Here is a 230,686-nt window from a genome sequence, read left to right as displayed (position 1 = left end):
CTCCGTGTGAGAGCAACGCGGCCGGACCGGGCTCGCGCAACCCGTAGAACGAGATCGCAGGTCCATCCTCGGTCAGGGTCTGCAACTCGAGCATGGCTTCGTCCCAGCGGCCCACCCAGTAGTAGTGCACCGCCTCGGTCACCTGAAGACCGCTGGACGAGAGGTCCTGTGCCGCGACCTTGCGGGCCGAGCGCATCGTCTCTTCCGCCTCGTCCAGGCGATCCAGGTTCTGCAAGGTGAACGTCCGGTTGTCGAGCAGATCGAAGCGGAATTCGGAGAGGTCGGGATCATCGCCGATCACCTCGAGCGCCTTGTCGACGTACTCCAGCGCTCGCAGGTGATCCCGGCGCACCGTGTCCACCAGCCACCTGGTCTGCAACGCGTGCGCGATCGGGTAGGGCTCACCCGCCGTCACCGCCTCCGCATAGGCGTCAACAGCGCTTTCCTCGGTCGCGTCGAGGTCGCTGAGGTCGCCGCGGCGGAAGTTCGCCTGCAGCGATCTGTGCCTGGCTCGCCAGATCTCTGGTACCGCGGGATTGTCGGCCGAGCCCCCCAGAGTGTCGATCGCCACGGCTGTTTCGCCTCTTCGGAACAACATCGCTGCGAGCAGCTGCCGCATCTCTGCCGACCGGTACGGGTCGGTCGCGATGGCGAGGGCTTGCCGCACTTTCGACTCCGCTTCGCGGCCCGCCCGGAACAGCACCTTCGCGAGCGCGGCGAGCAGCACCTCTCGGTTGGCGTCACTGGCCGGGCAGGTTTCGAGCGCACGCTCGAACAGCTCGATGGCGATCAGCGGTGCCCGGTTGGACACGGCGACGTGGTTGTCCGCCAGCCACTCCAGCACCCAGCGGTCGTCGGCAGCCGGTGCGGCCAGGAGCTGTTCGGCGACCTGCCGCACCGGGGCACCGCCGCGGGCGAATGCCTCCGCCGCCTGCCGGTGCAGCGCACCCCGCACTGCCTTCGGGATTCCGTCGTAGAGCGCCTGCCGCAGTAGCGGGTGCCGGAACGCCAGTTGGGTCTCGGCATCGACGACGACATCGGCAGCGACAGCTTCCTCGAAGGCCGACAGAAGCTCGAACGCTTGTTGGCCAGTGGCCGCGGCGACGTCGGTGACGGAGAATTCCAGACCGAACAACGCACCCCAGCGGAGCACTTCCCGGGCGCGCGGGGAAAGGAAGTCGAGTCGCTTACCGACAGCGGCAACGAGGGATTGAGGGGCATCCGAGATCGATGACGCGGGGACGTCGGCAGTGCCATCGCCGATGGCCACGGCATCGGCCCGCAGCAAGGCGTCGGTCATTTCCTGCACGTACATCGGATTTCCCGCGGCGCGTCCGGCTATTTCCCGCAGCACCGGACCTGGTTTGGCGCCGACCAATTCGCCGAGCAGCTGGTCGGTCTCGGTCTCGGACAGCGGAGCCATCAGGAAAACCTCGCCATCCCGCGATTCGACGGCGCGGCGCAGCTGTCCCACCTCCGCCCGGTCTGGTGCCGGGCGTGATGCCGCGACCAGCAGCAGCGGCAATTGGCGCGTCGCCGCGCAGAGCCGGTGCCACACCAGAACGCTGGCCTCGTCCGCCCACTGCAAATCGTCGATGACCAGAATCAGCGGCGAGACCACGCAGATCTCATCGACGAGTTCGAGCAGCCGGTGGACCGGGTCGGCGGAATGCTCGCCGTGCAGGGTGGCGGCAAGCTGTGCCCGCCGCGGGTCGGATGCCGTCGCATCGATGCCGAGACACTCCGTCATGACCTGGAGCGGGAATCGCTGACTCAGTTCGTCGGCCACCGCCCATGCGAGTTGACAGCCGCGGCGGCCGGCATCGGCGAGAGCAACTGTGAGCAGCTCGGATTTTCCGATCCCCGGATCGCCCTCGATCCATACCGGCCGGCCACGGCCCGCGAGCACCTCGGCAACCAAGTCCCGCAGGCGGGTGACCTCCGAAGTGCGTCCGACGAAGCGGCTTTCCTCGCTTCGCTGCAGTGCACGGGTGACGTGGGCCGGAACGACCGACAGCGGTGGGCAGCTGGCCGACCGTGGTACTTTGCCAGCCACCGGTGGCCTCGCCGGCTCTGCGTCCAACGCGGGATCGTTGGCCAGGATCTGTTCGTGCACTCGACTCAGCTCGGGCCCTGGTTCGACGCCGAGCTCCTCGACCAGCATCCGGCGGGCGTCCCGGTAGACCTCCAACGCCTCCGCCGGCCGTCCGCTGCGGTACAGGGTGATCATCAACAACACGCGCAGGGACTCCCGTAACGGGAAGTCGCGGACCAGCCCGGCAAGCTCCGCAGCCAGATCCACGTGACCGCCCAGTGCGAGGACAGCCTTCGAACGGTGCTCGATGGTCGCTAGGCGCAATTCCGCCAGGCGTTCGCGTTGGCGCTCGGCGAATGGCCCCGGGACGCCGGACAGCGCTTCCCCGCGCCACAGACCCAACGCAGCGTCCAGGGATTTAACCGCGGCCTCGCAGTCACCGGAGGAAAGCTGTTGCCGACCCTGGTCGCGCAGCCGCTCGAAGACTGCGACGTCCAGGTCTTCCGGAGCGAGCCGAAGCGTGTAACCGGCTGGTTGTGAGACCAGGATGCCGTCGTTGGACCGTCGGGAGCGCTGCGGTTCCAGGCTGCGGCGCAGGCCTGAAATGTAGGTGTAGACGCTGCCTTCGGCGCTGGTGGGAGGGCGTTCTCCCCACAGGGCATCGATGAGTTCATGCCGGGAGACGGCGTGATTGGCGTGCAGCGCTACCGCCGCGAACACCGCTCGCTGGCGTGGTGGGCCCAGCGTGACCTCCTCTTGTCCGAGCCAAGCGCGCGAAGGCCCCAGCAATTCGACCTTGAGCGGGCCGCTCACGCTCACAGGCATTGCCACCCCTAGTTACACAGAAGCCACCGATGGTTGGGTCTCCTGCAAGATAGTGCACCTTCGGGCATCCGTTTGTGTCCTTGATCTTGTTTGCTCGAAGGATTGCCCGTTTGTACACGCGCGCTGTTTGCCCGAAGGATTGCCCCTTCGTGCACGTGCGCCGTCAGGAGGAGTGCTTTGACGCCGCTGCCGTCTTTGGCGGCGTCTCGCGGTCGGTGTCGTTTCTGCTCGTCGGCTTGACCTCCCGAGCTGTTCCACCGCTTGCGGCGGGTGGTCGCCGGCGGTTTGCGACGAGCTGAAGACGGCGTGAAGAAGTTGTGGATCCGGGACGGCCATGCTGTGTGACGTGCAGGATCCGACACTTAGGAGTGCAGCCATGGTGAGCCAGAACCACAAGACGATCCGCTCTACCTCGGTTTTCGGCCTGACGGCCCCGGCGGGCGTGAAGACGCCGGTTAGGGTGGAAATGCGGTACGAGAGCAGTGAGCCGTACGCCGTGAACATGAGCTTCCACGCGGGAATGAGTGGTCAGATCGACTGGGTGATCGCCCGGGACCTGCTGGCGGACGGGCTGGTCGTTGCGAGTGGCGAAGGTGACGTGCAGATCATCCCCCAACTCGACAACCATGAGGTCGTCATCATCGCATTGAGCTCGCCGTCCGGGCAGGCGGCCTTCGAAGCGCCCGCTGCCAAACTTGCGGAGTTCCTCGACGAGACCTACGACGTCGTCGCCCCCGGTGACGAGGACCAGTGGATGAGCATCGACGAGGAGCTCAGTCGATTACTGCAGACTGACCTGCATTGAGTCGGGTGGCCGTGAGTGCTTTTGGGTGCTAGGGCACCCACAAACACTCACGGGTGTTCTTCGTTCTCGCCGCGTTTTCTGGCAGCAAAATAGGGGGTAGGAATTCCTACCCCCTCGCTTGGGTTTCCAGGGGAGGTGCCTTGGACGGCGCAGGCGCCATGCCCTTCGTGCGGGGCAGCCTCCGGTAGTTCGCGTAGCCTGGTTTTCGGGTGCTTCCGGGAGAATCAAGCCAGACCGAGGAATCGGGGTGCTTTGATTCTGACGGTCGGGGCGTCAAGGACGGCTTGCGAGTCCAAGCGATCGATGTCCGTGAGGTCGCCGTCGTACGTTTCGATGACCAACCGGAGAAGGACGCGGTCTTCACGAGACATCCGCCGCCGTCTCGCCGCACCGATGGACGCCATCGCCTCCGCCGCGGGCAGCACGTTCCCGCGCTCCAGGTGGGCTGCCACCACGGCCGTTTGCTCCTCGTCAAGGGCCGAGCCCATGTGGAAGAGCACCTGGTCGAGGGCGTCTGTGAAATCCTGTTGCTGGGTGCCCGGCAGGGCTGTGTCCCGGTCCGTGACGGACATCTCATCCTCCCCTGGGGCGGTCAGAGCAAAAGGTACGTATGCGCGCGGCTGATCCTTCTGCCGCGGGGATGCGGACCGCCTTTGGCTGGCAATTGACGCGATCGCAGGCCTCAGGTAGGAGTATTCGATCCCGATCCTGCATTGCAACGTTAGCGCCCCGCTGAGGTACCGGCTAGCACGTTGCCCTCGCGTCCCTGCGAGGTTGCACGGACCCGCACGTGGTGGACGGGTTCGGCTAAGCACATGTGCGGATGTGCGATGGCGTGATTCCGGCGGGACTTCACATGTTGCCAGCCGATCTGGAGAAGACGTAGAGACCTTGTGGAGTCGGCTCCGGCAGGTTGTTCGGTGCAGAGTAGAGAACCACGGGAGGTGCGATGGAACGAGTTCGCGTGGCTGTGCTTTCCTCCGATGCCATTACGCATGCTGGGCTTGAAAGCTGCCTCAACTCTCGCGCCGAGGTGTTGGTGGTGCCGAATCGAAACCTGGTCGAGGTGGATGTCGTCGTCCTGGCAGCCGAGCGGCTGACTGACGGGGTGACCGCCTTGCGCGCCTTGGGGACCGACTTGGAGCGCAGTGCGGTCCTGGTGATTGACCAGTTGGATCCGGCTGGTTTGCTCGCGGCGGTGGAATGTGGTGTGGCGGCGGTGATTCCACGCACTGCGGCCACCGAGGATCATTTGATAAGAGTCATCCAGGTCGCCGCGACCGGAGGTGGCGTGCTGCCGCCGGACCTGATGGGAGAGCTGCTCCGCGAGATTGCTCGTCTGCAGCGGGAGGTCCTGGCGCCGCGCGGTATCAGCGCTTCCGGGTTGACACCGCGCGAGCTCGATGTCGTCCGCTTGCTGGCCGAGGGCTTGGATACTGCTGATATCGCTGAAAAGCTGGCCTATTCGGAGCGCACCGTGAAGAACGTCATCTACGGAATGACCAACAGGCTCAAGTTGCGCAACCGGCCACATGTCGTCGCCTACGCAATGCGTGCAGGCGTGATCTGACAACCTTCAATAGTCTGTTCCCGTTCGGGCGCCGCGGCAGGGGTGTGGATGGGCGAGAATTGCCGACCGCCGCCCCGCGGATGCCGGAGAGTCTGTTTGCGTCGCCGAACGAGGAAGCTCGCTCGGCGACGCGTTCTTCTGGCAGCTCGATGCCGTAGCAGCGTCAGCCTGAACGACCAAACCACAGGCGCGCGGTACGGGCGTAGAGCGAAAATGAAGAGATTCTGTCAGCAAGTGAGCATGCTTCGCAAGTCCCTTTGGAGGGGGTTGACGCCCGTGGCCCACGCGACTCCTCGCGCTCATCCGCGGTCGTATGACCGCGGCAGGATGTACCGATGGGCAGATTTTGCTTCCCGATGTGGACATGCTTTTCGGGCACCCGGTGAACTCATGATCAGTCTGCGCCATGGTGGTTCACGACTGACAGATGAGGAAGTGCGATGACGATGAGACGTTCATCCTGGTCAGCCCTCGCGTTGAGCGCAATCCTGCTGGGGGCGCTGGCAGGGTGCGGGGGAGCCGGCGGATCCGACAGCGGGAAGATTGAGATCAAGGTCGCGACCTTCGGTGAGTTCGGCTACGAACCGCTGTTCGCGGAGTACGAGGCGCAGCACCCCAACATCGACCTCGTGCCCCAGGTCTCCGACTTCGAGGCGCACCACAAGGGGCTGGCCACCCATCTCGCAGGCGGGAGCGGCGTCGCCGACGTCATCGCGATCGAAGAGCAGTACATGCCGCAGTTCCTGCAGTCCAAGGACAAGTTCGTCAACCTTGCCGATTTCGGGGCCAAGGAGTTGCAGGGCCAGTGGTCCCCTTGGAAGTGGGAGCAGGGGGCCAGCAAGGACGGCAGCTTCGTCCTCGGCCTCGGGACGGACATGGGTGGTCTCGCGCTCTGCTACCGCCGTGACATGTTCGGGAAGGCCGGCCTGCCAACCGACCGCGATGAGGTGGCCAAGCTGTGGCCGACCTGGGAAGAGTTCGCCCGGGTTGCCGATCGGTTCAGCGCGGCAGTACCTGATGCGAAGTTCGCCGATTCTGCCGGCAGCCTTTACACCGCGATCCTCAACCAGTCCGAGGAGAACTTCTTCTCCAAGACGGACGATTCGTTCATCGCTGACCGGAATCCGAACCTGCGCCGCGCCTTCGACATCGCCGGGAGCATCGGGGCGAAGGGCCAGACTGCCAAGGTGACCACCTACACCCAGGCGTGGAACGTCGCGGTCAAGCAGGGTTCGTTCGCCGTCATGAACTGCCCGGCCTGGATGCTGGAGCAGGTCAAGGATGCGGGCGGCAATGCGAACACGGGCAAGTGGGACGTCACGACGGTCCCCGGCAACAGCGGCAACCAGGGCGGCTCCTACCTTGCTGTGCCCAAGCAGAGCTCGCACCAGAAGGAAGCCTACGACGTCGCGAAGTGGCTGACCGCTCCAGAACAGCAGAAGAAGATCTTCTTGCAGAGCGGAATCCTGCCCAGCACACCAGCCGCCTACCAGGCCCCCGAGGTGGTCAGCAAGACCGATCCGTACTTCAACAACGCGCCGGTGGGCAAGATCTACGCGTCCGCTGCGGACAGCCTGCGACCGAACTACCGCGGTCCCAAGGACAGCCTCGTGCGCCCGAAGTTCGGTCTGGCGCTTGGCCGCGTCGAAGACGGGAAGCAAACCCTCGACGAGGCGTGGGCCGAAGCGGTCCAGCAGGCACGCGAAGCAGTCAAGTAGAGACCGATGCCAGCGCGCCCGTCGGCCTTGCCGTCAACAGTTTCGGGTTCACACTCGAGCCAACTGCTCGCCAGGGTCGACGGTCGAGTCTCGCCCTACCTCTTCATCGCGCCCTTCTTCGTGCTGTTCGCGGTGTTCGGCCTTTTCCCGCTGCTGTACACCGCGTGGGTCTCGCTGCACGACTGGCACCTGATCGACGGCGATCAGGGTTTCGTCGGGTTGGCGAACTACGCTGCGCTGTTCGCCGACCCCGACTTCTACAACGCCCTGTTCAACACCGCGAGCATCTTCCTGGTTTCCACCGTTCCGCAGTTGTTGGCCGCTCTCGGCATTGCGGCCTTGCTCAACCGGCCACTGCGGGCGGGAACCGCATGGCGGGCCGGCGTCCTGCTGCCGAACGTCGTTTCAGTGGTAGCCGTGGCGCTGGTCTTCGGTCAGTTGTTCGGGCGTGATTTCGGCGTGATCAACTGGATCTTGGGGATGCTCGGCGTGGAACCCGTGGAATGGGAGGCACAGCGCTGGTCCTCCCACCTGGCCATCGCGGTCATGGTGATGTGGCGTTGGACCGGCTACAACGCCCTGCTTTACCTGGCGGCCATGTGCAACGTCTCGAGGGAGCTCTACGAAGCCGCAGCGCTGGACGGAGCATCGAGGTGGCGGTCGTTCTGGTCGATCACCGTCCCCGGAATCCGGCCGACCATCATCTTCACCGTGGTGGTGTCGACGATCGGCGGCCTGCAGCTGTTCGCGGAGCCGCAGCTGTTCGACTCGTCGGGAACCGCGGGTGTTGGTGGCAACGACCGCCAGTTCCAGACGTTGACCATGTACCTCTACGAGAAGGGGTTCGGCCTGTTCGACGCCGGGTACGCGGCGGCAATCGCGTGGGTGCTGTTCATTGTTTGCCTGCTGTCCGCCTTGGCGAACTTCGCGCTGGTCCGCCGCATTCGGGGAGGCGGTTGAGTCATGAGCGCGAGTGTTGCTGGCCGGCCGCCGCGGGTTCGCGGATCCGCGGGCGCGCGGCGGCTGGACCGCCGGCCCGGCGTTCTGGTCTACGGCTTTCTCTTCGCGGTGGTCGCGACGTCGGTTTTCCCGCTGTACTGGTCCTTCGTGGTGGCTTCGAGTGACGGATCGGCGATCGGTGAGGTGACTCCTCCGCTGATCCCAGGCGGCTACTTCCTGGACAACGTCCGACGTGTCTTCGACACCGTGGATTTCTGGTTGGCGATCCAGAACTCGTTGATCGTGTCGGGCACGGTCATGGTGTCGACCGTCGTGCTGTCGAGCTTCGCCGGATTCGCTTTCGCCCGCCTGCGCTTCCCGGGAAGGAACACCCTGTTCCTGGTCGTGCTCGGCACGGTGATGGTGCCCGCCCAGCTCGGCGTGGTCCCCCTGTACATGGTGGTCGGAAACTTCGGATGGTACGGCCGTTTGGAAGCGGTGATCGTGCCGGGACTGATCAACGCGTTCAGCGTGTTCTGGATGCGCCAAGCGTGCGAGGAGGCGGTGCACGTCGAGCTGGTCGATGCGGCCCGGGTCGACGGCTGTTCGCTGTGGGGAACGTTCTGGCACGTCGCGGTCCCTGCGATCCGCCCCCAGGCGGCGGTGCTGGGCATGGTGACGTTCATGGCGGCGTGGAACGATTTCTTCTGGCCGCTGATCGTGCTGGACCCGAACGAGAGCCCCACCGTTCAGGTCGCCCTGTCGAGGCTGGCGAGCGGGTACTTCCTGGACTACTCGTTGATGCTGACCGGTACGACTCTCGGCGTTTTGCCCGTTATCATCGTATTTGTCTTGCTTGCACGTCAGATCGTGAACGGAATCACGCGGGCTTCAGTCAACGGATGAGGTGGTTATGACCAACGGGCAGGAACTTGCATTCCCACCGGGCTTTGCCTGGGGGGTTGCCACGGCCTCGTATCAGATCGAAGGTGGTGCGAAGGAAGATGGTCGTGGGGCGTCCATCTGGGACACGTTCACCGCCCGGGAGGGCACGGTCGTCAACGGCGACACGGGTGAGACGGCCTGCGATCACTTTCACCGCTACCCCGAAGACGTCGCACTGATCGCGGAACTCGGGTTCCCGACGTACCGTTTCTCGGTGTCCTGGCCCCGAGTCATGCCGGACGGGCGGACGTTGCAACCATCGGGAATCGCGTTCTACGATCGGCTTGTCGACGAGCTGCTCAGCCACGGCATTAATCCGATGGTCACGCTCTACCACTGGGATCTGCCGCAGGCACTCGAAGACACCGGGGGATGGCGCGTCCGCGACACCGCCGCACGGTTCGCCGATTACGCGGCGACGGTGTACAGCGCTCTCGGCGATCGAGTCCAGGAGTGGACGACGCTTAATGAGCCGTTCTGCTCGGCCTTTCTCGGCTACGGCAACGGGGTTCATGCGCCCGGAATCGTCGATCCCGGCACGGCGCTAGTCGCAGGACACCATCTCCTGTTGGCTCACGGATGGGCAATGGACGTATTGCGGACAGCCGCAAGCCCTGGGCAGCGATTTTCCATCGTGCTGAACTTCTCGCCGGTACTGGTCGATGTGGACGACGAGCCGCACCGCGAGGCGGCACGCAAATTCGATGGTATGCATAACAGGCTGTTCCTCGATCCGGTGCTGGGCCGCGGCTATCCCGAGGACGTGCTCGGCGATGTCGCTCACCTGCAGGCCCTGGAACCCGCGATCCATGAGGGCGACCTGACGACGATTGCCGCCCCGATCGACTGGCTGGGGGTGAACTATTATGCGCCGACCCGCGTGGCACCGTTGCCGGATCCAACCGAGCCGAGCAACTGCGGCCTTCCAGGTTTGCGGGGCTTCAACGTGCTTCCGCCGCGCGGCCCGCTTACCTCGTTCGGTTGGGAGCAGACACCAGAGTCGCTGACTGACCTGTTGCTGTGGCTGCACCGGCACTGCCCGGACCTTCCGCTCGTGGTGGCGGAGAACGGCGCTGCCTTCCCTGACGCGGTCGACTTCGACGGCCGGATCCGAGACGGCGAACGGATCCGCTACTTCGCCGAGCACCTCCGCGCCGTCCACCGGGCGATCGAGCAAGGCGCAGACGTTCGCGGCTACCTCGCCTGGTCGTTGCTGGACAACTTCGAGTGGGCGATGGGGTATTCGCAGCGGTTCGGTCTGGTTCACGTCGACTTCGACACCCAGCAGCGCACGATCAAAGACAGCGCCCGGTTCTATTCGCACGTTGTGGCCGCCAACGCCATCCCGGACGGGGTCTCGAACGCCATCCTGGACGGGGCCTCGAACGCCATCCCGGACGGTGCCTCGGTCGATCGAGTTGCGGACTGACATCGAGATAACCCGTGCACCTCGCTGGACGGCTACCGACTTCCAGCGGGACGAAGGAGACGCTGACCACCGCGCACGGTCGTGCGCTGGCCCGCTCGTTGCCGAGGGCGATGTTTACCTCGGGTCGGTTCAGCACCAACAAGGAAATCGCGACCCATTCGTGAAACGCTGCGCATGGCTTTCGGCCATGCGCAGCACTTTTTCACCAAGCTCGGGGCGCCGCCCGAGCCTGGGTCGCAGTATTTGTTCCTGAGCAGCTGCAGCCTGATCACCCACGACCCTGTCCTCGATCACGAACCCGGTGACGTTCGAGAAGCTCAACCCCTGCGAGCCAGTGCAGCGGCTACGAACCTTGATCGTCCTATTGATCACCATGCGCTCGAAAGCCCACCACCCCGGCCCGCCTTGGAGAGCTGCCGACTTCGGCCTCTTCCGCGTTCACCCGGGTGATGGTCAATTTCTCGCGAAATCGGCGTTCACCCGGGTGATGGTCAATTTCTCGCGAAATCGGCGTTCACCCGGGTGGTGGTCAATTTCTCGCGAAATCGGCGTTCACCCGGGTGGTGGTCAATTTCTCGCGAAATTGGGCTCTTCTGCTTCTTCTGCGGGTGGGTCAGGCGCATCCGGGGAGGGTGGGTCGGTGGCCGCCGAGGGCGAGCATGGCGAGGGCGAGCATGGCGAGGGCGATGCGGGCTTCGTGGTTCGGTTGCACCGCACTACCGCATGCGTCAGCGCAATTTGCCTGGTGCTGGATAACTCTTTGCCGCAGCGGTTTTCGGCATGCCAGTCCACGCCTGCATGAGCTCACCGTAGTGCGATGACCGGACAAGCAGATCGTCGTGCTCGCCGAGCAGGGCCTGTCTGCCGTCCATGACCAGCACCTGGCGCGCTCGCCGCGCGGAGGCGAGCCGGTGGGCGATGATCACGAGGATTCCGCCACGTTCGGCGAAAGCCCGCTCGGCTCGCGCCTCGGCAGCACCGTCGAGGTGCGTGGTGGCTTCATCCAGGACAATGATCCGAGCCGGGCTCGCATAAACCCTGGCGAGAGCCAACACCTGGCGTTCCCCGGAGGACAGCCCGACGCCTCCGTGCGCGAGCGCACCGGACAATCCGCCGAGCCTCTCGACCAAACCGGCGGCGCCGACCGCGTTGACCGCCGTCAGCAGGTGGGTGTCGTCGGCGTCGGGTGCCAGCAAGGCGAGATTCTCCCGGACACTGCCGGCGAACAGGTAGGTCTCCTGGGGAGTGAACGCGATGATCCGGGCGCGGTGCGCGGGATCGACGGCGTTGATCGGTACTCCGCCGAGCAGCACTTCGCCTTGGCATGGCGTGATGGTTCCGGTCAGAAGCCCGGCGAGGGTGGATTTGCCGATCCCGCTTGGGCCGACCACTGCCAGGTGGTCGCCGGGACGTAGCTGGAGTTCGAAGTCGCGCAGCACGGGTTCGGCGTGGCCGCCCCAGCGATGCGTCAGCCCCCGCACCGTGATTGTGCCGTCGCCCGGCTCGGCCCCACCGGTTCGCCGCACCGGTGGCTGAGCCTCCCCGAGCCGATTGAGCGTGACGAGCAGCCGCAGCACCACTGTGCTCATGGTCGCGGCGAATCCGTGCAGGGCCGGCTGCAGTGTCCCCGTCAGGTACACCAGCACTCCGACCACGGCTCCCGCACTGAGCCGTCCGTCGGTGTTCATACCGGGCGCTGCCGCGAGCACGAGGACAATCGGGAGGAAGCTACCGACCGCAACCACTGCGGTGCGCAGGGCTGCGGCGTTGGACATTAGGACGGAGGCGTTGGCCTGGGCGGTGATCGCCGCTCGAACCGTCGCGTCGGCGATGTTCTGGGCGCCGCATGCGACCACGTCTCGTGTGCCGGCAAGCACCGCTCCCGCAGTTGTGGCGGTGTGCTCGTCGGCCATGGCAACTCCTCGTTGCCGGCGGGCCAGGGCAGGCAGCAGGCAGAGGAACACCCCTACTGCGCCCACGATCGGCGGGCCGATGAGCCAGATCAACGGTCCCGACATCGTTGCCACTCCAGCAAGGGCACCGACGACCATCACCACGAGCCCTCTAGCTTGCACGAGCAATCCGGCCGTCGCGTCCCGGACGATCTCCACATGCTGGGTGATCCGTGCGACGCCGGCGGCATCCGGACCACCACGGGGCGGCGCGGTCTCATGCAGCACACCTTGTACCACCGTGCGCACCAAGGTGTCGCGTAGCGGCTCGACGATCGTGCCGAGCCGTTGCCATACCAGCCGCACTCCGACCGCGCCTGCCACTGCGGCGGCGGCGAACGCGGCCAGCCAAGCAAACCCCACCGCGACCCGACCCGCGGCGAAACCCTCATCGACGGCTCTTTGCACGAGTCCACCGGACAGGAAAGCCGGCAGCGCTTCCAGCGCAGAGCATGCCAGCAGGACCGACCAGTCCCGCCAGTGCCCGGAAAGAGCGCGCCAGTATCCAGCTGTGACCGTCACGGCTGGCCCTCCTCGGTGAACACGGCGCGGTAGGCGGGATCGATCCAAAGGACGTCGTGCGGGGCGATGGCGCGAACCCGACCGTCCTCCAACCACAAAACCGCGTCCGCGCGGCGCGCGGTGCCGGCCCGGTGCGTGACGACGATGCGGGTCAGATCCGGTAATGCGGTAGAGATGGCGGCCTCCACCCGCGCTTCCGTCACGGTGTCAAGGCTGGCGGTCGCGTCGTCGAGCACCAGCAACCGGGGCCGTCGCACCAGGGCCCTGGCCAGTCCGATGCGCTGCGCCTCACCACCGGAGAGCGGTGCTTGCGCCAGCGGAGTGCGGTACCTCGCAGGCAAGCGGTTGATGAGACCGTGGACATCGGCCAAGCGGCAGGCCGAGCGGACGTCGTCCGCGTCCGCGCCAGTGCCGTATGCCACCGCTGCGCCGACCGTGTCGCCAAGCAGCGTGGGCCGTTCGAAGCCATATCCGATGGCGGACCGGGCAACCACATGGGTGGCGAGCCCATCGAGCAGGACGTGACCTCGGTCCGGGCGGCGCAAGCCACCCAGAAGTTCGGCCAAGACCGACTTGCCGGAGCCCGACCGCCCGACCACGGCCACCGTGTCCCCGCCGGGCACCACGAGGTCGACGTCGGAGAGCGCACCGTCTACACCGACTCCGCGCAGCTCGAGCCTGCCCGGTCCGCGCGGCAAAAGCCGATGCGGTGCGGGTTCAGGATCGCCGTCGACCACCTCCGCGATCCGCGTGGCGCACGACCGCGCGCGGGCCAACGCCGTGAACAGCGGTATCTGCCGCACCAAGCCCAGTCCGAGAGTCGTGTAACCGAGCGCGGCGAGCACGTCACCGACGCTGATGTCCCCGGTCAGAACCCCGACCCCAGCCGTGCCGAGCACCGCCACTTGAACACAAGGCAGCAGCAGACCGGCCCGCCACATCATCCGCGCCTGTGTCCGCCACACTCCCGCGCCCGCCGCGCTCAGCCTGGGCAGGGGGCGTAGCACGCGCGCTGTCTCCTGGTCAGCCACACCTGCGGCGGCGATGGTGCGAAGCCCACCAACGGCGTCGAGCAACCGGGCGCCAAGTTCGCTGGAATTTTCCTGGTAAGCCAGCAAATCCGTGGCGGTATGCCGCAGGTGGGAGCGTGCTAGCAGGGCCGCGAGCGGTGTGGCGCACAGGAACACGACGGCGATTCGCCAGTCGAGCAGTGCGAGCGCGGTCACCGCTCCAGCCGACAGCACCAGAGCTGTGCCCAACTGGACCACGTTCGCAGTGATCTGCCCGGCGCCTGTGCAGTCACTGGAAATCCTGCTGACCGCGTCGCCGTTGGCAAGGACGGACCGGTTTCCGCCGCGGATCAGCCCGGCGACGAGGCGGACCCGGAGGCGGGCGGTAGCCGAAGCGGTGAGTCGCGCGGTCAGCGCCACTCCCATGACCTCGCCGATGATTTGGACCGAACCTAGCGAAACCAGCCACATAACCCGCGCAGGTCCGCCGTCTCCGGTGATGACGGCGTCGACGGCACCCGCGAGGGCACTGGGCAGCAGGAGACCGGCGGTGGCCGTCAGAAGAGCGGTGAGCACGAGCAAGGCCGCGGCACCCCGGTCCTGTTCAACTACCGAGCGCAGCACGCGATCGCCCACACCGGCCATGGGCCTGCTCCTTGTCGTTCGGGTTGCCTGCGGCCACACTGGGCGGTACGGGAGCGGCGCACCTGTCCTGCGCCGCTCCCGCACCTACGACCTCACTGGCAGGTCAGCAGGCTGACCGTGCTCTGCGCACACGCGGCGAGCAGGCTCAGGTTGCTCGCGCCGCCGTAGTTGGAGTCGCCGTAGCCGAGGTCGTTCTGAGCGTCGAGTTCCTGCAGTTCCAGAATCGTTCCCATGGTTTTATTCCCTTCATATTCATTTCGCTAACCGACCGTGATTCGGTCGGCGTCTTTGTGGGACGGATCAGGTGAGTGCGCCGAAGAAGGGCAGCACACGGCCATGACCGTCGAGGGTTGCGGCGACGGTCGTCAGCACCCCGGCACCTCCGGTACCGAGGTCCATTGACAGCCGCAGCAACTGGTTACCGGGGATCGCGATTCCACCGTCGCCATAAGGGATTGCATGCCAGCCCAGGGCGGACAGGTGTCGTGCGATCGCTTCGGCCAGAATAGGGTCGGGTGAACGCCGGTGAGCCGCGGCCAGCGCCGCGAGCAGCCCACAGCGGCCGAACAGCAGACCGGGATGGATAACGAACTCTCCGACGCAGCCGCGGAGCAGGTCGGACTGCCGGCGTAGGCATGACGCGTCCGGGTGCCGCGCGGCGAGCTCCTCTGCCACCAGCGCGATTCCCGCGCTGCCCACCGCCAGATATGGCAGGGTGCGGGCGTGGCCGTCACGGACCTGGAGGACACCGTCGTCGGTGGTCACGCACTCGTCCAGATCCCGGCTGAGCGCGCGGTCGGCGAGTTCGAGCCAGCCACGGTCGCCGGTGTCGTTATAGAGGTGAGTGAACAGCAGTGCGGGGCCGGACCAACCGTCGAGCAGCCCCGCCCGGCCGACCTCTCCGGGGGGCAGCGCGCGGGTCAGTGCGTCGGCGAGGTGGTCACCCAGGTTGTGGGCGTGTTCCCGGAACTCGCGGTCCTCCCTGCTACCGGCAAAATGCAAGAGGTTCAGCGCGATTCCGGACAGGCCGGCAGCGAAACCGTGGTCGCGGGTTTGCGTGACGAGAAGCTCGGCACCGGCAAGCAGCGCGTCCGCTTCGTCGTGATGGCCGAGGTTCTCCAGCACGTAGGCGATTCCGTGCGCTCCGTCGAAGAAACCAGGACGTGCAGGCGGTGTCCGGCGGACGGCGTCGACCAGCCAGCGTTCGTGCTCCGGGTAGCGGCCCGTTCCTGCGACATCCAATGCGTGCAGGACACCCGCCGCGCCATAGGCGAAACCGGTGCCACCGAGACGAAACTGCTCGATGTCGCCGGGGAACAACCGGTCGTCGCGTTCGGGCGTCGCGGAGCAGAGGATCGCTTCGGCGAGGCCTTTGCGCACCACACCCCAGTCCGGATTCGGCTGGTCGAGCTCGGTCGCGGAGACGACGTCAGCAGGAGCCAGCTCATTGCGGATCGAGTCGCCGTAGCCGTTCGGGAGCGGGAACCTGCGCTCGATCACTTCGACGAATCCGGACAGTTTGCCCGGGGAGAGTTCCAACAGCGGATTCAGCGGCAGAAACATCCAGAGTTTCAGCGCAGCGAGCGCATACCGGTCGATGGCGAACCCAGTGCGGCCCTTGGGAGCACGGAATCCGGGCGCTCCGAGCGCGGGACGTGGCGCGTCGTCGTCGGCGGAGGCCATCTCGAAGTCGATAAAGGAGACGCCGCCGTCCTCGTCGACCAGCACGTTGAGCGCGTGCAGATCACCGAAGACCACCCCCCGTTCGTGGACGCGGTCCAGCAGTCGCTCCACTTTTTCCAGCAGATCAACGGCGCGGTCCGTGTAGTCGGCGATTTCGTGCTCGTCCGGATGCTGCCGCGTGAGTGGATACCGACGCGCCAACCACGAGCCGAGCGGAACGCCGGGCACCAGGTCCATGGCGAGGAAGGTGTGCTCCCACACTTGGAAAAGCTCGTGCGCGGTGGGAATGCCGTCGATGTCGGCGAGGCGGCGCAGGATGTCGTTCTCACGATGCAGCCGGGCTACCGCATCGGTACCGTCGCGGTCCAGGCCTGCGTGCGGGCGCGCTTCCTTGAGTACGACCTGTTCGCCGTCGGCGTCGCGCACGGCGCGGTAGACACCGCCGCCGTTGGAGAAGTGCAGCGATGACGTCACGCGGTAGGGAAGCGCGGCGCGATCACCACTTTTGCGCGCGTCCAGCGATGCACTCAGGCAGTCGGGCACATTAACCCAGTCGGGGACGGAGAAACTCGTCCCGCGTTTGTCGGGAACCAGCGCTCCGTCCGGGCCCTGTATGGCGAGCACGCGAGTTCCGTCCAACTCCACCGAACGCTCCACGAACCCGCCGTAACGGACGTACAATGGTCCCGGCCCATAGCGAAGGTCGCTGAGGATGTACGGGCCAGCCTCGCCCCGCAACTGCTGAGACAATTCTTCCAGCACCAGTTCCAGCTGATGCTCGTCGAGTGGATAAATTGTGACGAACTTGCCGCTCGCGGACCGCGGCGCATATTTGGCGTTGCGGGACAGGAGAACCTTGGGGCTGCGCAAGTGTTTGAACGCGACACGCTCCCGCAGGCAGTACTCGTGGACGGTCGACAGCACCCTCTCCGCGTTGTCCAGCGTGGCCGAAACGTGCACCTTCCAGCCCTGATCGGGTAGATCGACGTCGTGCGGACGCAGCATCCGCCACGTCCCGAGATTGCTCTCGATCCAGTCTTCTGCCGGTGCGGAAAGCAGGGTCGCGTAATCGTCGTGCAGACCGGAGGGTCGGTGTTGCTCGTCAAAAAAGAGCGGATCTGCGAAGCAGAAAGCTTCGTATCGAAGATCCATTCCAGCCCTCTCGGTATGCGGACGTGAGCATGCGTCCAAGTTAGTTGAAACCGCCTCGGCGAGCGCAGGGCATTCCGGCGCCAGGCCGCCGATAAATTGCGCCACGTTTTTCCGGAATCGCCAAGACGCCGTTTCGGTGATCACCATAGGCCGAACGAGTGTATACCAAAGATGTGCTTGCCGGAAGACAGTTACTCTACGTGATCGTAATTCAAGGTAAGATTCACCCGCTTGTACAGTAACAAGACCTCCTTTCAGCGAAAATGATCGGCGTGGGCGTGGAGCCGATGCGGCGTGTCCGAGATCTCATGAAATCCGCTTTCTCATCGTCCGCTACGAGGCGCGGTCGTTGACCGAACGTCGCCCATTCACCTTCGGGCATACCAATGCGCCTTTTTGGGCAATTGATTTGGTCCGCCAGAAGCGAGGTCGGCTGGGACCGGCCATCGTGTCATTTGCCACCGCTTCTCGAAGAGACGCGAGCTCGCCGACACTTTCACGCCACGAGGCCACATGCGAGCTGTCATGACGAAGACGAAGGCCCGCGTGCGATCGAGGAGGGCTTTGCTGCCCGCATGTCGGCACGCAGGGGCCTTAGATTCGTTTTCTGGTCGCCGCGCTGCGGTGATCGCCGAATCGCGACAGGTCTGCCGCCTCCGACAAGCCCATCCTGATGCCGGCACCGAGCGCAGCGGTCGCCCGCCAACAGCGCAGCGTGCGAACCGGCTAACGGAGAGGCCACGAAGTTCCACGTGCCAGAGCGGAGAGGGGGCGTCGATCAGCGTGACGAGCCCGAGCCCCGGCGGAACGTAGCCGCGGCGCGAAGCTTTTCCGGCCGTGCCCGTCTCTTCGACGGTTATGCCGGTGCTACCCGAGCCGCAGACGGTGGTCGGTGCCGTTCTCCCCAACGAAGGAACCGCCGAAAGCGCTTGGGGATGTGCTGGACCCGTTGATCGGCAAGCTGCGAGGGTGTTTTCAGCCGCGAGGGTGTCCTCGAACTCAGTCGACTGCGGAAGAGAACTGCGGCATCGAGACCGCCGGGACGCGGGCCGCTCCCGGCTTCGGCTCTTCGGCCGGAGTCGTGTTGAACAGCGTTTCCTCGACGGGCTCGGGCTGCTTGACCGTCTCCGGCTTGACCGGCTGCGGCTTGACCGGCTCGGCGGCCTTCTTGCTGAGGTGCTCGCGGGTGCGCTGCGCGGCGCCGCGGATCTGCTCGGTCAACTGCTTGTTGGCCTGCCGGACCTGCTCCTCCTCGCGCTCCTGCTGGCGCGTGCTGCGCGCCGGCTCGGGCTTCGGGGCGCGCGCGGCCTTGATGTAGCGGTCGAGGACGGCCCGGAGTCTTTGGGCGTGCTCGTCGTTCAGGTCGATTTCGTATGTCACACCATCCAGCGCGAAGGTGACGGTGTGGTTGGCTAGGGACCCGTCGATGTCATCGACGAGTTCGACCTGAATCCGTTCGGCCATGATCACCTGTCTCGGGAGCGTGCCCCGCCTCGATCCGCGACACTTGCAGGTAAGACTACTGCGAGCCTTGACCAGACCATGCCGTAGCACGCGGCAGCGCCGTTGTCTCGTACTCAACCATAGAGCAGCCGGATGCCCAGCCGATAACCGCCGGGCGGGTCACGTACCGCCCGCGTACGGCAGCGGTCAGTGGCCACCAACGGACAGTAACCGCTGTGAGGCAATCCTAGCAAGTAATCCAGTGCACATCGAAGAGGATTCCGGTGGGGCCGGACCATTCTCGCAGCGATCGTAGCGCACCTCCCGGACGGGAATGTCAGCCGCCAGCAATTTCGCCTCGAGCGTCGAGAACTCCGCGCTGTCGGACCTCGACGTCCGGCGGGTAGTCGGAGCGCCCGACTCGGGGCCGGTGATCCTCGGCAGGCTGAAGTTGCGCAACCGGGCGAATGCCGTGGCACGCGGTCCGTTCCGGTCGTGAGTGCGAAAACGGACTGGAGGCCGCTTTCGCACTCACGACTTCGTTGCGGATTCATGGTAGGAGATCGATGACGAACACCTGACCACCTTTTCCCACGCACGGTTCCATTTCTGCTTCGGTGCCTTCGGCGGTGCTCGAGCCGACGATGCCGACGCACCCCTGGCCCTTCACCCGGAGCACGTACTGTCCACTCCCATACAGTCCGCTGGGTTCGATCTCGAAAGAACTGCCTTGTTCGCAGTCGTCCCTTGGTTCCAGCAGTCCGGCCCCGGGCCCCTCGGACAGTGCCTTCAGGCAGCCCCTGCCGTAGTCGGGGTGGTGCCACTGGATGCGGTAATTACCTTCACCCGTGGGCTCCAGCAGGGTAGTTTGCGGCGCCACTTCGTCGCACGGGCGCTGCACCGCCACCAGCGGGACATACCGGTAGTTCTGGACCCGCCCATCGGTCAGGCACAGGTGAAGAGCCGTAACGGGGCGCAGTCGTACCCACCCACGCGGCAGTGTTGACCAGATACCCGAAGTGGTGGACTCCGTGTGCTGGACGTCCCCGGCTGGCCGGCCGAATGGGATCAGCATCCAGGCAACCGACGCGGTAACGGCTCCGAACGCGGCGGCCATTGTCAGTGGCAGGAGATGCCCTTTGAACCTCTTGTCGCTCGGTTGTCCGTGCCTGACCGGTTCTGTTGGCGCTGCTTCGGCCGGTTCTGTGGGTGCGGGGTCGGCTTTGTCCAACCCATGTTCGAGTGCTTCCCCGCGAGCGATCACGTCCAACGCATCAAGCCATGCCGTCGCTTCGCTTCCGCGCCCGCAGGCGTGCACGAAGGCAGTCAGTAATTCCGGACGCGGCAGCCTCTTTCCGCCTAGAACGTCGGCCAAGGTGCTGCGCGCCAAAATCTCACCACGCGCGGCCGCACGCTCCTCCAATTGCCGGTAGGTCAGCTGTGATTCTTGCTTGAGCCGTCGCATCAGCGCTACGAACTCCACGGCGTCGCGCGGCTTTACCCCCAGGATTTCCATACCTGCCATCTTCGTCGGTCGCGCATCACTCGGCATCGTCCATTCGAGCTGTCCGAGATCGGCGGCGCGAGGCCGGACGCGCATCCGGACAAGGCGCTGATCAGCCGTTATCGAATCGGACCTTCCGGGACAGGGCGCTTGTGTTGACGTGGACTCGGTCGCGCCAGCAAGATTTCGACGTTCCGCCTGCCCGTTTCTCGACGGGGATGAAGGAAATCGCAACAGAATGCGAAGGGAAAATACATGCGCAGCACCGCTAACTGGCGCGCGACCGCCGCCGTCTTCCTGATGGCGTTCTCGGCCATCACGGCTCTCGGCCCTGCCGCGGCCGCGAATCCGGTAGCCGATTCCGGGATTGCTCCGATGGAAACCACGGCACCCAAGTGCATGCTGGACAAGGAGAAGAAGGGGAAAATCTACACCACGGTGTGGGTCACCAACTCGTGCAAGCGCAACTACCGGGTCCAACTGATCATGGCACGAGGTGCGGACAGTCGCTGTTTCTCCATCACGCCCGGTCAAACCCGCAGCCACACGTCCCGTGGCATTAGCCCGTACCTGGACCGCATCATCCTGTGCTGAGCCCGTCCGCGAGTCCAAGGGCGTTCGACCGGAGTGAACACTAATCCTCCGCTGACCCGAGTTTCCTGAAACAGCTACTGCCGCTCCGGCCGCATCGCGGAGCGGCAGTCTGCGTCGTCAGCGTGATCCGCCGACAGCGCTTGGTTTGGCGGACGTCACCGCGCCGAGATGCGCCGGTAAGAAGCCGCCGACCCGAGCAGCGATGCCGGCAAGCCGACCAGCACCGGGCCACGGGCTCGCTGCTCACGGAACTGTTCCCGCCGCAGCTGCGCTACAGCGGTGTTGCGATCGCGTTCGACCCGGGGGTGTGGTCAACGGATTCCGGCCGGAAACCCAGTTGGCCGGCAGGAAAAGGGTTGGGAGGAAGACGTGATGCGGCTGGCGGATGCTGCCTCGGCTGATCTCAACCGCTTCACCGAGCAGCTGTCCGCTTGACCGGACGGTCTCGGTGGGACGAAGCAACTGAGTGCCCCTGCATTTGGGACCAAATAGCAGGTCACGCCGCCCACAGATCAGTCACAAAATCCGGTTCTGGAAATGGCACACGCTCTGAATACGGGTCCGATGTCGTGCCGAGACGGTGGGTCGAATTAGATTTTCGGGCATTCTTTGATACCCGTTCGTCCTGCTATGGAGTTTCTCGGTTGAGAGTGCCCGAGGCGGCTGGTTGGCTACTGGGCAACGCGCTTGAACAGGGCGCCCCGATATTTCTTGAAAGGAATCTCCATGGGTGTGAAGAATGCAGTGAAGCGGGTCGTGGTGGGGCTCGGCGCGACCGGTCTACTCAGCGGTGCGCTGCTGACGGGCACGGTGGCGACCGCCTCGGCCTCGACCATTCCGAAGGGGCATATCCAGATCTGTGCCCAGGGTAACTACTCCGCCTACGTGGAAGTTCACCCGGCCGAACTCGGCGGCGGCATGACCACGGTCGGCATGTCCAGTACCGTTCAGCGGCCGGGCAACTGCTGGATTCACAGGCTCAGCACCCACGGCGTTGACGCCCCGGTCGACGTGTGGGGCATTCGCCCCGACGGGTCGACGTTCCACGTCGGTGCCGCCTCGTACAACAGTAAGGACGGCCTGGGTCTCGGTGCGCAGGGCACCGTTAGCAGGCCCACGATGGCGAAGTGGTGATCCGGCCAGTAGTGCACGGCCGCGGGCGCGACATCGGTTCCGCCCGCGGCCCTTTTGGGCTCTTCTGCTTCTTCCGTGGGCTAGGCGTGTCCGGGGATTGTCACTCACGACCGGACGGGCACTGGTCGTGAGTGGTGGTTCCGGTAAGAACCGGCATTGCCACTCACGACCGGACGGGCACTGGTCGCTCTCTTGTGGACATTGCAAGATCGCGGCGCGCGGCTTCAAATCGTGGCTTCCTGAGCCGACGAGGCTCGGAAACGCGGTCGGCGGGCTTGCCCTTTGATGTGGTCCGCCGACGGGTTCGTCGGCGGACCACATCGCAAGGCTCACTTACTGGTCGACGCGCTGAGCACGCCCTCCTCGTGGTGGGGCCAGCGGGCCGGTTCGCCGACGGGCTTGTCGCCGAGCACCGTGACGCGGCGGCCGACCCGGCGGCCGGTGTAGTCGTTCACGGCGTAGTGCTGGGTCGCTCGGTTGTCCCAGACCGCTACCGCGCCGGGGATCCAGCGGTAGCGGCAAACCCGTTGCGGGCTCTCGGAAACTTCGAACAGGTGGTTCAGCAGCGCGTCGCTCTCACCCGAGGTCAGCTGCGGGATTCGGCGGGTGAACATGCGGTTGACGTACAGCGAGCGGCGGCCGGTTTCCGGGTGCGTGCGCACCACGGGGTGCTCGGCCTCGCTGCGGAACGACCCGTTCGGGTGCTCGAAGACGTGCACCGCGGTGAGCCCTTCGAGCAGGTCGCGCACCGGCGCGGACAGCGCTTCAAAGGCCAGGTACTGGTTGCTCCACATCGTGTCGCCGCCTGCCGGCGGGCATTCCACGAGCTGCAGCACCGACGCGATCGGCGGCGAGGGGCTGAACGTGACGTCGGTGTGCCAGACGTCGGCGCGCGCGCCCTGATCGGAGTCCAGCACCACCAGCTCGTCGTGCCCGGGAAGCTTCGGCAGGAACGGGTGCACCTCCAGTTCGCCGAACCGGCGGCCGAACGCCTTGTGCGCTTCCGGTTCGAGTCCGGCCGCGTCCGGGAAGAACAGCACGAGGTGGTTCAGCAGTAGTTCCCGCAGCGCGGTGAAATCGGAGTCGGTCAGCGCGTCGAGCGGAACGCCGCGCACTTCCGCGCCGAGGGCCCCGGACACCGGGCGCACGTCGAAACGGTTCTCGGTCATTTTTCTCCGCCTTTCTCGGACGTTTTCGGGCAGGGCGAAATGCCCTTTCGTCGCCCGGGAAAAACATTCGGGCGATGGTTGACGGGAATTGTTCTGAATCGGCACTCTGGTCGTGCCGGACGTCGTTTCCGGCGGCCCCCGAACACCTTCGTCGAAAGGACGCTCATGCCGCACGATGCCGCTGCCGAGCTCGCCCGCCTCGTGGACCTGGCGACCCCGTTCGCGATCCGCACCGCGGTCGCCCTGCGGCTGCCGGAGTTGGTCGAGGCCGGCACCACCGGCCTGGCGGAGTTGGCCGCCGCGAGCGAGTGCGACGAGGACTCGCTCGCGCGGCTGCTGCGGCACCTGGTGTCCGTCGGCCTGTTCGCCGAAACGGCGCCGGGCGCCTACGGGCTCACACCGCTGTCGCGCGAACTGCTCGGCGAGGACCACCGCTGGCAGCGCGGCTGGCTCGACATCGGCGGCCCGGGCACGAAGATGGACCTCGCCTACACCGGGATGCTGCATTCGGTGCGCACCGGCGAATCCGCGTACGGCCGGGTGCACGACGTCGAGTTCTGGGCGGACTACCAGCGCGACGAACGGCTGCGGCTGTTCTTCGGCGCGATCATGGCCGCGCACGCCTGGCAGACCGGCCCGGCCGTGGCCGCGGAGTACGACTGGTCCGGGGTGCGGCGGGTGCTCGACGTCGGTGGTGGCACGGGGGCACTGCTCTCGGAGGTGCTGCTCAAGCACCAGCACCTGACGGGCGCCGTGCTGGATCTGCCACCGGTGCGTCCCGAAGCCGAGCAGGCGTTCGCCGAGGCGGGGTTGTCCGAACGCGCGGAGTTCGTCGGCGGCAGCTTCTTCGATCCGCTGCCGGCCGGCTACGACGTGCTGCTGGTGTCGCGGGTGCTGACCGACTGGAACGACGAGAACGCCACGAAGATCCTGCGCCGCTGCGGCGAGGCCGCGGGGCCGGACGGACGCGTCGCGATCGTCGAGGTGCTCGCCGGTGAGGAGCACGCGAAGAACAACTCCTCGTTCGACCTGCAGTCGCTGACGCTGCTGGGCGGTCGTGAGCGCAGCGTCAACGACTTCCACGCGCTGGCCGCGGCCGCGGGCCTGTCGGTGCACGCCACGCACCGCTGGCCGAGCGGGCTGGTCGTCGTGGAGTGCACGGGCTGACACCGCGCTCACGCCCAGGACGGGAGCCGCCGGGCCCGCGGGTCCGGCAGCAACCCCAGCTGGTGCAGCCGGTCCAGCGGGGTCAGCGGGTGCACGCCCAGCCCGGACATCGTGTGCATCACGGTGTAGCGGATGCGGTCGTTGCCCCCGGTGCCGCGCAGCGCCCGGCGGCCGGCGAACCGGCCCACCCACGACAGGTCCGTGATCATCCGCGCCGCGTTGTGGCTCGTTCTGCCGATGTGCGCCAGATTCTCCCGGCGTGCGGCCGAATACCGCGCCAGCGCGTGGTCGACGGCGGCCGGGGCGAGCGAGCCGCCCTGCCGCAGCATCGTGGCGAGCTCGTGAGCGTCGGCGATCGCGCTGTTCATGCCCTGCGCGGCCATCGGGTGCACGGTGTGCCCGCTTTCCCCGACCAGCGCCAGGCCCGGGACGGCGAGCGATGGCGCGAGGAACCGGGGCACCGGCAGCAACTGCCGGGCGGCGAGGTGCGTGCGGATCGACGCCTCCAGCGGTGCCAGCGCGGGAGTCTCCCGGACCAGGTCGGTGGCCCAGCGATCCAGTCCGCCGGCGTTGAGACCGCGCATCTCGTGCGCCCCGGTCTGCGCGTAGAGCCGGATCCGGCCCGCCGGCAACGGGTAGCGCAGGCGTAGCCCGCGTGGCGTGACGTAGGCGGAGAAGTCGGGTTCGACCTCCGGTGCGTCGTGCAGCTCCAGCGCGACCAGCCGGTGCGGGTAGTCGTCGCGGCGGATCTCGATGCCGGCCTCGCGACGCAGGCGGGACGACACGCCATCGGCAGCCACCACGAGCGCTGCCTCGACGACGTCGTCGCCGATCCGGACGCCGGTGACCCGGCCGCCGGTGAAAATCAGGCCGGTCACCAGTTCTCCACGGCAGAACTCGACGTTGTCCGGCAGGGATTTCGCAAGCGCTTCGAGGATCGCCGGGTAATCGTGGGCGAGCAGCCAGTTGCGCTGCACGGGCAGGCGCGCGTAGTCGAGAGCCATCTGCGCGCGGCCTTCGGCGTCGCGGGCGACCAGCTTCCCGAGCCGCAGTGCCCCGGCCGCTTCCAGTCGCAGCGCGACGCCCCACTCGTGCAGGATCGCCAGTGCCCCCGGCTGGAAGACCTCGCCCTTGGCGACCGGCCGCACCCGCTCCTGCTTGTCCACCAGCAGCACGCGCCGACCCAGCCGGCCCAGCGCGCACGCCGCCGCCAGCCCGGCGACGCCGGCGCCGCACACCACGACGTCGTAGCTCATCCCGCCACCGCCTTCCGGTAGCGGGCAAGGGCTTTCAGCGCGAGACCGTGGGCTAACGCGGGATTCGGGTACCGGCAGACGTGCCGCACGTATTCGTTGACGTTCGCGGCGGGCCAGCCGCCGGCGGGCAGCCGGTGCGCCAGCAGCCAGTCCACACCGGACCGCGCGGAATCTGGTTCGGCCCCGGCGGCCAGCAGCGCCGACACCGCCCAGCCGGTCTCCTCGACGGTCCCGGGCTCGCCGTCGCCGGTGCCCCACGAGCCGTCGGCCAGCCGCGTGCGTTCGAGCCACGCCCGCGCGCGTCGTGCCGGTTCGCCCTCTGCCGCACCGGCTTTGACGAAAGTCTGGAGTACGGCCGAGGTGCCCGCGGTGTGCATGCGGTACCAGACGGACTCGAAACTTCCGTCCGGCTTCTGCGCCTTGCCCAGCCAGCGCAGCGCGCGGCGGACGCGGCGGTCTTCGGCGGGCACGCCCGAGTCCAGCAGCCCGTCCACGGCCTGCGCGGTCATGTGCGGGCACGGTCCGCTGTTGGCGACCTTCGTGTTTCGCACGCACAAGCCCCACGAGCCGCGGGTGTCCTGCTGCAGCGTCAGCCAGGTGACGCCGCGGCGCACGGCATCGGCCTGGTCCGTGCCGGGCAAGTGGTTCAGCGCGGACAAGATTTCGCCGGTCTCCAGCGTCGCGGGCCAGCCGCGAGTGCCCGACCAGCCCCAGAACCCGGGCGCGCAGCCGAATGCGGTGAAAGGCTGATCCTGTTGCAGGCGAAGGAAGAGCTCCTTGACGGCGGCCAGCCGGGGATCCGCTGCGTACCCCGCTTCGAGCAGACCGGCGGTGGCGTACATCGACCAGGTCAGGTCCAGCGGCCCGCTCGACCACGAGCCGTCGGGCGCGGCCATCCGGCGGAACCAGCCGACGGCGCCGTCGACCATGTCACCGCCCAGCCCGGCACGCGCGAGCCCGGCGCAGATCAGACCGGTCACCCAGGCGTCCTCGCACCAGCCGCCGGTGCTGCCCTCGTGCTCGTAGACCTGCCGGATCACCGCGAGCGCGTTCGGCTCCGCGAGTTTCGCCAACGACCGCTGCAGCCGGGTCAGCGGTTTGTGCCGCGCCTGGGCCAGGCCGAGCGCGGAGACCATCGGCGCGCGCAGGTCGAACAGCCGCCGGTACAGCCCGGGCAGCAGCGCCAGCTCAAGCGGGAATCGCCGCATCTCGCGCGCGTCGAGCCAGCCCGCGAAGCCGTAGAACTGCCGGCACCAGGCGACGACCTCCGCGTGCGGGATCGCTTCCAGGCCGCCGAATTCCCGCATCCATTCCTGACCGGCCCCGACCGCGGCGGCGTTGCCGCGCGGATCTGTCAGGTGCAGCACGGCCGACGCCACTGCCGTCGGCCCGGCCTCGGACGCCTCGCCGGGCACCATCGCCCAGCCGCCGTCGGCCGCCTGCGTGCGCTTGAGCCAGCCGACGCCTGCCTCGATCAGGTCCGCGGCCCCTCCGGGATCGGCGAAGTGCAGCGCGCACACCGCGCCAACCGTGCCGAGCGTCGAGGTCAGGCTTGCTCCGCCGTAGTCGAACACCCCGTCCTCGCGTTGTGCGGCGAACAGCGCCTCGGCGCCCTCGGTGATCGCCTCGGTGATCTGGTCGGAACGCGGGAAGGTCACGCCGGGTCCTTTCTCCCGGCCACCGTAGGGGCGGGCGGGAACTCGTGGCGGGCGCGCATCAGCGCTTGGGTGAGCAGCGAGAACAGCAGTACGGGCAGCACGAGTGCGAGCGCGAAGCGGCTGCCGGTGGCACCTGCGATGACCGCGGCGGCGAGCGCGAGGCGTTCGGCCACCAGCAGTTCGTGGGCGCGCAACGCGGTCCGCGCGCCCACGACGTCGCCCGCGCGCACCAACGGCGTGAACGCGCGGGCCCCGATGACGGCGGCGACGGCGGTGATAGCGAGCTGGGCGGCCGGATCCGTTGTCGCCCAAACCGCGCCGAACACGACCAGCGCGACGCCACCGCTGTACAGGCGCAGGGCGTGCCGGACCGCGTGCCGGACGCCGCGGCGCACCGGCACCGAGCGGTAGCCACCGGCGCGGTCGCCGTCGACGTCGCGGACCGTTCCCACCAGATTCGACGCGGTGTCGTGCAGGAGGAAACCCGCCGCCACCGGCAGCAGCGGCCACGGGGGCCATGGCGCAGCCACCATTGCGCCGATCACGAGGGCGAGCGCGGTGAGCGCGCCGCGCGTGACGTTGCCGGCGATGCCGCGGCTCTTGAACACCTTGCTGTAGCCGACGATCCCGGCCACCGCGACGACGAACAGCGGCACGATTCGCCAGTTCGCCCACACCACCAGCACGGCCGAAAGCGCCGCGCACGCCAGGCCACCGCACAGCGCGGCCTCGGTGGACAGCCGTCCCGACGGGATCGGCCGATGCGGTTTGCCGATCGCGTCGAGATTGCGGTCGAAGTAGTCGCCGAGGTAGTGCCCGGACAGCCAACCCAGCGTCGGGGCCAGCGCCGCCACGACCAGCGCGTCCGCACGGCCCGCGCCCCCGGCCACCGCGGTCCCCGCGAGGCCGAGCAGCGCGGGGTAGCACGAGGTGTATGGGCGCCAGGTCTGCACGTGAGCGAGAACCGACCAGCCGATCCGCCGGCACAGTCGCGTGATCGCCGGCGCCACGGTCAGCGGTCCCTCCGCACCGCGAGCTCGGCCACCGCGCCGAGCAGACCGGCCGCCTCGGCGACGGGGAGCACGCCGAGCCCGGACTTGGCCAGCCGCACCTCCTCTCGCGCCTGCGCCAGTGCGAGGTCAAGCGCGCCCGTCGCCACCACCACCTCGCGCAAGGCGGCCAGCGCCGCATCCGGCCGGAGCCCGCCGGTCAGCACCTGCTCGATCCGGGACCGCTCGGCCGGTCCTCCCTCGCGGTGGGCCAGCAACACCGGGAAGGTCGGGCGGAGGTTCGCCACGTCACTCGTGCCCGGTTTCCCGGTGACCGCGGGATCACCCAGGAACGGCAGCAGGTCGTCGTACATCTGGAAGGCGAGGCCCGTGTGCTCGGCGAACTCCGTGACGGCGTCGACCGCACCGGGCGATCCGCCGCCGAGCACCGCACCGGCCCGGCAGGAGCCGCGGAACAGCGCACCGGTCTTGAGCGCGGCCACCTGGAGGTAGGCCGCGAGACCGCTGCCCGGCGTGTCGTGCGCAGGCGGCACCAGCAGCGCCTCCTGCACCTAGCCGCGGCACAGGTCTTCGCCGGCTCGCGCGAGGATGCGCACTGCGGACAGGATGTTCGCCTCCGGCACCGCGCATTCGGCAAGCGCGCCGAACAGCTTGATGATCAACGCATCCCCGGTGACGATCGCGTCGGACACGCTGTAGCGGGCGTGCACCGATGCCCGGCCACGGCGGGTGTCGTCGCCGTCGATGATGTCGTCGTGCACCAGCGACGCCGCGTGCAGGTACTCCACGGCCAGCGCTGCGGGCATCACCGCTTCGCGATCGCCGCCGACGGCCTCGGCCGAGGCCGCCAGCATCAGCGGCCGCAGCAGCTTGCCCGGCGACAGCAGCGCGTAGCGGGAGACTTCGTCGAGACGATCATCGGTGGCGGGCCAACGCGCGGTGAGCGTGCGCCGGATGTCCGCCGCGACCTGGGACGAGGTGACCTCGTGGCTCAAGGCGTCGGGGGCAGTCATCTGGCGAACTCCTTGGCCAGCACCAGCAACGCGTCGTTCGCCTCCGGCGTCCCGGTGCTCACGCGCACCCCGGCGCCGGCGATCTCGCGCACCACGACGCCGCGCGCGGCAAGGTGGTCCACAAAGGACTTGTTCCGGTCGCCGAGCCGCAGCCACAGGAAGTTCCCGCCGCTGGGCGGCACGTCCCAGCCCAGGTCGAGGAGCCCGGTCCGCACGCGGTCACGCTCGGCCGCCACCACCCGACAGCGTTCGCGCATCGCGTCCTCCGCGTCGAGCGCCGCCAGCGCCGCGGCCTGCGCGACGGTCGGCACCCGGTAGAACGGCAGCATCGGCCGCAACGCCGCGGCCACCGGTTCGGCCGCCACCAGGTATCCGACGCGGAGGCCGAGCAGGCCGTGGGACTTGGAGAACGTGCGCACGACCGCGACCCGGTCGTCGGCTGCCGCGAGGGCGAGCCCGTCGGCGATGTGCGCCGGGTCGGCGAACTCGCGGTACGCCTCGTCGATCAGCACCAGCACGTGCGGGGGCAGCGCGGCGAGGAAGTCCGCCAGCTCGGCGCGGCCGAGCACCTCGCCGGTCGGGTTGTTCGGGTTGCACAGCAGCACGATCTTCGTCTGCGGAGTGACGGCGGCGGCCAGCGCTGCCAGGTCCTGGCAGTCTCCGTCCGAGGGCACCGCGACCGGTTCGGCCAGCGCGTTGCGGATCAGCAGCGGGTAAAGCTCGAACGACGGCCAGGCGTGCACGACAGAAGTGCCGGCACCGGAGTGCGCGGTGAGGAACTGCTGGAGCAGGGCCCCCGAACCGGCGCCGGCGACCACCCGCTCCGGCGCGATCGCGAACCGCTCCGCGATCGCGTTGGTGAGTCCGGTGGCCAGCGCGTCGAGCGTGAGGTGCATGCGGCCGAGGCTGCTTTCGGCCGCTTCGAGCACGCCGGGCAATGGTCGGGAAGTGTTTTCGTTCAGGGACAGCTGATGAATGATCTGAGTCACGTGAATGAAGGCCTTTCCGTTGCCGCACACGGTATTTCCAACGCCTGTCACCACATTCTAGATCAGAGCCTCCGTCAGATTGCGGGCAGTCGTGATCATTGTCAAGCCGCTGAAAGCATTGTCCACCAGACAAAAATCGGCAATCGGGTTTGCTTTCCGGGCACGGTTACCGGAATTTCGGGCACCATTCAAGATGGCGAATCGACGGTAGGCCGACAATTCCGTAGCATCGCGTGCGCGATGAGCACACTCCGGTTTCCGGGCCGTGACGAAAGTGTTTCCGTCGGCGGCTCGGCCAAGGCGGCGAGATCCTCGGTCAGCACGTCGAAGCCGGGCGCTTCCCGCACCTGCCGGGCCAGATCTGCGGCGCACCCGAAGCACTAAAGAAGCTCGCCGGCCGTAGGCAGGGCGAATCGGCCTTGATTTTCCGGGGACGGTAAGTGGCTCCTCCTCGCCACCTGCGAGGTACCTGAGGAGGCACAGTTCGAGCCTCGCGACTTCATCGGGGTGGACCGGGGTATTAACAAACTCGCCGCCACCTGGGTGTGCGAAATGCAGGACCGAGTACCGTGAGCGTTTTTCGGTGCTATGGCGCAATGCCGCTTAGCCTATTTTGATCATGCTGCTGTGTGGGTGAGTTGGATGCTGGGCGGGCTGTCGTGGCGGGTTCCGGTGTCGGTGGGTTTTTTGACTCGGTAGGCGTTGTGGCGGCCGCGTTTGATCACGCGGGGGTAGCTGCGGTGGCGGCGGCGGGGATTGAGGTTGCGGGCGGCGGTGATGTCGGAGGTGATAGCGGCCAGAGATCGTTTCTGGTGTTCAGGGGGAAAAAGCCGCCGGATCGGCGATCCGGCGGCGGACGATGCGGACGGTGCGGGTGAATTTGACCCGGTCGGGGTCGATGTCGGCTTCGGTGGCCGCCCGGCAGATCAGCGCGCTGATCGCGTAGTGGGTGAGCAGGTAGCCGTAGAGCTCCTGGCGGACCATGTCGGGGCTTTTCGACCGCAGCACTCTTCCCGGTCCGCGCAGGACGGTTTTGATCTGTCCGTTGGCGGTTTCGTGTTCCCAGCGGTGGTGGTAGCTCTCGGCCAACGCCGCCGCCGGCGCTGCGGTGGGGTCGGTGATAGTGGTGATCAGCCGGATCAGTTCGCCCTTGCCGTTGCCGTCGCGGTCGGGCACCGTGTATTCCACGACCCGCACAATCCTGGCCTGATCAGGAGGGAGATCCTCGCCGCGGGCGGCGGCGTCGATGAGCGCTTGCCGTGCCCTGCCCCGGATTTTCGCCTCGATCAGCACCGAGCGGTAGGAGCCGTCATACAGCGATCCCAGCACCGGCAGCCTCGTGTTGGACTTGACGCGCCACAATAGCTCCGCACCCGTGTCAGCCGCGGTGCACCAGTCCTGCCAGGTGTAGAAGTTGCGGTCGGCGATCAGCAACCAGCCAGGCTGCAGGCGCCCGTACAATCGCCTCGCCAGGGTCTGTTCCCCGCTGCCCTTGCCGGTGACCCCACCGATTTCAGCGTCCACCATCGCATGCGAGCCGCACTCGCTGACCGACACCACACGGACCTTCGGAAACGCCGACCGGCTCTCCCCCGAGCCGCCGTATCCGAACTCCGCGCCGTTGGCCTTGGTGTCCGGTGCATCCCACTCGAACCCGTCGATGGCCATCAACCGCCACGGCCCGAGAAACGCACCCCGGGTCAGCTCCCCGGCCACCGGGACCGCGACCCGGGCGAACAACTCCGCAAGCGGCTCGGCCCCCAACCGCTGACGAGCCTGGGTGATCCCACCCGAAGTAGGCAGACTCCACTGCTGATCCCAGCAGCCCCACGCCGCCAGCGTATCGGTCAGCCGGGCCGCGACTTCCTCATAATCCTCCGTGGCGAACAACGCCATCGCCATCACGAAATACACCATGACGTGCGGCGGAAGCTTCCCATCCGAGCGCTTGGCCTGCCGCCCCGCCGCGACGATCACTTCATCGACCACATCCCGAGGAACCGACGAGGCCAGCACCCCCAGCGAAACCAGATCCGTCAACCGGGCACCAGCCACCACGCCATCATCCACCACACCCGAGATCATCCCCGCCACCAACAACAAGATCAACTCAAGCTAAGCGGCATTGTGCTATGGCGCCCAAAATCACTCACGGCCAGGTGGCGACCTTGGCCGCGGCGGCGCGTGGGGTCGGTAGCGGAAAGTCCGGCCGCCGACATCGTGGCCCTGCTGGATCGGTTGGAGCTGCCGCAGGTCGTCCTGGGCGGATGCTCGATGGGCGGCTGCGTCGCGATGGCGGTGCTGCGGGCCGCGCCGCAACGGGTCGCGGGTCTGCTTCTCGTGGACACCAGGGCTGTCGTCGGCAACGGCGAGCGCGGACCGGCGGCTTTTCGAGCGGGGCGGCGGTGGTGACCGCTTTGTTGCTGATGCTGCGCCGATCTGTGGCGAAAGCGGAGGACGAGGTGCGCGGCGAGCTGCTCACTGACCTGCTGACCTCGCCCGACCGTAACCGGGGCGCGCTGCTCGCCTGCCGGGGGCGACGGCGTCCCGCATCGCCGCCGAACTGCGATCCATCGTGGACATCCCGGTGACCGTCGCCTGCAGAACTTGCAGGCCCGCGGATCCGCTCAGCCCAACGCCCGTGAGCGTTTTTCGGTGCTATGGCGCCCAAAATCACTCACGGCCAGGTGGCGACCTTGGCCGCGGCGGCGCGTGGGGTCGGTAGCGGAAAGTCCGGCCGCCGACATCCTGGCCCTGCTGGACCGGTTGGAGCTGCCGCAGGTCGTCCTGGGCGGATGCTCGATGGGCGGCTCCCGTCGCGATGGCGGTGCTGCGGGCCGCGCCGCAACGGGTCGCGGGTCTGCTTCTCGTTTTTTGCTGCCGGAAATCGCACGGATTGAGCGTTGCTCGTCTCCCGCAACGACACCCGCGACGAGAGTACGCATCGTTCGCATTGCGCACCTTTCCTGCGCGCAACTCGGTCAACACAAGTCCGGGATCTCCCGGAGCCGAGAACACCGCTGAGATACCGCGACCCGCACCGCAATGCAAGAAGAGGTCGGGAAACACTCAATGAAACTCGCGGACGCTATGTGGAGTCTGCTAATGCGGTGTGCCGACGTCATTGCGCGGGCGTCGTGAAAGACACCAGGTCACCTGGCAATGCACCCATCGACCGACGGAAAAAAGTGCACGAACAGCTGTTCATATAGGCACCGTTAGCTCGATCGGACCACGTCGCACATCGCCAACTTGTACTAGTAGCACGCGTTCTTTTAGGGACGACAGGCGACGGCATCCCGGCTCGGTGGTGGTGATGTCAGACGCTTTCCGTTTCCCCGAGTTCTTCTCGCCAGGAGGTTTCACATGCTGCGACTCGAGCCGTCTCCGCAGACGGCTGGTGTTCCGGTGCCGTGGTGCGCGACCGCCGTTGGGAAGGTGCAATTGACCGAGCGGTTCACATTGCACTCCAGCGCACCGGAGTGCAAGTCATTGAGGCGGGCGCGGCGCGGATTGGAGCACCTGCTTAGCGTGCTTGGCGCGCGGGATGTGGCGCTGGGCGGAGCAGCGGTGGAGGAGTCGTCACCAGCGGGCGGCAGCTGGTTCGTGGCTCTTGGCGAGGAAAATGACCGGCACTGGGTACGTGCGGCCGGGCTGTCGCAGTTGCGTGCGCGTCAGGTCGCGGTCGACGAGGTGGTGCTGTCCTCCGGACTGTGTCTGTGGGGGACCGGAGCGTTGTGTGCGGTGGGAGCGGCGGGAGCGGTGGAATTGACGCGGGCACCGCAACCTGAGCAGGTGCGCACCCTGCACACTCTGCGGGCCGACGCGGAGCTTTCCGCATATGAGACCACGACCTCAGCGGCACTGGCCGGACTCGCGGGCGCGTTAGCGCGGTGGGCGGCGATACGAGTGCCTTCCACAATGGACTGGGACATACCCCGGCTGCACTACTTGGCCGCCTTGCTGGACGAGCAGGGTGCGCCAATGCTGGCACCGGAATTGTGGCAATACTGGCAGGATTTAGTGCGTCAGCGCAACGCCCAGGTCCACGCGTTGGTGGAGCGGCGATGTCTCGTCGAGGGCCTGCACGCCGTCGGCGTCGAGGGGCTGGCCGGTATTGCGGACATTGCCCGCGGCCGGTTGCCAGGTACCACGCCCCGCCAGGCGCTGCGGTTTCTAGCCGATGCCGATCCGGTCTGGCGCCGCATCGCTGCGACCGAGCAGGTCACCAGTTACTCCGAGTTGGTTCGGTTGGCCTATGTGGTGCAAGTCCTGCGAGCCGGTTGCCCAGAGCTGCACGGACGATCTGGGCGATTGCTGATATGCGTGGAGGATCCCGCCGAGTCCCGCATTCTTTCCGCGGCGCGGACAGTCGCCGAACGGGCTGGGCTGGATCTGCAGGCCGTGGGGCTGCATCCGCTCGGGACGCTCCTGCCCAGCACGGGCGGCAGCCTGCACGCCTGCGGGCTGCCTAAGCCGCGCCGGGAAACAGACCGGCACAAGGGAGACGCAGGGGCAAATCCGTTCCGGTGGACGCGGAAAGTGCCCCTGTAGCCCCTATAGCCTCCCTGTAGCCCCCTATAGCGCGGTATTTTCCCGGTGATGCGACCGCCACTCCCGAAGCGCGCACGGGCCCCGCAGGGCAGTTACGGGCTTTGCTCGTCGCACGACGCAGCGCCGTCAGTCCCGGGCCCAAGCCGGGCTGCAGCTGTGCTGTTCAACGCGTGCGCGGATGACGACGCGCACGCTGGCAGTGCGGAGCTCATGGTTGCGCGACCCGCACCGGCCCTTGGTTTGTTCGACGTCGTCGATGACCCAGCCAGAGTCGACGGCATCGGCGAGGCAACCGTAGTGATCAACGGGCCCTGTGGCCGGTGCGGCCGGGTGGAAAGCGGACGCGTCACTCCCGTGGTCGCTGATCATGGTCGTGCATGGAAGAGGATCTGAGATGTCCAGAACGCCTTTGTATGGTTTCACCGTCAGTTCGACTTTACCAAGCGTCAGCATCCCGCGGACGGCCTTTTCGAGGTCGGCCAGCAACTGACTTTGCCCTTCCGTCCAGCACATGGCTTTGGGGACGCGCAGGAGGATTCGCACATCCACACCGTTAGTGGAAACCGCCGTGACAAAGCCAAGTTCGGTCAGGGAATGCTGCTCACCCGGTGGATGGATTCCCCCCAGGACATCCCACACCTGCCGAAGCAGACTGCTGTTCATTTCAGCGTTCATCCTCAACGGAGCTCCTCCCCGGCGTTGGCTGGCTATTGCCCACACCGCCTGAGATTTCGTGGTCGTGCGATAACGCGGCGCCTGCAGCCGTGTGCGCCGGGACGTTCCCGAGGTTGTCGCGGAGCCCGGGATGACGGGAATCAAACACCGACCATGAGCTTTTGTATATCTCAATATGAGACAATCCTCGCAATTTCGCCGCGTCACGGCCACCTACATCTGCCCCACGGAAGTCCGGTCAGAGGTCGATGCCGAATTCTTTGATCTTGCGGTAGATCGTTGCGCGGGAGACGCCGAGCGCGGCGGCCGCGTCTTTCTTGTTTCCCCGGTTCTCCGCGAGGCTGCGAACGATGGCGTCTCGTTCGAGGGCCTCGATCTGGGTGAGCGTGCGGCGTGACAGGGCGCGACACACCGGTGGCAGCTGATCGACGCCGATGGTTCCGGAACGTTGCCGCTGGATCACCTCATGCAGCACCTGACCCAGCTGCGCGACGTTGCCGGGCCAGCTGTACTTGGACAGTTGCCGCATCGTCTGAGGTGGGACGGTCAGGTCGGCGCCGTGACCGAGCCGACGGAGCAGGTGCGGCACCAGTTCGTGGAGGTCCTCGATGCGGTGGCGCAGCGCGGGCACGGGCACGGTCTCGCCGAAGAAAGGCAAGATCAGCGCTTCGAGGGTGGTGTCGTGACTTGCGGTGCTGATGGTTGCGCCGACCCAACCGGCGTGCTCGCGTCCTTGGAACAGGTCGGCGAGGACGGCCAGCCGAGCCTGCCCCAGCGTGTCGAGGTCGCGCAGGATGATGCTGAAGCGCTCCCTGTCGAGTTCTTGGGCAAGGATTCGGTCGCCGGCGGGACCACGGAGATCGGCCGCCGAGAGAACCCGCGTAATTGCGGATGGGTTGTATTGTGCTGCCGCTGCTTTGAGCGTTTCGCAGCGACCGGCACCGGGCTCCCCGGAGACCACGACCCACCGCCCCTCACGTACGCAACGCGCGATCTGCTGGCAGCTGCGGCGCCACGAGACGCTCGAGCCGACGACGCCCGGCAGCGGGGGGGCCTGCACGGCGGCGGAAACGAAGGCCGGGGACGCTTCGACGATCAGGTGCACGTGGAACAGGGCCATCGTGGCGCGGCTTACCTGGGGAAAATCTTCGGCGCTGCAGAGCCGGACGGTTTGCCCACTCGGCAGGGTGGCGACGAGGCGGGGAGCGGTGGTCGCGGTCGAGTCCACCGCGTGCTCGAGCAGGGCGGCCTGGTCCCGAGCGTCCAGCTCTTGGCGCAGGTGCCGGTTCATCAGGACGAGGTCGTGACCGAAGGCCAGCACACCGTGCTGTGGGGAGCGGCGGCAGGCCCTCATGTAGGCGTTGAGCAGCGCGGTCTCTTGCTTGCTGGCCTGCGCGAGTAGTCGCCCCTCGATCTGATTGGTGGCGGTTTTGGCGAGCGTGGCCAGCAGGGAGCCGCCGCCGTCGTCGACCCAGCCCGTCAGGTCGAGCGCGCCGATGAGGGTGCCGGATATCGGGTGGGTGATCGGGACGCCGGCGCAGGCCAGGCGGCCAAGCTGCTCGGCGTAGTGTTCGGAACCCATCACCAACGTCGGCGCACGGGTTTCGAGGGCGGTGCCGATCCCGTTGGTGCCGACGAATTCCTCGGCGTAGCTGTATCCGGGAGCCAGCTGGACGGCGTCGAGGTGGCGACTGAGGCCCCTGCTCGCGCCGATCCTGGTCAGTACGACTCCATCGGCCGAGGTCAAGATAACGCTTACCGCCTCGTCGGCCAGCCCGTCGGCCAGCTGCCGGAGCACCGGCGCGGCGGCCGTGGCGAGCGGGCTGTCGAGGTTCGGTTCCCGCACGAAGGGCAGGTGTGGCGAGTCGACCTGCACGCGCAACGCTTGCGAGCGGCGCCACGAGGTCAGGATGCTCTCTCGCACGACGGTGCTATCGGGTTCGTGTGTGCTCAGGAACCGCTCGCGCGCTTCCTGCACCTCTCGGGTATTGATCGGTAGGCGACGTGGCATGTCTGTCCTCTCGATTCCGGCCGCCGGCAGGCGCGGTTCCGCGCACCGCGGGCCGCCCTGCCCGGTTCTCGGGCACGGTAGCCACGTCTCAACGTGAGATAGGTCTCAGATTGAGACGCTCGCCACAGCCTGCTGCGGGGTTCCATTTCACCGCGATGACGGGCGTCGAACAAGGAGATGACGGGCGTCGAACACGGCGATGCCAAGTGTCGAACACGGCGATGCCAAGTGTCGAACGCGGCGATGCCAAGTGTCGAACACGGCATCGAATCGTCCCTCAGCTGCGGCCCGTCGTCGGACCAAGAACCCATCCCACCCGGGAGGCAGGCGTTGAGCAGGCAGAGCCTGAGCAAAGCTCACAAGAAGATCACCGAGCTCTCGTGGGAGCCGACGTTCGCCACTCCGGCGACCAGGTTCGGCACCGACTACACCTTCGAGAAGGCCCCGAAGAAGGACCCGCTCAAGCAGATCATGCGGTCCTACTTCCCGATGGAGGAGGAGAAGGACAACCGCGTATACGGCGCCATGGACGGGGCCATCCGCGGCAACATGTTCCGTCAGGTGCAGCAGCGGTGGCTCGAGTGGCAGAAGTTGTTCCTGTCGATCATCCCGTTCCCGGAGATCTCGGCCGCGCGGGCAATGCCGATGGCCATCGATGCCGTACCCAACCCGGAGATCCACAACGGGCTCGCGGTGCAGATGATCGACGAGGTTCGCCACTCGACGATTCAGATGAACCTCAAAAAGTTGTACATGAACAACTACATCGACCCCGCCGGGTTCGACATGACGGAGAAGGCGTTCGCGAACAACTACGCGGGCACCATCGGCCGGCAGTTCGGTGAAGGGTTCATCACCGGTGACGCCATCACCGCGGCGAACATCTACCTGACCGTGGTCGCGGAGACCGCGTTCACGAACACGCTGTTCGTGGCTATGCCCGACGAGGCCGCGGCCAACGGTGACTACCTGTTGCCGACCGTGTTCCATTCGGTGCAGTCGGACGAGTCGCGGCACATCTCCAACGGCTACTCGATCCTGCTCATGGCGCTCGCCGACGAACGGAACCGTCCGCTGCTCGAGCGGGACCTGCGGTACGCGTGGTGGAACAACCACTGCGTGGTCGACGCCGCGATCGGCACGTTCATCGAGTACGGCACGAAGGACCGCCGCAAGGATCGGGAGAGCTATGCCGAGATGTGGCGTCGGTGGATCTACGACGACTACTACCGCAGTTACCTCATCCCGCTCGAGAAGTACGGGCTGACGATTCCGCACGACCTGGTCGAGGAGGCATGGAAGCGCATCGTCGACAAGGGCTACGTCCACGAGGTGGCCCGGTTCTTCGCCACCGGGTGGCCGGTCAACTACTGGCGGATCGACGCGATGACCGACGCCGACTTCGAGTGGTTCGAGCACAAGTACCCCGGCTGGTACTCGAAGTACGGCAAGTGGTGGGAAGAGTACAACCGGCTCGCCTACCCCGGCCGGAACAAGCCGATCGCGTTCGAGGAGGTCGGGTACCAGTACCCGCACCGGTGCTGGACCTGCATGGTGCCCGCGCTCATCCGCGAGGACATGGTCGTGGAAAAGGTCGACGACCAGTGGCGGACCTACTGCTCGGAAACCTGCTACTGGACCGACGCCGTCGCTTTCCGTGGCGAGTACCAGGGCAGGCCGACGCCGAACATGGGCCGGCTGACCGGATTCCGTGAGTGGGAAACCCTGCACCACGGTAAGGATCTCGCCGACATCGTCTCCGATCTCGGGTACGTCCGCGACGACGGGAAGACACTCGTGGGCCAGCCGCATCTCGATCTGGACGACCCGAAGAAGCTGTGGACTCTCGACGACGTGCGGGGCAACACGTTCCAGAGCCCGAACGTGCTCTTGAACGAAATGTCCGACGCCGAACGCGAAGCCCACATCGCCGCATATCGCGCAGGCGCAGTTCCGGCCTGACCCGGGTCGGCGGGTGGCGTCGTGTCCACTCCGGCGCCACCCGCATCACCACATTTTCCGAGCCAAGGAGACAAACCCGTGGCCGACATGCACCGTATCAACTTCGAGCCTGTTGACATCGAGATGGAAGTCGGCGAGGAGGAGAACATCCTCGATGCCGCATTCCGGCAGGGAATTCACCTGATGCACGGCTGCCGCGAGGGGCGGTGCTCGGCCTGCAAGTCCTATGTCCTCGACGGCGAGATTCAGATGGAGAACTACTCGACCTTCGCGTGTAACGACGCCGAGGTCGAAGAGGGATTCGTGCTGCTCTGCCGCTCACATGCCTTCAGCGATTGCACCATCGAACTGCTGAACTTCGACGAGGACGAACTACTCAGCGGTGTCGCCATCCAGGATGTGCGCACACAGGTGGTCGCGCTCGAGCCGATGACCAAGGACATCGTGTCGCTGCGCCTGCAGCCCGTCGATCCCGTAGCGTACGAGTTCAAACCGGGACAGTACTCCGACCTGCAGATCCCGGGAACGGGGGAACACCGGTCCTTCTCCATGGCGACGACACAATCGACGCCGGGACAGGTCGAATTCCTCATCAAGAAGTACCCGGGCGGCAAGTTCGCCGGCCTGCTCGAGGACGGGATCTCGGTGGGTGACGAGATCTCCCTGACCGGCCCCTACGGGTCGTTCACCCTCAAAGAGGGGCACGTCCTGCCGATTGTCTTCATCGGAGGCGGAGCAGGGATGGCGCCGATTCTGTCGCTGCTGCGGCACATGAGCGAAACGGGCAACACCCGGCAGGTGCACTTCTACTACGGAGCCCGCACCCCACGAGACCTGTTCTACCTCGACGAGATCCTCGAGCTCGGGAAGAACCTGACGGGCTTCACGTTCGTGGCCTGCCTCTCGGAATCGACGGACCCGTGGCCCTCGGGCCAGATCGCCGTCGAGGAAGGCAATGTCACCGACGTCGTCAGTCGCCGTGAACCGGACATCGGCAAGTCCGAGGTCTACCTGTGTGGGCCGCCGCCGATGGTGGATGCGGCGCTCGAACTGCTCGAGGCGAACAACACCCCGAAGGATCAGATCTTCTACGACAAGTTCACCAGCCCAGCCTTCGAGTAGGCGCAGCAGGAACCCACCAGCCTTCGAGTAGTCGCAGCGGGAACCCATCTTCCTTTCTTCGCCGACAAGAACTGAGAAACGAGATGACTGAAACCACCGGAACCAGGCAACGCAGCTTCCCCAAGATCGAATTCACCGACTCCGAGGCCGGCGCGCTGGAGTTCCCCAGCTCCCGAAGCCGCACCTTCAACTACTACAAGCCGGCCAAGTTGCGCTCGACGATGTACGAGGACGTGACCGTCGACGTACAGCCCGACCCCGACCGGCACCTGACCCAGGGGTGGATCTACGGCTTCGGCAACGGCCCCGGCGGATACCCGCAGGACTGGACGGCCGCGAAGTCGGCGAACTGGCATGCCTTCCGCGACCCGAACGAGGAGTGGGACCAGACCATCTACCGCAACAACTCCAAGGTCGTCCACCAGGTGGAGTTGTGCCTGTCCAACGCCAAGCGCGCCCGGGTCTACGACGCATGGGGCACCCCGTGGTTGACGTTCATCGCCCGCAACCTGGGCGCGTGGATGCATGCCGAGAACGGGCTGGCGCTACACGTGTTCACCTCCATCCAGCGTTCCTGTCCGACGAACATGATCAACACCGCTGTCGCGGTGAACGCCGCCCACAAGATGCGGTTCGCTCAGGACCTGGCGCTGTTCAATCTTGACCTGTCGGAGGCTGCTGAGGACTTCGACGGGGCAGCGCACAAGGAGGTCTGGCAGTCCGCGCCCGAATGGCAGCCCACCCGTGAGGTCGTCGAGCGGCTGACCGCGGTACCGGATTGGTGTGAGCTGCTGTTCGGCTCCAACATCGTCTTCGAGCAACTGGTGGGTTCTCTGTTCCGCAGCGAACTGGTCATGCAGATCGCCGCCGGCAACGGCGACTACATCACCCCCACGATCGTGGGCACCGGTGAGCACGACTACGACCGGGACCTCGCCTATACCCGCAACCTCTTCCGGTTGCTCGTCCGCGACAGCGAGCACGGGGAGTCGAACAAGGAGCTATTCCGCACCTGGCTGGTGGCCTGGGTGCCGCGGTGTCTCGCGGCGGCGCGGGCGCTGCAGCCGATCTGGTCGCAGCCGGCAGACAAGGCGGTCACCTTCGCAACCAGTCTCGACGCCGCCACGGACAAGTTCCGTTCCCTGCTCGATGACATCGGGCTCGACATCCCCGAGGAGTTGGACAAGTGAACATGCAATTCGGTTCGTCCACCGAGTTCTCCAACATGTGTGGCGTCACCTTGATGAACACCCCCGTCGGCCGGGTCGTTGCGGAAGTGATGGGCGCGAAGGACGGCGTGGAGCTAACGGAGTACCCGTCGATGATCCGCGTCGACGGCCAGCGTCTGCTCACCTTCGACTACGACGAGCTCACCGAGGCTTTGGGCGAAGAGTTCGACGGCTCCATCTTCGAGGAGATCAGCTCCACCCACTACGGACGCATGGTCCACCTCGACGACAAGACCCTGCTGTTCGCCAGCCCCGAGGATGCCGCCGAGTACATCGGGTTCGATCTCACGGCGAAGTGACCGTGCCCGTCTGGGGCCACTGCGGTGGCCCCAGACGGACCACCCACCATCTATCCGAACCAGGACCAAGCGAGGACTCGATGTATCAGAAGGATGGCGAGAATTACTTCATCGTCGATGCGCACATCGCACTGTGGGATGCTCGTCCCGAAAACCAGCTCAACGTCCACGGCAAGCAGTTCATCGACTGCTTCTACGACTACCACCGCAACCTGAGCCCGGAGTCGGAGCTGTGGTCGTACGAGGAGTACCTCTACTACGGCGGCGAGCGCCTGATGCGCGACCTGTTCACCGACGGGTACGTCGACCACGCGATCTTCCAGCCCGCCCGCCTCGGGGCCTTCTACCGCAACGGGTTCGGGCAGACCGAGGAAGCTTTCGCGCTCGCCCAGCGGTATCCCGACAAGCTGACCTACAACCACTGCTGGGATCCCCGATTCGGGCAGGCTGGGCTGGACCAGCTCCGGCGCGACGCCGAGCGGTTCAAGCTCAAGGGCGTGAAGCTCTACACGGCCGAGTGGCAAGGCGATTCACGCGGGTACAAATTGGACGACCCCTGGAGCTATCGCTACCTGGAGACCTGCCAGGAACTGGGGATCACCAACATCCACATCCACAAGGGACCGACCATCCGGCCGCTGGACCGCGACGCCTTCGACGTCGCGGACGTCGACAAGGCGGCATCGGACTTCCCGGAACTGAACTTCGTCGTCGAGCACTGCGGTCTCCCTCGGCTGGAAGACTTCTGCTGGATCGCAACCCAGGAACCGAACGTGCACGCCGGCCTCGCCGTCGCAATGCCGTTCATCCACACCAGACCACGGTACTTCGCCCAGATCATCGGCGAGCTGCTCTATTGGCTCGACGAAAACCGCATCCAGTTCTCCAGCGATTACGCCCTGTGGACACCTCGATGGCTCATCGAGCGCTTCGTTGACTTCCAGATCCCCGAGGACATGCTCACCGAATACGGGCAGATCACCGTCGACCAGAAGAAGAAGATCCTCGGGCTCAACGCGGCAGCCCTCTACGGCATCGACGTTCCCGCAAACCTGCAGTTGGCCGAGCCGGCCGGACAGGAAGGCGTCGAGGTCGCTGCCGGGGCGCGGGAGACCGTGGCGTCATGACCGCCACCGCTGTCTGCACGGAAGAGGACGTCATCGAAGCGCTGTCGACGGTCATGGACCCGGAGTTGGACGCGCCGATCATCGATCTGGGCTTCGTCCGGTCGGTTACCCTCGACGACGACGGAATCACCGTCCACCTGCGGCTCCCCACCGCCTTCTGCTCGCCGAATTTCGCCTACCTCATGGCCTCCGACACACTGGATGCCCTGCGCCTGGTCGAGGACATCGGTCAGGTACGGGTGCTGCTGGACGACCATCACGACAGCGAAAAGATCAACGCAGGTCTGGCCGCCGACGCGGGCTACGTCGGGACGTTCGGCCCCGAGGCGGAGGAGAGCCTACGTGAGCTGCGCAGAACGTTCCTCTCCAAGGCGCACGCAGCGGCGATGGAACGGTGCGTCGAGGCGCACCTGAAGCGAACCGACCTGCAAGCGAACGAAATCTACCGAATCACCCTCGGCGACCTCGCGCCAGGAGAGAACAAAGACGCGCTGCTGCGCCGCCGCGCCGGCATCGGACTGAGCAACTGCCCGGCCAGCCGGGTGTTCGTCGACGACAACGGCAAGCGCATACCTCCCGAGTCGGTGCCCATGCGCCTGCGACTCGCCAAGTCGGTGCGTATCTCGATGGAAGGCAACGCCCACTTCTGCCGTGGCCTGCTCGCCACGCGCTACACCGACAGCGAGTCCGTCGGCGCGGCGCCCCGGATCACCAACCTCAGAACAACCAGGAGTCCGCGATGAAGGCCGTGCAGGTTGTGGGATACCACACCAAGCTGCAGCTCACCGACATTCCCGAACCCACGGTCGAGGGCCCGCTCGATGTCATCGTGCGAATCGGCGGTGCCGGCGTCTGCCGCACCGATCTGCACATCCTCGAAGGGCAGTGGGAGGAAAAGAGCGGCGTCGATCTGCCCTACACGATTGGCCACGAGAACGCGGGTTGGGTCCACGCCGTGGGCGGTTCCGTCACGAACGTCGCGGTCGGCGACAAGGTGATCCTGCATCCACTCATCACGTGCGGGCTGTGCCGCGCCTGCCGCTCCGGCGACGACGTCCACTGCCAGGACAGCAAGTTCCCCGGCATCGACGTCAACGGCGGCTACGCGGAATACCTGCGTACCACCGCCCGCAGCGTGATACGGATCGACGACTCGCTCGAGCCGGCCGACGTGGCTGCGCTTGCCGACGCGGGCCTGACGGCGTACCACGCGGTCGCGAAGGTGGCGAAGACGACCCGGCCCGGGGACGTGTGCGTGGTGATCGGTGCCGGCGGGCTCGGCCACATCGGCATCCAGGTCCTCAAGGCGATCTCCGGAGTCACCGTGGTCGTGCTCGACCGCAACCCCGCCGCGGTCGAGCTCGCGGTGCAGATCGGCGCCGATCACGGCATCGTCGCCGACGGCACCCACATCCAGCAGGTGCTGAACCTGACCGGTGGGCACGGCGCCGAAGCCGTCGTCGACTTCGTCGGCGAGGGCGGCGCGACCCGAGAAGGAATCGCGATGCTGCGCCGCGCGGGAAACTACTACGTTGTCGGATACGGCGAGAACATCGACGTCCCGACGATCGACGTGATCTCCACGGAAATCAACTTCATCGGAAACCTCGTCGGCTCCTACAACGACCTGCAGGAGCTCATGACCCTTGCTGCCCAGGGCAAAGTCACTTTGCACACGACCAAGTACCGCCTCGAGAACTTCCAGCAGGCACTTGACGATCTCGATGGCGGGCGGGTGCGCGGCCGGGCGATTCTCATCCCGTAGAACACCGCAATCTCCGTACGAGAAAGCACGAAGGGAATATCAGCCATGGCCAAAGAGCTGCGGTACAACAAGGAAGCACGGTCGCGGCTCGAGCACGGCGTCAACGCCCTCGCCGACGCGGTCAAGGTGACCCTCGGCCCCAAGGGACGCAACGCGGTACTCGAAAAGCTCACCGGACCCCCCACGATCACCAATGACGGCGTGACCATCGCCCGCGAGATCCAGCTACGCGAACCCTTCGCCAACATGGGCGCCCAGCTGGTCAAGGAAGTGGCGATGAAAACCAATGGTGTGGTCGGCGATGGAACCACCACCGCGACCGTGCTGGCTCAGGCGATGGTCCGCGAGGGGCTCCGGGCCGTCGATGCCGGCGCCAACCCCATGCGAGTGCGCCGCGGCATCGAGCGAGCCGTGTCCGTGGTCGTCGACTCGCTCCGCGATCAGTCGTCCCAGGTTAGTGGCCAGAGCGACCTGCAGCGGATCGCGACACTCGCCGCCAGTGATGACGAAACGATCGGACATGCCATCGCGCAGGCCGTCGACTACGTCGGCAAGTCCGGAGTGGTCACCACCGAGGAGAGCGACACTCTCGGATTGTCCGTCGACATCGTCGACGGCATCGAGTTCGACCACGGTTACACCTCCGGGTACATGGTCACCGACGCAGAGCGGATGGAAGCGGTGCACAACAATCCGCTGATTCTGCTGACAAACAAGAAGATCACCCAGGTGCAGGAAATCATGCCGAGCATCGAGGTGGCCAAGCGCGCAGACCGGCCGCTGGTCGTGCTGGCCGAGGAAGTCGACGGACCGGCTCTGCAACTCCTCGTCGGCGGCAACATGCACAAGACGATGCAGTCGGTGGTCGTCCGAGCACCCGGTTTCGGGCACCGCCGCGTCGCCGAACTGGAAGACCTCGCGGTGGCGCTGGGTGGACATGTAATCGCCAAGGACACCGGCATCGAGCTGTCCGAGGTGACTGTCGGCCATCTCGGTTCGTGTGACCGCATCACGGTAACCGAGAACGAGACGACAATCGTCGGCGGTCACGGGGATCAGCGTCTCCTCGACGCCCGCCTCGCGCAGCTCGAGGCCCAGCGCGAGCGTGCCAAGATCGACGCCGACCAGGAAAGCCTCGAACTGCGCATTGCCCGGCTCACCGGGCGGGTCGCCGTCATCCGAGTGGGCGGCGCCACCAGCGTCGAGCTCAAGGAGCGGATGCTTCGCGTCGAGGACGCTCTGGCCGCCACCCGCGCTGCGGTGGAGGAGGGGATCGTGTCCGGTGGTGGAACCGCACTGGTTCAATCACACCGGGCACTCAAGGATGTCGATCTCCCCGAGGACGAGGCAATCGGGTGGGGTGTCGTGCGACGCGCTCTTGCCGAACCCCTCCGTTGGATCGCGATCAACGCCGGCTTCGACGGCGACGAGGTCGTCGAGGTGGTCGCCGGCTTGCCGCTCGGGCACGGGTTCAACGCCCTCACCGGTGAATATGTCGACATGTTCGACGACGGTGTGATCGACCCGTTCAAGGTCACGCGCGCCGCGCTCGAAAGCGCCGCATCGATTGCGGCACTGCTCATCACGACCGAGACCGCCGTCGTGGAGGAGATCATCGGCAACCCCGGCGCGATCGTCGCTCCCGGCTTCGGCGATCTCGCCGAAGGCATGGTCCGGCCGTCCAACATCTACTGAGGTTCAACGCTGTCGAGCAACGGCCATACCTCGCCCTGATTCGTCCCCGGGAGATGACGCCGTCATGTTCCGTACTGGGCGGTCGCGGCGGGCGAGTGGTCGTGATTGGCTCGCCGCGGGGCGGGGGCCCGGGCAACCTGCACGGGCCCCCGCCCGCTCGCGACTTCTGCCGCGACTTCTGCCGCGCTGGGGCGTCTCGAGTTTGTGGCGCCACCGGTGCCACCGGCAGAAGCGGTCTCGCGAGATTTGAGAAACGCGAAAAGCCGCAATTTCAATGGAACTTGCGGGGTGGCGGCGTGTCGGGTAACGACACACCGGTGGCTGTGGACAACTTCCGCAATTTCAATGGAACTTGCGGGGTGGCGGCGTGTCGGGTAACGACACACCGGTGGCTGTGGATAACTTCCGCAATTTCAATGGAAATCGGACCTCCTGGGCAAGGTCCGCTGGACGCCCGACCGGACCTGCCGCTGGGCCTTGCGGCGACGTGCAAGATCGACGCCTTCGGCATCAGCTACATCAGCTACATCAGCTACATCGGCTGAATCGGCTAAATCGAGTGTCCCGCCAACGGGTCGGTGATCCACTTCTGCGGTCCGGCCCGGGTCGAAGCAGTCCCATAACGAGACAGCCATGTGTCAACGGCGTCACTAGCGTCGGTCAAGCCGACGTGCCGGCCAACCAGCAACGAGCCGGGCGTGCGACGTGCGACCAACGGAGGTAGCAGATGAAGGCACTTGTTTACCACGGTCCGGACAACAAGGCCTGGGAGGACGTACCGGACGCGGCCGTGCAGGAACCCACCGACGTCGTGGTCAAGGTCGATACGACCACGATCTGCGGTACGGACCTGCACATCCTGCAGGGCGATGTTCCAGCGGTGACCGACGGCCGGATCCTCGGTCACGAGGCGGTCGGCACGATCACCGAGGTCGGGGCCGCGGTTCGCGGGTTCTCCGTGGGAGACCGGGTGCTGGTCCCGGCAATCACCAAGTGCGGTCGCTGTGAGTACTGCCAGCGGGGCATGCCGTCGCACTGCCAGACCGTGGGCGGGATCGGCTGGATCTTGGGCCACCTGATCGACGGTACTCAGGCCGAGTACGTTCGCGTCCCGTACGCGGACACGTCGCTCTACGCCGTTCCGGAGGCCGTCAGCGACGAGCAAGCGATCTTCCTCGCCGATTCCCTGCCGACCGGCTACGAGGTCGGCGTCCTCGCGGGCAACGTCCGACCCGGCCACACGGTCGCGGTCGTCGGCGCTGGTGCGGTCGGACTGTCCGCAGTGCTCACCACCGGTCTGTGGGGCGCGTCCAAGGTGATCGCGATCGACTCCAACAAGTTCCGCCTGGAGAAGGCGCTGGAGTTCGGGGCCACCGACGCAGTCGAAGTCGGACCCGGCACCGTCAGTGACGTCATCGCGCTCACCGACGGGCTCGGCGTCGACGTCGCGATCGAAGCCGTCGGCTATCCGGAGACCCTGCTCACCGCCGCATCGATTGTGCGGCCCGGCGGCACGATCGCCAACGTCGGCGTGCACGGGACACCGGTCGAGATCCCGATGCAGGACATGTGGATCAGCAACGTGACCATGACGATGGGCCTGGTCGACACCGTCTCGATCCCGACCCTGCTCAAGATGGTCGCAAGCGGGCGCATCCCGTCGGAGAAGATGGGCACCCACTCGTTCACTTTCGACCAGATCGACGAGGCCTACGACGTGTTCAAGAACTCCGCGGCCAACCAGGCGCTCAAGGTCGTGATCACACCCGGCCGGCACTCGAACACTCCGTGAGCCTGACGCTTGCCAACCAGCCTCCGCCGTTCGGTAGTGGATCAACCACGACCGAGCGGCGGAGGCGTTCCACGGGTCCGCCTTGCCACATCGAGTGACTTGAGCCGTCGAGGAAACCGGGCCGCAGACCCGCTGAGCCGTATCGCCGCCGCACGGCCGCCACGGCCGGGACCGCGCCCCGGATCTCGAGGCACACCGGCGGATAGAAATAGTCTACAATGGACTCTTGATCGGCCGTGACACCCACGCGGCGATCTGTGTGCGGGAGCGGAAACCGAGCTTGACCCGGATGTGCTCGACGTGTGATTCGACGGTTCGGGGGGCGATCATCAATATCGCTCCGATCTCTTTGTCGCGCAAACCCTGCGAGACCAACTCGGCGATTTGCAATTCCCGGCGAGTCAACACGAATCGAGCCTCGGTTCCGGCCGCGGGGCGAGCCATGAGTGTGGGTGCCGCGACTGGCTCTTTCACTGCGGTTCTTATGGGTTTAGGCCCCCCGCTGGTCGCCGGCGGCACCGAGGACTTGCACCAGTCGCGATACCGCAGCATGACCGAGGCTTCGTCCCCTGACTCGCTCAGCAATTCGCGGCCATAACACCGGAACGTCTCCGGTAGCCAGTACCGTGCGCGCGAGTCCTGATCGATCCGGACCAAGATCGACTTCTTGACCAGGTGGGTCAGGTAATAGACCACGTCGTCAGCCCGCATCCCGCTGCCGGCGCCGACCTTCTCGCCCGCCTCTAGATCGAACTCGCCAGGGAACACCGACAGGCGGGCCCACAGCGCGCGCTCATGCTTCGAGCAGAGTTCGGAACTCCACTGCGCCGAGGCACGCGCATCGCGATGCAGCGGTGATCGAGCAACGCTGGAAGAGGTCGTCAACAGCTGGAACCTGTTCGGTAATCGTTCTACGATCTGGTGCACCGACAGCGCCCGCAGCCGAAGCGCGGCTATTTCGATCTCCAGCGGAATTCCGTCCAATCGCCGGCAGAGCGTCGCCACAGCCGCGGCGTTGCGGTCGTCGAGTACGAACCCGGAGACCATCGCATCGGCGCGATCCACGAACAAGCGCACCGCGTCGTACTCGTCCAGCGCCGCTGGCGACAGCGTCACACCAGCGGGCGGCACCGACAGGCTCGGCACCGGCAGGACGCACTCGCCGAGGATCGACAGAGTTTCCCGGCTCGTCGCCAGGATCCGCAACCCTGGCGCAGCGCGCAGTGCCGCGTCAGCGAACTTGGCGCACGCCTCCACCAGGTGCTCACAGTTGTCGAGCACAAGCAGTGACTGCTTGTTAGCCAGCTCCTTCGCGACCGCATCGATTCCGGTATCGCCGATGCACTCAGGGAGCCCGAATGCCTCGACCACCGTCGGCACGACCGACCTACCGTCACAGATTGAGGTGAAGTCGACAAGCCGCACACCATCCGGGAATGCTCGGCGCACCTCTGTGGCGAACCGCCGCGCCAACCGGGACTTGCCCACGCCGCCGACTCCGGTCAACGTGAGCAGCCGCGACCGGGACAGGAAGCTTCGGACCTGCGCGAGCTCGTGTTGGCGTCCTACGTAGCTGGTGGTCTCGGACGGAGACTCCAAAGCTGAAAAAACGGACATAATGATCACGGTCTTCGCTGATCGGATCGGTTGTGGATGGCCGATGCCCACTGGCGGCCGTTACTTCGAGGCTGGCCCGCTCAAGTTTCGGTTGCGTGCGTGACGCGCATCGCTCCCGGGTCCGCACGGTGTCGCGTCGACAACTACAGCACTGGCGCGCCGGCCGACCGGACGGAATTGGCAGTGCTCAGGATGGTGTGCCGGTCCTGACCACCGAGACAATCTTGGACTTCCCTTGCTCGCCAACCGGGAATTCATCACGCCGCCTTCGCGGGCTCGTGGTGGTGCGCGTTAACACGGTGGCTCTCCCGGGTGGCGGCCAGGCTGGCCCGGCAGGTGCGGAGTATTTGCCGTGTCGCCTCGGTGTCAGGGCACCTATGGCAACGCGTGCAGGTCACTGCGACCGAACCCGTCAGTTCGTCTACCGCGACCAACGCCTCGGCCTCGCAGCGACGACACCATCGATGCCCGGTCACGATGATCACGTGCACAGGCGAACCGATGCACTCGTGAACCCATCGTCGGTGGAAGTGGCAAGTGATGCGTTCGAGGGCCGCGAGATCCTCGCGCTCCTCCGCGGCGTCCTCAAGGATCAGCCTGTCCGTTAGGCGACGATCGCGGAGGTCCGCATAACGGTGACCGAACCGCAGGACCTCCGCCTCCCCGGGCTGGGAAGGGCACGAGGAAAGTCGGTCGTGCGGGCGCTCGGCCCGTTCGCGCTGGGTGGAGAGAAGCACGGGTATCGCCTCCTGTCCCTCCTCGGGGCATCGTGATCAGATTTGATCACCTCGAACACTGTTCGGGCCGACCACCTCGAACACAGTTCGGGTTGACCGCCGTCGACTCGTCTCGGCTTTGTCGGGGCCGACGCATATGAAGCTAGGCCGATATCAGCCACGTCACTGTCGCACTTTGCGACGCACGTCATTGCGAGGCGGAACCGAGTGCTAACGCCGCGATGTGGGATCGGTGGCCCGGCGGCCCCGGCGAAGAGCTCGTAGTACGCCATTGAGTGCAGAGTGGGCGGCAGTGGGAGTGCAATTTCGCGAGAAATTGACGTTCACCCGGGTGAACGTCAATTTCTCGCGAAATTGCACCCCACCGGGTCAGCGGGCCTGGTGGACGGCGGCGTTAAGCTCCGTCACGTTCACCGCGCGCTCGGCGACCATCCCACCGGTGCTCGGCGACCAGTCGCCGCACCTCATACTCGCTCACAGGGGTCTCCTTCAACGTGGTGGACGTGAGAAGCCCCCGGCATCCGCCGGGGGAAACCCACCAGGAGCGAGGCCCCCCGTTCATCACATTCAGAGGACCTTGTCCAGGAAGGCGCGGATGCGGGGATTGGTGTTGCTGTCGGAGAAGAATTCCGCCGGTGGGAGGTCGGCGGCGATCTTCCCGCCGTCGACGAAGACGACGCGGTCGGCGACCTTGCGGGCGAAGCCCATCTCGTGGGTGACGACGACCATGGTCATGCCGTCGTCGGACAGTGTTCCTGACGGAATGACACGCCTCCTCGAGTACCCTCGAGTACGGCGCGGGCACCGGGCTCGTCTCACAGGAATTCGCCCGCAGCGTCGGTCTGATCACCTTCACAGACACGTCGGCGGGTGTGCCGGAGGACATGCACACCAAGCCAGGACCGCGGCACGGTTGCGTTCGAGAGCCGGCTCAGCCCGAGTCAAGGAATGCGCCGCCGATGCAGCGGTCCGTTTGGCATCGCAATCAGTGTGGAAGACCTTGCGGCGGCGGCGCCTTCCCTCGCCGCCGAGTACCTCTTGTCGGCTCCGGGCACTTCGGAAGCTGAGCTGCTGGCGCCGCCGCTGCGGCTTCTTGTCCCCGCGCGGTAGCCAGCAATCAGCATCTGGCGCCCGCGAATTTCTGACCATCAGGCACTCGTGTAAGTGGCTTGAAGACTAGTAGAGCGCTTTGCCTCCGTCGAGGCGGATTACAGTACCGGTCAGGTAGGGCGAGCATGTCGACAAGAACAGCAGGGTCTCCGCGACATCGTCGGCGTCGCCGTTGCGGAATTCATAGCGTGTGCCGACACGGTAGGTGTCGCCTTCCACCAGCGGCTCGCCGCGGTAGCGCCGCAAAGCGTCATTCGTTCCGTCGTCAGAGCGGAAGAACTGTGTCGGTGCGACGGCGTTGCACTGGACGGTGGGCGAGAGCGCAACGGCGAGCTGCTCCATCAGCCGGATCAGCGCCGTCTTGGACAGGCTGTGCGGGATGAGGTTGGGCCATGCCTCGTTGGTCGAGTTGCCCACCAGCGCGATGATTCGGCCGTGGCCTTGCTTCTGCATGACCTTCGCAGCCTCCTGGCTGAGGAAGAAGGGACCCCGGATGTTGATGCCGAATGCGGCGTCGAAGTCGTCCTCGGTGACATCCTCAAACTCTTTCGCCCTAAGTGAGCTTGCGTTGTGGATCAGGACGGTGAGGTCGCCCCGCCAGGCGAGTGTCCGGTCCACCAGCGACCGAGCCTGGGACGTGTTCGATACGTCCGCTTCGATCGCGGTCGCCTCGCCGCCTTCGGAGCGGATGAGCTCGACAGTCTCTTCCGCGAGCTCTGACTGCTTCCAGTGGTTCACGACAACCGCTGCCCCGGCTGCCGCGAACCTACGCGCGAACTCGCGGCCTGCACGCTCGGCAGCGCCGGTGATGAGGACCGTCTTGCCGTCGAGTCTTGGATTCATGAAGTTTCCCTTCTCGGAACTTGGGTGGTGTGGTTCGGTGACGAATTCTCGGGCCGCGGAGGAGCGGGAGCGCAGCGCACGTGGACAGGGCGGTCGTATGCTCCGGGTTCAGATCTCCCGGACTCCGGCTTTCCATACGGCGCGTGTGAGCGGCACCGCCGGGCGGTATGCGAGGTGGGTGACCGAAGGGGCATCCAGTACCTGGAGGTCCGCTCGAGCGCCTGCGCGGACGATGCCGACGGCCGGCTGCGGTACGCCACGCGGATCGCGCCATCCGTCCGTGTGCATTCCGAGTGCGATAGCACCGCCCAGCGTCGCCGCGCGGATCGCCTCCCGGACGGACATCCCCATCTGGAGGACCGCAGTTGCCACGCAGAACGCCATCGAGGTGGTAAATGAGGTGCCCGGATTGCAGTTCGACGCTATCGCGACGACGGCGCCGGCATCGAGTAGCCGGCGGGCGGGTGCGAGCGGCATCTTGGTCGACAGGTCGCAGGCAGGGAGCACCGTGGCGACAGTGCCGCGTGTTTCACTTGCCCAGGAGGACGCGAGCGCGTCGATGTCGTCGTCGGTGAGGAAACCGAGATGGTCCACGCTGAGCGCTTCATACTCCACCGCGAGCCGCACTCCCGGCCCGTGCCCGAGCTGATTGCCGTGGAGTCGGCGCGCAAGGCCGCGCTCTCTTGCGGTTTCGAGAATCCGCCGCGTCGCCGCTTCGTCAAAGGCGCCGGTCTCGCAGAACGCGTCCACCGCTGAAACGAGAGGTGCCACGGCGTCAAGCATCGGGCCGGTGACGAGCTCGAGATAGCCGGCCGGGTCTTGGTCCTCGGGTACGACGTGGGCGCCGAGGAAGGTCACGGCATCGGCGTGTCGGCACGCCACGTGTGCCGCCCGCACCTCATCGGCCACGGTGAGTCCGTAGCCGGTCTTGGTCTCGATCGTCGTCGTCCCACTGCGGCGTGCTTCGGCGACGAGCCGCGTGATGTTCGCTTCGAGATCCTCGTCGCTCGCAGAGCGTGTGTCCTTAACCGTGACATTGATGCCCCCGGCTGAGTACGGCTGACCGGCCATGCGTGCCTCGAACTCGGCGGTGCGGTCTCCCGCGAACACCATGTGAGTGTGGGAATCGACCCAACCAGGAAGTACCGCGCGACCGCCGACGGCGATCTTTCGGTCCGCAGCCGGCGCGCTGCCGGCCGCGCCGACCCAGGCGATTCGGTCGCCCTCGATCACCAGCGCGGCGTCGGCGACCCTGCCTCCGTTCGTTTCGTCGTTCGTCGTCAGCTCTGAAATGCCGTCGAGAAGGACGGACTCCTGCGCCCCTGTCATGCCTTCACGTGTCCTTGTCCTTCGTGCTCAACCCCTGGTCACCCTCGTGACTGGTCTTCGCGCGGAGCTCGTAGCCGTGAGAACTGTGCCGTCGAGTACGCGCGGTCGCTGACCGGACTGCGGAAGGGTTCGGTGGTGTGATCACGTCCGTTCAACTCGGTCTCGATGACGTACCGAAGCAGCTCCCCGACGATCGGTGCGGTTTTGAACTGCGTGCCGGATGTCGCCATTGCCACGAAGAGACCGTCGTAGCATGTGCGGTCATAGATCGGAAGCCAGTCCTCGGCGGCGTCGTAGAGCCCGACGACACCCATACGCACGCGCGGAATGCCCAGATCCGGGATGCGCCGGGCAAGCCTCAAGGTCATCCGTTCCCAGGCGTCCGCCGACACGAGCTGGTTGAACACGTCGGGATCTTGTATGAATGTCTGCTCGTCGGCGCGATCGCCGTTGCTACCCACGAGGAATGCGTCGCCGCGTTCCGGGCGGAAGTTGATGTTGAGGTCGCCATCCACGAGGTGCACACCCTGAAGAGCAAGGTCCAAACCAGAGGGTGCCGGGACGTGGATGAGTTCTTCGCGGATGCGCCGAGTGCGGATGCGGAAGTCGGCGGTCGCGCCGATGCCTCGGATCAGCCGGTCGGTATGTGGCCCGGCGGCGACGAGCACGGCCTCGGCGCGCAATGTGATGCCATCCCCGAGCGTCACACCCACAACACGGTCACCTTCGAAGTCGAAGCTGACTACGGTGGCCGAAAGCCGTAAACGCGCGCCAGCCCGTTGCGCGGCCCGCATCAGGTTGACGGCGGCGAGTGTCGGATCGCCCACGTAGCCCGACTGCGACGTGTAAAGACCGCCGCGGAGGAACTCGGTGGGCTCGGCCCAGAACGCCTCGTCGTCGACCGACCGGGGCGGACCGAACCGATGGAAGTCGAAGTATGGAAAGTGGCCACTCATGTCTGCCAAGGTCCACTTGTCGAAGGCGACGCCTGCACCGCTCATCGCCGCGGCTGCCTGGTCGGCGAACCCGTTGCCGGTGTCTAGAATGAGCGAGCCGCACCGCACGAATCGAGCGAGGTCCTCGGACTCGTCCGCTCCGAGGAACTCCCGCCAGTTGTTCCACACCGACAGCGCGTCGTCGGCAAGCGCCGAACTCTGTGCGTCGCTCGCGTGCACGCGGATGACCCCGGCCGACGCCCCCGTCGATCCGTCTCCGATTCCGCTGTTGCGATCGAGCACGAGCACGTCGTGACCCGACTTCGCCAGCGCCAGTGCGGCACTGGCGCCGATCACGCCTGCGCCGACGATCAGTACTTCAGTGCGGTTCTCTAACCCGACGTCCATGGTTTCCTCGCGTAGCTAGTCGGTAAAGCGCCCCATCACAGCCCCCAGCCGAGGTGGGGCCGACGTGCGCCCTTTTGCTTCACGAAAGACTCGCGGAGATCGGATACCCGGTCGCCTTCGAAGGTGAGGAGGAAGTTGCCGGCCAGTGTGTACTCTTCCCCGCCGGATTGCAGGATCGTCCACCACTCAACGCCCACGCGATCGCCTTCGATCACCGGGACTCCGTAGCGGAAGTCCACGTCGGCGACATCGGCGACCGCGACCTCCCAGAACCCCTCGATGGCCTCATGGCCGACGAAGGGTTCTTCGAGGAAGGGGGTGTTTCGATAGCAGGCGTCTTCGGTGAAGATCGCGGCAGCACCCTTGGCGTCGCGTTCGCGCCAGACCCGCCCGAAGCTCTCCAACCATTCCTTCACGACGTCAGCTGACACGGTCATCGGATCTTCCTCACTGTTGTTGTTGGCGCAACCGCGATGGGACTCGTAGATGACGCCAGTCTATGCACGCGCGCTAGATTCGCATAGTATTATACAGACGGTGTCGGCCGACGGAGAGGACGTAACTCGACATGGCACGCACTCGCCAGCGTGAGGAGACTGATCAGTTCGATGACTTGTACTGGGAGTCTCGATCCGAGGTGATCGTCGAAGACGACGCCTTCCTCGAGGAGATCGTGACCAATGCGGAGCTGCCGGTCCTGCTGGCCGCCATCGCTGCCGTACTCCGCGACACCACGTTCCTTCGGGCGGAGCTGGCGCCCCCACTGACTCCGATGGACACAGAGCCGCATCCACACTGTGGCATGACCGCAGATCAGCGGAAGAAGGCGTCTGCGCTCGCGCTGCTGGGACTGAAGGAGATGCGCGACAAGAAGATCGATTCCGTCGATATGCTGCCGGACGCGACCGCGCGCGAGATCCTCAACTATCTCACGGGTGGTCGCGACGAGTGGGCCAACATGCTCACGCACGAGCTCGACATCGCGGAAGGCAAAGGAGGAAGACCTACCTGGGACTTCAACGAGGTAGCGAAGGGGCGCGAGTTCTCGACGCTCATCGTCGGCGCGGGCGTCGGCGGCATCGCGGCCGCTTATCGGTACGGGCAGGCCGGTGTCCCATTTGTCCTCATCGAGGCCGGCGCGACCGTAGGTGGGACATGGGCGAAGAACACCTATCCCGGCGTCCGCCTCGACACGCCGACCTTCGGCTACTCGTACTCCTTCGCCCAGCGGGGCGACTGGCCCAATCAGTTCGCTCGGGGCGGCGAGATCCTCGACTACCTTCGCGATGTCGCCGACCGGGCCGGGATCACGAACGAGATCGAGTTCTCAACCCGACTCGTGCGTCTGCGATGGGACGAGGAAGCACGGCTGTGGGAGGCCACGACGCGCGGCGCCGATGGGGCTGAGCAGGTGCGGCGGTTCTCCGCCATCGTCAGTGCGGTAGGGCAGCTCGATCGCCCGAACATCCCGGAGATCGCCAGCGCGGAGCTGTATCGCGGCGCGGCCATGCACACTCAGGAGTGGGACCACGACGTCGACCTCACGGGCAAGCGAGTGGCCGTCATCGGTACCGGGGCGAGCGCCTATCAGGTTGTGCCGGCGATTGTCAACGAGGTGGACTCGCTCGTCATCTTCCAGCGCAGCGCACCTTGGATGCTACCGGCACCCAACTACCACCACCCCGTCACGGATGCATTCACCTGGCTCCGGCGTAAGGTGCCCCATTACGCACAGTGGTATCGGCTCTGGGTCATCCTCACCGGGATCCCCGGCAGAGCGCACACGGTGACGGCACAAGAAAACTGGCTGGGCGCCCCGTTGAGCATCTCCCCGAAGAACCAGGAGCTGAGAGACTACCTCATCGCCCGTGTCGAGGAGCAGCTGGAAGGCAACCCAGAACTTCTCGAGCACGCGATTCCTAGCTATCCGCCAGGGGCGAAACGGATGCTTCGTGACAATAAGGTGTGGGCGGCCGCGTTGCGGTCGGAGAAGACGACGCTCGTGAACGCGGGAATCGAACGATTCACCGAGAACGGTCTCGTCGATGGGGCTGGTCAGGAACACGAGGTCGATGTCGTGGTGTATGCGACGGGTTTCAAGCCCTCCGACTACCTGGACGACGTCGAGGTCATCGGTCGCGATGGTCGCGAGATCCACGAGTTCTGGGATGGCGACGCACGCGCTTACAACGGGATCACTGTCCCGGGGTTCCCCAACTTCTTCCTCGTCTATGGACCAAATGTCGGTGGCGTCGTCGCGGGAAGCCTGCACTTCATGCTCGAACGCGCTGCGGAGTATTCATTGTCGGCGGTTTACGAGATCCTGAGCAGGGGGGTCGCCGCGATCGATGTGCGCCCCGAGGCGCTTGACCGCTTCGTTGCGTGGGTGGACGAGGGCAATCGTAAAATGGCGTGGGGTCAGCCCTACGTGCGTACGTGGTATCAAAACAAACACGGTCGAGTATCTCAGATCTGGCCGTACACGAACGTTGAGTACTGGGACATCACCGAGTCAGTGAACGAAGACGATTACGATTTCCTTGAGTAGGCGTGTGCAACCGGCCGGGCGCGTCGCACGCGTGCTCACGTTCTTTCAGACGGGATAATAGGATGGTAACAATCGAGCGGGACCGGATAACGATCGGCGGGCTGGAGACGAGCTACCTGGCTGCAGGAGACCGCTGCACTCAACCGGTCGTGCTCCTGCACGACGGGGCGTGGGGCGGATCGGCGGAAGCCAGCTGGCGTGACGTGATCCCGATCTTGGCCACACGTTACCGAGTGATCGCACCGGACTTGTACGGTTACGGACGTTCCAGCAAGCTGGTACAGCTCGACGTTGCTCCCTACGAGTTCAGGCTTCGACAGGTCGCCGGTCTGCTCGACGTAGTGGGGCTGGGCGCCACATCCGCGCACTTCGTCGGGAACTCCTTCGGCGGAGCCATGGCCCTGCGTGCATCGACGCTACCGTGGTGTGCGTGGCGCGTAAGGTCGGCCGTGTCGATCGCAGGAACCGGAGGACCCTATCGTACGAAGGAATCGTTGGCGTCACTGTCGCATTTCGACGGCTCACGGGCGGACATGCTGCGTATCGTCCGCCTTCTTACCGGTGATTTCGACGGCATCGACAGCCACGTCGATCTCCGGATGCGAGATGCGAGCAACTCCGGTCATTATCGAGCGGTCGCCGCGGCCGGACTCGCCACACCATTCGGTGTGGCTGCGAAGCTAGCGGACAGGTATCCGGAGAATCTCCGGGACGTGAAGGTGCCTCTCGCGCTTGTGAGCGGCGTGAAGGATGACCTCGTCGAACGGGACTGGGCGCGGAGGATCGCCCAGCATGCGCCGTCCTGTTCCGTATACGACATCGAGGCGCGACACTCTCCGAACATCAGCGACCCCGAGACCACCGCGATGTTGCTCTTGGAGATACTGGAGTCGTTTGATGATCTGGCTCCTGCGCGCGGTGAAGCGCTGGGCCTCGAGGAAAGCTGTATCGGAGGGCCGAGATGACGAGGAGCGCGACCTCCTCAGACGACATCTATGACCGATTTAGGAGCGCCCGGCTCTCTCCAGCGCAGCGGCGGATCGCACGCTATATCGTTGACCATCGCGACGCGGCGGCGTTCCTGACGAGCGAGAGCATCGCGCAACAGGTTGGGGTCAGTCAGCCGTCGGTATCCAGATTCGCCGCAGCGCTGGGCTACGCAAGATTCTCCGACTTCAAACGCGCCCTGCAGAAGTGGGCGCGTTCGGAGATGTCCACGCTCGCGCCACAGTCCGTGGACGCAAGCCCCCTCTACGAGGCGATCAGCGCCGAGATCGCAAACCTACAGTGGCTAGGCAATTCGGCCGGCCTCGGGGAGCAGATCTCCCGCGTCGGCGCTGCCATCATGTCGTCGAAACCGCTTCCGGTCGTCGGCCTTCGATTCTCCCGCTCGTTCGCGGAGCACTTTGCCTACCTCGGTGCCAAGGTCCATTCCGGAATCTCCGTGATCGACCGGGGCGATACCCAGGCGAAAGAGAGTATCGCCCGAGCATACAGCCAGGGCGCGACCTGGTGTCTGTTCTTCATTCTTCCCCGCTACCCCCGCGAGGCGTGCGAGCTCGTGCGCTATGCACGGCAGATGGGGTTGAAGGTCGCGGTTCTCAGCGATGAGTCGTTCGCGACGGTAGGACATGAGGCTGACGAGCTCATCACGGTCAGGCTCGGCAGCGGTTTGCTGTTCGACACGTCGGCTGCGATCAACATCATGTCGAGCGCACTGCTTCATGCGATGGCCGATTCCAGTCCCGGTAGTTCACAGGAGGGACTCGAGCGCTTCGAGCGCCACGCGTCCGATCTGGAGGTGTTCGAGGACTGAACCGCTCAATCGTCGACGGATCGGCTCACCGAGGCGCTCCGTGTAATGACGTTCAGTAACGACGTCTTGTGGCGCGCGAAGGTGCTGCGGTGCAAGGAAAACGCGCAGAACCCCGGGATGAAGTAGGTCCTTCCACAGATCGACTTCACGGGGTTCTGCGCTCGATTCGCCTGCGAACTCACCGACAATGAAATTGCAATGCGGTTGTACATCTCGAAAGATACCGTAAAGTCTCGATTGTGTAATATCTACCGCAAGTTTAATCTACGCAACCGTGTCGGTGCTGACTGTGCGTACAGGCAGATTGGGGCGTTTGTTTTGATCACGACCATGTGGCTGTTGGCCGTTTTCGCCGCCGGCAGTCCAATCGGAGCTGAGATAAGGAAGCACCGAGATTCACTCGGTTGGACGCTTGAGAAGCTGGCAGAAGCCACAGACATCTCACGCTCAGACCCCCGAGTACTCACGTGCTCTAATCAGTACTTCGCCGCTTGGCTCGGCTGAACGTGAGCGAGCGGTGTTTACACGAGTTGGACGACAGTCAGTGTTGACTCGTCCTGGCTTGCGCCGGTATCGAGCTTTCATCGATGAAGCTGCCCTACAGCGCAAGGTTAGCAGCGATCCTAAAACGACGGTTGGTCAACTAAACCACTTGATCAGGATTGGAGAAGAACCCGGCAAGTCCGTTCGAATAGTACCGTTCTCCGTAGGCGCTTATTGGGGCTGCGAAGGTGCATTCATACTCTATGAACTCGGAGAAAGTAACACTGTGGCCTTCCAAGAAAACCAGGGAACCGGGGTGTTCATCGATGATCAGTCGGCCGCAGTCTACCAAGACGTTCTTAAGAATTTGGACAATGTCGCATTGGACTCGTCCGAGTCGCGACGATTGATATCGACCTACTTGGAGCAGTACGAAAATGAAGTTTGAGTTCCGCAAGAGTAGCTACAGCGGCGGCGCAAGTGGAACTTGCGTAGAAGTCGCTTCCAACGTTCCGGGAGTTCGGGCGGTTCGCGACAGCAAGAACCCAAGCGGAACGCCGCTGATCTTCGATCCTGACAAGTTCACAGCGTTCGTCGGTTCTGTGAAGGCTGGTCGATTCGACCACTGAGCGAGATACAGCGGTGCCCCCGGTACGTCGTACCGGGGGCACCGCTGTATCTGTGGATCAGGTTCTGCCGTTGTGTCTGCGGGGATCCTCGATGATGGCTCGCCACGTCATGTATCGCTGTTCGGGAACGTGGAACTCACATTGCCGACACGTCCACTGTCCGTGTTCGCGGTACACCGTTATTCTGGGGTACGAGCTCGGAATCCTCAAGCCGTCACATTCCGAGCAATTCAGAAATGCCGAAGATTCGCCGATTGACCATACATCCCGCACATGTCTGCCTTTCCGCCAGCAAGACGTGAAAGAAATGGAAGCTTTGGCGAATCTTCTTGCCAGACACATGAAAAAGTATCTCCTCACTGAGGCCATGAGCCGACAATGGGAACAAAAGAGAAGTCGATCTTAGTCGTGACCCCGACTCTTGTCCGATGCCCCGCACCCCCGGTGCGGGGCATCGCCACATCCCGGACACTGTGCACATTGCACACATCAGCACGATCAGGCGCATCAGCCGTTACAGTGCGTACGGCTGACCGCGGCCCGCATCGTTTTGCCGTCAGAAGGCGACGACCCTCAGATCAACCTTGCACACGCCCTGCCGGTGCGGTACTCGTGGGGTCGTCGGAGACCCTGACGATGAGTTTGCCGAAGTTCTTGCCCTCGAGAAGCCCGAAGAACGCGTCGGCGGCGTTCTCGATGCCGTCGACGAAGTCCTCCCGGTACTTGAGGCTTCCGTCGGCCAGCCAGCCCGATACGTCGCTTTGGAACTGCTCGTAATGCGTTGCCACGAAGTCTCGCTGGGTGAATCCACGGACAAGCAGCCGCTTGGTGTTAATGGCTTTCATGAGCAACGGGAGCCGATCGGGCCCCGATGGTAGACTTGTCTCATTATATTGCGCGATTAGACCGCAGACCGGGACGCGTGCGAAGTCGTTCAGGTGATCAAACACAGCATCCCACACCGCACCGCCGACATTTTCGAAGTAGACGTCGATGCCATCCGGGACAGCCGCACTCAGATCGTCCGCGAACCTGGGCGAGCGATGGTCGATCGCGACATCGAAACCCAGCTCCGTCAGCCAGGCAACCTTCCTCGGCCCGCCCGCGATCCCGACGGTGCGCGCGCCATGTAACCGCGCGATCTGCCCTACCATTGAACCGACCGGACCCGCTGCGGCCGCTACTACGAGTGTCTCGCCCCGGCGTGGGCGGCCGATCTCGGTGAGGCCCACGTATGCAGCGAAGGCCGGCATACCAAGCACTCCCAAGGCGGTCGAGATAGGCGCTTTGCTCGGGTCGATCCGGCGCAGCAGCCGGGCATCCTGGACCGCATGCGTCTGCCATCCGCAATGCGCCAGCACGATGTCCCCGGGAGCGACTAGGGGGGATGCCGATTCAAGGACCTCGCAGACCGTTCCCCCTTCCATGACCTCGCCGATCTCTACCGGCTTTGCGTATGACCTGGCAGCGTCCATCCGGCCGCGCATGTACGGGTCCAGGGACAGGTAGATCGTCCGCAGCAGCGCCTGGCCTTCCTTCAAGGCGGCAACCTCCCGCACTTCAAGGCGGAGGTTCTCGTGAACGGGTGCACCGTTCGGGCGGGAGGCGAGGACGACTGCCGTCGTTTGGGTCATGGTCAAACCATACGTGTAGGTTGCCCAGTCTGCATAGAGTAGATACAGTTGCCATGTCGACTGAATGATTTTCTGCATTCGATGTCGGCCCCACACCGCGCTCGCGTTCGTCGCCACGAAGTACGAGGAGACAGATCACCATGACCACCATCACAATCAGCGGCGAGCGTTTGAGCCTCGACGCGCTTCGACCTGTCTATCGGGGCCCCGTGGAAGTGGAGCTCACTCATCAGGCGCTGGAGAACCTCCAACGAGGACATCAGGTCATCCTCGACGCGATCGGCCGCGGACAGGTCGTGTATGGCGTGAACACCGGTTTCGGGAAGCTCGCGGATCGACGGATCTCCCCGGGGGATCTCGCGGAATTGCAGCGGCGGTCGGTGCTTTCGCACATGGTCGGGGTGGGTGACCCACTTCCGGACGAGATCGTGCGGGCGATCCTCGTCATCAAACTCATCGGACTCGCGAGGGGTCACTCAGGTGTCCGCGTCGAGATCGCCGAGATGCTGACGGCGCTCATCAACGCCGACGTGCTGCCGGTCATCCCTTCCCAGGGGTCGGTAGGAGCATCCGGGGACCTCGCACCTTTGGCCCACATGGCCGGAGCGATGATCGGAGAGGGCCGGGTGCGGATCAATGGAGTAACCTACGACGCCATCGAGGGGCTCGCCAAGGCTGGGATCACGCCGGTGGTGCTTGGCCCTAAAGAAGCGGTAGCCCTTCTCAACGGTGTTCAGGCCTCCACCGCCATAGCCCTCCGCGGGTTGTTCGGGGCCGAGGCGGTCTTCAATGCCGGACTTGCCGCGGGCGCACTCACGCTGGAAGCAACGGCAGGCCGGCAGGTGGTGCTCGATGACCGCATCCAGCAGGTCCGCGGACACGACGGTCAGATCCGCGTTGCCGGCGCCCTGCGTCGCCTGGTCGAAGACAGCCCGGTGCTCGATATCGAGTTCGAGGGGCGCCGCCTGCAGGACCCCTACTGCCTGCGTTGCCAGCCACAAGTGATGGGCGCGGCGCTCGACCTTCTCACGTTCGCGGCACGCACCATCGAACAGGAGGTCAATGCGGTCTCCGACAACCCGCTGATGTTCCCTGGCGACAATGTTGTGCTCTCAGGCGGAAACTTCCACGGGCAGCCCATCGCTTACGCGGCAGACATCATCGCCATGGCAATCTGCGAGATCGGCTCCATCTCCGAACGCCGCCAGGCGATGCTGATGGATTCCTCCATGAGTGGGCTGGCACCCTTCCTGGTGGAGAACGCGGGGCTGAACTCGGGGTTCATCATGGTCCAGGTCACCAGCGCCGCGCTCGTCGCAGAGAACCGCGCCAAGGCGACGCCGAGCAGCGTGGACAGCATCCCCACCTCCGCCGGCCAGGAAGACCACGTGAGCATGGCCACCCACGCCTCCATGCGGCTGGGGCCGATGGTGCGTAATGCGGCATACATCGTCGCGATCGAGCTGTTGTGCGCCGCGCAGGGGCTGGACCTTCGCAACGAAGGACTGGCAGCGCCCGCCAACCGCCCTACGTACGGGCTCGTCCGTGCCAAGGCCGAGTTCCTCAAGGATGACCGGATCATGGCGGGCGAGATGGAGGCCATCGCCGCAGATGTCCTCGATGGGGTTTTCGTGGAGATCACCGGGGTGCCGCTCGAGGTAGTGAACTGAGCGAGCTGGTTGCGCCATCGTTGCGAATGTGGCGAAATGTCCACGGCCGCAGACGTCCGGGAAGGCGCTGCACCGACACGCGCCGCACGGGTTCTAGAGCGGGCCCGTGTTTCAAGCGCGAAACAGCTTGCTGACGTGCGAAATCAGGGCTTGCGCTGCTGCATATCGGTTGATACATTTTCCGACACGAATGAATAGTTCTGTTCATAGCAGGAGTTCCGAACCGCCTTAGGAGCTAGAGATGTCCAAGTCCCGTGCGCTCACAGCCACGCTCTCGTTAGTCGCCTCCGCAGCACTACTGATTTCCGGCTGCGCGCCCGGGACCACGTCGCCGAGCGAGAACAAAACGACCGGTGCCGAAGTCATTCCCGAGTTGCGTGGTCAGCTTCCTCAGCAGGTTCGCGATTCGGGCGTGCTTATGGTAGCTACCGATCCGCAGTACCCGCCGTGCGACTTCACCAACGAGTCCGGTCAGATCGACGGCTTCAACCACGATCTCCTGATGGAGATGGCCCCGCGTCTCGGGGTCAAGATCGAGCAGGAGGCGATCTCGTTCGATGGTCTGCTGCCGGGAGTCCAGAGCGGGCGCTTCACCGCGGCCATGGAGTGCATTACCGACAACGTGGAGCGCGAAAAGACTGTCAAGTTCGTCGACTACGCTTACGCGACGAAGAGCGTCCTCGTCAGCTCGAAGAACATCAAAGGCATCACTGGGAACCCGCTGAGTGTCTGTGGTCTGCACGCGGGCGTGCAGACCGGCACGGAGTTCGTCAGCGATGTGGAGTTGTTCACGAAGAACTGCGAGGCGGCGGGGCGTGCGCCGGTGGAGGTGACCAACTTCCCGTCCGCCGGCGACCAGAACACTGCCCTGCAGGCTGGCCGGATCGACTTCGCCGTCACCAACACCGCGACCGGAGCGTGGCAGGCGAAGGTTTCCAACAAAGCGTTTGACGTCATCCCCAACCCGCTGCTGTCGCGCACGTATGTCGGCATCGTCGTCGCACCCGACGCCGACGGCACCGCTCAGGCGCTCCTCGGTGCATTAACTGCGATGATCAAGGACGGTACCTACGACAAGGTCATGGCGAAGTGGGGCATTGAGGAGGACGCGCTGAAGGAGCCCGGCATCAACCTGGCGACGACTCGTCCTCTGAAGCTGCCCGAGCCGTGCGGTGCGTGTGGGTTCTGATCGACAAGATGTCGAAGAGATCGACGATTGTCGTCCTGAACAACAGGTCCACGCAGGCCTGGCAGATCGACTCGCAAAGCGCGCGGGCGTGGGACGGCACCGCTCGGAACAGCCCCTTCCATTTCTGTGCGACGCGTGATCTGAGAGCGCCCGGTGGCGTCGCGCACGTCCGGTCGCAGGTGTTCGAGCGGCGTCCATGCCGTCTCGTCGAGCCGGCACCCGATCACCTGCTCACGAGACAACGAAAGGAAGGTGCCACCGTTGGCTGATTCGACAGCGAATGTCGAGGTCCGAGACCCCCACGCAAGGCCCGTTCCGCGCAGGCACACAAGTTACTGGATCAGCGGGCTGGTGGCGACCCTGTTGGCGGGGGGTATCGTCTATGGTTTTGCGACCAACGAAAACATGGGATGGCCCGTCTTCGCACGGTACGTGTTCTCCGAGCCTATCCTCCAAGGGGTGCGGGTGACGATTGAGCTATCGCTCATCTCCCAAGTATTCGCGGTCCTCATCGGCTGTCTGTTGGCGCTACTCGGTGAGTCCCGCAACCCGGTGTTTCGCGCCCTCGTGAAGGCGTATGTGGGCCTTTTCCGAGGACTTCCGCTCCTGATTCTCCTTCTCGTCTGCTTCAACGCGGCACTGTTCATCCCGCGAGTGGGCTTTGGTGGATTCAGCTGGGACACCAATACCCTCATCACCGGCTTCACCGCGGCGATCATCGGGCTGTCACTACACGAAGGCGCCTTCATGGTGGAGATCATCAGGGCGGGGTTCATGTCGGTTCCCAGTGGTCAGCGAGAGGCGGCCCATAGTCTGGGGATGAAGCGAGGACTCATCATGAGGACAATCGTTATCCCCCAGGCAATCCGGGTGATCATTCCGCCCACGGGCAACCAGTTCATAAGCCTCTTGAAGGCGAGCGCGCTCGTCGCCGTCATCGGCGGCGGCGATCTGCTCACACGGGCCCAGCAGATCTACGGGTCCAACTTCCAGGTCATACCGCTACTGATGGTGGCGAGCTTCTGGTACTTGGTGCTCGTCACGATTGCGACCTTCGGCCAGCACTTCCTCGAGAAGAAGTACTCCCTGTCTGGCGGCCCCCAGAAGAAGCCCGTCAAACCTCGTCTCGCGGAGGCGCCCGAATGAACCGGCAACCCCTCGTCACCATCCGCGACGTCGTCAAGCGCTTCGGCGAGGTGGACGTCCTCAAGGGGATCGATCTCGAGGTCATGCCCGGCGAAGTGCTCTGCCTCATCGGGCCGTCCGGGTCCGGTAAAAGCACCCTGCTTCGCTGCGTGAACTATCTCGAGCAGGCCGACAGCGGCTACATCCGAGTGGAGGACCAGTTCGCCGGCGCAGTCGTCAAGAACGGTGAGCTGCACGAGGCGAGCGAGTCAGAGATCGCCAGGTACCGCCAGCGCATCGGCATGGTTTTCCAGCACTTCAATCTCTTCCTCCACCTCACCGCGCTCGAGAACGTCACGACCGGACTCATCAAGGTCCGCCACCTCGCCAAGAGCGATGCGGTCGAGCGCGCCAAGGCCGCCTTGGCGGACGTGGGACTAGAGCACCTCCAGAATTCCTACCCACGTCACCTTTCGGGCGGCCAACAGCAGCGTGTGGCCATCGCCCGCGCGCTGGCCATGGAGCCCAAGCTGATGCTGTTCGACGAGCCGACCAGCGCGCTGGACCCCGAACTGGTCGGTGAAGTGCTCTCGGTCATGCGCCGCGTGGCCGAGGACGGCATGACGATGATCGTGGTTACCCACGAGATGCGGTTCGCTCGCGATGTCGCCGACCGCGTTGCCTTCATGGATCAGGGCCGGATCGCGGAGATCGGTCCGGCCAAGCAGCTCATCGATTCGCCGAGTTCCGAACGGACTAGGCACTTTCTCAATCACGTGGAGTGACACCAGTGTTCGAACAAGAACGCGGACGCGACGCGCCGGACCCGTCCATGACCGCAATCGACAGGCGAAGGTCTCAGGACCAGGTTACGACCGGCCCCACCCTCACGTTCACCAATCCGGTCGGTCCCGCCGACGCGACTCATCTCGTGCTCGGGCACTCCCTGGGAACCTCCGCTGCCTTGTGGGCAGAGGTCGTTCCGCTGCTGGCGCAGTCGTTTCAGGTCATGTGCTGGGAGCTTCCCGGACACGGCAATTCGCCTGCCGCAGTACGGGCGTTCACGATCAACGACCTGTCCGACGGGATCGTGGAGCACCTCGACAAACGCGGCGTGTCGAGCTTCCTCTATGCCGGCGTCTCGATCAGCGGCACGGTGGGACTCGACCTGGCGCTGAGATACGCCGACCGGATCGCCGCGGCCGCGATCGTTTCGGCAGGAGCGCGTGTGGACTCCCACGCGGCATGGGCTGAGCGCGCGGAATCGGTGCGAGCGAGTGGCACCGGCTCTCTCGTGGCCGGCTCGTTGCAACGTTGGTTCGCTCCGTCGACCCGTGAACGGCACGCCGACAGGGCCGAACGGATGCTTCACGCGCTCCGCGATACAGACGACGAGAGCTATGCGTGCGCCTGTGAGGCGCTCGCCGGCTACGACGTCACGGCGGGGCTCGCGCAGGTGGCGCCGCCGGTCCTGGCGCTGTGGGGACAGTATGACCAACTCGTGCCCGAACACCGGTCAGCACAGATCGCGAAGGGTGTGCGGCGCGGTATTGCTCAGTGCGTCCCGGATGCGGCGCACGCCAGCCCTCTGGAGCAGCCCGAGACAGTTGCCGGTCAGTTGACCACATTTTTCGGTTCGATCTTCCAGCCTGCGCCCGACACCGACCGCGGTGGCACCGTCGCCCGAACTAGACAAGTACGTCCGTGATCAGCGCGTCGCGCACGCTGGAAGAGGAGACGAGCCGTAGCGTCTCGTTGCGTCGATCACCACTTCGAGAAACCGATCAGGAAGACGACTCCTTGACAGAAATGGCTCCGGCAGCACGCATGCCAACCAACCACTCCTGTGACCACACTGACATCGATCGACTGGAAGCACGATCTCCGCGCCTCCAGGTGAGAGGGGCGAGTCGTGTCGGTGCTTGAAAGGCTCAAGGAAATTAGTGGGATCGGTCGCGATCCCGTGCGAGGGGGATATTCGCGACATCTATTCGAGCCGGCCGAACTGGCATTGCGCGACTGGTTCCACTGCTCGGCACGGGAGCTTGCCCTGGCCGTCGAGGTGGACGGGAACGGCAACCTCTGGGCGTGGTGGGGCGATCCTGGACCTGGTGTGATCGCAACAGGAAGCCACTTGGACTCGGTCCCCGGTGGGGGCGCCTACGACGGTCCCCTCGGTGTGGCGAGTTCTCTTGAGGCGGTGGCGATCCTGCGAGCGGAAGGTTGGCTTCCCGCGCGTCCGATCGCGATCTGCGCCTTCACTGAGGAAGAGGGATCACGCTTCGGCATGCCGTGCCTGGGCACGCGGTTGCTCGTCGGTGAGATTACTCCGGAGGCCGCCCTGGCCCGCGTCGACGGCGGTGGTGTCACGCTCGAAGACGCGTGGCGGCAGGCGGGTATGGATGTATCTCGGATCGGTCCCGATCGTGACCGCATCGCCTTCCTGGACGCGTTCATCGAACTGCACGTCGAACAGGGCCTCGATCTGGAAGAACGCGGTCTACCGCTCGCGGTCGCCTCGGCGATCATGGCGCACGGCAGGTGGCGGCTGACGATCTCTGGCGAGGGCAATCACGCGGGCACCACACCCATGCCAGGACGGCGCGACCCCGTCGTTGCGGCATCGGCGGCGGCTCTGGCCGTTCGCGACGTCGCGCTGGGGCACCCGACGGCCCGCGGTACGGTCGGCCGCATCGCGGTCACGCCGAACGGAACGAACGTGATCGCCTCGCGCGTCGATGCGTGGCTTGACATTCGCGCCCACTCGGACGCGGCGGTGCGCGCCCAGCTGGACTCGACCGTGGCGCTGATACAGAAATGCGTGGCGGCCGAAGGTTGCGTCCTCGATGTCCATGAGGAGTCGTTCTCACCGCTGGTCACGTTCGATCAGCCGCTGACCGAACGTATTGCCGACGTGCTCGGCGGGGCACCGTCCATCGCGACCGGTGCCGGCCACGACGCCGGCATTCTCTCCGCGTACGTGCCAGCCACGATGATCTTCGTGCGGAACCCGACCGGTGTATCTCACGCACCAGACGAGACCGCGCGCGACGAAGACTGTGAGGAGGGGGCCCGGGGGCTGGCCGCCGTCCTGCGGGACCTCGCTGGGAGGCCGATCCCATGACAGCCGTGGACCGGTTCTACCATTGCGAGCTCGCGCTCGTCGACGGAGTATTCGTCGAGGGGGTGCGCCTGAGGGTCGTAGGTGGGGAGATGGCCGAGGTGGCAGTGGGCGTGTCGCCCCAACCAGGCGACACTCCACTCGGCGTGGTCGTCCCAGGGTTCGTGAATGCACATTCCCACGCGTTCCACCGTGAGCTGCGCGGCCGTACTCACGCCGATGGCGGTGACTTCTGGCAGTGGCGCCACCGGATGTACCGGACCGCCGCTCTCCTGACCCCGGAGAGCTATCGCGATCTGGCCGAACGGGTGTTCACGGAAATGCGCGATGCCGGCTACACAGCGGTCGGCGAATTCCACTACGTCCACCATGATCCGCAGGGCGCGCCGTATCCGGGCCACGACATGGAGCTCGCACTCGCCGACGCCGCCGCATCGGCCGGCATTCGACTTGCGCTCCTCGACACGTGCTACCTGCAGGGCGGCGTGGGGCAGCCACTCGGCGCCGAACAGCGACGGTTCGGCGATGCGAACGTGCACAGGTGGCTGGAACGCTGGCATGCCCTGCGAGACACGCTCACCGGTAGCGGACGAGGACTGGTCACGCTGGGTGCGGCGATCCACTCCGTGCGAGCCGTATCGCGCCACGATCTCGCCGTGATCGCCGACGAGTTGCCCGCAGACGTGCCAGTGCACGCACACGTGTCGGAGCAGCCCGCGGAGAATCAGGCTTGTCTGGACAGCTACGGCCAGACGCCAGTCGGGCTGCTGTCCGCGCACGGGCTGCTGTCCCCACGATTTTCGGCCGTGCACGCGACACACCTCACCCCCGATGACATCCGTCTTCTTGGTGAGGCCGGCGCGACGATCGTCATGTGCCCCACGACCGAGGCCGACCTCGGTGACGGGATCGGCCCTGCTCCCGAGTTGCTGGCCGCGGGCGCGGGTCTTGCGATCGGGTCCGACCAGCATGTCGCCATCGACCCGTGGGAGGAGCTCAGCCGCCTCGAGCTCGATCAGCGATTGCGGTTTCAACGCCGTGGGATCTTTACTCCGGAAGCACTGTGGAAGGCCGGCACAGTAGGAGGCCACCGCTCGCTCGGGTTGTCGGGGGTGCGTCAGCAGCCACCGGGGCTGGTCGTAGGCGAGCCGTTCGACGCGGTCGAGATCGACCCGACGACCTCGCGGACGCGAGGTGCTCAATTACGTCAGTTCCCGCTTGTCGCGCGTTCCGCGGACGTCACCGCGACGATCGTGGGCGGAAGGCTGACACGGCCTCGGACAGCGGGGACGTGACTGGTGCTCGCGTGCTTGTACGCGGCTCTGCACTTCCCACGGCTGGGCACGGCTACTTGACGGCCGATCTTGGTTGTCGACCTGTCAGTGGGCTCGTGGGGGTGACCCGGCCTCCGGCGGCGCCTTCGGTTCTTTCGAGCAGAGCGCTATCGGCCCCAAAGGCGGATCTCGAGGAAGGTATTCGCTCCGGCGGCCACGGCATGATCACCGGGCGCACCAGCTGGAGTGTTAGGCGCTCTTATTTTTTTCTTGTGCCACCAGTGCGGCGACCTGGCTGCGCGAGGTGAAGCCGAGCTTGGTGAGGATGTGTTCGACGTGGGTTTCGGCGGTGCGCTGCGAGATGACGAGCGTTTCCGCGATCTGCTTGTTGCTCATTCCCTTTGCCACGAGGTTGGCGACTTCCTGTTCGCGTTTCGTCAGTAGGTGTTCAGCCGTTTCCGCTCGGTCGGATTTCGTTCGTGCGGCGGGTTCTCCGAGTAGTTGGGTCGTTACCTGATCGAACGTCAGGTGGGTACCTTTCTTGAAGGCCCGGGCGTATCTCTTCTCGCCGAGGGATTGCCGCGCCTGCGCTTGCGTGCGGTCCTGGTACTCGGTGAGGAAAGGGAATTGTGAAAGTGGGCCGCTGCGGTCCCGGCGGAGGGTGTGGGCGGCTCCGGCCAGCTGGGCGGCTTGCTCACTCCGCTCCGTACTCGCCGCGATCCAGCTCAGCGTCTCAAGACAGTTGGCCGCGCAGGTCGTGTCGTCGAAGACGCGTTGCGCGTCCATGCACTGGAGCTCAAAAGCTTCTGCCCGCTCCAAATCACCTTCGCGCCATGCCGCGAATCCGAGGCCCCACAGGGCCCAGGTCCGGCGCCAGGTCTCGCCGTGGTGCACGCACAGATCCAGCATCTTGGTCCAGTTGGCCATTGCGCGTTCGCCGTCGCCGAGGACCGAGTGACAGACGCCGAGGTTCAGCAGAGCAGAGGCGAGCCAGTCGAGCTCTTCGGTGTCCTGGTGCCGCGCCACGAATTCCTCAAGCAGCACAATAGCCTTGGAAAAGTCGTTTTCCTGCATGGCCGCGAATGCTTCGCACACCTGGTACAGAGTCGCGGACTGCTCCTGGCCAAAGTCCGCGGCTAGCTTCCGGCTTTTTTCAAGACTGTCCTTCGCCGTGGCCAGGTCGTTTTGCATCAGCGCGAGGTAGCTGGCGCTGGCGAGCGCGCGGATCCTCGGCACGCTGGGTTCGACATCGTTGTCCAGCAGGCGGGCGAACCAGCGTCGCCCCTCACTGGTGAGTCCACCGACCCGCCACAAGTCGCGGTAGGCGTCGGCCAGGCGCAGTCCTTGGTGGGAGTCATCGGATACGGTGAGGCAGAAGTCAAGCGCAGCGCGGACGTTGGCGTCATTCAGACGTGCCTGCTGGACCAATTCCAGTTGGGTGGGACCGAACCACTGGCGCCGCGTTTCCTCCGCGTTTTTCACGTACCAATCCCGATGCCGCTTCCGAAGCTCCTGCTCTTGCCCGGTCGTGTGCAGCACCTCGCGGCCATATTGCCGGATCGTTTCCAGCAACCGATAACTAACACCGGTTTCCCGCGCATCGCGGATGACGACGGACTTGTCCACCAACCCGGTCAGTGTTGTCAGTATCTCGCCGTGCGGCAATGCGGCATCCGCGCACACGGCTTCCACCGCAGCCACGTCACAACTCCCCGGAAAGATCGACATCCGAGCCCAGAGAGCTCGTTCGTGCTCGGTGCAAAGACCGAAACTCCAATCGATCGACGCTCGCAGGGTCTGGTGCCGCGGCAGCGCGGCCCGATTGCCCGAGATCAATACACGGAACCGGTCGTCGAGACGCCGCAGGAGCTCGTCAGGCGAGAGCACCCGCAGACTCGCCGCGGCAAGTTCGACGGCCAGCGGGATCCCATCCAGCCGCCGACACAGCCCTGCCACTGCTGGCCCGTTGCGGTCATCAACTTCGAAGTGCGGTACTGCTGCCGCCGCGCGGTCCTCGAAGAGCCGGATGGCCTCGAATCGACGCAGTTCCTGGACCGGACGCCGGGTGTCGCCGGGGGGCACATCGAGAGCCTGTACGGGCAGCACGCGCTCTCCCTGGATGCGCAACGGTTCGCGGCTGGTGCCGAGAATCCGCAGTCCAGGGCACCGGGTCAGCAGCGTCGCCACGAGTTCGGCACACGATTCCAACAGGTGTTCGAAGTTGTCCAGCACCAGCAGCACTCGGCGCTCCCTCAACCGCTCCGCCAGCGTGTCCGTAGTCCATGCCGTGAACTGGTCTCGGATCTCCATTGCGGTAGCGACGGTCTGGGGCAGCAGGCGTCCGTCGTCCAGGCTCGCAAGCTCCGTCCAGTAGACGCCGTCGGGAAACGAACGCCGCAATTCCCATGCGGCGCGCATGGCCAGCCGTGTCTTGCCCACCCCGCCCACACCGGTGAGGGTCAACATCCGGGAAGCCGACAACCCGCGCCTGATCTCGCTCAGCTCCGCGCGTCGCCCGACGAAAGAGGTCACTGCGACTGCTTGCAGGCCCTCTGCTGAGACGAGTGCCATGGATGCCCACCCACGCTGGTTTTGCTTGACGCAACAGTGCCTAAATGGTACCTGCGTCAACCAGCGCGTGCGCCTCTCAACCATCACACGGCATTCCAATCTTGAACACCGTTCGCCTGTCTCCAGGATGCCGCCCTGGATGTGGCGGTGTTCGCCTACCTCAAGTGCACCAGCACCATCCCGTCGTTGCCGGGGGCCACCTCCACACGCCGGTACAGCTTCTTGATGTGCGGCTGCTTCAGCATCGCGAGAACGCGGTTCTTGAGCTTGCCGGCGCCCTTGCCTGGAATGATCTCGACGAGCGGCACGTTCTGGCCGGCGGCACGGAAGATCGCGTTGCGTACCGCGTTGTCGATGTCCCTGTCGCTGCGGAAGATCGGGTGAAGATCCACGGTCAGCTTCTCCGGCATCGCGTTCTCCCAGGGTGATCACTGAATTGGCTTTCGCCCTGGACCCAAGCATGATGCGAGCGGGAACCCAAGCCTCGTGCGCAGGTTGAGCACGGACGCGCACGGCTTTGTGCGCGTAAATGACCTTCAGTCACCACCCACGACGCCGTCACCCACCAAGGCGTTCAGGACGGCTGAGACCCGCGCGGAACGCATCAGCTTGGTTGCCGGGTGGAAATGGCGCTCGCCTGCGTGCGCACGGCGTTGCCGGCCTGTGGGTGGAGGCGTAACGCCCCGGCGGTGGCGATCAGCGCGGTCAGCCCGAGCAGGGTGAAGGCCACGGTATAGGCCGCCCCACTGCGCGCACCGAACACCATCTCACCCAGGGGCGCGCCGAGCCGCAGAGCCACCGTGGCCAGCGCGATGGCCAGCCCGGTGGACAACTGCTGCGTGGTGGCAGCCAGCGTGTTGGCGTCGCGCATCTGCTCGGGCGGGACATCGCTGAGCCCGATCGTGGCGTACGCGGTCAGCCCCACCGAGCGGGCGACCCCGGACAGCAAGGCCAGCGCGGCGAGCACGGGTAACGGGGTGGAGGCGGTGGTAAAGCCGAGACCGATCATGGACAGTGCGAGGGTGATCGTGGCGGCGAGCAGCACCGGCCGGAAGCCGAAGTGGTTGAGCATTGGGGTGGTCGCCGGCTTGATCGCCAGGTTGCCGACGAAGATGAAAAGCACCATCGTGCCCGAGGTGATCGCGCTGTAGCCGAACACGTTCTGCCACATCAGCGGGCACAAGAACGGCGCGCCTCCGACCACGATCCAGAACAGGAACCCGCTGGACTGGGAGAGACGGAAGGTCGGCACGCGCAGCGTGTGCAGGGAGACCAGCGGGTTAGGGGTGCGCAGCAGGTGCCAGCCTGCCACGCCGAGGCCGGCGAGACACAGCGCGGTCAGCGCGGTGGTCACCGGCCAGCCCGTGTCGCTGTCCGAAATCAGGTGCGCGGTATAGGTGAGCCCGCCGAGCCCGCCGCAGGTGAGCACCAGGCCGAGCCAGTCCAGTGGTCGCTGGGCCTTCCCGCCGTCGGCTTCCCCGACCAGTTTCCATGCCGCAACAGAGGCGAACACGCCGAGCGGCACGTTGATCAGGAACAGCCACTGCCAGGACGCATACGTGGTGATCAGTGCACCGGCTAGCGGTGCGACGACGGGTGCCACCAGACCGGGCCACACGATGTAGGCCATCATCCGCAACAGGTCCGGCTTAGCCGTCGTGGACAGCACTGCCATCCGTCCGACGGGCACCATCATCGCGGCTCCGACGCCCTGCAGCACACGCATGGCCACCAACACCGGAAGGCTGCCGCTGGCTGCACAACCGAGCGAGGCCAGGGTGAAAATCAGGATCGCGGCCAGAAACACCGGCCGGACACCCAGCCTGCTGGTCAGCCAGGCGCTAAGTGGGATCAGCACGGAGAAGGTGACGAGGTAAGCCGTCATCACCAGGCCGACCGCAGTCGGTGGCACGCCGAACGACTCGCCGATGCTAGGGGCGGCCGTGGTGACGATTGTGCTGTCCAAATTCTCCATGAAGAAGCAGCCGGCGACCAGGAACGCGGTATTCCGCTGGCGCGCGTCGATCATGGCTGTCCTCACGGCATGAATTTATGGAATAGCGAACGCGCACCACGCCTCGATCCGCTCACGAGCCTCGGAGCTGACCGTGGCATCACACTGCGCGGTCCGTTCAAGGCCCCCCATGGTCGTCTGGGAATCGCGCGACCTGAACCAGACGCGGCAAACAGGGGTCCGAACGGGCAACCTTAGTGCACTTCTTCCCCTGGATCGCTGAGTCTGATGCGCCGTTCGGATAAGAAGTGACGGCGCCAACCGCAGCAACCTCGGGGCGCACGGCCAAGGCAACGCGCCTTGGGTACTGCCTGCTCAGACAAAAAACGTGGTGGGCTCTGGCACAGCGAAAGGAGGTTCCGGCATGGGATCCCGCAGGCCAAGTTCGCTGGTCGAGCGCGGACCGACCTCGCGAGCTTGGGTCAGCCTCGCCGGGCGATCCGCTTTCCCGGAGCGTCACCGCATTTCAACGCCCATTCCGCACACATCCCGAACATTCTCATGCTGGACCGAGCCACGCGCCGACCGTACCCATCGGAGTGCGCCAAGCACGGCGTCCACGGCTGTGCGGCGATCCGGCAAGCCGCGCGGGTGTAGCTGGAAACGGCATCCGGAGGTCATCATTGCCAGTCAACGCCCCGCGCGCATAGTTGTCCACGATTACCTGGGGCACCCGTTCCAAATCGAACTCAGCCGCGAATTGGCACGGCGAGGACATGATGTCCGTCATGTGTACTGCTCGGCCATCGCAGTCGGACAAGGGAATCTGCAGGCCGGAAAACCAGAATCCGGCCGCCTGTCGATCATTGGTGTGCCTCGGCAACAACACCCGAGTCCGGGTCCTGACACCTACGGCCAAGACGTCGGCAGCCTCATCAGAGACTTCAAACCCCATGTGGTGATTTCGGGGAATAGCCCGGTCCCGGTTCAGCGGCACATCCAGCGAACCTGCGCTGAGCAGCGAATCCGGTTCGTGTACTGGTTGCAGGATGTCTACTCCGCGCGTGCACCCAGCGCGAAAACCCGCCCCTACGACTGGGAACGCACCGCACGGTGCGAGAAGGCCACCTTGCTGAGCAGCGATGCGGTTGTTGCCATCGCAGAGCCGTTCGCGGCTTTCGTTCGTCAGTGGGGGTGCAGCCGGAGCACATCACGGTGATAGAGAACTGGGCGCCGCTAGCAGAAATGGAATGCGACGGCGACGACTGGGCACCGGCGAGCTCCTACCGCAGTTCCGGAGAGCCCATTCTCCTCTACTCCGGCACGCTGGACGATCGTCACGGCGCAGACCTGTTGGTGCGGTTGGCGAAGGCCTGCGATGCCCGGAACACCGGCGTCCTGTTCGTCGTCAGCGAGGGAAGCGGCCGCCGTGCACTGGAAAGTGCACGCGCACTAGGAATACGTCGGATGCAGTTATACGACTTTCAGCCCTACGACCACGTCCCGCGCATGTTCGCGGCGGCTGACGTGCTACTCGCTGGGCTGAGCACAGAAGCGGGTCAGATGTCAGTTCCCTCCAAGGTGCTGGCCTATCTATGCGCCGGACGCCCGGTGCTCGCTGCTATCCCCTCGACGAATCGTGCCGCGCAGCTGCTTGCGGAAATCGGAGCGGGGCAAGTAGTCAGCCCAGACGACCCGGATGAATACGTGGAAGCGGCGTTCGCCCTGCTCGCTGACCCCGCACGTCGGCAGCGCATGGGAAGCGCGGGACGGCAGTACGCCAGCCGTGCCTTTGCGATCGAGCCGATAGCCGACCGCTTCGAGGAGATCCTCGTGCCCTGACACCCCGGAGTACCTGATCGCACAGTAGTCGATGTGCAACGAGACGTATCGACGATCAGGAGAAAGGCCTAACGGCCAGGGCTGCGGATTGCCTTGCAAAACGTCGGAACAATCGGCGCTTTCCGGATTAATCGTATATGTCTAATCGTATATGTCTAGAGGAGTTGATTGCCGTGAGTGACCACAGTAGTTCAGCTCTCGTCGCCGGCGGTGGGGGCTTCATCGGCGGGCACTTGGCCGCTCGCCTGCTGCGCGAGGGCTACCGGGTTCGAGTGGTCGACTGCAAACCGGTTGACGAGTGGTTCCAGGTACATCCCGACGCGGAGAACGTCGTGGCCGATCTGTCTCTTCTCGACGCGGCACACGCGGCGGCCGACGGGATGGACGAGGTTTACAACCTGGCCGCCGACATGGGTGGCATTGGTTTCATCGAAGGCAACAAGGCCCGCTGCATGTTGTCAGTGCTGATCAACACGCACCTGCTGATGGCCAGCCGGGATGCCGGCGTGGACCGGTTCTTCTTCTCCTCGTCCGCCTGTGTCTACGCCGCCGCCCACCAGACCGCCCCGGATCTTGAAGCGTTGCGGGAAGAGATGGCTTATCCGGCGATGCCCGAAGACGGTTACGGGTGGGAGAAGCTCTTCGACGAGCGCATGTGCCGGCATTTCTCCGAGGACTTCGGCCTGCGCACCCGGGTAGCCCGCTTCCATAACATCTACGGCCCGCATGGAACGTGGGACGGCGGACGCGAGAAAGCCCCGGCCGCGATCTGCCGGAAAATCGCCGCCGCGGTGATCAACGGCGACGACAAGATCGAGATCTGGGGCGACGGGGAGCAGACCAGGAGTTTCACCTACATCGACGACTGCGTCGAGGGTATTCGCCGCATCATGCGCAGCGACTGCGACCAGCCACTCAACCTGGGCAGCGAGGAGCTCGTCACCATCAACCAACTTGTCGATCTGGTCCAGGAACTCGCTGGCTGCTCACTAACCCGGCACCACGACCTTTCCGCTGCTCAAGGTGTGCGGGGACGAAACAGCGACAACACGCTCATCCGCAAGCAGCTCGGCTGGGCACCGTCCATCTCGCTGCGCGACGGAATTTCCGAGACGTACAAGTGGATTTACAAGGAAGTCGGCTACGCCTCGCACAGGTTCCTGCCATGACCGGTATCGCAGCGCACGCCGGTGCCAGCGGGGATTGGACGAACTGGGCAGGGTCCGCCCGGTGCCACCCGGCCCGTCGCGTCAGCCCGCGCAGTGAGGACGAGCTGGTCCAGCAAGTGCGGGACGCATGTTCCACCGGTCAGCCGCTACGCGTCGCCGGAAACGGGCACTCCTTCGCGCCACTGGTCAGCACGGACAGCATCCTCGTTGATCAGCACGAGTACGCTGATGTCATCGCGGTGGACCCCGCCGCCATGACGGTCACGGTCCAGGCCGGCACACCGCTCTGGCGCATCAACGCCGAGTTGGACCGGTACGGACTCGCGATCGAGAACATGGGGAGCATCAACGTTCAAACCGCGGCCGGCCTGGTCTCGACGGGGACGCACGGTTCGGGCACCCGCTATGGCTGCCTGTCGAGTCAGATCGCGAGTATGCGGCTCGTCACGGGACGCGGGGAGCTCGTGGAGTGCTCGGCGACGTCCGAACCAGACGTGTTCTCGGCTGCTCGGCTGGGCTTGGGCGCTCTGGGAGTGATCTCTACGATCACATTTCGGTGCGTACCGGCATTTTCGCTCAGCCTCGAGGAGAGAACAGAGCCATTCGCCCGGTTCATTGAGCGCCTGCCCGAACACGTCGAGAGCATTGACCACCCCGTCTTCTTCTCGCCCATGTGGAGCGACCAGGTACACATCCGGGCCATGTCGCGCACGACGGCGCCGCTGCGGCCCCCGTCCCGGTGGCAGGCGTGGCGTGATCACTACCTGGCGGGCCATGCCGGACTGCAAGGTGTGCTCTGGGCCCACCGGCGCGATGCTGCGCTCGTGCCATTTGCCTCCAGAGTCCTGACGCGCCGCCCGCTTCGGTCGTTCGTCGACGTGAGCCATCGCATTTTCACGTTTCCACAACGCGTACGCGTGGTGTCGATGGAGTACGCCGTGCCGCTCGAGGCGTTGGGGCAGGTGTTGCAAGAGTTGCGTCGAGTACTACCGTCGTCCGGCGAGGTGGTTTCGCTGCCCCTGGAGATACGGGTGGCGTCCGGCAATGACATCCCGCTCAGCCCGGCTTACGGGCGCCCGACGGGATACGTCAATTTGGCGACCGATGCGCACAGCCCGCACGACAAGATATACCAGGTCGCCGGAAGGGTTCTTAGCGATTTCGATGGTCGCCCGCACTGGGCGAAGCTGCATTCCCACACCGCAAGCAGCCTCGCGCCACGCTATCCACGCTGGAACGACGTGCAGCGGATCCGCCAATCTCTCGATCCGAAAGGAATCCTGATCAACCCCTACCTGGAGCGAGTCCTCACCGGTACGGCCTGAGCGCCTGCGAGCCCCCCGTCGGGGCCCGCCGCTGCGGTGCGCCACGGCGCGGCCCTGTGCGTAAACTGGCTGTGTTGTCCTGACGTGGTCTGGTTCTTGAGCCGTGGCTGACCGATTGGTCGTGCGTGGCGCGCGTGAGCACAACTTGCGCGGCGTGGGTGTCGACCTGCCCCGGGACAGCTTGATCGTGTTCACGGGTCTGTCCGGTTCCGGGAAGTCTTCCCTGGCGTTCGACACGATCTTCGCGGAAGGCCAGCGCCGGTACGTGGAGTCGCTGTCGGCGTACGCGCGGCAGTTCCTGGGCCAGATGGACAAGCCGGACGTGGAAGTCATCGAAGGACTCTCGCCTGCGGTGTCGATCGATCAGAAGGCCACCAGCCACAACCCACGGTCGACGGTGGGCACCGTCACCGAGGTCTACGACTACCTGCGGCTGCTGTACGCCCGCGTGGGCGAGCCGCACTGCCCGGTCTGCGGCGAGCGGATCAGCAGGCAGACCCCGCAGCAGATCGTCGACCAGGTGCTGGCCCTGCCCGAGCGCACCCGCTTCCAGGTGCTGGCGCCGGTGGTGCGGGGGCGCAAGGGCGAGTACGCGGAACTTTTCGCCCGCCTGCGATCGCAGGGTTACGCGCGGGTGTCGGTGGACGGCGAGGTGCACCACCTCGACGACGTGCCGAAGCTGAAGAAGCAGGAGAAGCACTCCGTCGAAGTGGTCGTCGACCGGCTCGCGGTCAAACCGGAGGCGAGGCAGCGCTTGACGGAGTCGGTGGAGGCGGCGCTGGGACTGGCGGACGGGGTCGTGATCATGGAGTTCGTCGACCAGCCGCCGCGGTCGCTGGACCGGCAGTGGTCGTTCTCGCAGAACCTCGCGTGCTCCCGCGGCCACCCCATCGGCGTGCAGGACTTCGAGCCGCGGTCCTTCTCCTTCAACTCCCCGTACGGCGCATGTCCGGTGTGCACCGGGATCGGGGTGCGCCGCGAGGTCGACCCGGAACTGGTGATCGCGAATCCCGAGTTGTCGCTGGCGGATGGTGTCGTGGCGCCGTGGCAGGGCGGTCAGACCAGCGAGTACTTCCAGCGCCTGCTGAGCTCTCTGGCCGACGCCCGGGGCTTCTCGGTGGACACCCCGTGGCGACGGCTGCCCGCGAGGGTCCAGAAAGCGGTGCTCTACGGCTCCGACGACCAGATCCACGTGCAGTACCGCAACCGCTACGGCCGGCGGCGGTCCTACTACGCCCGCTTCGAGGGAGTGATTCCGTTCCTGGAGCGCCGCCTGGAGCAGACCGAGTCGGACTATCTGCGCCAGCGGTACGAGGGCTACCTCCGGGAAGTGCCCTGCCCGGAATGCGCGGGCGCCCGCTTGAAACCGGAAGTCCTCGCCGTCACGCTGGAGCACAAGACGCTGGGAAAGCGCTCGATCGCCGAGGTGTCCGCGCTGTCGGTGGCAGGCTGCGCGGAGTTTCTGGGCGGCCTGGTGCTCGGCCGCCGCGAACGCGCGATCGCCGGCCGCGTGCTCTCGGAAACCCAGGCGCGCCTGGGTTTCCTGCTGGATGTCGGGCTGGACTACCTGTCGCTGGATCGGGCGGCGGGCACGCTCGCCGGGGGAGAGGCCCAGCGGATCCGCTTGGCCACGCAGATCGGCTCCGGGCTGGCCGGGGTCCTCTACGTGCTGGACGAACCTTCGATCGGCCTGCACCCGCGCGACAACCACCGCTTGCTCGCAACGCTGACCCGGCTGCGCGACCTCGGCAACACGCTGATCGTCGTCGAACACGACGAGGACACCATCCGCGCCGCCGACTGGGTCGTGGACATCGGTCCCGGCGCGGGTGAGCACGGCGGGACGATCGTGCACAGCGGTCCGCTGGACACCCTGCTGGCCAACCAGAAGTCGCTGACCGCCGAATACCTGACGGGTCGCCGCAAGATCCCGGTACCGGCCGTGCGACGTGCGGTCGACCGCAACCGCGTCCTCACGGTCCACGCGGCGCGGGAGCACAACCTGCGCGGCATCGACGTGTCCTTCCCGCTGGGCTGCATGATCGCCGTAACCGGCGTTTCCGGTTCGGGGAAGTCCACTTTGGTCAATGACATCGTCTACAACGGGCTGGCCCGGAAGCTGCACGGCTCCCGCGCGGTGCCGGGAAAGCACGGCTCCATCACCGGAATCGATAGCGTCGACAAGGTCGTCCACGTCGACCAGTCGCCGATCGGCCGCACGCCGCGTTCCAACCCCGCGACCTACACCGGGGCGTTCGATCCCATCCGCAACCTGTTCGCAGCCACCACCACGGCCAAGGTTCGCGGCTACCGGCCGGGGCGGTTCTCCTTCAACGTGCCGGGTGGACGCTGCGAAGCATGTGCCGGCGCCGGAACCATCCGGATCGAGATGCAGTTCCTCCCCGACGTGTACGTGCCGTGCGAGGAGTGCGGCGGGGCCCGCTACAACCGCGAAACCCTGGACGTGCGCTACAAGGGGAAGACGATCGCGGAGGTCCTGGACATGCCCATCGAACAGGCGCTGGAGTTCTTCGGGGCGTTGCCGGGCATCGCCCGCCGCCTGCGCACGCTGGTCGACGTCGGGCTGGGGTACGTGCGGCTGGGGCAGCCCGCGCCGACGTTGTCCGGTGGTGAGGCGCAGCGGGTGAAGCTCGCGACGGAGCTCACCCGGCGCTCGAACGGCGGCACCGTGTACATCCTGGACGAGCCCACCACGGGACTGCACTTCGACGACGTCCACAAGCTGCTCGACGTGCTGCAACGGCTGGTGGACGTCGGCAACACGGTCATCGTCATCGAGCACAACGTCGAGGTCGTCAAGACCGCCGACTGGATCATCGACCTGGGGCCCGAGGCCGGATCGGCCGGTGGCCGGGTGGTCGCCACGGGCACTCCCGAAGCGGTCGCCGACGACGAGACCAGCTACACCGGGCAGTTCCTGCGCCGGGCGCTCGCTTCCTGAAACCAGACCGAGAATTTTGGAGGTAGCGATGTTCAACAGCCCGGAGGAGGTCCTGCGGTTCATCTCCGATGAGGACGTGAAGTTCATCGATGTCCGGTTCTGCGATCTCCCGGGCATCATGCAGCACTTCGCGGTGCCCGCCAAGTCGTTCGCCGCCGAGATCTTCGACGAAGGCATCGCCTTCGACGGGTCGTCGGTGCGCGGATTCCAGGCGATCCACGAGTCGGACATGCTCCTGCTGCCCGACCCCTACACCGCTCGACTGGACCCGTTCCGCATCAAGAAGACGTTGAGCCTCAACTTCTTCGTGCATGATCCGTTCACGCTACAGCCCTACGGCCGCGATCCGCGCAACATCGCGCGCAAGGCGGAGCAGTACCTCGCCGACTCCGGCATGGCCGACCTGGCCTACTTCGGGCCGGAAGCCGAGTTCTACCTCTTCGACTCGGTGCGGTTCGCGAATGCGGAGAACACCTCGTTCCACGAGATCGATGCCATCGAGGGCTGGTGGAACACCGGTCGCGCCGAGGACGGGGGAAACCAGGGATACAAGATCAAGTACAAGGCGGGGTACTTCCCGGTGCCGCCCACCGACCACCTGGCGGACCTGCGCGACGAGATCGTGCTGAACCTGATCGATGCGGGTTTCACCGTGGAGAAGGCCCACCACGAGGTCGGCACCGCGGGTCAGGCCGAGATCAACTACCGGTTCAACACGCTGCTGCACGCCGCGGACGACCTCCAGCTCTACAAGTACATCGTGAAGAACACCGCGTGGCGGCACGGCAAGACGGCCACGTTCATGCCCAAGCCGCTGTTCGGCGACAACGGCTCCGGCATGCACACCCACCAGTCGTTGTGGAAGAAGGGCAAGCCGCTGTTCTATGACGAGACGGGCTACGCGGGGCTCTCCGACCTCGCGCGGCACTACATCGGCGGCATCCTGCACCACGCGCCGAGCCTGCTGGCGTTCACCAACCCGACGGTGAACTCGTACCACCGCATGGTGCCCGGCTTCGAGGCGCCGGTGAACCTCGTCTACTCCCAGCGCAACCGCTCGGCCTGCATCCGCATCCCGGTGACCGGCGCCAGCCCGAAGGCCAAACGCATCGAGTTCCGCTGCCCGGACTCCTCCGGGAACCCGTACCTGGCCTTCGCGGCGATGATGCTCGCCGGCCTGGACGGCGTCGCGAACAAGACCGAGCCGCCCGACCCGATCGACAAGGACCTCTACGAGCTACCGCCGGAGGAGTCCGCCGACGTCGTCCAGGTTCCGTCCTCGCTGGACGCCGTGCTGGAAAGCCTCGTGGCCGACCAGGACTTCCTGCTGCGCGGTGACGTCTTCACCCCGGACGTGATCGAGACCTGGATCGCCTTCAAGCGTGAGCACGAGATCGACCCGCTGCGACTGCGCCCAAACCCGTACGAGTTCGAGCTGTACTACGACGTGTAGTGCCGCGGCTACGAACCCTGAACGTCCTATTGATCATCATTCGCCCGCAGCCCCCACCATCCAGGCCGCCGTGGAGAGGCGCCGATTTCGCGCGAAATCGTCGTTCCCCACGCCTGCCGACGGGCGATTTCGCGCGAAATCGCCACTGCCCACGCCTGCCGGGTGGCGATTTCGCGCGAAATCGGCGGCACCCTCAATACATCCGGCCGTGCTAGCCCCAAGGCCGTGTAGTTAAGGCGTGAGCCGGTTTGTCAACCCCCCCGGGAACGGGCAACGGAGTCCCTGCTAGAACGGTGTCGACCAAGATCACCAGATAGCAGGAACTCCGTTGGATACCCAGTCTGTCATCACCCGCACGATCACCGTGTCCGGGGGCCGGTTCGCACCCGGCCACCTCGGTGAACTCACCCAGCACCTGCCCTTCGAGATGGTCGATGAGGCCCTGACCGCCACCCGCACCACGCAGTCCCGGCTGCGGGATCTGCCCTCACGGGTGGTGGTCTACCTGCTGCTGGCCGCGTGTCTGTTCCCCGAGATCGGCTATCCCGGCGTATGGCGCAAACTCACCGCCTCGCTCACTGGCCTGCCCCTGGTCATCCCCACCACCAGCGGACTCGCGCAAGCCCGCCGCAGGATCGGCGTCGCGCCCTTGCGATGGTTGTTCGACCTGCTCCGCGGACCGGCAGCCACGGTGGGGCAGCGCGGAACCTGGTGGCGTGGCCTGCTGGTCTGTGCGATCGACGGCACCACCCTGACCGTGCCCGACAACCCCAGAATGCTGGCCCGCTTCACCAAACACCGCGGCAACCACGGTGGCACCGGCTACCCCCAGATCCGGCTGGTGGCCCTGCTCGCCTGCGGCACACGCACCCTGATCGACGCGGTGTTCGGCCCCACCACCACCGGCGAGACCACCTACACACCACACCTGCTGCGCAGTCTGCGACCAGGGATGATCCTGCTGGCCGACCGCAACTTCGGCGCCAAAGACCTCATCACTGAGATCGCAGACACCGGCGCCGACGTCCTCGTCCGGCTGAAAAACGGCCGCAAGATGCCAGTCCTGGCCCGATACCCCGATGGGTCCTACCTGTCGATGCTGGGCCGGCTGCTGGTACGGGTCGTCGAGTGCGAGATCACCATCTCCACCACCGCCGGTCGGCACACCGGTGTCTACCGGCTGGCCACCACACTGACCGATCACCAGCACTACCCGGCCGCCGAGTTGATCACCTTGTACCACCACCGGTGGGAGATCGAAACCGCCTACCTGGAACTGAAATCGTCCATCCTCGGCGGCCGGGTGTTACGCGCCCGCACCCCGGCCGGTGCCGAACAGGAGATCTACGCCCTGCTGGTCACCTACCACCTGCTGCGCACCGCGATGGCCGACGCCACCAACACCCAACCCGACATTGATCCCGACCGAGCCAGCTTCACCATCGCCTACCAGGCCGCCCGTGACCAACTCATCCAGGCCGCCAACGTCATCGCCGACGCGGTCATCGATCTGGTCGGCACCATCGGCCGCCATATCCTGGCCGACCTGCTGCCCGCCCGACGACTACGGGTATGTCCCCGCATCGTCAAACGCGCCATCTCCAAATACCAGGCCCGAGGCCCGAACATCGACCGAACCAGCTACAAAGCCACTGTCGGCGTCGACATCCTCACACCCGCAGACCCTTGACGATCACTACAACAGCCAAACTTCACGGCCTTGGTGCTAGCCCGGTGCTAGCCCGCAGCTCCCCGGGCTGCTTCGGCGGCCTTGTGCAGGGAATCGATCAGCAGATCGCGGTACTTCTCGGCCGTTGCGGTGTCGCGGTCGGTGATGGCGTCATCGATCGCCGGCAACGGCTGCACCGCGTAACCGGTATACAGGCCCGGTGCGTAGACCATGTGCTTGTACCAGTCCCGGCCGGGCAGACCTTCCTGTTGGGTCAACGCACGCTCCTGGGCGATCAGCGCGTCGTTGACGGCATCGGCGTGGACGTGTCGTCCGTTCTCCAACTGCTTGGCCGCCTTCTCCCATTCCCGAGCGGCGGCGTAGGCGGGGGTGAGATCGACAACCTGCTGGCCGGTCTGCTTCTCGTCGAGATCCCGCAGGTGACCCGCGACTGCGGCCGCGTAGTCGGAGTAGACCAGCGGTGCGGTCGCCGAACCGGCCAGGCGCAGCGCGAAAGTGCCCGCGTACGCGGCGGACACCTCGTGGTAGCGGTAACCCGGGTCGAGGAAGTTACGCATGAGGTGCAGGTCGTCGTAGGCGCTGTGGTACTCGCCGCCCGGTGTCGACGTGCCGAACTCGGCCGAGGCGATGCCGAGGTGGTCCAGGAATGCCGTGTAGTCCGATCCGCTGCCCAACCGCTCCGGCACCGGGTTCGGCTCGCCCGAAGCCTGCTGCCAGTTGCGGTACAGCGTGCCGTGCTCGGGATCCCGGATGTCCTTGGCGATGTCGGTCAGCACGCGGTCGAGTGCCGGAACGGACCCGGCGGAGAAGTTCTCGCCGCCGCCCGCGCCGTCCATGTTGAGGTACACCAACGCGTTCTTGAGCAGATCGGCCCGGTGCTGCTCGACCCATTCGGTGGACCCCAGCAGCCCGTACTCCTCGCCGTCCCAGCCGGCGAGCACGATGGTCCGCTCCGGCTGCCAACCGCGATCGCGCAGTTCGGCCAGCGCCCGAGCCGCTTCCATCAGGGTGGTCCACCCGGCCACGTCGTCCTCGGTGCCGTAGGTCCACGAGTCGAAGTGCGCCCCGAGGACCACCTTCTGCTCCGGGTGCTTGGAACCGGGGATCTCCACGATCACGTCGTTGACCGGGGTCTGCTGGTAGTCGATGTCCAGGTCGAGGTCGACGCGGGTCGGTCCGGGACCCACCCGGTAGTCCAGGTCCAAACCGCCCTGCCACCCCTCGGGCGCAGGTGGGCCTTGCAGCGCCGCCAACAGGTGCTGCGCTTGGCGGTAGGAGATCGGTGTGGTCGGCACGCTCGTCATGTTGTCCGCTTCGGACGGAGCGATGCGTGGTGTGTCCGGGGTGGCCGGTTTTCCGGGTGTGAGCGGGTCGCCCGGGTACTGGAAGATGTACTGCACGCTGCCGCGCTGGATGCTGTCGGCGTTGCGCCACGGCCCGTCGGGGTAGACGGCGCCCTTGGTGAAGCCGTCGTCCGCCGGGTCGGAGTACAGGATTACTCCTGCGGCGCCGTGTTCTTCGGCCACCTTCGACTTCACGCCGCGAAAGCTCTGCCCGTAGCGGGCCAGCACGATCTTGCCCCGGACGTCGACGCCCATCTTCGCCAGCTCGGCGTAGTCATCCGGCAGGCCGTAGTTCACGTAGACCACGTCCGCGGTGACGTCCCCAGGCGGGGAATAGGCGTTATACCCGACGACTACGTCGTCGAATCCCTCGTGCCACGGGAAAGGAGGTTCCTTCACCTCCAGTTCCCGCCGTTCGGGCCCGGTCATGGTCACCGAGATGTCGCGCGGCACCGAGGCGTGGACGCCGTAGCTCTCCAGCCTCGGGTGCAAGCCCCATTCGGCCAGCTTGTTCATCGAGTACTGCGCCCTGCGCGTGGCGCCGTCGGTTCCGACTCTGCCGGTGTAGGCGGACATCGCTTCGCTCATGCGCGCCGCGCTGTCCGCGTCGACCTCCTGCTGCAGCGCGCGCTCCCAGAAGCGCAGGCTGGCGCTCGCATCCTGCGCGGTCGCGGGGGAAGGCTGCACGGCGGGCCCGGCGACGAGTGCCGCCGCCAACGCCGTCGAACCGAACAACCACCTACTACGTCGACGCGGTCCGTGCAGGGACATTCGTCCTCCTGATGCCGTGGCATGCAGTTAGCAAGACGAAAGGTACAAACGCGTCCTCGTCGGCACAACGATCACCACCCGTTTGTGCGGTGAGACTGGCTTACCAAGCTTGAATCCTGCCGGTCGGCACATTTCTCCCCCTCCCGGTGCGCCGACCGGCACCTCAACAGGCCCGTGAGTACTTTTCGGTGTTATAGCACCGAAAAGTACTCACGGCTCTAGGCGGCCACTTCGGGCAGGTCACCGGCAGCAGGCCGACCAGTGACCGGGTGATGCGCAAGCTTCACTGTAAGTTCGCCGGCGGACCGGATCAGCGATGCAGGTGCCGTGGTTGTTCCCCGTGGTATCCGGCGAGGACGGACTTCGGCAGCGGGCCCTTGATGCGGGCGCCGGTTTGGGTCTCCTCCCAGGCGTGGGCGAGGATGCCGACGCTGCGGGAGAGGACGAACAGCCCTCGGCCCAGTTCCGGGGGAAACCCGAGTTCGGAATAGACGATGGCGGTTGCTCCGTCGATGTTCATGGGTACCGGTCGGGGGCGGCCTTCCGCGAGCGCGGCTTCCAGTGCGAGGCCTGCTTCCAAGGCGCGGCCCGGCACTTCGCCGGCTTCGATCGCTTCCGCGACGAGTTCGAGGAGCGGATCGCGGCGCGGGTCGCGGGGGTGGAAGCGGTGGCCGAATCCCGCGATGTGGCGGCGTTCGGCGCGGTAGGAGGCGACCAGATCGCGGGCGGCTCGGCGCACGTCGTCGGCTTCGGCGAGGTCGGCCAGGATCGCCATGCACTGCTGGCCCGCGCCGCCGTGAATGTCGCCGAGCAGCCCGGCGCCGGTGGCCACGGCGCTGTTGAGGCCGACACCGCACGTGGCGGCCATGCGAGCGGCGGCGATCGACGGCGCCTGCGGGCCGTGGTCGACGGCGGCGACGAGGGCAGCCTCCAGCAGACGACCCTGGGCGGCGGAAGGAAGTTCTCCGCGGAGCAGCAGCCAGATCTGCTCGGCGAAGGTGACCCGACCGATGAGTTGCTCGACGGGGTAGCCGCGCAGCAGGATTTCGCCGGGGCGGATGCGGCTGATCGCGGTGGACCACCAGTCGGCGGCGTCGGGGGTGCTCATACGGTGCCTCGTTCCTGCAGTTCGGTGATCTCGCTGTCCGCGTAGCCGAGTTCGGCCAGCACGTCACGGGTGTGCTCGCCGAGCAGCGGCGCGGTGCCGGCCGGGCCCGCGGCGTTGCCGTTCACGCGCACAGGACTGCCGAGCACGGACAGCCGGCGGTCGCGTCCATCGGGGAACGGCAGGTGGTGCACGAAACCGCGTTCGGCGATCTGCTCCAGGTCCAGCGCGTCGGGCACGGAAAGCACCCGGGCGGCTGGAACACCGGCAGCCGAAAGCACTTCCTCCCATTCCTTGGCCGTTCGCAGCCGCAGCGACCGCTCCAGTTCGCCGCGGAGCCCGGTGCGGTTGTTCTTGCGGTCGGCGGGGTGGGCGAAGCGCGGGTCGTCGACGAGGTCGGGGCGGTCCAGCAGGCGGCACAGGGTGGCGTACTGGTGCTGCTGGTTTGCGGAGATGTTGAGGTGGCCATCGGCGGTGGCGAAGGTGCCGGAGGGGGCGGCGGTGAAGTTCTCGTTGCCCATCGGGCGCGGATCGGTGCCGGAGACGAGGTAGTTGGAGGTGACCCAGCCCATCGCGGTCAGGGCGGCCTCCAGCATGGACACGTCCAGCACGGCTCCTTCGCCGGTGCGCTCGCGGTGCACGAGGGCGGTGCTGATCGCGAAGGCGGCGGCCATCCCGCCGAGGGTGTCCGCGACGGGGAATCCCGCGCGCAGCGGGGCGTCATCCTCGTTCCCGGTCACGCTCATCATGCCGGAAAGGCCCTGAATGATCTGGTCGTAGGCGGGTCGGTCGCGCAGCGGTCCGCTCTGGCCGAAACCGGAGATGGCGCAGTAGATCAGCCGCGGGTTCTCCTCGCGCAGCCGGTCGGGGCCGACGCCGAGGCGTTCCATGACGCCGGGCCGGAAGTTCTCCACCAGGACGTCGGCGCGGGTGACCGCGCGCAGCAGGATCTTCCGGCCCGCCTCATGTTTCAGGTTGAGTGTCATGGACCGCTTGCCGGAGTTCTGGGCGAGGAACGATGCGCCGAGCAGTTCATCGGAGAGGTCGCGGTCGGCGCCGAGCCTGCGGGCGAGATCTCCGACGTGCGGGATCTCGATCTTGATCACGTCGGCCCCGTGCAGGGCGAGCTGGTAGCTGGCGAAGGGGCCGGCGAGGACGTTGGTCAGGTCGAGGACCCGCACGCCGTCCAGCAGCTTCCTGGTCGCGGTCGTCATTGCGCGGCTCCGATGAAGTCGAGGGATGTCAGCCGTGCGGCGGCGCCGGTGAGCACGGGGATCCAGTCGCGCACCTGCGCGTCGGTGAAGCGGGTGGTGGGGCCGCCGAGGGCAACGGCCGCGGCTACTTCCCCGGTGCGGGCGAAGATCGGGGCGGCGATCCCGGAGACGCCCGCCTCGCGTTCCCCGTGGCTGACCGACCAGCCGGACTCGGCCGCTGCCCGGCTCCGCTTCCAGAGGTCGTCCGCGTGCTCCGCGCCCCTTGGGGACGTCTCGGCCACCGCCACGACGTCCTCGCGTTCGCTGCGGGAGAGCAGCACATGGCTGGCGGCACCACCCCAGAGGGGTAGCGTGTCGCCGACCCGGACTACGTGACGCAGGTTCTGGGTGCCTTCGTGCTGGGCGATGCAGATGCGGGTGGTGTGGGTGCGTACGTAGATGTTCACCGTTTCGCCACCGCTGGAGTCCGACAGCTCCTTGAGGCAGGTGAGCGCTTCCTCCGGCGGCTTCCACGCTTCGCGCGCCAGGTGTGCCCAGCGCAGCAGTCCCGGCCCCGGCGCCAGCAGCCCGTCGGGGCGCGTCCACAGCAGACCTTCCTGCTGGAGCGTGTGCACCAGCCGGACGACCGTGGACTTCGCCAGCCCGGTGGCGTCGATCAGCTCGCGTACGGTGCGCGCGGGGTGTTCAGAGTCGAACATCCCCAGCAGTTCCAGGGCTCGGCGCACGCTCCGCACGCCGGCGGAGTCGGTTTCGGGCATGAGTCGCCTTTCGGTGCGTTGGCGCGACCCCCTTGTCATGGGGTCGGCCTACCCATAACATCACGGAACCATCTGGTGGCACAAGAGTACCACTAGGTGGCACTCGTAAGTGACAAGGGAGTCCCATGAGTACGCCAACAGCACAGCGCCCGGTCTTCCAGCCGAAAGTGACCGCTGCGGCGGTCTTCGGCACCACGGTGGAGTGGTACGACTTCGCCCTGTACGCCACCGCCGCTTCGCTGGTGTTCAACAAGCTCTACTTCCCAGGCGGAGATCCCCTGGTGGGCACGGTCGCGGCTTTCGGCACGTTCGCGATCGGCTTCCTCGGGCGCCCGCTCGGCGGGGCCTACTTCGGCGAACTCGGCGACCGCAAGGGGCGCAAGCACGTCCTCGTGGTCACGCTGCTGCTGATGGGGATCGCCACCACCGGAATCGGGCTGCTGCCCACCTATGGGTCCATCGGTGTCGCCGCGCCACTGCTGCTGACGCTCCTGCGCTTCCTCCAGGGCTTCGCCGCCGGCGGGGAGAAAACCGGCGCGCTGATCCTGCTTTTCGAAAACGCTCCGGCGCGCTGGCGAGGACTGCTCAGCAGCCTCCCGGCCATCGGCACCGGCACGGGCACGTTGCTGTCGACGGGTGCGATGACGATCGCTTCGACAACCCTTTCACAGCAAGCATTCCTCGACTGGGGATGGCGCATTCCTTTCCTGCTCAGCGCGGTGCTGACGTTGTTCGGCCTGTGGGTGCGCCGGTCTTTGGCCGAAACGGAGGACTTCCAGCAGGAACTGAAGCGCCAAGCCCGTGAAGAGGCCGCCCGGCCGGACCGCGCCGGACGGGCGTCGTGGCGCCAGCGGCTGGCGAAGAGCCGGTTCGTGGAGTCGTGGCGGAAGTACCCCAAGGAGATGATCATCGTCATCTGCGCCGGGGCGGCGGAGAACTGCGGGTACTACATCTTCGGCACCTTCTCCGTCGCATACGCCCAGGACGCGGGTCTCGCCACCGGCCCGGTGCTCACCGGGATCATGGCCGTGTCGGTCGTGAAGCTCGCGTCCGTGCCGCTTTTCGGGGCGCTGTCCGACCGGTGGGGCAGGCGTCCGGTCAGCATTCTCGGCGCGGTGGTGATGGCGGCGGCCTGCTATCCGTTCTTCCGCGTGCTCGACACCGAGCAGCCCTGGCTGGTCCTGCTGGCACTGCTGGTCACCCTCGGCATCGGCCAATCGGCCGTCCTGGGCGCCCAACCGGCCTTTTTCGCCGAGCTGTTCAGCACCAAGGTCCGCTTCACGGCCGTGGGCGTGGCCAACAACATCGGCACCGTCCTGACCGGTGGGCTCGCCCCCCTGCTCGCGAGTTCGCTCCTGTTGTGGTTCGACCACAGCATCGCCGGCGTGGTCATCTTCCTGCTGCTGACCTGCGGCATCACCATCGCCACGGTGGCGGTCGCACGCGAAACGCGGGTGCGCCACGAGTCGGTGCGGCCCGCTGCCGAAACGGCAGTGGGCTGAGGGAACAGCACACACGACGATCTCCGGTTTCTGGGGACGGCAGGTCCATCTTGGCCAGTTCGACCCCGCGGTGGCTGACGCGCCGGCGGGAGCACAATTTCGCGAGAATTGTGCGTTCACCCGGGTGAACGTCAATTTCTCGCGAAATTGCGCCCCACCCGGGTGACGCCACCACGTCGTTGAGGCTCTCCAGGTGCTGCACGTCCACGGGCCGTCAACCCGTTCGATGCGAGCGTGACCACCGCGGTCGAGGAGGCGAACGAACGCGATCCGGCGACACCGCCGATGGTGGGGCGGCCGATGGCGATCCTCAGCCGCACCTGATCCGCCAGCGACGAGCCGGCAGCGACGAGCCGGCAGCGACGAGCCGACAGACGCCGATCACAGGATCGACGCATTCGTGGAACAACGATTTAGGCTGGGCCGATGGGCGAAGGTTACCTGTTGGAGAACCAACAGCCGGAGGCCGGTGAGCGATTCACCGCGCTGGCGCGGTTGCTAGACCCGGTCACCTGCCGGCTCTTCGAGCGGCTGGGTGTCGCCGAGGGCTGGCGGTGCTGGGAGATCGGCGCGGGTGGCGCCACGATCCCGAACTGGCTGGCCCGCAGGGCCGGACCACGTGGCAGGGTGATCGCCACCGACATCGACACCGGCTGGCTGGTCTCGGCCGAGCCGGGCGTCGAGGTCCTCCAGCACGATGTCGGAGCCGAACCGCCCCCGGCCGGCGAGTTCGACCTGGTGCACGCCCGCCTCGTGCTCACCCACGTGCCGGCTCGTGAGGCGGCGCTGCGCGCCATGGCCGGTGCGCTTCGCCCCGGCGGCTGGCTGCTGCTGGAGGAGGCCGATCCGGGGCTGCAGCCCCTGATCTGCCCCGACGAGCACGGCCCCGAGCAGCGGTTGGCGAATCGGTTGCGGGAGGGGTTCCGCTCGCTGATGGCGAGCCGGCACGCCGACCTCGGTTACGGACGCACCCTTCCCCGGCTGCTCCGTGCCGAAGGACTGGCCGAGGTGGGTGCCGAAGGCTTCTTCCCGATCACCGACCCGGCCTGCGTGGTGCTGGAGCGGGCCACCGTGGAGCAGGTGGCCGACCGGCTGATCGCGGCCGGCCTGGCCACCCGGAGGGAGATCGACGAGCACCTGGACAACCTGGCGGCCGGCCGACTGCCCGATCTGGCGACCGCGCCGATGATCTCCGCCTGGGGCCGGCGCGGCTAGAGCCGGTCGGTTGGACCAAGTGATCCAGCAGACCGGCTTTAGCCCTTCGGTAAGCGTGTCTGGGGTAGTTCCGCTTGATCACGTCGACGCCCCGGGAGAGGTTCCCAACGCTGGGGTCACCTCGCGTCGCGCCGTCTTACGATCCTGAGCGTTGAAAGCGGCACGGCCGCACCCGCCCGCAGTCCCTGGAGAAACCCGTGAACGCCGGCACTCCTGCCACGAACAGCTACTACGAGCGGATCGACGAACGCCGCTACAAGCCCACCTGCCATGCCAGCGGCGCGTGGAACCCGGACGAGCAGCACTTCAGCCCGCTGGGCGGACTCATCGTCCACGCGATCGACCAGCATCTGGCCGCGCGTGCGGGCGACGGCCTGGTCCTCGGCCGCATCAGCTTCGACATCCTCGGGCGCCTCGCGCTCGACGAGAGCGAGATCCGGGTGGAGACCATCCGGCCAGGCCGCACCATCGAACTGATCGAAGCCACCGTGCTCGTCGCCGACCGCCCGGTCGTCAAGGCCCGCGCATGGCGCCTCGCAGTCCTGGATACCGAAGCCGTCGCGGGCGGTGGTGCTGACCCGCTCACCCCGCCCGACGAAGAAGTCGCCCCCTGGCCGATGGACTTGGTGTGGCCCGGCGGGTACATCGCCTCCTTGAACGCCCGCCCGCTCGCGCCGCCGCAGCCCGGCCGCACGACGGCCTGGATCTCCACCGAGATGGACCTCGTCGCCGGTGAGTCCAGCAGCCCGCTGGCGTCGTACATTGCGCTCGTCGACACCGCCAACGGAATCGCCTCGCGCCAGTCACCCACCGACTGGATGTGGCCCAACGTCGACCTGACGATCCACCTCCACCGGCAGCCCGAAGGCAGCTGGACCGGCCTGGACACCACCGTCGTCTTCGGCAGCACCGGCCAAGGCATCACCAGCACCGTCCTGCACGACATCAAGGGCCCGGTCGGACACGCCCAGCAGATCCTCACCGTCCGACCGCTCCAAAACCCGTGAGCGTTTTTGGGTGCCATAGCACAATGCCGCTTAGCCTATTTTGATCATGCTGCTGTGTGGGTGAGTTGGATGCTGGGCGGGCTGTCGTGGCGGGTTCCGGTGTCGGTGGGTTTTTTGACTCGGTAGGCGTTGTGGCGGCCGCGTTTGATCACGCGGGGGTAGCTGCGGTGGCGGCGGCGGGGATTGAGGTTGCGGGCGGCGGTGATGTCGGAGGTGATAGCGGCCAGAGATCGTTTCTGGTGTTCAGGGGGAAAAAGCCGCCGGATCGGCGATCCGGCGGCGGACGATGCGGACGGTGCGGGTGAATTTGACCCGGTCGGGGTCGATGTCGGCTTCGGTGGCCGCCCGGCAGATCAGCGCGCTGATCGCGTAGTGGGTGAGCAGGTAGCCGTAGAGCTCCTGGCGGACCATGTCGGGGCTTTTCGACCGCAGCACTCTTCCCGGTCCGCGCAGGACGGTTTTGATCTGTCCGTTGGCGGTTTCGTGTTCCCAGCGGTGGTGGTAGCTCTCGGCCAACGCCGCCGCCGGCGCTGCGGTGGGGTCGGTGATAGTGGTGATCAGCCGGATCAGTTCGCCCTTGCCGTTGCCGTCGCGGTCGGGCACCGTGTATTCCACGACCCGCACAATCCTGGCCTGATCAGGAGGGAGATCCTCGCCGCGGGCGGCGGCGTCGATGAGCGCTTGCCGTGCCCTGCCCCGGATTTTCGCCTCGATCAGCACCGAGCGGTAGGAGCCGTCATACAGCGATCCCAGCACCGGCAGCCTCGTGTTGGACTTGACGCGCCACAATAGCTCCGCACCCGTGTCAGCCGCGGTGCACCAGTCCTGCCAGGTGTAGAAGTTGCGGTCGGCGATCAGCAACCAGCCAGGCTGCAGGCGCCGGTACAACCGTCTCGCCAGGGTCTGTTCCCCGCTGCCCTTGCCGGTGACCCCACCGATTTCAGCGTCCACCATCGCATGCGAGCCGCACTCGCTGACCGACACCACACGGACCTTCGGAAACGCCGACCGGCTCTCCCCCGAGCCGCCGTATCCGAACTCCGCGCCGTTGGCCTTGGTGTCCGGTGCATCCCACTCGAACCCGTCGATGGCCATCAACCGCCACGGCCCGAGAAACGCACCCCGGGTCAGCTCCCCGGCCACCGGGACCGCGACCCGGGCGAACAACTCCGCAAGCGGCTCGGCCCCCAACCGCTGACGAGCCTGGGTGATCCCACCCGAAGTAGGCAGACTCCACTGCTGATCCCAGCAGCCCCACGCCGCCAGCGTATCGGTCAGCCGGGCCGCGACTTCCTCATAATCCTCCGTGGCGAACAACGCCATCGCCATCACGAAATACACCATGACGTGCGGCGGAAGCTTCCCATCCGAGCGCTTGGCCTGCCGCCCCGCCGCGACGATCACTTCATCGACCACATCCCGAGGAACCGACGAGGCCAGCACCCCCAGCGAAACCAGATCCGTCAACCGGGCCCCAGCCACCACGCCATCATCCACCACACCCGAGATCATCCCCGCCACCAACAACAAGATCAACTCAAGCTAAGCGGCATTGTGCCATAGCACCTAAAAACACTCACGGGTCGCCGACCCGGTCGCAATGGCCGGACAATGTGGTGACCTCGGCAAGGGGGTGGCCACGTGTATCTGGATCCCGAGCTGGCAGCAGCCCTGCCTGCGCTGCCCGACCTGCACATCCAGGACCTCGCTGGGGCCCGCGCCCGGATGCGGCAAATGGCTGCGGGCGTGGCGCAGCCCGACGAGGTCGTCATGACCGACCGCGCGGTGCCCGGTGTGGATGGTGGCTCCGTGCAGGTCAGGGTCTGCAAGCCGCCCGATGCCGCCGGCCCGCTTCCCGCTCTGCTCTTGTTGCACGGCGGTGGATTCGTGATGGGCGGGCTGGACGCGGTCACCGCGCAAGCCGCGGATCTGTGCACTCGGGTGCCTGCGGTCGTCGTGGCTGTCGACTACCGGCTGGCCCCGGAACATCCGTATCCGGCTGCCCTGCAGGACTGCGAGTCAGCGCTGCGCTGGATCGCCGCTGGAAGTGGAGCGCTCGGGGTCGACGCTGAGCGGATCGGCGTGTACGGGATGAGCGCCGGCGGCGGTCTCGCCGCCGCGCTGACCCTGCTCGTCCGCGACCGCGGCGGACCACCTCTGTGCTTCCAACTGCTCGATGCCCCCGAGGTCGACGACCGACTGGACACCACCTCGATGCGGACGTTCGACGACACTCCATTGTGGAATCGAGCCGACGCGGTGCTGAGCTGGCGGTACTACCTGGAGGGCTGCGACGGGGCCGTTCCTCCTTACGCCGCACCGGCTCGCGCCAGCGATTTCTCCGGACTTCCCCCGGCGTACGTGTCGGTTTACGAGAACGACCCGCTGCGCGATGAGGGGTTGGCCTACGCGTCCGGCCTGCTCGGCGGTGGCGTATCGGTCGAGTTGCACCTGTTCCCCGGCACATTTCACCGGTCGGCCGTGGTTGCGAGCGCAGCCGTATCCCGACGCCAGGCCGCCGAAACCCTCGACGCGCTCCGGCGGGGTCTGAACACCGGTCAGAACACCGTTGGGCAGTGCTCCAACTGAACTGAGGGCCTGCCTACTCCCACGCCGGGTTTGCGAGGGCGGCGGACTCCGGGGACTTGAGGAGGGCGTGGAACTCCGCTGCGGGCAGCGGGCGGGAGAACAGGAATCCTTGGCAGGCGTCGATGCCGAGGCTCTTCAGCAGCGCGTGCTGGGTGGTGTTCTCGACGCCTTCGGCGATGCAGGTGCGGTCCATCGCCCGGGCCAGTTCCACCACAGCACGCGCGATCCCGAGATCGGCCGGGTCCGATCCCATGCCGGAGACGAACCGCCGGTCGAGCTTGACGATCTGGGTCGGCAGGTCCTTGAGCCGAGCCAGCGAGGAATAGCCGGTGCCGAAGTCGTCCATGGCGAACCGGACTCCCGTCCGAGCGAGCTCCCGCATCGCCCTGCGCGGTTTCGCGGGCAGGTCCACGAACAGCGTTTCGACCATTTCCAGGACGACGCGGTCGGGGGCGATACCGCTGGCGGTGATCGCAGTTGAGACCTCGTCGCTGAAGTTCGGGGCGTCGGGACGGATTCCGGAGACGTTGACCGTGACGCCGATCGGCTGCTGCCAGGTGACCGCCTCCCGCAGCGCGGTGTGCAGCACCCAGCTGTCCAGGTCGTGCATAAGACCGCCGTTCTCGGCGACCGACAAGATCGTGTCCGGTGTGAGGAGCCCGCGGTCCGGATGCGGCCACCGCACGAGCGCTTCGGCCAAGATGATGGTTCCGTCCCTAGCGACGATCGGCTGGTAGTGCAGTTGCAGGCGATCATGGCGCAGCGCGGCGCGGAGATCTTCTTCCAAGGTCAGCTGCGCGGTGGGAGTGCCCTGGCCCGTCCGCGCGCGTCCGCGGCCCCTCTTGGTGTTGAACATCGCCGCGTCGGCGTCGCGAATCATGTTCTGCGTCGTGGTGTGCTCCTCGGGCATTGTCGCGCCGATGGAGGCGGTGACGCTGACCAGCCGGCCCTGCAGCGGGACGACCGCGTGGAGCAGGTCGGCCGCCGTGTTGGTGAGCGCGTCGAGCCCGCCGCAGGCTTGCACGTTCGAGCAGATGATCAGGAACTCGTCCCCGTAGAGCCGCGCGGGCGTGCAGCACGCCGGGAGCTCGTTGCGCAGGCGGCGGGCGAGCGCTACCAGCAGTTCGTCGCCTGCATCGTGGCCTAGCGAATCGTTGACGCGCTTGAAGTTGTCGATGTCGCAGAACAGCACGGCTATCTGGTCGCTGCTGCGGTCGAGCATGGGGACGAGCAGTTCGTCGACGCCCTGCCGGTTGAGCAGCCCGGTCGTCGGGTCGTGCGTGGCCTGATGGTGCAGGACCTCGGCGCGGCGGATCTGCTCCGTGACGTCCTGGAACACGGCCAACCAGAACCGGTCCCCGTCGTCCTGCACCGAGGCCGCGCACCGCACGTGGCAGAACACCGGCTCACCATCTGCGCGGGTGAGAACTCGGGGCGACATCCTCTCGCCGCCCGCCCTCGCTGGGTGCGGGACCAACCCGAACCCGGCGTCGTCGGGGTGCATCAACTCGGACGCGGCTTTGCCATGCAACCGGTAGCCCAGCAGATCGCACAGGGCCGCGTTGGCGTCGAGGACCTGGTCGGACTCGTCGAGCAGTGCAATGCCCACCGGTGCGAGCTGGAACAGGTCGGTGAACCGCCGAGCCGACCGCTCGCGCTGCGTGCGTCCCTCGGACTCGTCGCGGGTCACCTTGATAAAGCCGGTCAAGCTGCCGTCCGGGGCCCGTTGCGCCGTGATCACGACGTGCGCCCAGAAGCGTGTGCCGTTCTTGCGCACGCGCCAGCCCCGGTCGATGAAGAAACCGTGCGCGGCAGCCTGGCTCAGCTCCCAGGACGGGAATCCCGCCTCGACCTGCTCGCGCGGGTAGAACCTCGAGAAGTGGCGCCCGATGATTTCCTCGCTGGAGAACCCCTTGATCCGCTGAGCACCCGCGTTCCAGCTGGTCACCAGGCCGTCGCGGTCGATGGCGAAGATGGCGCAATCCCTGAGGTCCGCGGCGACCTCGCCGATCAACCGCTCGGTGTCGATCTGCGCTTCCGACTGCCGGAAGCCGTTGCTCGGCTCCCACCGACCACCCAAGCCACACGCAGCCTCTTCCTCATGCGTGTTCACCGAATCTCCATTCGTTCTGTGGAGGACCAACGTCACCCGGTCGACTAATCCGGCGAACGGGGCGACTCTGTTTGCAGCTCTTGGGCATTATCAGCTCGCTTCGAGGGAAGGCGTCTTACGTTTCCAACCGTCTGATTGACGGTTGGCAATCGACGCTACCGGCCGTTCAGTTGACGCTGCAAGGCGGTGGCCGGCGCCCCGCAACACGGCATTGCACGCGTGCGAAGACGGCGTCTTCGAGCCCGTCCGCACCGACCGCAATGCTGGACCTCATCGACAACTCGCATTTCGCCGAGTCTCTCAGCGAGGTCCTCCCCGGTGCCGCCTCCGTGGAGAATGCGGCACACCGCTGCAGAGATCTGAATGTTTGGTGCCGTTCCGCCTGGAACCGCCCTGCTGCTCTACTTTGGACTCCCGGCCGGGCGATCCGCTCGCGCTCGAAGTGCGGATCGGGGAATTCGCGAGATCGATGCAATTACTCCGGGCGGATCGCAGACGTGGGGTATTCATTCGCGCACTGGTGCCCCGCGGATACACCGGCGACGCGACCGAAACGATCATCGCGCAGCTCGAGCGCTTCGCCCCCGGCTTCCGGGAGCGGATCGTCGGCACTGCCGCCCAAGCCGCGGCCCGATGCTTCGGTGGCCGGGTCAGATCGGCACGCTGGCGCGCCGGGTCCTGCTCGCCGACGCGCCGCGTTTAGCGGGTCTGGTGCTGCTACCAGGAACGGGGGCGGCGGGCCGCCGCCTTCTCCTTGATGCGTACCGCTTCCTTGCGGACGTCGGCCTGAGTGGCACGTTCCTGCTGGAGCCACTCGGGGTCTTCGGTCTTCAGCGCTTCGATCTGCTCGGTGGTGAGCGGGTCGGTGATGCCGCCACGTGCGAGACCGCCGATGGAGATGCGCAGCTTCGCCGCGACGACCTGCCGCGGGTGCGGGCCGTTGCGGCGCAGTTCCCGCAGCCACTCCGGCGGGTCGGCCTGCAGGGCGTTCAACTCGTCGCGCGAGACGACACCCTCCTGGAACTCCGCGGGGGTGGCTTCGAGGTACACGTTCAGCTTCCTCGCCGCGGTCTTGGGCTTCATCGTCTGGGAGGTCTTCTGCGACGTCATGCCCTCAAGGGTATCGACCGCGCGTGCGCTGCCTGCGGTCACGCCCGGTAATCTGGCCTCGTGACAGCCTTGGACGGATCTCCGTCGTTCACGCTCGCGTACATCCCGGGGGTGACACCCGGCAAGTGGGCGCGGATCTGGGACGAACGATCGCCAGAGGTTCCGCTGAACCTCGTCCAGGTGTCCGCCGCCGAAGCCGCCGGCGTGGTGCGCGACCGCGACGCTGACGCGGTCCTCCTCCGGTTCCCGGCAGACCGGACGGGGCTGCACGCGATCCCCCTCTACACCGAGACGACGGTGGTCGTGGTCCCGAAGGACCACGTCGTGGCTGCGGCCGAAGAGGTGTCGCCCGACGACCTGGCCGACGACATCGTGCTGCATCCGCTCGACGACACCCTCGACTGGGAACAGCCGCCCGGGCGGCCGGCGATCGAGCGCCCGGCAACGACCACGGCTGCCATCGAACTGGTGGCGGCCGGCGTGGGGCTGCTCGTCGTCCCGCAGTCGCTCGCCCGCCTGCACCACCGCAAGGACCTCACCTACCGGCCGCTCGCTGACGTCCCGCAGTCGAGCGTCGCGCTGGCGTGGCTGGACGACGAGACCACCGATTTGATGGAGCAGTTCATCGGAATCGTCCGCGGGCGAACGGTCAACAGCACGCGCGGACGCCCGCCGGCCCCGCCGAAGCCCAAGCGACCCGCTGGCGACGCGAAGAACCCTGCCACCCGCAAGCCGACCGGCGGGAACCGGCGTTCCGGCACTCTTAAGGACGGCAAGGGCGGCAAGGGCGGCAAGCGCGGGAAACCCCGCCGCCGCTCGTAGGCAGGCGCTACGGATCGTCAGTCCGCCGTCCATGGCCAGCACCGCTCCCGGGATGAACGACGCCGCCGCCCTCGGCGGCTGCGCGACCTTAGCGAGCGGTACCGGTGACGCCGCCGGCCGTGAGTCTTATGGCAACCAAGAAGACTCACGGCCGGCGAACGGCACAGCAGGCGGCGTCGGGTTACACGCGGTCGGCGGCGATGAGCATGTACTGGAAGCTGCCGTTCTCGTACGCCTCGATGAACGCCTCCTCGATCCCCGTCACCAGGGGTGATTGGGCGCGCAGCCGCCAGTAGGGCAGGGTCGCCTCGGTCAGGTCCACCACGGCGGTGGGCACCAGCCGGTTCGCGGCCATCGCGCGGAAGTAGCCGGAGCGGGGGTGGATGTCGCAGATGTAGTGCGCGTTGATCGTGGAGACCGCGCGCGACGGCAGGCCGTAGACGTCGTTGTAGCAGCCGGTGATCGTCACGTACCGCCCGCCGCGCGCCAGCAGCCGGGAGTGCTCGGCGAAGAGGTCGTTCAGGTCGGTGTACATCGTGGACTCGTTGTTCCAGATCGCCTGCATGCTGCCGGTTTCAAACCCGGTGTCGAGCATGTTCAGCTGGTGGAACGCGACCTTGTCGGCGACTTCGCGTTGCCGCGCTTGGGCATTTGCGAAGTCGACCTGTTTGCGCGAGATCGAGATGCCGTCCACCGCGCAGCCGAACCGTTCGTGGGCCAGGAAGCTGGAGCCGCCGCGTCCGCACCCGGCGTCCATGATCCGCTGCCCCGGGGAGACCTTCCCCAGGTGGTCCAGCAGGAATTCGGCTTGCTGGCCTTCCAGGCGGTGCAGTTCCCGGGTGAGGCGTTCGCGGATGGTTCCGGGGTCGCCTTCGGTGACCGACCAGTCGGGCTCGCCGATGCCGTAGTGGTGGTGGAAGTAGCCGCTGACCTCGCCGAGTTCGAGGTTGACCGGGTTGGCCTCCTGGTTCCAGTAGTTCGCGATGCTGCCTTGGTAAACGCTGGCGGCGGGGGTGGTCCGGTAGGTCGTCTCGGTCATCGTCGGTGCTTCCCTTCGTCAGGTGTGCCGTGCGGTGGTGAAATGCCAGTGGCGGCTTCCCGCGAGCCATGACCACAGTCCGGTCAGGTAGCGGGCGACCGCCGGGTCCGGGAGCGCGGCCGCGGCGCGCTCGGTGTCCTCCTCGAATGCCCGGATCAGCTCGTTGTGGATGTCGCAGGACTTGATGAACGCCTCGTCGAGCGGGATGTGCTCTTCCGCGGCGATCACGGCCGGCAGGTTGAATGGCAGGCCGTGATCGCGGATCTCCCGCTCGCAGCCGGCCAGGTCGTTGTAGAGGGTGGCGATCAGCGATGCCCGCGCGATGCAGTCCTGCACCAGGGGGTGGGTGAACAGCTCCGCCGGGATTTCGTAGCCGTCGAGGACGTCGGTGAGGTCGAGGCAGGGGCGGAATGAGTTCATCTGCCGGTTGGCGAGGTACTGCCAGACGGGCGGCAGCCGGTTGATCGTGCGCCACCCGTTCTCGGCGTTGTAACCCAGGTAGAGCTGGGCGATGTCGTGGCGGACGCGTTGGGCCTGCGCCGGGCTGCTGATCTGCTTGAGGTCGTCGAACGCCTCGTGCTGGGCGCGCAGCACCGGGTGGTTGTCGCGGCGCTTTTCCCACACCGCCTGGTAGGTGGGGGTCAGGCGCGGCGCGTCGATCGCGGACTGCGTCAGCGAGAGGTTCGGCCCGATCGACTGGTCGTTGGCATCGCGGCGGCTGTTGGTTTCGCAGAAGTAGTCGTCCACTGCCGTTTCGGCCACGATCATCTTCGCCGCGGCCGTCATGCGCTCGACGTCCTCGCTTCCCGGGTGGCACAACGTGATGCCGCGTCCCGGATCGTGTTTGTGGACGCCGGCGATGTTCTCCTCGCTGCCCAGGCCGACCTCGATGAGCCACGCGACGGAGCGGTGGTTGATCTCCGCCGCGATCTCCGGGCGTTCGGGTGGTGGCGGCGGACAGTGCAGGACGGCCGTCTTCCGCTGCCGTCCCGGTGCAACGCACGCGCTCGTTCCCTGGACGCCCCCGGTGTGCGGTTGCTGGAAGGGGACGGGGGTTTCGTGCTCGACGAGCTCGATCATCAGGACTCCCGGCCGATTTCCACGTGCTCCAGCAGCCCGACCGCATCCGGGACCAGGGCAGCGACGCTGTAGTAAGCGGTCACCAGGTAGCGCAGGATCGCCTGGTCGCTGATGCCCATGAAGCGGACGTTCAAACCGGGCTGCGTTTCATCCGGCAGCGCGGCCGGCCGCAGGCCCACGACGCCCTGCCGGTCTTCACCGCGCCGCATGGCGATGATCGCTGTGGTGTTGTGGTCGCTGATGCCGATCTTGCCCAGCGGGAAGACCGGGACGCCGCGCCAGGACAGGGCCTTCGACCCGTCTTCGAGCGTGGTCGCATCCACCGCCAGGCCGCGCCGGTTGCACTCCCGCAGGAACCCCGTGATCGCCTTCGGGTGCGCGAAGAACGCGTCCGTCGACCGGCGCATCGACAGCAGGTCGTCCATGTCGTCGGGTGTCGGCGGGCCGGTGCGGGTGGAGATGCGCTGGTCGTAGGCGGTGTTGTGCAGCAGCCCGAAATCCGGGTTGTGCAGCAGCTCGCGCTCCTGGGTCTCGCGGATCTCCTCCACCGTGAGCCGGAGCTGTTCCTCGACCTGGTTCATCGGGTCGTTGTAGAGGTCGGCGACTCGGGTGTGGATCCGCAGGATCGTCTGGGTCAGCGACAGCTCGTATTCGCGCGGCGAGAGCTCGTAGTCGACGAAGGTCCCCGGGACCAGTGCTTCGCCTTCGTGGCCCGCGGAGAGCGCGATTTCGGCTTCGCCCCTGCGGTTCTGCGGCAGCGCGCGGCGCCGGGCGAAGCCCTCCAAGTGCGTGCGCAGGCCCTCCTCGCCGTCGAGGAGTCCGAGCAGGGAGTCCCAGTTCAGGACCATGATCGTGCCCGCGGTGGAGCACCGCAGCGTCGCCGACCAAGTGGGTTCTTCGACGCCGACGGCTTCGTCACCGACCTGGTCTCCGTCGGTGATCACGCCGAGGCGGTCGACGGTGCCGTACTCGCCGGTCGCGAGGCGCTCGACTCGGCCGTGCGCGACGACGAACACTTCCCGGACCGGCTGGCCTTCTTCCGCCAGCACCTCTCCCGGCGTGACCTGGCGGACCGTGAACAAGCCCGCGAGGCGTTCCAGGACGCCGGTGTCGCGGTAGCCCCGCAGCGCGGAGAGCTCCGTGAGCGTGTGCGGGATGATGCGGACGTCGGCGCCTTCCTGGAGGAAGGACACGCGACCTCGGCCGACCTTGATCTGCAAGCGCCGGTTCACCCGGTACGTGCCGCTGGAGACGGTGATCCACGGGAGCCGTTTGAGCAGGTTCCGGGAGCTGATGGACTGCATTTGCGGCGGCGTCTTCGTCGTGGTCGCGAGCAGCCGCGCAGCTTGGGTTTGCAGGGACAAGAACGGTTCGGCATCGGGTGACGACACGTCACGAACCTCCGGATTGGGTGCATGTCGAGGCGCCTGCCGGTTGCGGGCGCGCTCGACGACGAATTCTTGCTATCTTTTCGCGAATTCTGGATCTGTTGCTGTGCAAGAGAAATCGGATCGGCTGGCGTGGCTTCGTACTGCGTGGTCGTGAAGTGGTTCCTCACCTGATGCTGTGGGATGTGAACTGGATCCGGTGCACGAGTCTATGAGGCTGTTTGCCCGCGTCAATACGGCTAAAAGGGTGGTCGGCACGTGGTCGGTGATGGTTCACGGAAACGAATTGGACGGCTTGTTCCCTGCGTTCTTTTCGGGAATCCTGAAATTAATTTCGTGCAGGGGATTTCCGGTCGGTCGGCGGGATCTGCCGTTGCGTGATCAGATGTGTTGCAGATCATCTTGCTCGAGTTGGATGGTGTGCCGGGCGGAGTTCCGCACTGCGATCGCGGACTTCGACACCGGCCCGCGCTCCGGCGGGTTGTGAGCGATTCGTCGGCCGTCGTCGTGCCACCAAGAAGCTGGAGCGATCCGGGCACCGGGAGCCAGTCGGTTTCATACCGGAGCGCATCGGGTACGAACTGGGCCGTCCAAGGGGCACACCGGCGGGCCGCCTGGCTGCCGCTGGTCGAAGCAGCCACGGAGGTAGCAATGCGTCACACCAACCTCACCGCGGAGTCCGCCGAGTACCTCCAAGCCCGCGAAGACCTGCGCCAGGCCGAGATCGAGCTGATGCGCCACCGCGAACGGGTCGCCGAGCTGCGGCGCGGACTACCGCTCGGTCCCGTCGTCGATGACTACACGTTCGAGGAAGGACCCGCGGACCTCGACGCCGGTGACACCCCGACCCGGAAGGTGCGGCTGAGCGAACTGTTCACCGCACCCGGTCGGGACCTCGTCATCTACCACCTCATGTACGGGAAGCAGCAGACCCGGCCGTGCCCGATGTGCACGATGTGGATCGACGGGCTCAACGGAGTCGCCCAGCACCTAGCGCAGAACGTCGACTTCGCCGTCGTCGCCGCGGCCGACCTGCCCGCGCTGCGGCAACACGCCAGGAACCGGGGGTGGACGAACGTGCGACTGCTCAGCGCGGGTTCGGGCGCGTTCAAGTACGACCTCGCCAGCGAGGACGCCGAAGGCAACCAGGATTCGACGGTGTCGGTCTTCGCGCGTGACGACAGCGGCGCGGTGCGCCACGTCCACACGACGCACCCGCGGATGTCCGAAGACATCGACCAGCGAGGCATCGACCTGCTCAGCCCGGTCTGGCACGTCCTCGACCTCACTCCGAAGGGCCGGGGCGAATGGTTCGCATCGCTCGACTACCTGCCGTAAGTGTCGCGGCCGTGCGGGAGCTCGCCGCGCAGCGACGAACCCGCGCGTTGCCGTTGACGGGAAATCAGCGCACCGGCGGAGGCCAAGTGGTCATCGCCTTGGGGCACACGGTTCCGCCGCGGTCACGCGGTCGGGGCGCCGGCGACGCGGTGCTGGCCGCCGTCGCGCCGCTGCCACTCCTTGTCGGTCTATTGATTGCTCCGTAGTGGACGATTCCGGTACCGCGAGGTGCCCCTCCGGGTATCTCGGGCTCAGAAGGGCTTGGTGGGCAGGTACTTGCCGTCCAGCACGATGACGGCGCGCTCGCCGCCCTCGGGGTCGGCGACCTTCTGCACGTCCAGCTTGAAGTTGATCGCGCTGATGATCCCGTCGCCGAACTTCTCGTGGACCAGGGCCTTGAGGGTGGTGCCGTAGACCTGGATCATCTCGTAGAACCGGTAGATGGTCGGGTCGGTCGGGACGTCGCCGGGGATGGAGCCGCGGGTCGGGATGGTCTGCAGCAGCACGATCGCGTCCTCGTCGAGGCCCAGGAGCGCCGCGACGGTCTCGGCGGCGGCCGCGGGCAGGGCGTGCCGACCCAGCACGGCGGCGGTCACGAAGGAAACCGACAGGCCGGTGGCGTTGGCGATTTGCTGCCACGTCAGGTCCTTGCGGATCTTGGCATCGACCGCCGCGTTCGCGAGCTGCTGGCGGGCGGTGGGATCGAACTGGGCGTGCACCACGGCGGTCGTTCCTTTTGGTCGGTCGCTCCTGCCGGGAGCGGGAACGGCGGGCACGGGTTGTGCCGCGCCGGGGTCTTCGGGATCAGGCGACTGCTCGGGCAACGGCCTGGCCGGTGGGTCTGACGTCTTCGGATTCCTTCCCGTGAGGTGCATGGCCTGTCCTCGTTCCCGGGTGCCGTTGGGGACCGACCGCGCCAACCATGCATGAACAGGAACTATAGTGTCCAAGACTTGGTGCTCATGGTCACCATTGTCGAGGCCTATAATCGGGCCCATGGGTCCTGAGCTGCGCCATCTCCGCTACCTCCTGGCAGTCGCCGAGCACGCGAACTTCACCCGCGCCGCCGAGGACCTGCACATCTCGCAACCGACCCTGTCGCAGCAGATCAAGCAGCTGGAGAAGGTGCTCGGCGTTCAGTTGCTGGATCGCACCGGCCGCTCCGTGCGCCTCACCGACGCAGGCGAGACCTACGCCCACTTCGCCCGGCAAGCGCTGCGCGAACTCGCGGCCGGCCGGCGCGCGGTGCTCGATGTCCAGGACCTCACCCGCGGCCACCTGCGCCTGGCGATGACGCCGACCTTCACCGCGTACCTGATCGGGGCACTGATCGCCAAGTTCCACGTCGCCCACCCGGGGGTCCGCCTGAACGTCCGGGAGATGACGCAGGACCGGATCGAAGCCGCGCTGCTGGCCGACGAGCTAGACCTCGGCATCGCGTTCCGCGGCACCCACCTGCCGGGAATCGAGAGCGCCGCGCTGTTCACCGAGACCTTCAGCCTCGTGGTCGGCTCCCGCCACCCGGACGCCGGCCGGGATCAGCCGTTGCCGGTCGCCGAGGTGGCGCAGCATCGGTTGGCCCTTCTCAGCACCGACTTCGCCACGCGAGTCCACGTCGACGCCTACTTCGCGACGCACCGGGTGCAGACCCGGATCATGGTCGAAACGAACACGATCGCGGCACTGACCGAAGTCGTCCAGTGGAGCGCCCTGGCCACGGTTCTCCCGGACGCCATCACGCGCGACCACCCGGGCCTGCACCCGATCCCGCTGACCCCGCATCTGCCCGCGCGCACCGTGAACATCCTGCGCCGCAAGAACGCCTACCTCAGCGCGGCCGCCGAAGCGTTCATCGAACGGGCCCAACGCTGGGAAGAACACCCGTGAGTGTTTGTGGGTGCCATAGCACCCAAAAGCGCTCACGGCGGTCATCTGCCGTTCGCTGATGCGCTCCTCGACGCGGGCACCGCACCCAGCCGCCCCGGGTCGGGCGAATTGTGGCGGTGGGTGGTCGACCACCCACCGCCACAATTCCCCAGGTCGGCGTTCTGGTCCTCAACGGGGGTGGGAGATCGCGGTGAGGACGAGTCCGTCGCGGAGCATCCAGCGGCCGTGGAACTCGGCGCGCGGCCCGAACGCCTCCGCCGTCACGAGCAAACGGGCCCGGAACGCGCCCGTGTCCGGGTCGATGTCGATCGAGGCGTCCTCGAACCCCAGCCATTGCCGCGTCACCGGGAACCAGGTCTTGTAGACGGACTCCTTGGCACTGAAGAGGATTCTGTCCCAGCAGACCTCCTCCCAGGTGGCTGCGAGGTCCTTGAGCCGGACGAGTTCTTCCGGTCGGGCTATGGCGTCCAAGACCCCGTCGGGCAGTGGTCCGGCGGGTTCGGCATCGATGCCGAGGGCCAGGAAGTCGGACTGGTGGGCCACCACGGCCGCCCGGTAACCGTCGCAGTGGGTCATGCTGCCGACGACGCCGTCGGGCCAGATTGGTGCCCCGCGCTCGCCGGTCAACAGCGGTGCCGGCGGAAACCCCAGCGAACCCAGCGCCTTCCGCGCGCACCCGCGCGTGGTGGTGAACTCGTTGCGGCGCTTGGGCACGGCTCTGGCTACCAGCGCGAGCTCCTCGGGGAACAGCGGGGAAGCGCCGTCGTCGGAGAAGGCCTCCTCGGTCACCACCCCGGGCGCCAGAATCTCCTCGATCACCGCACAACCCCCGCGGTCTCGGGGGACAGGACCTGCCGCAGCAGGCCATGCGGGTGGCCGTGCCGGCGCCATTCCCTGGGATAGCCGATGGAGACCTCGTGGAACGGAACTCCGTCGTGGTGTGTTATCCGGGGGATGTGCAGGTGCCCGTACACCACGCAACGGGCGCGGAACCGCAAGTGCCAGTCGGCGGTGCGCTCGGTGCCGCACCACTGGGCGAACTCCGGGTGGTAGAGCACGTCCGTCGGCGTCCGGACCAGCGGGTAGTGGTTGACCAGCACGGTCGGCAGATCGTCGTCGAGCGCGGTGAGCCGGGCCTCGGTCTCGGTGATGCGGGCGTGGCACCATGCTTCCCGGCTGGGGTGCGGGTCGGGGTGCAGCAGGAACTCGTCGCTGCACACCACGCCTGCGTTGTAAGCCACGCGCAGGGCCTCGTCCTTGTTCCGCGTGCCAGACGGCCGGAACGTGTAGTCGTAGAGCAGGAAGAGCGGCACGACCCGTACCGGCCCGCCGATGCCGTGCCAGATCGGGTACGGGTCCTCCGGGGTCAGCACGCCCAGCTTCCGGCAGCTCTCCACCAGCAGGCGGTAGCGCTCCTCGCCACGGGCCTTGACCCGGTCTTTTTCGTGGGTCCACAGCTCGTGGTTGCCGGGGACCCACACGACCTGGGCGAACCGCTGGCTGAGCAGGTCGAGGGTGCCTTCGATCTCCGCGACGTGTTCGGCCACGTCGCCCGCCACGATCAGCCAGTCGGAGTCCGTCGTCGGCCGGAGGCGGTCCACGACGGACTTGTTCTCGGCGTACCCGACGTGCAGGTCGCTCACCGCGAGCAGCCGGCCGGTGGTTTCGTCAGACATCCGTGCTGCCAACTCCATTCGTGATCCTTCGGTTGTGCGGGAAACTACGCATAGGATAGGCAAATGACAGCTTGAGATCTGGGCTCCAGGTGTCTTCTCGTAGAGAGATGACTGTAGTTCTTCCGTTTGCGAATGTGAAGAACCGGGCGAGCTTGGTGCGTGCCTGCTCGTCTGGCGCTTGGGATCGGTCTTGCTGCGGATTTGATCTACCGGGTCCCCTGTGGAGGATTTCCGCAATTTCCATTGAAATCGAAGGTTCGATTTCAAATGGAAATTGCGGTCCCGGGCGAGTAGGCGAGTAGTCGGTGACCGGGCTGGTGCGCGGCGGCCCCGATGTCGTCGTTGAGCGTCCTCAATGGACGTTGTTGGGGGCGAGGTTGTGCGGGTCAGTATTGAATGAATTCAACCTGATGTGCGAGGCCCTTGGACTCTTTCTCCGCACGCCTCGGCGACGGACCGTGCACTTCAGGCCTTCCGTGAAGGAGGGAGACAGCGAACGACCCGTGCGCGACCAACCGAGGGTGTGATCGAAGTGTCCAAGTACCTGGTGCGGGCGACCTACACCGCCGAGGGTGTCAGGGGCTTGCAGAAGAAAGGCGGCACGGCCCGGGTGGAGGCGGTGCGAAACGCGGTCGCCAAGCTTGGTGGCGAGGTCGAGTCGTTCTACTTCGCCTTCGGCGACTACGACACCTACGTCGTCGTCGACCTGCCGGACAACGCCTCGGCGGCGTCGCTCGGCCTAGCGGTCAGCGGCTCCGGCGGCGCACGCACGGGAACGGTAGTCCTGCTGACGCCTGCCGAGGTGGACGAGGCGGTGTCGAAGGAGTTCGACTACCGAGCACCGGGCGACTGACGCCGGAGATCGGTGCACCGGGGCCGGCGGCTTCCGGCGGCCCGGATGCGGGACGGTGTGGGCGGGCGACCTCCGACCCGCTTCCGTGAACCGTTGACAAGCCTTGGAGCACGCGAGAGGTGACGGTCCCGGGGTGGGGGCGCTGCTTTCACCGCGGTGTTCGTGGTTCGGGTGCCGGAACTCGGATGGAGCGGTCAGACACGGCCCTCGCCACCGAGGAGTTCGCGCGACGGCGAGGCGAGGACACTCTCGAACCGTTCCTCATGCGACGCGCCTGCCCGCGTCACCCGAATCCCGTGGCTACCCGCGGAGTTTGAGGCGGGCGTTCGGGAGTTCGGGGGCGGGCAGGGTTTCGCGCCACTGGCCGGGGAACGGCCCGTACTGGGTCTTCTCGTCGCCGTCCTGGTGTTCGCGTTCGTGCTGCCACTGCGCGCGGAACGCGGCGACCTCCTCGTGGCTGCGTCCGATGAAGTTCCACCACATCACGATCTGCTCGCCGAGCGGTTGCCCGCCGAGCAGCAGGACGCGCACGTCCCGGTCCGCCGCCACCAGGTCCAGGTGTTGCGCACCGGTCTGCTGGTAGACGAGCTGCCCTTCGGTCGCGTCGACACCGGCGGCGGTCACCTCGCCAGTGTCGACGAGCACCCCGTGCTCGAACTCGGGAGCGACGTCCAGCCGCAACGACTGGCCCGCGCGCAGTGTGATCTCCGCCCCTAGCAGTGGCGTGTAGGTCTGCACGGGAGAGGTGTGGCCGAGCAGGCTGCCCAGGAAGACGAGCACGCGGGCGCCGTCCAAGTCCAGTGCCGGCGGTGCGTAGCTCTCGAAGTCGGGGGCGACGAAGCGGTGTTGTCCGGGCAGCGCCACCCACAGCTGCGCTCCGTGCAGCACCGTCGTGTTCTGCGTCGAGTGCTCGGAGTGGGCGATGCCGGAGCCCGCGGTCATCAGGTTCAGCTCGCCGGGCCGGACGAAGGCGTGGCTGCCGACGGTGTCGCGGTGCTCGATTTCGCCGCTGAAGAGCCACGACACCGTCTGCAAGCCGGTGTGCGGGTGTCCGTCGACGCGCATGCCGCCGGTCGAGGAGACCTCGTCGGGCCCGTAGTGGTCGATGAAGCACCAGGCTCCGATCAGCGACTGCGCCCGCTGCGGCAGCGTGCGGCGCACCGTCATCGCACGTGGACCGCCGAGGGGGACCATCCGCGGCTCCAGAACCCGTCCGCGCACGGTTGGGGCCTCGCCGCTGTTCTCGCAGGTCAGTTCGGCGGGCGCGGTTTCGAGGTTGCTCATCGGAGCCTCCACCCCTGTTGCGGTTTCACGTAGACGTTTATACGCCAGGGCCGCGGGCATAATGGCGGGTGATCGAAGGGGAGGACGAGATGGGCACTGGGCAGATCGTGCGGAACGCGGTCGAACGCCACCGCTACGAGATCAGCGTCGATGATGAGCTCGCGGGGTTCACCGAGTACGTCGACCGCGACGGGCAGCGGGTGTTCTACCACACCGAGATCGACGACCGGTTCGCCGGGCGCGGGCTGGCCACCGCGCTGATCTCCGATGCGTTGAGCGACACCCGCACCGAGGGCAAGCGGGTCGTCCCGGTCTGCCCGTTCGTCGCGAAGTACCTCAGGAAGCACGACGACTTCGCCGACATCGCAGATCCGGTGACGCGGGAGGTGCTGGCCGAGATTCGCGCGCTGCACCAGCGGCAGGGCTGACCGCTGCCATCCTGCAGCGGTGACGAAAGTCCCTTCAGCGCAGCGAATTCGATCGATTACGCCGAGCGACGAGACTGGTCATCATTGACATGCCGGGAACTCCGGGGAATTTGGTGAGACCGGCCACATCCGTCCGAAGTGGCGGATTTCGGAGCGGGTGCGATCAAGATCGTCGGTTTCGTTGCAGGGCCTTGGTCTTTCGGGCTTATAGCTCGCTTATAGCTGCGAAACGGATTCACGGCCCCGGGTGGGAGGTGCTGCGCGGGCTGCCGGTGCGGGCCTGCGACGACGCCTCCGGAGGGCGTTCGGTGATCGAGTCGGGTGTGCTCGTGGCGGTAATTCGGTGGAACATTCGCGGGTCAGGTGCGCAGACTGAATTGTTCACGACCCGAGTGCGAGGAACGTCGTAATGAAGTCGCCAGCAGCATTGATCAGCTCGTCTCGTCCGCCAGATGTCCAAGTCTGCAGGCAGCTGTGATCGCCTGACGACTGCGGCATTTCCTCCTGGGACCAGGACTGGGCTTTGGTCGATGACGTCACGGCCCGCCGGGCGCTCCGAGCCGGGGAGTTCGGCGGATCGGCGGTGGGGGTGTGCGGTGAATGCATCGACACCGCGCCGCTGTCGGGATGATCACGACGCGCCTGCCGATCGCCGCTCGTCGGCGAGGGGGCCGGCGTCCTGATCCCTGCGTTTGTCGGTGGCATCGGGGACACTCTTCCCCGGCGGAGCAAGCTGGTCACCGGTGCACGGTGGCAGCAGCGCCAGGACCCAGCCCGACGGCGCCGCACCTGCTCTCCGCGAACACGCGTTCCGACGCCTCGGCGCGCGTGCAGAACTCGGAATTCCGATCTTGTGCTCGATGACGAGTAGCGGCTCCACCTGGGGCGCGCCGGCGGTCGAGCTCGACCTATTTCAGTGAGGTGTCCCCAAACCATGATCGACTCCGCGAGTACCGCGACCGCGGACTCCGAACGCGGCCCAGCGCCGCCGCAAGCTTCCGTGCTGATCACCGTGCTCGTCGCTTCGGCGTTCGTGATGATCCTCAACGAGACGATCCTGAGCGTCGCTTTGCGCGACCTCACCGTCGACCTCGGGGTCTCCACCACGACAGTGCAGTGGCTGACCAGCGGCTTCCTGCTGACGATGGCCGTGGTCATCCCCACCACCGGCTTCCTGCTGGAGCGCTTCACGCCGCGCCAGATCTTCCTGGCCTCCCTAACGCTGTTCAGCGCGGGCACGCTGGTCAGCGGGCTCGCTCCGGGTTTCGCGGTGCTGCTGGCCGGGCGCGTGGTGCAGGCGTGCGGCACCGCGGTCATGCTGCCGCTGTTGATGACCTCGGTGATGCGCCTCGTGCCGCCGGCGAAGCGCGGCGCGACGATGGGAACGATCACGATCGTCATCGCCGTCGCTCCCGCCGTGGGGCCGACGATCGGCGGTGCGGTGCTGGCCTCCTTGGGTTGGCGCTGGATGTTCTGGATCGTGCTGCCGCTGGCGCTCTTGGCGCTGGCCATCGGGGCCGTCTGGATGCGGTTAGACAGCGAGACCCGCTCGGTGCCGCTGGACCTGGTCTCGGTGCTGCTGTCGGCCTTCGGCTTCGGTGGTCTCCTCTACGGCCTGTCGGCCATCGGGGAGTCCGGCGGGGCGCACCTGGTTCCGGCGTGGGTGCCCATCGTGGTCGGCGTCGTGGCGCTCGGCGCGTTCGTCGCGCGCCAGATTCGCCTGCAGCGCCAGGACCGAGCCCTGCTCGACCTGCGCCCGTTCAGCAATCGCTCGTTCGTCGTGGCCTTGGTCCTCGCAGCCCTGCTGTTCATGTGCCTGCTGGGGGCCGGGGCGATCCTGCTGCCGCTGTACCTCCAGACCGTCCTGCACGCCAGCCCGTTCGTCACGGGGTTGGCCGTACTGCCAGGCGGGTTGGTCCTGGGGCTGCTCGGGCGCCCGGTGGGGCGGCTGTTCGACCGCTACGGCGCGCGTCCGCTGGTAGTCCCGGGCGCGCTGGCGATGGCCGTGTCGCTGCTGCTGTTCGCCATCCTCGGGCCGGGTTCGCCGCTGGCCGCCGTCATCGCCACCCACGTCCTGCTGATGGCCGGGCTCGGGCTGATGATGACGCCGCTGATGACCGAGTCGCTCAGTTCGCTGCCCGGCCACCTCTACTCGCACGGCAGCGCGATCCTGGCGACCCTCCAGCAGGTCGCGGGCGCGTTCGGCACCGCGGTGTTCGTCACGGTGGCGTCCCTGGGAAGCGCCGCCACGGCCAGCACCCCCGATGCGGCGGGCCTGCGCACCGGGTTCTTCGTCGCTGCCGGTATCGGTGTGCTTGCGTTCATCGCATCGCTGTTCGTCAGCCGGTCCTCGGGATCCGCCGAGTCCGGGCCGGAGGGCGTCGCCGATGCCGGGCGCGACCCGAGCGAAGCGGCTTCCAGGTCGTGAGCGTGAACGGCTGAAATTGCGGTGTTGCGCTCTGCGGATGTTCACCTGCTTTCCGCGGGTGAACGTCCGCAACGGACACGACGATCGGAAGGGGCCCGCTGGCCGGCGCGGAAGCGCAGGTCAGCGGGCCTTTCCTAATTAGTTGGCTGCCGTCGGGAAGTCCGGCGTTCGCGCCCGTCGAAGTGCCTCGCGCCCAGCGCCGGGGCCGGTAGGCCGGGAATCCCCTCGCCGGCGTCGGCGCGTCTGCGGGCGTCGTTGATGAGCCTTTCGGCGTCGGCGAGGCCCTGCCAGCCGCGTGCTTCGCCGGTCTTGCACGGCTCCAGCTCCTTGTAGATGCCGAAGAAGTGGCCGATCTCGTTGAGCTGGTGCTGGGGGACATCGTTGAGGTCGCGGATGTGGTCCATGCGCGGATCATCGGTGGCCACGCACAGGATCTTGGCGTCCGGACCCTTCTCGTCGTGCATCCAGAACACCGCCACCGGCCTCACCCGGACCGCGCAGCCGGGGAAGGTGGGCTGGCCCAGCGGGACGAGCGCGTCGAGCGGGTCCCCGTCCTCGGCGACCGTGCCCGGGATGTAGCCGTAGTCGGCGGGGTACTGGGCGGCGGTGAACAGCGTGCGGTCCAAGCGGATCCGGCCGATGGCGTGGTCCATCTCGTACTTGTTCCGCGAACCCTCCGGGATCTCGACGACCATCTCCAGTTGCATGTCAGCTCCCGGTGCGAGGCTGGATGGCGCTCCGCGACCCCGGGCCCCGAACGTGGAAACCACCAGCGCCGACGCCGGCCGCGGTGACAACACCAGGGACACCCCCACGGTAAGTCCGGGGGCCGGTGGGTGCTCACGCAGGCGGGTGGGTGAGGTAGCGGACGAGCTCCAGCGCCAGGATCCGGTCGAAGTGCACGAAGGTCTCGAACTTGGCGCCGGGCCGCACGGTGGCATCGTCGACGAGGGCTTGCAGGATCTCGACGAGCGCGCCGATGTCGAGGTGTTCGTCCAGCGCGACGTACGCCCGTTCGACGACGTGGGCGGGCATCGGTGCCGACGGGTGGTCCGCCCATTGCGCCACGAGGCGGCGCCACCGATCCAGGACGACATCCGCGCGGTCCAGGCGCGTGCGCGTGAGGGGCAGCGGTTGGTCGTAGCGCTCGCGGAGCAGCGCGAGCCGCAGGGCGAGCGGGTCGTGCCCGTCGTCGGTCAGCGCTGTCACGAAGTCGGGCGTGCCGTGGCCGAAGTCCGTGAGCACCGGCCCGATCCAGAGCCGCAGCGGGAGGTGCAGGGCGCACGACCACTGGCCGCGCGGACTGCTTTCGTGGCCGCTTTCCAGCACCGCATCGGCCGGTCCGCCGAGCAGCTGCGCGGCGTCGTCGATCGACTTGGCGCGAATGGGCGGCGGAATCCACAGCGCGTCGAGGGCGCGTTCCCAGCCGTTCGACGCGGTCTCGATTGCCGCCGCGGTCTGCACCTGGATGCCGTAGATCTCCTCCAGCACGCGCCGGATCGCGTCGGCGACGAGCAGCACGCGCAACCCGTCGGCTCCGGCTGGGCTGTGCTCGGGCAGCCGCAGGCACATCCGGAACAGGCCGCCCGGCGGCCGGCGGACGATCACTTCGGATCGGGTGCCGGAGTCAAGGATGCGAAGGTTCATCGCGTTCCCCCGTGTCGTGAGGTGACCGGGAACGGCCGCCCGCCGCCGGATGGGAACCGACTGCGTCGTCCGGTTTCGGTTGTCTGGAACGGGATATCACGCCGGGAACAGGACCACCTGCCGAATCACGCCGTGAGTGTTTTTGGGTGCCATAGCACCCAAAAACACTCACGGCTGTTCTTACCGCCGGTCGATGACCTGGGCCGGAGTTGTCGGGGCTCCTGCCGTGCTGCGGAAACCGCGCAGCCGCAGGCTGTTGCTGACCACGAACACCGAGCTGAACGCCATCGCGGCACCGGCGATCATCGGGTTGAGCAGGCCCGCCGCGGCCAGCGGGAGGGCGGCCACGTTGTAGGCGAAGGCCCAGAACAGGTTGCCCTTGATGGTCCGCAGGGTGCGGCGGGACAACCGGATCGCGTCGACAGCGGCCCGGAGGTCGCCGCGGACCAGGGTCAGGTCGCTGGCCTCGATGGCCACGTCGGTGCCGGTTCCCATGGCCAGGCCGAGGTCGGCCTGGGCCAGGGCGGCCGCGTCGTTGACACCGTCGCCGACCATCGCCACGACCTTGCCCTCGCCCTGCAGGCGCGTGACCACGTCGACCTTGTCCTTCGGCAGCACCTCGGCGATGACCTCGTCGATGCCGACCTGCTTGGCCACGGACTTGGCGACGGCCTCGTTGTCGCCGGTGAGCAGCACCGGGGTCAGGCCGAGCTCCCGCAGCTGCGCGATGGCCTGCGCCGAGGTGGGCTTGACCGTGTCGGCGACGACCAGCACCGCCCGCGCCTGCCCGTCCCACGCGACCGCCACCGCGGTGCCGCCTTCTGCTTCCGCATCGGCCTTCGCCGCGGCGAGCTCCGCGGTCAGCGGCTGGCTCCACTCCGCCAGCAGCGCCGAGCGGCCGACCAGCACGGCGCGTCCGTCGACGATGCCCTGCACACCCAGGCCTTCCACGTTGGTGAAGCCCTCCACCGCGGGCAGCCCACCCACCGCCTGCTCCGCGCCGCGTGCGATGGCGCGGGCGATGGGGTGTTCGGAGGCTTTCTCCAGCGCCCCGGCGACCCGCAGGATCTCGTCGCGATCGGTGCCGACGGTGAGGTAGACGTCGATCAGCTTCATCTGGCCGGCGGTGACGGTGCCGGTCTTGTCCAGGACGACGGTGTCGATGCGCCGGGTGGACTCCAGCACTTCCGGGCCCTTGATCAGGATGCCGAGCTGAGCGCCCCGACCCGTGCCGACCAGCAGCGCGGTCGGCGTGGCCAGGCCCAGGGCGCACGGGCAGGCGATGATCAACACCGCGACGGCGGCGGTGAAGGCGGCCGCCACGCCGCCCCCGGCGCCGAGCCAGAACGCGAGCGTGCCGATCGACAGGGCGATGACGACGGGGACGAACACCGCGGAGATCCGGTCGGCCAGCCGCTGCACGGCAGCCTTGCCGGTCTGCGCGTCCTCGACCAGCTTGGCCATCTGGGCGAGCTGGGTGTCCGAACCGACTCGGATCGCCCGCACCACCAGCCGACCGCCGGCGTTGACGGTGGCACCGACGATATTGTCGCCGGGACCGACCTCGACCGGGACGGATTCGCCGGTGAGCATGCTGGCGTCGACCGCCGAGTTGCCTTCCTCGACCACGCCGTCGGTGGCGATCTTCTCGCCCGGCCGGACGACGAACCGGTCCCCGACGGCCAGTTCGCTGGTGGGGATGCGGACCTCGCGGCCGTCACGGAGCACCGCGACATCCTTCGCGCCGAGTTCAAGCAGCGCGCGCAGGGCGGCTCCGGCGCGGCGCTTCGAGCGGGCCTCGAAGTAGCGCCCCGCCAGGATGAAGGTGGTGACACCGGCCGCCACCTCGAAGTAGATCGAGCCATCCCCGTTCATGCGTTGGATCGTCAGCTCGAACGGGTGCGTCATGCCGGGGGTGCCAGCGGTGCCGAACAGCAGCGCGTAGAGGGACCACAGGAACGCCGCGATGGTGCCCATGGAGACCAGGGTGTCCATCGTGGCCGCGCCGTGGCGCAGGTTCGTCCACGCCGCCTTGTGGAACGGCCAGGCGCCCCACGCCAGCACCGGTGCGGCCAGCGTCAGCGAGATCCACTGCCAGTAGGTGAACTGCAGGGCCGGGATCATCGCCAACGCGATCACGGGCACGGACAGCACGGTCGAGCCGGTCAGCCGCTGCCGCAGGGACCGCGTCGGGTCGCCGGGTTCTTCGACGACCGCTGCGGTCCTGGCCTCCTCCATCGCGGGCAGGCTGGCGCCGTACCCCGCGGCCTCGACCTCCGCGACGAGCCGTTGCGGGTCGAGCCCTTCCGGGACGCTGACCTTTGCCTTCTCCGTGGCGTAGTTGACCGTGGCGGCGACGCCGTCGAGCTTGTTCAGCTTGCGTTCGATGCGCGCGGCGCAGGACGCGCACGTCATACCTGAGATCGAGAGCTCGACCTCGCCGGTCGATTGCCCGTGGTCCTGCTCAGTGGCAGTCATGCCCGAATCCTCCTCGCTGCTCTGCCGGGTCCGACTCAGTGACCGGCGTGGCCGCTTCCGGTGTCGTGGCCGGTCGCCGGTGTGGCGTCGTCCACAGTGTCTACAGTGTCCACAGTGTCTACAGTGTCCACGGTGTCCACAGTGAACTCGGCGGTGCGTACGGCGCCGTTGTGCTGGAAGTCCAGGAACAGCCGGTAGTTGCCGGCGGTGGGCACTTCCGCGACGAAGTCGATCTGCGGACCAGGCGCGGTGCGGCCGTCGCCGGGCGCTCCCTCGGGGTGTACGTGCAGGTAGGCGAGATCGCCGGTGCGCAGGGACACCAGGTGCCCGTAGGCGGAAAGGTAGGGCTGCAGGTCGGTGACGGGAACACCGTCCTTGGTCACCGTGAGCCGCACCGGGGACGCCTGGCCCGGGACGAGTTCGCCGTCCAGCCGCACCTGGTAGCCATCTACTTCGGACACCCGCGAGGGGGCGAAGGTGCGGGGCTCGAACGCGCCGCCCGCCGCGATGTCGGTGCCGAGGGTGGTCGAAGCGGCGCCGGCCGGGACGAAGTCGGTGAAGACCCGGTAGCTGCCGGCTTCGGGCAGGTTCAGCGGGACGGTCCAGGTGCCGTCCGCAGCCATTTCCGGGTGCAGGTGCTGGAATCCCGCGGTGTCGCGGCGCACCACGATGAGGTGCATCCGCTTGTCGTGCTCGATGTCGAAGCCGGTGACCGTGTTGCCGTCCGGGCCGAGGATTCGGAAGGAGAAGGGCTCGGTGGTGCCGGTGGCCTGCGTCGTGTCGGTGGGCGCGAGGGTGTAGCCGGCCATGGACGACGCCAGTCCGCCGGGCAGGTCGGTCTCCGCGACGGTGCCGCTGTGGGTGTCCCCGTGTCCGGCGACCTCACCGCCGGGCATGTCGCCGTGGCCGCTCGGGGCGGACATGGCGGGGAAGGGACCGACAGCGGTACCGGCTGCCCAGGCGCCGCCGGCGACCAGGGCGAGCGCCGCACCGTAGGCGGAGAGCTTGCCTGCTGTGTTCAAGACATTTCCTCACTGTGCTGGCCAGGCCGGGCGGGTTCCCGGTCCGGTCGGGGGTGGCGATCAGCTGGCGGCCAGCTCGTAGCCGGCCTCTTCGACGGCGGCCCGGACGTCGGCGTCGCTGATCGCCTCGGTGCTGGTCACGGTGATCGCGCCGGTGGGCAGGTCGACGGCCACGTCGGAGACGCCGCCGATCTTGCCGACCTCTTCGGTCACCGACTGCACGCAGTGCCCGCAGGTCATGCCGACAACGGTGTAGTTGGACTCGGCCATCAGATGCTCCTCGGTGTCTGTCGTACGGTCTGGTGCGGATCGGTACCCCTAGGGGGTTGCTGTATCCGCGCACCGAGATTTATACCCTTGGGGGGTACCTGGGTCAACTCCCGATCCCATCTTTTCGGGATCGTCCGTCCACCTGTGCCGAGGCTCCGCTTTGCCGCGGTGGGATGGACATGGGTCCTGGTCGGGCGGGGAGCCGTCCGGTCCGGCAGCGCGGCCCGGCGCCGAGGCGAGTGTTCATCGGGGGAACCCGCTATCATCGTTGGATGACGATGAATAGTCCGGTGGAGTGCCCGTCGTCGAGACCGGCGGCGGACGGGCTGGATGCGGCGGTGGCCTTGTTCCACAGCTTGTCGGACGGCACCCGGTTGGCGATCACGCGGCGGCTGGCCGACGGTGAAGCCCGGGTGGCGGACCTGGTGGGCGAGCTGGGGTTGGCCCAGTCCACGGTGTCGGCGCATGTGGCATGCCTGCGGGACTGCGGGCTGGTGGTCGGGCGGCCCGAGGGGCGGCAGGTGTACTACTCGCTCGCGCGACCGGAGTTGCTGGAACTGCTGGCATCGGCCGAGACGCTGCTGGCCGCGACCGGTCGGGCCGTGGCCCTGTGCCCGAACTACGGCACCGACAGCGGTACCGGCCGGGTTTCGCAAGTCATCGAGGTGCGTGGTGAGTGAGGCGGAATCGGCTAAGCCGGCGGCCAGCTGCGGCGACGGCTGCTGCTCGGCGCCCGCGGAGGCGAATAACGGCCTGGGCGACGAGCGCCGGGCGCTGCTGCGGCGGCGCATCCGGTGGTTCGTCGCGGCGACGATCACCTACAACGTCATCGAGGCGATCGTGGCGATCACGGCCGGCGCGGCTTCCTCGTCCACGGCGCTGATCGGTTTCGGGCTGGACTCGGCGATCGAGGTGGCCTCGGCGGCGGCGGTGGCCTGGCAGTTCAGCGGGCCGGACCCGGAAGCGCGGGAGCGGATCACGTTAAAGATCATCGGCGCGTCGTTCTTCGCGCTGGCCGCATACGTCGCGGTCGAATCGGTGCGTGCGCTGCTCGGCGGTTCGGAAGCCGGGCACTCGACGGCCGGAATCGTCCTGGCGGTACTGAGCCTGGCGATCATGCCGGTGCTGTCCTACGCGCAACGGCGCGCCGGTCGGGAGCTGGGCTCCAACAGTGCCGTGGCCGATTCCAGGCAAACCTTGTTGTGCACCTACCTTTCCGGCGTGCTGCTGGTCGGCCTGCTGCTCAACGGCCTGTTCGGCTGGTACTGGGCAGACCCGGCGGTCGCGCTCGTGATCGCGGCCGTGGCGGTGAAGGAAGGGCGCGAAGCCTGGCGCGGCGAGCACTGCTGCTGACCGTGGTGCTGCCACGGGATTGCCGTTGCTGCGGGGCGGACTCGTCCCGGGGTGATTTCGCCGAGATCGTCCGCTGTGGACAATCGCGTGCCTCGGGCGGGGGAGACGCGCGTCACATTGGTTCCTGTCACATCTCGCCGGGCTATCGCGTCAGAGACGTGTAAGCACAAGCAACGGCAAAGGAGCTCCCCGTGGACGCTCGCTTGAACCTCTTCGGCAACCCGGTCGCCGCCAAGTTCCTTAAGCACATCGTGTCGGCGAGCAAGGTGGCCTCGGACTCGACGCTGCCGGCCTCGACGCAAGAACTGGTGAAGATCCGCGCCAGCCAGATCAACGGCTGCGGCTTCTGCACCGACATGCACACCAAGGAAGCCGCGCACGCCGGGGAGACCTCGGTGCGCCTCAACCTGATCGCCGCCTGGCGGGAGGCCACGGTGTTCACCGAAGCCGAGCGCGCCGCTCTGGAGCTTGCGGAGCAGGGAACCCGCATCGCCGACGCGGCCGGCGGTGTCACAGACGAGGCGTGGGCGAATGCCGCCAAGCACTACGACGAGGACCAGCTCGCCGCCTTGGTGTCGCTCATCGCCCTCATCAACGCCTTCAACCGGTTGAACGTCGTCGTCCAGCAGCCCGCCGGCGACTACCAGGTCGGCCAGTTCGGATAACGCGGATTACCTGTCCGTCTCGCGCTGGCAGCACACGCCCCGGGTACCTCTCGCGCGGGCCCGGGGCGTTGCCGGCGAGGCATCTCGCGGGCGGCCCGGCATGATTGCTGGTAGTCGGCGAGTGGCCTGATGCGAAGGCTGAACATGCGCGTTTGGCTGGTTACCGGCGCGTCGCGCGGGTTGGGGTCGGCGCTCGTTCGCACGTACCGCGAGTCGGGCTGCGCCGAACGGGTTGTCGCCAAGCCATATCCCAACCCGCGAGCCCTGGAGATCGACAAGGTCACCCGGCTTCTGGTGGAGGCCTGGTAGCCTCGGCCGCCTGAATCGGTCGGGTGACTCGAAGTGCCGGGCGGCATCGGCTACCCGATCATGCCAACCGGGCACGCCGATTCCGGCGGATTTCCAGGGGGAGTGCGAGATGTCGAAGACCCAACCGGAGCCGGTGCGGCATCCGGATGTGCGCAGCTGCCCGTTCGACCCGTACGACGGGCTCAGGGAGCTGCGGGAGCACCGGCCGCTGGCCAGGATGCACTGCCCCGACGGGCGCAACGGCTGGCTGGTGACCGGCCACGCGCTGGTCCGGGAGGTGCTGGTCGACCCGCGCTTCGGCTCGCGCCTGGACCTGCAGCGGTTTCCGATGCCTGTCGACGCGAATTGGCAAGTTCCACCGGGGATGTTCAGCGTGCTCGACCCGCCGGAGCACACCTGGTACCGGCGGAAGCTCGCGGGCGGGTTCGGCCCGCGCCGGATGCGGGCGCTGGAACCGCAGATCGAGCGGCTCGTCGCCGAACACCTGACGGTCATGAGGCGCGCCGGCGGCCCCGCCGACCTGGTGGCGTCCTTCGCGGTCCCGGTGTCCGGCCGGGTGATCGGCGAGCTGCTCGGCATCCGCATCGCCGACGAGGCCGGGTTCCGCAAGGCCACCGAACAGGTGCTGGCCCTCGACGACGACGAAGAACGGGTGGGCGCCGGGTGGCGGGCCGTGTGCGACGTGCTGGCGGAGTTCGTGCGCGACAAGCGGCACCGGCCGGGCGATGACCTGCTCAGCGCGCTGACCGCCGACGATGAGCTGAGCGACGACGAGATCACCACGATGGCCGCGATGCTGGTCACCGCTGCCCAGGACACGACCACGAGCATGCTCGCGCTGGGCACCTACGCGCTGCTGAGCCATCCGGACCAGCTCGCCGCGCTGCGCGGCGATCCGTCGCTGATCGACGGCGCGGTCGAGGAATTGCTGCGCTACCTGACGATCAACCACTTCGGCGCGACCCGCGCCGCCCTGGCCGACTTCGAGTTCCACGGCGAATCCATCCGCTACGGCGACCTGATGACGCTGTCGCTACCGGCCGCCAATCGCGACCCGGCGCAATTCCCGGACCCCGATCGGCTGGATCTGACCCGCCAGGCGGGCGGTCACATGTCGTTCGGCCACGGCGTCCACCACTGCCTCGGTGCGCAACTTGCCCGAATCGAGCTGCGCATCGGCTTCTCGGGGCTGCTGCGGGAATTCCCGACGCTGAGACTTGCGGTGCCGCCAGAGCAGATCCCGATGCGCGACGACACCGTCATCTACGGCGTCCGCCGCCTCCCGGTCGACTGGGACTGATCTGCTGGCCCCGGTTCGGCCGGGTGCCGCGCAGCCGGTCGGCGGCACGGTCGGTGTGCCGGTCGATCGGTGCGCTGCCGATCGCTTTTCCCAGGCCGAACCGGGGCATGTTCACGTAGACGCTCTCGTGGAAGCCGGCCGGGACGATGTAGGTCTCGTGCCAGATTCCGATGTGGTCGCCCGCAGCCTGCGTCCGCCGGTAGAAATCAGTCCACATGGGACGGTGTTGCCGGTCCGGATCCGCCGCGTAGGCATACAGCTTCTCGGGCGACTCCCAGTACTGCACCACCGTCAGCCGCCGGGGTGGGCGAGGCAGGACCAGGTGTCCGAGGAGGCCGCTGTCCGGATCCGCCCTGAGCTCCCTCATCATCCGGCGAAAGCCCGCGATCACCGGGGCCCAGCTGCGTACCGCGGTCAAGGTGTTGATCCGCGCGCCGAGCAGGAAGACCACGATGTCGCGGTCCGCGGGCGCCGTGAACCGTCCGATCCTCGTCGGGTCGCTCATCCCCATCCTTCCGTCCCGTTCGCACAGTACCGAATCGGACCGCACCGAATCGGACCGCACCGACTCGGACCGAGTCGGACCGAGTCGGACCGAGTCGGACCGCGCCGCCGCGGAAATCGGCGTTGATCACGAGGTCGCCCCCGCCATTCGTTGGCATATTCCGAATTGCCATCCAGTGGCTGGCATATTCCGGATCTCCACCTATTAGTAGGCATATTCCGCATCCCTATTCGTAGGATTCGAGTGGTGAGCTGTGGTGGTCCCCGGTATTGATGTGAGCTAAGATCATCCGGGTGCGAAATGGGGGAGTGCGTGATGTGGATCGGTCAGCGCCTGCGCGGTGGGTTTGACTTTGTTGCTTTGCTTGGTGTTTCGCCCTGGTGCACCGGTACGTGCGGTCGAGCGCCGCTGGCCTGCTCCGGCTGACGACACTCTCGCACCAGACCTCGGCGGAACGAGCTATCGGCTCGTTCCCGCGCTGCGCACCGACGGCATGTCAGCACGTCGTTGCGCGTCCGTGCATTCGCACGTCAGATGATTTGCCGGTCTCTTTCGACCCCTTGCCAATTCGAGCGATCGTGCCAAGTTCGCTCCACTGCGCCCGACCCGAGGAATCGACGATGGTGAACTCGCAGAATCCTGCTTCCGGAAACAAGGTCGCGCTCATCGGCATCGGCTGCCGGTTTCCCGGCGGCGCCTCAGATCACCGGACCTTCTGGCAGAACCTGGCCGACGGCAAGGACTGCATCGTGCCGACCCCGGTCGACCGGTATGACGTGGGGACCCTCGGTAGCCGGGACAAGACCAAGCCGGGGCGGCTGGTCGGTGGGCGCGGCGGCTATATCGACGGGTTCGACGAGTTCGACCCGGCGTTCTTCGGGATCAGCCCGCGCGAGGCCGAGCACATGGACCCGCAGCAGCGCAAGCTGCTGGAGGTCGCGTGGGAGGCGCTGGAGGACGGCGGTCAGAAGCCGGCGGCACTGGCCGGCCGCGACGTCGGTGTCTTCGTGGGTGCGTTCACACTGGACTACAAGATCCTCCAGTTCGCCGATCTCGGCTTCGAAACGCTGGCCGCGCACACCGCCACCGGCACGATGATGACGATGGCGTCCAACCGCATCTCCTACTGCCTGGACCTGCGCGGGCCGAGCGTCTCCATCGACACCGCCTGCAGTTCCTCGCTGGTGGCGGTGCACCTGGCGTGCCAGAGCCTGCGCCGTGGGGAGAGCAGCCTCGCGCTGGCCGGCGGCACGCTGCTGCACATGGCACCGCAGTACACGATCGCGGAGACGAAGGGTGGTTTCCTCTCCCCGGACGGCCGTTCCCGCACCTTCGACGCTTCGGCGAACGGTTACGTGCGGTCCGAGGGCGTCGCGGTGGTCGCGCTGAAACTCCTCGACGACGCGCTGCGCGACGGCGACCCGATCCACGCGGTGATCACCGCCAGCGGCGTCAACCAGGATGGCCGCACCAACGGCATCACGGTGCCGAACGCGGACGCGCAGGTCAGGCTGATCGCGCAGGTCTGCGCCGAGGCGGGCATCAGCCCCGGCGCGCTCCAGTACGTCGAGGCGCACGGGACTTCCACCCCGGTGGGCGATCCGATCGAGGCCAACGCGCTCGGGCAGGCGCTGTGGATCGGCCGGAAACCGGGGGAGAAGTGCTACATCGGCTCGGTCAAGACGAACATCGGGCACACCGAGTCGGCGGCCGGGATGGCCGGGCTGATCAAAACCGCGCTGTCGCTGAAGAACCGCAAGATCGCACCGCACATCAACCTCACGCGCATCAATCCCGGCATCGACCTGGCGGCCCAGCCGTACGAGATCCCGGATCGGCTGATCGACTGGCCCGAGCACGACGGCCCGGCCCGCGCCGGTGTGAACTCGTTCGGCTTCGGCGGCACGAACGCCCACGTCGTGCTGGAGGAAGCGCCCCCACGACCGGAGGCCGAGCGTCCGCCCGCGCACCGCACGCACCGCATCCTGCCGCTGACGGCGCAGGATCCGGCGGCGCTTCCGGAACTGGCGGCGCGCATCGCGGCCCGGCTCGACGAGGTCGACCCGACCGACCTCGGGCACACCCTGGCGCACCGCCGCCAGCACCACGACCACCGGGTGTCCATTGTGTATTCCTCGAAGGAGGAACTTGCCCGGCGGCTGGCCGACTGTGCGCGGGGTGATGCTCATCCGCGGGTGCTTTCCGGCCAGCTGCGCGAGGAGCGGCGGCTGGTGTGGGTGTTCACCGGCATGGGGCCGCAGTGGTGGGCTATGGGACGGCAGCTGCTGGCTAGCGAGCCCGTCTTCCGGGAGGCGGTCGAACGCTGCGACCGGGAGATCAACCGCATCGCAGGCTGGTCGCTGCTCACCGAACTCACCGCCGACGAGGTGGACTCGCAGATGGCCGAGACGTGGCTGGCGCAGCCGGCGAACTTCGCCGTGCAGGTCGGGCTGGCCGCGCTGTGGCGGCACTACGGGGTGCGGCCGGACGCGATCGTCGGGCACAGCACCGGCGAAGTTGCGGCGTTCTACGAGGCCGGGGTCTACAGCCTGGCCGATGCGGTGCGGATCATCGTCCACCGCAGCCGGCTCCAGCAGAAGCTCGTCGGCACGGGCACGATGCTCGCCGTGAGCCTCACCGAGCCCGATGCGCAGCGGCGGGTGCGGCCCTTCGGGGACCGGGTGTCGGTGGCGGCGATCAACGGTCCCACCACGTGCACCCTCGCCGGGGACGAGGACGCGCTCGCACAGCTCGCCGACGAGCTGCGCGAGGAGCAGATCTTCGCGAAATTCCTGGCTGTCCGCGTGCCCTACCACAGCGCGCGCATGGAACTGATCAAGGACGAGCTGCTGTCCTCTTTGGATGGCCTGCGGCCGAATCCGGCGCTGGTCCCGCTCTACCTGACCGGCCAGGAGGGCATCGCGGACGGCACCGAGCTGGACGCCGGCTACTGGTGGCGCAACGTCCGCGACAGCGTCCGCTTCCGGGCGGCGGTGGACCGTCTCGCCGACGACGGGTATCGGCTGTTCCTGGAGATCGGCCCCCATCCGGTTCTGGCGCACTCGATCCGGGAATGCCTGCTGGACAAGCAGGTCGAAGGCACCACGGTGCCGTCCATCCGCCGCGGCGAAGACGAGGCCGAGCGGTTCGCAGCGTCCCTGGCGACCCTGCACAACTTCGGTGTCGACATCGCCTGGGACGTGCTCGAACCCGCGGGCCGGGCGGTTTCGCTGCCGGCCTACCCGTGGCGTCGCGACCGCTACTGGGTGGAGCCCGCGCCGGTCGCGCAGGTGCGGCTCGGACGCGTCGACCACCCGCTGCTCGGTCGGCGCCTGCCCACCGCGAACCCCGGCTGGGAGGCGAGCCTCGACATCGAGTCGACGCCTTACCTGCGCGACCACCGCATCCAGGGCGACGTGGTGTTCCCCGCCGCCGGCTACCTGGAGATGGCGGCGCAGGCGGTGCGGGCCATGACCGGCGGCACCGCTGTCGCGTTGGCCGACATCGAACTGCGGAAGGCGCTGTTCCTGCCGGAGAACGAGGCGAGGCGGGTGCAGCTGTCCTGCTCCGGCGACGCCGCGTTCACCATCGCGACGGTGAACGGCGAGGACCGCCATGCCGTGCACGCCACCGGGGCGTTGCGCGCCGTCCAGCCGAGCCCGCCGGGTGCGGCGCTGGACGCGGACGCGATCCGCGCGCGATGCCCGCGGCGCCTCGACGGCCCGGACTGCTACGCGGCGTTGGCCGGGCTCGGCTACCACTACGGCCCGGCGTTCCAGGCCATCGAGCAGGTCTGGATCGGGCCGGACGAGGCGCTCGCCCGCATCCGGCCGACCGAAGCGCTCGGCGACACCGCGGGCCACCACTTCCACCCGGCGCTGCTGGACGCGTGCTTCCAGACGTTGCTGACCCCGCTGATCGCCGAGGACGTTGCGGGAACCGGCATCCGGCTGCCGCTGTCCATCGCCGATGTGCGGACCGGGCCGATCGGCGACCAGCCGATCTGGGCGCACGCCACGATCGTGCGCCGCGACGGCGACGAACTCGTCGGCGACCTCACCGTGTACGCCGAGGACGGAACAGTGCTCGGCCACATCGAGGGATTCCGCGCCGCCGACATCGAGCAGGTGCCGGCCGGCGTCGCACCGGCCACAATGGACAATTGGCTGCTCGTGCCGACCTGGGTGCCCGCCCGGGACTTGCCCGGCCGCGCCGATGCGCCCGGCGACCTGCTGATCCTCGCCGATTCGCAGGGCATCGGTGACGAACTCGCCGCGCAGGCGCGCGCCCGGGGAGGGCGCTGCCACCTGGTGCGCGTGGGGGAGGAGTACCGGCGAGGCGAGCGTGAATCGACGGTCGTGCCGGGCAACGCAGCCGACCTGCGCCGCCTGCTCACCGAACTGCCCGGTTCCTTCGACGCCGTGGTGCACCTGTGGAACCTGGACCGCCCGGCCTTCGAGTCCGCCGACGGCTCCGAACGCGCGCGGCAGCACACCACGGGGACCCACTCGCTGCTCGCCCTCGCGCAAGCGCTGCTCGCCGAACAGGTCCGGGCCAGGCTGCACGTCGTCACGCGCGGTGCCCAGGCGGTGTCCGACGGTGCCGAGGTCGAGCCGCTGGGCGCGCCGGCCTGGGGCATCGGCCGGGTGCTGTGGCAGCAGGAACTCACCGCGAACCGGGGCAAGCTGATCGATCTCGACCTCGCCGCAACGGATGTGGTCGCCGACGCGGCCGCGCTCCTGCGTGAGATCGCCGCCGCCGACGAGGAGGACGCCGACGAGGAGGAGATCGCGCTTCGCGGCGACCGCAGGCACACCAGCCGCCTCGCCCGGCCCGACGACCTGCTCAACCCGCTTCCGCTGCGGCTGCGGGCCGACGGCAGCTACCTGGTCACCGGCGCGTTCGGCGCGCTCGGCCGGCTCGTGTGCCGGACGCTGGCCAAGCGCGGAGCCCGCCGCCTGATCCTGGTCGGCCGCACCGAACTGCCCGCCCGCGACCAGTGGTGCGACATCGGCCCGGACACCGCGATCGGCCAGAAGGTGGCCCTGGTCAAGGAGTTGGAGGCGCTCGGCGCGCAGCCGGTCCCGGTGTCGCTGGACGTCGCCGACGAGACCGCCTTCGGCGCCTGGCTCGCCGGCCACCGGCGCCAGGGCCTGCCGCCCATCCGCGGGGTTTTCCACCTCGCGGGCAACGTCGAAGACGTGCTGCTGCCGGAGATGGACCGGCAGACGTTCGACAGCGTGCACGATCCGAAGACCGTCGGTGCCGCCGTGCTGCACCGGCAGCTGCGCGACGAACCGCTCGACCACTTCGTGCTGTTCGCCTCGATCGCTTCGGTGCTGACCACGGCAGGCCAGACGAACTACGCGGCGGGCAACGCGTTCCTCGACGCGCTGGCCCACCACCGGCGGTCGCTCGGGCTCCCGGCGCTGAGCATCGACTGGGGTCCGTGGGCGACCGGCATGATCGCCGAACTCGGCCTGGTCGAGCACTACCGCAACAGCCGGGGCATGAGCTCGCTGTCGCCGGAGGCCGGGATGGCGGTGCTCGAGCGGGTCATCGGCGAGGACCGCGCCCAGCTGCTGGTGGCCACGATCGTCGACTGGCCGACGTTCCTGTCCTGGTACCCCGCGCCGCCGCTGCTGGTCGCCGATCTCGCCGCCGAAGCGGCCTCCGAGTCCGATGTGGACGGAAATTTCCTGGAGGAGTTCCACGGCACCGCGCCGGACCGGCGCCGACAGCTGCTCGCCGGGCACTTCTGTGAGCTGGTCGCCGCGGTGCTCCGGGTTCAGCCCGCCCAGATCGACGAGACGGCGGGCCTCAACGCGCTGGGACTGGACTCGCTGCTGGCGATGGAACTCCGCGCCCGCATGCAAACCGAGTTCGGCGTGGCGCTGCCGGTGGTGGCGCTGCTGGGCAGCGCGCCGGTCGGCGAACTCGTCGACCGGCTGCACGACCAGCTGGCCGCCGCGGGCAACGACGCGGGCACCGGCGCGGAGGTCGAGGAGTTCCACGACCAGCGGCAGTACCCGTTGACGCAGAACCAGCAGGCCCTGTGGTTCCTCAAGCAGCTCAACCCGGACGGCTTCGCCTACAACATCGGCGGCGCGGTGGAGGTGCGCACCGAACTCGACCCGGACCTGATGTTCGAGGCTTACCGGGCGATGCTGGAACGGCACCCCAGCCTGCGGGCGAACTTCGTCCTCGTCGACGGCGAACCGGTGCAGCGGATCTCCTCGGCGATCAAGCCGGACATCGAGCTGTTCGACGTCCGCGACGAGTCCTGGGACGACATCTACCAGCTGATCATCCGCGAGTACCGCAAGCCCTACGACCTCGAGAACGACCCGCTGGTGCGCTTCCGGCTGTTCCGGCGCGGCCCGGACCGCTGGGTGATCACCAAGGCCGTGCACCACATCGTCTCCGACGCGATCTCGACGTTCACCTTCATCGAAGAACTGCTCGCGGTCTATGAGGCGTTGCGGGCCGGCCGCCGCGCCGAACTGCCCCCGGCGACCGCCACCTACCTGGACTTCCTCAACTGGCAGAACCGGTTCCTGGCCAGCCAGGACGCGCAGCGGATGCTCGACTACTGGCGGCAGGCGCTGCCCGCCGAGCCGCCAGTGCTGAACCTGCCCACCGACAAGCCTCGCCCGGCCGTGCAGACCAACAACGGCGCCTCCGAGTTCTTCGTCCTCGACGAGGAGCTGACCGCGCGGGTGCACGCGCTGGCGCGCGAGCACGACGTGACCGTGTTCGTGGTCCTGCTCGCCGCCTACTACCTGCTGCTGCACAGCTACTCGGGGCAGGACGATGTGATCGTCGGCAGCCCGGTGAGCGGCCGGACGCAGGACGAGTTCGCCTCGGTGTACGGCTACTTCATCAACCCGCTGCCGTTGCACGTGAGCCTGTCCGGGGAGCCGACCGTCGGAGAACTGCTGGCCCGCACCCGCGACACCGTCCTCAACGGGCTGGACAACCAGGAGTACCCGTTCGTGCTGCTGGTCGACGAGCTGGGCGGGGCGCACGACCCGAGCCGGTCGGCGCTGTTCCAGGCCATGTTCATCCTGCTCACCCACAAGGTTGCCACCGAGAAGTACGGCTACCGGCTGGAGTACGTCGAACTGCCGGAGGAGGAAGGGCAGTTCGACATCACGCTGTCGGCCTACGAGGACGAAGCGGACCGGCGCTTCCACTGCGTCTTCAAGTACAACTCCGACCTGTTCCACCCCGAGACGATCCGGCGCCTGGCCGCGCACTACCGCAACCTGGTCGGGTCGCTGACCCGCACTCCCGCCGCCGAACCCATCACGCACGTGCGGATGCTCGACGCCGCCGAATCCGAGCAGCTGCTGGAGAAGTTCAGCGGCCGCGACCGGCAGGCGACCGGTGATGTGCCGGTGCACCGGTTGATCAGCGAAATGGCCGCCGAGCGGCCCGATGCGATCGCCGTTTCGGTGCCGTCGGAAACCGGAGAGGTACGGCGACTCAGCTACGCGGAGCTCGAACGCGAGTCCCGGGGCATCGCGCACCGGTTGCGCGAACTCGGCGTCTCCGACGGCGCGATCGTGGCGCTGTGCATGGACAAATCACCCGAGCTGATCGTCACGCTGCTCGCGGTGCTGCGCGCCGGCGCCGCCTATCTGCCGCTGGACCCCGACTACCCGGCGGAGCGGCTCGCCGACATGGTGCGCGGCGCCGGCGTCGGCCTGGCCGTCGTCGACGACGCTCACCGGGACCGGCTGGCCGGAGTGGACGTCGTGCTGACACCGGCAGAGCTGCGTTGCGAGGCCGGGGCGGAAGCCTCGGACGGCCCGGCCGACCTCGATTCGACCGCCTACGTCATCTACACCTCCGGCTCGACCGGCCGCCCGAAGGCCGTGCGGGTCAGCCACCGCAACCTGTCCTCGGCGTACCGGGCGTGGCACGCGGAATACCGTCTCGACGAGGACGTCCACGTGCACCTGCAGCTGGCGAGCTTCGCTTTCGACGTGTTCACCGGCGATCTGGTGCGGGCGCTGTGCTCCGGCGCAACCCTGGTGCTGATCAACCGCGAGCTGCTGTTCAACACCGCCCGGCTGTACGAGACGATGCGCGCGGAGCGCGTCGACTGCGCCGAATTCGTGCCCGCCGTCGTGCGCGGCCTGATGGGGCACTGCGAGCGGACCGGCGAACGCCTCGACTTTATGCGCCTGCTGGTCGTCGGCTCTGATGCGTGGAAGGTCGAGGAGTACCAGCGGTTGCGCGAACTGTGCGGCCCGGCCACCCGCGTGATCAATTCCTACGGGCTCAGCGAGGCCACCATCGACAGCGCCTGCTTCGAAGGCCCGGCCGACCACCTCGCGCCGAGCCAACTGGTCCCCATCGGCCGGCCGCTGCCCAACAGCAGGCTCTACATCCTCGACCGGCATGACCAGCCGGTGCCGCCGGGCGTGCCGGGCGAGCTGTGGGTCGGCGGCGACGGCGTGGCCACCGGCTACCTCGGCGACGACGAGCAGACCGCGCAGCGGTTCGTCACCCACGCCTTCGGGCCGGAACCGGTGCGGCTGTACCGCACCGGCGATCTGGCCCGCTGGGACGCCGACGGCACCGTGCACCTGCTCGGGCGCGCGGACGCGCAGATCAAGGTGCACGGCCACCGCATCGAGACCGGCGAGATCGAGACACGGCTGGTGGCCTGGCCGGGACTCGCGCAGTCGGTCGTCACGGCACGGCCGGACGCCGACGGGAACAGCGTGCTGTGCGCCTACTGCGTGCCCGCCGACGGCGCGACGCTGGACCGCCGGGCGCTGCGCAGGCACCTCGCCGAATACCTGCCGACGTTCATGATCCCGTCGCACCTCGTCGAGGTCGCCGCCTTGCCTCTCACCCCCAACGGCAAGGTCGACATCGCCGCGCTGCCCGAGCCCCGACCCGCCCAGGACGAAGCCGACGACGAACCGGTGACCCTGTTCGAGGAGCGCATGGCCGAGCACTGGAAGTCGGTGCTGGGCCTGGAGCAGGCCGGGCTTCGGGACGACTTCTTCGAGATCGGCGGCAGTTCGATCAGGCTGATCGAGCTCATCCACCACCTGCAGGCCGAGTTCAACATCAGCATCCCGGTCAGCCAGCTGTTCAAAAGCACCACGCTGCACGGCATGGCCACCACGCTGGAGCACATCATCATCGGCCGGATCGGCGGGGCCCAGCCCTACCTGACCTTCAACAACGGCGGTGACCCGCTGTTCTGCTTCCCGCCGGCCGGCGGGCACGGGCTGGTCTACCGGCGGTTCGCCGCGCACCTGCCGGCTCGCCGCATCGTCGCGTTCAACTACCTGACCGGCGACGACAAGGTGCGCCGCTACGCGGATCTGGTCGAGGACGGCCAGCCCGACGGCAGGTGCGTCCTGCTCGGCTACTCGCTCGGCGGCAACCTCGCCTTCGAGGTGGCCGGGGAGCTGGAGCGGCGCGGCCGCGAAGTGTCCGATGTGGTCATCATGGACTCCTACCGGATCGGCGAGTCCTTCCAGCTCGGCGAGGAACACCTCGACGCGTTCGAGCACGAGCTCGCCGAACATCTTCGCAAGCACACCGGATCCGAGGTGGTCGCCGCGGAAACCCGTGAACAAGCCAGGGACTACCTGCACTACTGCAGCCGAACACCGAACACCGGGACGGTCCGGGCCGCGGTGAGCGTGATCTCCGACCACGACAAGGCCGAGTACTACGCCGCCGACGCCCCGGGCAGCTGGCACGGCAGCTCCGCCACGCGCAGCGACGTGCACCGCGGCTCCGGCAGCCACGCGGAAATGCTCGACGAGGCGCACCTCCCGGCAAACGCGGGCCTGGTGCGCGAGATCCTGGCGGGAGGTGCGGGCAATGACGCGTGACAACGGTGCGGCCGGCAAGCCGAGCGTCATCATCATCGGTGGGGGAGTCGCGGGCCTGGCGGCCGGCTGCTACGCGCAGATGAGCGGGATGGACACCCGCATCCTGGAGAAGCACGTGCTGCCCGGAGGCTGCTGCACGGCGTGGTCGCGCGAGGGCTACATCTTCGACTACTGCATCGAGTGGCTGATCGGCACCGCGCCCGGCAACGAAGCCAACCAGATCTGGCGCGAGCTCGGCGCGCTCGACGGCAAGGCGATCACCAACTTCGAGATGTTCAACCGCGTCGTGGACGAGAACGAACGCGAGGTGACCTTCTACAACGACCCGGACCGGCTCCAGCGGCACCTGCTGGAGGTCTCGCCCGCCGACGCGCAGCTGATCAAGTCGTTCTGCCGGGACCTGCGGCGCTTCCTGCGGCTCGACGTCTTCCCGTTCCTGAAGCCGCCGCCGCTGAAGACGCTGCCCGAGAAACTGGACATGCTGCGGAAGGTGCTCCCGGCGTTCTTCCTCTTCTGGCGCACCTCGGCGACGCAGATGGAGGACTTCACCGCGAAGTTCCGGGATCCGCTGCTGCGGCGGGCGTTCCCCAACGTCTTCTTCCAGGACCACGAATGCTTCCCGCTGCTGCCGTACCTGTACAACATCGCCTGCGCCTACCACGGAAACGCGGGCTTCCCGCAGGGCGGCTCGCTGGGGCTGGCACGGTCCATCGAGAACCGCTACACCGAGCTCGGCGGCGAGATCAGCTACCGCGCCCGCGTGGCGCGCGTTCTGGTCGAGGACGACCGGGCCGTCGGCGTGGAACTGAAAAACGGCGACCGGTTCTACGCCGATCACGTCATCTCGGCCTGCGACGGGAACACCACGATCTACCGCTTCCTGGACGGCAAGTACACCAGCCCGGCCATCGACAAGCTCTACACCGAGATGCTCGGCAAACCAGGCGTCGTGTACCCGAGCATGGTCTCGGTGTTCGTCGGCGTCGACGGAGATCTGCCACCCGAAACCCCGCACAGCACCACCTACCTGCTGTCCGGACAGGACGCCGCAGCACTGCCGCGCGTCCTGCAGGACAGCCTCGTGGTGCAGCTGCGCTCCCGCTACTGGCCCGGGTGCGCGCCGCCGGGCAAAGCACTGTTGCACTGCACCTACTTCAGCGAATTCGGGTACTGGCGCGAGCTGCGCACCCGCAACCGCCGCGGGTACTGGGCGGAGAAGCGCAAGGTGGCCGAGTTCATGCGCGGGTTCCTGGAGAAGCGCTTTCCCGGCATCGGCGGACGCATCGAGGTCGTCGACGTGGCCACGCCGACGACCAACCACCGCTACACCGGCAACCACAACGGCAGCATCCTCGGCTGGATGGGCTTCACCGAAGCCGACGACCTGGCGACCGAACTGGTCGAAAAGCAGCGGATGCGGCTGCCGGGGCTGGCCGGTTTCTCGATGGCGGGCCAATGGGTCGGCGGCGGCGGGCTGATCAAGGCCGCCGCCAGCGGACGATTCGTCACCCAATACCTGTGCGAGGAGCTCCGCATCCCGTTCCAGGCATGGGAAAGCACCGGTGGTCGGGCCTGGTGCCCGGACATGCTCGGCCACCTTCCCCAACTCGACGTCCGGCCCATGCAGTTGACCGAGGAGGCCTGAACATGTCGCGGCAAACCATGATCATCATCGGCGGCGGGCTCGGCGGCCTGTCCACCGGCTGCTACGCGCAGATGAACGGCTACCGCAGCCGGATCTTCGAAATGCACGAGATCCCAGGCGGCTGCTGCACCGCCTGGGACAAGGGCGATTTCACGTTCGACTGCTGCGTGAGCTGGCTGCTCGGTAACGGTCCGGGCAACGAGATGCACCAGATCTGGCTGGAACTCGGCGCCCTGCAGGGCAAGCAGATGCGCCACTTCGACGTCTTCAACATCGTGCGCGGCCGCGACGGCCGCGCCGTCTACTTCTACTCCGACCCGGACCGGCTGCAGGCGCACCTGCTCGACCTCTCGCCGGCCGACGCGCGGCTGATCCGGGACTTCTGCAACGGACTGCGCAAGTTCCGCAAGCTGCTGTCGGTTTACCCCTTCCTGAAGCCGGTCGGCCTGATGGGGACCTTCGAACGCTGGCGGATGCTGGCGTCCTTCGCGCCCTACTTCAACCTCATCCGCAAATCGATAGGCACGCTGATGACGGACTACTCCGCGAAGTTCCGCGATCCGCTGCTGCGGGAGGCGTTCAACTTCATCCTCTACGAGAAGCACCAGGCGTTCCCGGTGCTGCCGTTCTACTTCCAGCTGGCGGCGCACGCGAACGGTTCGGCCGGGGTGCCCGAGGGCGGATCGCTGGGCCTGGCGGAGTCGATCGAACGGCGCTACCGCCGGCTAGGCGGCGAGATCACCTACCACGCGAAGGTCGAGGAGGTGCTGGTCGAGAACGACCGCGCGGTGGGGGTGCGGCTCAGCGACGGGTCCGAGTTCCGGGCCGACATCGTGGTGTCGGCCTGCGACGGCCACACCACGACGATGAAGCTGCTCGGTGGCCGCTACCTGACCGACACCCACCGCGAGCTCTACACCAGCACGATCAACGAGCCGGGCATGATCTTCCCGGGGTACTTCGCGCTCTTCCTCGGCCTGGACCGGCCCTTCCCGGACGGCGAGCCGTGCACCACCCACCTGCTCGACGGGGCGCTGGCCGGCGAGCTGATCGGCATCCGGCACCCCAGCATCAACGTCCAGTTCCGCAGCTCGCACTACCCGGAGCTGGCACCGCACGGGAAGACCATCGTCTACGCCACCTACTTCTGCGACATCGAGCCGTGGCGCGCGCTGTCCACCGGCCCGGAGCAGGCCACCCGGATACGCAAGGGCGAGCCGCGGCACACCCTCTCGGTGCGCCGCGGCACCGCGTACTACGCGGCGAAGCGCCAGGTGAAGAACGTGATCGTGGACTTCCTGGACCAGCGCTACCCGGGCCTGAAGGACGCGGTGGTCGTCCGCGACATCTCCACACCGCTGACCCAGGTCCGCTACACCGGCAACTACGACGGCACGGTGCTCGGCTGGCAGCCGTTCGTCGAGGGCGGCGAGACGATGGAGAAGGTGATCAAGAAGCACGGACCGCGACTGCCCGGGCTGGAGAACTTCTACCTGTCCGGGGTGTGGGCCACCACCGGCGGGCTCATCCGGGCCGCGGCGGCGGGCCGGCAGGTCATGCAGTTCGTCTGCCGCGACGACGGCAGGGAGTTCACCGCGAGCGTCGACGACAACGCCCCCGCGCCGACCCACCTGGTGATCCCGGTCAGGCCCGACGCCGCTGCGCGGTCGGCCGAACACCAGCACACCGGGGCCATGACCCAATGCCGCTTAGCTTGAGTTGATCTTGTTGTTGGTGGCGGGGATGATCTCGGGTGTGGTGGATGATGGCGTGGTGGCTGGTGCCCGGTTGACGGATCTGGTTTCGCTGGGGGTGCTGGCCTCGTCGGTTCCTCGGGATGTGGTCGATGAAGTGATCGTCGCGGCGGGGCGGCAGGCCAAGCGCTCGGATGGGAAGCTTCCGCCGCACGTCATGGTGTATTTCGTGATGGCGATGGCGTTGTTCGCCACGGAGGATTATGAGGAAGTCGCGGCCCGGCTGACCGATACGCTGGCGGCGTGGGGCTGCTGGGATCAGCAGTGGAGTCTGCCTACTTCGGGTGGGATCACCCAGGCTCGTCAGCGGTTGGGGGCCGAGCCGCTTGCGGAGTTGTTCGCCCGGGTCGCGGTCCCGGTGGCCGGGGAGCTGACCCGGGGTGCGTTTCTCGGGCCGTGGCGGTTGATGGCCATCGACGGGTTCGAGTGGGATGCACCGGACACCAAGGCCAACGGCGCGGAGTTCGGATACGGCGGCTCGGGGGAGAGCCGGTCGGCGTTTCCGAAGGTCCGTGTGGTGTCGGTCAGCGAGTGCGGCTCGCATGCGATGGTGGACGCTGAAATCGGTGGGGTCACCGGCAAGGGCAGCGGGGAACAGACCCTGGCGAGGCGATTGTACGGGCGCCTGCAGCCTGGCTGGTTGCTGATCGCCGACCGCAACTTCTACACCTGGCAGGACTGGTGCACCGCGGCTGACACGGGTGCGGAGCTATTGTGGCGCGTCAAGTCCAACACGAGGCTGCCGGTGCTGGGATCGCTGTATGACGGCTCCTACCGCTCGGTGCTGATCGAGGCGAAAATCCGGGGCAGGGCACGGCAAGCGCTCATCGACGCCGCCGCCCGCGGCGAGGATCTCCCTCCTGATCAGGCCAGGATTGTGCGGGTCGTGGAATACACGGTGCCCGACCGCGACGGCAACGGCAAGGGCGAACTGATCCGGCTGATCACCACTATCACCGACCCCACCGCAGCGCCGGCGGCGGCGTTGGCCGAGAGCTACCACCACCGCTGGGAACACGAAACCGCCAACGGACAGATCAAAACCGTCCTGCGCGGACCGGGAAGAGTGCTGCGGTCGAAAAGCCCCGACATGGTCCGCCAGGAGCTCTACGGCTACCTGCTCACCCACTACGCGATCAGCGCGCTGATCTGCCGGGCGGCCACCGAAGCCGACATCGACCCCGACCGGGTCAAATTCACCCGCACCGTCCGCATCGTCCGCCGCCGGATCGCCGATCCGGCGGCTTTTTCCCCCTGAACACCAGAAACGATCTCTGGCCGCTATCACCTCCGACATCACCGCCGCCCGCAACCTCAATCCCCGCCGCCGCCACCGCAGCTACCCCCGCGTGATCAAACGCGGCCGCCACAACGCCTACCGAGTCAAAAAACCCACCGACACCGGAACCCGCCACGACAGCCCGCCCAGCATCCAACTCACCCACACAGCAGCATGATCAAAATAGGCTAAGCGGCATTGGGCCATGACCTGACAACGCGCCCCCCAGCAGGGGGCGCGTCCGCCGTATCGGATCACCACATGACCGGCAGCGAATCCAGGCCGTGGGTCAGGTGGCCGGAGCGGAACCCGGGCTCGGCGGCCAGCCGCAGCCCGGGGAACCGGCCGAGCAGAGCGGGAAGCGCGATCCGCATCTGCAGGCGGGCCAGCGGCGCACCGATGCAGTGATGCGGTCCGTGCCCGAACGCGACGTGCCGCGACGCCGGACGGGTGATGTCCAGCTCGTCCGGCCGCACCACGAAATCCGGGTCGCGGTTGGCGGCGGGCAGCGAGCACATCACGAGGTCACCGGCGTTGATCGTTCGCCCGGCGATCTGCACCTGCCGGGTGGCGACCTTCGCGGTGGTGTTGTGGAGAATGGACAACCAGCGCAGCAGCTCTTCGATCGCGGCGTCTACCAGCCCGGGGTCCCGCCGCAGCATGTCGAGCTGCTCGGGGTGCCGCAGCAGGGCGAACGTACCCAGCGCGAGCATGTTCGACGTGGTCTCGGACCCGGCCAGCAGGAGCAGGCTGGCCAGGCCGACGAGTTCCGCGTCGTCGAGCTCGACGTGCCGGCTCACCAGCCGTCCCAGCAGCCCGTCGCCGGGCTCAACCCTGTTGCGGGCGACGAGCTTTGCCATGTAGGCGTGCGATTCGGCCTGCAGCGCGGCGCGTTCCGCATTGGACGTGGCGATGTCGAGAAAGCCGTCGGTGCGCTTCTGGAAGTCCTCGCGGTCCTCGTGCGGGACGCCTAGGAGCTCGCAGATGACCAGCACCGGAACCGGGTTGGTCAAGGCGGGAACGAGGTCGCCTGGCGCGCCGGAGAGCTCCAGGGCGTCGAGGTGATCGTTGACGATCCCGGTGATCCGCGGCTCCAGCCGGCGCAGCCGACGGGCCGTGAACTCCGGTGCGACGGTCCGGCGCAGCCGGGTGTGCTCGGGCGGGTCGGAAGCGAGCAGGTTGAGCGTCGCGCGAATGGCGTTCGCATCGTCGCCGGGCTCCGGTGCTTCGGACTCCAGGATGCCGGCCTGCATGGTGTTGCTGAAGCTCTCCCAGTCGGAAAGTACGCTGCGGACGTCCGCGTAACGGGTGATCAGCCACGTGTCCACGCCGAAACCGCTGGTGATCCGGACGATGCCGTCGTGCTGCCGCAGCGAGCTGAGTTCGGGAACCGGGTCGAACCCGGTCCGCCGCATGTGGATCGGGATTTCCTGCGATCGTTGCACCGCATCTCCTTCTGCCGGGGGCTCGTCGCGAACATAGCGAAGCGGGCGCGCCTCGACATCTACATTGGACACTTCTGGGTGGACAAGGGAATTTTCCTTGCAGAGTAATGGATTCGACTGTAAGACTTGCGCGGGACATATCTTATCGGATTGGAGTGGAGGCGACGTGGGCAATGGTGCGACCCGGACCGCGGTAGGCCCGATCGCGTTCGTCGCGGTCGATCAGCGCGACGGCAACCCGCTGGTGCGCGACGAACTGGCCCAGCGGTTCCTGCCCGCTGGGGTGCGGCCGCTCGTGGCGCTGACCAGGTTCCGGCCGGTCCGCCGATGGCTGATCAACGCGACCGAGCGGAAGATGCCGGGAATCTGGGCGAGCACGCTGTGCCGGAAGTGCTACATCGACGACAGGTTCGCGGACGCCGTGAGCGCGGGCGTCGAGGCCGTGGTGATCCTCGGTGCCGGCTTCGACACCCGCGCCCACCGGCAACCCGATCCGCAGCGCACCCGGATCTACGAGGTGGACCTGCCCGAGAACATCGACCGCAAGCGGAACCTGCTGCGCGGACGGCTCGGCGAATCCGTGGCGCTGGTGCCGGTCGATCTCGAATCCGGTGAGCTGCCGGCGGCGCTCTCGGCGCACGGTTACCGGCCCGAGCAGCCGACGTTGTTCATCGCGGAAGCCGTCACGCCCTACATGGCCGGGGAGTCGGTGCGCGCGATGTTCGAGTTCCTGGGGTCGGCAGCCACCGGCAGCCGGCTCGTGTGCACCTTCCTCCGCGAGGACTTTCTCGACGGGACATCGCTGCGCGGTGGCGAGGCGCTGCACGAGGAATACGTGGTCAGGCGCAAGCTCTGGCGCTTCGGGCTCGACCCCGAGCAGATCGGAGACTTCCTCGCGGGCTACGGCTGGCGGCAGGTCGAGCAGCTGGGCCCGCAGGAGTACGCCGACCGCTATCTCGCACCGGCCGGCCGGAGCATGCCCGTGGCTGCACTCGAAACCGCCGTCTACGCCGAAAAGGACTGACCGCCAATCCGGGCAATCGAACAGCCCCGGGTGGCGTCCCGACGTCGCTGCGGGGCTGGTTCCTGCTGCGTGAGGGTTAGAAGCGGTTCGGCGATCTGTGTTGTTCTTTGTCTGTATGTGCTGTTTCGCGTAGGGCCTGCCTGTTGTGGTTCCCAGGGATGCGACAGTGGTGACACTGCGCCGACACAGATCTTACTGACTGTAGAATATGTGGTCTCGGTGCGTGATCAAAGCACTGGGCATGTCGGGTGCCGGGTGAGGCTGTTGTGGGTACGGTTTTTCAGGCGTATCGGTTCGTGCTGGATCCGACACCGGAGCAGGAAGTGGTGTTGCGGTCGAATTGTGGTGCGCAGCGGTTCGCGTTCAACTGGGGTTTGGGGTTGGTGAAGGCGAATCTGGCGCAACGCGAAGCCGAGCGCTCCTACGGCATCGCCGAGGAACTGCTCACTCCTGCAGTCTCGTGGTCGGCTTACGGTTTGCGGAAGCTGTGGAATCAGGTCAAGGACGCGATCGCTCCGTGCTGGACGGAGAATTCGAAGGAGACATATTCGTCGGGGCTGGCGGATCTGGCGCAAGGGCTGAAGAACTGGGCCGATTCCCGTAACGGCACCCGTAAGGGCGCGAAGGTCCGCTTTCCCCGGGGGAAGTCCAAGCACCGGGCGGTGTTGTCGTGCCGGTTCACCACCGGCGCACTCGGCCTGGTCGACACCGACCGCAGACGTGAAGCTACCCCGCATCGGGGTCGTGCGAACGCATGAGTCGACACGGAAGCTGTCGCGGCGGATCGATCAGGGCACGGCGCGGATTGTGTCGGCGACGGTGTCCTACAGGCGGGGCCGGTGGCAGGTGTCATTCTCTGTCGAAGTCACCCGCTCCGATCCCGCACCCACACAACCGGATGCGGTGTTGGGTGTGGATCTCGGTGTGAAGTCACTGGCGGTGCTGTCCACTGGGGACGTCATCCCGAATCCGAAGCATTTGGAGGTGGCGCTGGGGTAGTTACGGCGGCTGCACCATACGGGCAGTGGGTACCGCCACGGGAAGACCCAGACCCACCAGGTACGGGTCAACGCCCTGCCGCAAGGCGACGGCACAGGACACGTTTTCACACGTTTCCTGAACGGCTGCGTCGCCTCATGGGTGATGTTGAACCGGCTTTCGGGTCGTGGCGGCGATGCGGACACGATCACTGGCGCGTAGTGCGTTGTGGTGAGGTCAGGTAGGCCACGGCCATCTCGGTGGTCTCGTCGGCCCAGCTGGTCCAGGTCAACCCATCCGGCCAGGACTGGCAGGTGGCGGCCCGGTGCACGCACGAGCTGGTGATGGTGCGGGCGGCCACCCGCAGGGCCAGCCCGCGGTCCGCCCTGCGGATGTCGTCCCCGTACGGCTCGGCTGCCTCGGCGAGGGCGTCCTGGACGACCGCGAGCGCCTGCAGGCCGCGCTCGACCCCTTCCGCGCGTTGGCCGCTGAGCAGGTCGGGGAAGATCCGGTCGTGGTGGGAGAAGGTGCGCGCCATCGCGTGGGTGAACGCGGCGATCACGCCGTCCAGTCCGGGCTCCGCTGAACGGCGTGCCTCCGCGACACCGGTTTCCAGCTGGCCGAGCAGCTGGTCCTTGACCGCGTGAAGCAGTTGCTCCTTGCCGGTGAACCGCCGGTAGATCGCGCCAACGGACACACCGGCCTGCTCGGCGACCGCTGCGACCGTGAACTCCTCGATGCCGCCGGTGGCCAGCACGTGCTCGGCGGCGGCCAGCCAGGCTGCACCGACTTCTACCGCGACTGGGGGCCGCCAGGGCGGCATCTACACCAACGCCACCGAGAGTTGGTGGCAACGACAGATCATCCCGCAGCTGGGCGACGACCACGCCAGCATGCCCGACGACCTCAGATCACGCGAGCTGCTCGACGACTGGTACCGCGAGCGAACCGTCGACCTCGCCCAAGTGCGGGTGCCCGTGCTGTCGGCGGGGAACTGGGGCTCGATCCACCTGCATCTGCGCGGCAACATTGAAGGGTGGCTCGACGCCGCCTCCGAGTACAAATGGCTCGTGGTCCACGTCGGCTCCCACATCGACCCCTACTACGCGGACTGGGCCAAGGACCTCCAGTTGTGGTTCCTGCAACGCTTCCTCGGCGGCGACCAGACCGCGATGGACGGCGTCCCGCCCGTCCGGCTCGCGATCCGGCGCGGCCACGACGTCGAATGGCGCGACGAACAGAACTGGCCGCTTCCCCGCACACAGTGGCGCCAGCTTTACCTGGGGCAGAAGGAACTCAGCTGGCATCAGCCGGCCGAGGGCCGGGCGCCGTACCCGGCCACCTTCGATTTCACCGCCACCGAACGGCTGGAACTCACCGGCCCGCTCGCCCTGCGGCTGTGGGTCTCGCACATCGCCGGCGACCTGGACGTCTTCGTCCAACTCGAACAGTACGACGTCGACGGCCAGCGCATCCCCGCGATCGGTCCCGGCGGGGCAGCCACACCGGTGCCGATGGGCATCGGCTGGCTGCGCGCCTCCCACCGCAAACTCGACCCCGAACGCACCCTTGCGCACCGCCCGTGGCACAGCCACGACGAGATCCAGCCCCTCGAACCCGGCGTCCCAACCCTGCTCGAAGTGGAGATCTGGCCCATCTCCATCACACTCGAACCCGGGCAGCGCCTCCAACTGCGCGTCCAAGCCGACGACGACAACATGGGACTGCTCGCGCACAACGACCCAGGCGACCGCAGAAGCGGACACGGTGCCACCATCCACCTCGGCGGCGACCACGCCTCAAACCTGTACCTTCCGGTCATCCCCAACTGACACGGCAAACCGTGGTGTGCCAACGTCGAACGGCCACGACCTCGAACCATGCCGTAGTCGCAGAACGTGGCCATTAGCGAGACAGAACATCATCATCCAGCGCACGCTCATGCCGCCGAGAGCGCGTCTCTGGGCATCGCGAAGACCTCGGAGGAGCATCGAACGCTGGTCGACCATGGTGCGAAGTCGAAGTTCCTGCCCCGGTGGATCTGTATCGATTGAGTGTTCCGGATGGAACTTGGCTGGCCAGGGGTGTGTGGTGAATGCTTCTGGTGGTCGGCCGCGTGCGTTCGGGCGGAGGCGACCCCCGGATTTGCATGGTCATTCATCACGATGCATACTTTCTCTCATGTCCAAGGTTCTCACCTCCCTGCCCGTCGGCGAGCGCGTCGGCATCGCCTTCTCCGGCGGCCTCGACACTTCGGTCGCGGTCGCGTGGATGCGCGACAAGGGTGCCGTCCCGTGCACCTACACCGCCGACATCGGCCAGTACGACGAGCCCGACATCGCCTCGGTGCCCGGCCGCGCGCTGACCTACGGTGCCGAGATCGCGCGCTTGGTCGACTGTCGCGCGGCGCTGGTCGAGGAGGGCCTGGCCGCGCTGACCTGCGGTGCGTTCCACATCCGCTCCGGCGGGCGCCCGTACTTCAACACAACGCCGCTCGGTCGCGCGGTCACGGGGACCCTGCTGGTCCGGGCGATGCTCGAGGACAGCGTGCAGATCTGGGGCGACGGATCGACGTTCAAGGGCAACGACATCGAGCGGTTCTACCGGTACGGCCTGCTCGCGAACCCGCACCTGCGCATCTACAAGCCCTGGCTCGACGCGGACTTCGTCTCCGAGCTCGGCGGCCGCAAGGAGATGTCGGAGTGGCTGCTCGCGCACGACCTGCCCTACCGCGACAGCGCCGAGAAGGCCTACTCGACCGACGCCAACATCTGGGGTGCCACCCACGAGGCCAAAACCCTGGAGCACCTCGACACCGGCATCGAGACCGTGGACCCGATCATGGGAGTGCGGTTCTGGGACCCCGAGGTCGAGATCGCCACCGAGGACGTGACCATCGGCTTCCAGCAGGGCCGCCCGGTGACGATCAACGGCAAGGCGTTCGCCACCCCGGTCGACCTGGTGATGGAGGCGAACGCGATCGGTGGCCGGCACGGCCTGGGCATGTCGGACCAGATCGAGAACCGGGTGATCGAGGCCAAGAGCCGCGGCATCTACGAGGCCCCCGGCATGGCGCTGCTGCACGCCGCGTACGAGCGGCTGGTCAACGCGATCCACAACGAGGACACCCTGGCGGCCTACCACAACGAGGGTCGGCGGCTCGGTCGGCTGATGTACGAGGGCCGCTGGCTCGACCCGCAGGCGCTGATGCTGCGCGAGTCGCTGCAGCGCTGGGTCGGCATGGCGGTCACCGGCGAGGTCGTGCTGCGGCTGCGGCGCGGTGAGGACTACTCGATCCTCAACACCTCCGGTCCAGCCTTCAGCTACCACCCGGACAAGCTGTCGATGGAGCGCACCGAGGACGCGGCGTTCGGCCCGGTGGACCGGATCGGCCAGCTCACCATGCGCAACCTGGACATCGCCGACTCGCGCGCCAAGCTGGAGCAGTACGCCGGTCTCGGCATGGTCGGCACCAGCCCCGCGTTCATCGGTGCCGCCCAGGCGGCCTCGACCGGGCTGATCGGCGCGATGCCGCAGGGCGGAGCCGAGGCAATCGCCGCGCGCGGCGAGGTTCCGGTCTCCGGCGAAGGCGAGACGCTCGACCGCGCCGCGATGGAGTTCGGCACCGACTGACCGGCTCGCGGTCGGGAGACCGACGAGCACCGTCCACATCGGACAATTCGAAGATGTCGCGGAGCTTCCTGGTCCGCGACATCTTCGCTTGTACAGGTTGGCGATTCCGGAATCGGCGATGCGGCTGGCGAGTCGCTGGTAGCGTGCGGGAACCGCGCCCAGCGGTGTGGATCACGCGGAGGTGCTCATGAGCACGGTGCAGTACCAGTGCAGCATGTCGTTGGACGGTTTCATCGCGGGACCGGGCGGTGACATGTCCTGGCTGGGCGAGCTGGTGCTGGAATCAGATCCGGCCACGGCTGCCATCGTGCACCAGGTCGGCGCCCTCCTGATCGGCAACAACACCTTCCGCGGTGACGATCCGAACAAGGGGACCGAGAGCGAGGGCGCCTACGGCGGGCAGTGGACGGGACCGAGCATCGTGCTCACCCACAACATCCCGGACACCCCGGTGCCCGACGTCACGTTCGTCAGCGACCTCGAAACCGCGGTCGCGATGGCGAAGGAAGCCGCTGGCGACAAGGTCGTCAGCGTGCTCGGCGCCAACGTCGCCAAGCAGTTGATCGAGGCGGGGCTGCTCGACGAGATCCTGGTCTGGATTACGCCCGTGCTGCTCGGCGACGGCGTCCGGCTGTTCGACCACCCGGGCGGGACCAACATCAAGCTCGAAGTCCTGGACATGACGGGCCCGAACATGCTGATGCGCGTCGTGAAGTGACGCTGCGGCATCCGGACCGGCAGCCCGCGCTTGAGGCAGGTTGAACCCTTCGTCGCTGGGGCCAAGCCGTCGCCGACAGCCCACGCACCGGATGTTGCGGGCTGCCGGCGAACCGACTGCCGGTCAGGTGATGTTCTTCTCGATGGCCTCGAGGTAGCGGTCGATCATGTGGTCGCGGACCCGTCGGAGGCCGGGGCGAACACGTCGGCGGTGACGCCCTTGAAGCGGTCCGCGAGCCCGCTCGTGACGGTCATCTTCTCGTGCAGCTTGCCCTTGCTGTCGATATAGCGGATCTGGTCGACGTGATGGAAGACCGGTTCCGGCGGAAGCTGGGCAACGATGTCGTTGTTGTTGACGAACCGGAACACCCGCGAGGTGAGCGCCTGGTTGTAGGGCGTGGCCAGCAACCGGTCGCAGGTCTGCGGCTGGCCGAAGGTGTGGACGCCGTCGGGCAGCAAGTTGGGGTCCTCGAAGTACATTCGGGCGGAGGCGAGCATGGCGAGGGCGCCGCCGAGGCTGTGCCCGGTGAACCACAGGGTCTGGCCGTTGTCCTTGAAGCGCTTGACGGCGTCGCGGACCCGCGGGTAGATCGAGTCCAGGGCCCGGCTGAAGCCCATGTGCACGAGCCCCTTGCCGACGGGGCCGGGGGCGGCGAGAGTGTTGGTGTCGGTGAGCCAGTCCTTGATCTTCCGCGGCTCGGTTCCGCGGAATGCGGCGATGATCATTTTGTCGCTGCGGGCGACGAAGCCCTGGGTGTCCTCGATGGGGAAGGACGCGTCGAGTTCGGCGTGGAAGTAGTCGCAGTCGTGGAAGCCCCACTGCCGTGTGGTCTCGCGGATCTCGGCCTCGTCGGCCTATTAGGCGAGTTTCGCCGCCTTGGCCAGCCAGTAGGCGTGCGGGAGTTGGTAGTCGGTAACCGCGTGGTCCAATTCGGACACAGCTGCCATCGTTGACCTCCTGGAAACGAGTTCTGTTCACGTAGAAGCGGAAATTCCTCGCGACGGGAATCCGTTCCCAACTATGGACACGAGAATCGGCGCGTACCCGGCTGGTCACCGAAACGGGTGGTGGTAGCGAGCTGGTTCAGCGAGCTGGAACGCTCAATGTCGCGGGGGCAGGAGATCAATGATCACGCTGTGATGATCGCGAAGCAGCGGCGGCTCGCCGGCGCGGAACACGATCGCGGTTCAGGCGGCCGCACATTTTCGCTGATCGCGCGGGATTCACGTTGCCCATCAAGGAAAAGCGGACCGGAGGTGATCCACCGGTTCCCGCCCGGGCAGCGTGCTGCGGCTGTTATTTATTCGTAGGGCAAATGTGTGATGTCAGGCGGCGTAGCGGACTTCGGGTTTGCCGAAGTAGGAGCGAACTCGGCCAGGCGAATTTTGGAGCCGGTGAAGGAAGGAGCGGACCGCTTGTTTCAACTCGTCGCGGGTTTTCGGGGCTGAACCGGTGGAGACGGATGCTCCTATAGATGTCAAGCGGCGGTTTTTGGAGGGGTTTGTTGTGTTGTGGGGGTGGTGGTGAGTGCGTGGTAGACCTCGCGGGCGACGTAGCGTTTGAGGCAGCGGATGATGTCTTTTTTGGTGAGTCCTTCCTGGGTGCGGCGTTCGACGTAGGCGCGGGTTCGTTCGTCGTGGCGCATGCGGACCAGGACGATGGTGTAGAGGGCGTTGTTGGCGGCGCGGTTGCCGCCGCGGTCGAGGCGGTGGCGGTCGGTGCGGCCGGAGGAGGCGGGGATGGGGGCGGCTCCGGTGAGGTGGGCGAACGCGGCTTCGGAGCGCATGCGTTCGGGGTTGTCGCCGGCGGCAACCAGGAGGGTACCGGCGGTCTGGGTGCCGACGCCGCGGAGTTCCAGCAGCTCCGGGCAGGCCTGCAGGATCAGCGGGGCGATGGCGTTGTCGAGTTCGGCGATCTCGGTGTCGAGGGCCTGGTAGCGCCGTGCCAGTAGGCGCAGGGCGGCGCGGGTGGCCGTCGCCGGGTGGGCTAGGTCCTGGCCGGGTCGTAGCCGGGCCAGGGTGGTGATCAGTGCGGCGGTGTTCAGGCCAATGGTCTGTTCGCGTAGCACCGCGGGTGCGGAGACCAGCAGTGAATGGATCTGGTTGATCGCCTGGGTGCGGGCTTTGACCGCGCTGGTGCGGGTCACGCGCAGGGCGCGGATGGCCTCGACCACACCGTCACGGCTTTTCGGGATGCCGGTGGCGCGTTCGGCCAGGACCGCGGTGGCTGCGGCGTAGGCATCGATCGGGTCTGTTTTTCCTTTTAGGCGACGGGTTTTACGGTCGGGGCGATCCACCTCGATGACGGTGATGCCAGAGGCGGTGAGTACCCGGGCGAGCTCGGCGCCGTAGGCACCGGTTCCCTCGACCCCGATCGCGACGAGCTGTCCGTGCGACCGCATCCATTCCAGTAGCCGCCGGTAGCCATCGGTGGTGGTGGGGAACTCCTTGTCGGCCAGGTGCCGGCCCACCTGGTCGATCACCGCGCCGTGATGGGTCTGGCCATGGGAATCGACTCCGCCGATGACCCGCGGGCTTTCTTGCGTCATGCTGGTCCTGTCCGTCCTTGTGTCCGTTACCTCGGGCGGCACGCGCCGGTCGGGCGGGAGGACAAGACAGTGACGGGGCTTCTAGCCAAGCTCCTATAAGGTCACAAACGCCCGTCCGGCCGCGTGCGTAGCAACGCCCGGTAAGGCCGACAGATCCGTTCCAGGACAGGCAAGCCGTCAGTCCGTTCGAGGGTCAGACCCACCAGCGGCGTCACTACACACATCATCACTGTCCGTTCGAGGTCGGCGCCTGCGAATCTCGTCCGGGTTGAGCTCGGGGCTGTATCTGGGCAGGAAGTGCATCTCGATCGACGCAGCGCGATCGTCCACCCACTTCCGGACGGTCTTGCGGCGGTGGACAGGGTGACCGTCGACGATCAGGTCGACCTTACGGTCCAGGTGACGGGTCAGCCGGTTCAGAAACGGCACGAACACGCCGGCGTTGAACGAGCCGGTGTAGACGGTGAAGTACAGCTCGCCCCTTGTTACCGATCGCGCACATCGCGTTCACGCTGAACCGTTTGCCGCTTGCCCACCACCGGTGTCCGGCCGACAGCGCCGCACCCCCCGGATCGGCCACCGCCTTGCGGGTCCACACCACCCAGCCAGCCCGAACGTGGCGGAGCTGCACGACCGGCCCGAAGAGGACGGCGCAATTTCGCGAGAAATTGACCGTCACCCGGGTGAACGCCAATTTCTCGCGAAATTGACACCCCTCGCCCAACCGAAGGAGAACCACCGATGTTCTGGATCCAGCTCAGCACGTTCGTCCTGCTCACCCTGCTGATCCTCGCCATGCTCACCACCCAGCTACCCGCAGCGTTCCCGGCAGGCCGAGGCGATCTCCGCGCCGGTGAAACCGGCGCCGACGATCAGCACCCGGCTAGGCCTCCTGGACAGCAGGCGGTCGAGCCGGGCGGTGTCCTCCCTCGTGCGCAGCACGCACATACCATCCAGCGCGGCCTCGGTCTCGTGCGGCCACGGCCGGAAGCCACGCCGGTGGCGATCAGCAGGCGGTCGTACTCGACGTCCTCCCCGTCGGCCAGCCGGACGCGCCTGCGGTCGCGGTCGAGCCCGATCGCGGCGACGCCCAGCCGCCACTGCGCATCGATGGCGCGCCGCCGGGGAAGCGCGGTGTCCTCCGGCAGCGCCCGGCCGATCAGCACCTGCTTGGACAGCGGGGGCCGGTCGTACGGCTCGTGCGGCTCGTCCCCGATCAAGGTGAGGGAACCGGTGAAGCCCTCCTCGCGCAGTTGTTCGGCGGCGCGCAGTCCGGCCAGCGAGGCGCCGACGATCACGATGCGGCCTTCTTCGCGGAGCGCCTTCAGGAGGCTGTCAGCGGTCATCGGCGCTCGTCTCCCGGGACGTGTCGAGGCGGTCCACCAGAATCGCCTGGACCGGGCAGGCGGCAGCCGCACGCAGCACGTCGTCGCGGTGCGCCTCGTCAACGCGCGGCTGGTACAGCAACGCTTCTTCGCCGTGCAACGCGAACACCTCTGTTGCCATGAAGACGCACTGCGCGAATGCCTGGCAGCGGTTCAGATCGACGACGATCCCCATCCCGACCTTGCCCCTCGCGTCAGCGGGTCACACCCCCGTCCAATGCTGGCCGAGAGCAGCCGGAACCGCATGACCGCGAGTTGTCACCGCCCAGCCGGTCGCGGTTGACCAGCCGTAACGATGTCTGCGAAGCCGCCGTGATCCTTCGTCGTAGGCGGCCTTTCGTTCGGCGGCGAGGTTGGTGCGGAATTCTTCGAGACGTTGGTTTTCGAGTTCGACTGCGGTGGTCAGGACGCAGGTGTCGCAGCCGATGCAAGGACGGGAGGGGGCCAGCGGTCGTCGCCGAGCATGTCAGTCTCGTTTCTTCTTCTCGAATTGGGCGCAGTGGTTGCGGACCCATTTCCTGGCTCGTTCGGTGGTGGAGGTGGCGGTCTCGGATGAGGCCGTGGGTGTGCGCGACTCGAAAGATCTCGATGGCGGGTTTTTCGTTGTGAGCCCGGCACAATGAAATGCTTTCACCACTCGGGTCAAGAGCGGGCAGTTCGATTAGCTGGCGCAGGCTCGTGAGCGCGGAGGTGGATTCTAGAGGTGGATTCTAGCGGCCTTCGCGCTCACGAGTGTTCGTTGGCCTATGGGGGCAGCGAGTGGGTTGGTTGATGCATCCCGGACGGCCGCTGCACCGGCGAGGTCATCCCGCTCTCCGGCCGCTGACCGAACCCCGGGCTGAAAGCCGGGTGCGGGTGCGGAAATCCCGCACCCGCACCCTGGCGGTCAGACCTGCTGGGCGCCGGGGCGGCCGTTCTCGATCACGAAGCGGGCGCGGTCGCGGACGGGAGCTCCGGGCGTCTCGACGTAGTCGATGACGCGGAAGTCGGCCTTCCACTCCGAGTGGGTGATGGTGTTGCGGACGTAGCCGCGATTGCGGTTGATGAACTTGATGTGCGGGTTCTCCTGGAGCTGGACCGCGTCGGTGGGGTTCTGGTCGACGCCGTTGCCGTTCGAAGTGATCGAGGTGCCGACCAGCTCGGTGGCCACGGTCGCCGAGGCCGGCTCGTCGAAGTTGGCCTTGACGTCGGCGACGTAGTTGGCGTGCACGTCGCCGGTGATCACGACCGGGTTGGAAGCCTTGGCCAACTGGTCGCGCACGAGGTTGCGCTCCACGACGTAGTTGTCCCAGGCGTCATCGCTGAAGGAATCGGCGTCGCCCGCGGTGAAGTCGCGCTGCGAGAAGAAGACCTGCTGCGCCAGCACGTTCCAGCTGGCGGTCTGGCCGCGCAGGTTCCCGAACAGCCAGTCGCGCTGGTCGGTGCCCAGGATCGTGCGCGCGGGGTCCAGGCGTTTGGCCTGGTCCTGGAAGTCGCGGTACTGGCGCGTGTCCAGCAGGTGGAAGTCAACCAGGTCGCCGAAGGTCAGCCGGCGGTTGATGCGGATGTTCGCGCCCGACGGGCGCTGCGTCGCGCGCAGCGGCATGTTCTCGTAGTAGGCCTGGAACGCCTCGGCGCGGCGCTGGCGGAAGACGGCCGGGTCCTGGTCGGGCTCGTTGTCCGGCTGGGAGCGGTCGCCGGCCCAGTTGTTCTCGACCTCGTGGTCGTCGAAGACGATCGCCCACGGGAAGGCGGCGTGCGCGGCCTGCAGATCCGGGTCGGTCTTGTACTGGGCGAGTCGCGTGCGGTAGTCGGCGAGGCCGAAGATCTCGCGCGCGGGCACGTGCGGGCGGCCGATGGTGCCCATGGCCGGGCCCTCGTAGATGTAGTCGCCGAGGAAGGCGACCAGGTCGAGGTCCTCCTCGACCATGTGGGAGTAGGCGCTGAAGTGGCCGACGGGGTAGTTCTGGCAGCTGGCGAAGGCGAACGCGAAACGGTCGAGCCGCGCGCCGAAGCGCGGCGCGGTCTTCGTGCGGCCGACCCGGCTGAGCTCGCCCTCGACCCGGAAGCGGTAGAAGTACTCGGTGCCGGGTTCCAGGCCATCGAGCTCGACGTGCACCGAGTGCGCCGATTCCGGCCGGGCCATCTCGCTTCCGGCAGCGACGATGCGGCGGAACCGCTCGTCGGTGGCGACCTGCCATTGCACCGGCACGACCCGGTTGGGCATGCCGCCGAGCCCGTCCTCGGCGAGGGGATTCGGGGCCAGCCGGGTCCACAGCACGACGCCGGAAGGCAGCGGGTCACCGGAGGCGACGCCGAGCGAGAACGGCTCACGGATCGGCACGGCGCCCGCGCCGGGGGAGGCGCTGGCGACGGCACCAAGGCCGGTGCTGCCCAGCGCTGCCGCACCGAGGGCTGCCGTGCCGGCTAACAGGACCTTGCGGCGGGACGGGGTTGCTGCGCTGGGGCCGCTGTTCTCTGACATGTGCCACCTTTTCGGCCAGTGCGCGTCCGCACGGCGTGCGTCCACACAGGATCGGAAATTCGGACGAACCGTAGTTCCGCCAGATGGCCGACAGGCGAACCAGCGCTGACCCCGCGATGTACCTTGAGGGATAGGGGACTGGGCATCGCGCCGTCAGCGGGCACCCTTAAGATCGTCGGCGGCTCATCCGCTGACGGGCACGTCGATGTCCAGTGAGACGCCGTTCTTGGCGCGGTCCACCGACTCCTCGGATGCGGGGCCACCGGGGTTCTCGGTGGCCAGCGCCTGGTTGAGGGCGACGAACGGGCGCATCCGCCGCTCGTAGGCGGCGAACGGCGGCGGCGTGATCGACGTCGCACCGGCTCAGCTCCTCGGCGAGCACGTAGGCGCCGACCAGGGCCAGGCTGCTGCCCTGCCCGGACAGCGCCGAGGCGCAGTAGCCGGCATCGCCGACCAGAGCGACCCGGCCGGTCGTCCAGCGGTCCATGTGGATTTGCGCCATCGCGTCGAAATGGAAGTCCGGCGCGTTGGCCATTGCCGTCAGGAGCTTCGGGACCTCCCAGCCGAGGCCGGCCAACCGGTCGGTGACAATCTGCTTCTGCTGCGAGACGTCCCGGTGGTCGTAGGTAACCGGCTCGGACACGAAGCCGAGGGTGACCCGTAGTTCCGCGTTGTCGCGCACCGGGTAGATAGCCCCGCCGGTACCGGATTCCTCGTCGTGGAACCAGATCTGCCAGTTGTCGAGGCCCAGGAAGTTGGCCGCCGGGAAGATCGCCAGGTACTGGCCGAGGTGCTTGCTGAACTGCTGCTCAGGGCCGAAAGCCAGGCGGCGCACGGCGGAGTGCGCGCCGTCCGCGCCGATCACGAAGTCGAAAGTGCGGAAACCACCGTGATCGAACTCGACCCGGACACCGTGCTCGTCCTGCTCCAAGGAGGAGATCGAGTCGTGGAAGACGTACTCCACCTGGTCCTTGGTCACCTCGTACAGCATCGCCGTCAGGTCCTCGCGCAGGAGCTCGACGTCCTCGCTGCCCAACCGGCCACTGCTGAAAGCCTGCTCCTCGGACCGGAACAGCTCGTTGCCTTCACCGTCCACCATGGACATACCCCGCATCCGGGTGCGAGCCGCCCGCACGTGTTCGCCGAGGCCCATCCGATCCATCACCTCAAGCGCGACGCCGCGGATGTCGACCGCCTGGCCGCCCTTGCGCTGACCGGGCGTCCGTTCCACCACGGTCACCGAGAAACCCTTGCGCCGCAGCCAGTAGGCCAGTGCCGGGCCGGCGATGCTGGCGCCGGAGATCAGAACGTTCCGCATCGGTTACCTCCAGTGTTCGACGTACGCTCGTTGCGGTTGCGCTGCGAACACTGCTCTAGATGGCTAAAAAGTCCAAAACTGATCTAGTACAGTTGACTATCTGTACTAGGTCAGAATGGAGTGGGTGTGCCGTCAGAACCGCGGTATCTGAACATCGCCGACGAGCTCCGGCGCCGGATCGAGCAGGGCGAACTGGCGCCGGGTGCCAAGGTGCCTTCCACCCGCCGGATTGCCGCCGAATGGGGCGTCGCCATGGCCACCGCGGCCAAAGCTCTGGCCACGTTGAGCCAAGAAGGCCTGGTGCGCGGCGAACCCCGCTCCGGCACCGTGGTCGCCGACCGCAGGCCCGCGCCGAAGGCCAAGTCCCGCCCGGCGCATCAGCCCACCCGCGGCCCCGCGCCGCGCAGGCAGCAGCAAGGTCTGACCCGCGAGCGGATCGTGCGGGCAGCCATCGAGATCGCCGACGACGAAGGACTTGCCGTGCTTTCGATGCGCGGCGTCGCCGCCCGCCTCGGGGTCGCGGCGATGGCGCCGTACCGGCATGTGGCAGGCAAAGACGAGCTGATCATGTTGATGGCCGACGCCGCATTCGGCGAGCGGGGCTACCCGGCGCGGCCGCCGACCAGCTGGCGCGCCCGCCTGGAACTGGGCGCGCGAACGTTGTGGTCGCTGTACAGGCGGCACCCGTGGCTGGCCCAGCTCGGCCCGATCACCCGCCCGGTGCCGCTGCCCAACCTGGCAGTGCACGCGGAATGGGCGCTCGCCGCGTTCGAGGGCTTCAGCCTCGGCGCAGCCGACCTGTGCGACCTGCACGTGCTGTTCTTCAGCTACGTGCAGGGCATCGCGATTCACCTCGAACGCGAGCAGCACGCCGTCGGCTCATCCGGGTTGTCGGAGGACGATTGGATGGACAACCAGGCGCCCGCGCTGGCCGCGATCACCGGTTCTGGCCGCTACCCGACGTTCGCGAGGATGCTGACCGCGCTCTCCGCTGAAGGCTACGACCTAGTCCTAGACGACCTGTTCGAGCAGGGCCTGCGAGCGCTGGTGGACGGCCTGGAGCTACGCCTCGGCGCCCCGACCGGTTCAGGCGATCTCGCCGGCTGAGGCGAACTGGACAGCACTTCGAATGCTTGCGGGTAGCGGAGCGAGCGGCGATTTCGCGCGAAATCGCCGCTCGCCACGCGTGCCACGTGTCGATTTCGCGCGAAATCGCTCTTCTGCTGCTTCCGTGGGTGGGTTAGGCGCGTCCGGGGAGGGTGGGTCGGTGGCCGCCGAGGGCGAGCATGGCGAGGGCGAGCATGGCGAGGGCGATGAGGGCTTCGGGTGACGGAGCGAGGTCACGTGGTGTGCCCGTTAGGGCATCGAAGAATGTACGGTTGGGCAGTTGGGTGTGACAGAAGCTTAGATGTGTAGGAGGTTTTCGTTACTTCGGCCGCAATGAAGCTTGTAGGCGGGAGTGAAGAAAGCGACTGCTCGTAATACCAGTGTCCAGACAATGGGTGTCGAGGAATGGCTCCAGGGCGAGAAAAATGAAGTCGTACCACTACCAGATACGCCGCTACCACGCCCGGCGCCGGCACATCACCCTCGCGGGGCCCGCTCACGCCTTCCTCGCCGTCACAAAAGCCACCGCTCCAAAAGCCATTGACAGCGGCCTCGTCCCCTCACCCACGCCGACGTCAACACAGACCATCCCGCCGTTGGTGGGCGGGTGAGCGTGGGATGATCCGCGAAGCCGCAACGGACCACATGATTCAACGTGACGTTGCCCTGGTGCTATGGCGCTGCGCCCCCCCGATTAGAAGGAATCCCACCATGACCATCCTGCCCACCGGCGAACTGTATCTGACCCCTCTCCAATATGATGCTCTCTACGCTCGCAAGCCACTACCCGGTATTTCCCTAGATATACCCGTGTGGGATTCAGCTGACCCAAGTCCGACAGTAGTGCGCTGGCACGACGCCGGGTTAATAACCGGGCAGGTGCTGGATGCTGGCTGCGGCACCGGTTCCAACGCAGTGTGGTTGGCCCAGCACAACTACCAGGTCACCGGGTTCGACGCCGCCCCGCACGCATTGGATATTGCCCGTACTCGTGCCAATGATGACCTCCCGGTGCGATTCACGATCGCCGACGCCATCGACCTGAAGTTGCCTACTGCCTACAACACGGTGATCGACTCCGCCCTGTATCACTGCCTAACCATCGAGCAACGCCAGGTATACATCCGTGAGTTGCACAGAGTGTGCCGGACAGACGCTCGCCTCCTGATGACCTGCGTCTCCGAGGCGCTGCCGACGACACTGCCCGGCCCGTTCCGCATCACCCGCGACGAGTTGTATGCGACGCTGCCGCCAGCGGGGTGGGCCATCACCGACATCACCCCTGGCGTGATCAGTGTTGCCTTTACTCTTGATCTGCTCCGCACAGTATGTGCGGCGATCAACCTTCCCGAACCTTCCGGGGACGAGGTGGCATTCAGCGGCGGATTCGCCCAGTTCCCCGCTTGGGAGGTTGTCGCGGAACGCCAGAACTGACTTCGTGTTTCGGAAGGGGATTTCGGGTGTTGGCCGAGCGTCAAAGGCGTCGAACTGGCCAACCTCTGACCCGACACTATGACGAGGCCATCACCTGTGCCAAGCGTGGCGTCGACACCGTCCGCGCCACCGAACACCCGCCGTGCTCGATCGCAGCCCGATCCCGTCGCGCCACCACACGCTGGTTGATCATCGACACAGCCAGTCGAGATCACACGGCCGTCACCCCAGATCGCGAAAGCTCAGTAAGGGGAACGAGGAAAGCAGCCGCAGAGCGCGTTCACCCTCTCGATCGTTGAACACTGGCCGGAAAGCGGCTGCGACGAGCATTCGGATTTCGCGGGATCACCCACGCGGCCACGGCGCCGGTAGGGCTCGAAGGAGACCCGGCGGCGGACGTCGCCGACCATCTTGTTGGCCAGTTGAACCACGTGAAAGGCATCACGATCAGGGTGGCGCCCGGTAGTAGGCCGCTGGCGGCGACCATCGACTTGTACACAGTGGACACATCGATCGTGACGTGGGTCCGCAAGCTCCGCCTCGGTCACCACGAAATCGCCCCTACCACAATATGTTTCAAAAAACCGGGACGTTACGTCTTGTTCCCCGGCAGTTCCTTTTAAGTGGTCGAGTTCGTAAGGCCTTCGGGGGTTGATCGTGCTGCCTTGGCAGCGGAGGCGGTCGTCAAAGTTTCCAAGGGGTGTACAAGCGGGCAGCGGAATTAGTACAAAAGGGCAACGGTGCGCCGACCGGCGTCTGCCTGCGGCAATATGGCATATAACAACAAAAGTGGTGTATGCCAGCGTCGGCCATCAGGCTCTATCGGCCACGATACCGACTGCGGCTACCTACGTCGACCTATCGGCAGGAGTGGTGGCCCTCGCATCCTTGAGGACCTCCGGCGCCTGCTGCAGGTGCCGAAGACCTCGTTCCGGCCAGCTGGGCCACCCTGACCGAGTACGGGAACATCGCCAGCGTCGTCGTCCTCGACGCGCTGCGACGCCTGTTCGACGAGGGGTCCCTGCCCGACGCCGCCCGCGGCATGATCGCCGCGTTCGGCCCGGGAATCACCGCCGAAATGTCCGTCGGCACCTGGCAGTCGCGCACCTGGACGCCGGTACCCGCAGGTGGCCTAACTGGGCAGACACCCACTGCGGGAGAGCGGCATCGAAGCCTGGTGGATTGATCGGACCGCCTGGGCCGCCTGGGCCGCCTGTCGCCGCCGACGACGGCAGGCGGCTCCACAACGTCTTTACATCGGATCGAGTCCAGGCCTGCACTTGATCGGCACCGACGGATGGTCGAACGCATTATCGCCGCCCTGTTCGTGGCCAGACCGCGCTGGTGACCCTCTCGACGCGAGTACGTCTGACGTCCTCCGCGCCGGTCCCGGTCACAGTCGGCAGCCGCAAGCTCAGCGTGATCGACTCGAACACCACCCGCGAGGACTCAAGCACATCCGCAGCTTCGTGTGACCTCCACGGCGAGGAGGCGCGGTCCCGGTTCGGTAGTGCACCGCCACGCAGGACGAGTTTGGAAACCGCCTCTATAGCAACGAAAAAGAACCGGACGGCGCACACTCACGGGATCTGTTCAACAGAGCGGCTCAGGACTTGGCGGGGCCGTAGGTCAGGTGCACAACCCCGTTCCGGAACGCTTCCTGCGCGGCCGGGGTCAGCGGGATGCGCTGCGTGCCCTCCGGGAACAGCTTCGCCCCCGAGCCCAGGACGACCGGGTAGACCAGCAGGTGCAGCTCGTCGATCAGGCCGTCGGCCAGCAGCGCGCGCACCAAGGTGCCGCTGCCGCTGATGTAGATGCCGTCGGTCTCCTCCTTCAGCTTGCGGATCGCCTGAGGGTCGTAGGCCCCGAGCACCGTTGAGTTCTGCCACTCGTCGGCGGAGGTCAGGGTGGACGACACCACGTGCTTCGGGGAGTTGTTGAAGAACGGCGCGCCCGGGTCGTCCTCGGCGGTGCGGCCGGACCAGGCCGGGGCGAACATCTCGTAGGTGGTGCGTCCCAACAGGATCGCTGAGCTGGATTCCGTCAGGTGGCCGATCGACTCGCCCATCTCGTCGGTGAAGCCGTATTCGGCGGTCCAGCTCGGGTTCTCGAACACGCCGTCGAGGCTGACGAACTCCTGAACGCGGATCTTGCCCATCGGTGGATCTCCTGTCTCGTTGACGACGCGCGGGTCCGGGCCAAGCGCTCCTCGCCCGGTACCGATCCCGCGGCCGATCATTCTTTTGTTCCGGTTCGGCCGATACTGACTGAAGCAGATCCGCGAACTCATCGGTATCCGGCGGAGTTCCCGCGCGGAGTGCACGAGGTCACTCGGGTGCTGCCGACGGCCGTCGACCCAAAATCCGCTCGGTTGAGTGGCAAGACCTTGACACGCTGGGGGAATGCGCTCCGCTGGCGGCGTTGGACGCCGCGACTGCGGGGTTGCGGGCCCCGGGCGCGCTGCCCAGGTCTGGCGAATGCGGTAGTACTCGGCGTGTCGCCGGATTCGCAGGGAGAAAGCGCATGACAGCCGCGGACGTGCCCTTCTCGATGTATCCACGGACCACCGTCGTGCGCATCCGAGATCTGATGCGACGATGCGCGATCACCCACGACCACGCCGAACGGGCCGCCCTGCTGGAGAGGCTCGCCGCCGAACTGGACCGGGCCGCGCGAGACCTGCTCGACAACCGCCCGGCCGAGGAGTGCGGCCGACGTGAGCTGGCGGCGGGCCTGCACGGGCAGGCCGGCATGGTCCGGTTCTTCGCCGCCCTCGAACGTCGTGATCGCGCCAGGCAGGCCTTCGATCCCGCGCATCCGCGGGTGCGCTACCCGTGACGCCGATCGAAGAGCCGGCTGGACGGAGTCAGCAGAAACCGCGCGGCGGCCAGAACGGTCCGGACCGGATCACTCGGCTCGGCGCACCGGGCTCATCCGGCGCGGGGAGGGCGCGAAGCGCGTCGATGGCGGCGGTCAACGAGCCCGAGGATTGCCAGACGACCCCTCCGCGCGTGCCCGGCGAGTCGACGCGCAGCCGAACCGCGAGGGCCTCGCGGCGATCGACGATCCACAGCGCATCGCTGTACTCCGGCCAGTTCAGCACACCGACGAGCCACTCCGGGCGCCCGGCCGTGTCGGTCAGGTACCAGAAGGTCCACAGGGCGTGCGAGAGCGCGATCAGGACAGCGAGCTCCGGGTAGAGCTGCAGGGCCTCGTCGATGCTGGTCACGGATGGGCATCTTTCGTGACGTTCGGGCGTCTGGATGGCAGATCCGATGGCGCGTCGCCACCTGCCGCCCTTATGGGGGATACGCCGGAGTTCTCGATCGGCATCGGGGGCGGGGATCCTCGCGACCTGATCTACCACCATTGGCGCTAAGCCGTGCAGTAGCCGTGGGCGTCGGTGCGCAGGGCGACCAGCTCCGTGGTTCCGCCTGTGGCGGCCAGATTTCGGACGCTGAGTCGCCCGGCGGCCGCCCGGCATCGGCAAACTGGCCGCTGATGATGTTGTCGCCAGTGGAGAAGCAGGTGGCAGCGCTTCGTATGCCTTCGGCATGAGGTGGGAGATCGTCCCACCTCCTTTCCCACCTCGACTTCACGCCCGTGAGCGTTTTTTGGTGCTATGGCACCCAAAATCACTCACGGCCAGGTGGCGACCTTCGCCGCGGCGGCGCGTGGGTCGGTAGCGGAAAGTCGCGGCCGACGAACCGGTCATGCGGCTGCTGGAAGAACTCAACGACCCGGACACCGCCCGCCACATCGCAGCCGAACGGACGATGCTGCACATGCTCCGGGGGCAACGCAACAGCCCCATAGCCGGACAACCCACACCACCGCTGACGGGAAACTCAGCCTGTTCGGCATGGTCTTCAACCGCGACGGCTCCCAATGGGTCCGCTCCCACGGCTGGAGCCCCCTCGACGACCCGGCCAGCCTGGGCGCATGGGTCGCTGGAGACCTCCTCCGGCAGGGCGCGCGAAGGCTGATCACCGCAACCCGGAAATGAGCCGAACAGCACAGGCGCACCCCGGCGCACCCCGGCACAGCACGCGGTCTCATCCAGGACCACGACGGCCGATGGCTGATCGTCCGCCCGGTCGACGACAAGCGATGGCACCTACCGGGCGGACTGATCGAACAAAACGCGCCACCCACCGCAGCATGCGGGCGAGAAGTCCGTGAAGAACTCGGACTCGACCTCACCGGCCAGCTCTACGCGGTCGGGTGGAACCCGCCGAAACGCTCCGGAAGCCGCTCAGACGGACACCCAGGGGCGGAGTACGTATGGATGCCAAATGCTCAGATGATCACACCAGATGCTGTGGCAGGCTAACCGCTTAAGCGTCTACCAGCACCCAAGACGCGTAGCCTCACCAGAACTACAGGAGTTACATCTTGGCGTACAGCTACCGCTGCGATCTTGAACCGGTCACTGTCGCCTCCCGGAAGGACGCTGCCTGATCGGGCTGGCCAGCTGCATCCGGATCAAAGGTGCGCCTTGCGGGCGGAGGTCTCCAGCGTTCGGCTGAGGGCGTGGGCCTCGTGCAGGAGGAGGGCGCCGAGTTCGGGTTGCCGCTCCGGGCGGAAGCGGGGCTCGATTCCGGTCAGCGTCAGGGCCCACGCGGGTTGCCCCGCGCGGTCGAACACCGCCGCCGCCATGCCCCAGCTCCCCTCGACCACCAGACCGGGATTTACGGAGTAGCCGTCGCGCCGGGTGCGGGCGATGCGGGCGTGCACTTCCTCGGGGGCGTGCGTCTGGCCCCATCGGCTGGTCAAGTCGGTCCGTTCCAGGTAAGCGTCGATCTCAGCGTCGTCAAGGAAGGCGAGGATGACCAGGCCGGCGGAGACGACTCCGAGCGGGAACCGGGCGCCCTCGTAGAGCACGAAGGACCGGATCGGGAAGTCGCCGTCCTCGCGGAGCAGGCACACCGTTTCCTCTCCTCGCAGAGCCGAGAAGAACGCGCTTTCACCGGTCTTGGCCGCCAGCCGGTGCACGCTCGCGCGGGCGTGGTGCGTCACGTCGTAGCGGGTGCCGGCCGTCTGCCCCAGCAGGTACAGTTCGGGGCCCAGGAACCACCGGCCCGTGCGCCGGTCGCGGTCGACGAACCCCTCATCCGCCAGGGAGCTGAGCAGGCGGTGCACGGTCGGCCGGGGGAGGTCGGTGGCCCGGGCGAGATCGCTGGTGGCCGCCCCCGCCTCGTTGGCGGCGGACAGCGCCCGGAGCACCGAGCCGACCCGGCCGATCAAATGGGCGTTGGGGCTAGCGCTCATACCTCCACCCTAGCGTCCACTGAGTGAACGCCGAGGTCGATCAACGGTCACCCGACGAGCGATTCGGCCGGCGTTCGCCCCCGTTTGTTGCGGTGAACACGAGGTTGCTCCTTTACTGCTGCTGTTCATCTAGCGGACCGATGAAGGGGTGATGAGTTGTCAAAGCTGCGCTCGAGTGCGGCGGAGGCACTGGCCGAGGTGCTCGAAGACGGGATGACGATCGCCGTCGGCGGCTTCGGCCTGTGCGGGATCCCGAGCGACCTCATCGAGGTCGTCCGTGACAGCGGGGTCACCGGTTTGACGGTGGTCTCCAACAACATGGGTGTCGATGGCAAGGGACTCGGGCTGCTGCTCGAGAACCGCCAGGTGGCCAAGGTGATCGCGTCCTACGTGGGTGAGAACAAGCTGTTCGCGCAGCAGTACCTGGACAAGGCGCTGGTCGTGGAGTTCGCGCCGCAGGGGACGCTGTCCGAGCGGTTGCGGGCCGGCGGCGCGGGAATCGCGGCGTTCTACACCCGCGCGGGCGTCGGAACCCCGGTGGCCGACGGCAAGCCGTTGGCGGAGTTCGACGGGCAGACCTACGTCCAGGAACGGGGGATCGTCGCTGACGTGGCGCTCGTGCACGCCCACACCGCGGACCCGGCCGGCAACCTCGTCTACCGGGCGAGCGCGCGGAACTTCAACCCGGTCATCGCGACCAGCGGGAAGGTGACGGTGGTCGAGGCCGAGCACCTGAGCGAGGAGTACCTCGACCCGGAACGGGTCATCACCCCGGGCATCTACGTCGACCGCCTGGTCCTCGCCCGGCCCCGCATCAAGGACATCGAGAAGCGCACGGTGCGGCCCCGCGTCCCCGCCCTGGCCGATTAGGAGCAACCCATGACCTGGACTCGCGACGAGATGGCGGCGATCGCCGCCGCCGAACTCCGCGACGGCGACTACGTCAACCTCGGGATCGGCATCCCGACGCTGGTCGCCAACCACATCCCGGACGGCGTGCAGGTGACGCTGCAGAGCGAGAACGGCATCCTGGGCCTGGGGCCCTTCCCCTTCGAGGGAGAGGAAGACGCCGACCTCATCAACGCCGGGAAGCAGACCGTCACGGTCAATCCCGGAGCGAGCTACTTCGATTCGGCGGAGTCGTTCGCGATGATGCGCGGCGGGCACATCGACATCGCCATCCTGGGCGCCCTCCAGGTGAGCGAGGGCGGCGATCTGGCGAACTGGACGATCCCCGGTGCCCTGGTGAAGGGCATGGGCGGTGCGATGGACCTAGTCGTCGGTGCCCGCAAGATCGTCGTGCTCACCGATCATGTGGCCAAGGACGGCACCCCGAAGATCGTCGGGCGGTGCACGCTGCCGCTGACCGGTGCCGGTGTGGTCGACCGGATCGTCACGGACCTGGCGGTGCTCGACGTGACCGCGGAGGGGCTGCGCCTGGTCTCGCTCGCCCCCGGCGTCACCGAGAGTGAGGTCCGCGACAAGACCGGCGCCCCGATCCTGGAACCGGTTGCGACGCGGTGATGCGCACGAGCACCGACGCCGGTCTCGTCGGTGACCCGGGCGTCAATCCCGGGCAGACGTAGCAGCTTTCGGACGCGACGTACAGATTTTGGGAGTGGACCAATGGAAAGAGCACGAACGACTGGTAGTTCTGTGATCGTGGCGGGTGCGCGGACCCCGATGGGGCGGTTGCTCGGCTCGCTCAAGGACTTCTCTGGTGCGCAGCTGGGTGGGGTTGCGATCAGGGCGGCGTTGGAGCGGGCTGGGGTGGGTCCGGATCAGGTCGGGTACACGATCATGGGTCAGGTGCTGACCGCTGGTGCGGGGCAGATCCCGGCGCGGCAGGCGGCGGTGGCCGCGGGTATCCCGATGGATGTGCCGGCGTTGACGATCAACAAGGTGTGTCTGTCGGGGCTGGATGCGATCGCGTTGGCTGATCAGCTGATCCGGGCGGGTGAGTTCGAGATCGTGGTGGCCGGTGGTCAGGAGTCGATGACGCAGGCGCCGCATCTGCTGACCGGGTCGCGGGAGGGTTTCAAGTACGGCGACGTGCAGCTGCTCGACCACCTGGCCCACGACGGCCTGTTTTGCGCGTTCGACCAGGTCGCGATGGGTTTGTCGACCGAGAAGTACAACGCTGGGTATGGCGTGAGCAGGCAGGAGCAGGACGCTTTCGCGGCTCGTTCGCACCAGCGTGCCGCTGCGGCGGTGGAGCGGGGTGTGTTCGCGGAGGAGATCGTCCCGGTCGAGGTGCCGCGCCGTAAGGGTGATCCGGTGGTGGTGGATGCCGATGAGGGCATTCGTGGTGACACTACGGTTGAGACGTTGGCGAAGTTGCGTCCGGCTTTCGCTGCGGATGGCACGATCACGGCGGGTTCGGCGTCGCAGATTTCCGATGGTGCGGCGGCGGTCGTGGTGATGAGCAAGGCCAGGGCCGAGGAGCTGGGGTTGAGCTGGTTGGCCGAGATCGGCGCGCATGGTGTGGTGGCGGGTCCGGATGCGAGTTTGCATGAGCAGCCGTCGAATGCGATCAGGGCCGCGTGTGTCAAGGAGGGGGTCGACGCCGCGGGTCTGGATCTGGTGGAGATCAACGAGGCGTTCGCGGCGGTGGGGATCGTGTCCGCTCGTGCGTTGGGTGTGGGTGAGGACAGGGTCAACGTCAACGGTGGTGCGATCGCGTTGGGGCATCCGATCGGTATGTCGGGTGCGCGGTTGGCATTGCATCTGGCGTTGGAGCTCAAGCGTCGTGGTGGTGGCACCGGTGCGGCGGCGTTGTGCGGCGGCGGAGGCCAGGGCGATGCCTTGATCCTCCGGGTCCCCAAGACCTGACACCTTGCTCGTGAGCGCGCAACCGGGCTCCAACCCGGTTGCGCGCTCACGAACCGGAATCGCTTGCCGTCGCGCGGGCTCGTGCCGATCGTCGGTGAACGCGGCCGCACCGATCAAGGCGCTGCAATGCCCGAGCGGTCAGGGCAGCATCCGTTCCAGGACCATTCGCTGGCTGGACAGGACGTGCTGCTGCGCGACCGCGGCGGCCCGGTCGGCGTCGCCGGCGGCGATCGCGGACTGGAGCTGCTCGTGCTCCGTGCAGACCCGCTCGGGTTCGAGGTTCATCCGGAACAGCCACGCCAGCCGGCCGTGCAGCGGTTCCAGGATCGACGCCATCAGATCGTTGCCCGCGAGCGAGACCAGCTTGTCGTGGAAGGACGCGTTGGAGCTGGACATCGTGTCGACGTCGCCGGCTTCGTGAGCCTCCCGCGCCCGGCGGGCCAGATCGGCCAGCTGCGCCACCTCCGCGGGCTCGGCCCGCTCGGCGGCCAGGCGCGCGGCGTAGACCTCGAGGGCCTCGCGCACCTCGAACAGATCCTTGGCTTGCTGGCGGTCCAGCCCGCGGACGAACACACCACGCCGGCGCGGCAGCACGTCGACGAAGCCTTCGCTCTGCAGCATCCGGATGGCCTCGCGCACCGGAACCCGGGAGATCCCGAGTTCGGCGGCGAGGTCCTGCTCGAAGATCCGGTCACCGGGGCGCAGCCGACCGTCGGCGATGCGGGCCTGCAACTCCTCGCGCACCTGGTCGCGCAGGGGAACGCGGACATCCGCGGCTTGCTCACCGGTGACCGACACGGATCCTCCTCCTAGGTCGCTGGCCCCCAGCCTATGCGAGGAAGGCTCAGCTGCCGCGCTTCATCGCACGAGTTCCCGACCAGAACGGCGATCGCTGCGGCCGCGATGATCCCGTGCGGCACCGACGGGTCCAGGAGCTGGCCGGAGAACAGCGCCCGCCCGGCTTCGGCGAGGTGCGAGACCGGGTTTTCGGTTGGGATTTCAGGATTTTTCGGCTTCGCGGAGGGTTCGGCCGGTGAGCGTGAGGACGACGTCGTCCAAGGTGGGGCCGTGCGGGTTTGGCCGGAATAGCAGCGTCGTGCGGTGCTCCGTGCACGGCCGCGTCGAAGAAATCCGAGTGTAAACCTGAGGTTCACAATGATACTGTGAACCAAAGGTTCACAAGGAGGTTGGACATGTCAGCGGAAGAGGCCGAGCGGCTGGTTCGCCAGTTGGCGGTAGCGGTATCGGTGGAGGCGATCGATCCGGGCCCGAAGGGCGGCGACGTCGGCGACGAGCAGGATCGCCGGGTGGCCGCACTCGGCAGGCTCGGCGCCGCGCTGGAGGCGGAGGAGTTGATGTCCGAGGCGGCGTGGCGGCAGACCGCCTCGGCCGCGGAGGAGACGGTGTGGCTGGGCGCGAGCCTCGCGGACCTGAGCGCGATCACCGGCCGGTCGCGGCAGGCGGCCCGCAAGCGGTGGCCGGAGCTGGGCGGCATCTACCGCCGCCGCAAGTGGCTCGGCAACCACGTCGACGACATCGCCTACATGGCCGGGCAGCTGGCATCCCGCGCCGACGACCTGGTGCCCAGCGGAGATCACGACACGTTCATGAAGCTGATCCGGCAACTGCGCGAGGGCCTGCGGCGGTGCGGGACGGACTTCGCCCCGGAGGCCCAGGAACGCACCGACCCGGCGGCCCGCTGGCGGGCCCTCGACGACCTGGTGAACGTGACGATGCGCGAAATCATCGAGATGGCGGGGAAACCGGCAACCCCGGAGGCCGACTTCGCCCTGCACGGAGCCCGCGGCACCCTCACCTACTACGACCACGCCACCGCGGAATCCGCAGAGGCGTGATGGACCGTGAACGTTTTTGGGCGCCAACCGGGCGGTTTGGAAGGTGCTGGAGCCTGTTGCGTTTTAGGCGAAAACGGCTGAACCGAAGTACCAAATCGTCGGACGGGTTTCTGGCGCGCCTGGGAATCTGGGAACGCCCAGAAGGCGTTGCCCTGCCCTTTGCAGGGGAATGGTGCGTTTGCCGGTTGTTTGTTGTAGGCACAAAAGTTTTGATGGGTAGCGGATCCCGTGATCGAGATCCCCGTTCCTCGGGGGCGCTCACTGGAAGGTTAAGGACCGTCGGGAGGAACACTTGAGAACCAGGTTGACACGCCGCCGCATCGCCGCCGCTGCCCTTTCCGCGGGGCTGGCCATCGTCGGATTCGCTGTCCCCTCCGCTTCGGCTGACGTGCCGCCGCCGGAGGCGGGCTGGAAGCTGACCTTCAGCGACGACTTCACCGGGGCCGCCGGCACGGGGCTGTCATCCGAGTGGATCATCGACACGGGAACCTCCTACCCCGGCGGGCCGCCCAACTGGGGCACCGGGGAGATCCAGACCTACACCTCCGACACGGCCAACCTCGCCCACGACGGCGAGGGGAACCTGAAGATCACGCCGCTACGCGACGCCGCGGGGAACTGGACCTCGGCGCGGATCGAAACGCAGCGGACCGACTTCAAAGCAGCTGAGGGCGGCGTCCTCCGCATCGAGGCACGCCTCCAGGTGCCCAACGTCACCGGCGAGGCGGCGCTCGGCTACTGGCCCGCGTTCTGGGCGCTGGGGTCGCCGTACCGCGGCAACTACCAGAACTGGCCCGGCATCGGCGAGTTCGACGTGATGGAGAACGTCAACGGCAAGAACGAGACGCACGGCGTCCTGCACTGCGATGTCGCCCCCGGCGGGTCGTGCAACGAGATGACCGGTCTCGGCGGCAGCCGCCCCTGCCCCGACGTGGCCTGCCAGGCCGGATTCCACACCTACCGCGTCGAGTGGGACCGGACCGGTCCCACCGAGGAACTGCGCTGGTACGTCGATGGCCAGCAGTTCCACTCGGTGAGCGAGTCCCAGATCAGCCCGACGGCCTGGCAGAACATGACCTCGCACGAGGGATACTTCCTGCTGCTCAACGTGGCGATGGGGGGAGCGTTCCCGAACGGCGACTCGGGTACGACGACTCCCAACCCGGCCACCGAACCCGGCCACCCGATGCTGGTCGACTACGTGGCCGTCTACAACCGCTGATCGAAGACCTGGAGGCCGACGCCGTCGCCAGGGGTCGGCCTTCAGACGTCGCCGGTGACGGCGGATTCGGCGTCGAGCTGTCCCGCCGCTGGGCTCGGGTCCAGGCTCGTGCCGACCGGACGATCGAGGAATCGCGCTGGGGATCGATCACGGCAGGTCGAGGTCGACGACCACCGGGGCGTGGTCGGAGATGCCCTTGCCCTTGCGGGCTTCGCGGTCCACGTAGGAATCGGTGACCGCACCGGTGAACTGCTCGTTGCCGTAGACCAGGTCGATGCGCATGCCCTGGTTGTTCGGGAAGCGCAGCGCCCGGTAGTCCCAGTAGGTGAACGGGATGTCGTACTTCAGCGCCCGCGGGTAGACCTCGGCGAGGCCGGTTTCCGCAAGCGCGGCAAGCGCTTTGCGCTCGTCCTCCGTGACGTGAGTGCTGTCGGCGAAGGCGGCGATGTCCCAGACGTCGGCGTCGGTCGGGGCGATGTTGAAGTCGCCGAGCACGGCGAACGGCCGCCGGGCGGCGGCCATCTCCTCGATGGCGGTGGCGCGCAGCGCGTCGAGCCACCGCAGCTTGTAGACGTAGTGCGGGTGGCCGACTTCGCGGCCGTTGGGGACGTATACGGACCACACCCGGACGCCGCCGCAGGTCGCGCCGACCGCCCGGGGCTCCTGGGTCTCGAACATCGCGCCGTCGGCCTGGAAGCCCGGCTCGTCGAGCAGCCCGTGGCGTACCTCGTCGATGCCGACCCGGGACAGCACGGCCACGCCGTTCCAGCGGCCGGTGCCGTGCGCGGCGACCTCGTAGCCGAGCTCGCCGACCTCGTCGAAGGGGAAGGCGTCGGCGGCGCACTTGAGCTCCTGCACGCACAGCACGTCCGGCTCAGCGGTGCCCAGCCAGTCGAGCAGCTTGGGCAACCGAGCACCGACGGAGTTGACGTTCCAGGAAGCGATCCGCATAACCCGAACCCTGTCACACCACCCGTCAACTATTAGGTGAGGGGCACCCATCGGGCGCGCGGCTGGATCGGTGGGGCGAACGGACTGTTCACCGCTTCTATTGAGGCGAACAGTCCGTTCGCTCCACCCAGCGGAACGCGAGCGCCCGCCTGGTGGGGGGAGCGGGGGGCGGGGGAGCCATTTCGGTCGGCCAGCGCGATGGCGGAGGACCCGCCCAGTCGCCGGGGGCTGGGCACCACTGGGTCGGCTCCCCGGAAGGGGACGCGATCGCCGGAGTCGGCCGGGTCCAGGCCGGCTCCGGTCAGCATGTCGGCGAGCTCGGCGGGCGGGTCGAAGCCGCCGTCCGGTGGCGGGCGCTGCGACTGCCTTGCTGATCCGCTCGGTTAGGACGCGGTTGCTCCTGGACCGATGGCCGCACATGATTTATTAACCATGCTAATTAATTTTCCAGGGAGGTGACTCGGCCGATCCGCGATCGCCGGTGTGACCGCCGCGGTCACGATCGACCGGCGCGCCAGATGTGTAGTTGTGGCAATTGGCCAGATGAGGTGATGGATGTCGCGGGGGGAGAGCGCCATGGCCGGTGCGGGTGGCGGAACCTCGGGAGATCCCCGACATCAGGAACGCGGATTCGCGGATCGCCGGGGAAGAGCCGAAGCCCACGCCGGAAGCGGTCGCCGCGCGGTGTTTCCTGTGCGGGCACGGGAGCCCGGTCAGTGGAAGATGGCTTGCTCGCCCGCGTACTGGTAGCGCCACACGCCGTCCGCGCGGCGGTCTTGCCGGTCGTAGCGGGCGCACGGCGCCTCGCCGTCGCAGGGCGCCGGGAAGGTGAACTGCCCGATCGGTAAGTCCGTCTCCGGGGCGGGGATGATGAACGAGCGGCCGTCTTCAGGGCCGCCGATCAGTTCGGCGTGCACGTGCTGCTGCATGGTTCGTCTCCCTGGGGTCGGCGCACCGCCTGGTCGGTTTCTCGTCCCATGGGAACAAAATCGGCTGCGCCCGGTACCAGACTTCACCCGATCGTCTCAACGCGACCACCCCACTCCGCGCACTATGGCATCAAGCCGGGCCGCCGTGCGCCGCGTGGTCACTTTGGGCAGACCGAGGACGCGTTCGGCGATGATGTTGCGCTGGATCTGGTTTGGTGCCGCGGGCGATCCGGCGCCCGCTGCTCTCCAGGAAGGCGCGTCGGAACTCGTCGGCGATGTTCCGTGAGTGTTTTTGGGCGCTGTGGCACCATAAAACACTCACGGGACCCGGTGCTGGCGGAGGCGCTGGCTCACCCGCCTCCTGCTGGCCTGCTCGGTAACTGATCGACCGGGTGCCGGTGCCGGTTAAACCCGGCCGCGCGCCGGGTACGCCGACGGCATGTCTGGGAAGAAGCTGGCTACCTACCACCGCAAACGCGCTCTCGAACGCTCTGGGGAACCCTCCGGCGGCGAGCCGGGCGACGAGCCGCGGTTCGTGGTGCAGAAGCACGACGCGTCGAGCCTGCACTACGACTTCCGGCTGGAAGTCGACGGCGTGCTCAAGTCGTGGGCGGTGCCCAAGGGGCCGTCGCTGGACCCACGCGAGAAACGGCTGGCCACCCCGACCGAGGACCACCCGCTCGACTACGTCGAGTTCGAGGGCGGGATCCCGGAGGGCTACGGCGCGGGCACGGTCGTCGTCTGGGACACCGGAACGTACCGCAACGACACCGAGCGGGGCGGCGAGCCGGTCGCCATGGCAGACGGGCTCTCCGCCGGGCACGTCAAGGTCTGGCTGGACGGCGAGAAGCTGCGCGGGGCTTTCGCCCTGTCCCGCACCGACTTCCGCGGCCGCGAGCAGTGGTTGCTGGTGAAGGTGGACGACGAGGGCGCCGACCGGCGGCGCGATCCGGTCAGCACGCAGCCCGAATCAGTGCTGACCGGTCGGACCAACGACGAGCTGCGGTGATCGCCCGTGGCCGCGCAGCTCGAGGTCGAGGGGCGGCGGATCGAGCTGTCCAACCCGGAGAAGGTCCTGTACCCCGATGACGGCTACCGGAAGCAGGACGTGGTCGAGTATTTCCGGTCGGTGGCGGCGGTGATGGTCGCGCACACGCGCGGCAAACCGCTGACGCTGCGCCGCTTCCCGGACGGCATCGGCTCCGGCGGGTTCTTCCAGAAGGAGGCGTCGAACCACTTCCCGGAATGGGTGCGCGTGGCGTCCGTGCCGCAGCGAGGCGGCCAGGGCGTGGTGCACCACGCCGTCGTCGACGACGCGGCGACGCTGCTCTACCTGGCAAACCAGGCGTGCCTGGAGTTCCACGTCGGATTGTCCACAGTGGATGATCTGGATCGGCCGATCCTCGCGGTGCTGGACCTGGACCCGCCGGAGGGAGCGGACCTGGCCGAACTCCGCGACGTGGTGCGATTGGTGTGCGAGCGGTTCCGGGGCGCCGGGCTGTCGCCGCACGTGCAGGCAACCGGCGGCAAGGGATTTCACGTCGCCGCCCCGCTGCGCGGCGAACGGGGATTCGACGAGGTTCGGGCGGCCATCCGGGAGCTAGCCGATGCAATGGCGAGCGATGAGCCGGACCGGCTCACCGTCGAGCAGCGCAAGGACAAGCGTGGCGACCGGATCTTCCTGGACACCAACCGCAACGCCTACGGACAGACGATGATCGCGCCCTACTCGCTGCGCGCCCGCGCGGGAGCCCCGGCCGCGACCCCGGTCGACCTCGACGAGCTCGGCCGCGTGGCACCGCAGTCCTACGGCCTGGCGAACATGGCGCGGCGGCTGGCACAGAAGGACGACCCCTGGGCGGGGCTGGAAGATGCGCGATCCGGGAGCGACTTTCCGCATCCCGGCAACCAGGATTAGCCGGATACGGATGTGGTCAAGGTCGGCGCCGCAAGGCAGCGACTCGGCAGCGACTCGGCAGCGACTCGGCAGCGACTCGGCAGCGGCTCGGCAGTGTGGATGTTGTCACGCTCGCCGAACGGTGACGGGCATGTCGTAGCCGCAGCAGGGAACCGAGGTGCCGCGCGAAGAACCGAAGCCGACGACATTGCAGGACGCGGAGAGCGTCGACGCGGACGAGCTCGGCGGCGACCTGTGGAGCGGGTGTCGAGCTCGTCCGAGCACTGCGCTACGACGACCGCGACGAGACCACCGACGAGCGAGCCGCGGCGGAAGAAGAGCTCTGAAGCGGCGTGCGTGACGCGGCAGCCTCCCGGGTAAGCCTGATAACAGGTTGGAGGGGAGGGCACCGTGGAAGCCGAAATCACCCTCGTCGTGGACGGGATCGAGCACCGCCTCACGGTCGACACGCGGACGACCGTGCTCGACGCCCTGCGGGAGCGGTTGGGGATCATGAGCCCGAAGAAGGGCTGCGACCACGGCCAGTGCGGCGCGTGCACCCTGCTGCTGGGGGACCGCAGGGTCAACAGCTGCCTGATGCTGGCGGTCGCCTTCGACGGCGCGGAGTTCCGCACCGCGGACGGCCTGGCCGGGGCGGATCTACACCCGGTGCAGCGGGCTTTCATCGAGCACGACGCGTTCCAATGTGGATATTGCACGCCCGGCCAGGTGGTGTCGGCCGTCGGCGTGTTGTGCGAGATGCACGACGGTGAGCCGAGCGCGGTCACCGCGGACGGTGCCGGGCTCGACGACGAGATCCGCGAGCGGATGAGCGGAAACCTCTGCCGCTGCGGCGCGTACGCCAACATCATCCCCGCCATCGCGGAGGTGGCGCAGCGATGAAGCCGTTCCGTTACCAGCTCGCCCCCGACGTCGGTACCGCGGTGAGCACCCTCGCCGCAACGCCCAACGCGGCGTTCCTGGCGGGCGGCACGAACCTGGTGGATCTGATGAAGCTGGAGGTCGAGCAGCCGGACGTGCTGGTCGACGTCCGGCAGCTGACCTCCGACCGGGTCGAGCAGCACCCCGAGTTCGTGCGCATCGGCGCCGCGGTCACCAACAGCACCCTGGCGGCCGATCCGGTGATCCGCGAGCGCTTCCCGATGTTGTCGCAGGCGGTGCTGGCGGGCGCTTCCGGTCAGCTGCGCAACCTCGCGACGGTCGGCGGGAACCTGTTGCAGCGCACCAGATGCGCGTATTTCCAGGACGTCACGACGCCCTGCAACAAACGGGATCCCGGGACGGGCTGCTCGGCGAGGGACGGCTTCCATCGCGAGCACGCGATCCTCGGCGCCTCCGACTTGTGCGCCGCCACGCACCCGTCCGACATGGCGGTGGCGATGGTCGCGCTCGATGCGGTGGTCAACACCCAGGGGCCGCACGGGCAGCGGGCGATTCCGCTGGTCGGGCTGCATCGGCTGCCCGGGGACGAGCCCGAGCGGGACACGGTCCTGGAGCACGGTGAGCTGATCACCTCCATCGACATCCCGTCGCTGGACTTCGCGGCGAACTCCCGGTACCGCAAGGCCCGCGACCGCGCTTCCTACGCGTTCGCCCTGGTATCGGTGGCCGCTGCGCTGGACGCCGTCGACGGCGAGGTGCGCGACGTCCGGCTGGCGTTGGGCGGCGTCGCGCACAAGCCGTGGCGGGCGACGCGGGCCGAGGCGGTGCTGCGCGGCGCCGCCGCGACGGAGGAGGAGTTCCGTGAGGCAGCCGCTGTGGAGCTCGCCGACGCCCGCCCGCTTCCCGGCAACGAGTTCAAGATCCAGTTGGCGCGCAACATGATCGTGGCAGTCCTCACCGAGCTTCTGGAGGTGCGGCGATGACCGTCACGACCCCCTTGATCGGTGCGCCGATCGACCGCATCGAGGGTGCCGAGAAGGTCCGGGGCGCAGCCCTGTACGCCGCCGAGCACCCGGTCGACCAGCCGGTGTACGTGTTCCCGCTGCAGTCCGAAATCGCGCTTGGCCGCATCACCGGTATCGACACCACGGAGGCGATGGCCGAACAGGGCGTGGTGGGCGTGCTGACCCACGAGAACGCGCCGCGGCTGGCCTCGACGCAGGACGCCGAACTGGCGATCCTGCAGTCGCCCGAGGTCGCCTTCCGCGGGCAGTTCATCGGCGGGGTGCTGGCCGAGACCGCGGAAGCCGCCCGGCGCGCGGCGAGCCTGGTGCGGCCGAGCTACGAACCGCGCGAGCACGACGTCTCGTTCCACGCCGCCCGCGCCGACCTGGTCAAACCCGACGAGGTCAACGGCGGCTTCCAGACCGACACCACCGACGGTGACGTGGACGGCGCCCTCGCCTCGGCGGCAGTGGTCCTCGACGCCACCTACACCACTCCGCAGGAGCACAACAACCCGCTGGAGCCGCACGCCACCATCGCGATCTGGTCCGACAACGAGCTCACCCTCTACGACTCCACGCAGGGTGTGCACTGGGTGCGTGACTCCATCGCGGCACTGTTCGGCATGGATCCGCAACGGATCCACGTGGTCTGCCCGCACACCGGCGGCGGCTTCGGTTCGAAGGGACTGCCGCACGCACACGTGGTCCTGGCCGCGATGGCCGCGCAGCTCGTCGCCCCGCGCCCGGCGAAGCTCGTGCTGACCCGGCAACAGATGTTCTCGGTGGTCGGCTACCGCACCGGCACCATCCAGCGGATCCGCATGGGCAGCGAGGCGTCCGGCCGGCTGACCGCGATCAGCCACGACGTGGTCGAGCAGACCTCCCGGATCAAGGAGTTCGCCGAGCAGACCGCCGTGCCGACCCGCGTCATGTACGCCGCGCCGAACCGCCGCACCACGCACCGGCTCGTCGAGCTCGACGTCCCGGTGCCGTCGTGGATGCGCGCGCCCGGCGAAGCCCCGGGCATGTTCGGCCTGGAGGTCGCGATGGACGAGATGGCGATCGCCTGCGGCCTGGACCCCGTCGAGTTCCGCATCCGAAACGAACCGGAGACCGATCCCGAAACGGGGCGGCCGTTCTCCAGCCGGAACCTGGTCGCCTGCCTGCGCGAGGGCGCCCAGCGGTTCGGTTGGGCGGAGCGAGACCCGGCACCGCGCGCGCACCGCGACGGGCCCTGGCTGGTCGGCACCGGGGTGGCCGCCTCGACATATCCGGTGTTCAGCATGCCGGGCTCGCGGGCCACCATCCAGGCCCGGCCGGACGGCCGGTACCGGGTCCACATCGGGGCCGCCGATATCGGCACCGGGGCGTGGACCGCGCTCACCCAGATAGCTGCGGACGCGCTGGGGGTTGAGATGTCCGCGGTGGTGCTGAGCATCGGCGACACCGATCTGCCGTACGCCTCCGGTGCCGGCGGCTCGACCGGGATCCTGTGCTGGGGCTCGGCGATCGTGGACGCGGCCCGCCGGCTGCGCGCGGAGCTGCCCAACAGCAGCCCGATCCCCGACGAGGGCGTCGAGGTCACCGGGGCTATCCCGGACAACCCGTACGCCGGGCAGATGTCGATGCACAGCTTCGGCGCGCAGTTCGCCGAGGTCCGGGTGCACACCAGCACCGGGGAAGTGCGGGTGCCGCGGCTGCTGGGGATCTTCGCGGTCGGCCGGATGATCAACGCCAAGACCGGGCGGTCGCAGCTGATCGGCGGGATGACCATGGGGCTGTCCATGGCGCTGCACGAGCGCAGCGTCGTAGACCCCCGGTTCGGCCACGTGGTCAACCACGACTTCGCCGGGTACCACATCCCGGCCAACGCCGACATCGGCAGCATCGAGGCGGACTGGATCGACGAGCACGACCCGTACGTGAATCCGATGGGGGCAAAGGGGATCGGCGAGCTTGGCATCGTGGGCACGGCGGCGGCGATAGCCAACGCGGCGCACCACGCAACCGGAATCCGGGTCCGGGACCTGCCCATCACCCTGGACAGGTTCCTGACCTGACCCTGTTGTAGCGGCCGTTTCCAGGCCCGTCCTGCGTGGCGGTGCGGGTAGCGCAACCTCAGACGCCGCCTGGACTCCGGGATCCCCGATTCGTGTAAGTCCAACGCGTTCGGCCTGCGCAACCCGGATGGCACCTACGACGCCGACCCAGGTCACGGCATGCGCCGATCGGTCGATCGGTACCGAGAACTCGCCCGATGAAACCGGCTACGCGCTCAGCCGGTTTTCCCCTCTGGGCGCCGGTCCTCAATGGACAGATGCGGTCCGGTTCGCCGCTTGCCCAGCACGGCGTCCAGCAGGGTCCGCAAGGAAAACCAGAGCAGGTCGTGACCGCGCCCGAGCAGCCACGGCAGGCCCTTGGCGAGTAGCCACCGCAGGTGGTCGAAGCCGCTGACCCGCGCGCCCCCGGAGCATTCCAGCGAGACCTCGCCGGGCACGGCCAACCCGGCTGCCGCGAACCGGTCGGCGAAGGCCGCCGCGAGCATCCGGTGCCCGAGTTCGGACGGGTGCAAGCGGTCGACGCTCCACGTTGCCGGGCTGTAGGCGCCCGGCAACCGGTCCAGGTCCACCACAGCGACGGCATGCGTCTCGGCGACGGCGTCCAAGATCCGGTTGAGCTCCTTGATACGCCTGGCCAGTGCCCTCCGCAGCGGCCCGGGCAACCGGAAGACCCGGCCGTGGTCGTGGTAACGGATCGTCACGACGGTCGCGCCCGCGGCGGTGAGCGCGCGCACGACGTCGTTGAGCTGCCGCCGCAGCCGTCGGGCGTCGAAGTCGGAGCGCATCGTGTCGTTCATGCCGACCATCACCACGGCCGCATCCGGCGCGGCGCGGAGGGCGGCGGGCAACTGGGCGTCGCGCACGGCTGCGACGCGCGCCCCGCTCGATGCCACGTTCGCCACCTCCGTGGCGCCGAGCGCTTCGGCCAGCAGCGGCGCGAACCCGCGCCACCCGCCGACTACCGGATCGCCCATGCCCACGGCGACAGAATCGCCGAGCACCGCCAGGGTCCGTGTTCGTCGCGGGCCGGGCGGGCCCGCCGTGATCGCGTCCTGCACGTGAGCATGGTGATCGCCGAGCCTCCTGCGGCGGTGAGGCGGCGGTGACTATCCGGCGACCGCTTGGCGAAGAATCGGCGCGTCAGCGGGGTTCGGCGCGGTAGTCCTTGTCCGGCCAGAAGGGCCATTCTTCGAAGGCCAGGCACTTCCCGTCCGGGGCGAACCGCACGATCCACAGGTCCCGGTACTCCTGGGGCACCGGGCCGCCGTAGCGGGCCTCCACCCGGACGACAGCGGTGTCGCCTTCGAGCGCCACCGGGCTGCTCGTCAGCCGGAACTCCTCGTCGGGCCCGACGCGCTCGGCCTCCCACATCCGTCCGATGGCGTCGAGCCCCACAACGGGCTCGAGGTACGGGGCCTGCTGGTACGTCGCGTCCAAGGTGAAGATCTCCGCGAGCACGTCAACGCCGGGCGTCCGCCACGCCCGCTCGTACCCGCCAACCCACGCAAGCACTCGCTCCCAGTCCATGATCTGAAGAGTCTGGCATCCGCAACGCGCAAGCGCAGGCTCCGGAAACCCCAGCAGCGCAACGTTCACGGCTGCGGAAGCGAACGGCCTGTTCGCCTCGATATACGGCGCACTGTCCGTTCGCCTCAACCCGCACCTTTAAAACGCCTCAGTAGAGGCCAATACGGTCGCGGGTCCTGACATGGCCAGGTGGTGGGTCAGCTGGATTGGTCGCCGCTGCCGTAGGGGCGGGTGAGGATCTCCAGGACGTGGCCGTCGGGGTCGTCGAAGTAGACGCCGCGCCCACCGTCCCGGGTGTTGATCCGCCCCGCCTCGTGGTGCCCCGGGTCCGCCCAGTACGGCAGGTCCTGCGCCTGGATCCGCGAGAAGATCTCGTCGAACTCGCCTTCGGTGACCAGGAACGCGTAGTGCTGCGGGTTGATCTCCTCGCCGGTCTCCAGGTAGTCCAGCGTGACGTCGTTGCTGGTCTGGACGCACATGAACGGCCCGAAGGGTTCCGGTTGGGGTAGCCCCAGCAGGTCGGCGACGAACCGCGCGTTGGCGATCTTGTCGGAAGTGGCGACGATCGTGTGGTTGAGTTGGACGGCCATGGGTTTGCTCGCTTTCCTCGTCGTGCTGCGCTACTCCCGAGGCTAGGAGTTAGACCAAGGTCGAGGTCAATGGGAACCGCAGCCGGACCGGTTCAGGCATCGCTCGTCCGGGTGCGGGCCGCCGCGGCGTCGTCCGATTTTCGCGGAAAGTACGAGCAGGCCGTCGATCGGGAATCCGCCTACGAACTGCTGGCGAAGAAGGTCGCCGCGCCGGAGCCGCCCGAAGCAACCGCCGCAGGTGATCGGGCCCACCTGACATCGGTCACCTCGTCGGGGTAAGGTGCCTCCGACTTATCCACGCGGGAGCTCGGGCGTACCGGGCTGAGAGGGTGGCACCGCACGCGCCACCGACCGCAGAACCTGTCCGGATAATGCCGGCGTAGGGAGCTGTTGATGGCGCTGGACGTCGATCGTGCCGAAGTTCCGCACACCCTGGACGAACCGGCGCCCAAGACGCTGGGCGTGCTCGACCAGGGCGCGTTCTGGGGCAATCTCGGGGTGAGCCTGCTCGGGTTCAGCGGGGCGCTGGCCGTGCTCGCGCCGAGCGGAGTGCCGCAGCTGTCCTTCACGGCCGCCGTCACCGCGTGCGTGGTGGGCACCGTGATCGGCAGCATTATGGTCGGCATTTCGGCGATCCCCGGGGCGCGCACCGGGGCGCCCGCGATGATGTTGCTGCGCGGCCTTTTCGGCACCAAGCTGTCATACCTGCCGACCGTGCTGAACGCCCTGCAGCTGGTCGGCTGGGGCACCTTCGAGCTGCTGGTGATCGCGCAGGGCGCGGAGGCACTGTTCGGTGGCGGCCCGCGGTGGTTGTACGTGGTGCTGGCCGGGGCGGTGACCACCGCGCTCTCGCTGCGCCCGCTCGGCGCGCTGCGCCTGCTGCGGCGCTACGTCAGCATCGCGGTGGCGATCGCGATGGTGTACTTCTTCGTCCAACTGCTGGTTAGCCACCCGCTGCCGGACATGAACACCGGTTCCTGGCAGGGGTTCTGGCCGGGTGCGGACGCCGCGCTGGCGGTCGCGGTGTCCTGGATCCCGGTCGCCTCGGACTACTCGCGGCACTCGAAGTCTGCGACCGGCGCGTTCACCGCCGCGACGGTGGGCTATTCAGTCACCCAGATCGCCTGCTACCTGCTGGGGCTGCTCGGGTTGGCGCTGGTCGCGGGCGATGCCGACAAGGCGTTCGACCCGCTGCTGGCGGTGCCGCTCGGGGTGATCTTCTTCGGGATCCTGGTGCTGCGCGAGGTCGACCAGTCCTTCGCCAACACCTACTCGACCGCGGTCTCCATCCAGAACCTGCGGCCCAGCGCGGACCGCCGGGTGCTGTGCCTGGTCATCGGCGCGGTGATCACGCTGCTCGCGCTGACCCTGGACATCGCCCAGTTCTCGAACTTCCTGCTGCTGATCGGCTCGGTGTTCGTGCCGATGTTCGGCGTGCTCGCGGTGGACTACTTCGGGCACGCCCGCCGCCGCGACTGGGACCTGTCCGCGCAGGCCCCGTCCCGCTGGGGCATGCTGCTGGCCTGGCTGCTCGGCTTCTCGGCGTTCCAGCTGATCAACCCGGGTGAGCTAGGCTGGTGGAGCCGGCTGTGGACGGGTGTGCGGGACGCGCTCGGCTTCACGGTACCGACGTGGATGAGCGCTGCCCTCACCTCATTCCTCGTGGCGGCCCTCGCGGCTGCGATCATCGGAGCCTTCCGCCGCCGCACCGAGGAAAGCTGAGTTCAGGGGCAACCGTGGCGAAGGTCGTGGGTGCCCCTCAACCAACTGCTCGTCCGCTGATCAACACCCATCTGCACGTGGACCCATTTCCCGGGTTCCGGTCCATCGCCCTGGCAACCCGTTCAGCGGAGTGTGGCTGGCAGGCCGAAGCGGATCTCTTCGCGGGTCGTCTCGTGCTCGATGACCGTGGCCGGTTCGAGGTGGTCGATGACGTCCTCGACCAGGCCCGGCGGAGCCGAGGCTCCCGCAGTGAGGCCGATCGTCTCGGCGCCGGTGAGCCATGCGGGCTGGATGTCGGTGACGTCGTCGATCAGGTGGGCGGCGGTGCCCTGGCGGCGGGCCAGCTCCACCAGGCGCTTCGAGTTCGACGAGTTCGCCGAGCCGATCACCAGCACCAGGTCGCACTCCCCGGCGATCGCCGACAGCGCGTCCTGCCGATTGGTGCTGGCATAGCAGATGTCCTTCGAGGACGGCCCACGGACGGCCGGGAAGCGGCGCCGCAGCGCGGCGACGATGTCCGCCGTCTCGTCCACGGCGAGGGTGGTCTGCGTCAGGTAGGACACCCGCCTCGGGTCCGGCACCTCGATCTCGCCGACGTCCTCGACGGATTCCACCAGCACCGTCTGGTCGGGCGCCTCGCCGAGCGTGCCCTCCACCTCCTCGTGTCCACTGTGGCCGATGAGCACCAGGGTGTCGCCGCGCCCTGCGAACCGCCGCACCTCGGCGTGCACCTTCGCCACCAGCGGGCAGGTCACGTCGATGACCGCCAGGCCCCGCCGCTGCGCTTCCTCCCGCACGGCAGGGGAAACTCCGTGCGCCGAGAAGACCACGGTGGCGCCGTCGGGCACCGCGTCGAGCTCGTCGACGAACACCGCGCCCCGGCTCTCCAGATCGGCCACCACGTGCGTGTTGTGCACGATCTGCTTGCGCACGTAGATCGGGCCGCCGCGGAGCGCGAGCGCCTGCTCCACGATCTCGATGGCGCGGTCGACCCCGGCGCAGAACGAGCGCGGTGCGGCGAGCAGCACCGTGCGCTGTTGACTCGGCATGACTGCACTCCAAAATCGGTCGGCTGTTGCCGAACGCCGGCCGCTGCCCGGAGGCGGTGTTCCCAGATGCGGGTGGCGGCCGCGATCGGTGGTCGGCGTCAGTGGTCGCGGCGGGTCACCAGGTGGGCGAGGGCGCTGAGCTCCTCGGCCGCGCGCGGGGCCGGGTCGCAGCGGTGCAGGTCGCTCAGCGCGGATGCGAGCAGGTCGTCCGCTTGGTTCTGGCTCCAGGCGCGCCCGCCGGCCAGCGCGATCAGATCGGCGGCTTGGGCCAGGTCGCTGCCGGACAGCGGCTGGTCGCGGAGGTAGAGGGCGGCCAGCCGCCGACCGGCCGGCGTGCCGGAGGTCAGCGCGGAAACCACCGGCAGAGTCTTCTTGCGGGTGCGCAGGTCGGAGAACACCGGTTTACCGGTGACCGCCGGATCGCCCCAGATCCCGAGCAGGTCGTCGACGTGCTGGAAAGCCAGCCCCAGCCGCTCGCCGAAGCTGCGGAGCCGGGCTATCTGGTCGGGCTTGCCGCCGCCGAACATCGCGCCGAGAGCGCAGGCACAACCCAGCAGCGCCCCCGTTTTGTCCCGGGCCATCCGCTGGCATTCGGCCAGTTCGACGTTGCGCCGGTCCTCGAAGGCGAGGTCCGCGATCTGGCCGTTGATCAGGTTCAGCACGGCGGTGTTCAAGGTCCGCAGCGCAGTGGCCGCCTCGGGATGCCGGCACGAGGACAGCACGTCGGCGGCGAGTGACTGCATGGCATCGCCGACGAGGATGGCGGGGCCGCTGCCGAACACCGTCCACGCCGTCGGGCGGTGTCTCCGGCTGACATCGCCGTCCATCACATCGTCGTGCAGCAGCGAGAAGTTGTGCGCCAACTCCACCGCGACGGCTGCGGGTACCGCGTCGGCCGGATCGCCGCCGACAGCGCCGGCGGCGAGCAGCACCATCGTGGGGCGCAACGCCTTTCCCCGGTCGGCGCGGACCGGATTGCCGCGCTCGTCCAGCCAACCGAGGTGGTAGCCGGAGATCTGCTGCATGCGGGTGGGCAACCGGTCGACCGCTGCCCGCAGGGCGGGCTCGACCATCGCGCGGCTACGCGTCAGCGCCTCGTAGGCCGTACCCGCCTTGTTGGCGTCCTGGTGAATGGTGGTCATCCGATTTCCCTTCAACCGATCTTGCTGTGCTGTGGGAAGAAGCGTTGTCAGCGGCCGATCTCGACGTGTTCGAGGACGCCGAGGGCGTCCGGGACCAGGACGGCGGTGGAGAAGTAGGTGCTGACCAGGTAGGAGATGACCGCTTGGTCGTTGATGCCCATGAAGCGCACCGACAGGCCGGGCCGGTACTCGTCGGGGATGCCGGTCTGCTGGAGGCCGACGACGCCCTGGTCGTCCTCGCCGGTGCGCATCGCCAGGATGGAGCTGGTGCGGCGGTCGCTGATCGGGATCTTGTCGCTGGGCAGCAGCGGCACGCCCCGCCAGGCGTGCACCTGGCGGCCCTGCGCCTCGGTGGTCTGCGGGTAGATGCCGCGGCGGTTGCACTCCCGGCCGAAGGCGGCGATGGTCTGCGGGTGGGCCAGGAAGAACCGGGTCTTGCGGCGGCGGGAGAGCAGTTCGTCGAGGTCGTCGGGGGTAGGCGGGCCGGTGCGGGTGTGGATCCGCTGGCGGAGGTCCGCGCTGTGCAGCAGGCCGAAGTCGCGGTTGTTGATCAGTTCGTGCTCTTGCCGTTCGCGCAGCGCTTCGATGGTCAGCCGTAGCTGCTGCTCGGTCTGGTTCATCGGCTGGTTGTAGAGGTCCGCGACGCGGCTGTGCACCCGTAGGACCGCTTGCGCGACGTTGAGTTCGTATTCGCGGGGTTCGAGCTCGTAGTCGACGTAGGTGCCGGCCAGCGTCGGTTCGCCGGAGTGCCCGGAGGTAACCTCGATGTCCGCCTCGCCGTGCTTGTTCTGGGCCGGCGCCGGGTTGTCGCGGTTGCTGGCGATGTGCGTCCGGAGGCGCTCGAACTGGCTGTTCACCTCATGCAGTGCCCGAATGCTCAGCGTCAGGGCGATGCACGGCGTGACCGCTTTGTAAGTGTGGTTCCAAGTCGCCTGATCGGCGGCCAGCGCGTGTGCGCCGAAGAACTCGCCGTCGGCGAGCACTTTCAGCATGGTGTCGTCGCCGTACTCGCCGGTGCCGATCTGGTTTACCTTGCCGTGCGCGATGAGCACGACCCGGTCCGCGAGCTCTCCGGCGGTCGCGATCACCTGGCCCGGCTCGAACTCACGCTGCTCGAAGCGGTCGGCCAGCGCACCCAGCACCGAATCGTCGTCGAATCCGCGCAGCAGCGGCAGTTCGCCGAGTTCCTGCGGGATGACCCGCACGTCGGCGCCGGTGTTGGTGAAGGTGATCCGCCCGTCCCCGACGGCGTAGGTCAACCGCCGATTGACCCGGTAAGTTCCCGCCGACACGTCCACCCACGGCAGCATCCGCAGCAACCACCGCGAGGTGGTGCCCTGCATCTGCGGCTGGGACTTGGTCGTCGTCGCCAGGTTCCGCGCCGCCGCCGTGCTAAGGCTTTGCGCGTTCTGCTCTTCGACGCCGAGATCCGGCTCTGTCACGGTCACGATGTCTTTTCTCCTTGAGGCGCGAAGCTGGTGCCGGGTTCATGGCGATGTCGGTCGGATGTGCATCGGGGACCGGAGCTGGCGGGTCGCGGCCACCCGCTCCGGCGCGCTTTTTCTCGAACTCCCAAGGCGTTCCGATGTGGACGGACGCGGGATCAGCTCTCCCGGCCGAGTTCGACGTGTTCGAGCACCCCGATCGCGTCGGGGACCAGGATCGCCGCCGAGTAGTAGGCGCTGACCAGGTACGAGACGATCGCCTGGTCGTTGACGCCCATGAAGCGCACCGACAGGCCGGGCCGGTACTCGTCCGGGATGCCGGTCTGGTGCAGGCCGACGACCCCCTGGTTCTCCTCACCGGTGCGGACGAGCAGAACAGAGCTGGTGCGGGTGTCGCTGACGTGCAGCTTGTTGCACGGCAGGATCGGTACCCCGCGCCACGCCGGCACCTGGTGGCCACCGAGGTCGATGCTCTGCGGGTAGATACCGCGCTTGCTGCACTCCTGCCCGAACGCCGCGATCGTGCGCGGGTGGGCGAGGAAGAACCCGGGGTCCTTCCACACGAGCGCAAGCAGTTCGTCGAGGTCGTCGGGGGTAGGCGGGCCGGTGCGGGTGTGGATCCGCTGGCGGAGGTCCGCGTTGTGCAGCAGGCCGAAGTCGCGGTTGTTGATCAGCTCCTCTTCCTGCCGCTCGCGCAGCGCTTCGATGGTCAGCCGTAGCTGCTGCTCGGTCTGGTTCATCGGCTGGTTGTAGAGGTCCGCGACGCGGCTGTGCACGCGCAAAACCGTCTGTGCGACGCTGAGTTCGTACTCCCGGGGCGCGAGCTCGTAGTCGACGTAGGTGCCGGCCAGCGTCGGTTCGCCGGAGTGCCCGGAGGCGACCTCGATGTCCGCCTCGCCGTGCACGTTGTGCGCGCCCTTCGGTCCGGACAGCGCGGACCGGATGTATTCGCGCAGCGCCTCGGAGCTGCCGTTCATGTCGTGGAAGGACTGCTGCCGCAAGGAAAGCACGGTACAAGGCGTGACCGCTTTGTACGTGTGGTTCCAGGTGGTCGGTTCGCCGCCGAGGATGTGCGCGCCGAAGTACTCGCCGTCGGCGAGCACGCCCAGGACGGTGTCGTCGCCGTACTCGCCGGTGCCGATCTTGTTGATCTTGCCGTGCGCGATGAGCACGACCTGGTCCGCCGGCTGCCCGGCGGTGGCGATCACCTGGCCCGGCTCGAACTCACGCTGCTCGAAGCGGTCGGCCAGCGCACCCAGCACCGAATCGTCGTCGAATCCGCGCAGCAGCGGGAGTTCCCGCAGCTCTTGCGGGATGACCCGGATGTCGGCGCCGGTGTTGGTGAAGGTGACCCGCCCGTCGCCGAGGGTGTAGCTCAGCCGCCGGTTGACCCGGTACGCGCCGCCGGAGGCCTGCACCCACGGCAGCATCCGCAGCAGCCACCGCGACGTGATGCCCTGCATCTGCGGGACGGATTTCGTCGTCGTGGCCAGGTTCCGCGCCGCCGCCGTGCTCAGGCTCAACTGCGGCGCTTCGGCGTCGCCGGTGTTGAGCGGATCCGTCACAGTCACGCCAATACCACCAATCATCTCTGTTCGTGAAGGGGCGGCCAGGAAATCTTCAACAGTGATTTTTCAGGGAATTCGAGGAGTCCGAATGGAAATGTCCGCGAGGCGGGAATGCCGTCGGTTCCGCAGCGTGCGTTCTCGCTGCCGACGGCGACGTTAGCACCAGCGAACTCGGCCGTACAGTCACCCGAACGTGCTGCGTGTGATGGCCCGGACCGGCGCGAATGTCGCATCGTCAAGATCACCTGAATCGCGGCTTGCGCGGAACGCAGCGTGATCGTCGGTGCGATCGCATTCCGGTATTCGGCCAAATGGATTCCGTTCGCGCCAATCAAATGCGCAATTTCTGGCATATTCCCCGGGGGGATTGCTCCGGGTGGGCGACGAAGCTGTGATCTCGGATTCCACGAATCGGGTTATCCGATTTCTGGTGATCGAGGAGTACTGTTCGGTTCACGTTGAAACCGGGTTCTGCCCGGTTCTTCTTCGGAAACCCTGAAATCGCGTCGACCAGACGTTGTCGGCGCCCGCGGCTTGAGTTTGGGAGGCGGGGGAGCGTGTGCGAATGCGGCGTCCAGTCGCTCGGAGCGACTCGGGGGGAGATGTCGGCATGAAGTGGAACCTGCGGTTGGTCGCGGCCCAGCGCGGCATCTGGAAGGCCACCGACATGCAACGGCGGCTCGCCGAGCGTGGCCTGGTCATCTCCGCCGGGAAGATGTCCGGTCTGTGGTCCAAGACCCCGGCCAGCCTGAAGCTGGACGACCTCGACATCATCTGCGCGGTGCTCGGGTGCGGCGTCGGCGACCTGCTGCTGCCCGAGCCCCGGCAGGTCGTGGTGCGCGGCGAATCCGCCGTCGGAGGAGCGGAATGAGCATCTACCTCAACGGCCTGATCTGGGTGCTGAGCGCGTCGGTGGCCGCCGCGATGATCGGCTACCTGGTGCGCCGGCTCGGTCAGGACGAGGGACGGCCGAGCAACAACGACGCGGCCGGCCAGGTGTTCACCATCGTCAGCGGTCTGCAGGCGGTGGTGCTGGCCTTCGTGCTGGTGACGCTGTTCGATACCGTGACCGACGCGCGTGAAGGCGTCTACCGGGAGGCGCAGGCCCTGGTTTCGGTTTTCTGGGCGGCGGATGCGCTGCCCGGGTCGACCGGTGACGAGGCGCGCGAGCTCAGCACGCAGTACGTGCGCACGGTCATCGACGGGGAATGGCCCGTCATGCAGCAGAGCGGCCAGGTGGACGGCCCGGGTTGGGCGCAGCTCGACCAGTTGCGGGCGACGGTGCTGCAGGCGTCCGCCGACGGACAGTTCCAGGAGGACCGCAAGACCGAGGCGATCACCCAGCTCGGCCAGGTCTACCAGGAGCGGCACGAGCGGCTCACCAGGGCGTTCGACCGCGGCGTGGTCGCGGTCGTGTGGTTCGTGCTGATCCTGGGCAGCGTGGTGTGCGTGCTGCTGACGAACCTCTTCGGCGGCACCAGGCTGTTCCCGCACATCGTGCTGGTGTCCACATTGGCCGGTGCGTTGGCGTTGCTGCTGTTCGCGATCTTCCAGTTGCAGAACCCGTTCAGCGGCGGATCGCGGATCGGTCCGGACGCATTCCTGTGGGCGCTCGAACGGCTCGGTCGAAGTTGATGCGGTGGCGTTTCGCGGCCCTTGCGGCGGCTCTTGTGGCGGCTCTTGTGGCGGTGGTGCTGGTGGCCCCGGCGGGCTGGGTGGTGTCCGCGGGAGCGGCACCGGGATGCACGGTGCTGCAGGTCCGCAACATCGGGCCGGGCTCGGTTTCCGCGCTGTACCAGGTGGTGCTACCGGCTGCGGACAGCACCGGGCTCGGCATGCTGGAGTACCGGATGAACGCGCTCGGCTATTCCGGCGGCTATTCCGGTTCGCAGGGCCTGGTGTACGGCATGGCCGAGCGGGGCCCGTTCGGGCGGTTCCCCGACGGCGCCCACGTGGTGGCGCTGGACCGGGTTGGACGGGCGCATGACCTGGGCCCGGTGCGAGCCGCCGCGCGTCCGCTGACCGCCCCGAAAGCCGGTGCGATCAAGGGGAACCGCTGGTACGTCGGGGATGGCGGATTCCTGTACGCAGTGGACGTCGATCCGACGAGTGCGACGTACCTGAGCGTGCTGTCGATGACGGCGATCCAGCCGTGGCACGGACCGTTCGCGTTGGACGACTTCGACGTCGATCCGGTGGACGGCGAGTTGTACGGGGTTTCGATGACCCACCACGGCCTGCCGGCGGTCGTGCGCATCGACCGGGGCAGCGGGCGCGTCAGCAAGCTGGCGGATGCGCCGGGGTTGCCGCCGAGCGGCTACGGATCGGTGGTGATCGGTCCCGACCGGGCCCTCTACGTTACGGCCAACCAGGTCGGCGGGCTGTACCGGGTCAGCCGCGACGGTTCGGTGACGAGGCTGGCCACGATGCCACCGATGTCGAGCTCCGACGCCGCCGGCTGCCTACGCCAGACCCCACCGCCCAGCCCTCCGCCGCCCCAGCCGCCGACCACGACTCCATCGACCCAGCCGCCGCTTTCGACGACCCTAGCTCCGACGCCGACCCCGACGCGCCCCAGCCAAAGCTCCACTGCGCCCACGCCGAGCCGGATTCCGCCATCGACCCTGCCAACGTCCGCCCGATCGTCCCCCGCACCGCCTCCGGAGCCCGGCGCCTACGCTCCGCCGACGCACGAACCTGGCGCTGATCACGCTGGGCATGACACCAAGGAGAAGCGGCGCTGGGCCCTGGCGATGTTGCTCCTGTTGATCGGCGGCAGTGCCGCAGTGCGCCGCCTTCGGTGAGACCCTACCGTGAGTGGTTCTGGGCGCGATAGCACCCAAAATCACTCACGGGCGGGTGCTCGACGCGGCCGACCACGACCTGGTCGCACACCACCGGCGCTGAACAGGACCACAAGTCGCTTGAGTTCGCCGAGGAGCACTTCGACGTCGCCATCAGCCGGCATGGCGTGATGTTCTTCGGCGATCCCGCAGCGGCTTTCGAGAACGTCGTGCGCGCCATACGCCGGGGCGGGCGCATGGTCCTGCTGGTCTGGCAGCCCATCGAGCGCAACGAGTGGATCAGCGCCTTCCGGACGGCGCTGGCCTCCGGCCGGGATCTGCCGGAACCGCCGCCGTTCTCCTTCGGCGACCCCGGCCGGGTGCGGGCGCTGCTGACCTCGGCCGGGCTTTCCGACGTTCGGTTGCGCGGTCTCAACGAGCCGATGTACTTCGGTCGCGACGTCGACGACGCCTGCGATTTCGTCTCCGGCCAGTTCGCCGGCCTGCTCGACGGCCTCGACGCGGATGGCAGGGAACGAGCTCTCGACGACCTGCGGGCGAGCATGACCGAGCACTGCACCGATCGCGGTGTGCTCTACGACTCGGCCAACTGGCTGGTCGAGGCGCAGCGACGCTGACCGCACGAAGGCCACCTCCAGTCCACACGTCGGAATCGGCGACGAGTGGAGGCCGCGACAGAGTACGCAGATCGCGTGATCGACTACCGCGAACGCGGTGAAGCACCTTGCTTGCTAGCACCGTGGCACCGCTGGCTCGGTGGTGCTTACCACCAGGTCCTGAGCCCGTCAGGCCGCGCCAGTGCTCGAGTGCCGGGAGGCGTTCCTGGCGGGTGCGCGGGCTGCTGGCCGGTTCGGAGCGCGTGTGCGGCTCTGACGTTGGGGCTTCGCCGCATCGTCCTTAGTGGACGTACGTCAGCGGGCTTCGTCGGGTTCGGGCGCCGTGCCAGGCCGGTCGCGTTCCTCCTGTCGGAACACCCACCGGCGGGAGGCGGTGTAGGTGAACAGCGCTACGCACACCCCGGCGACCAGCCTGGCCAGCCGGAAGTCCACGCCCAGCGCGGCAACCCCCGTGGTCACGCCAATGGTGAGCCCGTAGTCGCAGACGACGACAATCGCGTAGCGGAGGACCTGGCCGCCGACCGGGGCGTGCGACCGGAAGTTGACCGTTCGGTTGAGCACGAAGTTCAGCCCGAAGGCGAACGCGTACGACACGGTCACCGCGACCGGCAGCGGCAACGGGGTCCAAGCGCGCAGCGACGCCAGGATGGCGAGGTCGATCAGGAAGGTGAACCCGCCCAGGATCGCGAAGCCGACGAACTCGCGGGAGACCACGCGGCGAAGCCAGGCCGGGAACCGGTCGACCCACGCGGTGAGCAGGTCGCCGACCCGCTCGGCCGCGCTCGCTCTGGTCGTCGTGGCCTGATCTTCCATCCTCACCCCAGCGCACCAATCACATTCGGGCGGCAGCCGACACCGCCCGTTGGCGGAGTCGCCGCTCGGCCCATCCTATGGAAGATCCCCGGCGCCAAGTCGTGCTCGCGGGCCGGCGGGCGACATCTTCTCGCCCGCCGTTAAGGGATTGTTCGACTTCCGTTCCGCCGCCGTATCCAAGCGGCCCGCGAACATCCACGCCGGATCGGGAGCGATCAGCGGTGGTCAGACGACCATCCAGGCCAGGACCGGCAGGGACTGCAGGTAGACGAGCACGCACATCAGGGCCAGGAAGCCGATGCTCCACGGCAGCACCCGGCGGAAGATGTCGCCCTCCCGGCCCGCCATGCCGACCGCCCCGGCGGCGATGGCCAGGTTCTGCGGCGAGATCATCTTGCCGAGCACGCCCCCGGAGCCGTTCGCGGCGGCGGCCAGCAGCGGATCGATGCCGGCCCGCTGCGCGGCCGTCACCTGCAACGCCCCGAACAGCGAGTTCGACGAGGTATCGGAGCCGGTGACGGCGACGCCGAGCCATCCGAGGATCGGCGAGATCAGGGCGAACAGCCCGCCCACCGCCGCCATCCAGGTGCCGAGCGTGGCGGTCTGCCCGGAAGCGTTCATGACGTAGGCGATCGCCAGCACCGACATCACGGTGACGATCGGCCACTTCAGCTGCAGGTAGGTGTCGGCGTAGCGGGACAGCGCCCGCCGCGGCGCGATGCCGATCGCCGGAACGGTCAGCAGCCCCGCGATCAGCAGCAGCGTCCCGGCGCTGGTGAGCCAGTTGAACTTGAACTCGACCAGGGACAGCTGCTTGCCGGCGGGGTTGCGGATGTCCAGGCCCGGCCAGTCGAACTTGATCGTGACGGAGTCCAGCAGGTGGGCGACGGCGCCGATCTGGGCGATCACGAAGACGGCGATGATGATCAGGTAGGGGAGGTAGGAGCGGAACACCGCGGCATGGGAGTCCGTCCTCGCCACCGGTTGGGTGGTGGCCCCGGCGGGCTTCCACACTCGCAGCAGCAGGACGGTGGCGCCGGCCGCGACGAGCGCGGCGATGATGTCGGTCAGCGGCACGGAGACGTAGTTGGCCGCGACGAACTGGGTGACCGCGAAGCTCACCCCGCACACGAGCGTGGCGGGCAGCGTCTGCCGCACGCCGCGCATTCCGTCGATGATCCCGACGAGCACCACGGGCACGAACACGGCCAGCAGCGGCGTCTGCCTACCGGTCATCGCCCCGAGCTCCGCCAGCGGCAGCCCGGTGACGCTGGCGAGCGTCACCAGCGGCGCCGCCAGTGCCCCGAAGGCGACGGGAGCGGTGTTGGCCACCAGCGAGACCACCGCGGAGGTGATCGGGCTGAACCCGAGCGCCAGCAGCATCACGGTGGTGATCGCCACCGGGGTGCCGAACCCGGCCAGCGCCTCCAGCAGCGCCCCGAAGCAGAACGCGATGATCATGGCCTGGATGCGCCGGTCGTCGCTGACCCGGGAGAACGAGCGCTGCAGCACGTCGAAATGACCCGTGGCGACGGTCATGTTGTAGATCCAGATGGCGTTGATGACGATCCACAGGATCGGGAAGAACCCGAACGCCGCGCCCAGCGTCGCGGACAGTAGCGCCTGGTCCACCGGCATCGGGTAGATGAAGATGGCGACCGCCAGAGCCACGACCAGCGCGATCAGCGACGCCTTCCAGGCCGTCATGCGGACGACGCCGAGCAGGGCGAACAGCACGAGCAGCGGTAGTGAAGCCGCAAGGGCGCTCCAGCCGAGGGAGCCGAACAGCGGATCGAGGATCGGTTGGTACACGGCCACTCCCTAGTAGGGGCGGATGCACATCCCGTCGCGCGTGGAAGTGGAAGGTAGCGATTCGCACGACCAGACGACACCCCTCGAAGCCGACCCGCAACACGGTCCCACCGGCGTCGGGGTCGAAGGCGGTGCACGCCAACCCACCGTGGGGGGGACGACGATTTCCCGCCGGGCCCACTCCACCCGGGACTTGTGCAGGTAGCTCCGGAAACCCTGGTGGGTGAGGTGTTCCCCAGCGCCTCCACGGTGGAGTCATGCCGGGCCGGGCGCCCGCCGCCGTTGTGGTTGGACCTCGGGCAGGTGCTCGCGCACGAGCAAACCGCTGAGCACCACGATCCACAGCGCGGTCAGCCCGCCGGGGAGGTAGGTGGCCAGCACGCCGCCGGGAGCGATCGCGCCGGCTCCGCCCAGGACGGTGAGCGCGCCGAGGATCCGGATGACGGCGACGAATCCGGAGAACCACGCCGCCCACTGCGGGAGAACCCCGGTCCGCGCGATGGCGACGGCACATGCCCCCAGCGGCAGGGCGACGGCCATTCCCGCGAGCGTGCCCACGACGGCCACCGCGCTGTAGGGCGCGGAGGCGAGACCGATCAGCATGGGATGCGCGGTCAACGCGTAGGCCGCACCGCCGAGGATCGATGCCCCGAGGAACCCGATGGTGCCGGTGAGCACGAAGCCTGCCAGCACGACAGCGGGGGCGTCGCTGTTCGGATCGGCCAGCCTGAACGCGGTGGCGAGAGTGGCACCGAACCACACGAACAAGGCCACCGCGGCGGCGTTGAGCACGACCGCGGCCATGATCACGTCGCGCGAGTTGGTCAGGTACAAGGCGATGGTGTCGCTGGAGGCGGTGATCCTGGGAGCGCCGCGGAGCAGGATGCCCGCCACGATGGCGAGCACGAGCGAAGCGAGGCCGGCCAGCCCGCCCCAGCGCATCTCGTGGCCTACACTCATCGATTCCTCCCGGCGGCCTCGGTGAACGGGATGTTCGTCGAGCGTTGCGGGCGCAGGGCGTGCAGTCATGCGGCCGAAGGTCCTCTGTTGCCACCGCCGTTGCGCCACACCACGAATGCCGCTCACACGGCTCCCACGAGCAACTCGCGTCCGGTGACCATCTCCCCTTGCAGACGGCGCGCGGGCTGCGCGACGGTCGGAGGATCCCGTCGGCTCATTGCTGAGAGGTGACGACGGCCATGACGGGTCTGCGCACCGATCTGTACGAGCTCAGGATGGCGGCCAGCTACCTGCGCCGGGACATGACGGCCCCGGCGACCTTCAGCCTGTTCGCGCGGAAACTCCCGCGCGAACGCGGGTTTCTCGTCGCGGCAGGACTCGCCGACTGCCTGGACTTCCTGGCGCGGCTGCATTTCAGCGCCGACGACCTGACGTACCTCGGCGACGTCGTGCACCTGGCGGAAAGCGACCTGGCGGCGTTGGCGGAACTGCGCTTCACCGGCGACGTGTGGGCCGTGCCCGAAGGGCGGGTGGTCTTCGCCGGCGAGCCCTTCCTGGAAGTGACGGCGCCGCTGCCGCAGGCGCAGCTGGTGGAGACGGCGCTGCTGAACTTCGTGACGTTCCAGTCGTCGGTGGCGGCCAAGGCGGCGCGGTGCCGGATCGCCGCACCGCAAGCGGATCTGGTCGATTTCGCCGCCCGCCGAACCCACGGTCTGGAGGCCGCCCGGGCGGTCGCTCGTGCCTCGGCCATCGCTGGATTCGCGGGCACCAGCTACGTGGCCGCCGCACGCGAGTTCGGACTGGTGGCCGCTGGCACGATGGCGCACTCCTACGTCGAAGCGTTCCCCGACGAGCGCACCGCGTTCCGGGCGTTCGCCGCCGATTTCCCGGATGCCACGGTGTTTTTGGTCGACACCTACGACACCCTGCGCGGCGTGCGCACGGCGATCGAGGTCGCCAAGGACCTGCCGGCCGGTAACCGCATCGGGATCCGGCTGGACTCCGGCGACCTCGGCGACTTGGCGGTGCAAGCTCGCCGGCTGCTCGACGACGCCGGGCTGACCCGCGCTCGGATCATGGCCAGCGGCGGGCTCGACGAACACGCGCTCGCGGAACTCGCCGCCACGCCGATCGACCTGTTCGGCGTGGGCACCCGCATGGGGGTGTCCGCTGACGCGCCGTCCCTGGACAGCGCCTACAAGCTGGTCGAATACGGCGGAACGCCGGTGATGAAGCTGTCTGCGGGCAAGCTGACCGCACCCGGCGCGAAGCAGGTCTACCGTGGCGAACCCGGACAACCCGATCTGCTCGCGCTGCGCACCGAAAAGCCCCCAGCCGGGCGCGAACCGCTCCTACAGCCCGTCATGTGCGGTGGCGTGCGGGCCGCTCAGCCGGAGCCGGTCCAGACCGCGCGGCGCCGGTTCGCGCGAGACCTGCGGTGGCTACCCGAGTCGGCTCGCCTGCTCACCGGCCCCACACCGGTGGACGTGCTCTCGACGCAAGTGCTGGTGCGGTCCGCCGAAGCCGTCCGGCACCGCCTCGAACAGGCACTGTGAACGCCGCCGGTCAGCGGGAGTGCGGCTGGCCGGGATACCACCAGTTCGACGGCGGGGCTTTCCGGTTCGCTTCGCGTTCAACGGTTGCGGGCAGGGCGACTTCGAGACCGTGCGCCACGACGGTCCTGCTGATGTCCGACGGCGACACGATGCCCACCAACCTGCTGTCGTCGAAGACCAGGATGCGGCCGTCGGTGGACTCGGACAGCCGGGGCAGGACCGCTGCCAGGGGCTCGTCCGGTGCCGCGGTGGGCACGCGGTCCATCGGGCAGGCGGCGTCGCGCAGGGCGGTCGTCGGTCGGTCGTGCGCGGCTAGGGAGCGGACGCGGCGGAGGGAGACCAATCCGCCGACGCTGCCGTCCTCGAGCAGCACCGGGAAGCTGGCGTGCCCGCGTTCGCGGATCAGGAAGTCGCCGACCGTCAACCGGCCGTCCACCGCCTCGACCGGATGCGACATCACATCCCGCACCCGCACTCCGGCCAGGGCCAACCCCACGCGTGCCTGGCGCTCCTCGGCGAAGGCCACGTTCGTGATGAACAACCCCAGCAGGACCCACCACAGTCCGGCGGCCCCCTGAGTAATCAACTGCGCGAATCCGGCGGCGATGAGCAGGTAGCCGAGCCCGAGCCCGGCGCGCGCCGACCACACGGCCGCTTTGAACCGGTCCCCGCGCCACCGCCACAGCGCCGCGCGCAGCACGCGGCCACCATCCAGCGGAGCCGCCGGAACGAGGTTGAACACCGCCAGCACGAGGTTCAGCAGGGCCAGGTAGCTCAGCACCCCGACGATCAGGTCGCTCGCGTCCGACCGGGCCGCGCCCCAGGCCAGCGCGCCGAAGACCACGCCCACGGCCGCGCTGGTTGCGGGCCCGACGATAGATATGCGCAGGTCAGCGCCGGGGCTGCGCGCTTCGCCCCGCAGCCGGGCGATACCGCCCAGCAGCCACAGCGTGATGCCCTCGACGGCGACGCCGTTGCGGAGGGCCACGATCGCGTGCGCGAGTTCGTGCGCCAGCAGCGAGGCGACCAGGAGGACCGCGGCGGCGACCCCGGCCACCGCGTAGCCGAGCGAGGAGTGCCCGGGAAACGCCAGCGGCAGCTGGTAGACGGCCAATCCGGCGGCGACCAGGACGACGATGCCGAGCACGCTCCAGTGCAGCCCGATCCGCACCCCAGCTACTCGCCCCACCGGGACCGTTCCGCGCATGACCGCACCCCGCAACCCGCCGGACTCAGCCTTTCCTCCAGTGTGCCTCCCCAGCGACCGCCCGGTGACGGGTGGACTTCCGGCAGGAGGCTTGCCGGCGGGCATCACGGCGGGTCGCGGACAGAACAGTGTGGACTGTCACCGGGAAAGGCCCATATCGCCCAGACGGACGAGGCGCATGGCGGAAACGATTCCGGGGGACGACGAGCCGATGCCGATGCGGTCACTCGCCGCCTTTCTGGATGTACGAGCGCACGAACTCGGCGGCGTTCTCCTCGAGGACGTCGTCGATCTCGTCCAGCATGGCGTCGGTGGTGTCATCGAGCTCGTCGCGCCGGTCCTGGCCGCTGGGCGTCGGCTCAGGTGCCTCGTCTTCGGACCGGTCGTGCCGCTTGGGTCTCTCCTGGCGCATCCGGTGCCTCCCTGCGGTCGTCGCGCGTGCCCACCACCCGCGTTTCGTGCTACCGGCGAACCTGAAGCCCGCTGAGGAAGAGGGTCGCGAGCGCGAACAACACCCGCTAGGGCCGATGGGCCCCTCGACCGCGCGATGCAACGCGGGCCCCGCGTCAGGTGTCCTCCTAGGACGGGCCATACTCCTGGTCCGAACCGCGATCGTCGCCCGCTTTGCCGGCCGTTTGCGACAAACGGCGCCGGACCGCACCCCGGAGGCGGGAACCTGCCGATTCCCGCGCCCTCCCAAGGCTTGGCGGTGGTTTCGGCGAACGCGGCACCAGCTCGGCGTGGCCGGACGGAAGACGCGGGACAGGTGAGGCGAGTGGTGTCAACGGTCCTATCGGAAGCCGGCAGCGTTCCGCCGGAACTGACCCCGGAGCGGATGCTCACGTCCTGGACGCTGGACCCGCTTGCGCTGGTGGTCGTGGCGGCCCTCGCCACGGCCTACTGGCTGGGCCTGCGGCGGCTCAAGGCCCGCGGCCAGCGGTGGCCCGCGGCGCGCGTGACGGCCTTCTTCAGCGGACTGGCCACGATCGCGCTGGTCTCGATGTCGTTCCTGGGCGTCTACGCCGACACGCTTTTCTGGGTGCGGGCGGTGCAGAACACGGTGCTGCTGATGATCACGCCGCTGCTGCTGGCGCTGGGAGCGCCGCTTTTGCTGCTCAGCCGCAGCGGGCCGCCGCGGCTGGCCGAGCGGGTCAGCGCGGGCATCCGGTCTCGGCCCGCAAGGGTGCTGACGTTCCCCGGGGTGGTCACCGTCCTGCTCGTGGGGGTGCCGTTCGCGCTGTACCTGACGCCGCTGTACGAACTGACCCTGCGTTCATCGGTGGTCGATGCGGTGATGCACGTGGTGTTGGTGCTCGCCGGTTTCACCTACTTCTGGACCCGGTTGCGCGTCGACCCGACGCCGCGCGGCGACCCGCACATCGTGTCGTTCGGGATCTCGCTCGCGGAAGTCATCTTCGACGGCGTGCTGGGGCTGGTGCTCTGGCTCGGGCCGCTGCGCGCGCCGCACTACTACGAGGCGTTGGCGCGAACCTGGGGCCCGAGCATGCGCACCGACCAGATCATCGCCGCGGGCGTGGTGTGGATCGGTGGTGACCTCGCCGGGCTGCCGTTCCTCGGCGCCCTGATGCGGCAGTGGAAGCGCGACGACGCCGAGGAGGCCGCCGAGGTCGACCGGGAGCTCGACGCGGCGGACACGAAGGACGCCGGGCGCGGCGACGAGCCCGCCGCGGGCAGCGTCCTGTGGTGGGAGGACGATCCGGTGCTGGCCGAACGCTTCCGCCGTGGCTGAGCCCGGCCGACGCGCGACGGCCCCGGTCGCCGTGGGCGGCCGGGGCCGGAAGCCGGTACTGCCGGTGGTCCTCCTCGCGCGCCGGGTCGAACCCGGCCGGGGAGGACCCGTCAGTTCTTGGGGTCGTTGCGCTGCTTGCCGTCGACCTGCTGCTTGTCGTCGGCCTGCTGCGGGCTGGGCTTGCCGGTGTCCAGCCGGTCCTGCTCGGTGGTGGGCCGGGAGGCGGCCTGCTCGTCCTCCTTCAGGCCGCGAGCCTCGGCCTTGAGCACGCGGGCGGACTGGCCGAGCGAGCGCGCCATCTGCGGCAGCTTCGCCGATCCGAACAGCAGCAGGACCGCGGCGAGCACGATCAGCCAGTGCCAGGCACTGAGCGAACCCATGGGTGCACTTCCATTCGCTGTCGTGGACACCTGAGCCCTGCGACGACGCCGTCGGCCGAGCGGGCGGCCGGTGCGGGGATCTGCGGCGTACCGGCCCCCGTGAGATCAGGTGACCCGTCGTTTCTCAACAGGGTGCAGTGTATACCCGAACCCGGCCGGTCCCGGGGTTCCCGTTTGATTCCTGACCAGGACAAATCCGCAATCTGGATCTTGTTCCGGCAGTTCTGGGCACTGGCACGAACGACGAGAAGCGCAGGTAGGACGGACTTGTCCTGCGGACGCACCCGCATCTGCATCGCGTCGAGTTCATCCACTGTGGTCGACATCGGGGCAGACCGGAACGCCGGTGGCGCGGCGAGCCACGAGGACCGACGAGAAGAGATGAACATCGCCTGCTGCGGGGTCGTCGAAAGATCCACTTTGGATGATCTTCCCCAAACCTCGCGCCCGCCCCGGCCCTCCGGCTGGACGGCGCCGCGCACCAAGCGCCCCGACACCGGGCGGGGACGCCATCACCGCTGGTGGCGTGCCTTGCGTCAACCAATGTGCGAGGCGGCCGTCGCCGGCGCGGGTGTACCGTGACTGCGACGGTCCTTCTGCGGAGAAGGTCAGCATGAGCTTGGAACACCTCACCGTCCTGCTGCTCGCAGGCTTGTTCATCCTCGGCCCGGAGAAGCTGCCCGATGCCGCCGCGTGGGCGGGCCGGACGATCCGGCAGGTGCGCGGGTTCGCCGCGGATGCGCAGCAGCAGCTCCGGTCGGAACTGGGCGACGAGTACCGCGATCTGCGCGAGCCCCTGCGGCAGCTCAACGAGCTGCGCGGCCTCGACCCGCGGCGCGCGGTCGCGAACTACCTGCTCGACGACGCTCGCCCCACCACAACGCTCGCCGGCCAGCCGACGAATGCCGCGGCGAATTCCGTTGAACGGCCTGGTTTTCTGCGCCCGGGCGAGCGGCCGCCCTTCGACGTCGAGGCCACCTGAGAGTCGATACCGCAGCCCGCAACGCGCCACCTCCCGAACGACTGGTGACAGAACTTCCACAAGTTCCGATACGCGCGTAAGCGAGACCGTGCGCCAGATGGGGCGGCAGTGCCCACCTTCCTGTCCTGCACCGTGGAGAAGCAGGCTGTCTCGGCGCAAGGGAGCTGGGGCAGCAAGGGCGCGATCCGGACATCCGTCCCGCAGCCCCGGTTCGGCTTTGTGCCACGGGGATGGCCCGGAGTGGTCTGGCGCGGGCTTTTGCATTGCAGGGTGGCGGAAGCCCGGGGCCGGGCTTGTGGCGGTTTGGTTGCGGGTTGATCCGTAGTCTGCCTTCCGAGGTGGCCCGTGCGCGGTTTTCGGGGCTATAGCGCTTGAAACCGCTCACGATGCTCTTGCTGCTGCTGCTGGTGGTGGTGGTGTGGTGGTGGTTGGGTGGCGCCTTCGGCGTGCCCTGGTTTTCGTTGCAGTGTCGTGGCTTCCGGAGAATTAGCGCTGAATTGCGAAAGCGGTGCCACGCGCACGCGATCTGTGGGCTCTCGACCCCTGTGTGGTCGGCGTGGATTCTCGGCTCTTTTCCCAGCTGTCGTGCGGTTTCGGTCGATCTCCGGGGCGGCGGGCCGTCGGGCCGTCGGGGTGGGCACGATATCTTGTTCTGCGGCCACGTCGGGGTCGGTGCCGGGGATACCGGCAGGTGCGATCAGTCCCAGGAGGGCGCTGTGCGGTTCAACGACGATGCGGAGCTGGACGCATCGCAGGTCGAGGAGGTCGGCGGTTCCGGCGGCGGTGGTTTCGGCGGCGGGACCATCGCGGTGGGGGGCGGGGGACTGGCTCTCGTCGGGATGGTGCTCTACTTCCTGCTCAGCAACTTCGCCGGGGGTGGCGGACAGCCGGCGCTGCCGCCGCTGAGCCTCGACCAGCTGCCCGTCGGTCAGCAGGCGGACGACCAGCGCCTGGCGCAGGAATGCCGGACCGGTGCGGATGCCAACACGCGTGAGGATTGCGCGCTGGTCGCGTCGATCAACTCGATCCAGGGGTACTGGAGCGAGCAGTTCGTGCGTTCGGGCGGGAAGTATCAGGCCGCGCCGACGAAGTTCTTCCGCGGCGCGGTGAACACCGCTTGCGGGGGCGCGACCTCCGACGTCGGCCCGTTCTACTGCCCGGCCGACGCCGACGTCTACATCGACCTGGACTTCTTCAAGGAGCTGAAGACGCGGTTCGGTGCCCAGGGCGGCAGCTTCGTGGAGGCCTACGTGCTCGCCCACGAGTACGGCCACCACGTGCAGAACCTGCTCGGCACCAATTCGAAGGTCAATCCCCGGCAGACCGGGCCGACCTCCGGGGCGGTGCGCCTGGAACTGCAGGCCGATTGCTACGCCGGGGTGTGGGCCAATCACGCCACGACGGTGCCCACCCGCTCCGGTAAGCCGCTGATCCAGGACATCTCCGACGACGACATCCGCCGCGCCGTGGACGCCGCCGGGCGGATCGGCGACGACTACATCCAGGCCAAGCTCGGCGGCGGGCACGTCGATGAGAGCAAGTTCACCCACGGCAGTTCGGCGCAGCGGGAGAAGTGGTTCACCACCGGCCTGCGCACCGGAAACCCGAACGCCTGCAACACCTTCGACCCCAAGGTCAGCCTGGGCTGACCCCCGCGAATCCGGTCCGCAATCGGATCGGGCGGTGGTCGCGATGACCGGCCAGGAGGAGGTGTCGCGCCCCGGTTCCGGTGTGCATTCGGTCGGGGCGTCACCGTCGTCGATCCGGGCCTGGTCCGCCGGGCTGTCGCGGCGGCGGCCGTCGGGAATGTGACGGAATGGTTTGATTTCGGCGTTTTCGCCTATATGGCGACCACGATCGGGAAGGTCTTCTACCCGCAGTCGAGCCCGACCGCCTAACTGCTGGCGAGACCGGATCGGCCGCACCAAGGTGCTGGCCACCACGATTCCGCGGCCGCCACCCGCGCCGCCACGCGAAGACGAGTTCCGAACAGCCTTGGCCCTCTCACGTGGTCCCGAGGCCGCGGGCGCGCAGGATGCCGCGTTCCAGCGGACGGAAGACCAGCAGTTCGATGCCCACGCCCACCAGCAGGATCAGTGCGATGGCGGCGATGACGGTGGGCATGTCGGAGAGCAGGCGGCCGTTTTCCAGGTAGGCCCCGAGGCCCTTGCCCAGTTCGGGGGACGTGGCGATGATCTCGGCGGCCATCAGGGAGCGCCAGGAGAACGCCCATCCCTGCTTCAACCCGGCCAGGTAGCCGGGCAGCGCGGCGGGCAGCAGGATGTGCCGGGCCGTCGCGAGTCGGCCCGCACCCAGCGCCTTGCCGACCCTCGGCAGGATCGGCGGGATCTGGTCGATCCCGGCGACCAAGCCGTTGGCGATCGAGGGGACGCAACCCAGCAGCAGCACCGTGTACATCGTCGCGGGGGTGACGCCGAACCAGAGCACGGCGGCCGGAACCCAGGCCACCGACGGCAGGCTCTGCAGACCGGACAACAGCGGGCCGATCGCCGAGCGGATCACCCGGACCTTGGCCACCAGGAGCCCCAACGGGGTCGCGATGGCGATGCCGACGAGGAACCCGATCACGGCGCGGTGCACGGAGGTCCAGATGAAGCTCAGCGCGTTGCCGCTGGTGATCTCGTCCCACAGTTCCAAGCCGACCGCCCGCGGCTCCGGCAGCTTGAACTCCGGCCACAGCGCGGATGCCCACAGCGCCTGCCAGGCGGTGAGCGCCAAGGCGAGCGCGACCAGCGGAGGCAGGACTGCGCCCGCGAACCGGCGCCAGCGGTTGCGGGTGTCCGGCTGCGGGTCGGCCGGGGTGTCCAGGGCGTCGAGACCGGCTTCTACCGCGGCGTCGAGATCGGTGTCCGGCGTGGTGGTGCGGATGCTGTCAGGCCGAGGCATGGTCGCTGATCACCTCCCGAAGCCGACGGTTGATCACCTCGACGAGACCCGGACCTTCCGAAGTGGACTGATCGGTGGTCCACTCCTGCACGACCCGGCCCGGCCGGGACGACAGCAGCACCACGCGCTGTCCGAGCCGGACCGCTTCCCGGACGTCGTGGGTCACGAACATCACCGCGGCCCCGGTGGACTCCCACACGCGCAGCAGTTCGGACTGCAACACGTCCCGCGTGATCGCGTCCAGCGCGGAGAACGGCTCGTCCATCAGCAGCAGCGAGGCGGACGCGTCGTCGTCGGAGGCGCCGAGGGCGGACGCCAGCGCGCGGGCCAGCGCCACCCGCTGGCGCATCCCGCCGGAGAGTTCGTGCGGGCGCTTGCCGCCCACGTTCCCCAACCGGACCAGGTCCAGCAGTTCGCGACCGCGTTCGCGGCGGGTGGCGCGGTCGACTCCGGCCAGACGCAGCGGCAGCTCGACGTTGCCCGCCGCGGTCAGCCAGGGCATCAGTGCGGCTTCCTGGAACATCACGGCGGGCCGCGAGCCGCTCAGCTCGATCGTGCCCCGCGACGGCTCGTCCAACCCGGCGATCAGGTTGAGCAGCGTCGTCTTGCCGCACCCCGAGGCGCCGAGCAGGCAGACGAACTCGCCCGGCCGGACGGTCAGATCGATGCCATGCAGCGCCGTGATGCTGCGGCGTGCCTCGCCGAAGCTCTTGTGCACCCCGGTCAACCGGACCACGTGGTCGGCGTTCGCGGGGGCGTGCAGGACGGCGGTCATTTCTCGGTTGCCTTCCTCGCGACGTGGTCGATCATCCGGACAGTCCGCCGTCGGCGACCTTCGGCTTGCCGGCCGCTTCGAGCACGGCGTTGATCGCGGTGACGTCCACCAGGCCTTTCAGGTCGGGGGCCTGCCGCTCGATCCCCGCGGTCACCTGGTCCTGGGCCAGCTGCGGGAACCGGGAGGCCAGCGGGTCGGCGGTCAGCTCGATCCCGGTGAACGCCCGGTCGATGACCTCGGGCGACAGCTCCTTGCCGGTCAGCTCCTTGAGCTGCTTGTTGACGGCGGTCTTCGCTTCGGCCGGGTTCGCGGCGGCGAGGTTGTTGGCGGCGAGCAAGCCGCGCAGGACGGCCTGCACGGTCTGCGGATGCTGCTTGAGGAATTCGGTGCGCACCACGACGACCGTGGTCGGGAACTTCCCCTCCGGCCACAGCTGCTTTTCGTCGAGAAGCACTTTGGCGCCCGCGTCGTGCACCAGGCGCGATGCCCACGGCTCGGGCAGCCAGGCACCGGCCAGCCGGCCCTGCCGGAACTGGTCGAGGGTCTGGGAGTTCTCGATGTTCTGCACCTGGACGTCGCCGAGCTGGTTGTTGGCGAGCCACTTCTTCAGCGCGACGTCCTGGGTGTTGCCGAACTGCGGCGCCGCGACGGTCTTGCCCCGGAGGTCCTGCGGGCTGTTGATCTGCGGCGCGACGACGAGCTGGGCGCCGCCGGAGGTGGCCCCCGAGATTAGGCGAACCGTCTGCCCGCCGGACTTGGCGAAGGCGTTGATCGCCGGGCCGGAGCCGATGAAACCGATGTCCAGCGAGCCGCCCAGCAGCGCCGAGACCTCCTCTGGCCCGGCGCTGAACTGCACCGGCGTGAGCTTGGTGGCGCCCAGCTCCTTGCCGAACAGGCCCTTGTCCAGGCCGATCAGCGCCGAAGCGTGGGTGACGTTCGGGAAGTAACCCAGGCGCACCTCGGCGGCCGGGGCGGTGTTCGCCGGCGGCGCCTCGGCATCGGAGGTGGTGCGTTCGGCGCGCGAGCACCCGGCCACGGCGGCGAACAAGGAGAGTGCGGCGGCCGCCACGGCCAGTGCCCGTGGTTTGCGTGGCGCGATGCTCACGTTGCGGTCCCTTCGGACGACGGCAGCAGAACCGGTGCCGGGGCCTTGCTTCGGCCCGCCAGACCCGTTCCGACCTGCTCTTTCGTCGTATTGGCGACTAAGTCGATAGGGACAGTACAGTTTGATCCGCCAGTTGAGCACGGGGTCTCACGTGGTAGGACGCCGCCGCGTTGACCGGCTCTGCCAAACCTCGGGGCTGCGGGTGCGTCCGGCCACGGCGACCGGGAGGTTGTCGTGCATCAGGTCGGCCAGGGTGACCTCCTCCAGCACCTCCCGCAGGCTGCTGCGAACGGCGATCCACACCTGCTGCAGCACGGCCACCGAAGGTTCGTAGCGGACGTCTTCCGGTCGCACCCCGTGCACGCTCACCAACGGCCCGTCCACGGCCCGGATCACGTCCGCCACGGACACCGCTTCCGCCGGGCGGGCCAGCACCCAGCCCCCGGCCTGGCCGCGCCGACTGGCGACGATCCCGCTCCGGCGCAGGTCGGCCAACACCGCCAGCAGGAAGTTGCGCGGGATGTCCTGGGCGGCGGCCACATCTTCGGCCCTTGCCACTTTTCCCGGTGACAGGCGCGCGAGCTCGACGAGAGCACGTACCGCGTAATCCACCTTGGCCGAAATGCGCATGCCCGCATTCTCCACCACCAGCGCGAACGCCCGCGCCGCCAGCCGGTTGGTGCGAACGCGGGCCGCGGGTCGTGCTAGGACGTATTTAATAAGCGGCGGCAGCCGCTTGCGGTGTGGGACTCAACTGGCACCGCCGCGGGTTCTCAGGGGTCCTTCTCGCGAGGACAGCCCCGACGCGGTGAATTGGGCATTCATGATGTCGGGGATCCCGCAGTGAGAAGGCGTCTGAGGTTCCGCTACCCGCACCGCTACGCAAACCACTTTCGAAACAGGCCTTAGTCGCGGGGCTTGCCGAAGATCAGGCGGTAGCCGATCAGCAGGATCAGCGCGCCCAGGATCGCCAGGCCCCAGGTGCGCAGGTCGAAGAACGTGCCGAGCTCGACGCGGAAGAGGGTCTTGCCGACCCAGCCGCCCACGAAGGCTCCCGCGACGCCGAGCAGGATCGTGACGATGCAGCCGCCGGGGTCCCGGCCCGGCATGAGCACCTTCGCGATACCGCCGGCGAGCAGTCCCAGCACGATCCAGCCGATGATGCTCATGGGCATCCTCCCTGCGTTGGCGTTTCGGTCTTGGCCTGGCGGGCGCAGCATCCCAGATCCCAGTGTCAGGGCTCGCCCCCGATCGCGGAGTCGTGACGTTGATCTCAGCCGGGCCTCCGCCCGGGGCCGAGATTTGTCCAATGTGGACGAAGTAGCCCGGGGTGCGCGCGACCCGCGGATCCGGCCGAACGTCTCATGTGGGGGTGGTCGATCGGCTACCGTACGTGTGGATCACTTGGCCGAACAGCGATGGAGAGCACGCCGTGCCGGGCAGACCGTGGGACAACGGTGGACCGCAGAGCGTCGCCGAGCGGCGCTTCGACGACCTGCTCAGGCCGGGCAGGACGCCGGCCGACGAGGCCGCGCCGTCGGTGGACGGGCACGGCGAGGCCGCGCCGTCGGTGGACGGGCACGGCGAGGCGGCGGAACGGGAGATCCGCGGCGAATACCTCGCCCGCCGGCTGATCGACTCCCTGGAAGACGGCGGCTGGCGCCTGTTCAACCGCCGCGGCGCCCAACCGCTGGTGCTCCAGATCGTGGACGCGGCGATCACCGGCCGGGTCGAGCTGCGTAACGCCGAACTGCCCTACCTGCTGGAATTCGTCGGCTGCCGGTTCGAGAATGCCCCGGACCTGCGGCAGGCCCGCCTGGCCGGGCTGGTGATGTGGCGCTGCCGGTTCCCCGGCCTCAACGCGCGCAACCTCAGCGTCAGCAACGACACGGTGCTGCGCGGCTGCCGGAGCATCGGCGGAGTCCTGGATCTGGCCGACGCAGATCTCGGTGGCTCGCTGCTGCTCAACGACAGCGAACTGCGCAATCCCGGACACCGCGCGATCTACGGCGACCGGCTGAAGGTATCCGGTGCGTTGCTGGGCATCCGCCTGCAGGCTGCGGGGGAGATCCGCATCCCCGGCGCGCAGGTCGGCGGCAACCTGACGCTGTCCGGCGGAGTTCTGCGCAACCGCGGCCGCAATGCGCTCAACGCCACCGGGATCCAGGTCGGCGGCTCGCTGCGACTGGACGTCGACCCGGGCACCGGCAGGCCGTTCACGGCGGCCGGACGGCTGCTGCTGCCGAGCGCACGCATCTCAGGTGATCTGCGGCTGCGAGACGCGGTGCTCGAACCTGGCGTCCAGCCGCCGCGCCGCGGCGACTCGCAGTACGACGACCCGGCCGCGACCCTGATCGCCGACCGCGCGGAGATCCGCGGTGATATCCAGCTCGACCAGAACTTCCGAAGCGGCGGCACGCTTCGGCTCGTCAGCGCCACCGTCGGCGGCAACCTACGGATGGCGGGCGCCCGGCTCGACCTGGGCTGGTTGCGCTCACCAGCAGCTTCGGTGGAGCATCCGCTGCGCGCGGCGCACCTCGACGGCACGCAGATCCTCGGCAACCTCGACGCGCGCAAGATCGTCGTGCACGGGCAGTTCCGGATGACCGACATCCAGGTCAGCGGCAGCATCCAGCTCAACGACGCGCAACTGGTGGGGCCGCGCACCGACGTCCTGCGGGCCAGCAGGGCGGTCGTGGGCAGCAACCTGGAATGCCGCGACACTGAGATCGCCGGATCGCTCCAGCTGCAGGGCGTGCGGGTCGGCGCGAACATCGACCTCCGTTCGGCGCACCTGACCAAGCCCGCATGGCACCAGCACCGAAAGGCGTACAAGGCATCGCTGGACCTGCGAGCCGCCCGGATCGAACGCGACCTGGTGTGCGCGGAGGGCAGCCGGCCGTTCCGCGCCGAGGGCGCGGTGGAACTGCGGTGGACCGCGGTCGGCCGGCACCTCAACTTCTGGGGCTGCGAGCTCGGCGACGGTGCTTCACCAGCGGCGCTGAACGCATTCGGCGTGGTGACGCAGGAGATGACCCTCTTCCCGCGCACCGCGCCGCAGGGGCGGATCACGCTGCGGCAGGCGCAGTGCGAACTGCTCGCCGACAACGCCGCGCTCTGGGCGGCCACCGGTGGCCTCGACTTCGAGGAGTTCGCCTACGAGAACTTCTCCGAGTCTTACGAGCTCGCGGACCAGGAACGGGTGCGGCGACGGCTCGGCCTGCTGCGCGCCACCTCGGACGACGTGTACCAGCCGGGCCCGTACGACCAGCTCGCCAAGGTATTCCGGGCCAACGGGCTTGAAGAGCACGCGGTCACGACGCTCATCGAGAAGCAGCGCCACCGTTATGCGGCGATCAGTGCCGCCGCCCGTCCAGGCCTGCGATGGCCGGTGCGGCTGTGGAGCCTCCTGCAGCGGATCACGGTCGGCTACGGCTACCGGCCGCTGCGGGCGCTGGCCTGGATGCTCCTGTTCGTAACCGGTGGCACGGCGTGGTTCGCTTTCCACCCGCTGATCCCGATCAACGAGCAGGACCACCCGGTCTGGAACCCGCTGTTGTACGCATTGGACCAGATGCTGCCGGTGGTCACCCTCGGCCACGACGACATGTGGCAAGCGCGCGGCGCTTCGCAGTGGGTCACCGTTGTCCTCATCGCCGTCGGCTGGACGTTGGCCACGACGGTCGCGGCGGGCATCAGCAGAGGCCTGCACCGAGAACGCTGAACGCGGCGGCAACAGGGGGCTGTTTCCAGGTTCGTTCTGGGCGGCGGTGCGAGCTGCGAGGGTGAGCTCGTCGGTGACCCCGTAGCCATGCCGCGGGGCGCGCGCATCGCAGGCCCCGCGCCGCAGCGCCGAAGTCCAATTAGGGCTCCGGGGTGTTCGTCGGGAAATGTTCGAAATATCCGGATGTTTGGCCGGATCGTGATCCTCGCCGATCAGTTGACCGGCGACTGGCGGGAGATAATGGTGACGATCACGGGTTGGCCGCTGGGGGTGCGTTCGTCATGGGAACTGGATTGGATGCGTCGCGCGGGAACCTCCTCGACGGGACGCCGTGCTGGATCGAACTCGTCACCACCAACGTCGACAAGGCCTGCGAGTTCTACGCCGGGTTGTTCGGCTGGGACTACGAGACCCACCACGACCCGCGCGCCGGCTTGCACGTGATCGCCGCCCACGAGGGCTTTCCGGTGGCCAGCATCAGGGATTCCGCCGACGGCCGGTCCCAGTGGCGGCTGTTCCTCGCCGCCGAGGACAGCGCGAGAACGGCCGCCGAAGCCGGCAAGCTCGGTGCGCAGATCATCGTGCCCCGCAGCCGCGTGCCAGAGCTGGGCGTGAAACTGGTGCTGACCAGCCCCGCCGGCGACGAATTCGGGCTGCTGGAACCGGATCCTTCCTGGCAGTTCGACGTCGGCCTGCCGGGCACCCTGGTCTGGGCCGAACTGGTGACCATCAAGGCCCAGACCGCGGACCACTTCTACGCCGAACTTTTCGGCTACACCGCCGAGCAGTTCGGCACCGAACACCGCACCGGATACGAGGTGTGGTACCTCGACGAGGATTCCGTGCTCGCCCGGGTCAGCATGATCCGGGAGCACATGAGCACCGAAGCCCGACCGCACTGGCTGCTCTACCTCGGCGTGGACGAAGAGGTGGGCACCGACGAACTGGTGCACCGGGCGGTCGCCCTGGACGGCCGGATCCGGGTCGATCCCTACGACTCCAGCCTCGGCCGCGTCGCCGTCCTGCGGGATCCGACCGGGGCGCGCTTCGCGATCGTCGATCCCAGCCAGGCCAGCGAGTACGGTACCGCGGGCAACGACGACCCCTACGACGACTGAAGCCGGGCTCGTCCCGGTGGGCCGGGCGCTCGTCGGCCCACCGGGTGCGCAGGTCAGCGGCGGAGTCGCTTGCGCCCGGTGACCTTGTTGTAGATGACCAGAACGATGACGGCGCCGATGATGGAGCCGATCCACCCGGCGGGCTGGAATCCGCGGAAACCGACGGTAAGCAGGCCGAACAGGAAACCGCCGACGACCGATCCCGCGACGCCGATCACGATCGTCATCAGGATGCCGATGTCGTCCTTGCCCGGCACGACCGCTCGAGCGATGAAGCCCGCGATGAGCCCGAAAACGAGCCAGCCGATGACCGTCCAAAGCATTGCATTCACCCCATAGTCCGGGTTGGTCCCTGCTAGATCACGCTACCGGACGCGGTGACCACGACGCACCAGCCGCAGCCAGCGCCGTTAGCTACGCAACACCCGGTCGCTGCGGCCCGCGACGCACGACGCGGCGATTTCGCGCGAAATCGCCGCCCTCCCCCCACGAGGACCGGCGATTTCGCGCGAAATCGGCGTTGGCCACGCCTGGCAAGTGCCGATTTCGCGCGAAATCGCGCAGCTGTTTGTTTATCCGATCTCCTCCGCCTGATTGAGCCGTCGTGGGCCACGGTTGGGGCGCCACTTCCATTGCCGGCGCCAGCGTTCCTCGTTCGGTGCGCGGGCGGTCGACCATCCGGGTATTCGGGGGGCGAGGACACATGCCGATACTTGGCCCACCTGCGGGTTCACGATTCGGCCGTTCGGCCGATGGGGTGCCGGGCCGTTCGGCGGGGAACCTCGCGGCGTCGATCAATGTGTCGGTGAACCTGAACACCGGCCGAAATCGCCTGTGGAGATGATCTTATGGAATTGATCGTTCTCGGCTGCTCGGGCAGCGCGCCGGCACCGCAGTCACCGTCATCCGGATACCTGCTGCGCTCCGGTGGCAGCCTGCTCGCGATCGATCTGGGGAACGGGACCCTCGGCCCGCTACAGCGCTGGGCCGACCCGTTCGACGTCGATTCGCTGCTGCTGACCCACCTCCACCCTGATCACTGCGCCGACGTCGCCCCGCTGGCGGTGTACCTGCGCTACCGGCCGAACCCGCCGCGCGACCCGAAACAGCAACGCCTGCCCGTGTATGCGCCGCCGGAAGCGCCGAGCCGCCTGGCCGCGCTTTACGCGCCGAACGCCGAGCAGCTCGCTGACACGGACCTCTCGGACACCTTCGAGTTCCTGGCCCCACCGGTCGATCCGGTGCAGGTCGGTGCGTTCGAGATCCGCGCGGTCCCGGCCGACCACCTGTGCCCGACCTGGGGCCTGCGCATCGAGGCGGAGGGCAGGGTGTTCGCCTTTACTGGAGACCCCGGCCCCAGCGACGGGATCGCCAAGCTGGCGGCCGGAGCGGACGTCCTGCTGTCCGAAGCATCCTGGCTGGACTCCCCGGGCCAGCCAGGCGGAATGCACCTGTCGGGCAAACAAGCAGGCGCAGCGGCGGCATCGGCAGGAATCGGCAATCTGCTGCTCACCCACTACTCCCTGTGGACGGATACAAGAGCACTCCTCGAAGAGGCCACCGAAGCCTTCGACGGTCTCGCGGAGCTGGTCCGGGCCGGCGCCACTTACGAGATCTGACCACATAGGACGATCGTCGAACCCCGGTCGCCGGGCCGGGTCAGAATCAGCTCCAGCATCACGTGACCGGTGAGGTCAATGGTATCGACTTCTGAAATGGGGCCGATCGGTAACTATCGTTGGACACGATAGCGCGTTGCGGGCAGTGTTCGTGGCATGACCGATGTGCAGCGCTACGCCGCTTTCACCACCGACCCCAGCGGCGGGAACCCCGCTGGGGTCGTGCTCGACGCCCAGGAGCTCGACGACCCCACCATGCAGCGGATCGCCGCCGACGTCGGCTACTCCGAGACGGCGTTCCTCAGCCCGATCGATCCGGACGCGCGCCGCTACGGGCTCCGCTTCTTCAGCCCGCTGGCCGAAGTCGCCTTCTGCGGTCACGCCACGATCGCCACCGCCGTCGCGCTGGCCGAACGCGACGGGGTCGGCGACCTGGTCTTCGAAACCCCGGCGGGCACCATCGAGGTGCGGACCGACAAGCAGGACAGCATTGTCGCCAGCCTCACCAGCGTGCCCACCCGGTCGCGGTCGGCGACCTACGCGGAACTCGACCGCACCCTGGACGCCCTGGGCTGGTCTCGCGGCGACCTCGATCCCGCCTGGCCGCCGCACGTCGCGTTCGGCGGCAACGACCACCTCGTGCTGGCCGCGCGATCCCGCGAACGCCTGGCCGACCTCGACTACGACTTCGACGGGCTCGCCGACGTGATGCGGGAGCACGGCTGGACCACGGTGCACATCTTCTGGCGGCAGGACGCCGAGATCGTGCACGCCCGCGACCCGTTCCCGATCGGAGGCGTCGTCGAGGACCCGGCGACCGGCGCGGCCGCAGCCGCGTTCGGCGGCTACCTTCGGACCCTGGGGAAGATGTCGAGCTCGAGCCGGATCACCATTGTGCAAGGGCAGGACATGGGGCGGCGCAGCGAACTCGTCGTCAGCATCGACCCCGATGATCCCCAGGTGATCGTCACCGGCGCGGCCGTGCCGATTCCCGGTTGAGCGCGGGCGATCGCTGATGGTCAGACCCCTGCCCGCGCCTCGGTGGTGTAGAACGGCGCGCTGCTCATGCTTTCCGCGCCGCCGGCCAGCACCACGTCGCTGACGCCGGTCTGCACCTGCATCGCGCCGTCCAGCACGGCCTGCAAACCGGACCCGCAACGCCGGTCCACCTGGGTGCCGCCGACCTCGACGGGCGGGCCCGCGTCCAGCGCGGCGACTCGACCGATCGCCGGGGCGTCGGAATTCGGGTAGCACTGGCCGAGGATCACCTCGTCGATCGCCTCACCGGGCAGCCCGGTGCGCTCCACCAGGGCCTTGATCACCGTCGACGCCAGCTCGACGGCGGGCACGGTCTTGAACACCCCGCCGAACCGGCCGATCGGGGTCCGCAGCGGTTCGCAGATCACCGCTTCGCGCATCGCTTGCTCCTTCGAGTCCCGGTGGCCGCCACTCCGCCGTCGTTTCGTGCGTAGCACAGCGCCGCGGTGGACACGTCGGGCCGGTGTCATTCGTCGGCGGGCCGAAGGGCTGCGGTCAGTCCGGGCTGTTGGCGGCGCGGAGGGTGCGCATGGCGTCGGCGAGCGCGGCGGAGTCGGCCTTGCCGAGTGGCGCCAGGACGCGCTTGCGCAGGATCTCGGCGCACGCTGCGCGGGAGCGTTCGGCGATGTCGCGGCCGTGCTCGGTGAGCACCGCGTAGGTGACCCGTCGGTCCGTGTCGCACGGCTCGCGGCGGATCAGGTCGGCCTTGGCGAGGCGGTCGGCGACCTTGGTGAAGCCGCCGCTGCTGAGCGCCGCCTCGTGGGCGAGCTTGGTCATGGGCATCCGGTGCTCGGGGGTGCGGACCAGGCGGAGCAGGATGTCGAAGGACGCCTGGGGGAGTCCGAAGAGCTCGCTGATCTCGGCCGCGATGTGCTCCTGCGTGACGTGGTAGCCCTCGATCACCAATCCCCACCAGGTGATGATCTCGTCATCGTCGGTGCATGGATCCGGGCCGGTCTTGCTGCTCACCGGGATGCTCCCTCCTGCGTTTGCGGCCCCGTCAGTCTACCTGAAACAGCTCGCCAGGAAATCTCTTGCAAAGAAGATTTCGCCCGGGTACTGTTTTCCTCGAAAGAGATAAGGCGACTGGTTCCGGCGCAGCCGCCCAGCCCGGCGAACAGGAGTCAGACAGTGAGCACCCCCGTCAAGGTCAGCGTCATCTACTACTCGGCCACCGGAACGGGCACCGAGATCGCCAACACCCTGGTCGCCGAGGCCGAGGCGGCCGGCGCCGAGGTTCGGCTGCGGCGCGCCCCGGAGCTCGCCCCCGACGCGGCGATCGACAGCAACCCGGCGTGGCGCGCCAACGTCGAGGCCACCAAGTCCATCCCCGAGGCCACCCCGGAGGACGTGGTGTGGGCCGACGCGGTGCTGTTCGGCTCGCCGACCCGATTCGGCAACATCGCGTCGCAGCTCAAGCAGTTCATCGACACCCTCGGCGGCCAGTGGGCGCAGGGGCAGTTGGCCGATAAGGTCTACAGCGGCTTCACCTCCAGCTCCACCGCGCACGGCGGCCAGGAGTCGACGCTGCTGGCGCTGTACAACACGTTCCACCACTTTGGCGGCATCGTGGTGGCCCCGGGCTACACCGACGGCGCGAAGTTCGCCGACGGCAACCCATACGGCACCAGCCACGTTGACGCCCAGGGTGCGAACAAGGTCGACGACGTCACCCGCGCGGCAGCGGCGGTCCAGGCCAAGCGCGTGGTCGCGGTCGCCCAGGCCCTCAAGAACGGCGCCAATGCCTGACCCGACCGATTGAGATCGGTGTAAAGGGCACCTCTTGCCGAGCAACTTGGCTCTTCAGCCGAGCAACTTGGCGGGAGGTGCCCTTCACTCGTCGTCCGACCGGGTGCGGGTGATGGTGGCGACGACGAGGCCGCCGCGGACCAGCCAGCGGCCGGTGAACGTCGTGGGGTGCACTGTGCACTGTGGACAGCTCCGCCAGGTGGGCGCGTTCCGCTTCCAGCTGAACGGGTGGATCCGATCACAATCCCAATCTGTGGAGTTGGGTTTACACGACCTGGGTGTCCGGTTACGGTCTTGGGCATGATCCGGACAGCGGCCCTGACGACACGAGGTTACGTGGACTTCGTGCGCGTGTCCTCCGCACTCTGTTGCCGGTAACGGCTTTCTCCGCTGCTTCACGCGCGTCGTAGAAAACCCGTGCGCGTTTTCGGGTGCCATAGCACCTGAAAACGCGCACGGCACTTGACCAGTGGAAACGAGCTCCGGCGCTACGTAATTCCCGAGCGCGGCCGATCAGTCGTGGCCGCGCTGCGTCCTCACGCCCTCCGGAGAGTGCAGATGACTGTATCCACCGAACGCGCGCCCACCGGCGCACCGACCGAACGAAACCCGATCCCCGTCACCACCGTGCAAACCCGCACCGCCCGGCATGAAAACCGGTTTCCCCGTTGGCTTTTCAAGCTGATCAGCCCGATCGCGCTGGTGGTGCTCTGGCAGGTCCTCAGCAGCACCGGGGTGCTCAGCGACGACGCCCTCGCCTCGCCCGCGACGGTCGCCGGCACCGCGGTAGAGCTCTGGGACGAAGGGCGGCTGCAGGAGGCGATCGCGGCCTCGCTGCAACGGGTCGGCGCCGGGCTGGTGGTCGGCGTCGTCGTCGCCATCGTGCTGGCGACGCTGTCCGGGCTGTTCCGGCGCGGCGAAGACCTCATCGACGCGCCGATGCAGATGCTGCGCACGGTGCCGGTGATCGGCCTGATCCCGCTGCTGATCATCTGGTTCGGCATCGGCGAGCAGCCCAAGATCGTGCTGATCGCGCTGGCCGTGACCTTCCCCCTGTACATGAATATTTACGGCGGCATCCGCAACGTCGACGCGGGCCTGGTGGAGGCGGCCAAGACGCTCGGGCTCGGCTGGTTCGCCCAGGTGCGGCACATCATCCTGCCCGCCGCGATGCCCAACGCCCTGGTGGGGCTGCGGTATTCGCTGGGTTCGGCGTGGCTGGCGCTGGTCTTCGGCGAGACGATCAACGCCACCGCGGGCATCGGCTACGAGATGAACATGGCCCGCGAGTTCTTCCAGACCGACGTGATCGTGGTCTGCCTGGTGCTGTACGCACTGCTCGGCCTCGTCGCCGACTTCATCGTCCGACTGCTGGAAAGGACCGTGCTGGCATGGCGACCGGCGTTCAGCGGAGCGTAGTGAAACCCGCGTCGGTGCGCGGCCTGAGCCGACGCTTCGGCGACCGCACCGTGCTCGACGACCTGGACCTGGAGATCGAACCCGGTCAGTTCGTGGCGCTGCTCGGCCCGAGCGGCTGCGGCAAGAGCACGCTGCTGCGGATCCTGGCCGACCTCGACCGAGAGGTGACCGGCGAGGTCGAGGTGGCCGTCCGGCGCGCGGTGGCGTTCCAGGCGCCGCGGCTGATGCCGTGGAAACGCGTGTGGCGCAATGTGATCCTCGGACTGTCCGGTCGCCAGGACAAGGAGCGGGCGGTGGCGGCGCTGGAAGAGGTCGGTCTCGGCCACCGCGTGGACGTGTGGCCGAAGGTCCTCTCCGGCGGGGAGGCCCAGCGGGCGTCGCTGGCGCGCGCACTGGTACGAGAACCGGACCTGCTGCTGCTGGACGAGCCGTTCTCGGCGCTGGACGCGCTGACCCGCATCAAGGCCCAGCAGCTGGTCGGCGAGCTGTGGCAACGCCACGGCTGCGCGATCTTGCTCGTCACGCACGACGTGGAGGAGGCGCTGCTGCTGGCCGACCGGGTGCTGGTGATGCGCGACGGCCGCATCGGCTACGACCAGGTACTGGACCTAGACCGCCCACGCGATGTGACCGATCCGGCTTTTCTGGCGCTGCGCGCGGAATTGCTGTCCTGGCTGGGTGTCGGGACCGGAGAAGGGAGTTCGTCATGACCGTCGAGTTCATCGGGATGATCGGGGCGCAGCACGTCTCGGAGATCCACGCCGCCGACGGACCGGTGGTCAACCCGGCGTTCCTGCGCAAGTTCGCCCAGGCCCACGAGGCGGCCGGGTTCGACCGGGTGCTGATCGGCTACGGGTCGAGCAGCCCGGAGAACACCCAGCTGGCCGCCTACGCGGCGGCGCACACCGAGCGGCTCGGCTTCCTGATCGCGCACCGGCCCGGCTTCGTGGCCCCGACGCTGGCGGCCCGCACCTTCGCCACCGCCGACCACCTCACCGGCGGCCGGATCGCGGTGCACATCATCACCGGCGGCAACGACGCGGACCAGCGCCGCGACGGCGACTACCTGGGCAAGGACGAGCGGTACGCGCGCACCGACGAGTACCTGGACGTCCTCCGCCGGGTGTGGACCGCCGAAGGGCCCGTGAGCCACGAGGGCGCGCACTATCGTTTCGAGGACTACAACGCGGTCGTCCGCCCGGTGCAGCAGTCCGGGATTCCGCTGTACTTCGGCGGCTCCTCGGAGGCCGCGCTTCGCGTCGGAGGCAAGCACGCCGACGTCTACGCGATGTGGGGCGAGCCGCTGGCGCAGACCGCCGAGCAGATCGCTGCGGTCCGCAAGGCCGCAGCCGATGCCGGGCGCTCCGAGCCGCCGCGGATCAGCGTGTCGTTCCGGCCGATCCTGGGCGCGACGGAGGAGCAGGCGTGGGAGCGGGCGCACCGCATCCTCGACCGGATCAACGCCGCGCGCGGCGGATTGGCGTCGTTCACCGGGCCGAAGACCCTCAAACCGGGCCAGCAGGTCGCCAACGTCGGCTCGCAGCGACTCCTCGCCGCCGCCGAGGCGGGAGAGCTGCACGACCGTGCACTGTGGACGCCCACGGCGGCGGCCACGAACGCGGCGGGCAACTCGACCGCGCTCGTGGGAACTCCAGAGACGGTGGCGGCGGCGCTGCTGGACTACGTCGACATCGGCGTGACGACCCTGCTGATCCGCGGCTACGACCCGTTCGACGACGCGGTCGACTACGGCCGCGAGCTGATCCCGTTGGTGCGCCAGGAAATCGCCCGCCGCGCCGCGGCCTGACACGGGTGTCGCGATTTCCCGCGAAATCGCCATCGGCCAGCGCGCGGAGACATCAAGAGGAGATCGTGCACGAGCAGCCGGATCTGCTCGACTGAGCGCCTGTCGGCGAATGCCGTCCGCGCCTTTGGAAGCGGCGGAGCCGCTTGCATTCACCTTGCCAAGACGACCATCGGCGGGTTCTGAGAGGTTTTCTGGCGAGGACGGCCCCTCCGCCGCGTATTGGACATACATCAGGAGGGGCACCCGCAGTCCAGGGAACCTCTCAGGTTCCGCTAAGCGACCACCCACCCAGACCATTCACCAACAAGCTGAGACTGGAGACAACAGAGTGCGAACGACTAGAACCCTGGTGGCGGTGCTGGGCGCGGTGCTTCTCGCCGTGGCCGGCTGCGCCGGAAGCAACTCGCCCAAATCGCTGTCCGACGTGACCCTGGTGCTCGGCGACCAGGCCGGTGGACTGCGCGCCAGGGTGGAAGCGTCCGGAGCGTTCAAGGACGCCCCCTACAAGATCCGCTGGGCCAACTTTCAAGGCGCGGCACCGCTTTTCGAGGCCATGCGCTCCGGCGACGTGGACACCGCCACCGCAGCCGACGCGCCCACGGTGCAGGCCATCGCCGGTGGCGTGCCGGCCCGGCCTGCCGTGGCCACCGCGGCGTCCCCGTCATCGACGGCGATCATCGTGCCCCCGGGATCGCCGATCCGCACCGTGGCCGACCTGCGCGGCAAGCACCTCGTGGTTTCCACCGCGCCCGGCAGCGTCTCGCACTACACCGCGCTCGGCGCGCTGGAGGAGGCCGGGCTGACGCAGCAGGACGTGCAGATCACCTTCAGCCTGCCGACAGACGCGCAGGCGGGCTTCAGCGCCGGGCACATCGATGCCTGGGCGACCTTCGACCCGTACCTGTCGATCGCGGAAAACGCCGGAGCCCGGGTGATCCGCGACGGCCAAGGCATCAACGGCCGCAACGGCATCCTGTCGGTGTCCACCGCGGCCGCCGCGGACCCGCTCAAGCGGGAGGCGCTGGCCGACGCGATGCGCCGGTTCGAGGCGGCGTGGCGGTGGAGCGACGAGCACCCCGAGGAGTACCAGCGCGTCTACGAGAAGCTGACGTCGCTGGAACCGCGGGTGGCGCATCAGATCCTGACCCGGACCAAGCAGGAGGTCCGGCCGTTGACCGATGATGTGGTCGCCGGCCTGCAAGCCGTGGCCGACCGCTACTACGAGGCGGGCGTGCTGCGCGAGCGGGTGGACGTGACCAAGGCCTGCGACCGGGACCTGTACCCCGGCAAGTGAGGAGTTGACATGAGCCGGACTTGGGCTCCTGAGGGGGCCTGCCGCGGCACCTTGGCGGTGCTGCTCGGCAGAGGCGAGAACCCGGCCGTTTACCAGCGCTTCGGCCGGAGGCTGTCCGCCGACGGCTACGGCGTGGTGGTGCCGGAACCGGACACCGATCCCGAGACGTGGTTCCAGCCCGGCGCGGCTCGGTTCCTGGTCGGCACCGACGCCGGGGCGCTGCGTGCGTGGGCGCTCGGGCTGGAGATCGAGGCGGACGGCCTGATCCTCGCGGGCACCCCGCTCGCCCGGGGGCAGAGTCCGGTCGACCGGGCCGACGAGATCGGGGCGCGCACGTCCTGCCCGGTGCACCGCGAACTGCTGGAGAACGATCCGGAGTTCGAGTGGGGCCGGTTGACCGAGGACGTGCCCGAGCCGCCGAAGCAGCTGCCCGACGTGCCGGTCCTGCTGCTGCACGGCGACGCGGACACGCTCGCGCCGGTCGCCCCGGTGACCTCGCTGGCGGCCAAGCACCCGCAGAGTTCGCTGGCGGTGTTCAAGGACGGCGTGCACGACATCCTCAACGACAAGTTCCACCGGAGCGTGGCCGCGCGCATCGTGCTGTTCTGCGAGGAGATCGGCAAGGGCGCGGTGCTGCTGCCCGAGACGCCGGCCGCGCCGCGCGCCCGCAGGTCCGCTCCGGTGCACATCTCGGCCCGTACCGACTACTCGGTGCGGGCGCTGCGTGAACTGGTCGGGAGCGGCAGCGAACCGGTCAAGTGCGAGGTCATCGCCCGGAACCAGGGTATCCCGCTGAATTCGCTGGTCAACCTGATGGTCGAGCTGCGGCGGGCCGGGCTGGTGACCAGCCAGCGCGGCTGCGACGGCGGCTACTCGCTGGCGCGGCCGGCCGAGAAGATCACCGTCGGCGAGGTTGTGCGAGCGGTCGAAGGTGGGGTCACCTCGGTGCACAACGGTTCACCCGGCGCCGAGGTGTGGCGCGAGCTCGGCCGTCAGGTCGCCGCGTTCCTCGACGGGGCGCCGCTGGTCGGCGATCGGTGAGCAAGGAAGGAATCTGATGACCCAGCATGACGCGTTCCACCCGGATCTCGCGACCTCGGTGCCCGAGGAGCGGCGCCGCTCGCTGCGCACCCGGCTGCACCACGTCCGGGCCGCCGGCCTCGACAACAAGACCGCGCAGACCGAGGGCATGCGGCGGCTCGCGGCGATCAGCGGTGACCTGGTCGGTTCGGAGCGGATCTGGATGGGGGAGACGCACGTCGGCCCGTCGACGTCGTCGGACAACCACCACCACGGCGAGTCGGAGACGGCGATCTACGTGGTCAGCGGCCACCCGGAATTCGTCTTCCACGACGGCGTCGAGGAGATCCGGATCAAGACCGAGCCGGGCGACTACATCTTCGTGCCGCCGTTCGTGCCGCACCGCGAGGAGAACCCGGACCCGAACGACCCGGCGGTGGTGGTGATCGCCCGCAGCACCCAGGAGGCGATCGTGGTCAACCTCCCCGAGCTGTATCACCTGGACCCGGAGGAGAGCTGAGGACCGCCGCGTGCGGCGGACGAACGGGAGAAACTGGGCGAACTGCTGGCCAAGGTGCTGGAATCACTCGATGGAACCGCCCGGTAACTCGTTGTCCGGCGGCGAGGCGCGTGCCGGCCGAGGCCGGCGGTGGGTTAGAGTTCCTCGGTTGTTCACGGGTGTTTCCCGCGACCTGGCGAACTCGGCATGATCGGGTGATCACGCGACGGTGGTCGACGCCGGTCGCCTGATCGAGAGGACCCAGTTGGCCACGGTGCAGTTCGAGTCCGGCCATGCTGTCCTGAACCTCGGCGGCCTGCCGGGCCGGCTTCGCCGAATCGTCGTGAACCACTCCCGCGCCGTCATCGCGCTCTCGGTGCCGCTGCTGATCGCATCCTTCGCGCTGCTGGTGCTGATGCGCCGGGCCGGGCTGGACCAGGGATCCGGCATCGACTACCAGGTGTACCGCTGGGCGGTGCACACCTGGCTGGCCGGTGGCGACATCATGAACACCGCCCCGACCGTCAGCATCGGCCGGGTGCTGCCCTGGGTGTACCCGCCGTTCGCGCTGCTGCCGCTGCTGCCGTTCGCGCTGCTGCCGTTCGTCGCCGGGCTGGTCGCGCTCTACGTCGTGGACCTGCTCGCCATCGGCGCGGCGCTGTACCTGGTCACCCGGCACCTGTGGCCGGTGGTCGGCAGGCGCGGCGCGTTCGCGGTGGCGATGGCGCTGCTGCCGTGGACGCTGTTCCTGGAGCCTGTCTACGCCTCGTTCGGGCTCGGCCAGATCAACATCGTCCTGATGGGCCTGGTGATCGTCGACTGCCTGACGCGCAACCCGCGCTGGCCGCGCGGCCTGCTGATCGGCATCGCCGCGGCGATCAAGCTCACCCCCGCGGCCTTCCTGCTGTTCTTCCTGTTCCGCAAGGACTTCCGGGCGGTGGTGACCGCGGTGGCGACCGCCGTGCTCGGCACCCTGGCGGGCTTCGCGCTGAACTACCAGGCGGCAGTGGAGTACTGGTTCGGCAAGGGGCCGGCGCACGGCGTCAGCGGCTCCGCCTTCCACACCAACCAGTCGATCATGGGCGGCCTGGCCCGGCTGGAACTGCCCGCGGTGGCGCAGAACGGGCTGTGGCTGGTGATCTCGCTGGCCTGCGTGGCCGTCGTGGCGGTCGCGATCCGCCGGTCCGAGCCGGCGCTCGCCGTGACCGCCAACGGCCTGCTGGCGCTGCTGGTGTCGCCGACGTCGTGGTCGGATCACTGGGTCTGGTGCGCGCCCGGGCTGCTGGTGCTGCTCGCCTACGCCGCCCGGCTGCGCAGCCCGGGTTGGCTCGTGGTCGCCGGGGTGGCTCTGGTGACCGTGCTCGTCGCATCGTTCCGGATGCTGCCCACCGGCCCGCCGTGGACGCCGCTGCAGCACCTGTTCGGCAACCCCTATCTGCTGCTCGGTTTGGTGCTGCTCACGCTCCTCGGTCGGTTTGCCCGAAGTTGTCCGTTGGTGGTTGCGCGTGAAGAACCGTTCGCGACGCCCGCGATCCGGAGTTGATTCGGCTGCCCGGCGCCCCTTCGGCGCCGGGTTTTCCGGCATCTGCTCGACATTGGACGGTCAACGGGACGAATTCGTCGGCGATCGGATGATTCTGCCGTGCTGCACGCTCGGTGTGCGGTCGATTACGGAAAACGCTTGACTGGAGAACCGAATCCGAAGGTGTTGGGCAGTGATTCTGTGCTCCGCAAGAAGATCGTGAACAACGCCACTTGGAGCGCCAAACGGTCGCGTATGGACATTGCCGTGGTGCAGAATTCCCGAGCCCGCAGGGGTTGCGACAACGATGTCCCAATGGCTGGGAGCCCCGTAATCTTCGCTTAACTTCGCGTTACTCAACGGTAGCTTTTCGGCCGCTCGCTATGTAGAGTGCCTCAAACTGACCAAGAGTGCAACGGCGCATCCTTTTGTCAGTGCCCCCAAAGGCTCTTGCGGGATCTCAGTGGGTGGGTCATGCCCTGCTGCAGCCCGCGGCCTGACGACGGGAGGTCTGATGCCCCTTTCCCACCATGCAAGAAAATCGGCGCAGCGTAGCGCCACTGCCCACGGTCTCTACGACCCGGCCAACGAACACGACGCGTGCGGTGTCGCCTTCGTCGCCGACCTGCGCGGTCGGCGCAGCCACGACCTGGTTGCGAAAGCGCTGACGGCGCTGCGCAACCTGGAGCACCGCGGCGCCAAGGGCGCAGACCCCGAGACCGGGGACGGCGTCGGTCTGCTGACCCAGATCCCGGACGAGTTCTTCCGCGCCGTCGTACCCTTCGAGCTGCCCGAAAGCGGCGGTTACGCGGCGGGAACCGCGTTCCTGCCTGCCGGCACCGATGAAGCGGCGCACGCGGTGGCGACCATCGAGCGGATCGTGGCCGAGGAGGGCCTGCGGCTGCTCGGCTGGCGCGAACTGCCGGTGGAAACCGGCTGCGCCGGCAGTTCGGCGCGCGAAACGATGCCCGGCTTCCGGCAGCTCTTCGTCGGCCACGGCACCGATGCCGCGCACGGCGAGACGGCGCTGGAGTTCGAGCGGCGGGCGTTCTGCGTCCGCAAGCGGGCCGAGCACGAAGCCGACGTGTACTTCCCGAGCCTGTCGGCGCGCACCATCGTCTACAAGGGGATGCTGACCGAGGCCCAGCTCGGCGCGTTCTACCCCGACCTGCGCGACGAACGCTTCGCCAGCGCGATCGGCCTGGTGCACAGCCGGTTCTCCACCAACACGTTCCCGTCGTGGCCGCTGGCGCACCCGTACCGCTTCATCGCGCACAACGGCGAGATCAACACGCTCAAGGGCAACCGCAACTGGATGCGGACCCGGGAGAGCATGCTGGCCACCGACCTGATCCCCGGTGACCTGCGGCGCCTGTTCCCGATCGCCACCCCGGACGCCAGCGACTCGGCGACCTTCGACGAGGTGCTGGAACTGCTGCACCTGGGCGGCCGGTCGCTGCCGCACGCGGTGCTGATGATGATCCCGGAGGCGTGGGAGAACCACGCCGAGATGGACCCGGCCCGCCGCGCGTTCTACGAGTTCCACAACTACCTGATGGAACCCTGGGACGGCCCGGCGCTGGTGGCGTTCACCGACGGCACCCAAATCGGCGCGGTCCTCGACCGCAACGGCCTGCGGCCGGGGCGCTACTGGGTCACCGAGGACGGGCTCGTGGTGCTCGCCAGCGAAGTCGGCGTGCTGGAGATCGACGCGGACAAGATCGTCCGCAAGGGCCGCCTGCAGCCGGGCCGGATGTTCCTGGTCGACACTGGCAAGGGCCGCATCATCGACGACGACGAGATCAAGGGCGAACTCGCCGCCGAATTCCCGTACCAGGAGTGGCTGGACGCGGGCGTGGTGCACCTGGCGGACCTGCCGGACCGCGAGCGCGAGCTGCCCTCGCACGACTCGCTGGTGCACCGGCAGCAGGTCTTCGGCTACTCGCAGGAAGCGCTGGGCGTCCTGCTCAAGCCGATGGCCACCACCGGCGCCGAGCCGATCGGCTCGATGGGCAACGACGTGCCCTTCGCCGCCTTCTCCGAGCGGCCACGGCAGCTGTTCGACTACTTCACGCAGTTGTTCGCGCAGGTCACCAACCCGCCGCTGGACGCGATCCGGGAAGAGCTGGTCACCTCGCTGCGCACCCACGTCGGGCCCGAGCACAACCTGCTCGACCACGACCCGCGGGCCTGCCGGAACTTGGCGCTGCCGTTCCCGGTGCTGGACAACGACGAGCTCGCCAAGATCGTGCACCTCAACGACGATGGCGACCGTCCGGGCCTCAAGCCCGCGGTGATCCAGATTACCTACCACGTCGCAGGTGGGGGCGAGGCGCTGCGCACGCGGCTCGACGAGATCTGCGAAGAGGTCTCGGCCGCCGTCGCGGACGGGGCGCACGTGCTGGTGCTCTCGGACCGCTCGGCCGACGCCGAGCACGCGCCGATCCCGTCGCTGCTGGCCACCGGTGCCGTGCACCACCACCTGGTGCGCGAGAAGAAGCGCACCCAGGTGGGCCTGATCGTCGAAGCCGGTGACGTCCGCGAAGTGCACCATGTCGCTTTGCTCATCGGTTACGGCGCCGCCGCCGTTAACCCGTATGTGGCGATGGCCACCGTCGAGGACCTGGTTCGCGGCGGAGTCATCCAGGGCGTGGACGCAAAGCAAGCGACCGCGAACCTCATCAAGGCGCTGGGCAAGGGCGTTCGCAAGACCATGTCCAAGATGGGCGTGTCCACTGTGGCCTCCTACACCGGCGCGCAGATCTTCGAGGCCATCGGGCTCGGCGACGAGGTCGTGCAGCAGTGCTTCACCGGCACCACTTCGCGGCTCGGCGGCGTCGGATTCGACGTGCTGGCGCAGGAGATCGCCGAACGCCACCGCCGGGCCTACCCGTCCGACGGCGTGGCGGCGCCGCACCGGACGCTGCAGGTCGGCGGCGAGTACCAGTGGCGGCGCGAAGGCGAGCCGCACCTGTTCAACCCGCAGACGGTGTTCAAACTCCAGCACTCCACCCGCAGCGGCCGCTACGAGGTGTTCAAGGAGTACACCAGGGCCGTCGACGACCAGTCGCGGGAGCTGATGACCCTGCGCGGGCTGTTCAAATTCCGCGAGGGCGCGCGAAAACCGGTGCCGATCGAGCAGGTCGAGCCGGTCTCGTCCATCGTGAAGCGGTTCGCCACCGGCGCCATCTCCTACGGCTCCATCTCGCAGGAGATGCACGAGGTGCTGGCCATCGCGATGAACCGGTTGGGCGGCAAGTCCAACACCGGCGAGGGCGGCGAGGACGCCGAGCGCTTCGCCCCGGACACCAGCGGCGATTCGCGGCGCTCGGCGATCAAGCAGGTCGCCAGCGGCAGGTTCGGCGTGACCAGCGAGTACCTGGTCAACTCCGACGACATCCAGATCAAGATGGCGCAGGGCGCGAAGCCCGGCGAGGGCGGGCAGCTGCCCGGCCACAAGGTGTACCCGTGGGTGGCCAAGACCCGGCACTCCACGCCGGGCGTGGGCCTGATCTCCCCGCCACCGCACCACGACATCTACTCGATCGAGGACCTCGCGCAGCTCATCCACGACCTGAAGAACGCCAACCCCAGGGCGCGGATCCACGTCAAGCTGGTGTCCGAGGTCGGGGTCGGCACGGTTGCCGCGGGGGTGTCCAAGGCGCACGCCGATGTCGTGCTGATCTCCGGGCACGACGGCGGCACCGGTGCTTCGCCGCTGTCGTCGATCAAGCATGCGGGTGGTCCGTGGGAACTCGGGTTGGCCGAGACGCAGCAGACGCTGCTGGCCAACGACCTGCGCGACCGGATCGTGGTGCAGACCGACGGTCAGCTCAAGACCGGCCGCGACGTGGTGATCGCGGCTCTGCTGGGTGCCGAGGAGTACGGTTTCGCCACCGCGCCGCTGGTGGTCTCCGGCTGCATCATGATGCGGGTCTGCCACCTCGACACCTGCCCGGTGGGCGTAGCCACCCAGAACCCGCAGCTGCGCGAGAAGTTCACCGGCAAGGCCGAATACGTGGTGAACTTCTTCGAGTTCATCGCGCAGGAAGTGCGGGAATACCTGGCAGCGCTGGGATTCCGGACACTCGCCGAGGCGATCGGGCACGCCGGCCTGCTTGACACCTCCGAGGCGGTGCGGCACTGGAAGGCGCAGGGTCTCGACCTGGCGCCGATCACGCACGTGCCGGAACTGCCGCGCGGCGCTTCGCGGCACCAGACCGCCGAACAGGACCACGGTCTGGAGAAGGCGCTGGACAACACGCTGATCCAGCTGTGCGAGGGGGCCCTGAAGGAAGGCACCCCGGCCCGGCTGGACATGCCGGTGCGCAACGTCAACCGCACGGTCGGAACCATGCTCGGCTCGGAGCTGACCCGGCGGTGGGGCGGCGAAGGCCTCCCGGACGACACCATCGACGTGACGTTCACCGGATCGGCCGGGCAGTCCTTCGGCGCGTTCCTGCCGCGGGGCATCACCCTGCGGCTGCTGGGGGACGCCAACGACTACGTCGGAAAGGGCTTGTCCGGCGGGCGAATCGTGGTTCGCCCGGACGCTTCGGCGCCGTTCGCGGCCGAGCAGAACATCATCGCCGGAAACGTGCTGCTCTACGGCGCGACCGGTGGCGAGATGTTCGTGCGCGGCGTGGTCGGCGAGCGGTTCGCGGTGCGCAACTCGGGTGCCGTGGCCGTCGTCGAAGGCGTCGGTGACCACGGTTGCGAGTACATGACCGGTGGTCGCGTGGTGATCCTCGGCAGCACCGGGCGCAACTTCGCGGCCGGCATGTCCGGCGGCATCGCGTACCTGCTGGACCTGAACCCCAAGCGGATCAACCCCGAGATGGTCGACCTGGACCCGCTGGACGACGCGGACCGCGAGTTCCTGCACGACCGGCTGCGGCGGCACTACGAGCAGACCGAGTCGGCCGTGGCGCGGGGACTGCTGGCCGACTGGGACACCGCGGTCGAACGTTTCGGGAAGGTCATGCCGAAGGACTTCAAGCGGGTGCTCGTAGCCCGAAGCGCCGCCGAACGCGACGGGCGCGACGTCAACGAGGCGATCATGGAGGCCGCACATGGCTGATCCCAAGGGATTCATGACGACGCCGCGGGAAATGCCGCAGCGTCGCCCGGTGGACGTGCGCATCAAGGACTGGCGCGAGGTCTACCTGGAGTTGGAACAGCCCAAGCTGCGGAAGCAGGCCGGCCGGTGCATGGACTGCGGGATCCCGTTCTGCCACCAGGGCTGCCCGCTGGGCAACCTGATTCCGGAGTGGAACGACCTGGTGTGGCGGGACGACTGGCAGGAGGCCGCGCAGCGGTTGCACGCCACGAACAACTTCCCGGAGTTCACCGGGACGTTGTGCCCCGCGCCGTGCGAGACGGCCTGCGTCGTCGGCATCAACTCTGATCCGGTCAGCATCAAGCAGGTCGAGATCACGATCATCGACAAGGCCTGGGACGACGGCTTAATCCGGCCGCAGCTGCCTCGCGCCGTCACGGGCAAGAAAGTCGCAGTGGTCGGCTCCGGGCCCGCCGGACTCGCGGCGGCGCAGCAGCTGACCCGCGTGGGCCACAGGGTGGTTGTCTACGAGCGGGCGGACCGCATCGGCGGGCTGCTGCGCTACGGCATCCCGGAGTTCAAGCTGGAGAAGCGCCGGCTGGACCGGCGCCTGGGCCAGATGCGGGCCGAAGGCACCGAATTCCGCACCGGCGTGAACGTCGGCGTGGACGTGACGGTCGAGCAGCTGCGCGCCGACTACGACGCGGTGGTGCTCGCGGGCGGTGCGACCCAGGCCCGCGACCTGCCGGTGCCGGGGCGTGAGCTGGACGGCGTGCACCAGGCGATGGAGTACCTGCCGCTGGCGAACAAGGTGCAGGAGGGCGACCTGGCGCGCTCGCCGATCTACGCCGAGGGCAAGCACGTGGTGGTCATCGGCGGCGGTGACACGGGAGCGGACTGCGTGGGCACGGCGCACCGGCAGGGCGCGGCTTCGGTCACGCAGCTGGAGATCATGCCGATGCCGCCGGCGTCCCGATCCGAGTCGCACCCGTGGCCGACCTACCCGATGATCTACCGGGTCTCCTCGGCGCACGAGGAGGGCGGGGAGCGCCTGTACTCGGTCAACACCCAGGAGTTCCTGGGCGACGACCAAGGCGAGGTGCGAGCGCTGCGCCTGGTGGAGGTGCGGCGCACCGACGCCGGCTTCGAGCCGGTGCAAGGCACGGAGCGGGAGCTCCCGGCACAGCTGGTGCTGCTCGCGATGGGCTTCGTGGGCCCGGAACGAACAGGTCTGCTGGAACAGCTGGGCGTCACCCTGGACGCACGCGGCAACGTCGCCCGCGACGAGAACTTCATGTCAAGTGTGGACGGGGTCTTCACGGCGGGGGACATCGGCCGAGGCCAGTCCCTGATCGTCTGGGCGATAGCCGAGGGCCGCTCGGCGGCAGCAGGAGTCGACAACTACCTGACCGGCCGAGCCATCCTCCCAACTCCAATCGCCCCAACAGACCGCCCAATCACGTAATTATTCGAGGTGAGGGGCACCCTTGAGCGGTTCACCCGCCCAAGGGTGCCCCTCACCTCAGAAACGTAGTGCGGAGGCCCCCGGATTTATCCGTGGGGAGGAAGCACGTCAAGCCGTGATTAACGCGTCCAGCGGTAGCCATCCCACCAGATGATTACTGGTGTCGGCCCGCTGTGTAAAATGATCAGTGTGAGGACGGCGTACAAGGTTCGGGCCTATCCCGGCCCCGAACAAGCGGCCCAGCTGGGCCGCACGTTCGGGTGCGTACGCCTCGTGTGGAACAAGACCCTCGCCGAACGCCACCGCTGCTACCACGCAACCGGCAAAAAGACCTCCTACAAGGAGACCGACGCCGCGCTGACCGCGTGGAAGAAGACCGAAGAACTGGCGTTTCTGTCCGAGGTGTCGTCGGTGCCGTTGCAGCAGACGTTGCGGCACCAGCACACCGCCTACGCGAACTTCTTCGCTGGACGTGCTCGCTACCCGCGCTTCAAGTCGCGTAACGGACGTCGGTCGGCGCACTACACGCGCAGCGCGTTTAGCCTGCGCGATGGAAAGCTGAAGCTGGCCAAGCACAACGCGCCGCTTGAGTATGTGTGGTCCTGGGGTGCAGAGGTTCTTCAGTTTCTGAATCCGACGATGGTGATCGTTTCCCGCGAGCCTGACGGCCGCTGGTACGTGACCTTCGCCGTGGACACCGACGAGCCCGAACACGCCCCGGCTACCGGCCGCGCGGTCGGCGTTGACCTGGGTGTGAAGGACTTCGCTGTCCTGTCCACCGGGGAGAAGATCCCCAACGCTGGGCACGTGGACCGTAGGGCCCGCAACCTTGCCCGCTATCAACGTCAGATGGCCCGCAAGCAGCGCGGTTCAGCGAACTGCCGCAAGGCTAAGGCCAAGGTTGCTCGGGCGCACCGCAAGGTGCGGCACGCGCGGCAGGACTTCCTGCACCGCACGTCAACGGACCTGGTTCGTAACAATGACCTGGTCGCGGTCGAAGACCTCGCGGTGAGAAACATGGTCCGCAACCGGAAACTGGCCAAGGCGATCTCCGATTGCGGGTGGAGCGAGTTCCGGCGCCAGCTTGAATACAAAGCCGAGCGGGCGGGAAAGGTCGTCGTTGTCGTTGACCGCTGGTACCCGAGTTCGAAGACCTGCTCGGACTGCGGGCACCTGCTGAAGAACCTGAAACTGTCGGTGCGGCACTGGAGGTGCCCCGACTGCGGCACTCGGCACGACCGGGACCACAACGCCGCGAAGAACATCCTTGCCGCTGGTCGAGCGGTAGCCGGGTGGAAATCCGGCGATGCCTGTGGAGCTGGTGTAAGCCGGGGCGAGCTTGCTCGCGCGCAGTCGGCTATGAAGCAGGAAACCCAACCTGTGAAGGTTGGACTCCCCCGCCTTTAGGCGTGGGGAGGAAGTCAACTCAGATGCCTTCGATGGAGGCGGGCACTGTGCCCATGCGGCCAGTATGGCTGCTGCTAGGCGCTGGGCGGTGGTTGTGAGCTGCTCGGCGGCGGCGCCGAGCTCGTCGGAGGCGGTGGCTCGGACGACGGAGGGGGCTCGGACGACGATGGTGGCGGTGGTGGCGGCTCGGACGATGGTGGTGGTGGGGGAGGCGGCTCGGACGACGGTGGTGGTGGCGGCGTGGTCGCGACTGGTGGGGGAGGTGGCGGAGCTCCGCCGGTAGGTGGAGCGGCGGCGGGAGGTGGTGCGGCGGCGGGAAGTGGAGCCGCGGCGGGCGGGGGAGCGGCCATTGCTCCGCCACCGGGCACCGGGGCGGCGACCGGTGGTGGCGGGGCGAACGCGAGAAGGGTTGGATCGCCAGGGATCGAAGCGTCGCTGGGGGTGGGCATGGCGCCGCGGGCATAGGCGTCGGCCCAGGTGAGCACCGAGCGGACGTAGGACTCCGAGTGGTTGTAGCGGAACACCGCCGCCGCCAGCTGCGCGCGGTCGCGGAGATTCCCGTTGCCGCTGCACAGGTATTGGCCGGATGCGAGCGTCGCGTCGAAGACGTTGTGGGGGTCGCTTACGCCGTCACCGTTGCCGTCGGCGGCGTGGCTGCGCCAGGTGGACGGGATGAACTGCATCGGACCGACCGCGCGATCCCACGTCCGGTCGCCGTCCAGTCGGCCGCCGTCGGTGTCGCGGATGGCGGCCACACCTGGTCCACCGGACAACTGCGGCCCCAGGATCGGCGACAGGGTCCGGCCGTTCACGTCCACCCGGCCGGACCGCGCGTGGTTCGACTCGATGCGCCCGATCCCGGCCAGCACCGACCAGTGCAGGCCGCACCCCGGATCGGTACGTGCCAACGTCCGCTCGGCGCGCTGATAGGCGGCCAGCGCCGGTGCCGGGATGCCCAGCGGGCCGGGTGGCACCTGGTCGGCGGGCTCGGCGTGCGCGGACAGGTCCGGCTCGGTGCGCACCTCTTCCAGGAACTCCGGGCTCAGCCGATCGTCGGCGGGCAGCTCTCCGTCGGCGGCCACGCCCGGCGGGAGTTCCGGCGCGGCCTGCGTGGACTGGTCGGCGGGTTCGATCGGGGAATCGCCGTGCAGCGCCAGCACCGGCAACAACGCGACCATCAGGCTGGTCGTCACTGCGGTGAACCGCTCGCCACGGCCGAACCGCTCGCCACGGCTGAACTGGCCGTCCGGACCCAACTTCCCGTCACCTCCACGCCGGTTTGGCCATGTCGGGGCCCGACTTTTCCGGAAAGTGACGGCATTGTGAACCACCAGAAGCGGTCGGCACCGCGAACGCCAAGCGACCAGAAGGTTGCGGCGAATGGCTCAGCGGCACGACGGCCATCGCGCGCACTACAGCTGCATCCCGTGCCGCTCCAGGCTCCGGATCGCCTGCGACGGCGAAGGCTGCGCGATGTAGCGGGCCTGCGCGGCCGTCGTGACGCTACCGTGGTCGATGACCGCCATGAAGTATTCAACCGACCGCAGATCCATCACCGCAGGATAGGAGGCTGTAATTGATCGTGGTTATGGGCGTGTGCGGTGTTGGACCTGCGTCAGACCGCGGTGTTCACCTCCGCCGACGCCCAGGAGGGCGCGCGGGCGTTCGCCGAGAAGCGCGCACCGGTTTGGCGAGGTGAATGAGCGCCTTGTCGTACGACGCCGAATCCGACCTGCGGGACCGACGCCGCGCGGTGCGCGAGCTCGGTGCCGCGCTGCGCGAGCTGACCGAGGCGGCGGTGTCGACGGAGGTCGACACCGAGACCCTCGTCGAGGCCGCGGAGCAGGTCCGCGCCCTGGTGCCGGCGCTGTCCTCCGCGCGCCGCGAGCGCGGCCAACCGGCCACTGCGGACGATGGTCGGCGGCCCCGGCGGCTCTACAACCCGGCGGCCGGGCCGGGCAACCCGATCGCGCCGCCGATGCGGGTGGAGATCGTCGACGGGATCGCGATCGGCACCTGCACGCTGGGCCTGGCCTACGAGGGCCCGCCCAGCTACGTGCACGGCGGCATCAGCGCGCTGCTGCTGGACCAGATCCTCGGGCACGCGCACGCGGCGAACGGCAAGCCCGGCATGACCGTGAAGCTGTCGCTGCGCTACCGGCGCCCGGTGCCACTGACGACGCCGCTGCGCATCGTCGGCCGGGTGGTGCGGCTCGACGGGCGGTGGACGAACTCGGTGGCCACGATAAGCACCGCAGACGACCCCGGCACCGTGCTGGTGGAAGCCGAAGGCGCCTTCGTGGTGCCCAACTCCGAGCAGAACAAGCGACTGTTCGGAGAGCTGGAGCGCATCGTGTGACCGTCGTCGAGGATGGCCGGGTGCAGCGCGAGCACATCGCCCTCGGCCGAGCCCGCACGGACCACGTCGGGCTGACAAGTTCACCGAAGAGCTCTGCGAAAAGTGCTCAGCTCAGGGGGGAGGCCGTCTTGCTCAGACCGTCGTCGATATGGGCGGAGTCGTTGAAACGGCGGACGATCCAGCGGTCCTCGGTGATCACGATCTGCGAGATCGAGCCGTTGTTCGCTCCCAGGAACGCGAGCGGCCGCGAGCCCGTAGCCATGGCCATCACGTGGCCGATGACGCCGCCGTGGGTGAACACCGCGATGTGCTGGTCCGGGTGCGCGGCGGTGAGGCGTTCGATCGCGCCGCGCAGCCGCGTGGTCAGCGCCTCGGTGGACTCCGCGCCCGGGATGACGTCCCAGCGCTGCTCGGCGAGCATCTGCTGGATCACCGGGTCGTTCTGCGAGACCTTCTGCCGGAACAGCCCACCTTCCCAGTCGCCCAGGTGCACCTCGCGCAGGTCGGGCTCGACCAGCGTGGTCAGGCCGACGCGGGCCGCCAGCGGTGCGGCGGTCTGCGCGGTCCGTTGCAGGGTGGTCACGTAGATCGCGTCCAGCTGCACGGCGGCGAGGCGGTCCGCGACCAGCTCGGCTTGCTCCCAGCCCGCCGGGGCGAGCTCCGGGTCGCCCTGGCCGTCCACCAGCCGGAAGGGCTGGTCCGGACGCGCCGGGGCGGATTCCCCGTGCCGGATCAGCAGGATGTCGGTGGATCCGGCAGGTGCCGAGAACCGCGACTGCCGGTACTCCACTTCGGACATGCTCACTCGCTTTCCCCGCCCAGCAGCCGGAAGTCGGCCGGATTGGGCTGTTTGGTGCGTTTCCAGTACTCCATGCGGCGTGCCGGTGAAGGAATCTTCCGCCTGCCTTCGGGCGGGAGAGGCCCCGCATCGGGGTACCGGCGGATTTTCATCGCCATATTCGCCTTCACAACGGTCATTCAATCATCTGGCCCATGGAAACCGATACAAGGCTGCG

192 protein-coding genes, 6 pseudogenes and 1 riboswitch (1 of these 199 running past the window's edge) are annotated in these 230,686 nt (G+C 67.6%); of the genes and pseudogenes, 111 read left to right on the top strand and 87 right to left on the bottom strand.

Features of this window, described 5'->3' with window-relative positions:
• Nucleotides 1–2,860 carry the 5' portion of a BTAD domain-containing putative transcriptional regulator gene (locus FDZ84_RS37225; RefSeq protein WP_168589660.1) on the bottom strand. 860 nt of this gene lie to the left of the window's left edge, so the window shows 2,860 of its 3,720 coding nt (coding positions 1–2,860); it begins with the start codon at nt 2,858–2,860; its stop codon lies beyond the left edge, outside the window.
• 376 nt (nt 2,861–3,236) lie between these two features.
• Between FDZ84_RS37225 and FDZ84_RS37220 the strand changes: the two genes are divergently transcribed.
• A complete protein-coding gene (locus FDZ84_RS37220; RefSeq protein WP_210435365.1) occupies nt 3,237–3,665 on the top strand; it encodes an SsgA family sporulation/cell division regulator in 429 nt (142 codons plus the stop codon).
• Between the two features lie 224 nt (nt 3,666–3,889).
• On the opposite strand, the gene FDZ84_RS37215 is transcribed toward FDZ84_RS37220, so the two are convergent.
• Nucleotides 3,890–4,237 carry a hypothetical protein gene (locus FDZ84_RS37215; protein WP_168589659.1) on the bottom strand — a complete coding sequence of 116 codons (348 nt, stop codon included), beginning with the start codon at nt 4,235–4,237 and terminating at the stop codon, nt 3,890–3,892.
• A gap of 377 nt (nt 4,238–4,614) precedes the next feature.
• Between FDZ84_RS37215 and FDZ84_RS37210 the strand changes: the two genes are divergently transcribed.
• The 5 genes from FDZ84_RS37210 (at nt 4,615) to FDZ84_RS37190 (ending at nt 10,266) form a co-directional block, all read left to right on the top strand.
• Nucleotides 4,615–5,235 carry a response regulator transcription factor gene (locus tag FDZ84_RS37210; RefSeq protein ID WP_168589658.1) on the top strand — a complete coding sequence of 207 codons (621 nt, stop codon included), beginning with the start codon at nt 4,615–4,617 and terminating at the stop codon, nt 5,233–5,235.
• A gap of 440 nt (nt 5,236–5,675) precedes the next feature.
• The gene (locus FDZ84_RS37205; RefSeq protein WP_371812744.1) at nt 5,676–6,953 is read left to right on the top strand and encodes an extracellular solute-binding protein; all 1,278 of its coding nucleotides are present in this window, start codon (nt 5,676–5,678) and stop codon (nt 6,951–6,953) included.
• Nucleotides 6,954–6,959: 6 nt separating this feature from the next.
• A complete protein-coding gene (locus FDZ84_RS37200) occupies nt 6,960–7,913 on the top strand; it encodes a carbohydrate ABC transporter permease (RefSeq protein WP_168589656.1) in 954 nt (317 codons plus the stop codon).
• Nucleotides 7,914–7,916: 3 nt separating this feature from the next.
• Nucleotides 7,917–8,798, top strand: a complete 882-nt coding sequence (locus tag FDZ84_RS37195; RefSeq protein WP_246868689.1) for a carbohydrate ABC transporter permease — start codon at nt 7,917–7,919, stop codon at nt 8,796–8,798.
• A 7-nt stretch (nt 8,799–8,805) separates the two neighbouring features.
• Nucleotides 8,806–10,266, top strand: a complete 1,461-nt coding sequence (locus FDZ84_RS37190; protein WP_168589655.1) for a GH1 family beta-glucosidase — start codon at nt 8,806–8,808, stop codon at nt 10,264–10,266.
• 728 nt (nt 10,267–10,994) lie between these two features.
• On the opposite strand, the gene FDZ84_RS37180 is transcribed toward FDZ84_RS37190, so the two are convergent.
• The 6 genes from FDZ84_RS37180 to FDZ84_RS37155 all read right to left on the bottom strand — a co-directional run bounded on the left by FDZ84_RS37180 (nt 10,995) and on the right by FDZ84_RS37155 (nt 20,189).
• The gene (locus FDZ84_RS37180; RefSeq protein ID WP_168589654.1) at nt 10,995–12,740 is read right to left on the bottom strand and encodes an ABC transporter ATP-binding protein; all 1,746 of its coding nucleotides are present in this window, start codon (nt 12,738–12,740) and stop codon (nt 10,995–10,997) included.
• A complete protein-coding gene (locus FDZ84_RS37175; protein ID WP_168589653.1) occupies nt 12,737–14,395 on the bottom strand; it encodes an ABC transporter ATP-binding protein in 1,659 nt (552 codons plus the stop codon). Before FDZ84_RS37175 ends, FDZ84_RS37180 begins: the two co-directional genes overlap by 4 nt.
• A 92-nt stretch (nt 14,396–14,487) precedes the next feature.
• Nucleotides 14,488–14,628, bottom strand: coding sequence for a SapB/AmfS family lanthipeptide (locus FDZ84_RS37170; RefSeq protein WP_168589652.1), 141 nt, complete (start codon nt 14,626–14,628; stop codon nt 14,488–14,490).
• Between the two features lie 67 nt (nt 14,629–14,695).
• Nucleotides 14,696–17,230, bottom strand: a complete 2,535-nt coding sequence (lanKC, locus tag FDZ84_RS37165; protein ID WP_168589651.1) for a class III lanthionine synthetase LanKC — start codon at nt 17,228–17,230, stop codon at nt 14,696–14,698.
• A 999-nt stretch (nt 17,231–18,229) separates the two neighbouring features.
• Nucleotides 18,230–18,694, bottom strand: a complete 465-nt coding sequence (locus FDZ84_RS37160) for a histone-like nucleoid-structuring protein Lsr2 (protein ID WP_168589650.1) — start codon at nt 18,692–18,694, stop codon at nt 18,230–18,232.
• Between the two features lie 529 nt (nt 18,695–19,223).
• On the bottom strand, nt 19,224–20,189 hold the full coding sequence (locus FDZ84_RS37155; RefSeq protein WP_168589649.1) for an RICIN domain-containing protein: 966 nt from the start codon (nt 20,187–20,189) through the stop codon (nt 19,224–19,226).
• Between the two features lie 243 nt (nt 20,190–20,432).
• Here FDZ84_RS37155 and FDZ84_RS37150 point away from each other — a divergent pair, with 243 nt between their 5' ends.
• On the top strand, nt 20,433–20,771 hold the full coding sequence (locus tag FDZ84_RS37150) for a hypothetical protein (RefSeq protein WP_168589648.1): 339 nt from the start codon (nt 20,433–20,435) through the stop codon (nt 20,769–20,771).
• A gap of 726 nt (nt 20,772–21,497) precedes the next feature.
• The gene (locus FDZ84_RS37145) at nt 21,498–21,905 is read left to right on the top strand and encodes a hypothetical protein (protein WP_168589647.1); all 408 of its coding nucleotides are present in this window, start codon (nt 21,498–21,500) and stop codon (nt 21,903–21,905) included.
• Nucleotides 21,906–22,234: 329 nt separating this feature from the next.
• Here the strand turns inward: FDZ84_RS37145 and FDZ84_RS37140 are convergent, their stop codons facing one another.
• Nucleotides 22,235–23,074: a TauD/TfdA family dioxygenase gene (locus FDZ84_RS37140; protein WP_168589646.1), complete on the bottom strand. Its 840-nt coding sequence runs from the start codon at nt 23,072–23,074 to the stop codon at nt 22,235–22,237.
• 165 nt (nt 23,075–23,239) lie between these two features.
• Between FDZ84_RS37140 and FDZ84_RS37135 the strand changes: the two genes are divergently transcribed.
• The gene (locus tag FDZ84_RS37135) at nt 23,240–24,241 is read left to right on the top strand and encodes a methyltransferase (protein ID WP_168589645.1); all 1,002 of its coding nucleotides are present in this window, start codon (nt 23,240–23,242) and stop codon (nt 24,239–24,241) included.
• 8 nt (nt 24,242–24,249) lie between these two features.
• Here FDZ84_RS37135 and FDZ84_RS37130 read toward each other — a convergent pair whose 3' ends face one another.
• The 5 genes and pseudogenes from FDZ84_RS37130 to FDZ84_RS37110 all read right to left on the bottom strand — a co-directional run bounded on the left by FDZ84_RS37130 (nt 24,250) and on the right by FDZ84_RS37110 (nt 30,107).
• The gene (locus FDZ84_RS37130; RefSeq protein ID WP_168589644.1) at nt 24,250–25,497 is read right to left on the bottom strand and encodes an NAD(P)/FAD-dependent oxidoreductase; all 1,248 of its coding nucleotides are present in this window, start codon (nt 25,495–25,497) and stop codon (nt 24,250–24,252) included.
• Entirely contained in the window at nt 25,494–27,155 is a 1,662-nt protein-coding gene (locus tag FDZ84_RS37125) for a prenyltransferase/squalene oxidase repeat-containing protein (RefSeq protein ID WP_168589643.1), read from the bottom strand. The genes FDZ84_RS37130 and FDZ84_RS37125 overlap by 4 nt, the downstream gene beginning before the upstream one ends.
• Complete coding sequence (locus tag FDZ84_RS37120; RefSeq protein WP_246868688.1) at nt 27,152–28,165, bottom strand: UbiA family prenyltransferase; 1,014 nt, start codon at nt 28,163–28,165, stop codon at nt 27,152–27,154. The genes FDZ84_RS37125 and FDZ84_RS37120 overlap by 4 nt, the downstream gene beginning before the upstream one ends.
• Nucleotides 28,166–28,167: 2 nt before the next feature.
• Nucleotides 28,168–29,178: pseudogene (locus FDZ84_RS40410) on the bottom strand (polyprenyl synthetase family protein).
• Nucleotides 29,175–30,107, bottom strand: a complete 933-nt coding sequence (locus FDZ84_RS37110; protein WP_246868687.1) for an aminotransferase class I/II-fold pyridoxal phosphate-dependent enzyme — start codon at nt 30,105–30,107, stop codon at nt 29,175–29,177. Before FDZ84_RS37110 ends, FDZ84_RS40410 begins: the two are co-directional and overlap by 4 nt.
• Between FDZ84_RS37110 and FDZ84_RS37105 the strand changes: the two genes are divergently transcribed.
• Nucleotides 30,069–30,551, top strand: coding sequence for a hypothetical protein (locus FDZ84_RS37105; protein ID WP_168584149.1), 483 nt, complete (start codon nt 30,069–30,071; stop codon nt 30,549–30,551). The genes FDZ84_RS37110 and FDZ84_RS37105 overlap by 39 nt on opposite strands.
• A 432-nt stretch (nt 30,552–30,983) precedes the next feature.
• On the opposite strand, the gene FDZ84_RS37100 is transcribed toward FDZ84_RS37105, so the two are convergent.
• On the bottom strand, nt 30,984–32,252 hold the full coding sequence (locus FDZ84_RS37100; RefSeq protein WP_168587112.1) for an IS4 family transposase: 1,269 nt from the start codon (nt 32,250–32,252) through the stop codon (nt 30,984–30,986).
• Between the two features lie 114 nt (nt 32,253–32,366).
• On the opposite strand from FDZ84_RS37100, the pseudogene FDZ84_RS38375 reads away from it, so the two are divergent.
• The 4 genes and pseudogenes from FDZ84_RS38375 to FDZ84_RS37080 form a co-directional block, all read left to right on the top strand.
• Nucleotides 32,367–32,522, top strand: a pseudogene (locus tag FDZ84_RS38375) (alpha/beta fold hydrolase); the annotation flags it as partial.
• 53 nt (nt 32,523–32,575) lie between these two features.
• On the top strand, nt 32,576–32,758 hold the full coding sequence (locus FDZ84_RS37090; RefSeq protein WP_168584127.1) for a hypothetical protein: 183 nt from the start codon (nt 32,576–32,578) through the stop codon (nt 32,756–32,758).
• A gap of 151 nt (nt 32,759–32,909) precedes the next feature.
• Nucleotides 32,910–33,039, top strand: a pseudogene (locus tag FDZ84_RS39800) (alpha/beta fold hydrolase); the annotation flags it as partial.
• A 494-nt stretch (nt 33,040–33,533) separates the two neighbouring features.
• Nucleotides 33,534–34,721 (top strand): hypothetical protein, encoded by a 1,188-nt coding sequence (locus tag FDZ84_RS37080; RefSeq protein WP_168589642.1) that lies wholly within the window; start codon nt 33,534–33,536, stop codon nt 34,719–34,721.
• A 126-nt stretch (nt 34,722–34,847) separates the two neighbouring features.
• Here FDZ84_RS37080 and FDZ84_RS37075 read toward each other — a convergent pair whose 3' ends face one another.
• Entirely contained in the window at nt 34,848–35,384 is a 537-nt protein-coding gene (locus FDZ84_RS37075; protein ID WP_210435362.1) for an iron-sulfur cluster assembly protein, read from the bottom strand.
• Between the two features lie 250 nt (nt 35,385–35,634).
• On the bottom strand, nt 35,635–37,407 hold the full coding sequence (locus FDZ84_RS37070; RefSeq protein WP_210435361.1) for a sigma-54-dependent Fis family transcriptional regulator: 1,773 nt from the start codon (nt 37,405–37,407) through the stop codon (nt 35,635–35,637).
• 330 nt (nt 37,408–37,737) lie between these two features.
• On the opposite strand from FDZ84_RS37070, the gene FDZ84_RS37065 reads away from it, so the two are divergent.
• The 10 genes from FDZ84_RS37065 (at nt 37,738) to FDZ84_RS37025 (ending at nt 48,398) form a co-directional block, all read left to right on the top strand.
• Nucleotides 37,738–39,369, top strand: a complete 1,632-nt coding sequence (locus FDZ84_RS37065) for a methane monooxygenase (protein WP_168589640.1) — start codon at nt 37,738–37,740, stop codon at nt 39,367–39,369.
• A 78-nt stretch (nt 39,370–39,447) separates the two neighbouring features.
• A complete protein-coding gene (locus tag FDZ84_RS37060; protein ID WP_168590633.1) occupies nt 39,448–40,491 on the top strand; it encodes a 2Fe-2S iron-sulfur cluster-binding protein in 1,044 nt (347 codons plus the stop codon).
• A gap of 83 nt (nt 40,492–40,574) precedes the next feature.
• Nucleotides 40,575–41,681 carry an aromatic/alkene monooxygenase hydroxylase subunit beta gene (locus FDZ84_RS37055; protein ID WP_168589639.1) on the top strand — a complete coding sequence of 369 codons (1,107 nt, stop codon included), beginning with the start codon at nt 40,575–40,577 and terminating at the stop codon, nt 41,679–41,681.
• Nucleotides 41,682–41,683: 2 nt separating this feature from the next.
• Nucleotides 41,684–42,019, top strand: a complete 336-nt coding sequence (gene mimD, locus FDZ84_RS37050; RefSeq protein ID WP_210435820.1) for a propane 2-monooxygenase effector subunit MimD — start codon at nt 41,684–41,686, stop codon at nt 42,017–42,019.
• A gap of 80 nt (nt 42,020–42,099) precedes the next feature.
• On the top strand, nt 42,100–43,146 hold the full coding sequence (locus tag FDZ84_RS37045; RefSeq protein WP_168589637.1) for an amidohydrolase family protein: 1,047 nt from the start codon (nt 42,100–42,102) through the stop codon (nt 43,144–43,146).
• Entirely contained in the window at nt 43,143–43,889 is a 747-nt protein-coding gene (locus FDZ84_RS37040; RefSeq protein WP_168589636.1) for a metal-sulfur cluster assembly factor, read from the top strand. The genes FDZ84_RS37045 and FDZ84_RS37040 overlap by 4 nt, the downstream gene beginning before the upstream one ends.
• Nucleotides 43,886–44,911 (top strand): NAD(P)-dependent alcohol dehydrogenase, encoded by a 1,026-nt coding sequence (locus tag FDZ84_RS37035; protein WP_168589635.1) that lies wholly within the window; start codon nt 43,886–43,888, stop codon nt 44,909–44,911. Before FDZ84_RS37040 ends, FDZ84_RS37035 begins: the two co-directional genes overlap by 4 nt.
• A 45-nt stretch (nt 44,912–44,956) precedes the next feature.
• Nucleotides 44,957–46,606: a chaperonin GroEL gene (gene groL / locus FDZ84_RS37030; protein WP_168589634.1), complete on the top strand. Its 1,650-nt coding sequence runs from the start codon at nt 44,957–44,959 to the stop codon at nt 46,604–46,606.
• A gap of 416 nt (nt 46,607–47,022) precedes the next feature.
• A complete protein-coding gene (locus tag FDZ84_RS40315; RefSeq protein ID WP_256413630.1) occupies nt 47,023–47,151 on the top strand; it encodes a hypothetical protein in 129 nt (42 codons plus the stop codon).
• A 182-nt stretch (nt 47,152–47,333) separates the two neighbouring features.
• Nucleotides 47,334–48,398 (top strand): alcohol dehydrogenase catalytic domain-containing protein, encoded by a 1,065-nt coding sequence (locus tag FDZ84_RS37025; RefSeq protein WP_168589633.1) that lies wholly within the window; start codon nt 47,334–47,336, stop codon nt 48,396–48,398.
• Between the two features lie 213 nt (nt 48,399–48,611).
• Here FDZ84_RS37025 and FDZ84_RS37020 read toward each other — a convergent pair whose 3' ends face one another.
• The 6 genes from FDZ84_RS37020 to FDZ84_RS36995 form a co-directional block, all read right to left on the bottom strand.
• Nucleotides 48,612–50,015 carry a LuxR C-terminal-related transcriptional regulator gene (locus FDZ84_RS37020; protein WP_168589632.1) on the bottom strand — a complete coding sequence of 468 codons (1,404 nt, stop codon included), beginning with the start codon at nt 50,013–50,015 and terminating at the stop codon, nt 48,612–48,614.
• A 1,304-nt stretch (nt 50,016–51,319) separates the two neighbouring features.
• Complete coding sequence (locus tag FDZ84_RS37015) at nt 51,320–51,487, bottom strand: amino acid ABC transporter ATP-binding protein (RefSeq protein ID WP_210435360.1); 168 nt, start codon at nt 51,485–51,487, stop codon at nt 51,320–51,322.
• 441 nt (nt 51,488–51,928) lie between these two features.
• Nucleotides 51,929–52,705 (bottom strand): SDR family NAD(P)-dependent oxidoreductase, encoded by a 777-nt coding sequence (locus tag FDZ84_RS37010; protein ID WP_168589631.1) that lies wholly within the window; start codon nt 52,703–52,705, stop codon nt 51,929–51,931.
• Nucleotides 52,706–52,813: 108 nt separating this feature from the next.
• Complete coding sequence (gene hutI / locus FDZ84_RS37005; RefSeq protein WP_168589630.1) at nt 52,814–54,034, bottom strand: imidazolonepropionase; 1,221 nt, start codon at nt 54,032–54,034, stop codon at nt 52,814–52,816.
• Nucleotides 54,035–54,072: 38 nt separating this feature from the next.
• Complete coding sequence (locus FDZ84_RS37000; RefSeq protein ID WP_168589629.1) at nt 54,073–55,377, bottom strand: FAD-binding oxidoreductase; 1,305 nt, start codon at nt 55,375–55,377, stop codon at nt 54,073–54,075.
• A 35-nt stretch (nt 55,378–55,412) separates the two neighbouring features.
• Nucleotides 55,413–55,814 carry a nuclear transport factor 2 family protein gene (locus tag FDZ84_RS36995; protein WP_168589628.1) on the bottom strand — a complete coding sequence of 134 codons (402 nt, stop codon included), beginning with the start codon at nt 55,812–55,814 and terminating at the stop codon, nt 55,413–55,415.
• A gap of 200 nt (nt 55,815–56,014) precedes the next feature.
• Between FDZ84_RS36995 and FDZ84_RS36990 the strand changes: the two genes are divergently transcribed.
• From FDZ84_RS36990 to FDZ84_RS36970, 6 genes are all read left to right on the top strand, one after another.
• Nucleotides 56,015–57,925 (top strand): NAD(P)/FAD-dependent oxidoreductase, encoded by a 1,911-nt coding sequence (locus FDZ84_RS36990; protein WP_168589627.1) that lies wholly within the window; start codon nt 56,015–56,017, stop codon nt 57,923–57,925.
• Nucleotides 57,926–57,987: 62 nt separating this feature from the next.
• Nucleotides 57,988–58,890, top strand: coding sequence for an alpha/beta fold hydrolase (locus tag FDZ84_RS36985; RefSeq protein WP_168589626.1), 903 nt, complete (start codon nt 57,988–57,990; stop codon nt 58,888–58,890).
• On the top strand, nt 58,887–59,741 hold the full coding sequence (locus tag FDZ84_RS36980) for a MurR/RpiR family transcriptional regulator (RefSeq protein WP_168589625.1): 855 nt from the start codon (nt 58,887–58,889) through the stop codon (nt 59,739–59,741). The genes FDZ84_RS36985 and FDZ84_RS36980 overlap by 4 nt, the downstream gene beginning before the upstream one ends.
• A gap of 138 nt (nt 59,742–59,879) precedes the next feature.
• Entirely contained in the window at nt 59,880–60,245 is a 366-nt protein-coding gene (locus FDZ84_RS41445) for a LuxR C-terminal-related transcriptional regulator (protein ID WP_371812943.1), read from the top strand.
• Nucleotides 60,154–60,672, top strand: a complete 519-nt coding sequence (locus tag FDZ84_RS41440) for a DUF5753 domain-containing protein (protein ID WP_371812743.1) — start codon at nt 60,154–60,156, stop codon at nt 60,670–60,672. The genes FDZ84_RS41445 and FDZ84_RS41440 overlap by 92 nt, the downstream gene beginning before the upstream one ends.
• Entirely contained in the window at nt 60,662–60,853 is a 192-nt protein-coding gene (locus FDZ84_RS36970) for a DUF397 domain-containing protein (RefSeq protein ID WP_168589623.1), read from the top strand. Before FDZ84_RS41440 ends, FDZ84_RS36970 begins: the two co-directional genes overlap by 11 nt.
• Nucleotides 60,854–61,431: 578 nt before the next feature.
• Here the strand turns inward: FDZ84_RS36970 and FDZ84_RS36965 are convergent.
• Nucleotides 61,432–62,565 (bottom strand): NADP-dependent oxidoreductase, encoded by a 1,134-nt coding sequence (locus tag FDZ84_RS36965; protein ID WP_246868686.1) that lies wholly within the window; start codon nt 62,563–62,565, stop codon nt 61,432–61,434.
• Between the two features lie 62 nt (nt 62,566–62,627).
• Between FDZ84_RS36965 and hutH the strand changes: the two genes are divergently transcribed.
• The 7 genes from hutH (at nt 62,628) to FDZ84_RS36930 (ending at nt 70,887) form a co-directional block, all read left to right on the top strand.
• Nucleotides 62,628–64,157 carry a histidine ammonia-lyase gene (gene hutH / locus FDZ84_RS36960; protein WP_168589622.1) on the top strand — a complete coding sequence of 510 codons (1,530 nt, stop codon included), beginning with the start codon at nt 62,628–62,630 and terminating at the stop codon, nt 64,155–64,157.
• A 241-nt stretch (nt 64,158–64,398) separates the two neighbouring features.
• Complete coding sequence (locus FDZ84_RS36955) at nt 64,399–65,346, top strand: ABC transporter substrate-binding protein (RefSeq protein ID WP_168589621.1); 948 nt, start codon at nt 64,399–64,401, stop codon at nt 65,344–65,346.
• A gap of 261 nt (nt 65,347–65,607) precedes the next feature.
• Nucleotides 65,608–66,492: an amino acid ABC transporter permease gene (locus tag FDZ84_RS36950; RefSeq protein ID WP_168589620.1), complete on the top strand. Its 885-nt coding sequence runs from the start codon at nt 65,608–65,610 to the stop codon at nt 66,490–66,492.
• Nucleotides 66,489–67,256, top strand: a complete 768-nt coding sequence (locus FDZ84_RS36945; protein ID WP_168589619.1) for an amino acid ABC transporter ATP-binding protein — start codon at nt 66,489–66,491, stop codon at nt 67,254–67,256. Before FDZ84_RS36950 ends, FDZ84_RS36945 begins: the two co-directional genes overlap by 4 nt.
• 5 nt (nt 67,257–67,261) lie before the next feature.
• Complete coding sequence (locus FDZ84_RS36940) at nt 67,262–68,179, top strand: alpha/beta fold hydrolase (RefSeq protein ID WP_210435359.1); 918 nt, start codon at nt 67,262–67,264, stop codon at nt 68,177–68,179.
• A 204-nt stretch (nt 68,180–68,383) separates the two neighbouring features.
• The gene (locus FDZ84_RS36935) at nt 68,384–69,595 is read left to right on the top strand and encodes an allantoate amidohydrolase (protein ID WP_168589618.1); all 1,212 of its coding nucleotides are present in this window, start codon (nt 68,384–68,386) and stop codon (nt 69,593–69,595) included.
• A complete protein-coding gene (locus FDZ84_RS36930) occupies nt 69,592–70,887 on the top strand; it encodes a formimidoylglutamate deiminase (protein WP_168589617.1) in 1,296 nt (431 codons plus the stop codon). Before FDZ84_RS36935 ends, FDZ84_RS36930 begins: the two co-directional genes overlap by 4 nt.
• 228 nt (nt 70,888–71,115) lie before the next feature.
• Here the strand turns inward: FDZ84_RS36930 and FDZ84_RS36925 are convergent, their stop codons facing one another.
• The 3 genes from FDZ84_RS36925 to FDZ84_RS36915 all read right to left on the bottom strand — a co-directional run bounded on the left by FDZ84_RS36925 (nt 71,116) and on the right by FDZ84_RS36915 (nt 75,466).
• Nucleotides 71,116–73,437 carry a LuxR C-terminal-related transcriptional regulator gene (locus FDZ84_RS36925; protein WP_168589616.1) on the bottom strand — a complete coding sequence of 774 codons (2,322 nt, stop codon included), beginning with the start codon at nt 73,435–73,437 and terminating at the stop codon, nt 71,116–71,118.
• Nucleotides 73,438–73,592: 155 nt separating this feature from the next.
• Nucleotides 73,593–73,847: a Smr/MutS family protein gene (locus FDZ84_RS36920; RefSeq protein WP_168589615.1), complete on the bottom strand. Its 255-nt coding sequence runs from the start codon at nt 73,845–73,847 to the stop codon at nt 73,593–73,595.
• Nucleotides 73,848–74,041: 194 nt separating this feature from the next.
• On the bottom strand, nt 74,042–75,466 hold the full coding sequence (locus FDZ84_RS36915; protein WP_168589614.1) for an MFS transporter: 1,425 nt from the start codon (nt 75,464–75,466) through the stop codon (nt 74,042–74,044).
• 349 nt (nt 75,467–75,815) lie between these two features.
• Between FDZ84_RS36915 and FDZ84_RS41435 the strand changes: the two genes are divergently transcribed.
• The 7 genes from FDZ84_RS41435 (at nt 75,816) to FDZ84_RS36880 (ending at nt 85,832) form a co-directional block, all read left to right on the top strand.
• The gene (locus FDZ84_RS41435) at nt 75,816–76,610 is read left to right on the top strand and encodes a glycosyltransferase family 4 protein (protein WP_371812742.1); all 795 of its coding nucleotides are present in this window, start codon (nt 75,816–75,818) and stop codon (nt 76,608–76,610) included.
• Nucleotides 76,580–77,233, top strand: coding sequence for a glycosyltransferase (locus tag FDZ84_RS36905; protein WP_246868685.1), 654 nt, complete (start codon nt 76,580–76,582; stop codon nt 77,231–77,233). Before FDZ84_RS41435 ends, FDZ84_RS36905 begins: the two co-directional genes overlap by 31 nt.
• A 173-nt stretch (nt 77,234–77,406) precedes the next feature.
• Nucleotides 77,407–78,402 (top strand): NAD-dependent epimerase/dehydratase family protein, encoded by a 996-nt coding sequence (locus tag FDZ84_RS36900; RefSeq protein ID WP_210435358.1) that lies wholly within the window; start codon nt 77,407–77,409, stop codon nt 78,400–78,402.
• Complete coding sequence (locus FDZ84_RS36895; protein WP_168589610.1) at nt 78,399–79,727, top strand: D-arabinono-1,4-lactone oxidase; 1,329 nt, start codon at nt 78,399–78,401, stop codon at nt 79,725–79,727. Before FDZ84_RS36900 ends, FDZ84_RS36895 begins: the two co-directional genes overlap by 4 nt.
• 103 nt (nt 79,728–79,830) lie before the next feature.
• A complete protein-coding gene (uvrA, locus tag FDZ84_RS36890) occupies nt 79,831–82,689 on the top strand; it encodes an excinuclease ABC subunit UvrA (RefSeq protein ID WP_168589609.1) in 2,859 nt (952 codons plus the stop codon).
• 28 nt (nt 82,690–82,717) lie between these two features.
• Nucleotides 82,718–84,142 carry a type I glutamate--ammonia ligase gene (gene glnA / locus FDZ84_RS36885; protein ID WP_168589608.1) on the top strand — a complete coding sequence of 475 codons (1,425 nt, stop codon included), beginning with the start codon at nt 82,718–82,720 and terminating at the stop codon, nt 84,140–84,142.
• A gap of 328 nt (nt 84,143–84,470) precedes the next feature.
• Nucleotides 84,471–85,832, top strand: coding sequence for an IS4 family transposase (locus tag FDZ84_RS36880; RefSeq protein ID WP_168589607.1), 1,362 nt, complete (start codon nt 84,471–84,473; stop codon nt 85,830–85,832).
• 47 nt (nt 85,833–85,879) lie between these two features.
• Here the strand turns inward: FDZ84_RS36880 and FDZ84_RS36875 are convergent, their stop codons facing one another.
• From FDZ84_RS36875 to FDZ84_RS36860, 4 genes are all read right to left on the bottom strand, one after another.
• Nucleotides 85,880–87,946, bottom strand: coding sequence for a M28 family peptidase (locus FDZ84_RS36875; RefSeq protein ID WP_168589606.1), 2,067 nt, complete (start codon nt 87,944–87,946; stop codon nt 85,880–85,882).
• A 310-nt stretch (nt 87,947–88,256) separates the two neighbouring features.
• Nucleotides 88,257–89,054, bottom strand: coding sequence for a citryl-CoA lyase (locus tag FDZ84_RS36870; RefSeq protein WP_168589605.1), 798 nt, complete (start codon nt 89,052–89,054; stop codon nt 88,257–88,259).
• Nucleotides 89,051–90,265: a CaiB/BaiF CoA-transferase family protein gene (locus FDZ84_RS36865; protein WP_168589604.1), complete on the bottom strand. Its 1,215-nt coding sequence runs from the start codon at nt 90,263–90,265 to the stop codon at nt 89,051–89,053. Before FDZ84_RS36865 ends, FDZ84_RS36870 begins: the two co-directional genes overlap by 4 nt.
• Entirely contained in the window at nt 90,262–91,023 is a 762-nt protein-coding gene (locus FDZ84_RS36860; RefSeq protein ID WP_168589603.1) for an IclR family transcriptional regulator, read from the bottom strand. The genes FDZ84_RS36865 and FDZ84_RS36860 overlap by 4 nt, the downstream gene beginning before the upstream one ends.
• Nucleotides 91,024–91,148: 125 nt before the next feature.
• Here FDZ84_RS36860 and FDZ84_RS36855 point away from each other — a divergent pair, with 125 nt between their 5' ends.
• The 3 genes from FDZ84_RS36855 (at nt 91,149) to FDZ84_RS36845 (ending at nt 94,747) form a co-directional block, all read left to right on the top strand.
• Nucleotides 91,149–92,525 carry an MFS transporter gene (locus FDZ84_RS36855; protein ID WP_168589602.1) on the top strand — a complete coding sequence of 459 codons (1,377 nt, stop codon included), beginning with the start codon at nt 91,149–91,151 and terminating at the stop codon, nt 92,523–92,525.
• 426 nt (nt 92,526–92,951) lie between these two features.
• Nucleotides 92,952–93,740, top strand: coding sequence for a class I SAM-dependent methyltransferase (locus FDZ84_RS36850; RefSeq protein ID WP_168589601.1), 789 nt, complete (start codon nt 92,952–92,954; stop codon nt 93,738–93,740).
• A gap of 197 nt (nt 93,741–93,937) precedes the next feature.
• Nucleotides 93,938–94,747 (top strand): thioesterase family protein, encoded by an 810-nt coding sequence (locus FDZ84_RS36845; protein WP_168589600.1) that lies wholly within the window; start codon nt 93,938–93,940, stop codon nt 94,745–94,747.
• Nucleotides 94,748–94,990: 243 nt separating this feature from the next.
• Here FDZ84_RS36845 and FDZ84_RS36840 read toward each other — a convergent pair whose 3' ends face one another.
• Nucleotides 94,991–96,259 carry an IS4 family transposase gene (locus FDZ84_RS36840; RefSeq protein WP_168585803.1) on the bottom strand — a complete coding sequence of 423 codons (1,269 nt, stop codon included), beginning with the start codon at nt 96,257–96,259 and terminating at the stop codon, nt 94,991–94,993.
• Nucleotides 96,260–96,388: 129 nt separating this feature from the next.
• Between FDZ84_RS36840 and FDZ84_RS36835 the strand changes: the two genes are divergently transcribed.
• On the top strand, nt 96,389–97,336 hold the full coding sequence (locus tag FDZ84_RS36835; RefSeq protein ID WP_168589599.1) for an alpha/beta hydrolase: 948 nt from the start codon (nt 96,389–96,391) through the stop codon (nt 97,334–97,336).
• A gap of 13 nt (nt 97,337–97,349) precedes the next feature.
• Here FDZ84_RS36835 and FDZ84_RS36830 read toward each other — a convergent pair whose 3' ends face one another.
• Entirely contained in the window at nt 97,350–99,449 is a 2,100-nt protein-coding gene (locus tag FDZ84_RS36830; RefSeq protein ID WP_246868684.1) for a bifunctional diguanylate cyclase/phosphodiesterase, read from the bottom strand.
• 717 nt (nt 99,450–100,166) lie between these two features.
• Nucleotides 100,167–100,559, bottom strand: a complete 393-nt coding sequence (locus FDZ84_RS36825; RefSeq protein WP_168590629.1) for a DUF5997 family protein — start codon at nt 100,557–100,559, stop codon at nt 100,167–100,169.
• Between the two features lie 60 nt (nt 100,560–100,619).
• On the opposite strand from FDZ84_RS36825, the gene FDZ84_RS36820 reads away from it, so the two are divergent.
• Nucleotides 100,620–101,381: a LysR family transcriptional regulator substrate-binding protein gene (locus FDZ84_RS36820; RefSeq protein WP_168589598.1), complete on the top strand. Its 762-nt coding sequence runs from the start codon at nt 100,620–100,622 to the stop codon at nt 101,379–101,381.
• Nucleotides 101,382–101,562: 181 nt separating this feature from the next.
• Here the strand turns inward: FDZ84_RS36820 and FDZ84_RS36815 are convergent, their stop codons facing one another.
• The 3 genes from FDZ84_RS36815 to FDZ84_RS36805 are packed head-to-tail and all read right to left on the bottom strand — an operon-like array spanning nt 101,563 to nt 104,891.
• On the bottom strand, nt 101,563–102,420 hold the full coding sequence (locus tag FDZ84_RS36815) for a geranyl diphosphate 2-C-methyltransferase (RefSeq protein WP_168589597.1): 858 nt from the start codon (nt 102,418–102,420) through the stop codon (nt 101,563–101,565).
• 18 nt (nt 102,421–102,438) lie between these two features.
• Nucleotides 102,439–103,500: a family 2 encapsulin nanocompartment cargo protein terpene cyclase gene (locus FDZ84_RS36810; protein ID WP_168589596.1), complete on the bottom strand. Its 1,062-nt coding sequence runs from the start codon at nt 103,498–103,500 to the stop codon at nt 102,439–102,441.
• Nucleotides 103,500–104,891 carry a family 2B encapsulin nanocompartment shell protein gene (locus FDZ84_RS36805; RefSeq protein WP_256413629.1) on the bottom strand — a complete coding sequence of 464 codons (1,392 nt, stop codon included), beginning with the start codon at nt 104,889–104,891 and terminating at the stop codon, nt 103,500–103,502. Before FDZ84_RS36805 ends, FDZ84_RS36810 begins: the two co-directional genes overlap by 1 nt.
• Nucleotides 104,892–105,539: 648 nt before the next feature.
• Between FDZ84_RS36805 and FDZ84_RS36800 the strand changes: the two genes are divergently transcribed.
• Nucleotides 105,540–106,226, top strand: a complete 687-nt coding sequence (locus FDZ84_RS36800; RefSeq protein ID WP_168589595.1) for a DUF899 family protein — start codon at nt 105,540–105,542, stop codon at nt 106,224–106,226.
• 251 nt (nt 106,227–106,477) lie between these two features.
• Here the strand turns inward: FDZ84_RS36800 and cynS are convergent, their stop codons facing one another.
• Nucleotides 106,478–106,945: a cyanase gene (gene cynS, locus FDZ84_RS36795; protein ID WP_210435357.1), complete on the bottom strand. Its 468-nt coding sequence runs from the start codon at nt 106,943–106,945 to the stop codon at nt 106,478–106,480.
• 277 nt (nt 106,946–107,222) lie between these two features.
• On the opposite strand from cynS, the gene cynR reads away from it, so the two are divergent.
• Nucleotides 107,223–108,113, top strand: coding sequence for a transcriptional regulator CynR (gene cynR, locus FDZ84_RS36790; RefSeq protein ID WP_168589593.1), 891 nt, complete (start codon nt 107,223–107,225; stop codon nt 108,111–108,113).
• A gap of 168 nt (nt 108,114–108,281) precedes the next feature.
• On the opposite strand, the gene FDZ84_RS36785 is transcribed toward cynR, so the two are convergent.
• Nucleotides 108,282–108,932 carry a 4'-phosphopantetheinyl transferase gene (locus FDZ84_RS36785; RefSeq protein ID WP_168589592.1) on the bottom strand — a complete coding sequence of 217 codons (651 nt, stop codon included), beginning with the start codon at nt 108,930–108,932 and terminating at the stop codon, nt 108,282–108,284.
• Nucleotides 108,929–109,789, bottom strand: a complete 861-nt coding sequence (locus FDZ84_RS36780) for a metallophosphoesterase (protein WP_168589591.1) — start codon at nt 109,787–109,789, stop codon at nt 108,929–108,931. The genes FDZ84_RS36785 and FDZ84_RS36780 overlap by 4 nt, the downstream gene beginning before the upstream one ends.
• Nucleotides 109,790–110,321: 532 nt before the next feature.
• Between FDZ84_RS36780 and FDZ84_RS36775 the strand changes: the two genes are divergently transcribed.
• Nucleotides 110,322–110,642 (top strand): GYD domain-containing protein, encoded by a 321-nt coding sequence (locus FDZ84_RS36775; protein ID WP_168589590.1) that lies wholly within the window; start codon nt 110,322–110,324, stop codon nt 110,640–110,642.
• Between the two features lie 300 nt (nt 110,643–110,942).
• Here FDZ84_RS36775 and FDZ84_RS36770 read toward each other — a convergent pair whose 3' ends face one another.
• On the bottom strand, nt 110,943–111,926 hold the full coding sequence (locus FDZ84_RS36770; RefSeq protein WP_168589589.1) for a pirin family protein: 984 nt from the start codon (nt 111,924–111,926) through the stop codon (nt 110,943–110,945).
• Between the two features lie 89 nt (nt 111,927–112,015).
• On the opposite strand from FDZ84_RS36770, the gene FDZ84_RS36765 reads away from it, so the two are divergent.
• Nucleotides 112,016–112,354, top strand: coding sequence for a GNAT family N-acetyltransferase (locus FDZ84_RS36765; protein WP_168589588.1), 339 nt, complete (start codon nt 112,016–112,018; stop codon nt 112,352–112,354).
• A 934-nt stretch (nt 112,355–113,288) separates the two neighbouring features.
• Nucleotides 113,289–114,782: a DHA2 family efflux MFS transporter permease subunit gene (locus FDZ84_RS36760; RefSeq protein ID WP_168589587.1), complete on the top strand. Its 1,494-nt coding sequence runs from the start codon at nt 113,289–113,291 to the stop codon at nt 114,780–114,782.
• 134 nt (nt 114,783–114,916) lie between these two features.
• On the opposite strand, the gene FDZ84_RS36755 is transcribed toward FDZ84_RS36760, so the two are convergent.
• The 5 genes from FDZ84_RS36755 to FDZ84_RS36735 form a co-directional block, all read right to left on the bottom strand.
• A complete protein-coding gene (locus FDZ84_RS36755; RefSeq protein ID WP_168589586.1) occupies nt 114,917–115,489 on the bottom strand; it encodes an inorganic diphosphatase in 573 nt (190 codons plus the stop codon).
• A gap of 133 nt (nt 115,490–115,622) precedes the next feature.
• Nucleotides 115,623–116,429 (bottom strand): hypothetical protein, encoded by an 807-nt coding sequence (locus FDZ84_RS36750; RefSeq protein WP_168589585.1) that lies wholly within the window; start codon nt 116,427–116,429, stop codon nt 115,623–115,625.
• Nucleotides 116,430–116,609: 180 nt separating this feature from the next.
• Nucleotides 116,610–118,907, bottom strand: coding sequence for a cation-translocating P-type ATPase (locus FDZ84_RS36745; protein ID WP_168589584.1), 2,298 nt, complete (start codon nt 118,905–118,907; stop codon nt 116,610–116,612).
• A gap of 35 nt (nt 118,908–118,942) precedes the next feature.
• On the bottom strand, nt 118,943–119,929 hold the full coding sequence (locus FDZ84_RS36740) for a DUF748 domain-containing protein (protein WP_168589583.1): 987 nt from the start codon (nt 119,927–119,929) through the stop codon (nt 118,943–118,945).
• A 60-nt stretch (nt 119,930–119,989) separates the two neighbouring features.
• On the bottom strand, nt 119,990–120,199 hold the full coding sequence (locus FDZ84_RS36735; RefSeq protein WP_168589582.1) for a heavy-metal-associated domain-containing protein: 210 nt from the start codon (nt 120,197–120,199) through the stop codon (nt 119,990–119,992).
• Between the two features lie 272 nt (nt 120,200–120,471).
• Here FDZ84_RS36735 and FDZ84_RS36730 point away from each other — a divergent pair, with 272 nt between their 5' ends.
• The 5 genes from FDZ84_RS36730 (at nt 120,472) to FDZ84_RS36710 (ending at nt 123,826) form a co-directional block, all read left to right on the top strand.
• Complete coding sequence (locus tag FDZ84_RS36730; RefSeq protein WP_168589581.1) at nt 120,472–120,879, top strand: helix-turn-helix transcriptional regulator; 408 nt, start codon at nt 120,472–120,474, stop codon at nt 120,877–120,879.
• Nucleotides 120,872–121,552, top strand: coding sequence for a cation transporter (locus FDZ84_RS36725; protein ID WP_371812741.1), 681 nt, complete (start codon nt 120,872–120,874; stop codon nt 121,550–121,552). Before FDZ84_RS36730 ends, FDZ84_RS36725 begins: the two co-directional genes overlap by 8 nt.
• 191 nt (nt 121,553–121,743) lie before the next feature.
• Nucleotides 121,744–122,217 (top strand): carboxymuconolactone decarboxylase family protein, encoded by a 474-nt coding sequence (locus FDZ84_RS36720; protein WP_168589580.1) that lies wholly within the window; start codon nt 121,744–121,746, stop codon nt 122,215–122,217.
• Nucleotides 122,218–122,361: 144 nt separating this feature from the next.
• The gene (locus tag FDZ84_RS36715; protein ID WP_168589579.1) at nt 122,362–122,526 is read left to right on the top strand and encodes a hypothetical protein; all 165 of its coding nucleotides are present in this window, start codon (nt 122,362–122,364) and stop codon (nt 122,524–122,526) included.
• 109 nt (nt 122,527–122,635) lie between these two features.
• Nucleotides 122,636–123,826 carry a cytochrome P450 gene (locus FDZ84_RS36710; RefSeq protein ID WP_168589578.1) on the top strand — a complete coding sequence of 397 codons (1,191 nt, stop codon included), beginning with the start codon at nt 122,636–122,638 and terminating at the stop codon, nt 123,824–123,826.
• Here the strand turns inward: FDZ84_RS36710 and FDZ84_RS36705 are convergent.
• Nucleotides 123,786–124,331 carry a DUF4188 domain-containing protein gene (locus tag FDZ84_RS36705; RefSeq protein ID WP_168589577.1) on the bottom strand — a complete coding sequence of 182 codons (546 nt, stop codon included), beginning with the start codon at nt 124,329–124,331 and terminating at the stop codon, nt 123,786–123,788. The genes FDZ84_RS36710 and FDZ84_RS36705 overlap by 41 nt on opposite strands.
• 620 nt (nt 124,332–124,951) lie before the next feature.
• Here FDZ84_RS36705 and FDZ84_RS36700 point away from each other — a divergent pair.
• Genes FDZ84_RS36700 through FDZ84_RS36685 form a run of 4 tightly spaced genes read left to right on the top strand, consistent with a single transcriptional unit; the run spans nt 124,952 to nt 138,857 of the window.
• Nucleotides 124,952–134,200 carry a non-ribosomal peptide synthetase/type I polyketide synthase gene (locus tag FDZ84_RS36700; protein ID WP_168589576.1) on the top strand — a complete coding sequence of 3,083 codons (9,249 nt, stop codon included), beginning with the start codon at nt 124,952–124,954 and terminating at the stop codon, nt 134,198–134,200.
• The gene (locus tag FDZ84_RS36695) at nt 134,190–135,845 is read left to right on the top strand and encodes an NAD(P)/FAD-dependent oxidoreductase (protein WP_168589575.1); all 1,656 of its coding nucleotides are present in this window, start codon (nt 134,190–134,192) and stop codon (nt 135,843–135,845) included. Before FDZ84_RS36700 ends, FDZ84_RS36695 begins: the two co-directional genes overlap by 11 nt.
• 2 nt (nt 135,846–135,847) lie before the next feature.
• Entirely contained in the window at nt 135,848–137,563 is a 1,716-nt protein-coding gene (locus FDZ84_RS36690) for an NAD(P)/FAD-dependent oxidoreductase (protein WP_210435354.1), read from the top strand.
• A 25-nt stretch (nt 137,564–137,588) separates the two neighbouring features.
• Nucleotides 137,589–138,857, top strand: a complete 1,269-nt coding sequence (locus FDZ84_RS36685) for an IS4 family transposase (protein WP_168587112.1) — start codon at nt 137,589–137,591, stop codon at nt 138,855–138,857.
• 275 nt (nt 138,858–139,132) lie between these two features.
• Here the strand turns inward: FDZ84_RS36685 and FDZ84_RS36680 are convergent, their stop codons facing one another.
• Nucleotides 139,133–140,323: a cytochrome P450 gene (locus tag FDZ84_RS36680; protein WP_210435353.1), complete on the bottom strand. Its 1,191-nt coding sequence runs from the start codon at nt 140,321–140,323 to the stop codon at nt 139,133–139,135.
• Between the two features lie 166 nt (nt 140,324–140,489).
• Here FDZ84_RS36680 and FDZ84_RS36675 point away from each other — a divergent pair, with 166 nt between their 5' ends.
• The 3 genes from FDZ84_RS36675 to FDZ84_RS38365 all read left to right on the top strand — a co-directional run bounded on the left by FDZ84_RS36675 (nt 140,490) and on the right by FDZ84_RS38365 (nt 142,346).
• Nucleotides 140,490–141,347 carry an SAM-dependent methyltransferase gene (locus tag FDZ84_RS36675; protein WP_168589574.1) on the top strand — a complete coding sequence of 286 codons (858 nt, stop codon included), beginning with the start codon at nt 140,490–140,492 and terminating at the stop codon, nt 141,345–141,347.
• Nucleotides 141,348–141,643: 296 nt separating this feature from the next.
• On the top strand, nt 141,644–142,105 hold the full coding sequence (locus tag FDZ84_RS38370) for a helix-turn-helix domain-containing protein (RefSeq protein WP_210435352.1): 462 nt from the start codon (nt 141,644–141,646) through the stop codon (nt 142,103–142,105).
• 88 nt (nt 142,106–142,193) lie between these two features.
• Nucleotides 142,194–142,346, top strand: coding sequence for a transposase (locus FDZ84_RS38365; protein ID WP_210435351.1), 153 nt, complete (start codon nt 142,194–142,196; stop codon nt 142,344–142,346).
• Nucleotides 142,347–142,533: 187 nt separating this feature from the next.
• Here FDZ84_RS38365 and FDZ84_RS36665 read toward each other — a convergent pair whose 3' ends face one another.
• Complete coding sequence (locus FDZ84_RS36665; protein WP_246868683.1) at nt 142,534–143,082, bottom strand: TetR/AcrR family transcriptional regulator; 549 nt, start codon at nt 143,080–143,082, stop codon at nt 142,534–142,536.
• Here FDZ84_RS36665 and FDZ84_RS36660 point away from each other — a divergent pair.
• The 3 genes from FDZ84_RS36660 (at nt 143,072) to FDZ84_RS36650 (ending at nt 146,676) form a co-directional block, all read left to right on the top strand.
• Nucleotides 143,072–144,157: a CocE/NonD family hydrolase C-terminal non-catalytic domain-containing protein gene (locus FDZ84_RS36660; RefSeq protein ID WP_246868682.1), complete on the top strand. Its 1,086-nt coding sequence runs from the start codon at nt 143,072–143,074 to the stop codon at nt 144,155–144,157. The genes FDZ84_RS36665 and FDZ84_RS36660 overlap by 11 nt on opposite strands.
• Nucleotides 144,158–144,506: 349 nt before the next feature.
• Complete coding sequence (gene argG / locus FDZ84_RS36655) at nt 144,507–145,958, top strand: argininosuccinate synthase (protein WP_168589571.1); 1,452 nt, start codon at nt 144,507–144,509, stop codon at nt 145,956–145,958.
• A gap of 187 nt (nt 145,959–146,145) precedes the next feature.
• Nucleotides 146,146–146,676: a dihydrofolate reductase family protein gene (locus FDZ84_RS36650; RefSeq protein WP_168589570.1), complete on the top strand. Its 531-nt coding sequence runs from the start codon at nt 146,146–146,148 to the stop codon at nt 146,674–146,676.
• Nucleotides 146,677–146,840: 164 nt separating this feature from the next.
• Here FDZ84_RS36650 and FDZ84_RS36645 read toward each other — a convergent pair whose 3' ends face one another.
• From FDZ84_RS36645 to FDZ84_RS36625, 5 genes are all read right to left on the bottom strand, one after another.
• Nucleotides 146,841–147,401, bottom strand: a complete 561-nt coding sequence (locus FDZ84_RS36645) for a lipase family protein (RefSeq protein WP_246868681.1) — start codon at nt 147,399–147,401, stop codon at nt 146,841–146,843.
• 752 nt (nt 147,402–148,153) lie between these two features.
• A complete protein-coding gene (locus FDZ84_RS36640) occupies nt 148,154–149,224 on the bottom strand; it encodes an IS110 family transposase (RefSeq protein ID WP_168585020.1) in 1,071 nt (356 codons plus the stop codon).
• A gap of 177 nt (nt 149,225–149,401) precedes the next feature.
• Nucleotides 149,402–149,698, bottom strand: coding sequence for a transposase (locus FDZ84_RS41430; protein ID WP_168590624.1), 297 nt, complete (start codon nt 149,696–149,698; stop codon nt 149,402–149,404).
• Nucleotides 149,699–150,096: 398 nt separating this feature from the next.
• Nucleotides 150,097–150,570: an FAD-dependent oxidoreductase gene (locus tag FDZ84_RS36630; protein WP_210435350.1), complete on the bottom strand. Its 474-nt coding sequence runs from the start codon at nt 150,568–150,570 to the stop codon at nt 150,097–150,099.
• Entirely contained in the window at nt 150,560–150,784 is a 225-nt protein-coding gene (locus FDZ84_RS36625; RefSeq protein WP_168589569.1) for a ferredoxin, read from the bottom strand. The genes FDZ84_RS36630 and FDZ84_RS36625 overlap by 11 nt, the downstream gene beginning before the upstream one ends.
• Before the next feature lie 250 nt (nt 150,785–151,034).
• Here FDZ84_RS36625 and FDZ84_RS40310 point away from each other — a divergent pair, with 250 nt between their 5' ends.
• On the top strand, nt 151,035–151,232 hold the full coding sequence (locus FDZ84_RS40310; protein ID WP_168589568.1) for a DUF397 domain-containing protein: 198 nt from the start codon (nt 151,035–151,037) through the stop codon (nt 151,230–151,232).
• A gap of 263 nt (nt 151,233–151,495) precedes the next feature.
• Here FDZ84_RS40310 and FDZ84_RS36615 read toward each other — a convergent pair whose 3' ends face one another.
• Nucleotides 151,496–153,073, bottom strand: a complete 1,578-nt coding sequence (locus FDZ84_RS36615; protein ID WP_168589567.1) for an alkaline phosphatase — start codon at nt 153,071–153,073, stop codon at nt 151,496–151,498.
• 166 nt (nt 153,074–153,239) lie between these two features.
• Complete coding sequence (locus FDZ84_RS36610) at nt 153,240–154,391, bottom strand: FAD-dependent monooxygenase (protein ID WP_246868680.1); 1,152 nt, start codon at nt 154,389–154,391, stop codon at nt 153,240–153,242.
• Nucleotides 154,392–154,517: 126 nt separating this feature from the next.
• On the opposite strand from FDZ84_RS36610, the gene FDZ84_RS36605 reads away from it, so the two are divergent.
• Both FDZ84_RS36605 and FDZ84_RS36600 read left to right on the top strand, forming a co-directional pair.
• Nucleotides 154,518–155,498, top strand: a complete 981-nt coding sequence (locus FDZ84_RS36605; protein ID WP_168589566.1) for a TetR/AcrR family transcriptional regulator — start codon at nt 154,518–154,520, stop codon at nt 155,496–155,498.
• Nucleotides 155,499–156,209: 711 nt separating this feature from the next.
• On the top strand, nt 156,210–156,932 hold the full coding sequence (locus FDZ84_RS36600) for a class I SAM-dependent methyltransferase (protein WP_168589565.1): 723 nt from the start codon (nt 156,210–156,212) through the stop codon (nt 156,930–156,932).
• A gap of 1,606 nt (nt 156,933–158,538) precedes the next feature.
• On the opposite strand, the gene FDZ84_RS36590 is transcribed toward FDZ84_RS36600, so the two are convergent.
• Nucleotides 158,539–159,090 (bottom strand): dihydrofolate reductase family protein, encoded by a 552-nt coding sequence (locus FDZ84_RS36590; protein WP_168589564.1) that lies wholly within the window; start codon nt 159,088–159,090, stop codon nt 158,539–158,541.
• Nucleotides 159,091–159,455: 365 nt separating this feature from the next.
• On the opposite strand from FDZ84_RS36590, the gene FDZ84_RS36585 reads away from it, so the two are divergent.
• Nucleotides 159,456–159,770 (top strand): hypothetical protein, encoded by a 315-nt coding sequence (locus FDZ84_RS36585; protein ID WP_168589563.1) that lies wholly within the window; start codon nt 159,456–159,458, stop codon nt 159,768–159,770.
• Nucleotides 159,771–159,798: 28 nt separating this feature from the next.
• Here FDZ84_RS36585 and FDZ84_RS36580 read toward each other — a convergent pair whose 3' ends face one another.
• Nucleotides 159,799–160,161: a hypothetical protein gene (locus tag FDZ84_RS36580; protein ID WP_168589562.1), complete on the bottom strand. Its 363-nt coding sequence runs from the start codon at nt 160,159–160,161 to the stop codon at nt 159,799–159,801.
• Nucleotides 160,162–160,989: 828 nt separating this feature from the next.
• Here FDZ84_RS36580 and FDZ84_RS41425 point away from each other — a divergent pair.
• Complete coding sequence (locus tag FDZ84_RS41425; protein WP_168590623.1) at nt 160,990–161,265, top strand: NUDIX domain-containing protein; 276 nt, start codon at nt 160,990–160,992, stop codon at nt 161,263–161,265.
• Between the two features lie 152 nt (nt 161,266–161,417).
• Here the strand turns inward: FDZ84_RS41425 and FDZ84_RS36570 are convergent, their stop codons facing one another.
• The gene (locus FDZ84_RS36570; RefSeq protein WP_168589561.1) at nt 161,418–162,203 is read right to left on the bottom strand and encodes an IclR family transcriptional regulator; all 786 of its coding nucleotides are present in this window, start codon (nt 162,201–162,203) and stop codon (nt 161,418–161,420) included.
• A gap of 156 nt (nt 162,204–162,359) precedes the next feature.
• Here FDZ84_RS36570 and FDZ84_RS36565 point away from each other — a divergent pair, with 156 nt between their 5' ends.
• The 3 genes from FDZ84_RS36565 to FDZ84_RS36555 all read left to right on the top strand — a co-directional run bounded on the left by FDZ84_RS36565 (nt 162,360) and on the right by FDZ84_RS36555 (nt 165,035).
• Nucleotides 162,360–163,073, top strand: coding sequence for a CoA transferase subunit A (locus FDZ84_RS36565; protein WP_168589560.1), 714 nt, complete (start codon nt 162,360–162,362; stop codon nt 163,071–163,073).
• A 9-nt stretch (nt 163,074–163,082) separates the two neighbouring features.
• A complete protein-coding gene (locus FDZ84_RS36560) occupies nt 163,083–163,727 on the top strand; it encodes a CoA transferase subunit B (RefSeq protein ID WP_168589559.1) in 645 nt (214 codons plus the stop codon).
• Nucleotides 163,728–163,829: 102 nt separating this feature from the next.
• Complete coding sequence (locus FDZ84_RS36555; RefSeq protein WP_168589558.1) at nt 163,830–165,035, top strand: acetyl-CoA C-acetyltransferase; 1,206 nt, start codon at nt 163,830–163,832, stop codon at nt 165,033–165,035.
• 138 nt (nt 165,036–165,173) lie between these two features.
• Here the strand turns inward: FDZ84_RS36555 and FDZ84_RS36550 are convergent, their stop codons facing one another.
• Entirely contained in the window at nt 165,174–165,833 is a 660-nt protein-coding gene (locus FDZ84_RS36550) for a GntR family transcriptional regulator (RefSeq protein ID WP_168589557.1), read from the bottom strand.
• 395 nt (nt 165,834–166,228) lie between these two features.
• Here FDZ84_RS36550 and FDZ84_RS36545 point away from each other — a divergent pair, with 395 nt between their 5' ends.
• On the top strand, nt 166,229–166,891 hold the full coding sequence (locus tag FDZ84_RS36545; protein WP_168589556.1) for a hypothetical protein: 663 nt from the start codon (nt 166,229–166,231) through the stop codon (nt 166,889–166,891).
• Nucleotides 166,892–167,183: 292 nt separating this feature from the next.
• Entirely contained in the window at nt 167,184–168,113 is a 930-nt protein-coding gene (locus FDZ84_RS36540) for a glycoside hydrolase family 16 protein (protein WP_246868679.1), read from the top strand.
• A gap of 147 nt (nt 168,114–168,260) precedes the next feature.
• Here FDZ84_RS36540 and FDZ84_RS36535 read toward each other — a convergent pair whose 3' ends face one another.
• Nucleotides 168,261–169,064, bottom strand: a complete 804-nt coding sequence (locus FDZ84_RS36535; protein WP_168589555.1) for an exodeoxyribonuclease III — start codon at nt 169,062–169,064, stop codon at nt 168,261–168,263.
• Nucleotides 169,065–169,777: 713 nt separating this feature from the next.
• On the bottom strand, nt 169,778–169,993 hold the full coding sequence (locus FDZ84_RS36530; protein ID WP_168589554.1) for a hypothetical protein: 216 nt from the start codon (nt 169,991–169,993) through the stop codon (nt 169,778–169,780).
• 439 nt (nt 169,994–170,432) lie between these two features.
• On the opposite strand from FDZ84_RS36530, the gene FDZ84_RS36525 reads away from it, so the two are divergent.
• The 5 genes from FDZ84_RS36525 (at nt 170,433) to FDZ84_RS36505 (ending at nt 175,860) form a co-directional block, all read left to right on the top strand.
• Nucleotides 170,433–171,002, top strand: a complete 570-nt coding sequence (locus FDZ84_RS36525) for a DNA polymerase ligase N-terminal domain-containing protein (protein ID WP_168589553.1) — start codon at nt 170,433–170,435, stop codon at nt 171,000–171,002.
• A 6-nt stretch (nt 171,003–171,008) separates the two neighbouring features.
• Nucleotides 171,009–171,911 (top strand): non-homologous end-joining DNA ligase, encoded by a 903-nt coding sequence (gene ligD, locus FDZ84_RS36520; protein ID WP_246868678.1) that lies wholly within the window; start codon nt 171,009–171,011, stop codon nt 171,909–171,911.
• 390 nt (nt 171,912–172,301) lie between these two features.
• Nucleotides 172,302–172,793 carry a 2Fe-2S iron-sulfur cluster-binding protein gene (locus FDZ84_RS36515; RefSeq protein ID WP_168589552.1) on the top strand — a complete coding sequence of 164 codons (492 nt, stop codon included), beginning with the start codon at nt 172,302–172,304 and terminating at the stop codon, nt 172,791–172,793.
• Nucleotides 172,790–173,776 carry a xanthine dehydrogenase family protein subunit M gene (locus FDZ84_RS36510; protein ID WP_168589551.1) on the top strand — a complete coding sequence of 329 codons (987 nt, stop codon included), beginning with the start codon at nt 172,790–172,792 and terminating at the stop codon, nt 173,774–173,776. Before FDZ84_RS36515 ends, FDZ84_RS36510 begins: the two co-directional genes overlap by 4 nt.
• A complete protein-coding gene (locus FDZ84_RS36505; RefSeq protein WP_168589550.1) occupies nt 173,773–175,860 on the top strand; it encodes a xanthine dehydrogenase family protein molybdopterin-binding subunit in 2,088 nt (695 codons plus the stop codon). The genes FDZ84_RS36510 and FDZ84_RS36505 overlap by 4 nt, the downstream gene beginning before the upstream one ends.
• A gap of 215 nt (nt 175,861–176,075) precedes the next feature.
• On the opposite strand, the gene FDZ84_RS36500 is transcribed toward FDZ84_RS36505, so the two are convergent.
• From FDZ84_RS36500 to FDZ84_RS36490, 3 genes are all read right to left on the bottom strand, one after another.
• Entirely contained in the window at nt 176,076–176,861 is a 786-nt protein-coding gene (locus FDZ84_RS36500; protein ID WP_168589549.1) for an SGNH/GDSL hydrolase family protein, read from the bottom strand.
• Between the two features lie 139 nt (nt 176,862–177,000).
• The gene (locus FDZ84_RS36495; RefSeq protein WP_210435349.1) at nt 177,001–177,372 is read right to left on the bottom strand and encodes a nuclear transport factor 2 family protein; all 372 of its coding nucleotides are present in this window, start codon (nt 177,370–177,372) and stop codon (nt 177,001–177,003) included.
• Nucleotides 177,373–177,584: 212 nt separating this feature from the next.
• Nucleotides 177,585–177,977, bottom strand: coding sequence for a VOC family protein (locus FDZ84_RS36490; RefSeq protein WP_168589547.1), 393 nt, complete (start codon nt 177,975–177,977; stop codon nt 177,585–177,587).
• Between the two features lie 69 nt (nt 177,978–178,046).
• Here FDZ84_RS36490 and FDZ84_RS41420 point away from each other — a divergent pair, with 69 nt between their 5' ends.
• Together FDZ84_RS41420 and FDZ84_RS36480 are read left to right on the top strand one after the other, a co-directional pair.
• Nucleotides 178,047–178,256 carry a helicase HerA-like domain-containing protein gene (locus FDZ84_RS41420; protein ID WP_168589546.1) on the top strand — a complete coding sequence of 70 codons (210 nt, stop codon included), beginning with the start codon at nt 178,047–178,049 and terminating at the stop codon, nt 178,254–178,256.
• 10 nt (nt 178,257–178,266) lie between these two features.
• A riboswitch (TPP riboswitch) is annotated at nt 178,267–178,380 on the top strand.
• Nucleotides 178,371–179,699, top strand: coding sequence for a cytosine permease (locus FDZ84_RS36480; RefSeq protein ID WP_168589545.1), 1,329 nt, complete (start codon nt 178,371–178,373; stop codon nt 179,697–179,699). It overlaps the preceding riboswitch by 10 nt.
• Nucleotides 179,700–179,821: 122 nt before the next feature.
• On the opposite strand, the gene ispH is transcribed toward FDZ84_RS36480, so the two are convergent.
• The 4 genes from ispH to FDZ84_RS36460 all read right to left on the bottom strand — a co-directional run bounded on the left by ispH (nt 179,822) and on the right by FDZ84_RS36460 (nt 184,924).
• A complete protein-coding gene (gene ispH / locus FDZ84_RS36475; protein WP_168589544.1) occupies nt 179,822–180,748 on the bottom strand; it encodes a 4-hydroxy-3-methylbut-2-enyl diphosphate reductase in 927 nt (308 codons plus the stop codon).
• Between the two features lie 98 nt (nt 180,749–180,846).
• Nucleotides 180,847–181,890 (bottom strand): family 2 encapsulin nanocompartment cargo protein polyprenyl transferase, encoded by a 1,044-nt coding sequence (locus tag FDZ84_RS36470; RefSeq protein WP_168589543.1) that lies wholly within the window; start codon nt 181,888–181,890, stop codon nt 180,847–180,849.
• Between the two features lie 47 nt (nt 181,891–181,937).
• On the bottom strand, nt 181,938–183,338 hold the full coding sequence (locus FDZ84_RS36465) for a family 2B encapsulin nanocompartment shell protein (protein ID WP_210435348.1): 1,401 nt from the start codon (nt 183,336–183,338) through the stop codon (nt 181,938–181,940).
• Nucleotides 183,339–183,493: 155 nt separating this feature from the next.
• Nucleotides 183,494–184,924 (bottom strand): family 2B encapsulin nanocompartment shell protein, encoded by a 1,431-nt coding sequence (locus FDZ84_RS36460; RefSeq protein ID WP_168589542.1) that lies wholly within the window; start codon nt 184,922–184,924, stop codon nt 183,494–183,496.
• A gap of 589 nt (nt 184,925–185,513) precedes the next feature.
• On the opposite strand from FDZ84_RS36460, the gene FDZ84_RS36455 reads away from it, so the two are divergent.
• From FDZ84_RS36455 to FDZ84_RS36440, 4 genes and pseudogenes are all read left to right on the top strand, one after another.
• On the top strand, nt 185,514–185,774 hold the full coding sequence (locus FDZ84_RS36455; protein ID WP_168589541.1) for a helix-turn-helix transcriptional regulator: 261 nt from the start codon (nt 185,514–185,516) through the stop codon (nt 185,772–185,774).
• Complete coding sequence (locus FDZ84_RS36450; protein ID WP_168589540.1) at nt 185,771–186,538, top strand: DUF4239 domain-containing protein; 768 nt, start codon at nt 185,771–185,773, stop codon at nt 186,536–186,538. Before FDZ84_RS36455 ends, FDZ84_RS36450 begins: the two co-directional genes overlap by 4 nt.
• On the top strand, nt 186,538–187,707 hold the full coding sequence (locus FDZ84_RS36445; protein ID WP_168589539.1) for a hypothetical protein: 1,170 nt from the start codon (nt 186,538–186,540) through the stop codon (nt 187,705–187,707). The genes FDZ84_RS36450 and FDZ84_RS36445 overlap by 1 nt, the downstream gene beginning before the upstream one ends.
• A 113-nt stretch (nt 187,708–187,820) precedes the next feature.
• Nucleotides 187,821–188,324, top strand: a pseudogene (locus tag FDZ84_RS36440) (class I SAM-dependent methyltransferase); the annotation flags it as partial.
• A gap of 294 nt (nt 188,325–188,618) precedes the next feature.
• Here the strand turns inward: FDZ84_RS36440 and FDZ84_RS36435 are convergent.
• The 3 genes from FDZ84_RS36435 to FDZ84_RS36425 form a co-directional block, all read right to left on the bottom strand.
• Entirely contained in the window at nt 188,619–189,137 is a 519-nt protein-coding gene (locus FDZ84_RS36435) for a GtrA family protein (protein ID WP_168590619.1), read from the bottom strand.
• Nucleotides 189,138–189,362: 225 nt separating this feature from the next.
• Nucleotides 189,363–190,949, bottom strand: a complete 1,587-nt coding sequence (locus tag FDZ84_RS36430) for an L-lactate permease (protein ID WP_168589538.1) — start codon at nt 190,947–190,949, stop codon at nt 189,363–189,365.
• A gap of 255 nt (nt 190,950–191,204) precedes the next feature.
• Nucleotides 191,205–191,909 (bottom strand): hypothetical protein, encoded by a 705-nt coding sequence (locus tag FDZ84_RS36425; RefSeq protein WP_168589537.1) that lies wholly within the window; start codon nt 191,907–191,909, stop codon nt 191,205–191,207.
• 239 nt (nt 191,910–192,148) lie between these two features.
• Between FDZ84_RS36425 and FDZ84_RS36420 the strand changes: the two genes are divergently transcribed.
• Nucleotides 192,149–193,465 carry a nicotinate phosphoribosyltransferase gene (locus FDZ84_RS36420; RefSeq protein ID WP_168589536.1) on the top strand — a complete coding sequence of 439 codons (1,317 nt, stop codon included), beginning with the start codon at nt 192,149–192,151 and terminating at the stop codon, nt 193,463–193,465.
• Between the two features lie 10 nt (nt 193,466–193,475).
• On the opposite strand, the gene FDZ84_RS36415 is transcribed toward FDZ84_RS36420, so the two are convergent.
• Nucleotides 193,476–194,672, bottom strand: a complete 1,197-nt coding sequence (locus FDZ84_RS36415; protein WP_168589535.1) for a site-2 protease family protein — start codon at nt 194,670–194,672, stop codon at nt 193,476–193,478.
• 223 nt (nt 194,673–194,895) lie between these two features.
• Entirely contained in the window at nt 194,896–195,084 is a 189-nt protein-coding gene (locus FDZ84_RS36410) for a ubiquitin-like protein Pup (protein WP_168589534.1), read from the bottom strand.
• 363 nt (nt 195,085–195,447) lie between these two features.
• Here FDZ84_RS36410 and FDZ84_RS36405 point away from each other — a divergent pair, with 363 nt between their 5' ends.
• Nucleotides 195,448–196,422 (top strand): cytochrome c oxidase assembly protein, encoded by a 975-nt coding sequence (locus FDZ84_RS36405; RefSeq protein WP_246868677.1) that lies wholly within the window; start codon nt 195,448–195,450, stop codon nt 196,420–196,422.
• Nucleotides 196,423–196,532: 110 nt separating this feature from the next.
• Here the strand turns inward: FDZ84_RS36405 and tatA are convergent, their stop codons facing one another.
• Nucleotides 196,533–196,802 (bottom strand): Sec-independent protein translocase subunit TatA, encoded by a 270-nt coding sequence (tatA, locus tag FDZ84_RS36400; protein WP_168589533.1) that lies wholly within the window; start codon nt 196,800–196,802, stop codon nt 196,533–196,535.
• Nucleotides 196,803–197,415: 613 nt separating this feature from the next.
• On the opposite strand from tatA, the gene FDZ84_RS36395 reads away from it, so the two are divergent.
• Entirely contained in the window at nt 197,416–197,784 is a 369-nt protein-coding gene (locus FDZ84_RS36395) for a twin-arginine translocase TatA/TatE family subunit (protein WP_168589532.1), read from the top strand.
• A gap of 716 nt (nt 197,785–198,500) precedes the next feature.
• Nucleotides 198,501–199,433 (top strand): neutral zinc metallopeptidase, encoded by a 933-nt coding sequence (locus FDZ84_RS36390; RefSeq protein WP_168589531.1) that lies wholly within the window; start codon nt 198,501–198,503, stop codon nt 199,431–199,433.
• A gap of 355 nt (nt 199,434–199,788) precedes the next feature.
• Here FDZ84_RS36390 and FDZ84_RS36385 read toward each other — a convergent pair whose 3' ends face one another.
• From FDZ84_RS36385 to FDZ84_RS36365, 5 genes are all read right to left on the bottom strand, one after another.
• Nucleotides 199,789–200,691 (bottom strand): ABC transporter permease, encoded by a 903-nt coding sequence (locus FDZ84_RS36385; protein WP_168589530.1) that lies wholly within the window; start codon nt 200,689–200,691, stop codon nt 199,789–199,791.
• Entirely contained in the window at nt 200,678–201,466 is a 789-nt protein-coding gene (locus tag FDZ84_RS36380) for an ABC transporter ATP-binding protein (protein WP_168589529.1), read from the bottom strand. The genes FDZ84_RS36385 and FDZ84_RS36380 overlap by 14 nt, the downstream gene beginning before the upstream one ends.
• Nucleotides 201,467–201,497: 31 nt before the next feature.
• On the bottom strand, nt 201,498–202,571 hold the full coding sequence (locus FDZ84_RS36375; protein ID WP_210435347.1) for an ABC transporter substrate-binding protein: 1,074 nt from the start codon (nt 202,569–202,571) through the stop codon (nt 201,498–201,500).
• Between the two features lie 147 nt (nt 202,572–202,718).
• Nucleotides 202,719–203,201, bottom strand: coding sequence for an Rrf2 family transcriptional regulator (locus FDZ84_RS36370; protein WP_168589528.1), 483 nt, complete (start codon nt 203,199–203,201; stop codon nt 202,719–202,721).
• A 275-nt stretch (nt 203,202–203,476) separates the two neighbouring features.
• The gene (locus tag FDZ84_RS36365; RefSeq protein ID WP_168589527.1) at nt 203,477–203,740 is read right to left on the bottom strand and encodes a GlsB/YeaQ/YmgE family stress response membrane protein; all 264 of its coding nucleotides are present in this window, start codon (nt 203,738–203,740) and stop codon (nt 203,477–203,479) included.
• 263 nt (nt 203,741–204,003) lie between these two features.
• Between FDZ84_RS36365 and FDZ84_RS36360 the strand changes: the two genes are divergently transcribed.
• Nucleotides 204,004–206,295: an oxidoreductase gene (locus FDZ84_RS36360; RefSeq protein WP_168589526.1), complete on the top strand. Its 2,292-nt coding sequence runs from the start codon at nt 204,004–204,006 to the stop codon at nt 206,293–206,295.
• A 281-nt stretch (nt 206,296–206,576) separates the two neighbouring features.
• On the top strand, nt 206,577–207,413 hold the full coding sequence (locus tag FDZ84_RS36355) for a VOC family protein (protein ID WP_168589525.1): 837 nt from the start codon (nt 206,577–206,579) through the stop codon (nt 207,411–207,413).
• A gap of 53 nt (nt 207,414–207,466) precedes the next feature.
• Here the strand turns inward: FDZ84_RS36355 and FDZ84_RS36350 are convergent, their stop codons facing one another.
• Nucleotides 207,467–207,736 carry a GlsB/YeaQ/YmgE family stress response membrane protein gene (locus tag FDZ84_RS36350; protein WP_168589524.1) on the bottom strand — a complete coding sequence of 90 codons (270 nt, stop codon included), beginning with the start codon at nt 207,734–207,736 and terminating at the stop codon, nt 207,467–207,469.
• A gap of 525 nt (nt 207,737–208,261) precedes the next feature.
• On the opposite strand from FDZ84_RS36350, the gene FDZ84_RS36345 reads away from it, so the two are divergent.
• Nucleotides 208,262–209,032, top strand: a complete 771-nt coding sequence (locus tag FDZ84_RS36345; RefSeq protein ID WP_168589523.1) for an MBL fold metallo-hydrolase — start codon at nt 208,262–208,264, stop codon at nt 209,030–209,032.
• Nucleotides 209,033–209,188: 156 nt separating this feature from the next.
• Nucleotides 209,189–210,031 (top strand): PhzF family phenazine biosynthesis isomerase, encoded by an 843-nt coding sequence (locus tag FDZ84_RS36340; protein ID WP_168589522.1) that lies wholly within the window; start codon nt 209,189–209,191, stop codon nt 210,029–210,031.
• Between the two features lie 23 nt (nt 210,032–210,054).
• On the opposite strand, the pseudogene FDZ84_RS36335 reads toward FDZ84_RS36340, so the two are convergent.
• Together FDZ84_RS36335 and FDZ84_RS36330 are read right to left on the bottom strand one after the other, a co-directional pair.
• Nucleotides 210,055–210,450, bottom strand: a pseudogene (locus tag FDZ84_RS36335) (acetyl-CoA C-acyltransferase); the annotation flags it as partial.
• Between the two features lie 115 nt (nt 210,451–210,565).
• On the bottom strand, nt 210,566–211,039 hold the full coding sequence (locus tag FDZ84_RS36330; protein WP_168589521.1) for a MarR family winged helix-turn-helix transcriptional regulator: 474 nt from the start codon (nt 211,037–211,039) through the stop codon (nt 210,566–210,568).
• 162 nt (nt 211,040–211,201) lie between these two features.
• Between FDZ84_RS36330 and wrbA the strand changes: the two genes are divergently transcribed.
• The 11 genes from wrbA to FDZ84_RS36275 all read left to right on the top strand — a co-directional run bounded on the left by wrbA (nt 211,202) and on the right by FDZ84_RS36275 (nt 227,311).
• Nucleotides 211,202–211,819, top strand: a complete 618-nt coding sequence (gene wrbA, locus FDZ84_RS36325) for an NAD(P)H:quinone oxidoreductase (protein WP_010311680.1) — start codon at nt 211,202–211,204, stop codon at nt 211,817–211,819.
• Between the two features lie 558 nt (nt 211,820–212,377).
• Nucleotides 212,378–213,238: an ABC transporter permease gene (locus tag FDZ84_RS36320; RefSeq protein WP_168589520.1), complete on the top strand. Its 861-nt coding sequence runs from the start codon at nt 212,378–212,380 to the stop codon at nt 213,236–213,238.
• Nucleotides 213,211–213,948 carry an ABC transporter ATP-binding protein gene (locus tag FDZ84_RS36315; RefSeq protein ID WP_168589519.1) on the top strand — a complete coding sequence of 246 codons (738 nt, stop codon included), beginning with the start codon at nt 213,211–213,213 and terminating at the stop codon, nt 213,946–213,948. Before FDZ84_RS36320 ends, FDZ84_RS36315 begins: the two co-directional genes overlap by 28 nt.
• A complete protein-coding gene (locus tag FDZ84_RS36310; RefSeq protein ID WP_168589518.1) occupies nt 213,945–215,045 on the top strand; it encodes an LLM class flavin-dependent oxidoreductase in 1,101 nt (366 codons plus the stop codon). The genes FDZ84_RS36315 and FDZ84_RS36310 overlap by 4 nt, the downstream gene beginning before the upstream one ends.
• Before the next feature lie 328 nt (nt 215,046–215,373).
• Nucleotides 215,374–216,339, top strand: coding sequence for an ABC transporter substrate-binding protein (locus FDZ84_RS36305; protein ID WP_210435346.1), 966 nt, complete (start codon nt 215,374–215,376; stop codon nt 216,337–216,339).
• Between the two features lie 9 nt (nt 216,340–216,348).
• A complete protein-coding gene (locus tag FDZ84_RS36300; RefSeq protein WP_168589516.1) occupies nt 216,349–217,380 on the top strand; it encodes an Rrf2 family transcriptional regulator in 1,032 nt (343 codons plus the stop codon).
• Nucleotides 217,381–217,396: 16 nt separating this feature from the next.
• Entirely contained in the window at nt 217,397–217,879 is a 483-nt protein-coding gene (locus FDZ84_RS36295) for a cupin domain-containing protein (RefSeq protein ID WP_168589515.1), read from the top strand.
• Between the two features lie 208 nt (nt 217,880–218,087).
• The gene (locus FDZ84_RS36290; protein ID WP_210435345.1) at nt 218,088–219,401 is read left to right on the top strand and encodes a glycosyltransferase family 87 protein; all 1,314 of its coding nucleotides are present in this window, start codon (nt 218,088–218,090) and stop codon (nt 219,399–219,401) included.
• A gap of 493 nt (nt 219,402–219,894) precedes the next feature.
• A complete protein-coding gene (gene gltB, locus FDZ84_RS36285) occupies nt 219,895–224,460 on the top strand; it encodes a glutamate synthase large subunit (protein ID WP_168589514.1) in 4,566 nt (1,521 codons plus the stop codon).
• Entirely contained in the window at nt 224,453–225,904 is a 1,452-nt protein-coding gene (locus FDZ84_RS36280; RefSeq protein ID WP_168589513.1) for a glutamate synthase subunit beta, read from the top strand. The genes gltB and FDZ84_RS36280 overlap by 8 nt, the downstream gene beginning before the upstream one ends.
• A gap of 180 nt (nt 225,905–226,084) precedes the next feature.
• Nucleotides 226,085–227,311 (top strand): RNA-guided endonuclease TnpB family protein, encoded by a 1,227-nt coding sequence (locus FDZ84_RS36275; RefSeq protein WP_210435344.1) that lies wholly within the window; start codon nt 226,085–226,087, stop codon nt 227,309–227,311.
• 74 nt (nt 227,312–227,385) lie between these two features.
• On the opposite strand, the gene FDZ84_RS36270 is transcribed toward FDZ84_RS36275, so the two are convergent.
• Together FDZ84_RS36270 and FDZ84_RS36265 are read right to left on the bottom strand one after the other, a co-directional pair.
• A complete protein-coding gene (locus FDZ84_RS36270) occupies nt 227,386–228,567 on the bottom strand; it encodes a lytic transglycosylase domain-containing protein (protein ID WP_168589511.1) in 1,182 nt (393 codons plus the stop codon).
• Between the two features lie 156 nt (nt 228,568–228,723).
• Nucleotides 228,724–228,864, bottom strand: coding sequence for a LysR family transcriptional regulator (locus tag FDZ84_RS36265; RefSeq protein ID WP_168589510.1), 141 nt, complete (start codon nt 228,862–228,864; stop codon nt 228,724–228,726).
• Between the two features lie 72 nt (nt 228,865–228,936).
• On the opposite strand from FDZ84_RS36265, the pseudogene FDZ84_RS41415 reads away from it, so the two are divergent.
• Nucleotides 228,937–229,014, top strand: a pseudogene (locus FDZ84_RS41415) (enoyl-CoA hydratase); the annotation flags it as partial.
• Nucleotides 229,011–229,670, top strand: a complete 660-nt coding sequence (locus FDZ84_RS36260; RefSeq protein ID WP_168589509.1) for a PaaI family thioesterase — start codon at nt 229,011–229,013, stop codon at nt 229,668–229,670. The pseudogene FDZ84_RS41415 and the gene FDZ84_RS36260, both read left to right, overlap by 4 nt.
• Nucleotides 229,671–229,776: 106 nt before the next feature.
• On the opposite strand, the gene FDZ84_RS36255 is transcribed toward FDZ84_RS36260, so the two are convergent.
• Both FDZ84_RS36255 and FDZ84_RS36250 read right to left on the bottom strand, forming a co-directional pair.
• A complete protein-coding gene (locus FDZ84_RS36255; RefSeq protein WP_168589508.1) occupies nt 229,777–230,469 on the bottom strand; it encodes a histidine phosphatase family protein in 693 nt (230 codons plus the stop codon).
• A 2-nt stretch (nt 230,470–230,471) separates the two neighbouring features.
• Nucleotides 230,472–230,648: a hypothetical protein gene (locus tag FDZ84_RS36250; protein WP_168589507.1), complete on the bottom strand. Its 177-nt coding sequence runs from the start codon at nt 230,646–230,648 to the stop codon at nt 230,472–230,474.
• Nucleotides 230,649–230,686 lie beyond the last annotated feature (38 nt).

The sequence above is a fragment of the Saccharopolyspora sp. ASAGF58 genome (assembly GCF_012277335.1).
Taxonomy (GTDB): Bacteria; Actinomycetota; Actinomycetes; order Mycobacteriales; family Pseudonocardiaceae; genus Saccharopolyspora; species Saccharopolyspora hattusasensis.
This window is presented reverse-complemented; position numbering and strand designations above follow the sequence as displayed.

Excerpts from the sequence above, each read along its gene's own strand:
- FDZ84_RS37220 (WP_210435365.1), top strand. The coding sequence starts at position 3,237 with ATGGTGAGCCAGAACCACAAGACGATCCGCTCTACCTCGGTTTTCGGC.
- FDZ84_RS37215 (WP_168589659.1), bottom strand. The coding sequence starts at position 4,237 with ATGTCCGTCACGGACCGGGACACAGCCCTGCCGGGCACCCAGCAACAG.
- FDZ84_RS37210 (WP_168589658.1), top strand. The coding sequence starts at position 4,615 with ATGGAACGAGTTCGCGTGGCTGTGCTTTCCTCCGATGCCATTACGCAT.
- FDZ84_RS37205 (WP_371812744.1), top strand. The coding sequence starts at position 5,676 with ATGACGATGAGACGTTCATCCTGGTCAGCCCTCGCGTTGAGCGCAATC.
- FDZ84_RS37200 (WP_168589656.1), top strand. The coding sequence starts at position 6,960 with ATGCCAGCGCGCCCGTCGGCCTTGCCGTCAACAGTTTCGGGTTCACAC.
- FDZ84_RS37195 (WP_246868689.1), top strand. The coding sequence starts at position 7,917 with ATGAGCGCGAGTGTTGCTGGCCGGCCGCCGCGGGTTCGCGGATCCGCG.
- FDZ84_RS37190 (WP_168589655.1), top strand. The coding sequence starts at position 8,806 with ATGACCAACGGGCAGGAACTTGCATTCCCACCGGGCTTTGCCTGGGGG.
- FDZ84_RS37175 (WP_168589653.1), bottom strand. The coding sequence starts at position 14,395 with ATGGCCGGTGTGGGCGATCGCGTGCTGCGCTCGGTAGTTGAACAGGAC.
- FDZ84_RS37170 (WP_168589652.1), bottom strand. The coding sequence starts at position 14,628 with ATGGGAACGATTCTGGAACTGCAGGAACTCGACGCTCAGAACGACCTC.
- lanKC (WP_168589651.1), bottom strand. The coding sequence starts at position 17,230 with ATGGATCTTCGATACGAAGCTTTCTGCTTCGCAGATCCGCTCTTTTTT.
- FDZ84_RS37160 (WP_168589650.1), bottom strand. The coding sequence starts at position 18,694 with ATGGCCGAACGGATTCAGGTCGAACTCGTCGATGACATCGACGGGTCC.
- FDZ84_RS37155 (WP_168589649.1), bottom strand. The coding sequence starts at position 20,189 with ATGGAAATCCTGGGGGTAAAGCCGCGCGACGCCGTGGAGTTCGTAGCG.
- FDZ84_RS37150 (WP_168589648.1), top strand. The coding sequence starts at position 20,433 with ATGCGCAGCACCGCTAACTGGCGCGCGACCGCCGCCGTCTTCCTGATG.
- FDZ84_RS37145 (WP_168589647.1), top strand. The coding sequence starts at position 21,498 with ATGGGTGTGAAGAATGCAGTGAAGCGGGTCGTGGTGGGGCTCGGCGCG.
- FDZ84_RS37140 (WP_168589646.1), bottom strand. The coding sequence starts at position 23,074 with ATGACCGAGAACCGTTTCGACGTGCGCCCGGTGTCCGGGGCCCTCGGC.
- FDZ84_RS37135 (WP_168589645.1), top strand. The coding sequence starts at position 23,240 with ATGCCGCACGATGCCGCTGCCGAGCTCGCCCGCCTCGTGGACCTGGCG.
- FDZ84_RS37130 (WP_168589644.1), bottom strand. The coding sequence starts at position 25,497 with ATGAGCTACGACGTCGTGGTGTGCGGCGCCGGCGTCGCCGGGCTGGCG.
- FDZ84_RS37100 (WP_168587112.1), bottom strand. The coding sequence starts at position 32,252 with ATGATCTCGGGTGTGGTGGATGATGGCGTGGTGGCTGGTGCCCGGTTG.
- FDZ84_RS37080 (WP_168589642.1), top strand. The coding sequence starts at position 33,534 with ATGCTGCGACTCGAGCCGTCTCCGCAGACGGCTGGTGTTCCGGTGCCG.
- FDZ84_RS37075 (WP_210435362.1), bottom strand. The coding sequence starts at position 35,384 with ATGAACAGCAGTCTGCTTCGGCAGGTGTGGGATGTCCTGGGGGGAATC.
- FDZ84_RS37070 (WP_210435361.1), bottom strand. The coding sequence starts at position 37,407 with ATGCCACGTCGCCTACCGATCAATACCCGAGAGGTGCAGGAAGCGCGC.
- FDZ84_RS37055 (WP_168589639.1), top strand. The coding sequence starts at position 40,575 with ATGACTGAAACCACCGGAACCAGGCAACGCAGCTTCCCCAAGATCGAA.
- mimD (WP_210435820.1), top strand. The coding sequence starts at position 41,684 with ATGCAATTCGGTTCGTCCACCGAGTTCTCCAACATGTGTGGCGTCACC.
- FDZ84_RS37045 (WP_168589637.1), top strand. The coding sequence starts at position 42,100 with ATGTATCAGAAGGATGGCGAGAATTACTTCATCGTCGATGCGCACATC.
- FDZ84_RS37040 (WP_168589636.1), top strand. The coding sequence starts at position 43,143 with ATGACCGCCACCGCTGTCTGCACGGAAGAGGACGTCATCGAAGCGCTG.
- FDZ84_RS37035 (WP_168589635.1), top strand. The coding sequence starts at position 43,886 with ATGAAGGCCGTGCAGGTTGTGGGATACCACACCAAGCTGCAGCTCACC.
- groL (WP_168589634.1), top strand. The coding sequence starts at position 44,957 with ATGGCCAAAGAGCTGCGGTACAACAAGGAAGCACGGTCGCGGCTCGAG.
- FDZ84_RS40315 (WP_256413630.1), top strand. The coding sequence starts at position 47,023 with ATGGAAATCGGACCTCCTGGGCAAGGTCCGCTGGACGCCCGACCGGAC.
- FDZ84_RS37025 (WP_168589633.1), top strand. The coding sequence starts at position 47,334 with ATGAAGGCACTTGTTTACCACGGTCCGGACAACAAGGCCTGGGAGGAC.
- FDZ84_RS37020 (WP_168589632.1), bottom strand. The coding sequence starts at position 50,015 with ATGTCCGTTTTTTCAGCTTTGGAGTCTCCGTCCGAGACCACCAGCTAC.
- FDZ84_RS37015 (WP_210435360.1), bottom strand. The coding sequence starts at position 51,487 with ATGACCATGGTCGTCGTCACCCACGAGATGGGCTTCGCCCGCAAGGTC.
- FDZ84_RS37010 (WP_168589631.1), bottom strand. The coding sequence starts at position 52,705 with ATGAATCCAAGACTCGACGGCAAGACGGTCCTCATCACCGGCGCTGCC.
- hutI (WP_168589630.1), bottom strand. The coding sequence starts at position 54,034 with ATGACAGGGGCGCAGGAGTCCGTCCTTCTCGACGGCATTTCAGAGCTG.
- FDZ84_RS37000 (WP_168589629.1), bottom strand. The coding sequence starts at position 55,377 with ATGGACGTCGGGTTAGAGAACCGCACTGAAGTACTGATCGTCGGCGCA.
- FDZ84_RS36995 (WP_168589628.1), bottom strand. The coding sequence starts at position 55,814 with ATGACCGTGTCAGCTGACGTCGTGAAGGAATGGTTGGAGAGCTTCGGG.
- FDZ84_RS36985 (WP_168589626.1), top strand. The coding sequence starts at position 57,988 with ATGGTAACAATCGAGCGGGACCGGATAACGATCGGCGGGCTGGAGACG.
- FDZ84_RS36980 (WP_168589625.1), top strand. The coding sequence starts at position 58,887 with ATGACGAGGAGCGCGACCTCCTCAGACGACATCTATGACCGATTTAGG.
- FDZ84_RS36970 (WP_168589623.1), top strand. The coding sequence starts at position 60,662 with ATGAAGTTTGAGTTCCGCAAGAGTAGCTACAGCGGCGGCGCAAGTGGA.
- FDZ84_RS36965 (WP_246868686.1), bottom strand. The coding sequence starts at position 62,565 with ATGCAGAAAATCATTCAGTCGACATGGCAACTGTATCTACTCTATGCA.
- hutH (WP_168589622.1), top strand. The coding sequence starts at position 62,628 with ATGACCACCATCACAATCAGCGGCGAGCGTTTGAGCCTCGACGCGCTT.
- FDZ84_RS36955 (WP_168589621.1), top strand. The coding sequence starts at position 64,399 with ATGTCCAAGTCCCGTGCGCTCACAGCCACGCTCTCGTTAGTCGCCTCC.
- FDZ84_RS36945 (WP_168589619.1), top strand. The coding sequence starts at position 66,489 with ATGAACCGGCAACCCCTCGTCACCATCCGCGACGTCGTCAAGCGCTTC.
- FDZ84_RS36930 (WP_168589617.1), top strand. The coding sequence starts at position 69,592 with ATGACAGCCGTGGACCGGTTCTACCATTGCGAGCTCGCGCTCGTCGAC.
- FDZ84_RS36925 (WP_168589616.1), bottom strand. The coding sequence starts at position 73,437 with ATGGCACTCGTCTCAGCAGAGGGCCTGCAAGCAGTCGCAGTGACCTCT.
- FDZ84_RS36920 (WP_168589615.1), bottom strand. The coding sequence starts at position 73,847 with ATGCCGGAGAAGCTGACCGTGGATCTTCACCCGATCTTCCGCAGCGAC.
- FDZ84_RS36915 (WP_168589614.1), bottom strand. The coding sequence starts at position 75,466 with ATGATCGACGCGCGCCAGCGGAATACCGCGTTCCTGGTCGCCGGCTGC.
- FDZ84_RS41435 (WP_371812742.1), top strand. The coding sequence starts at position 75,816 with ATGGGATCCCGCAGGCCAAGTTCGCTGGTCGAGCGCGGACCGACCTCG.
- FDZ84_RS36895 (WP_168589610.1), top strand. The coding sequence starts at position 78,399 with ATGACCGGTATCGCAGCGCACGCCGGTGCCAGCGGGGATTGGACGAAC.
- glnA (WP_168589608.1), top strand. The coding sequence starts at position 82,718 with ATGTTCAACAGCCCGGAGGAGGTCCTGCGGTTCATCTCCGATGAGGAC.
- FDZ84_RS36875 (WP_168589606.1), bottom strand. The coding sequence starts at position 87,946 with ATGTCCCTGCACGGACCGCGTCGACGTAGTAGGTGGTTGTTCGGTTCG.
- FDZ84_RS36870 (WP_168589605.1), bottom strand. The coding sequence starts at position 89,054 with ATGAGCACCCCCGACGCCGCCGACTGGTGGTCCACCGCGATCAGCCGC.
- FDZ84_RS36865 (WP_168589604.1), bottom strand. The coding sequence starts at position 90,265 with ATGACGACCGCGACCAGGAAGCTGCTGGACGGCGTGCGGGTCCTCGAC.
- FDZ84_RS36860 (WP_168589603.1), bottom strand. The coding sequence starts at position 91,023 with ATGCCCGAAACCGACTCCGCCGGCGTGCGGAGCGTGCGCCGAGCCCTG.
- FDZ84_RS36855 (WP_168589602.1), top strand. The coding sequence starts at position 91,149 with ATGAGTACGCCAACAGCACAGCGCCCGGTCTTCCAGCCGAAAGTGACC.
- FDZ84_RS36850 (WP_168589601.1), top strand. The coding sequence starts at position 92,952 with ATGGGCGAAGGTTACCTGTTGGAGAACCAACAGCCGGAGGCCGGTGAG.
- FDZ84_RS36840 (WP_168585803.1), bottom strand. The coding sequence starts at position 96,259 with ATGATCTCGGGTGTGGTGGATGATGGCGTGGTGGCTGGGGCCCGGTTG.
- FDZ84_RS36825 (WP_168590629.1), bottom strand. The coding sequence starts at position 100,559 with ATGACGTCGCAGAAGACCTCCCAGACGATGAAGCCCAAGACCGCGGCG.
- FDZ84_RS36815 (WP_168589597.1), bottom strand. The coding sequence starts at position 102,420 with ATGACCGAGACGACCTACCGGACCACCCCCGCCGCCAGCGTTTACCAA.
- FDZ84_RS36810 (WP_168589596.1), bottom strand. The coding sequence starts at position 103,500 with ATGATCGAGCTCGTCGAGCACGAAACCCCCGTCCCCTTCCAGCAACCG.
- FDZ84_RS36800 (WP_168589595.1), top strand. The coding sequence starts at position 105,540 with ATGCGTCACACCAACCTCACCGCGGAGTCCGCCGAGTACCTCCAAGCC.
- cynR (WP_168589593.1), top strand. The coding sequence starts at position 107,223 with ATGGGTCCTGAGCTGCGCCATCTCCGCTACCTCCTGGCAGTCGCCGAG.
- FDZ84_RS36780 (WP_168589591.1), bottom strand. The coding sequence starts at position 109,789 with ATGTCTGACGAAACCACCGGCCGGCTGCTCGCGGTGAGCGACCTGCAC.
- FDZ84_RS36770 (WP_168589589.1), bottom strand. The coding sequence starts at position 111,926 with ATGAGCAACCTCGAAACCGCGCCCGCCGAACTGACCTGCGAGAACAGC.
- FDZ84_RS36765 (WP_168589588.1), top strand. The coding sequence starts at position 112,016 with ATGGGCACTGGGCAGATCGTGCGGAACGCGGTCGAACGCCACCGCTAC.
- FDZ84_RS36760 (WP_168589587.1), top strand. The coding sequence starts at position 113,289 with ATGATCGACTCCGCGAGTACCGCGACCGCGGACTCCGAACGCGGCCCA.
- FDZ84_RS36755 (WP_168589586.1), bottom strand. The coding sequence starts at position 115,489 with ATGCAACTGGAGATGGTCGTCGAGATCCCGGAGGGTTCGCGGAACAAG.
- FDZ84_RS36750 (WP_168589585.1), bottom strand. The coding sequence starts at position 116,429 with ATGAACCTTCGCATCCTTGACTCCGGCACCCGATCCGAAGTGATCGTC.
- FDZ84_RS36745 (WP_168589584.1), bottom strand. The coding sequence starts at position 118,907 with ATGACTGCCACTGAGCAGGACCACGGGCAATCGACCGGCGAGGTCGAG.
- FDZ84_RS36735 (WP_168589582.1), bottom strand. The coding sequence starts at position 120,199 with ATGGCCGAGTCCAACTACACCGTTGTCGGCATGACCTGCGGGCACTGC.
- FDZ84_RS36730 (WP_168589581.1), top strand. The coding sequence starts at position 120,472 with ATGACGATGAATAGTCCGGTGGAGTGCCCGTCGTCGAGACCGGCGGCG.
- FDZ84_RS36715 (WP_168589579.1), top strand. The coding sequence starts at position 122,362 with ATGCGCGTTTGGCTGGTTACCGGCGCGTCGCGCGGGTTGGGGTCGGCG.
- FDZ84_RS36710 (WP_168589578.1), top strand. The coding sequence starts at position 122,636 with ATGTCGAAGACCCAACCGGAGCCGGTGCGGCATCCGGATGTGCGCAGC.
- FDZ84_RS36705 (WP_168589577.1), bottom strand. The coding sequence starts at position 124,331 with ATGAGCGACCCGACGAGGATCGGACGGTTCACGGCGCCCGCGGACCGC.
- FDZ84_RS36700 (WP_168589576.1), top strand. The coding sequence starts at position 124,952 with ATGGTGAACTCGCAGAATCCTGCTTCCGGAAACAAGGTCGCGCTCATC.
- FDZ84_RS36695 (WP_168589575.1), top strand. The coding sequence starts at position 134,190 with ATGACGCGTGACAACGGTGCGGCCGGCAAGCCGAGCGTCATCATCATC.
- FDZ84_RS36690 (WP_210435354.1), top strand. The coding sequence starts at position 135,848 with ATGTCGCGGCAAACCATGATCATCATCGGCGGCGGGCTCGGCGGCCTG.
- FDZ84_RS36685 (WP_168587112.1), top strand. The coding sequence starts at position 137,589 with ATGATCTCGGGTGTGGTGGATGATGGCGTGGTGGCTGGTGCCCGGTTG.
- argG (WP_168589571.1), top strand. The coding sequence starts at position 144,507 with ATGTCCAAGGTTCTCACCTCCCTGCCCGTCGGCGAGCGCGTCGGCATC.
- FDZ84_RS36650 (WP_168589570.1), top strand. The coding sequence starts at position 146,146 with ATGAGCACGGTGCAGTACCAGTGCAGCATGTCGTTGGACGGTTTCATC.
- FDZ84_RS36645 (WP_246868681.1), bottom strand. The coding sequence starts at position 147,401 with ATGATCATCGCCGCATTCCGCGGAACCGAGCCGCGGAAGATCAAGGAC.
- FDZ84_RS36640 (WP_168585020.1), bottom strand. The coding sequence starts at position 149,224 with ATGACGCAAGAAAGCCCGCGGGTCATCGGCGGAGTCGATTCCCATGGC.
- FDZ84_RS36630 (WP_210435350.1), bottom strand. The coding sequence starts at position 150,570 with ATGACCGCTGACAGCCTCCTGAAGGCGCTCCGCGAAGAAGGCCGCATC.
- FDZ84_RS36625 (WP_168589569.1), bottom strand. The coding sequence starts at position 150,784 with ATGGGGATCGTCGTCGATCTGAACCGCTGCCAGGCATTCGCGCAGTGC.
- FDZ84_RS40310 (WP_168589568.1), top strand. The coding sequence starts at position 151,035 with ATGCAAGGACGGGAGGGGGCCAGCGGTCGTCGCCGAGCATGTCAGTCT.
- FDZ84_RS36615 (WP_168589567.1), bottom strand. The coding sequence starts at position 153,073 with ATGTCAGAGAACAGCGGCCCCAGCGCAGCAACCCCGTCCCGCCGCAAG.
- FDZ84_RS36610 (WP_246868680.1), bottom strand. The coding sequence starts at position 154,391 with ATGCGGAACGTTCTGATCTCCGGCGCCAGCATCGCCGGCCCGGCACTG.
- FDZ84_RS36600 (WP_168589565.1), top strand. The coding sequence starts at position 156,210 with ATGACCATCCTGCCCACCGGCGAACTGTATCTGACCCCTCTCCAATAT.
- FDZ84_RS36590 (WP_168589564.1), bottom strand. The coding sequence starts at position 159,090 with ATGGGCAAGATCCGCGTTCAGGAGTTCGTCAGCCTCGACGGCGTGTTC.
- FDZ84_RS36585 (WP_168589563.1), top strand. The coding sequence starts at position 159,456 with ATGACAGCCGCGGACGTGCCCTTCTCGATGTATCCACGGACCACCGTC.
- FDZ84_RS36570 (WP_168589561.1), bottom strand. The coding sequence starts at position 162,203 with ATGAGCGCTAGCCCCAACGCCCATTTGATCGGCCGGGTCGGCTCGGTG.
- FDZ84_RS36560 (WP_168589559.1), top strand. The coding sequence starts at position 163,083 with ATGACCTGGACTCGCGACGAGATGGCGGCGATCGCCGCCGCCGAACTC.
- FDZ84_RS36555 (WP_168589558.1), top strand. The coding sequence starts at position 163,830 with ATGGAAAGAGCACGAACGACTGGTAGTTCTGTGATCGTGGCGGGTGCG.
- FDZ84_RS36545 (WP_168589556.1), top strand. The coding sequence starts at position 166,229 with ATGTCAGCGGAAGAGGCCGAGCGGCTGGTTCGCCAGTTGGCGGTAGCG.
- FDZ84_RS36535 (WP_168589555.1), bottom strand. The coding sequence starts at position 169,064 with ATGCGGATCGCTTCCTGGAACGTCAACTCCGTCGGTGCTCGGTTGCCC.
- FDZ84_RS36530 (WP_168589554.1), bottom strand. The coding sequence starts at position 169,993 with ATGCAGCAGCACGTGCACGCCGAACTGATCGGCGGCCCTGAAGACGGC.
- FDZ84_RS36525 (WP_168589553.1), top strand. The coding sequence starts at position 170,433 with ATGTCTGGGAAGAAGCTGGCTACCTACCACCGCAAACGCGCTCTCGAA.
- FDZ84_RS36510 (WP_168589551.1), top strand. The coding sequence starts at position 172,790 with ATGAAGCCGTTCCGTTACCAGCTCGCCCCCGACGTCGGTACCGCGGTG.
- FDZ84_RS36505 (WP_168589550.1), top strand. The coding sequence starts at position 173,773 with ATGACCGTCACGACCCCCTTGATCGGTGCGCCGATCGACCGCATCGAG.
- FDZ84_RS36490 (WP_168589547.1), bottom strand. The coding sequence starts at position 177,977 with ATGGCCGTCCAACTCAACCACACGATCGTCGCCACTTCCGACAAGATC.
- FDZ84_RS41420 (WP_168589546.1), top strand. The coding sequence starts at position 178,047 with ATGGGAACCGCAGCCGGACCGGTTCAGGCATCGCTCGTCCGGGTGCGG.
- FDZ84_RS36480 (WP_168589545.1), top strand. The coding sequence starts at position 178,371 with ATGGCGCTGGACGTCGATCGTGCCGAAGTTCCGCACACCCTGGACGAA.
- ispH (WP_168589544.1), bottom strand. The coding sequence starts at position 180,748 with ATGCCGAGTCAACAGCGCACGGTGCTGCTCGCCGCACCGCGCTCGTTC.
- FDZ84_RS36470 (WP_168589543.1), bottom strand. The coding sequence starts at position 181,890 with ATGACCACCATTCACCAGGACGCCAACAAGGCGGGTACGGCCTACGAG.
- FDZ84_RS36460 (WP_168589542.1), bottom strand. The coding sequence starts at position 184,924 with ATGATTGGTGGTATTGGCGTGACTGTGACGGATCCGCTCAACACCGGC.
- FDZ84_RS36455 (WP_168589541.1), top strand. The coding sequence starts at position 185,514 with ATGAAGTGGAACCTGCGGTTGGTCGCGGCCCAGCGCGGCATCTGGAAG.
- FDZ84_RS36450 (WP_168589540.1), top strand. The coding sequence starts at position 185,771 with ATGAGCATCTACCTCAACGGCCTGATCTGGGTGCTGAGCGCGTCGGTG.
- FDZ84_RS36445 (WP_168589539.1), top strand. The coding sequence starts at position 186,538 with ATGCGGTGGCGTTTCGCGGCCCTTGCGGCGGCTCTTGTGGCGGCTCTT.
- FDZ84_RS36435 (WP_168590619.1), bottom strand. The coding sequence starts at position 189,137 with ATGGAAGATCAGGCCACGACGACCAGAGCGAGCGCGGCCGAGCGGGTC.
- FDZ84_RS36425 (WP_168589537.1), bottom strand. The coding sequence starts at position 191,909 with ATGAGTGTAGGCCACGAGATGCGCTGGGGCGGGCTGGCCGGCCTCGCT.
- FDZ84_RS36420 (WP_168589536.1), top strand. The coding sequence starts at position 192,149 with ATGACGGGTCTGCGCACCGATCTGTACGAGCTCAGGATGGCGGCCAGC.
- FDZ84_RS36415 (WP_168589535.1), bottom strand. The coding sequence starts at position 194,672 with ATGCGCGGAACGGTCCCGGTGGGGCGAGTAGCTGGGGTGCGGATCGGG.
- FDZ84_RS36410 (WP_168589534.1), bottom strand. The coding sequence starts at position 195,084 with ATGCGCCAGGAGAGACCCAAGCGGCACGACCGGTCCGAAGACGAGGCA.
- tatA (WP_168589533.1), bottom strand. The coding sequence starts at position 196,802 with ATGGGTTCGCTCAGTGCCTGGCACTGGCTGATCGTGCTCGCCGCGGTC.
- FDZ84_RS36395 (WP_168589532.1), top strand. The coding sequence starts at position 197,416 with ATGAGCTTGGAACACCTCACCGTCCTGCTGCTCGCAGGCTTGTTCATC.
- FDZ84_RS36385 (WP_168589530.1), bottom strand. The coding sequence starts at position 200,691 with ATGCCTCGGCCTGACAGCATCCGCACCACCACGCCGGACACCGATCTC.
- FDZ84_RS36380 (WP_168589529.1), bottom strand. The coding sequence starts at position 201,466 with ATGACCGCCGTCCTGCACGCCCCCGCGAACGCCGACCACGTGGTCCGG.
- FDZ84_RS36370 (WP_168589528.1), bottom strand. The coding sequence starts at position 203,201 with ATGCGCATTTCGGCCAAGGTGGATTACGCGGTACGTGCTCTCGTCGAG.
- FDZ84_RS36365 (WP_168589527.1), bottom strand. The coding sequence starts at position 203,740 with ATGAGCATCATCGGCTGGATCGTGCTGGGACTGCTCGCCGGCGGTATC.
- FDZ84_RS36355 (WP_168589525.1), top strand. The coding sequence starts at position 206,577 with ATGGGAACTGGATTGGATGCGTCGCGCGGGAACCTCCTCGACGGGACG.
- FDZ84_RS36350 (WP_168589524.1), bottom strand. The coding sequence starts at position 207,736 with ATGCTTTGGACGGTCATCGGCTGGCTCGTTTTCGGGCTCATCGCGGGC.
- FDZ84_RS36345 (WP_168589523.1), top strand. The coding sequence starts at position 208,262 with ATGGAATTGATCGTTCTCGGCTGCTCGGGCAGCGCGCCGGCACCGCAG.
- FDZ84_RS36340 (WP_168589522.1), top strand. The coding sequence starts at position 209,189 with ATGACCGATGTGCAGCGCTACGCCGCTTTCACCACCGACCCCAGCGGC.
- FDZ84_RS36320 (WP_168589520.1), top strand. The coding sequence starts at position 212,378 with ATGACTGTATCCACCGAACGCGCGCCCACCGGCGCACCGACCGAACGA.
- FDZ84_RS36315 (WP_168589519.1), top strand. The coding sequence starts at position 213,211 with ATGGCGACCGGCGTTCAGCGGAGCGTAGTGAAACCCGCGTCGGTGCGC.
- FDZ84_RS36310 (WP_168589518.1), top strand. The coding sequence starts at position 213,945 with ATGACCGTCGAGTTCATCGGGATGATCGGGGCGCAGCACGTCTCGGAG.
- FDZ84_RS36300 (WP_168589516.1), top strand. The coding sequence starts at position 216,349 with ATGAGCCGGACTTGGGCTCCTGAGGGGGCCTGCCGCGGCACCTTGGCG.
- FDZ84_RS36295 (WP_168589515.1), top strand. The coding sequence starts at position 217,397 with ATGACCCAGCATGACGCGTTCCACCCGGATCTCGCGACCTCGGTGCCC.
- gltB (WP_168589514.1), top strand. The coding sequence starts at position 219,895 with ATGCCCCTTTCCCACCATGCAAGAAAATCGGCGCAGCGTAGCGCCACT.
- FDZ84_RS36280 (WP_168589513.1), top strand. The coding sequence starts at position 224,453 with ATGGCTGATCCCAAGGGATTCATGACGACGCCGCGGGAAATGCCGCAG.
- FDZ84_RS36275 (WP_210435344.1), top strand. The coding sequence starts at position 226,085 with ATGATCAGTGTGAGGACGGCGTACAAGGTTCGGGCCTATCCCGGCCCC.
- FDZ84_RS36265 (WP_168589510.1), bottom strand. The coding sequence starts at position 228,864 with ATGGATCTGCGGTCGGTTGAATACTTCATGGCGGTCATCGACCACGGT.
- FDZ84_RS36260 (WP_168589509.1), top strand. The coding sequence starts at position 229,011 with ATGAGCGCCTTGTCGTACGACGCCGAATCCGACCTGCGGGACCGACGC.
- FDZ84_RS36255 (WP_168589508.1), bottom strand. The coding sequence starts at position 230,469 with ATGTCCGAAGTGGAGTACCGGCAGTCGCGGTTCTCGGCACCTGCCGGA.
- FDZ84_RS36250 (WP_168589507.1), bottom strand. The coding sequence starts at position 230,648 with ATGACCGTTGTGAAGGCGAATATGGCGATGAAAATCCGCCGGTACCCC.